This is a genomic window from Bradyrhizobium sp. F1.13.3, assembly GCF_040548265.1.
Taxonomy (GTDB): domain Bacteria; phylum Pseudomonadota; class Alphaproteobacteria; order Rhizobiales; family Xanthobacteraceae; genus Bradyrhizobium.
The window spans coordinates 109,666-333,040 of record NZ_JBEPRI010000005.1; the positions used below are offsets into that span (position 1 = coordinate 109,666).

Annotated in this window: 227 protein-coding genes, 5 tRNA genes and 2 pseudogenes (2 of these 234 running past the window's edge); 91 read left to right on the plus strand and 143 right to left on the minus strand. The window is 62.1% G+C overall.

Translation table 11 applies throughout. From position 1 onward, the window contains the following. Positions 1-991, plus strand: partial view of an ABC transporter substrate-binding protein gene (locus ABIB66_RS15625; RefSeq protein ID WP_354209328.1) — the 3' portion only. It extends 230 nt beyond the left edge of the window; the window shows 991 of its 1,221 coding nt (coding positions 231-1,221); its start codon lies off the left edge, out of view; the stop codon is at positions 989-991. A 118-nt stretch (positions 992-1,109) separates the two neighbouring features. Here ABIB66_RS15625 and ABIB66_RS15630 read toward each other — a convergent pair whose 3' ends face one another. Then, complete coding sequence (locus ABIB66_RS15630) at positions 1,110-1,601, minus strand: SRPBCC family protein (protein WP_354209327.1); 492 nt, start codon at positions 1,599-1,601, stop codon at positions 1,110-1,112. Positions 1,602-1,603: 2 nt separating this feature from the next. Continuing rightward, a complete protein-coding gene (locus ABIB66_RS15635) occupies positions 1,604-1,996 on the minus strand; it encodes an ArsR/SmtB family transcription factor (RefSeq protein WP_354209326.1) in 393 nt (130 codons plus the stop codon). A gap of 371 nt (positions 1,997-2,367) precedes the next feature. On the opposite strand from ABIB66_RS15635, the gene ABIB66_RS15640 reads away from it, so the two are divergent. Then, on the plus strand, positions 2,368-3,429 hold the full coding sequence (locus ABIB66_RS15640) for a serine hydrolase (protein ID WP_354254994.1): 1,062 nt from the start codon (positions 2,368-2,370) through the stop codon (positions 3,427-3,429). 65 nt (positions 3,430-3,494) lie between these two features. Here ABIB66_RS15640 and ABIB66_RS15645 read toward each other — a convergent pair whose 3' ends face one another. Both ABIB66_RS15645 and ABIB66_RS15650 read right to left on the minus strand, forming a co-directional pair. After that, on the minus strand, positions 3,495-4,328 hold the full coding sequence (locus tag ABIB66_RS15645; protein ID WP_354209324.1) for an outer membrane protein: 834 nt from the start codon (positions 4,326-4,328) through the stop codon (positions 3,495-3,497). 269 nt (positions 4,329-4,597) lie between these two features. Then, positions 4,598-5,302: an SDR family oxidoreductase gene (locus tag ABIB66_RS15650; protein ID WP_354209408.1), complete on the minus strand. Its 705-nt coding sequence runs from the start codon at positions 5,300-5,302 to the stop codon at positions 4,598-4,600. A 122-nt stretch (positions 5,303-5,424) separates the two neighbouring features. Here ABIB66_RS15650 and ABIB66_RS15655 point away from each other — a divergent pair, with 122 nt between their 5' ends. After that, entirely contained in the window at positions 5,425-6,267 is an 843-nt protein-coding gene (locus ABIB66_RS15655) for a GNAT family N-acetyltransferase (RefSeq protein ID WP_354209323.1), read from the plus strand. An 18-nt stretch (positions 6,268-6,285) separates the two neighbouring features. Here ABIB66_RS15655 and ABIB66_RS15660 read toward each other — a convergent pair whose 3' ends face one another. Further along, positions 6,286-6,726, minus strand: a complete 441-nt coding sequence (locus ABIB66_RS15660) for a hypothetical protein (protein ID WP_247462781.1) — start codon at positions 6,724-6,726, stop codon at positions 6,286-6,288. Between the two features lie 283 nt (positions 6,727-7,009). On the opposite strand from ABIB66_RS15660, the gene ABIB66_RS15665 reads away from it, so the two are divergent. Further along, on the plus strand, positions 7,010-7,294 hold the full coding sequence (locus tag ABIB66_RS15665) for a hypothetical protein (protein WP_354209322.1): 285 nt from the start codon (positions 7,010-7,012) through the stop codon (positions 7,292-7,294). A 53-nt stretch (positions 7,295-7,347) separates the two neighbouring features. Here the strand turns inward: ABIB66_RS15665 and ABIB66_RS15670 are convergent, their stop codons facing one another. The 6 genes from ABIB66_RS15670 to ABIB66_RS15695 all read right to left on the minus strand — a co-directional run bounded on the left by ABIB66_RS15670 (position 7,348) and on the right by ABIB66_RS15695 (position 10,300). Further along, on the minus strand, positions 7,348-7,638 hold the full coding sequence (locus ABIB66_RS15670) for a hypothetical protein (protein WP_354058765.1): 291 nt from the start codon (positions 7,636-7,638) through the stop codon (positions 7,348-7,350). 20 nt (positions 7,639-7,658) lie between these two features. Further along, positions 7,659-8,081, minus strand: a complete 423-nt coding sequence (locus tag ABIB66_RS15675) for a curlin (protein ID WP_354209321.1) — start codon at positions 8,079-8,081, stop codon at positions 7,659-7,661. Positions 8,082-8,152: 71 nt separating this feature from the next. Next, a complete protein-coding gene (locus ABIB66_RS15680) occupies positions 8,153-8,479 on the minus strand; it encodes a curlin (RefSeq protein WP_354209320.1) in 327 nt (108 codons plus the stop codon). A gap of 83 nt (positions 8,480-8,562) precedes the next feature. After that, the gene (locus tag ABIB66_RS15685) at positions 8,563-8,955 is read right to left on the minus strand and encodes a curlin (protein WP_275168038.1); all 393 of its coding nucleotides are present in this window, start codon (positions 8,953-8,955) and stop codon (positions 8,563-8,565) included. 118 nt (positions 8,956-9,073) lie between these two features. Further along, positions 9,074-9,475 (minus strand): curlin subunit CsgB, encoded by a 402-nt coding sequence (locus ABIB66_RS15690; RefSeq protein WP_275168039.1) that lies wholly within the window; start codon positions 9,473-9,475, stop codon positions 9,074-9,076. A 165-nt stretch (positions 9,476-9,640) separates the two neighbouring features. Continuing rightward, positions 9,641-10,300 carry a response regulator transcription factor gene (locus ABIB66_RS15695; protein ID WP_275168040.1) on the minus strand — a complete coding sequence of 220 codons (660 nt, stop codon included), beginning with the start codon at positions 10,298-10,300 and terminating at the stop codon, positions 9,641-9,643. A 643-nt stretch (positions 10,301-10,943) separates the two neighbouring features. Here ABIB66_RS15695 and ABIB66_RS15700 point away from each other — a divergent pair. The 5 genes from ABIB66_RS15700 (at position 10,944) to ABIB66_RS15720 (ending at position 17,447) form a co-directional block, all read left to right on the plus strand. After that, the gene (locus ABIB66_RS15700; RefSeq protein WP_354209318.1) at positions 10,944-12,371 is read left to right on the plus strand and encodes an efflux RND transporter periplasmic adaptor subunit; all 1,428 of its coding nucleotides are present in this window, start codon (positions 10,944-10,946) and stop codon (positions 12,369-12,371) included. Next, entirely contained in the window at positions 12,368-13,093 is a 726-nt protein-coding gene (locus tag ABIB66_RS15705) for an ABC transporter ATP-binding protein (RefSeq protein ID WP_354209317.1), read from the plus strand. Before ABIB66_RS15700 ends, ABIB66_RS15705 begins: the two co-directional genes overlap by 4 nt. Continuing rightward, a complete protein-coding gene (locus ABIB66_RS15710; RefSeq protein WP_354058760.1) occupies positions 13,090-14,313 on the plus strand; it encodes an ABC transporter permease in 1,224 nt (407 codons plus the stop codon). The genes ABIB66_RS15705 and ABIB66_RS15710 overlap by 4 nt, the downstream gene beginning before the upstream one ends. 48 nt (positions 14,314-14,361) lie before the next feature. Next, positions 14,362-14,670 (plus strand): response regulator transcription factor, encoded by a 309-nt coding sequence (locus tag ABIB66_RS15715; protein WP_354254995.1) that lies wholly within the window; start codon positions 14,362-14,364, stop codon positions 14,668-14,670. A gap of 911 nt (positions 14,671-15,581) precedes the next feature. Then, positions 15,582-17,447 carry an alkaline phosphatase family protein gene (locus ABIB66_RS15720; protein WP_354209316.1) on the plus strand — a complete coding sequence of 622 codons (1,866 nt, stop codon included), beginning with the start codon at positions 15,582-15,584 and terminating at the stop codon, positions 17,445-17,447. Between the two features lie 56 nt (positions 17,448-17,503). On the opposite strand, the gene ABIB66_RS15725 is transcribed toward ABIB66_RS15720, so the two are convergent. Then, positions 17,504-18,076 (minus strand): hypothetical protein, encoded by a 573-nt coding sequence (locus ABIB66_RS15725; RefSeq protein WP_275168047.1) that lies wholly within the window; start codon positions 18,074-18,076, stop codon positions 17,504-17,506. A gap of 392 nt (positions 18,077-18,468) precedes the next feature. Between ABIB66_RS15725 and ABIB66_RS15730 the strand changes: the two genes are divergently transcribed. Next, positions 18,469-19,128 carry a peroxiredoxin gene (locus ABIB66_RS15730; RefSeq protein ID WP_007603114.1) on the plus strand — a complete coding sequence of 220 codons (660 nt, stop codon included), beginning with the start codon at positions 18,469-18,471 and terminating at the stop codon, positions 19,126-19,128. A gap of 56 nt (positions 19,129-19,184) precedes the next feature. Here the strand turns inward: ABIB66_RS15730 and ABIB66_RS15735 are convergent, their stop codons facing one another. Continuing rightward, positions 19,185-20,915 (minus strand): methyl-accepting chemotaxis protein, encoded by a 1,731-nt coding sequence (locus ABIB66_RS15735; protein WP_354058758.1) that lies wholly within the window; start codon positions 20,913-20,915, stop codon positions 19,185-19,187. A 77-nt stretch (positions 20,916-20,992) separates the two neighbouring features. Here ABIB66_RS15735 and ABIB66_RS15740 point away from each other — a divergent pair, with 77 nt between their 5' ends. After that, positions 20,993-22,504 (plus strand): cryptochrome/photolyase family protein, encoded by a 1,512-nt coding sequence (locus ABIB66_RS15740; RefSeq protein WP_354209315.1) that lies wholly within the window; start codon positions 20,993-20,995, stop codon positions 22,502-22,504. A gap of 66 nt (positions 22,505-22,570) precedes the next feature. Continuing rightward, a complete protein-coding gene (locus ABIB66_RS15745) occupies positions 22,571-22,900 on the plus strand; it encodes a histone (RefSeq protein ID WP_354209314.1) in 330 nt (109 codons plus the stop codon). A 56-nt stretch (positions 22,901-22,956) separates the two neighbouring features. Here ABIB66_RS15745 and ABIB66_RS15750 read toward each other — a convergent pair whose 3' ends face one another. The 3 genes from ABIB66_RS15750 to ABIB66_RS15760 all read right to left on the minus strand — a co-directional run bounded on the left by ABIB66_RS15750 (position 22,957) and on the right by ABIB66_RS15760 (position 25,221). Beyond that, positions 22,957-23,703: a hypothetical protein gene (locus tag ABIB66_RS15750; RefSeq protein ID WP_275168051.1), complete on the minus strand. Its 747-nt coding sequence runs from the start codon at positions 23,701-23,703 to the stop codon at positions 22,957-22,959. Positions 23,704-23,800: 97 nt separating this feature from the next. Continuing rightward, a complete protein-coding gene (locus tag ABIB66_RS15755) occupies positions 23,801-24,673 on the minus strand; it encodes a DMT family transporter (protein ID WP_354058755.1) in 873 nt (290 codons plus the stop codon). Between the two features lie 101 nt (positions 24,674-24,774). Next, complete coding sequence (locus ABIB66_RS15760) at positions 24,775-25,221, minus strand: hypothetical protein (protein WP_354209313.1); 447 nt, start codon at positions 25,219-25,221, stop codon at positions 24,775-24,777. A 289-nt stretch (positions 25,222-25,510) separates the two neighbouring features. On the opposite strand from ABIB66_RS15760, the gene ABIB66_RS15765 reads away from it, so the two are divergent. Next, entirely contained in the window at positions 25,511-25,774 is a 264-nt protein-coding gene (locus ABIB66_RS15765) for a hypothetical protein (RefSeq protein WP_354209311.1), read from the plus strand. A 30-nt stretch (positions 25,775-25,804) separates the two neighbouring features. Here the strand turns inward: ABIB66_RS15765 and ABIB66_RS15770 are convergent, their stop codons facing one another. Next, positions 25,805-26,266, minus strand: a complete 462-nt coding sequence (locus ABIB66_RS15770; RefSeq protein ID WP_354209310.1) for a host attachment protein — start codon at positions 26,264-26,266, stop codon at positions 25,805-25,807. 314 nt (positions 26,267-26,580) lie between these two features. On the opposite strand from ABIB66_RS15770, the gene ABIB66_RS15775 reads away from it, so the two are divergent. The 3 genes from ABIB66_RS15775 (at position 26,581) to ABIB66_RS15785 (ending at position 28,257) form a co-directional block, all read left to right on the plus strand. Then, positions 26,581-26,853: a hypothetical protein gene (locus ABIB66_RS15775; RefSeq protein ID WP_354058752.1), complete on the plus strand. Its 273-nt coding sequence runs from the start codon at positions 26,581-26,583 to the stop codon at positions 26,851-26,853. A 157-nt stretch (positions 26,854-27,010) separates the two neighbouring features. Next, positions 27,011-27,145 (plus strand): hypothetical protein, encoded by a 135-nt coding sequence (locus tag ABIB66_RS15780; RefSeq protein WP_354209308.1) that lies wholly within the window; start codon positions 27,011-27,013, stop codon positions 27,143-27,145. Positions 27,146-27,291: 146 nt separating this feature from the next. Further along, complete coding sequence (locus tag ABIB66_RS15785) at positions 27,292-28,257, plus strand: AraC family transcriptional regulator (RefSeq protein ID WP_354209307.1); 966 nt, start codon at positions 27,292-27,294, stop codon at positions 28,255-28,257. A 60-nt stretch (positions 28,258-28,317) separates the two neighbouring features. Here the strand turns inward: ABIB66_RS15785 and ABIB66_RS15790 are convergent. The 3 genes from ABIB66_RS15790 to ABIB66_RS15800 form a co-directional block, all read right to left on the minus strand. Next, positions 28,318-28,394: transfer RNA gene (locus ABIB66_RS15790), tRNA-Arg, on the minus strand. A gap of 151 nt (positions 28,395-28,545) precedes the next feature. Beyond that, complete coding sequence (locus ABIB66_RS15795; RefSeq protein ID WP_275168058.1) at positions 28,546-29,085, minus strand: hypothetical protein; 540 nt, start codon at positions 29,083-29,085, stop codon at positions 28,546-28,548. A 160-nt stretch (positions 29,086-29,245) separates the two neighbouring features. Beyond that, positions 29,246-29,815 (minus strand): hypothetical protein, encoded by a 570-nt coding sequence (locus tag ABIB66_RS15800; RefSeq protein WP_354209306.1) that lies wholly within the window; start codon positions 29,813-29,815, stop codon positions 29,246-29,248. A gap of 179 nt (positions 29,816-29,994) precedes the next feature. Between ABIB66_RS15800 and ABIB66_RS15805 the strand changes: the two genes are divergently transcribed. Next, a complete protein-coding gene (locus ABIB66_RS15805) occupies positions 29,995-30,378 on the plus strand; it encodes a VOC family protein (RefSeq protein WP_275168059.1) in 384 nt (127 codons plus the stop codon). Between the two features lie 49 nt (positions 30,379-30,427). On the opposite strand, the gene ABIB66_RS15810 is transcribed toward ABIB66_RS15805, so the two are convergent. Further along, positions 30,428-30,925, minus strand: coding sequence for a hypothetical protein (locus tag ABIB66_RS15810; RefSeq protein WP_354209305.1), 498 nt, complete (start codon positions 30,923-30,925; stop codon positions 30,428-30,430). Positions 30,926-31,181: 256 nt separating this feature from the next. On the opposite strand from ABIB66_RS15810, the gene ABIB66_RS15815 reads away from it, so the two are divergent. Beyond that, positions 31,182-31,532, plus strand: a complete 351-nt coding sequence (locus ABIB66_RS15815) for a GrlR family regulatory protein (protein WP_007603093.1) — start codon at positions 31,182-31,184, stop codon at positions 31,530-31,532. A gap of 103 nt (positions 31,533-31,635) precedes the next feature. On the opposite strand, the gene ABIB66_RS15820 is transcribed toward ABIB66_RS15815, so the two are convergent. The 9 genes from ABIB66_RS15820 to ABIB66_RS15860 form a co-directional block, all read right to left on the minus strand. Next, positions 31,636-34,323: a PAS domain S-box protein gene (locus ABIB66_RS15820; protein ID WP_354209304.1), complete on the minus strand. Its 2,688-nt coding sequence runs from the start codon at positions 34,321-34,323 to the stop codon at positions 31,636-31,638. Positions 34,324-34,446: 123 nt separating this feature from the next. Beyond that, the gene (locus ABIB66_RS15825) at positions 34,447-35,361 is read right to left on the minus strand and encodes a DMT family transporter (protein WP_354209303.1); all 915 of its coding nucleotides are present in this window, start codon (positions 35,359-35,361) and stop codon (positions 34,447-34,449) included. 80 nt (positions 35,362-35,441) lie between these two features. Then, on the minus strand, positions 35,442-36,242 hold the full coding sequence (locus ABIB66_RS15830; protein WP_354254996.1) for an NUDIX hydrolase: 801 nt from the start codon (positions 36,240-36,242) through the stop codon (positions 35,442-35,444). Between the two features lie 4 nt (positions 36,243-36,246). Continuing rightward, positions 36,247-37,200, minus strand: coding sequence for a dihydrodipicolinate synthase family protein (locus ABIB66_RS15835; protein ID WP_354209301.1), 954 nt, complete (start codon positions 37,198-37,200; stop codon positions 36,247-36,249). Between the two features lie 107 nt (positions 37,201-37,307). Beyond that, entirely contained in the window at positions 37,308-38,186 is an 879-nt protein-coding gene (locus tag ABIB66_RS15840) for an SDR family oxidoreductase (RefSeq protein ID WP_275168068.1), read from the minus strand. A gap of 149 nt (positions 38,187-38,335) precedes the next feature. Beyond that, a complete protein-coding gene (locus tag ABIB66_RS15845; RefSeq protein ID WP_354209299.1) occupies positions 38,336-39,196 on the minus strand; it encodes a MaoC family dehydratase in 861 nt (286 codons plus the stop codon). A gap of 214 nt (positions 39,197-39,410) precedes the next feature. After that, complete coding sequence (locus tag ABIB66_RS15850; RefSeq protein WP_354209298.1) at positions 39,411-39,800, minus strand: Zn-ribbon domain-containing OB-fold protein; 390 nt, start codon at positions 39,798-39,800, stop codon at positions 39,411-39,413. Continuing rightward, a complete protein-coding gene (locus tag ABIB66_RS15855; RefSeq protein WP_085360843.1) occupies positions 39,800-40,957 on the minus strand; it encodes a thiolase family protein in 1,158 nt (385 codons plus the stop codon). The genes ABIB66_RS15850 and ABIB66_RS15855 overlap by 1 nt, the downstream gene beginning before the upstream one ends. 390 nt (positions 40,958-41,347) lie before the next feature. Then, the gene (locus tag ABIB66_RS15860; protein WP_354254997.1) at positions 41,348-44,839 is read right to left on the minus strand and encodes an indolepyruvate ferredoxin oxidoreductase family protein; all 3,492 of its coding nucleotides are present in this window, start codon (positions 44,837-44,839) and stop codon (positions 41,348-41,350) included. A 280-nt stretch (positions 44,840-45,119) separates the two neighbouring features. On the opposite strand from ABIB66_RS15860, the gene ABIB66_RS15865 reads away from it, so the two are divergent. Further along, on the plus strand, positions 45,120-46,346 hold the full coding sequence (locus ABIB66_RS15865; protein WP_354209296.1) for a c-type cytochrome: 1,227 nt from the start codon (positions 45,120-45,122) through the stop codon (positions 46,344-46,346). 1 nt (position 46,347) lies between these two features. On the opposite strand, the gene ABIB66_RS15870 is transcribed toward ABIB66_RS15865, so the two are convergent. After that, on the minus strand, positions 46,348-46,998 hold the full coding sequence (locus ABIB66_RS15870) for a trimeric intracellular cation channel family protein (protein ID WP_354209295.1): 651 nt from the start codon (positions 46,996-46,998) through the stop codon (positions 46,348-46,350). 164 nt (positions 46,999-47,162) lie between these two features. Here ABIB66_RS15870 and ABIB66_RS15875 point away from each other — a divergent pair, with 164 nt between their 5' ends. After that, the gene (locus ABIB66_RS15875; RefSeq protein ID WP_354058739.1) at positions 47,163-47,555 is read left to right on the plus strand and encodes a hypothetical protein; all 393 of its coding nucleotides are present in this window, start codon (positions 47,163-47,165) and stop codon (positions 47,553-47,555) included. Positions 47,556-47,613: 58 nt separating this feature from the next. Here ABIB66_RS15875 and ABIB66_RS15880 read toward each other — a convergent pair whose 3' ends face one another. Genes ABIB66_RS15880 through ABIB66_RS15890 form a run of 3 tightly spaced genes read right to left on the minus strand, consistent with a single transcriptional unit; the run spans position 47,614 to position 49,171 of the window. Beyond that, positions 47,614-48,423: an isocitrate lyase/PEP mutase family protein gene (locus ABIB66_RS15880; protein WP_354209294.1), complete on the minus strand. Its 810-nt coding sequence runs from the start codon at positions 48,421-48,423 to the stop codon at positions 47,614-47,616. A 51-nt stretch (positions 48,424-48,474) separates the two neighbouring features. Further along, positions 48,475-48,825, minus strand: coding sequence for an antibiotic biosynthesis monooxygenase family protein (locus ABIB66_RS15885; RefSeq protein ID WP_354209293.1), 351 nt, complete (start codon positions 48,823-48,825; stop codon positions 48,475-48,477). Between the two features lie 37 nt (positions 48,826-48,862). Continuing rightward, complete coding sequence (locus ABIB66_RS15890; RefSeq protein WP_063995954.1) at positions 48,863-49,171, minus strand: NIPSNAP family protein; 309 nt, start codon at positions 49,169-49,171, stop codon at positions 48,863-48,865. Positions 49,172-49,365: 194 nt separating this feature from the next. Between ABIB66_RS15890 and ABIB66_RS15895 the strand changes: the two genes are divergently transcribed. From ABIB66_RS15895 to ABIB66_RS15905, 3 genes are all read left to right on the plus strand, one after another. Beyond that, positions 49,366-50,064 (plus strand): metalloregulator ArsR/SmtB family transcription factor, encoded by a 699-nt coding sequence (locus ABIB66_RS15895; protein ID WP_354058737.1) that lies wholly within the window; start codon positions 49,366-49,368, stop codon positions 50,062-50,064. A gap of 148 nt (positions 50,065-50,212) precedes the next feature. Then, positions 50,213-51,220 carry an alpha/beta fold hydrolase gene (locus ABIB66_RS15900; RefSeq protein WP_354209292.1) on the plus strand — a complete coding sequence of 336 codons (1,008 nt, stop codon included), beginning with the start codon at positions 50,213-50,215 and terminating at the stop codon, positions 51,218-51,220. A 192-nt stretch (positions 51,221-51,412) separates the two neighbouring features. Next, complete coding sequence (locus ABIB66_RS15905; protein WP_007603074.1) at positions 51,413-51,664, plus strand: GCG_CRPN prefix-to-repeats domain-containing protein; 252 nt, start codon at positions 51,413-51,415, stop codon at positions 51,662-51,664. Between the two features lie 144 nt (positions 51,665-51,808). On the opposite strand, the gene ABIB66_RS15910 is transcribed toward ABIB66_RS15905, so the two are convergent. Continuing rightward, a complete protein-coding gene (locus ABIB66_RS15910) occupies positions 51,809-52,087 on the minus strand; it encodes a twin-arginine translocation signal domain-containing protein (protein ID WP_354209291.1) in 279 nt (92 codons plus the stop codon). A 130-nt stretch (positions 52,088-52,217) separates the two neighbouring features. After that, positions 52,218-52,532, minus strand: coding sequence for a hypothetical protein (locus tag ABIB66_RS15915; protein ID WP_354209289.1), 315 nt, complete (start codon positions 52,530-52,532; stop codon positions 52,218-52,220). 127 nt (positions 52,533-52,659) lie between these two features. On the opposite strand from ABIB66_RS15915, the gene ABIB66_RS15920 reads away from it, so the two are divergent. After that, positions 52,660-53,307 carry a glutathione S-transferase family protein gene (locus ABIB66_RS15920; RefSeq protein ID WP_354209288.1) on the plus strand — a complete coding sequence of 216 codons (648 nt, stop codon included), beginning with the start codon at positions 52,660-52,662 and terminating at the stop codon, positions 53,305-53,307. 96 nt (positions 53,308-53,403) lie between these two features. Then, positions 53,404-53,556: a hypothetical protein gene (locus ABIB66_RS15925; RefSeq protein ID WP_354209287.1), complete on the plus strand. Its 153-nt coding sequence runs from the start codon at positions 53,404-53,406 to the stop codon at positions 53,554-53,556. Between the two features lie 10 nt (positions 53,557-53,566). Here ABIB66_RS15925 and ABIB66_RS15930 read toward each other — a convergent pair whose 3' ends face one another. Both ABIB66_RS15930 and ABIB66_RS15935 read right to left on the minus strand, forming a co-directional pair. Continuing rightward, positions 53,567-53,914, minus strand: a complete 348-nt coding sequence (locus ABIB66_RS15930) for a hypothetical protein (RefSeq protein WP_354209286.1) — start codon at positions 53,912-53,914, stop codon at positions 53,567-53,569. Positions 53,915-54,035: 121 nt separating this feature from the next. Beyond that, a complete protein-coding gene (locus ABIB66_RS15935) occupies positions 54,036-55,568 on the minus strand; it encodes an acyl-CoA carboxylase subunit beta (protein WP_211399411.1) in 1,533 nt (510 codons plus the stop codon). Positions 55,569-55,706: 138 nt separating this feature from the next. Between ABIB66_RS15935 and ABIB66_RS15940 the strand changes: the two genes are divergently transcribed. Together ABIB66_RS15940 and ABIB66_RS15945 are read left to right on the plus strand one after the other, a co-directional pair. Then, the gene (locus ABIB66_RS15940; protein WP_354209285.1) at positions 55,707-56,111 is read left to right on the plus strand and encodes a DUF4260 domain-containing protein; all 405 of its coding nucleotides are present in this window, start codon (positions 55,707-55,709) and stop codon (positions 56,109-56,111) included. Positions 56,112-56,251: 140 nt separating this feature from the next. Continuing rightward, positions 56,252-56,845 (plus strand): hypothetical protein, encoded by a 594-nt coding sequence (locus ABIB66_RS15945; RefSeq protein ID WP_354209283.1) that lies wholly within the window; start codon positions 56,252-56,254, stop codon positions 56,843-56,845. 134 nt (positions 56,846-56,979) lie between these two features. Here ABIB66_RS15945 and ABIB66_RS15950 read toward each other — a convergent pair whose 3' ends face one another. From ABIB66_RS15950 to ABIB66_RS15970, 5 genes are all read right to left on the minus strand, one after another. After that, positions 56,980-57,636 carry a carboxymuconolactone decarboxylase family protein gene (locus ABIB66_RS15950; protein WP_354209281.1) on the minus strand — a complete coding sequence of 219 codons (657 nt, stop codon included), beginning with the start codon at positions 57,634-57,636 and terminating at the stop codon, positions 56,980-56,982. A 63-nt stretch (positions 57,637-57,699) separates the two neighbouring features. Next, complete coding sequence (locus ABIB66_RS15955; protein WP_354209279.1) at positions 57,700-58,518, minus strand: penicillin-binding transpeptidase domain-containing protein; 819 nt, start codon at positions 58,516-58,518, stop codon at positions 57,700-57,702. A 128-nt stretch (positions 58,519-58,646) separates the two neighbouring features. Beyond that, positions 58,647-58,907 (minus strand): EscU/YscU/HrcU family type III secretion system export apparatus switch protein, encoded by a 261-nt coding sequence (locus tag ABIB66_RS15960; RefSeq protein WP_007603059.1) that lies wholly within the window; start codon positions 58,905-58,907, stop codon positions 58,647-58,649. Continuing rightward, positions 58,904-60,508 carry a flagellar hook-length control protein FliK gene (gene fliK, locus ABIB66_RS15965; protein WP_354209277.1) on the minus strand — a complete coding sequence of 535 codons (1,605 nt, stop codon included), beginning with the start codon at positions 60,506-60,508 and terminating at the stop codon, positions 58,904-58,906. The genes ABIB66_RS15960 and fliK overlap by 4 nt, the downstream gene beginning before the upstream one ends. 57 nt (positions 60,509-60,565) lie before the next feature. Next, a complete protein-coding gene (locus ABIB66_RS15970) occupies positions 60,566-61,360 on the minus strand; it encodes an ATP12 family chaperone protein (RefSeq protein ID WP_354209275.1) in 795 nt (264 codons plus the stop codon). 74 nt (positions 61,361-61,434) lie between these two features. Here ABIB66_RS15970 and ABIB66_RS15975 point away from each other — a divergent pair, with 74 nt between their 5' ends. Then, the gene (locus ABIB66_RS15975; RefSeq protein WP_275168087.1) at positions 61,435-61,881 is read left to right on the plus strand and encodes a hypothetical protein; all 447 of its coding nucleotides are present in this window, start codon (positions 61,435-61,437) and stop codon (positions 61,879-61,881) included. A gap of 50 nt (positions 61,882-61,931) precedes the next feature. Here ABIB66_RS15975 and ABIB66_RS15980 read toward each other — a convergent pair whose 3' ends face one another. The 3 genes from ABIB66_RS15980 to ABIB66_RS15990 are packed head-to-tail and all read right to left on the minus strand — an operon-like array spanning position 61,932 to position 65,936. Next, entirely contained in the window at positions 61,932-63,146 is a 1,215-nt protein-coding gene (locus ABIB66_RS15980; RefSeq protein WP_354254998.1) for an RluA family pseudouridine synthase, read from the minus strand. A gap of 55 nt (positions 63,147-63,201) precedes the next feature. Beyond that, complete coding sequence (locus ABIB66_RS15985; protein WP_354209271.1) at positions 63,202-64,533, minus strand: replication-associated recombination protein A; 1,332 nt, start codon at positions 64,531-64,533, stop codon at positions 63,202-63,204. Continuing rightward, positions 64,530-65,936, minus strand: coding sequence for a DegQ family serine endoprotease (locus ABIB66_RS15990; RefSeq protein ID WP_354209269.1), 1,407 nt, complete (start codon positions 65,934-65,936; stop codon positions 64,530-64,532). The genes ABIB66_RS15985 and ABIB66_RS15990 overlap by 4 nt, the downstream gene beginning before the upstream one ends. Before the next feature lie 312 nt (positions 65,937-66,248). On the opposite strand from ABIB66_RS15990, the gene ABIB66_RS15995 reads away from it, so the two are divergent. Next, positions 66,249-67,862, plus strand: coding sequence for an OprO/OprP family phosphate-selective porin (locus ABIB66_RS15995; RefSeq protein WP_354254999.1), 1,614 nt, complete (start codon positions 66,249-66,251; stop codon positions 67,860-67,862). Positions 67,863-67,944: 82 nt separating this feature from the next. After that, entirely contained in the window at positions 67,945-68,958 is a 1,014-nt protein-coding gene (locus ABIB66_RS16000; protein WP_354209267.1) for a zinc-binding alcohol dehydrogenase family protein, read from the plus strand. 3 nt (positions 68,959-68,961) lie between these two features. On the opposite strand, the gene ABIB66_RS16005 is transcribed toward ABIB66_RS16000, so the two are convergent. The 34 genes from ABIB66_RS16005 to rpsL all read right to left on the minus strand — a co-directional run bounded on the left by ABIB66_RS16005 (position 68,962) and on the right by rpsL (position 90,877). Next, a complete protein-coding gene (locus ABIB66_RS16005; RefSeq protein ID WP_354209266.1) occupies positions 68,962-70,290 on the minus strand; it encodes a chloride channel protein in 1,329 nt (442 codons plus the stop codon). Positions 70,291-70,346: 56 nt separating this feature from the next. Beyond that, positions 70,347-70,631 (minus strand): DUF1330 domain-containing protein, encoded by a 285-nt coding sequence (locus ABIB66_RS16010; protein WP_502918324.1) that lies wholly within the window; start codon positions 70,629-70,631, stop codon positions 70,347-70,349. Between the two features lie 7 nt (positions 70,632-70,638). Continuing rightward, complete coding sequence (locus ABIB66_RS16015; RefSeq protein WP_354209265.1) at positions 70,639-71,427, minus strand: SDR family NAD(P)-dependent oxidoreductase; 789 nt, start codon at positions 71,425-71,427, stop codon at positions 70,639-70,641. 160 nt (positions 71,428-71,587) lie between these two features. Continuing rightward, positions 71,588-72,004 carry a 50S ribosomal protein L17 gene (gene rplQ / locus ABIB66_RS16020; RefSeq protein WP_275168098.1) on the minus strand — a complete coding sequence of 139 codons (417 nt, stop codon included), beginning with the start codon at positions 72,002-72,004 and terminating at the stop codon, positions 71,588-71,590. A gap of 120 nt (positions 72,005-72,124) precedes the next feature. Further along, the gene (locus ABIB66_RS16025) at positions 72,125-73,156 is read right to left on the minus strand and encodes a DNA-directed RNA polymerase subunit alpha (RefSeq protein WP_007603046.1); all 1,032 of its coding nucleotides are present in this window, start codon (positions 73,154-73,156) and stop codon (positions 72,125-72,127) included. Between the two features lie 111 nt (positions 73,157-73,267). After that, positions 73,268-73,657: a 30S ribosomal protein S11 gene (gene rpsK, locus ABIB66_RS16030; protein ID WP_007603045.1), complete on the minus strand. Its 390-nt coding sequence runs from the start codon at positions 73,655-73,657 to the stop codon at positions 73,268-73,270. 122 nt (positions 73,658-73,779) lie between these two features. Then, entirely contained in the window at positions 73,780-74,148 is a 369-nt protein-coding gene (rpsM, locus tag ABIB66_RS16035) for a 30S ribosomal protein S13 (protein ID WP_007611599.1), read from the minus strand. A gap of 186 nt (positions 74,149-74,334) precedes the next feature. After that, a complete protein-coding gene (locus ABIB66_RS16040; RefSeq protein WP_354209264.1) occupies positions 74,335-75,228 on the minus strand; it encodes an adenylate kinase in 894 nt (297 codons plus the stop codon). A 265-nt stretch (positions 75,229-75,493) separates the two neighbouring features. Continuing rightward, positions 75,494-76,825 (minus strand): preprotein translocase subunit SecY, encoded by a 1,332-nt coding sequence (secY, locus tag ABIB66_RS16045; RefSeq protein WP_007611601.1) that lies wholly within the window; start codon positions 76,823-76,825, stop codon positions 75,494-75,496. Between the two features lie 152 nt (positions 76,826-76,977). Further along, positions 76,978-77,463, minus strand: coding sequence for a 50S ribosomal protein L15 (gene rplO / locus ABIB66_RS16050; protein ID WP_247497526.1), 486 nt, complete (start codon positions 77,461-77,463; stop codon positions 76,978-76,980). Positions 77,464-77,536: 73 nt separating this feature from the next. Further along, a complete protein-coding gene (gene rpmD, locus ABIB66_RS16055; protein ID WP_007603038.1) occupies positions 77,537-77,743 on the minus strand; it encodes a 50S ribosomal protein L30 in 207 nt (68 codons plus the stop codon). A gap of 25 nt (positions 77,744-77,768) precedes the next feature. Beyond that, a complete protein-coding gene (gene rpsE, locus ABIB66_RS16060; RefSeq protein WP_007603037.1) occupies positions 77,769-78,356 on the minus strand; it encodes a 30S ribosomal protein S5 in 588 nt (195 codons plus the stop codon). A 47-nt stretch (positions 78,357-78,403) separates the two neighbouring features. Beyond that, positions 78,404-78,766 (minus strand): 50S ribosomal protein L18, encoded by a 363-nt coding sequence (rplR, locus tag ABIB66_RS16065; RefSeq protein ID WP_007603036.1) that lies wholly within the window; start codon positions 78,764-78,766, stop codon positions 78,404-78,406. 11 nt (positions 78,767-78,777) lie between these two features. Further along, a complete protein-coding gene (gene rplF, locus ABIB66_RS16070; protein ID WP_007611603.1) occupies positions 78,778-79,311 on the minus strand; it encodes a 50S ribosomal protein L6 in 534 nt (177 codons plus the stop codon). Positions 79,312-79,327: 16 nt separating this feature from the next. Next, positions 79,328-79,726: a 30S ribosomal protein S8 gene (gene rpsH, locus ABIB66_RS16075; RefSeq protein WP_007603034.1), complete on the minus strand. Its 399-nt coding sequence runs from the start codon at positions 79,724-79,726 to the stop codon at positions 79,328-79,330. Positions 79,727-79,740: 14 nt separating this feature from the next. Then, the gene (gene rpsN, locus ABIB66_RS16080) at positions 79,741-80,046 is read right to left on the minus strand and encodes a 30S ribosomal protein S14 (protein WP_275168100.1); all 306 of its coding nucleotides are present in this window, start codon (positions 80,044-80,046) and stop codon (positions 79,741-79,743) included. A 46-nt stretch (positions 80,047-80,092) separates the two neighbouring features. Then, positions 80,093-80,650 (minus strand): 50S ribosomal protein L5, encoded by a 558-nt coding sequence (gene rplE / locus ABIB66_RS16085; RefSeq protein WP_007603032.1) that lies wholly within the window; start codon positions 80,648-80,650, stop codon positions 80,093-80,095. Further along, positions 80,643-80,957, minus strand: coding sequence for a 50S ribosomal protein L24 (gene rplX, locus ABIB66_RS16090; RefSeq protein ID WP_200520812.1), 315 nt, complete (start codon positions 80,955-80,957; stop codon positions 80,643-80,645). The genes rplE and rplX overlap by 8 nt, the downstream gene beginning before the upstream one ends. Next, positions 80,957-81,325: a 50S ribosomal protein L14 gene (gene rplN, locus ABIB66_RS16095; protein WP_007603030.1), complete on the minus strand. Its 369-nt coding sequence runs from the start codon at positions 81,323-81,325 to the stop codon at positions 80,957-80,959. The genes rplX and rplN overlap by 1 nt, the downstream gene beginning before the upstream one ends. 83 nt (positions 81,326-81,408) lie before the next feature. Beyond that, positions 81,409-81,657, minus strand: a complete 249-nt coding sequence (rpsQ, locus tag ABIB66_RS16100) for a 30S ribosomal protein S17 (RefSeq protein WP_007603028.1) — start codon at positions 81,655-81,657, stop codon at positions 81,409-81,411. A gap of 13 nt (positions 81,658-81,670) precedes the next feature. Continuing rightward, on the minus strand, positions 81,671-81,877 hold the full coding sequence (rpmC, locus tag ABIB66_RS16105) for a 50S ribosomal protein L29 (protein ID WP_007603026.1): 207 nt from the start codon (positions 81,875-81,877) through the stop codon (positions 81,671-81,673). Between the two features lie 5 nt (positions 81,878-81,882). Further along, a complete protein-coding gene (gene rplP / locus ABIB66_RS16110) occupies positions 81,883-82,296 on the minus strand; it encodes a 50S ribosomal protein L16 (RefSeq protein WP_007603024.1) in 414 nt (137 codons plus the stop codon). A 32-nt stretch (positions 82,297-82,328) separates the two neighbouring features. Beyond that, a complete protein-coding gene (gene rpsC, locus ABIB66_RS16115; protein ID WP_247497528.1) occupies positions 82,329-83,054 on the minus strand; it encodes a 30S ribosomal protein S3 in 726 nt (241 codons plus the stop codon). 18 nt (positions 83,055-83,072) lie between these two features. Further along, the gene (gene rplV, locus ABIB66_RS16120) at positions 83,073-83,459 is read right to left on the minus strand and encodes a 50S ribosomal protein L22 (protein WP_007603022.1); all 387 of its coding nucleotides are present in this window, start codon (positions 83,457-83,459) and stop codon (positions 83,073-83,075) included. Positions 83,460-83,469: 10 nt separating this feature from the next. Beyond that, a complete protein-coding gene (rpsS, locus tag ABIB66_RS16125) occupies positions 83,470-83,748 on the minus strand; it encodes a 30S ribosomal protein S19 (protein WP_007603021.1) in 279 nt (92 codons plus the stop codon). A 12-nt stretch (positions 83,749-83,760) separates the two neighbouring features. Further along, a complete protein-coding gene (gene rplB, locus ABIB66_RS16130) occupies positions 83,761-84,594 on the minus strand; it encodes a 50S ribosomal protein L2 (RefSeq protein WP_247497529.1) in 834 nt (277 codons plus the stop codon). Between the two features lie 12 nt (positions 84,595-84,606). Next, complete coding sequence (locus ABIB66_RS16135) at positions 84,607-84,909, minus strand: 50S ribosomal protein L23 (RefSeq protein ID WP_007603019.1); 303 nt, start codon at positions 84,907-84,909, stop codon at positions 84,607-84,609. Next, a complete protein-coding gene (rplD, locus tag ABIB66_RS16140) occupies positions 84,906-85,526 on the minus strand; it encodes a 50S ribosomal protein L4 (RefSeq protein WP_211399436.1) in 621 nt (206 codons plus the stop codon). The genes ABIB66_RS16135 and rplD overlap by 4 nt, the downstream gene beginning before the upstream one ends. A gap of 1 nt (position 85,527) precedes the next feature. Then, positions 85,528-86,241, minus strand: a complete 714-nt coding sequence (gene rplC, locus ABIB66_RS16145; RefSeq protein WP_007603016.1) for a 50S ribosomal protein L3 — start codon at positions 86,239-86,241, stop codon at positions 85,528-85,530. A 53-nt stretch (positions 86,242-86,294) separates the two neighbouring features. Beyond that, positions 86,295-86,603 carry a 30S ribosomal protein S10 gene (gene rpsJ, locus ABIB66_RS16150; protein WP_002712302.1) on the minus strand — a complete coding sequence of 103 codons (309 nt, stop codon included), beginning with the start codon at positions 86,601-86,603 and terminating at the stop codon, positions 86,295-86,297. Between the two features lie 82 nt (positions 86,604-86,685). Then, positions 86,686-87,876 (minus strand): elongation factor Tu, encoded by a 1,191-nt coding sequence (tuf, locus tag ABIB66_RS16155; protein ID WP_007603012.1) that lies wholly within the window; start codon positions 87,874-87,876, stop codon positions 86,686-86,688. Between the two features lie 40 nt (positions 87,877-87,916). Next, positions 87,917-89,989, minus strand: coding sequence for an elongation factor G (gene fusA / locus ABIB66_RS16160; protein ID WP_275168101.1), 2,073 nt, complete (start codon positions 89,987-89,989; stop codon positions 87,917-87,919). 30 nt (positions 89,990-90,019) lie between these two features. After that, positions 90,020-90,490 carry a 30S ribosomal protein S7 gene (rpsG, locus tag ABIB66_RS16165; protein WP_007603009.1) on the minus strand — a complete coding sequence of 157 codons (471 nt, stop codon included), beginning with the start codon at positions 90,488-90,490 and terminating at the stop codon, positions 90,020-90,022. A gap of 15 nt (positions 90,491-90,505) precedes the next feature. Then, entirely contained in the window at positions 90,506-90,877 is a 372-nt protein-coding gene (gene rpsL, locus ABIB66_RS16170; protein WP_007603006.1) for a 30S ribosomal protein S12, read from the minus strand. Positions 90,878-91,516: 639 nt separating this feature from the next. On the opposite strand from rpsL, the gene ABIB66_RS16175 reads away from it, so the two are divergent. Next, positions 91,517-92,755: an FAD-dependent oxidoreductase gene (locus ABIB66_RS16175; RefSeq protein WP_354209263.1), complete on the plus strand. Its 1,239-nt coding sequence runs from the start codon at positions 91,517-91,519 to the stop codon at positions 92,753-92,755. Here the strand turns inward: ABIB66_RS16175 and ABIB66_RS16180 are convergent. From ABIB66_RS16180 to ABIB66_RS16240, 13 genes are all read right to left on the minus strand, one after another. Further along, a complete protein-coding gene (locus tag ABIB66_RS16180; protein WP_354209262.1) occupies positions 92,683-94,704 on the minus strand; it encodes an ABC transporter ATP-binding protein in 2,022 nt (673 codons plus the stop codon). The genes ABIB66_RS16175 and ABIB66_RS16180 overlap by 73 nt on opposite strands. 132 nt (positions 94,705-94,836) lie before the next feature. Further along, entirely contained in the window at positions 94,837-96,897 is a 2,061-nt protein-coding gene (locus ABIB66_RS16185; protein WP_354209260.1) for an FAD-dependent oxidoreductase, read from the minus strand. Between the two features lie 191 nt (positions 96,898-97,088). Then, on the minus strand, positions 97,089-101,285 hold the full coding sequence (gene rpoC / locus ABIB66_RS16190) for a DNA-directed RNA polymerase subunit beta' (RefSeq protein ID WP_275168106.1): 4,197 nt from the start codon (positions 101,283-101,285) through the stop codon (positions 97,089-97,091). Between the two features lie 128 nt (positions 101,286-101,413). Continuing rightward, positions 101,414-105,529: a DNA-directed RNA polymerase subunit beta gene (gene rpoB, locus ABIB66_RS16195; protein ID WP_007602996.1), complete on the minus strand. Its 4,116-nt coding sequence runs from the start codon at positions 105,527-105,529 to the stop codon at positions 101,414-101,416. A gap of 483 nt (positions 105,530-106,012) precedes the next feature. Beyond that, a complete protein-coding gene (gene rplL / locus ABIB66_RS16200) occupies positions 106,013-106,390 on the minus strand; it encodes a 50S ribosomal protein L7/L12 (RefSeq protein ID WP_007602994.1) in 378 nt (125 codons plus the stop codon). A gap of 54 nt (positions 106,391-106,444) precedes the next feature. Next, positions 106,445-106,963 (minus strand): 50S ribosomal protein L10, encoded by a 519-nt coding sequence (gene rplJ / locus ABIB66_RS16205; RefSeq protein WP_275168107.1) that lies wholly within the window; start codon positions 106,961-106,963, stop codon positions 106,445-106,447. Positions 106,964-107,540: 577 nt separating this feature from the next. Beyond that, positions 107,541-108,488 (minus strand): 2-hydroxyacid dehydrogenase, encoded by a 948-nt coding sequence (locus ABIB66_RS16210; RefSeq protein ID WP_354209259.1) that lies wholly within the window; start codon positions 108,486-108,488, stop codon positions 107,541-107,543. 90 nt (positions 108,489-108,578) lie between these two features. Continuing rightward, on the minus strand, positions 108,579-109,271 hold the full coding sequence (gene rplA, locus ABIB66_RS16215; protein ID WP_007602988.1) for a 50S ribosomal protein L1: 693 nt from the start codon (positions 109,269-109,271) through the stop codon (positions 108,579-108,581). A gap of 6 nt (positions 109,272-109,277) precedes the next feature. After that, on the minus strand, positions 109,278-109,706 hold the full coding sequence (gene rplK / locus ABIB66_RS16220; protein WP_007602986.1) for a 50S ribosomal protein L11: 429 nt from the start codon (positions 109,704-109,706) through the stop codon (positions 109,278-109,280). Between the two features lie 130 nt (positions 109,707-109,836). Next, complete coding sequence (gene nusG, locus ABIB66_RS16225) at positions 109,837-110,391, minus strand: transcription termination/antitermination protein NusG (RefSeq protein WP_007602985.1); 555 nt, start codon at positions 110,389-110,391, stop codon at positions 109,837-109,839. Continuing rightward, positions 110,391-110,582: a preprotein translocase subunit SecE gene (gene secE / locus ABIB66_RS16230; protein WP_007602984.1), complete on the minus strand. Its 192-nt coding sequence runs from the start codon at positions 110,580-110,582 to the stop codon at positions 110,391-110,393. Before secE ends, nusG begins: the two co-directional genes overlap by 1 nt. A 374-nt stretch (positions 110,583-110,956) precedes the next feature. Next, positions 110,957-112,249, minus strand: a complete 1,293-nt coding sequence (locus ABIB66_RS16235; protein WP_354255001.1) for a methyltransferase domain-containing protein — start codon at positions 112,247-112,249, stop codon at positions 110,957-110,959. Between the two features lie 51 nt (positions 112,250-112,300). Further along, positions 112,301-112,888 (minus strand): SIS domain-containing protein, encoded by a 588-nt coding sequence (locus ABIB66_RS16240; RefSeq protein WP_354209257.1) that lies wholly within the window; start codon positions 112,886-112,888, stop codon positions 112,301-112,303. A 161-nt stretch (positions 112,889-113,049) separates the two neighbouring features. Between ABIB66_RS16240 and ABIB66_RS16245 the strand changes: the two genes are divergently transcribed. From ABIB66_RS16245 to ABIB66_RS16320, 16 genes are all read left to right on the plus strand, one after another. Then, the gene (locus ABIB66_RS16245; protein WP_354209256.1) at positions 113,050-114,078 is read left to right on the plus strand and encodes an SDR family oxidoreductase; all 1,029 of its coding nucleotides are present in this window, start codon (positions 113,050-113,052) and stop codon (positions 114,076-114,078) included. Between the two features lie 83 nt (positions 114,079-114,161). Further along, a complete protein-coding gene (locus ABIB66_RS16250) occupies positions 114,162-115,733 on the plus strand; it encodes a PfkB family carbohydrate kinase (RefSeq protein ID WP_354209255.1) in 1,572 nt (523 codons plus the stop codon). A 27-nt stretch (positions 115,734-115,760) separates the two neighbouring features. Next, a complete protein-coding gene (locus tag ABIB66_RS16255) occupies positions 115,761-116,762 on the plus strand; it encodes an NAD-dependent epimerase/dehydratase family protein (RefSeq protein ID WP_354209254.1) in 1,002 nt (333 codons plus the stop codon). A gap of 5 nt (positions 116,763-116,767) precedes the next feature. Continuing rightward, positions 116,768-117,379 carry an HAD family hydrolase gene (locus ABIB66_RS16260; protein ID WP_354209253.1) on the plus strand — a complete coding sequence of 204 codons (612 nt, stop codon included), beginning with the start codon at positions 116,768-116,770 and terminating at the stop codon, positions 117,377-117,379. Then, positions 117,376-118,404 (plus strand): phosphotransferase, encoded by a 1,029-nt coding sequence (locus tag ABIB66_RS16265; protein ID WP_354209252.1) that lies wholly within the window; start codon positions 117,376-117,378, stop codon positions 118,402-118,404. Before ABIB66_RS16260 ends, ABIB66_RS16265 begins: the two co-directional genes overlap by 4 nt. Continuing rightward, positions 118,401-119,249 (plus strand): transketolase, encoded by an 849-nt coding sequence (locus tag ABIB66_RS16270; protein ID WP_354209251.1) that lies wholly within the window; start codon positions 118,401-118,403, stop codon positions 119,247-119,249. The genes ABIB66_RS16265 and ABIB66_RS16270 overlap by 4 nt, the downstream gene beginning before the upstream one ends. A 10-nt stretch (positions 119,250-119,259) precedes the next feature. Further along, positions 119,260-120,219, plus strand: coding sequence for a transketolase family protein (locus ABIB66_RS16275; protein ID WP_354209250.1), 960 nt, complete (start codon positions 119,260-119,262; stop codon positions 120,217-120,219). Positions 120,220-120,227: 8 nt separating this feature from the next. Continuing rightward, positions 120,228-121,334, plus strand: coding sequence for a DegT/DnrJ/EryC1/StrS family aminotransferase (locus ABIB66_RS16280; RefSeq protein WP_354209248.1), 1,107 nt, complete (start codon positions 120,228-120,230; stop codon positions 121,332-121,334). Next, positions 121,324-122,442, plus strand: coding sequence for a DegT/DnrJ/EryC1/StrS family aminotransferase (locus tag ABIB66_RS16285; protein ID WP_354209247.1), 1,119 nt, complete (start codon positions 121,324-121,326; stop codon positions 122,440-122,442). Before ABIB66_RS16280 ends, ABIB66_RS16285 begins: the two co-directional genes overlap by 11 nt. Then, entirely contained in the window at positions 122,439-123,245 is an 807-nt protein-coding gene (locus ABIB66_RS16290; protein ID WP_354209246.1) for a sporadic carbohydrate cluster 2OG-Fe(II) oxygenase, read from the plus strand. The genes ABIB66_RS16285 and ABIB66_RS16290 overlap by 4 nt, the downstream gene beginning before the upstream one ends. Next, a complete protein-coding gene (locus ABIB66_RS16295; RefSeq protein WP_247396583.1) occupies positions 123,238-123,630 on the plus strand; it encodes an LIC12192 family sporadic carbohydrate cluster protein in 393 nt (130 codons plus the stop codon). The genes ABIB66_RS16290 and ABIB66_RS16295 overlap by 8 nt, the downstream gene beginning before the upstream one ends. Before the next feature lie 25 nt (positions 123,631-123,655). Beyond that, on the plus strand, positions 123,656-124,321 hold the full coding sequence (locus ABIB66_RS16300) for a class I SAM-dependent methyltransferase (RefSeq protein ID WP_275168124.1): 666 nt from the start codon (positions 123,656-123,658) through the stop codon (positions 124,319-124,321). After that, entirely contained in the window at positions 124,299-124,919 is a 621-nt protein-coding gene (locus tag ABIB66_RS16305; RefSeq protein ID WP_354255002.1) for a WbuC family cupin fold metalloprotein, read from the plus strand. The genes ABIB66_RS16300 and ABIB66_RS16305 overlap by 23 nt, the downstream gene beginning before the upstream one ends. Further along, on the plus strand, positions 124,912-126,129 hold the full coding sequence (locus tag ABIB66_RS16310) for a class I SAM-dependent methyltransferase (RefSeq protein ID WP_354209244.1): 1,218 nt from the start codon (positions 124,912-124,914) through the stop codon (positions 126,127-126,129). Before ABIB66_RS16305 ends, ABIB66_RS16310 begins: the two co-directional genes overlap by 8 nt. Next, complete coding sequence (locus ABIB66_RS16315) at positions 126,122-127,327, plus strand: class I SAM-dependent methyltransferase (RefSeq protein ID WP_354209243.1); 1,206 nt, start codon at positions 126,122-126,124, stop codon at positions 127,325-127,327. The genes ABIB66_RS16310 and ABIB66_RS16315 overlap by 8 nt, the downstream gene beginning before the upstream one ends. Before the next feature lie 3 nt (positions 127,328-127,330). Continuing rightward, positions 127,331-128,365, plus strand: a complete 1,035-nt coding sequence (locus ABIB66_RS16320) for a Gfo/Idh/MocA family protein (RefSeq protein WP_354255003.1) — start codon at positions 127,331-127,333, stop codon at positions 128,363-128,365. Positions 128,366-128,439: 74 nt separating this feature from the next. Here the strand turns inward: ABIB66_RS16320 and ABIB66_RS16325 are convergent. After that, a tRNA-Trp gene (locus ABIB66_RS16325) sits at positions 128,440-128,515 on the minus strand. Between the two features lie 163 nt (positions 128,516-128,678). On the opposite strand from ABIB66_RS16325, the gene ABIB66_RS16330 reads away from it, so the two are divergent. Next, positions 128,679-129,929: a serine hydrolase domain-containing protein gene (locus ABIB66_RS16330; protein WP_354209241.1), complete on the plus strand. Its 1,251-nt coding sequence runs from the start codon at positions 128,679-128,681 to the stop codon at positions 129,927-129,929. A gap of 166 nt (positions 129,930-130,095) precedes the next feature. Here the strand turns inward: ABIB66_RS16330 and ABIB66_RS16335 are convergent, their stop codons facing one another. Together ABIB66_RS16335 and ABIB66_RS16340 are read right to left on the minus strand one after the other, a co-directional pair. Further along, positions 130,096-130,863, minus strand: coding sequence for an SDR family NAD(P)-dependent oxidoreductase (locus ABIB66_RS16335; RefSeq protein ID WP_354209240.1), 768 nt, complete (start codon positions 130,861-130,863; stop codon positions 130,096-130,098). A 140-nt stretch (positions 130,864-131,003) separates the two neighbouring features. Next, a complete protein-coding gene (locus tag ABIB66_RS16340) occupies positions 131,004-131,702 on the minus strand; it encodes a histidine phosphatase family protein (protein WP_354209239.1) in 699 nt (232 codons plus the stop codon). A gap of 134 nt (positions 131,703-131,836) precedes the next feature. Here ABIB66_RS16340 and ABIB66_RS16345 point away from each other — a divergent pair, with 134 nt between their 5' ends. Together ABIB66_RS16345 and argE are read left to right on the plus strand one after the other, a co-directional pair. Continuing rightward, the gene (locus ABIB66_RS16345) at positions 131,837-132,622 is read left to right on the plus strand and encodes an SDR family NAD(P)-dependent oxidoreductase (protein WP_354209238.1); all 786 of its coding nucleotides are present in this window, start codon (positions 131,837-131,839) and stop codon (positions 132,620-132,622) included. A 650-nt stretch (positions 132,623-133,272) separates the two neighbouring features. Then, positions 133,273-134,445 (plus strand): acetylornithine deacetylase, encoded by a 1,173-nt coding sequence (argE, locus tag ABIB66_RS16350; RefSeq protein WP_354209237.1) that lies wholly within the window; start codon positions 133,273-133,275, stop codon positions 134,443-134,445. A gap of 139 nt (positions 134,446-134,584) precedes the next feature. On the opposite strand, the gene ABIB66_RS16355 is transcribed toward argE, so the two are convergent. The 3 genes from ABIB66_RS16355 to ABIB66_RS16365 form a co-directional block, all read right to left on the minus strand. Then, entirely contained in the window at positions 134,585-135,211 is a 627-nt protein-coding gene (locus ABIB66_RS16355) for a LysE family translocator (RefSeq protein ID WP_354255004.1), read from the minus strand. Positions 135,212-135,301: 90 nt separating this feature from the next. After that, positions 135,302-136,360, minus strand: a complete 1,059-nt coding sequence (locus tag ABIB66_RS16360) for a phosphotransferase family protein (RefSeq protein ID WP_354209236.1) — start codon at positions 136,358-136,360, stop codon at positions 135,302-135,304. Between the two features lie 132 nt (positions 136,361-136,492). Further along, positions 136,493-137,728, minus strand: a complete 1,236-nt coding sequence (locus tag ABIB66_RS16365; protein WP_275168169.1) for an acyl-CoA dehydrogenase family protein — start codon at positions 137,726-137,728, stop codon at positions 136,493-136,495. A gap of 237 nt (positions 137,729-137,965) precedes the next feature. On the opposite strand from ABIB66_RS16365, the gene ABIB66_RS16370 reads away from it, so the two are divergent. Beyond that, a complete protein-coding gene (locus ABIB66_RS16370; protein WP_354209235.1) occupies positions 137,966-138,628 on the plus strand; it encodes a TetR/AcrR family transcriptional regulator in 663 nt (220 codons plus the stop codon). A 2-nt stretch (positions 138,629-138,630) separates the two neighbouring features. Here the strand turns inward: ABIB66_RS16370 and ABIB66_RS16375 are convergent, their stop codons facing one another. The 7 genes from ABIB66_RS16375 to ABIB66_RS16405 all read right to left on the minus strand — a co-directional run bounded on the left by ABIB66_RS16375 (position 138,631) and on the right by ABIB66_RS16405 (position 145,437). Then, on the minus strand, positions 138,631-139,023 hold the full coding sequence (locus tag ABIB66_RS16375) for a RidA family protein (RefSeq protein WP_354209234.1): 393 nt from the start codon (positions 139,021-139,023) through the stop codon (positions 138,631-138,633). Between the two features lie 108 nt (positions 139,024-139,131). After that, positions 139,132-139,347, minus strand: a complete 216-nt coding sequence (locus ABIB66_RS16380; RefSeq protein ID WP_007602925.1) for a hypothetical protein — start codon at positions 139,345-139,347, stop codon at positions 139,132-139,134. A 103-nt stretch (positions 139,348-139,450) separates the two neighbouring features. Beyond that, the gene (locus ABIB66_RS16385) at positions 139,451-140,329 is read right to left on the minus strand and encodes a beta-keto acid cleavage family enzyme (RefSeq protein WP_354209233.1); all 879 of its coding nucleotides are present in this window, start codon (positions 140,327-140,329) and stop codon (positions 139,451-139,453) included. Between the two features lie 30 nt (positions 140,330-140,359). Beyond that, entirely contained in the window at positions 140,360-141,589 is a 1,230-nt protein-coding gene (locus ABIB66_RS16390) for a CaiB/BaiF CoA transferase family protein (protein WP_354209232.1), read from the minus strand. A 134-nt stretch (positions 141,590-141,723) separates the two neighbouring features. After that, the gene (locus ABIB66_RS16395) at positions 141,724-142,965 is read right to left on the minus strand and encodes an MFS transporter (protein WP_354209230.1); all 1,242 of its coding nucleotides are present in this window, start codon (positions 142,963-142,965) and stop codon (positions 141,724-141,726) included. Positions 142,966-143,079: 114 nt separating this feature from the next. Beyond that, positions 143,080-143,928 carry a 3-oxoadipate:acetyl-CoA acetyltransferase gene (locus ABIB66_RS16400; RefSeq protein ID WP_275168175.1) on the minus strand — a complete coding sequence of 283 codons (849 nt, stop codon included), beginning with the start codon at positions 143,926-143,928 and terminating at the stop codon, positions 143,080-143,082. A gap of 120 nt (positions 143,929-144,048) precedes the next feature. Continuing rightward, positions 144,049-145,437: an MFS transporter gene (locus ABIB66_RS16405; RefSeq protein WP_354209229.1), complete on the minus strand. Its 1,389-nt coding sequence runs from the start codon at positions 145,435-145,437 to the stop codon at positions 144,049-144,051. 343 nt (positions 145,438-145,780) lie between these two features. On the opposite strand from ABIB66_RS16405, the gene ABIB66_RS16410 reads away from it, so the two are divergent. Beyond that, the gene (locus ABIB66_RS16410; protein ID WP_007611675.1) at positions 145,781-146,038 is read left to right on the plus strand and encodes a type II toxin-antitoxin system Phd/YefM family antitoxin; all 258 of its coding nucleotides are present in this window, start codon (positions 145,781-145,783) and stop codon (positions 146,036-146,038) included. After that, a complete protein-coding gene (locus ABIB66_RS16415) occupies positions 146,035-146,418 on the plus strand; it encodes a type II toxin-antitoxin system VapC family toxin (protein WP_275168178.1) in 384 nt (127 codons plus the stop codon). The genes ABIB66_RS16410 and ABIB66_RS16415 overlap by 4 nt, the downstream gene beginning before the upstream one ends. 57 nt (positions 146,419-146,475) lie before the next feature. Here the strand turns inward: ABIB66_RS16415 and ABIB66_RS16420 are convergent, their stop codons facing one another. The 4 genes from ABIB66_RS16420 to ABIB66_RS16435 are packed head-to-tail and all read right to left on the minus strand — an operon-like array spanning position 146,476 to position 148,688. Next, positions 146,476-146,646, minus strand: coding sequence for a hypothetical protein (locus ABIB66_RS16420; protein ID WP_219683770.1), 171 nt, complete (start codon positions 146,644-146,646; stop codon positions 146,476-146,478). A gap of 36 nt (positions 146,647-146,682) precedes the next feature. Beyond that, on the minus strand, positions 146,683-146,886 hold the full coding sequence (locus tag ABIB66_RS16425) for a hypothetical protein (RefSeq protein ID WP_007611681.1): 204 nt from the start codon (positions 146,884-146,886) through the stop codon (positions 146,683-146,685). An 18-nt stretch (positions 146,887-146,904) separates the two neighbouring features. After that, on the minus strand, positions 146,905-148,239 hold the full coding sequence (locus ABIB66_RS16430) for a PQQ-dependent sugar dehydrogenase (protein WP_354209228.1): 1,335 nt from the start codon (positions 148,237-148,239) through the stop codon (positions 146,905-146,907). Beyond that, on the minus strand, positions 148,236-148,688 hold the full coding sequence (locus tag ABIB66_RS16435; RefSeq protein ID WP_354209227.1) for a DUF2231 domain-containing protein: 453 nt from the start codon (positions 148,686-148,688) through the stop codon (positions 148,236-148,238). Before ABIB66_RS16435 ends, ABIB66_RS16430 begins: the two co-directional genes overlap by 4 nt. 202 nt (positions 148,689-148,890) lie before the next feature. On the opposite strand from ABIB66_RS16435, the gene ABIB66_RS16440 reads away from it, so the two are divergent. The 12 genes from ABIB66_RS16440 (at position 148,891) to ABIB66_RS16495 (ending at position 156,532) form a co-directional block, all read left to right on the plus strand. Then, positions 148,891-149,088, plus strand: a complete 198-nt coding sequence (locus ABIB66_RS16440) for a hypothetical protein (protein WP_354209226.1) — start codon at positions 148,891-148,893, stop codon at positions 149,086-149,088. Positions 149,089-149,316: 228 nt separating this feature from the next. Further along, on the plus strand, positions 149,317-149,775 hold the full coding sequence (locus tag ABIB66_RS16445; protein ID WP_354209407.1) for a YidB family protein: 459 nt from the start codon (positions 149,317-149,319) through the stop codon (positions 149,773-149,775). Between the two features lie 26 nt (positions 149,776-149,801). Beyond that, on the plus strand, positions 149,802-150,065 hold the full coding sequence (locus ABIB66_RS16450) for a GlsB/YeaQ/YmgE family stress response membrane protein (protein ID WP_354209225.1): 264 nt from the start codon (positions 149,802-149,804) through the stop codon (positions 150,063-150,065). A 64-nt stretch (positions 150,066-150,129) separates the two neighbouring features. Then, positions 150,130-150,462: a hypothetical protein gene (locus tag ABIB66_RS16455; protein WP_354209224.1), complete on the plus strand. Its 333-nt coding sequence runs from the start codon at positions 150,130-150,132 to the stop codon at positions 150,460-150,462. A 1,076-nt stretch (positions 150,463-151,538) separates the two neighbouring features. Further along, positions 151,539-152,894, plus strand: coding sequence for an AAA family ATPase (locus tag ABIB66_RS16460; protein ID WP_354255005.1), 1,356 nt, complete (start codon positions 151,539-151,541; stop codon positions 152,892-152,894). Between the two features lie 178 nt (positions 152,895-153,072). After that, entirely contained in the window at positions 153,073-153,315 is a 243-nt protein-coding gene (locus ABIB66_RS16465; protein ID WP_354255006.1) for a hypothetical protein, read from the plus strand. Between the two features lie 52 nt (positions 153,316-153,367). Continuing rightward, positions 153,368-154,426, plus strand: a complete 1,059-nt coding sequence (locus ABIB66_RS16470; protein WP_354255007.1) for a hypothetical protein — start codon at positions 153,368-153,370, stop codon at positions 154,424-154,426. A 5-nt stretch (positions 154,427-154,431) separates the two neighbouring features. Then, positions 154,432-154,917: a hypothetical protein gene (locus ABIB66_RS16475; RefSeq protein ID WP_354255008.1), complete on the plus strand. Its 486-nt coding sequence runs from the start codon at positions 154,432-154,434 to the stop codon at positions 154,915-154,917. Then, positions 154,910-155,095: a hypothetical protein gene (locus ABIB66_RS16480; RefSeq protein ID WP_354255009.1), complete on the plus strand. Its 186-nt coding sequence runs from the start codon at positions 154,910-154,912 to the stop codon at positions 155,093-155,095. Before ABIB66_RS16475 ends, ABIB66_RS16480 begins: the two co-directional genes overlap by 8 nt. A 256-nt stretch (positions 155,096-155,351) precedes the next feature. Further along, positions 155,352-155,696: a response regulator gene (locus ABIB66_RS16485; protein WP_354255010.1), complete on the plus strand. Its 345-nt coding sequence runs from the start codon at positions 155,352-155,354 to the stop codon at positions 155,694-155,696. Between the two features lie 147 nt (positions 155,697-155,843). Beyond that, on the plus strand, positions 155,844-156,227 hold the full coding sequence (locus ABIB66_RS16490; RefSeq protein WP_354255011.1) for a hypothetical protein: 384 nt from the start codon (positions 155,844-155,846) through the stop codon (positions 156,225-156,227). Next, complete coding sequence (locus ABIB66_RS16495; protein WP_354255012.1) at positions 156,224-156,532, plus strand: hypothetical protein; 309 nt, start codon at positions 156,224-156,226, stop codon at positions 156,530-156,532. Before ABIB66_RS16490 ends, ABIB66_RS16495 begins: the two co-directional genes overlap by 4 nt. 29 nt (positions 156,533-156,561) lie before the next feature. Here ABIB66_RS16495 and ABIB66_RS16500 read toward each other — a convergent pair whose 3' ends face one another. From ABIB66_RS16500 to ABIB66_RS16510, 3 genes are all read right to left on the minus strand, one after another. Further along, positions 156,562-157,698, minus strand: a complete 1,137-nt coding sequence (locus ABIB66_RS16500; RefSeq protein ID WP_354255013.1) for a hypothetical protein — start codon at positions 157,696-157,698, stop codon at positions 156,562-156,564. A 1-nt stretch (position 157,699) separates the two neighbouring features. Beyond that, positions 157,700-158,236, minus strand: a complete 537-nt coding sequence (locus ABIB66_RS16505; RefSeq protein ID WP_354255014.1) for a DUF4365 domain-containing protein — start codon at positions 158,234-158,236, stop codon at positions 157,700-157,702. Between the two features lie 141 nt (positions 158,237-158,377). Next, positions 158,378-160,612, minus strand: a complete 2,235-nt coding sequence (locus ABIB66_RS16510; RefSeq protein ID WP_354255015.1) for a hypothetical protein — start codon at positions 160,610-160,612, stop codon at positions 158,378-158,380. Between the two features lie 320 nt (positions 160,613-160,932). Between ABIB66_RS16510 and ABIB66_RS16515 the strand changes: the two genes are divergently transcribed. Genes ABIB66_RS16515 through ABIB66_RS16525 form a run of 3 tightly spaced genes read left to right on the plus strand, consistent with a single transcriptional unit; the run spans position 160,933 to position 162,886 of the window. Beyond that, positions 160,933-161,424, plus strand: coding sequence for a MerR family transcriptional regulator (locus tag ABIB66_RS16515; protein ID WP_354255016.1), 492 nt, complete (start codon positions 160,933-160,935; stop codon positions 161,422-161,424). Positions 161,425-161,453: 29 nt separating this feature from the next. Continuing rightward, positions 161,454-161,651, plus strand: a complete 198-nt coding sequence (locus ABIB66_RS16520; protein ID WP_354255017.1) for a hypothetical protein — start codon at positions 161,454-161,456, stop codon at positions 161,649-161,651. Then, complete coding sequence (locus ABIB66_RS16525; RefSeq protein WP_354255018.1) at positions 161,648-162,886, plus strand: site-specific integrase; 1,239 nt, start codon at positions 161,648-161,650, stop codon at positions 162,884-162,886. Before ABIB66_RS16520 ends, ABIB66_RS16525 begins: the two co-directional genes overlap by 4 nt. Positions 162,887-162,982: 96 nt before the next feature. Here ABIB66_RS16525 and ABIB66_RS16530 read toward each other — a convergent pair. Together ABIB66_RS16530 and ABIB66_RS16535 are read right to left on the minus strand one after the other, a co-directional pair. Next, positions 162,983-163,056 (minus strand) — tRNA-Gly (locus tag ABIB66_RS16530). Positions 163,057-163,405: 349 nt separating this feature from the next. Continuing rightward, the gene (locus ABIB66_RS16535; protein ID WP_354209201.1) at positions 163,406-165,808 is read right to left on the minus strand and encodes an ATP-binding protein; all 2,403 of its coding nucleotides are present in this window, start codon (positions 165,806-165,808) and stop codon (positions 163,406-163,408) included. 380 nt (positions 165,809-166,188) lie between these two features. Here ABIB66_RS16535 and ABIB66_RS16540 point away from each other — a divergent pair, with 380 nt between their 5' ends. Beyond that, entirely contained in the window at positions 166,189-166,902 is a 714-nt protein-coding gene (locus tag ABIB66_RS16540) for a substrate-binding periplasmic protein (protein ID WP_354209200.1), read from the plus strand. A 7-nt stretch (positions 166,903-166,909) separates the two neighbouring features. Here the strand turns inward: ABIB66_RS16540 and ABIB66_RS16545 are convergent, their stop codons facing one another. Together ABIB66_RS16545 and ABIB66_RS16550 are read right to left on the minus strand one after the other, a co-directional pair. Then, a complete protein-coding gene (locus ABIB66_RS16545; protein WP_354209199.1) occupies positions 166,910-167,113 on the minus strand; it encodes a hypothetical protein in 204 nt (67 codons plus the stop codon). Between the two features lie 29 nt (positions 167,114-167,142). Then, positions 167,143-167,322 (minus strand): hypothetical protein, encoded by a 180-nt coding sequence (locus ABIB66_RS16550; RefSeq protein ID WP_354209198.1) that lies wholly within the window; start codon positions 167,320-167,322, stop codon positions 167,143-167,145. Between the two features lie 197 nt (positions 167,323-167,519). On the opposite strand from ABIB66_RS16550, the gene ABIB66_RS16555 reads away from it, so the two are divergent. Next, a complete protein-coding gene (locus ABIB66_RS16555; protein ID WP_354209196.1) occupies positions 167,520-167,906 on the plus strand; it encodes a YciI family protein in 387 nt (128 codons plus the stop codon). 9 nt (positions 167,907-167,915) lie between these two features. Here the strand turns inward: ABIB66_RS16555 and ABIB66_RS16560 are convergent, their stop codons facing one another. Beyond that, complete coding sequence (locus ABIB66_RS16560) at positions 167,916-168,506, minus strand: TMEM175 family protein (protein WP_275168189.1); 591 nt, start codon at positions 168,504-168,506, stop codon at positions 167,916-167,918. Between the two features lie 129 nt (positions 168,507-168,635). Between ABIB66_RS16560 and ABIB66_RS16565 the strand changes: the two genes are divergently transcribed. Both ABIB66_RS16565 and ABIB66_RS16570 read left to right on the plus strand, forming a co-directional pair. Next, the gene (locus tag ABIB66_RS16565; protein WP_354255019.1) at positions 168,636-170,693 is read left to right on the plus strand and encodes an ATP-dependent helicase; all 2,058 of its coding nucleotides are present in this window, start codon (positions 168,636-168,638) and stop codon (positions 170,691-170,693) included. 80 nt (positions 170,694-170,773) lie between these two features. After that, a pseudogene (locus ABIB66_RS16570) lies at positions 170,774-171,421 on the plus strand (LLM class flavin-dependent oxidoreductase); the annotation flags it as partial. Positions 171,422-171,542: 121 nt separating this feature from the next. On the opposite strand, the gene ABIB66_RS16575 reads toward ABIB66_RS16570, so the two are convergent. Continuing rightward, positions 171,543-171,628 (minus strand) — tRNA-Tyr (locus ABIB66_RS16575). Positions 171,629-171,834: 206 nt separating this feature from the next. Between ABIB66_RS16575 and rlmB the strand changes: the two genes are divergently transcribed. Then, the gene (gene rlmB / locus ABIB66_RS16580) at positions 171,835-172,665 is read left to right on the plus strand and encodes a 23S rRNA (guanosine(2251)-2'-O)-methyltransferase RlmB (RefSeq protein ID WP_354209194.1); all 831 of its coding nucleotides are present in this window, start codon (positions 171,835-171,837) and stop codon (positions 172,663-172,665) included. Positions 172,666-172,731: 66 nt separating this feature from the next. Here the strand turns inward: rlmB and ABIB66_RS16585 are convergent, their stop codons facing one another. Together ABIB66_RS16585 and ABIB66_RS16590 are read right to left on the minus strand one after the other, a co-directional pair. Beyond that, a complete protein-coding gene (locus ABIB66_RS16585; RefSeq protein WP_354209193.1) occupies positions 172,732-173,265 on the minus strand; it encodes a hypothetical protein in 534 nt (177 codons plus the stop codon). 39 nt (positions 173,266-173,304) lie between these two features. Further along, on the minus strand, positions 173,305-173,790 hold the full coding sequence (locus ABIB66_RS16590) for a hypothetical protein (RefSeq protein ID WP_354209192.1): 486 nt from the start codon (positions 173,788-173,790) through the stop codon (positions 173,305-173,307). 283 nt (positions 173,791-174,073) lie between these two features. Here ABIB66_RS16590 and ABIB66_RS16595 point away from each other — a divergent pair, with 283 nt between their 5' ends. The 3 genes from ABIB66_RS16595 (at position 174,074) to ABIB66_RS16605 (ending at position 175,313) form a co-directional block, all read left to right on the plus strand. Beyond that, positions 174,074-174,583 (plus strand): hypothetical protein, encoded by a 510-nt coding sequence (locus ABIB66_RS16595; protein WP_354058666.1) that lies wholly within the window; start codon positions 174,074-174,076, stop codon positions 174,581-174,583. A 165-nt stretch (positions 174,584-174,748) separates the two neighbouring features. Next, positions 174,749-174,823 (plus strand) — tRNA-Thr (locus ABIB66_RS16600). A 211-nt stretch (positions 174,824-175,034) separates the two neighbouring features. Further along, on the plus strand, positions 175,035-175,313 hold the full coding sequence (locus tag ABIB66_RS16605) for a metal-sensing transcriptional repressor (RefSeq protein ID WP_354255078.1): 279 nt from the start codon (positions 175,035-175,037) through the stop codon (positions 175,311-175,313). A 258-nt stretch (positions 175,314-175,571) separates the two neighbouring features. Here ABIB66_RS16605 and ABIB66_RS16610 read toward each other — a convergent pair. From ABIB66_RS16610 to ABIB66_RS16620, 3 genes and pseudogenes are all read right to left on the minus strand, one after another. Next, positions 175,572-175,706 (minus strand): annotated as a pseudogene (locus ABIB66_RS16610) (DUF1259 domain-containing protein); the annotation flags it as partial. Positions 175,707-175,724: 18 nt separating this feature from the next. After that, positions 175,725-176,933: a cation:proton antiporter gene (locus tag ABIB66_RS16615; RefSeq protein ID WP_354255020.1), complete on the minus strand. Its 1,209-nt coding sequence runs from the start codon at positions 176,931-176,933 to the stop codon at positions 175,725-175,727. A gap of 84 nt (positions 176,934-177,017) precedes the next feature. Beyond that, positions 177,018-178,097 carry a calcium:cation antiporter gene (locus ABIB66_RS16620; protein ID WP_354255021.1) on the minus strand — a complete coding sequence of 360 codons (1,080 nt, stop codon included), beginning with the start codon at positions 178,095-178,097 and terminating at the stop codon, positions 177,018-177,020. Between the two features lie 536 nt (positions 178,098-178,633). On the opposite strand from ABIB66_RS16620, the gene ABIB66_RS16625 reads away from it, so the two are divergent. Both ABIB66_RS16625 and ABIB66_RS16630 read left to right on the plus strand, forming a co-directional pair. Further along, positions 178,634-179,209, plus strand: coding sequence for a recombinase family protein (locus ABIB66_RS16625; protein ID WP_354255079.1), 576 nt, complete (start codon positions 178,634-178,636; stop codon positions 179,207-179,209). Beyond that, a complete protein-coding gene (locus tag ABIB66_RS16630) occupies positions 179,112-179,318 on the plus strand; it encodes a hypothetical protein (protein ID WP_354255022.1) in 207 nt (68 codons plus the stop codon). The genes ABIB66_RS16625 and ABIB66_RS16630 overlap by 98 nt, the downstream gene beginning before the upstream one ends. Positions 179,319-179,495: 177 nt before the next feature. On the opposite strand, the gene ABIB66_RS16635 is transcribed toward ABIB66_RS16630, so the two are convergent. After that, the gene (locus ABIB66_RS16635; protein WP_354255023.1) at positions 179,496-181,064 is read right to left on the minus strand and encodes a porin; all 1,569 of its coding nucleotides are present in this window, start codon (positions 181,062-181,064) and stop codon (positions 179,496-179,498) included. Positions 181,065-181,288: 224 nt separating this feature from the next. Between ABIB66_RS16635 and ABIB66_RS16640 the strand changes: the two genes are divergently transcribed. Together ABIB66_RS16640 and ABIB66_RS16645 are read left to right on the plus strand one after the other, a co-directional pair. Then, a complete protein-coding gene (locus ABIB66_RS16640) occupies positions 181,289-182,902 on the plus strand; it encodes a tyrosine-type recombinase/integrase (RefSeq protein ID WP_354255024.1) in 1,614 nt (537 codons plus the stop codon). A 51-nt stretch (positions 182,903-182,953) separates the two neighbouring features. Next, on the plus strand, positions 182,954-184,366 hold the full coding sequence (locus ABIB66_RS16645; RefSeq protein ID WP_354255025.1) for a hypothetical protein: 1,413 nt from the start codon (positions 182,954-182,956) through the stop codon (positions 184,364-184,366). A 532-nt stretch (positions 184,367-184,898) separates the two neighbouring features. On the opposite strand, the gene ABIB66_RS16650 is transcribed toward ABIB66_RS16645, so the two are convergent. The 8 genes from ABIB66_RS16650 to ABIB66_RS16685 all read right to left on the minus strand — a co-directional run bounded on the left by ABIB66_RS16650 (position 184,899) and on the right by ABIB66_RS16685 (position 196,815). Beyond that, entirely contained in the window at positions 184,899-185,501 is a 603-nt protein-coding gene (locus tag ABIB66_RS16650) for a recombinase family protein (RefSeq protein ID WP_354255026.1), read from the minus strand. Between the two features lie 247 nt (positions 185,502-185,748). Continuing rightward, positions 185,749-187,323 carry a porin gene (locus ABIB66_RS16655; protein WP_354255027.1) on the minus strand — a complete coding sequence of 525 codons (1,575 nt, stop codon included), beginning with the start codon at positions 187,321-187,323 and terminating at the stop codon, positions 185,749-185,751. 1,137 nt (positions 187,324-188,460) lie between these two features. After that, on the minus strand, positions 188,461-190,176 hold the full coding sequence (locus tag ABIB66_RS16660; RefSeq protein WP_354255028.1) for an arylsulfatase: 1,716 nt from the start codon (positions 190,174-190,176) through the stop codon (positions 188,461-188,463). 456 nt (positions 190,177-190,632) lie between these two features. Then, on the minus strand, positions 190,633-191,610 hold the full coding sequence (locus ABIB66_RS16665) for a formylglycine-generating enzyme family protein (RefSeq protein WP_354255029.1): 978 nt from the start codon (positions 191,608-191,610) through the stop codon (positions 190,633-190,635). Between the two features lie 106 nt (positions 191,611-191,716). After that, positions 191,717-192,250 carry an HdeD family acid-resistance protein gene (locus ABIB66_RS16670; protein WP_354255030.1) on the minus strand — a complete coding sequence of 178 codons (534 nt, stop codon included), beginning with the start codon at positions 192,248-192,250 and terminating at the stop codon, positions 191,717-191,719. A 21-nt stretch (positions 192,251-192,271) separates the two neighbouring features. Further along, positions 192,272-193,867, minus strand: coding sequence for an arylsulfatase (locus ABIB66_RS16675; protein WP_354255031.1), 1,596 nt, complete (start codon positions 193,865-193,867; stop codon positions 192,272-192,274). A gap of 93 nt (positions 193,868-193,960) precedes the next feature. Further along, positions 193,961-195,694 (minus strand): arylsulfatase, encoded by a 1,734-nt coding sequence (locus ABIB66_RS16680; protein WP_354058650.1) that lies wholly within the window; start codon positions 195,692-195,694, stop codon positions 193,961-193,963. A gap of 167 nt (positions 195,695-195,861) precedes the next feature. After that, the gene (locus ABIB66_RS16685; RefSeq protein ID WP_354255032.1) at positions 195,862-196,815 is read right to left on the minus strand and encodes a helix-turn-helix domain-containing protein; all 954 of its coding nucleotides are present in this window, start codon (positions 196,813-196,815) and stop codon (positions 195,862-195,864) included. A gap of 276 nt (positions 196,816-197,091) precedes the next feature. Between ABIB66_RS16685 and ABIB66_RS16690 the strand changes: the two genes are divergently transcribed. Continuing rightward, positions 197,092-198,150, plus strand: a complete 1,059-nt coding sequence (locus ABIB66_RS16690) for a SphA family protein (RefSeq protein WP_502918325.1) — start codon at positions 197,092-197,094, stop codon at positions 198,148-198,150. 225 nt (positions 198,151-198,375) lie between these two features. On the opposite strand, the gene ABIB66_RS16695 is transcribed toward ABIB66_RS16690, so the two are convergent. After that, positions 198,376-199,386: an HAD family hydrolase gene (locus ABIB66_RS16695; protein ID WP_354255033.1), complete on the minus strand. Its 1,011-nt coding sequence runs from the start codon at positions 199,384-199,386 to the stop codon at positions 198,376-198,378. A 1,341-nt stretch (positions 199,387-200,727) separates the two neighbouring features. On the opposite strand from ABIB66_RS16695, the gene ABIB66_RS16705 reads away from it, so the two are divergent. The 4 genes from ABIB66_RS16705 (at position 200,728) to ABIB66_RS16720 (ending at position 203,395) form a co-directional block, all read left to right on the plus strand. After that, positions 200,728-201,417: a hypothetical protein gene (locus ABIB66_RS16705; protein WP_354255034.1), complete on the plus strand. Its 690-nt coding sequence runs from the start codon at positions 200,728-200,730 to the stop codon at positions 201,415-201,417. 150 nt (positions 201,418-201,567) lie between these two features. Beyond that, positions 201,568-202,290, plus strand: a complete 723-nt coding sequence (locus ABIB66_RS16710; protein WP_354058641.1) for an outer membrane protein — start codon at positions 201,568-201,570, stop codon at positions 202,288-202,290. A 60-nt stretch (positions 202,291-202,350) separates the two neighbouring features. Next, entirely contained in the window at positions 202,351-202,836 is a 486-nt protein-coding gene (locus ABIB66_RS16715) for a DUF992 domain-containing protein (RefSeq protein WP_275168325.1), read from the plus strand. A 94-nt stretch (positions 202,837-202,930) separates the two neighbouring features. Further along, positions 202,931-203,395: a cysteine rich repeat-containing protein gene (locus ABIB66_RS16720; RefSeq protein WP_354058638.1), complete on the plus strand. Its 465-nt coding sequence runs from the start codon at positions 202,931-202,933 to the stop codon at positions 203,393-203,395. A gap of 790 nt (positions 203,396-204,185) precedes the next feature. On the opposite strand, the gene ABIB66_RS16725 is transcribed toward ABIB66_RS16720, so the two are convergent. After that, positions 204,186-205,700, minus strand: a complete 1,515-nt coding sequence (locus ABIB66_RS16725) for an arylsulfatase (protein ID WP_354255035.1) — start codon at positions 205,698-205,700, stop codon at positions 204,186-204,188. A 1,693-nt stretch (positions 205,701-207,393) separates the two neighbouring features. Between ABIB66_RS16725 and ABIB66_RS16730 the strand changes: the two genes are divergently transcribed. From ABIB66_RS16730 to ABIB66_RS16745, 4 genes are all read left to right on the plus strand, one after another. Next, entirely contained in the window at positions 207,394-207,783 is a 390-nt protein-coding gene (locus ABIB66_RS16730) for a 6TM ABC transporter family protein (protein WP_354255036.1), read from the plus strand. After that, positions 207,720-209,183: an ABC transporter ATP-binding protein gene (locus ABIB66_RS16735; protein WP_354255081.1), complete on the plus strand. Its 1,464-nt coding sequence runs from the start codon at positions 207,720-207,722 to the stop codon at positions 209,181-209,183. Before ABIB66_RS16730 ends, ABIB66_RS16735 begins: the two co-directional genes overlap by 64 nt. 32 nt (positions 209,184-209,215) lie before the next feature. Further along, positions 209,216-210,004, plus strand: a complete 789-nt coding sequence (locus ABIB66_RS16740; protein ID WP_354255037.1) for a phospholipase D-like domain-containing protein — start codon at positions 209,216-209,218, stop codon at positions 210,002-210,004. Positions 210,005-210,687: 683 nt separating this feature from the next. Continuing rightward, positions 210,688-210,936: a hypothetical protein gene (locus ABIB66_RS16745; RefSeq protein WP_354255038.1), complete on the plus strand. Its 249-nt coding sequence runs from the start codon at positions 210,688-210,690 to the stop codon at positions 210,934-210,936. Positions 210,937-211,103: 167 nt separating this feature from the next. Here ABIB66_RS16745 and ABIB66_RS16750 read toward each other — a convergent pair whose 3' ends face one another. Continuing rightward, a complete protein-coding gene (locus ABIB66_RS16750; RefSeq protein WP_275168331.1) occupies positions 211,104-211,814 on the minus strand; it encodes a Bax inhibitor-1/YccA family protein in 711 nt (236 codons plus the stop codon). 532 nt (positions 211,815-212,346) lie between these two features. Then, a complete protein-coding gene (locus ABIB66_RS16755; RefSeq protein ID WP_354058626.1) occupies positions 212,347-213,462 on the minus strand; it encodes a helix-turn-helix domain-containing protein in 1,116 nt (371 codons plus the stop codon). 515 nt (positions 213,463-213,977) lie between these two features. Between ABIB66_RS16755 and ABIB66_RS16760 the strand changes: the two genes are divergently transcribed. Next, positions 213,978-214,997, plus strand: coding sequence for a helix-turn-helix domain-containing protein (locus tag ABIB66_RS16760; protein ID WP_354255039.1), 1,020 nt, complete (start codon positions 213,978-213,980; stop codon positions 214,995-214,997). Between the two features lie 82 nt (positions 214,998-215,079). On the opposite strand, the gene urtA is transcribed toward ABIB66_RS16760, so the two are convergent. Next, positions 215,080-216,321 carry an urea ABC transporter substrate-binding protein gene (gene urtA, locus ABIB66_RS16765; RefSeq protein ID WP_354255082.1) on the minus strand — a complete coding sequence of 414 codons (1,242 nt, stop codon included), beginning with the start codon at positions 216,319-216,321 and terminating at the stop codon, positions 215,080-215,082. A 35-nt stretch (positions 216,322-216,356) separates the two neighbouring features. Further along, complete coding sequence (locus ABIB66_RS16770) at positions 216,357-218,255, minus strand: adenylate/guanylate cyclase domain-containing protein (protein WP_354255040.1); 1,899 nt, start codon at positions 218,253-218,255, stop codon at positions 216,357-216,359. 371 nt (positions 218,256-218,626) lie between these two features. Here ABIB66_RS16770 and ABIB66_RS16775 point away from each other — a divergent pair, with 371 nt between their 5' ends. Next, a complete protein-coding gene (locus ABIB66_RS16775; RefSeq protein WP_354255041.1) occupies positions 218,627-218,998 on the plus strand; it encodes a hypothetical protein in 372 nt (123 codons plus the stop codon). A 264-nt stretch (positions 218,999-219,262) separates the two neighbouring features. Here the strand turns inward: ABIB66_RS16775 and ABIB66_RS16780 are convergent, their stop codons facing one another. The 4 genes from ABIB66_RS16780 to ABIB66_RS16795 form a co-directional block, all read right to left on the minus strand. Continuing rightward, on the minus strand, positions 219,263-219,679 hold the full coding sequence (locus ABIB66_RS16780) for a hypothetical protein (protein ID WP_354255042.1): 417 nt from the start codon (positions 219,677-219,679) through the stop codon (positions 219,263-219,265). Positions 219,680-220,465: 786 nt separating this feature from the next. Further along, positions 220,466-220,855 carry a response regulator transcription factor gene (locus ABIB66_RS16785; protein WP_354255043.1) on the minus strand — a complete coding sequence of 130 codons (390 nt, stop codon included), beginning with the start codon at positions 220,853-220,855 and terminating at the stop codon, positions 220,466-220,468. A 76-nt stretch (positions 220,856-220,931) separates the two neighbouring features. Next, the gene (locus ABIB66_RS16790; protein WP_354255044.1) at positions 220,932-221,543 is read right to left on the minus strand and encodes a response regulator transcription factor; all 612 of its coding nucleotides are present in this window, start codon (positions 221,541-221,543) and stop codon (positions 220,932-220,934) included. Next, positions 221,544-223,375, minus strand: the 3' portion of a protein-coding gene (locus ABIB66_RS16795) for a sensor histidine kinase (protein ID WP_354255045.1). 442 nt of this gene lie beyond the right edge of the window; 1,832 of the gene's 2,274 nt are visible here — the last part of the coding sequence; its start codon lies beyond the right edge, outside the window — the gene reads right to left on this strand; its stop codon occupies positions 221,544-221,546.

Here is a 223,375-nt window from a genome sequence, read left to right on the forward strand (position 1 = left end):
GGTCAATCTGATCCAGTATGACGACGCCTATTCGCCTCCGAAGACGGTTGAGCAGACCCGCAAGCTGGTGGAAAACGACGAGGTGCTGCTGACCTTCCAGATCATTGGCACCGCGCCGAATGTCGCCGTGCAAAAATATCTCAACGCCAAGAAGGTCCCGCAGCTCTTCGCGGCAACGGGCGCGGCGCGTTTCACCGATCCGAAGAACTTCCCCTGGACCATGGGCTTCAACCCGTCCTACCTCGTCGAGGGCCGGATCTACGCGCAATATCTTTTGAAGAACTATCCGAACGCCAGGATCGGCGTGCTCTACCAGAACGACGATCTCGGCAAGGATTATCTCGCGGGCTTCAAGGCAGGTCTCGGCGACAAGGCGAAGATGATCGTCGCCGAGACGTCCTACGAGATCACCGAGCCGACCATCGACTCGCAGATCCTGCGGTTAAAGGACGCAGGCGCTGACACGCTGTTCAGCGCCACGACGCCGAAACAGGCCGCGCAGGCCATCAAGAAGGTCGCCGAGATCGGCTGGAAGCCACTGCACATCATCGACATCAACGCCTCCTCGGTGAGCGCGGTGCTGAAGCCCGCCGGACTCGACAACGCCAACGGCGTCGTCAGCGTCGGTTATGTCAAGGATTCAGCCGATCCCGAATGGAAGGACGATCCCGGCATGAAGCGATATCTCGCCTTCATGGCCAAGTACTACCCGGAGGGCGACAAGGATTCGAACCTGAACGTCTACGGCTATATCACCGCGCAGCTGCTGGTGCAGGTGCTGAAGCAATGTGGCGACGATCTCACGCGCGAGAACGTGATGCGCCAGGCCGCGAGCCTGTACAACATCACACTCGACCTGACGCTGCCGGGCATCTCGGTGACGACGACGCCGACCGACTACCGCGTCAACAAGCAGTTTCAGATGGTGCAGTTCGACGGCCAGCGATGGCAGAAACTCGGCGACATCGTCACGGACGAGGCGAAGGAATGACGCGCCCCTCATCCTGAGGGGCGCGCCCCGTGAAGGATGAGGCCTCGCCGATGGTCCTCGTGCTCCGAGGCGGCCGCTCCTTGGCCGCCTCGCATGAAGGGGGAAGTGGCTGCTCGCCCTACCTCTTCATCCCGCCCACATAAGCCGCCAGCTTGTCGAGCGTCTGGTAGCCGTACTCGACCGCACCGAAGTTGATCATGCCGTCGCGCTGCGCCGTGCTCGAGGCCAGCTGCCGCATCATCAGAACCGTCTTGCCGTTGCTCTGTTCGGCGAAGGCGACGGTGAAACGGAACATGCCGGGATCCTCGTCCTGGTCGACGCCGTGATCCATCTCCATCAAGGACGGCCGCTCGATGCGGCGAAAGCGCATGCGGTTCGGATAGACCGTGCCGTCCGGGCCGATCATGTTGAAGCGCCAGACGCCGCCAACCCGCACGTCGATCTCGAAGGTCTCGAGCTTGAAACCCTTCGGCCCGAACCATTGCGGCAGATGCTTCGGGTCGGACCACGCTTCGAACACCAGATCGCGCGGCGCGTCGATCACGCGCGACATCACGATCTCGCGGTCGAGCGACCATTGCGACAGGGCGGGATTGGCAGAATTCGTCATCGTCAGGAACCTTTCCGTTTGGTTGTCTTCTTAGCTGTCTTGGACGGGCGCTTGGCGGCCGCCCTTTCCTTCTTCAGTTGCATGACGTAGGCCTCGAACCGATCGAGCCGCGCCTCCCAGATCGCGCGCTGCTGCTGGAACCAGTCCTCCGCGCCGACAAGCGCGTCGGGACTGAGGCGGCAGGTGCGCACGCGGCCGGACTTCTCCGACAGGACGAGGCCGCTCGTCTCCAGCACGTGGATGTGCTTCATGAAGCTCGGCAGCGCCATCTCGAAGGGATCGGCAAGCTCGCCGACCGACGCCTCGCCGGCGCAGAGCCGCATCACGATCGCCCGCCGGGTGGGATCGGCAAGGGCCGCGAAAACCTGATCGAGTCGGGATATTTGGTTAGCCATGGGGCTAACTATAGGATTGCCGCCAACCGCAGTCAACAATTGTTAGCCAACTAGCTAAGTTAAATTTCGCCGACCGCAGCCTGGATGAAGCGAAGCGTAATCCGGGGCGCTCACTTGGCTGCGGCACTTTCCCGGATTGCGCTTCGCTCCATCCGGGCTACGGACCACTCGCGCGGAACCCACCACGCGCAATCGTGAATAGGGAGACACGGCCCTTCCCGCTACAAGAGACGTGGGGGCGCATCGCATTCTGCTTCAGAGCCGTGCCGCCTGTTGTCACCTCATCATATCTTACCCGACGGGCGCTCGCCCGGGCTGCGCTCGTTCCGCTCGCGCTTGCCTTGCCGCGCGAGGCCGCCGCGGACTCCGATATGATCGCGCAGATGCGCGACATCGTCGCGAACGAGCTGGCGCCGACCGTGACGCCGGACCAACCGGGCGGCCTTGCCGTCGCGCTTTATGCCGGCGGCCATGTCGAATTCTTCAACTACGGCTTTGCCGACGAGGCCACGCGAAGGCCGGTCACGCCGGACACGCTGTTCAACCTCGGCTCCCTGCGCAAGCCGTTCGAGGCGACGCTGGTTGCGCTCGGCACCCTCCGCGGCGAGCTGCAGCTCGGCGATCGCCTGGCGAAATATCTCCCCGAGCTCACCGGCGACTATATCCGCCGCGTCACCGTCGGCGAACTCGTCACGCACACCTCGGGCATGCTGCTGCCGACCGATCATCCGCCGTGGCCGAGCGAAACTTTTTCCCGCGCGCAGTTCGTCGAGATGTTCAACAGCTGGCGACCGCAAGCCGGCGAAGTGCCCGGCGAGCAGCGCGTCTACAGCCACGCCGGCTACGTGCTGCTTCAGCTCGCGCTCGAGCGCTGTTACGGCGCTCCGATCTCGACCCTGTTCGAACAACGCATCTTCAAGCCGATCGGCATGAATGCGACCTCCGTGCCCGAACGTGGCGAGGACGGCCGTGCCATCATGGACGAGGCCTGGATGCAGCGCGCGGTCCAGGGCTATTCGGATCAGGGCATGGCGATCGGCCCCATCGGCAACCAGCAGAGCTATTTTGATTTCCCCGGCACGGGCCAGATGTTTTCCTCCCCGCGGGATCTCGCGAGATTCGTTGCTGCCTGCATCGACGGGCGGACGATCGAGCCTCACTTGCGCGAGGCATTGGGGATGACGCAGCACGAGATCTTCCGCGTCGACGACAAGTTCGGACAGGCAATGGCCTGGGAGACGGTGCGTCTTCCAGGCGTCACCGTCGTCGACAAGCCGGGCGGGCTCAACAACGCGTCCGGTTATATCGGACTCGTTCCGGCGCAGCGGTTGGGCATCGCCCTGCTTGCCAATCGGGGCGAATATCCCCACGAGATCGCACGCTACAGGATATTGCCGGCGTTGGCGCATCTCGTGACGTCGCACGCAGGCTGAGGTCCAAACAGAAAGCCCCGGCCAGGCCGGGGCTTTCCACGCCAGATCAGGAAACGGGATGAAGCTCAGTATCTGGCGACGACGGGTCCGCCGAACTTGTAGTTCACGCCGACCCGCACGATGTTCGATTTGAGGTCGACCGAGTGGGTGTAGACGTTGCTCGGATTTGCCGTGCCGCCTGCGAAACTCGTAAGATTGGTGCTGGTCGCGCTGGCGCGGCCGAGATCGACGTAGAGATATTCGGCCTTGAGCGACCAGCCGCCGCCGAACGCATATTCGGTGCCCACACCCGCGGTCCAGCCGAGGCGGGTGTCGCGGATGGCGGCCGATTCTGATGCCGCGGAGAAGGTGTCGGTGAAGTTGAAATTGCCCTTCACCTCCGCGATCGCCGCACCGCCCGTGGCGTAGAGCAGCCAGGTCGGAGCCGCGAGGAAGCCGATGCGGCCGCGGATGGTGGCGAGCCAGTCGGCCGAGACCGACGACGACACCGTGAAGCCGGTCGGTGCGCAGCAGGGATAGAGCGCCGAGCCGCTCGCGCTGCCCTTGAAGCCGAAATAGTTGATGTCGCCCTCGAGGCCGAGCACCGCGTGGTTGACCTGCCAGTTATAGCCCGCGGTGAAGCCGCCGGTCACGCTGGAGCTGTTGACGCGCTGGGCGCCGACCGTGTTGATGGCGGGAACGCTGCTGGGGTCGAAATAGCCGGTTGGCGTCCAGATGGTCGAGGTGGTCGGATCGGCGCTCCCCCACTGTCCGCCGACATTGCCGCCGACATAGAAGCCGGTCCAGTTGTAGGCCGTCGCCATCATCGGCGCTTTGGTATAGTTCGCCGCGAGGTCGGCCGCCTGCACGGATGCGGAGCCCAAAACGACAGCGGCAACTGCCAGCAAAAACTTCTTCATTCCAGTCTCCTTGCCTCACGCGATCGATCTCGCGTTTCGAATGCGCGGGCGGAAGTTGTCCGGCGCAGATCGGGCATAGGCTGCCGATCCCTCGCCGTCTTGGGCTGCGGCGAAGTTCATAGGGACTGTGACGTAGTGTGAGCCGTGCGGCACGCGAACGCGTCACGGGTGTGACCGAGGGGCCACGCGTGATCACACATCCGCGGCGCATTACGCACGCCAATGTCGCATCACGACAAGCGCGCGAAACGCGATTCGAGCCCCGCGTCTCAGACCGAACGCGTCAGTCCGCCGTCGACGCGGATATTCTGGCCGGTGATGTAGGCAGCACCGTCGGACGCCAGGAACGAGACGGTCGCCGCGATCTCCTCGACCTTGCCGTAGCGCTTCATCGGCACGCTGTCGCGGCGCGCATCTAGCTGCGGCAGGCTGTCGATCCAGCCCGGGAGCACGTTGTTCATGCGGATGTTCTCGGCGGCATGGGTGTCGGTGAAGATCTTCGTGAAGGCGGCAAGGCCGGCGCGGAAAACCGCAGAGGTCGGAAACATCGCGCTCGGCTCGAATGCCCAGGCGGTCGAGATGTTGATAATGGCGCCGGCCTTCTGCGCCTGCATGATTGACATCACCAGCCGGGTGGGACGGATCACGTTGAGCAGATAGGTGTCGAGGCCGGTGTGCCACTGCTCGTCGGTGATCTCCGTGATCGCCGCCCGGGGCCCATGGCCCGCGCTGTTGACGAGCACGTCGATGCGTCCCCATTTGGCCATCGCGCCATCGACCAGCCGCTTCAGATCGTCGTTCGACTTGTTGGAACCGGTGACCCCCAATCCGCCGAGCTCGGCTGCCAGGGCCTCGCCCTTGCCGGAGGACGACAGGATCGCAACGCGAAAGCCGTCGGCTGCGAGCCGACGCGCAGCCCCTGCCCCCATGCCGCTGCCGCCGGCGGTCACGAGTGCGACCTTCTCTGCTGCCATCTGTGCTGCCATGACCGATCATCCTCTGTGATATCGTGGAGGCGAGCCGCCGAGCCCGGCCCGTCATGGGCCTTCTAGCGCCGGACCAGCCGGATGGTCCACCATCGAAAGCGACCTGAAAGATGAGCGATTTGCAGATCCGTAATTTGCGCCCCGAGGAGATCGCCATCGCCGTCGACTGGGCCGCGGCCGAGGGCTGGAATCCGGGCCTCTCCGATGCCGTCTGTTTCGCGATCCCCGACCCAAACGGCTTTTTCGTTGGCGAGATCGACGGCGAGCCGGTCGCGACTGTCTCCTGCGTCAACTACGACGATCGCTTCGCCTTCCTCGGCTTCTACATCGTGCGCGAAGGTTTTCGCGGCTCCGGCCATGGCCTCCGCATCTGGAACGCGGCGATCGCGCATGCGGGCACTCGCGTGATCGGCCTCGACGGCGTCGTCGCGCAGCAGGACAATTACAGAAAGTCCGGCTTCCAGCTTGCTTACGCCAATCTCCGCTATGGCGGCTTCATCGCCGCGCCACCGAGGCCGCCCGCCGATGTCGTTGCGCTCGGCTCGATCCCGTTCGCGCTCATTGAAGCCGACGATGCAACGGTGTTCCCGGCTCCGCGCGGCGCCTTCCTGCGTGCCTGGATCGGCGCATCAGGACATGTCGGTCGCGCGCTGCTGCGCGACGGCAAGCTCGCTGCATGGGGCGTGATCCGGCCGTGCCGGACCGGCCGCAAGATCGGCCCGCTCGTCGCCCACGACCGCGCGGCGGCGGACGCGATCGTGCAGGCCTTGCTGGCGAGCGCAAACGGCGGCGAAATCCTCCTCGACGTCCCCGCCGTCAATCGCGAGGCGATTGCACTCGCGGAAGAGCTCGGGCTGAAGCCGGTGTTCGAGACGGCGCGGATGTACACAGGACCGATCGCGCCGCTGCGGATCGACCGCGTCTTCGGCGTGACCAGTTTTGAGCTGGGCTAGCTGAGCCGAATGCGCGGCTCAGTAGCAGCGCATGATGTTGACCGTGTGCTCGCCGCCGCCGCGGCCGGGCACAGTCACCTGCTCCGTCGGACAGCTCGGCACGTAGGGCCGGTCTGACGGCACCACGTTCGGCGGGAAGCGATGGGTCCAATCCCAGGGAACGTCATACGTATAGGTGTAGCGCACGTCGCTGGAGACGGGTTGTGCGGTCTCGGCGAAAGGCTGGCCGTAGCCTGCGTTGTCATAGTAGAACCCGCCGCCGCCCGGCCAGTAGACCCAGGGCGTGTTGCGGCCGCGGAACCTGGCGCCTGGCGCAATCGGCGGACGCGCCGCCGGACCGGACGGCGTGGCGGCATGGGCGACGGTGCCGCCGGGCCTGGCAAAACTGTCGCTGGGGGCAAGGAGCAGCGCGGCTGCGCTGAGCGAGGCGAGCAACGCCCCAAATGATCTGGACATCATGATACGCACCAACTCGTTTGGCTTCGCGGATAGCGGCTCCCCACCGCACGCTAGGCCGGGCTGTCGCCCACCCGCAAACGTATAATTAATTATTGGTTAAGGCACGGGATTAACAGGGAACGAGCTGCGGCAAGACGCCCGGGATTCCGGCTGATGTCGCACGTGTTCCGGGAAAAGCGGACTTCATAACCAGTTGATCGGAGTTGATCGCTTCGGCCGACAACACCCGGAACGCTCCCGCACTGCGGTCGTTGGCTCCCGACACCAGCAAGGAGCATCTCCAATGCAAAACAAGTCAAAACTCCTCTGCCTGATCACGGCTTCACTCGTCGCGGGCACGACGGCCGCCTCGGCCCAGGGCTATGATTGGAACGGAGCGCGCGCGGGATGGAACCGCACCGCTCCCGCTTACGAGCCGGTTCAGCCACGCGCATACTATCCGGATGTCGCCGGACCGTACGGTGCGCTCAACGGCACCAACCATCCAGCGCCGAGCTCGACGCAGGGCGATGTCGGCCCGGATGGCAACAACAACGGCACACTGACCGGCGTCTATCGCAGCTGGTAACGCTCGCTCACGATGTGGCCCATCGTCCATCACGGACGATGGGCCTTCGTGCGTCAGCGGCCCTGCTGCTTGCGCAGCCAGTCCAGCATGTCCTGTGGATTTCCGGTGCCTTGCGACACGATGGCGGTGTTGCCACCGCTGCGGCGATAGACCGTGGTGCGCCCAGGCTCCTTCTCGATCTTGACCTCGGCCTGCGCCGGATCGCCGCTCTGGGTAATGACGGACGTGCCATTCTCGTCCTGAACTATTGTGGTGTGGCCATCACCTGACTCGCCGGCTCCCGCCGGCCCGGTTGTCGTTGCCATCATGATGCTCATTCCTGCTGCGAGTACGATGAACCTCATGTTGCACCTCGCCTTCTCGATCACCGGCTGAACTGAAATATCGACAGCCAGTTGAAGCGCCCGAATTGTCGCACCGTTCCGGTGTTCATATCTCCGATCTGGAGCAGGAGGGCGTTGGTGGAACTACCGACCTGAGTGATATCGGCAATGTTGCTCACGCCGGACTGACCGATCGCCACGTTGGTGGTGCCACCCACCTGGATCACATTGACATAATTTCGCGTGCCGTTCTGGATGATCGTCGCATCGACCGTTCCCGTGCCACCGATCTGGATGACACGCGCGATATTGATGCGGCTGTTCTCCTCGATCGTAACAGGCTGGACATCGTTGCCGAACTGCACGACCGTTTCGATGCTCACGTTCCGGTTCGTCACGCCGCGCTGGACGGATCCGGCGGAGGCCTCGGACGCGACGCTGACAGCGGCGAGCAATGCCGCCAATGCCAGGAGAAGTCTACCGCGTTTCATCGCCTTGCCCCATCACATTTCTGATGGCGGTGAGGTCGCCCAGCTCAATGGCTATTCTGGACAACCGTCGCCGAGTTAAACGCACCGAACTGCGACAGGAAACTGCTGGTCGACTGGCCGGCCTGGCCGACAAACGCGACATTGTTCACGCCTGCCTGCCCGACCGATGCCGACGTCGTCCCGCCGAATTGCAGGATTCCGGTCGCGTTGTTCGTGCCGTTTTGAGTGACGGTCGCGCTGGTGCTGCCGCCGATCATGAACACGCCGGCCATGTTGAGTTGGCTGCTTTGGTTCAACACGACCGGCGGGCCGCCGAGCGACACGATGGTCTTGATGTCGGCGGTCTGGGCACCGGCCGATCCGGCGCCCACGCAACACAAGGTGAGAAATGCGCCACAGGCGGCGCCTGAAAAATGCCTCATGACATGCCTCGCGACTGAAAATTGATTTGCGATCAAGGAGTCTGCTGCAAAATCGTCGAGCCGTTCAGGATTCCGAGCTGTCCGACGCCAGCCGCGTTGTTCGCGCCGATCTGGCCGATCAAACTCGAATTGGAGCCGCCGACCTGGCCGAGTAACGCGGTGTTGGACGCCGTCGCAGTCGTGCCGCCCTGCCCGATCACCGAGGTGTTGACGGTAAGGAACGAGCCCGTCTGCAACGTGGTCGCAGTATTGGTGGCGCCGAATTGCATCGTGGTGGCGCTGTTGTTGGTGCCGCCACTCTGCGAGATGAAGGAGTTGTTGGTGGTGCCGAATTGCAGCACGCTGGCCGAGTTGCCGGCCTGGGCATCGACGGCGGTCAACAAGCTGAACGCGACGATCGTGGCAACGAGATATTTTTGATGCATGACATTTCCTCCGCAAAGTCGGCGGACAACCTCTCACTGAGTCGTCCCGCCCGAGGCGGTGCTTTCAAGAATGGCGCGGACGCGCCGCAGTTGACGCGTCCGGCCAAACGGGGCTGGCTTAGTGCGCGGTCTGCGAGACGGTGCTGCCGTTGACGCCGAACACGCTGAGCTGTCCGACGGCGGCGGCGTTGTTCTGGAGCGGGGCAGGCCCGAACGAGTTCTGGGTGATCGCGCTGCCGTTGTTGCCGAACGCCACCTGGCCGGTCGTTGCCGAGTTCTGCACGCCGATCTGGTTCACCGTGCTGCCGTTGTTGAGCGAGGCCGCGCTGGTGCCCTGCATCGTGGTCGCGCTGTTGATGATGCCGAGCTGGCTGGTCGACGAGGTGTCGTTGGTGAGGCCCTGCTGCGAGACGCTGGAACCGTTCACGACGCCCACTTGCACCGTGGTCGAGGTGTTGGCGGCCTGCGCGGCGGAGGACAGGGCGAGCACTGCAACGGAAGCGAAAAACAATTTGCGCATGGAATATCCTTTCTGGCTAAGATCTCTGACTGGGTTCGGATGCCGTCTTGGAGGAGGTCGACATCGCAGGACAGACTTTGAACCGATCGTGCTGCGTGCGACAGACTGCAGTTCATGCTAATCGGTACGGACTAGACGTTGCGCGGCGTCTTGGTGCCCGCGGTACTAGCTGTACGGTTGTCCCGTGCCGGTTCGTGTCGTCTCTTCTTCGCGTCCCATGCTGTCGACCAACCGCACCACCTCGATCGGCGAGCGAAGCTCCAGCTTTCGCATCATCCGGGTGCGATGGACCTTCGCCGTCACTTCGCTCACCCCAAGCCTCGCCGCGATCTGCTTGGCCACGAGACCTTCGGCCATCAACAGCATGATCTCGCGCTCCCTCGCCGTCAGCGTTTCGACACGCTGGCGAGCTTCGCGCACGCTATCTTCGCGTTCGAGCCGCCTGCGGTCGCGCTCGATGCCATGCCTGATCGCGTCGAGGATCTCCTGTTCGCGAAAGGGTTTTGGAAGAAACTCGACCGCGCCACGCTTCATGGCCTCGACCGAGACGCGGACGTCGGAATGGCCGCTGATGAAGACGATCGGGATGAGCACGCCCGTCTCGGCGAGCCGGCGCTGAAGCTCGAGGCCGGTCGGCGCCGTGCCGGGAAAACGGACGTCGAGCACGAGGCATGAAGGCCCGTCGGAAATACTGCCCGCGACGAACTCGTCCGTCGATGCAAACAATTTTACCTGATGCCCGGTCTCCTCGCAGAGACTTCCTATCGCGGTTCGAATCTGAATTTCGTCGTCAATGATATAAACTGTGGCTTGACCTGAACTCATGGCAACGGGCTCCCCGGCTTGGGGCTCGATGAACAAGCATCGAGCCATCCATTCTTCTTGCAAGCGAGATCAAGGTGCTTGGATGAATTCGCGAGGATCGAGCGAGTCGCGCCGATCCGCCGCTTCGACGTCTTAGGGCCAACACCCGTTCAAGACGAGTGAAGGTGTTCACATATCGGCTTTCGTGATTGCGGGGATTTGCCCTCGCGACCTGCGGCATCATGGCGAGGCGCGATATCGACAATGCGACGATCGGGAATGCGACAATCGGAAATGCGACGATCGGGCGTCGGAACTTCGGTCTCGCCGACTGCGTCATGGCGTCGCCACCCACGTGCCGACTTGAACGCCAGGCGCTGGCCGCTTCGGCCAGAGCAGACGGGACGTTCAGTCAGCTTGTCGAGTTCGATACCGCGCGCATCATATCGATACGCTCCGTATGTATTTCCGGCAAGTCACGAAAAATAGTACCCGCAGGCTTTACTTCTGGATCATCAAGCGCGCCCGACCGTCGCCCCGGCAGCGGCGACACACTGACGATCGACTGCGTTTTTGGCCATTTACAACCATAGCGAGTTTGCAACCATAGCGCGATCTTTGCCTTTGCCGCCAACGATGCCATTTCAAGAGGCGGGTTTTCGATATGCGATTTGTGCCAGTTATTGCCTTGCTCGGAACTGCATGTGGCCTCGCCGCGGTCTACGCCGCCGGGCCAGCCGTCATCACCGACGCGGCCGGGAGCGCCGCGGAGAAGGCGGCCCGCGCCTTTGAATCGATCCAGCGGCTGCTCAAACCCGTCAGCCTGGAAGCACGGAGCTTCGGATCGGATGCCCCCGTGTTCCGCTATGCCTCCATCCAGCGCGGCAGCATCGAGCAGACCATCACCGTCACCGGCGCCCTGCAGCCGGTCAAGACGATCGAGGTGGGTTCCCAGCTGTCCGGGCAGCTCGCCCGGGTCTATGTCGATTTCAACGACACCGTCAGCAAGGATCAGCCGCTCGCCCTGATCGATCCGCGCAGCTTTGCGGCAAAGGTCGACGAGGCCAGGGCCTCTCTGGCCGTTGCCAATTCCCTGGTCGACGTCGCCCGGGCCAAGCTCGATCGCACCAGGATCGACCTGCAAAACGCGAGGGGGAGCCGGGACGTGCTCGCCGCCAAGCTCGACAGCGCTCAGGCCGTCAAGAGTTCGGCGCAAAAGACCCTGCAGCGGAAGCAGGCCCTCCAGTCGCAAAACGTGGTGGCCACGACGGCGGTTGATGACGCGCAGACAGAGTTCACCGCGCGTCTGGCCCAGGAACGCGAGGCCGAAGTTCTGATGTCCCTCAACTCCTATGCGGTGGATGGGGCGCAGGCCGACGTCCGTCGGATCGAGGCGGAATTGCAGCAGACACGAATGGCCGTACCGGAGAAGGCGGCCGTTCTCGCTGCCGCCCAGGCCGATCTCGACCGCACCGTGATCCGCTCGCCGATCGATGGCGTCGTTGTCGGCAGGTTCGTCAACGAAGGCCAGACCCTCGCGGTCGGACTGGAATCGCGCACCACCTTCGTGGTCGCGCACCGACTGGAGGACATGGAAATTCACGCGCAGGTCGACGAAGCCGATATCGGACGCATCGCCCCCGACCAGCGCGCCCATTTCACGGTGGACGCTTACCCGGACCGCCGCTTCGAGGCGGTGGTGCGGCAGGTGCGCAAGGCACCGCAGAACCAGCAGCACGTCGTGACCTACACCGTCGTCCTGGCGACCTCCAATCTCGACGGCGCGTTGCTGCCCGGCATGACCGCCCTGGTGAAGATCGTGATCGAGCGGCAGGACGACGTGCTGAAAGTGCCGCTTGCCGCGTTGCGCTTCCAGCCCTCCGGCACACAGCCGGATGCCGCTGCGCGCAGCGGGGTATGGGCGCGCACCGCAAGCGGCTCACTCCGGCGCATTCCCGTGACCGTCGGCGCGGCCGGCACCGAACAGGTCGCGCTCAGGAGCGGAGACCTCGTCGAGGGCAGTCAGGTCGCCGTTGGTCAGGCCATCCGGCCGGCCGGCATGGAGTTTCTCGGAATCAGGTTCGGATCATGACGGCCCTCCCGCCCCTGATCAGCCTGCAGTCGGTCTCCAGGACTTATCGCGCCGACGGCGTAGCGGTGACTGCGGTGCGCAATGTCAGCTTCGACATCGAACGAGGCGAGATCGTCGCGGTGATGGGACCGTCCGGCTCGGGAAAATCGACGCTGATGAACATGATCGGGCTGCTCGACCTGCCGAGCGAGGGCGCGCTCTATCTTGAGGGATCGGACGTCGCCGATCTCTCGGAAGACCGCCGCTCGTCCCTGCGCGCCCGCAGCATCGGCTTCGTCTTCCAGTCCTACAATCTGCTCGCTCGCCACAATGCGATTGAGAACGTCGCACTGCCGCTGGTCTATTGCGGCATCAGCCGCAAGGAACGTCTGGCTCGCGCCGAGCAGAGCCTGGAGGCCGTCGGCATGGTGCACCGGGCCCACCACTTCCCGCGGCAGCTCTCGGGCGGCGAGCAGCAGCGCGTCGCGATCGCGCGCGCACTGATCGCCTCCCCGCTGATCGTGCTCGCCGACGAGCCGACCGGCGCGCTCGACAGCCGTACCGGCGCCGAGATACTGGCCCTGTTCGCCGCGCTCAACCGGACCGGCCAGACCATCGTGATGATCACGCATGATCCAGGGATCGCGACCCAGTGCCGGCGCACGATCCGCTTGCACGACGGCGCGCTCGTCGCTGACGAAACGCTCGCTCCGATCCTGCCGAAACGGAGCGCTGCGCCATGACGATGCTCCAGGGCTTTCAGATCGCGTTGCACGCCTTGCGGCTCAATCCGTTGCGCAGCATCCTCACCATGCTCGGCATCGTGATCGGCGTTGCCTCCATCGTGACGGTGTTTGCGATCGGGTCCGGCGCCCAGCTTCGTCTCCAGGAGCAGATCCGCTCGATCGGCGCCAACGTGTTGATGATCAACCCCGGCGCGGTCTACCAGGGCGGCGTGCGTCTCAAGGATGGCAGCAAGCTGACCATGACCGAGAGCGACGTGCAGGCGATCCTCGAGCAGATCCCCGAGATCCAGGCAGCGGCCGGCTCGATTGCAGGAACGGCCCAGGTCATTCACGAGAGCAAGAACTGGAATACGACGATCAACGGGACGACGACCGGGCACTTCATGGTGCGCGACTGGCAGCTTGCGACCGGCCGCTATTTTTCCGGCACCGAGGAGGCAGGCGCCGGCAAGGTCGTGATCCTCGGCAGCACGGTGGCGCAGGAGCTGTTCGCGCCCGGCGAGAATCCGATCGGTGCACAGATCAGGATCATGAAGGTGCCGCTCGAAGTGGTCGGCGTCCTCGATCGCAAGGGGCCGGCGCAGGACGACGTCGCCTTCGTGCCGCTCACCACGGCCAAGCTGCGCTTCCTCGGCAGCGCGAGCAACATCAACCGGGATTCGGTCGCCTACATCATCGCCAAGGTGGCTGCGGACGGACAAATGGCGGGGGCGCGAACGGAGATCGAAAACCTGCTGCGGCAACGCCACCGTATCCCCGCCGGCCAGGAGGACGACTTCAAGGTCCAGGATCCGGCCGCCGCCATGGAAGCGCAGCAGGGAGCGATCCGGACCGTCGCGCTCCTGCTCGTCGCCATCGCCTCGGTCTCGCTGCTCGTCGGCGGCATCAGCATCATGAACGTCATGATCGTGTCGGTCACCGAGCGCACGCGGGAGATCGGAATCCGCCGCGCGCTTGGCGGGCGGATGCGGGACATCCGTCTTCAGTTTCTCTGCGAGGCGCTCGTGCTCTGCCTGCTCGGCGGCGCGATCGGCGTCGGTGCGGGCGTCACGCTCTCGATGACGGTGGCTCGCATGGCAGGATGGATCACCTCGATCGACGGCCAGGCGATCGGCCTTGCCCTCGCCTTCTCGATCGCGACCGGCCTGATCTTCGGTTTTTATCCCGCCCACAAGGCATCCAAGCTCAGCCCGATCGAGGCACTCAAGACGGAGTGAGAACATGCTGGGGTGTTCGCATCGACCAAAGGCCACGGAGGAGCATTCATGAGTCCGGATCCGAAACAATCGATCACACCCACGCCACGCGAGCGGGACCTGATGATGCTGATCGCACGCGGAATGCAGAACAAGAACATCGCGTACGAGCTCAAGATCTCGGAGAACACGGTCCGGGCGCATATCGGCAGCATCATGCGCAAATACCGTCTCCAGAACCGAACCCAGATTGCGATCATCTTTGCCCTGCAGGCGGCGCCGCCATCGTTTCGCCGCCACCTGGCCAATGGCGGCCCCAATCCCGCGCCTGCCAAGGCGGTCGCGCAGAATACGCCGGTGCCGACGTCGCCGGATTGACCGCTCCGGCCACAATCCCTTGCGTCATCTCAGACGAAACACCCAAGTCCGGGGTCAACGGACCGGCGACAAAATATTTCTCTTTATTTAGAATTCGGATTTTTGTTAGTAATTCCTCACTCCGGCCCAAGGAAGAGGGGCGTATCGCGATCGTCACGAACGCGGGCCGGACGGCGGTGGACGCAGGTCACATCGGCGCGAAGGGCTTCGGAGGGCGGGCAACCGTGAGCGAAGGCGTCGCGCACACGATCGGTGTGATCGGCGTACGGCAAAATCGTGTGGTCCTGGCGCCCGGGGTCTGTGCGCCAAGCGTTGCGGTGATATTGCGGCCCGACCGGGCACGTGTATCAGCCATCCGCAAGGCGACGGGGGCAATAGTGCATCGCTCCCCGGGGAGAGCGCGACATAAGCCGTAAAACCACTGCGCAGGGAAGGCCGGATGTTTTGGCTTCACCTGTATGCCGCTGTGCAATCTAGTTACCACAATCTCGCACAGTGGACCGCGGGTGCCAGCCGGCACCCGGTCTTCCCTGCGCCCTCTTTCATTTGAGGGTGAGACGACGAAGCAAAGCTCGGGCGAACACGCCGCGAGGATGCGAAGGTGCGTCTGCGATCCGGAATGCGAATGGAAGCGCGACGCTGCCACCCACAGATTCCGTCATTGCGAGCGCAGCGAAGCAATCCAGTCTGCCGCGGAAAGATTCTGGATTGCTTCGCTGCGCTCGCAATAACGATGCTGAAGCAGTTCCCTGCCGACACCGCGATCTCGTGCCCGGACGCAGCGCAGAGCGGGGTCCCTCCCCTTCTTTGCATGCCGCTCCGCTCTTGTAACAAAACCGTCATGCAGCGAAACTAAACGAAGCCGGGGGCCGCGGTTGGCGGCCAAGCTGTCTTCGCAGGGAGAGATTTTGATGCGCCGTTCACTGGTGTTGCTGTCAGCCGGACTGACAGTGCTGTCCGCCGGACTTTCGACCGGACCTGCCTCCGCCGAGAACAACACGCCCCGCAACCTGATCCTGTTCATTCCGGACGGTCTGCGGGCGCTGAAGGTCACACCGGAGACTGCACCGGCGATGGCCGAAATCCGCGACAAGGGCGTCAATTTCAAGAATTCGCACTCGCTGTTCCCGACCTTCACCATGGCCAACGGCTCGGCGATGTCGACCGGCCATTATCTCGGCGACACCGGCGTGTTCTCCAACACGATCTGGACCAACTACACCTCGGTGCCCGCCGGCGACACCGTCGTCCCCTTCATCGAGAATGACGCCGTGCTCGGCGACATCGACGAGCATTTCAAGGGCGATTATCTCAACGAGGACACAATCCTGAAATTGGCCCGGGACAAGGGCTACAGCACCGCCGCGCTCGGCAAGCACGGCCCGACCTATCAGTTCGACCACACCGACAAGCCCGAAAAGTCCGGCCTGCATTCGGTCGTGTTCGACGATGCGACCGGCGGCAAGAACGGCGTGGCGCTGTCGGACGAGGTCAAGGCCGCTCTCACCAAGGCCGGCCTGCCCCTCGCAACGCCGCCGCGCGGCGACAACTCCAAGGCGGGCGATGCCAAGACGCCCGGCACCACGGCGGCCAACATCGCGCAGCAGGCCTACTTCGCCGACGTCGCGGCCAAGGTCGTGCTGCCGATGTTCAAGGCCCGCAACAAGCCGTTCGTGCTGGTGTTCTGGTCGCGCGACCCAGACGGCAGTCAGCACAACACCGGCGACAGCCTCAACCAGATCATGCCCGGCATCAACGGGCCGACCTCGATGGCCGGCATCAAAAATGCCGACAATAACCTCGCCCAGCTCCGCAAGGCGCTGGACGAGCTCGGCCTTGCCGCCAACACCAATATCATGGTCCAGGCCGACCACGGCTTCTCGACCATCTCCAAGGAAAGCAAGACCAGCCCCTCGGCCAAGGTCAGCTATGACGACACGCCGAAGGACTTTTTGCCGATGGGCTTTCTGGCGCTCGACCTTGCCAAGGCGCTCGAGCTGCCGCTGTTCGATCCCAACGACAAGAATGCGAAAATCGAGGGCAACAAGCATCCGAAGGCCGGCAACGGCGTGCTCGGCAAGGATCCGGAAAAGCCCGATCTCGTCGTCGCCACCAATGGCGGCTCCGACCTGATCTATCTGCCGAACAAGGACAAGAAGCTGGCGGCCAGGACCATCAAGACGCTGCTCGAGCAGGACTACATCTCCGGCCTGTTCGTCGACGACTCGCTCGGCCGCTTCCCCGGCACCCTGCCGCTGTCGAGCATCAACCTGCGCGGCAAGGCGGCGACACCGACGCCGGCGATCGTCGTCAACTTCCGCTCCTATGCCAGCGATTGCGGCGAGGCGCCGACCAACTGCTCGGTGCAGGTCGCCGACACCGTGCTGCGCCAGGGCCAGGGAATGCATGGCAGCTTCAGCCGCGGAGACACCATGAACTTCATGGCCGCGATCGGTCCGGACTTCAAAGCCGGCTATGTCAGCGAGATTCCGGTCAGCAATGCCGATGTCGGCATGACCGCCGCCGAGCTCCTCGGCCTGCGCAGTTCGCAGAACGGCGGCCTCGTCGGCCGCGTGATGTCGGAGGCCCTGCCCAACGGCACCGTGCCGAAGGCGTACAGGGGGGTCGAGAAGTCGAAAAAGTCCGAGAACGGCCTGCAGACCGTGCTGAACTTCCAGCGCGTCGGCAGCCAGCGCTATTTCGACACTGCCGGTTTCCCGGGCCGCACGCTCGGCCTCGAGTTGGAGACCGGCAAACAAAAAACGGCGGGAAAATAACCCCGCCGTTCAAATGCGTCCTCGTGAGAGGCGCAGAATTTTACATGCCCAAAATCTTACATGCCGATGTCGAACACGTTCGGCAATTGGCCCGCCAGAGGCAGCGCGGTGGCGCCCAGGAAGGTCGCCACCATCGCCATCAGGCGACGGTTGTTCTGGCGCTTGCCGCGCATCTGGCCGGCGATCCACTCCAGCATTTCGCTGTTGACCTTGGAGGCATAGGACGGCGCCCAGCTCTCGATGTCGGACTCGGCCGACAGCGCCACGCTGCGCGGCGGCACCTTCAGGCCGGAGGCGCTGGCGGCATAATGGGCCACCGCCTTGGCGAGCAGGTCGTCGAAACGGCCACCATCGGTGCGCTCGGTTGCGGCTTCGTTGATCTCGAACAGCACTTCGGCCTCGGCGCGGCTGATCGGCTGGTCGTTGACGGCCGTGGCCGTCAGAATGCGGGCGCACCAGGCGGTATCATCGGCATCGAGCGAGCGGGAGAAATGCACCCTTCCCTTGGTGGTCGGGCCTTCGCCCGTGATCACGCCGTCGCGCACGATGGTCAGTGCATGGGCCGAGGTATCGCGGCAGGACGGTTCGAGGGACGGCGACTCAACAGACTTATGCGCAGCGGCAGACATAGTTCACTTCCAGATTTCTTCTGATCGGCCAGCATTTTCATGTCGGCGTAAAGGGGTGGTTAATGATTCGATACGGGGATCGCGACTTTTCTAGATGGTTGCCAATTGGTCGCTGTCAGGACCATTTCGGTTCTGGGAAGCGACGGGCGAGCGTGATGAGAGTCATAAAAGGCTTTCTCGGGGCAATCGCGCCCGTATAGCCCCGGTGGAGATGTTTCGCCGCAGGCGCGGCTGTAACAAAAAGGTGCTAGGAAATCAGGCATTCAAAGAAGGAATTCACATTTTACTTGAAGCGGTTCAGTTAGCGTTCACTTGGGATCGTGGAGTCCCTATACTGGTCCTGACGATCAAAGATGAATTCGCAAGCAAATTCAATGGCATGAGGTAGAACCATGACACTTCCGATCGGCGCCACCGCCCCCGACTTCGAAGCCGAGACCACCGAAGGGAAGATCAAGTTCCACGACTGGATCGGCAATAGCTGGGCGCTGCTGTTCTCGCACCCCAAGGACTTCACGCCGGTTTGCACGACCGAGCTCGGCGCGCTCGCCAAGCTGAAGCCGGAATTCGACAAGCGCGGCGTCAAGCTGATGGGCCTCTCGGTCGATCCGGTCGACCGCCACGCCAAATGGTCGGAGGACATCAAGGAGACGCAAGGCGCGGCCCCGAACTATCCGATGATCGGCGACACCGATTACAACGTCTCGAAGCTCTACGGCATGCTGCCGGCCGCGATCTCGGGCGATCCCCTCACCCGCACCGCCGCTGACAACCAGACCGTCCGCAACGTCTTCATCATCGGGCCGGACAAGAAGATCAAGCTGGTGCTGGTCTATCCGATGACGACGGGCCGAAACTTCCAGGAGATCCTCCGCGTCATCGACTCGCTCCAGCTCACCGCCAAGCATCGCGTCGCAACGCCGGCCGACTGGTCGCAGGGTGACGACGTCATCATCGCCGGCTCGGTCTCCAACGACGAGGCCAAGACGATCTACCCGCAGGGCTGGAAGGAACCGAAGCCTTACATCCGGATCGTGCCGCAGCCGAAATAACCCAATTGTCATTCCGGGCGATGCGTCAGCATCACCCGGGATGACGATGTTGGCTCTTACGCCGCGCGCACGCGTTCGAGGAAGCCCTCGACCTCGGCCTTCAGGTGCAGGCTCTCGCCCGACAACGCCTGAGCGGAGGCAAACATCCGGCTGGACGTCTCACCCGTCTCGTTCGCACCCTCGGCGGCCTGACGGACGTTGACGGCGACGTCGGCCGTGCCCGATACCGCCGCGCGAACGCTGGCGACGATGTTGTGAGTCGCGCTCTTCTGCTGCTCGACCGCAGCCGAGATCGAGCCGGCGATGCCGCTGATGCGTTCGATGGTCTGGCTGATCGCCTTGATGGCGGCGACCGATTCCTCGGTCGCAAGCTGCATGCTGGCGATCTGGTTCGAGATCTCGTCGGTGGCCTTGGCGGTCTGGCCGGCCAGCGTCTTGACCTCCTGGGCCACCACCGCAAACCCGCGGCCGGCATCGCCCGCGCGCGCCGCCTCGATGGTCGCGTTCAGCGCCAGGAGGTTGGTCTGCTCGGCAATCGAGGTGATCAGCTTGACGACATCGCCGATGCGCGCGCCCGCCTCGGAGAGCTGCGCGATGCGCTGATCGGTCGCTTCGGCCTGCCGCACCGCCTCAGCGGAAATGACGTTCGATTCCTGAACCCGCCGGGTGATTTCGGAGATCGATTGAGACAGCTCGTCCGAGGCCGATGCCGCCGAACGCACGTGCTCGGAGGCGTTTTCGGAAGCTCCAGCCGACCGCGCCGAGAGATCGGCGGTGGAGCGCGCGGTATCGGTGAGCTGCCGCGCCGCCCGCTCGAATTCACCTGACGATGTCAGCACCTTGTCGAGAATGCCGCCGACGCCGCCGCGGAACTCTTCGACGAAATTGCGCAAGTCGGATTTGCGCTGCTCGGCGGCTGCAGCCGAAGCCGCCGCCTGCTCGCTGCGCATCCGCGCCCGCTCCTGCGAATTGCTCTTGAACACAGCGACCGTGCGGGCGATCTCGCCGATCTCGTCGGCGCGATCCTCGCAATCGATCTCGACGTCGCTTTGACCTTCGGCGAGCGCCGTCAGCGAGCGCGTGACCGAGGTGAGCGGCTTGGTGATACGGCGGACGACCAGCAAGGTCAGGACCAGCACCAGCAGCGCGGCGAGCCCGGCGGCGACCGCCATGCTTTCGATCGTGTGGGCCAGCATGCTCTCGAACTGGGCCATCGGGATGCCGACATAGAGGATGCCGGCGACTTTGCCGTTGGCGTCGGCGATCGGGAAATAGGCGGTCATGAAGGTCTTGCCGAACAGGGTCGCCGGGCCCTTGTAGGCTTCGCCGCGGCGCAGCAGCGCCTGCGCCGGATGATCGGCGGCAAGCTGGGTCCCCACGGCGCGGTCGCCATTTTCCTTCTTTACGTTGGTCGAGCGCCGCACGAACTGCCCGCTCGCATCGTCGAACACGAACAGGGTCGCGTTGCCGCCGACATAGGACACCGCGCGATCGACGATGGCGTGATCCCTAAAGTCCGGCATCTTGGGAATCTCGGCGCGCGCCACCGCGCCATCCTTCATGCTGATCTTCGCGTCGGGATTGGTCTCGGCAAAGGCCAGCGCCAGCGTGCGCAAGCTAACCTCGATATCGCGCAGCGCACGATCGTTGAACACGGAGCTGAGCGACCAATAGCCGGCCCCGACCACGAGCGCCGTATTCATGGCGATCAGCAGCACCGCGCAGAGGAGCGCCTTGGTGCCAAGTTTGAATTGCGGCAGAAACTTCGCCGTTGCTCGTCCGTACATGAATGGAATGACTCCTGTAATTCCTGCATATTCATGCAATCGGCTTACGGCCGCATTAACGCGGTTCCCGTCGCGACATGCTTTCCAAATCGTTAACGAGGACACCCCTGACCACGCCCAGAACTACGCTAAGGACCACGCCAAGCGCTCCGCCCATCATCGTCTGGTTTCGCGATGACCTTCGCCTGTCCGACCATCCCGCGCTCCACGCCGCCGCCAAGGCCGCCGCGAAGGGCGGCGCGTCGGTGATCTGCCTCTATGTGCTCGACGACGCGGCCGGGCGAGCGCCGGGCGCGGCGGCACGTTGGTGGCTGGCGCAGTCGCTGCGGGCGCTTGGCGCCGACATTGCCACCCGCGGCGGATCGCTGATCCTGCGCAGGGGGCCGGCGGCGCGGGTGATCGCAGAGGTGGTCCGCGAGAGCGGCGCCCACACTGTCTACTGGAATGGGATCGCACAGGCGCCGCATCAGGCGGTCGAGCGGCAGCTCGAAGCAGCGCTGGCGAAGATCGGCGTGGACTCGCAAAGTTCCCCCGGTGACCTGCTCGTGCCGCCGGCGGCAATCCGCAATAAGGAAGGCCGCGGCTTGCGCGTGTTCACGCCATTCTGGCGGCGCGTGCTGGCGCTCGGCGATCCGCCGAAGCCCCTTCCGGCACCCAAGGAGCTGCATCCTGCGCCGACGGTCGCCAGCGACGCGCTGGAGACCTGGAAGCTCGAGCCGGGCAAGCCCGATTGGGCCGGCGGCCTGCGCAAGACATGGACCCCGGGCGAAGCCTCCGCCCGCGCCCGCCTGCGCGACTTCCTCAAGCACACTGCATTCGGCTATGTCGGCGATCGCGACCGCCCGGACCGGGAGGGCACCTCACAGCTGTCACCGCATTTGAGGTTCGGTGAGCTCAGTCCACGCCAGGTCTGGTACGCCGCGCGGTTCGCCGCGGCAGAAAATCCCGCCACCGGACCCGGTGTCGAAAAATTCCTGAGCGAGCTCGGCTGGCGTGAGTTCTGCCGCCACCTGCTCCACGACCATCCCAACCTTGCCACCGAAAACCTGCAAGCGAACTTCGACAGCTTCCCATGGAAGCCCGACGCCAAGGCGCTCGCCGCCTGGCAGCGCGGCCGCACCGGCTATCCCATCGTCGACGCCGGCCTGCGCGAGCTTTGGCATACCGGCGTGATGCACAACCGGGTGCGAATGGTCGTCGCCTCATTCCTGGTCAAGCACCTCCTGATCGACTGGCGCGACGGCGAGAGCTGGTTCTGGGACACGCTGGTCGATGCGGATGCCGGCAGCAATCCCGCCAACTGGCAGTGGGTCGCCGGCTGCGGCGCCGACGCGGCGCCCTATTTCCGCGTGTTCAATCCGGTGCTGCAGGGCCAGAAGTTCGACCCGGATGGAACCTATGTGCGGCGCTGGGTGCCCGAGCTGAAAGACGTACCCGCCAAGCTGATCCACCAGCCCTGGCAGGCGACGCCGATCGAGCTTGCAAGCGCCGGCGTCACGCTCGGCAAGACCTATCCGCATCCGATTGTCGATCATGCCAAGGGACGAGAGCGCGCGCTCGCCGCCTACGCAAAGATCCGCAAAGGTTGAGCGTTGCTTTGACACAATTATGAAACCCGCTATCGTCATCGCTCCATGCAAACCGTGGGGGACGATATGGACGACGACAAGCCGATCACCGAACAGGCGATGGACACGATCACCGCCGCCGTAGAGACGACCAAGGACGCCGCTGTCAGCGCCGTCAAGCAGGTGAAGAAAGCCGCCAAGAAGGTCGCGAAGAAGGTAGCGCCGAAGAAGGCTTCCAAGAAGAAAGCCAAGAAGGCTGCGAAGAAAACCTCGAAGAAGGCGGCCAAGAAGACTTCGAAGAAAGCTGCAAAGAAGTCGTCGAAGAAGGCGGCCAAGAAAACTGCAAAGAAAACGGCAAAGAAGGCCACCAAGAAAGCTGCCAAGTCGAAAAAGAAGGCCAAGAAGGCCAAGCGCTGATCGCAAAGCCCAAGTCTCCGGGTGCGGACGCGCCCGGAGACGGCTCCAGCGATACCCTACCCTCGCCGTTTGGCTGCACGCCGGCCCGGATGATGCTCGCCTTGCGGATCGCGGAATTCGCTGCGATGACCGCGCCGGTCCTCGGCGTTGAAGCGCCGCCGCTTCTCGGGTGAGCCGAACTGCTTGATCAATCTCCTGCCGTTCACCTTCTTGATGACGTAGCCGCCCTCTGTCATCGAGAACGGCTCCTTGAGCGATCCCATGTGGTCGAACTTCGTGCCGCGGGGATGCTTGAAGGGTTCGAACCAGGAGGGATAGACGAAGTTCGACATCGGGAAGCCGTTGACGACGAAGGCGTCCTCTTCGACTGCATCGCAGACCTCGTAGGCATATTGGGTGTGCCGGGTCTTGTCGGCCCACAGATTGGCCATGGGGTCGAGCACCATCTCGAACAGCTCATGCGAGGCTGCCAGACTGACCGGGTCGTCCTCGGCCAGCGCCTTGAGGAAGATCTTCGAGATCGGCTGTCCCCGATGCGTCAATTCATGCCGCCCGAGGAAATTTTCGTGGGTCGCATCGTCGAAATAGACCAGCTGCCAGTCGGTGGGCTTCGGCTTGCGGGTGACGTCGAGATCGACGGGATAACCCCAGACCGGCAGGAAGTGCTCGTCATAGCATTTCTGCAGCGCGGCCGTGAGCCGCGCCATCATCCGCTCGCTCATCATCTCCTCTGCGTAATTGATGCAGGCAATCCGGACCGGCTTCAGGGATCTGGCGAGCAGTGCACGACGCGCCTTCTTCATGGAAATCACCGTGTGAAAGGGAGGCTGAAATGCCCCAAACCTAACACGAACGCACCCGCACGTCAGGGATGTATTCCGGGGATCCGGCCCGCCGATCCTAGAAGCGTCGGTTGACCACGAACACCGCGGCCGCGCACATCACCATGCCCGCGATCGCCAGCGCATCGAGCTTCTCTCCGAACAGCAGATAAGCCATCAGCGCCGTCACGGCGGGCACCAGATAGAACAGGCTTGCAACAGAGGTGGCGGCGGCATGGCGGATCAGCCAGTACAGCAGCCCGATCGAACCGATCGAAAGCGCCACGGCGAGCCAGGCCAGCGCGAGCATGAACTCGCGTGTCCAGTGCACCACGCGGTCCTCGAACAGAAAGGCGCCGATCGCGAAGAAGATCGTGACGGATACGTACTGCACGAGATTGCCGGCGCGCCAGTCGATCTGGTTGCAGTAGCGGCGCTGATAGAGCGTGCCGAGCGTGATGCTGATCAGCGAGACCACGGAGGCAAGCCAGCCGAGCCCGGCTTCGCCGGTCATGGGACGGCCGTGCAGGATCAGCACCACGCCGCCGAGGCCAAGCACGAGCCCCGCCCATTGCACCGGTGTCACCTTCTCCCCGAGCCAGCGGTTGGCGATGGTCGAGGTCAGAATCGGCTGAAGGCCCGGAATGAGCGCGGAGAGCCCGGCCGGAATCGAGTGCGCGATCGCGATTGCGGTGCCGCCGAGATAGAAGCCATGGACGAGGATGCCGGCGACCGCGCTGTGCGCGATGCCGATACGGTCCGGCCATTTCGGTCGCGCAATCGCGACGATGATTGCCATCAGACCGACCACGAACGCCATGCGTATGGCGAGGTAGGTCAAGGGATCGGCATTGTTGACGACGTATTTGGTGCCGATGAAGCCGGTGCTCCAGAGCAGGACGAACAGGATCGGCGCGGCGCGGGCGGTCAGGGCTTCTTGATTATGGTTCATTGCCGCCCTCATTGCCCCACAGGGAGGCAATGCGGCAATGCGAATTTCGACCAATTTTGTCGGAGCGATGTTGCGCTGCGACGGAGCGACGGCTCAGCCGCTCACCATTCGTCCGGACAGGGATCGATGATCTTCCAGAGCTCGACGCCGTTCTTGATCTTTTTCATGTCGGTGGTGAGCCCGCCATTGCGGCGGATCCAGTCCTTCACCTTGTCGGGGTAATAGGCCATCAGGTCGGACGTCCCCTCCGCGCTGGTGACCTTGATGCCGAAGGTGAAGGCCTTGTCGTAGTAGGCTTGGTGGAAGCCGAGGCTGGCACGCGGCGTCACGCAGATCTTGTTCATCGGCACGATGCCGAGCACCAGGGTGCAGGCCGAGTTGCAGATGCCGTCGATGATGACGCGCTCGCCCTTCTCGCGGACGCGCTTGTACTTGGCCTTGTACTCCTCGACATAGCCGCCGTGGTCGCGGGTGATGTGCAGCTCCGCCCGCGCCGGCGAGGCGGCGACGACCGAGAGCAACAGCAGACCTAGAAGCGTGATGCGCATGGTGAGGTGACGGCGAAAGCCTTCAGGAATGGACCGGCCTATGGACCCCAAAAAGCCGGCAACAGGAATCTTATGCTAATTCTCTTTGGTCACACTTGTGTGGGGAATTCGTTAAGCATCTCGAAAAGGCCAAAAATGGGCAAGTCTGGACCACAGAACCGGCAATTCTGTCACACCCACCCGGGAATCTGCGGGATTGGCTACGATTTCCGGGCTTCGGACGGGTGTTCCGGCCGCCCGAACTGGCTATAAACAGCTGACCTATTCGTGCGGGTTCCGGAGATTCGAGATGAGCAAGTTGAAGCTTGTAGCCGCGATTGCAGCCCTGTCGGCCGCAATCCTTGCCCCTGGCCTCGCAGAGGCGCGTGGACATCACCGGTACCACCGCCATTACACGAACCCGTTGCCCTATCCGATCAGCTATCTGCACAATTACGGACCCGGCATGACGCCCGGGACGTTCGCCTTTTACGACGGCCCGTCGACCAACCATTGCTACCAGAGCGCAGCCGCCTATGTCGGCCAGGACCGCCGCCGCCACCCCTGCTACTGAGGGGCGCAGGCGTATTCTCTGCGGGGGCCGCTATTTGACGGCGCCCGACAGCAGCAATTGCTTCTCGATCTCGTAGACCGGCAGTTTGACGAGGTCCTTGCCGACCTCGCCCTGGAGTGCCTTGCGCACCACGTCCGAATAGTCGGCGCGGATCATCCCAAGCGCACGCGGCGAGGCCACCATGGTCAAGGCCGAGGTCTCGCCTGAGCTGACGGCGACATCGAGCCGTCCGGCCAGGCCGCGCAGGAAGGCGCGCTCGGCCTCGTCATGCCAATCAGTCTGCTCCACCGAGCTGCGCGTGCTGCCGGCCGCGCCATGGAGCCTGCCCGGAGCGTCGGTCCCTTGCGCACCGGTCGAGGGATTGGGCTGCTCGTGCACCTCCCTGGTGTGGAGGTTCGGAAACATCTCGTCGCCGAGGTTTTCCAGAATGAGCGCCTTGCGCCCGTCGCACACGACCAGCCAGTCACCCTTGTCGATTCTCATTTTGTCCATTTGCACAGCTCCAAAGCGACCTCGCGAGCCTGCTCTTCGATTGCTCGCAAGGCTGACCACGGCGGCAAGCTTAGAGACGAAGCCGCACCGGTGAATTGCGCGGGATCAAGGATGGCGGCAATGTCCTGCGGGGACGCAAACGCAAGCGCAGCATTGGTCAAGAGCTCGAACCTGGGATAGTTTCCCGGAGCCAAAGGTCAGGCCTGCGGCGGGCTGGCTGAAGACCTGTTCATCAGCATTACATTTCGGTCCCGCCACAATTTGATCAGAACAAACTTCGATATCCCTGTATTGCGTAAGCGGAGAAAGACATCATGAAGCTTAGAATTGGCCTCGTCGCCGCGTCCCTGTTGGGTGCGTTGGTCGCATCATCGGCGGCGTCCGCCATGCCCATCGCGCCTGCTCCTGCGACGCCGCAGGTCTCGGACGTCGAGCAGGTCCGCATGGTCTGTGACGCCTGGGGACGCTGTTTCTGGCGCCCGAACTACTATGGATACTACGGGCCGCGGCCCTACTATGGTCCCCGATATGCACCGCGCTTTTATGGTGGTCCTCGCTATTACGGACCACGCTACCGCCGCTGGTGATTTTAAGGGGGCTCTCCGGGGCCCCTTCGCTTTTGCGAGATCAAGGATGTTGATCTGGAGTCATTCCAAAACTGATCTAGATCAAAGACGAAATCCGCCACGCCGTCATTCTCCGACGATGGTCGATTTGATCGTTTTTCGATGTCCCCAGACCGGCATGAATGTGCAGACCCATCTCGAGAAGCAACAGAGACAGGAGGCGCAGAGCTTTGCCTCCTTCACCTGTCCCGCCTGCACGCGGCTGCACTTCATCGACCTCGCCTCCGGCCAGCCGATGACTCGAGACCGTTGACGACGACATCGATCTGCCGGGCTTCATGCGATGATGTCCGCAATACTACGGCCCGGAATCCGGTTTACTGAAGCGCGATGTTTCGCCATTGATGGCGATGTACTGACGTTCATTTGATTGTCACATTGCGGCAGCCGGCCACACGCATGTTGTTCGACGCCCTCGCCCCATCCTCGGCGCTTCAATTGATCGGCTTTGCCGACGTCGATGCGTTTCGGCCGATCGAGTCGATGGAGGATGCGAGAAGCATTCCGCTCGACGTCCAGAATTTCGCGGCGGCTCGCGCTGTCGTCTCCCTGCCCGGCTGCCGCATCGTCATGATGCGCTCGTTCGCGCGCATCCTCGACGCCGCCTATCGGATGCCCGGCGGGATGGTGATCCTGCCCATGACGGACGACCTTCAGGTCAATTCCAAGGGCATGGAGCTGGACGCGCGCTTCTTCATCGCGCTCCGCGGCAGCGATGAATGCCATTTCGTCGAGCGCCGGACCAATCATCATGCGATGATCATCTTCTCACCTGGCCTGAGTGACCGGGGCTGGTTCGATCAGGCGGACGATTTGCGGGCCTTTGGCGCGAACCGCCCCGCTTTGCTCCACATACGCCAGCTCCTGCTCGACATTCTGCGAACCGCGTCGGTGCAGCCGGCCCTGTTCGAAACGACCGAGGTCGCCGCCCATCTCCAGGAAGGTCTGCTGCTCGCGCTCGACGATCTGTTTCGCATCGATCCGCTCTCGGACCGGAGTGCCTCCGTCCAGGGGGAGCGGTCGATCAAACTCGTGCAGCGGATCGACGATTACGTCGCGGCACATCCGACTGCTCCGATCTATACAGCCGATCTCGCCGGCGAGTTCGGCGTCTCGATCCGGACGCTCGGCGGCGCCGTCAGCAAGGTGCGCGGCATGAGCTTGCACCAGTACATTCGCCTGAAAAAATTGTGGGCGACCCGGTCTCGCCTTCTCAAGGGCGGCGGCGCCACCGTCACCACATGCGCGCGCGCCCAGGGCTTTCACCATTTGGGGGAGTTTGCCGCAGCTTACCGCGCGACCTTCCACGAAGCGCCGTCCGACACGCTGGCACGGGGCCGGCAAGCCGGTCCGACGGCAGGCTGACCAGGCAGGCCGCTGCGGCGGTCGTTGTTGTGAGCGCCCTCTTCCAAACATATCCGGAATTGGCGCGCTCGGAGAGATTCGAACTCCCGACCCTCGGAATCGAAATCCGATGCTCTATCCAGCTGAGCTACGAGCGCCCTGGGCCCGACATTGGGCCGCAGCCGAGACGCCCCAGTTTGCTGCTGGCGGGCAGCAGGCCGGATGACGTTCGGATGGGTTCGAATTAGCAGAGAGGCCCGCCAATAAAAAGCCCTTCCCGCCCCGATTCGAGACGGGGCAGACCCGCTCTTACCAGGTGCTATCGAAGAAGCCGAAATGCGGCTGCTGCGCCATCACCATCATCGGCCGCCCTTGCTGCGGCACCGGATGCGCTCTGGCGACCTTGCGCTTGGGCTGCTGCGCTGGGGTCTGAAGTGGCTGGGCCTGAGGAGTCTGGGCCTGGGCCTGCGCCTGAACTTGCGTCTTGGCTTCGGCCTTCTTGACCGCAGCGGCATCAGCCTTCGCGGCCGGCGTGAATTGAGCGAAAGTCTCGCGGACCCGCGCCTTGGCTGTAATCTCGGCCAAGGCCGGCGACATACCCTCCACGGGCGGCTGGGGAGCCGCGGCGGCGGCGATCTTCACCGCAGGGGCGGCAAGCGGCGGCTGAGTGGTGTCGAGCACGACGCGCTCCGGCAGGTGGCGATCGGACCGGATCCGGATCAACGGCTGTTCGTTGCTTGCGGTTGCAACCGCCTGCGTCACAGGCGAAGTCGGCAGAACGTGGTTCGCCGCGAGCAGCAGTGCGAGCAAGGCTCCACCGACAAAAATGAAATACCGAAGGATAGGCATTGGCCGCGCTCCGCCCGCCGCATCCCCGCGTGGGCTCTCCGCCTCAACAGGCGATCATTTAATTGGTTCCTGCCCCAGCCATTCGGTTCAAATGGCGACGGCAAGTTTTTTGGCCAAGGCCCCAGGACAGTAACTTTTCCGCTACCGAAAAATGCCGGCCTTAGGTCCGACGTGCTGCCACAAGCGAACACTTCGCCTGATCGGCATTCACATTGACGAAGCCGACAGGAATGCGCGCAAAAGTCTTGCGGCTCTTCATGTTAACCGTATCCGCCAGAACGCGGCTGCGGTCAGTGAGATGACTGCCATCGCGCCGCGCAAAAGCACAGGCGATCTCGACATCCTTTACGGCATAGTCGTTGTCGTTGCGCAGCGTGAACGTCACCAGCGCCTTCGAGCCAAGGCCGCCGCGGCGCCAGGTCTGCGATGAAATCCTGATCCGACCGAGTTCCGCCATTGTCGGAATCTGAGCTTCGGATGGCGACGACACGACGGCCTCGTTGCCCGAAGGCGCCGTCTCGACCGCTGCCACGTCAGACCTCACCGGTTCGGCACTGTTGCCTCTGGAGAGAGGGAGCAGCATCCAGACGCCGCAACCGACGATGATGGCCGCCAACAGCCACAGCAGGCCTCGCCCAAATGAAACGCTCGCGATCGTCACCGCCCGCGCCAGTCGTTCGCCGGTCACGGCGAAACGCCCTAACCCGATGCGGTCAAACCGAGCGTTCATGGTTGCCTCACCGATCGCGGCGGAAGCACGTTCGACAACGGATTCGGCCACTGTTTACCTTAATCCGGAAGACGAACTAAGGTTCCCGCGCAGCTGTCGAGTCGGCAAGAGCGGTGGCGGTCACCGGCCGAGGCCGCTAACATGCGCTGCAACATCAAGACCCGTCGGGAGAACATGAAATGCCAGTCGTCACTTGGGATCACGTCCATCTGCGCAGCCCTGATCCGGAGGCCACGGCGGCATGGTTGCGGGACATCCTCGGTGGCGAGATCGTGCAAGCGCCCGGACGGATCGACGTGAATCTTGGAGGCGCAAGGATTTTCATTGCGCCTCTCGAAGGCGACAACGCGGTCAACCCGCCGCCGTCGCACCCGCATCAGGGCCTCGACCATTTCGGTCTCACGGTGAAGGACATCGACGCCGTCGCCGCCGAGATCAAGGCCAAGGGCGTCACCTTCACGCGCGAACCGACCACGATCCGCCCCGGCGTGCGCATCTGCTTCATCCGCGGCCCCGAAGGCATCTCCATCGAGCTGCTCGAGCGCGACAAGAAATATACCTGACACGGCGCGCGCCGCATCGGCCCACCGGGCGACGTGCCGCCCGGTGCGCCTAAGTCATGCTGCCGGGCATGAAGCAGCGGATGGCGACGCCCATATAGCCGTAGATCGGCCAGACCATGGTGCGCCCCGCCCGGTTCGGCTCCGAGATCACGGCCTCCTCGGGCACCTCGACCCAGACGAGCTCCTGCGGTCGGCCGTCGATCACGTAGCCATACCGTGGGACACGGACCCGATAGTGCCCGTCCTTGCTGTCCCAGTCGGTGTCCGAGAGCGCCGAGCCGTCTGCATCGGAGCAGCAAGGCCCCTTGCCGCTTCGCAGGCCGTCGAACCAGGCCTTCAATTCGGCATTGGTGTTGACGAACTGGCCGCGGTCGCGCGCGTGCCCGATCGGGGCTGCGAGTGCGATCAGAGCCAGGGCACAAGCGAGGCTCGTCACGCTTCGCCAGCGTGCCGCGCCGCCAATCCGCCGTTGTCGTGTTTCGCAAATCGTGGGACGCACACTGTACAGACGCGGCTTCTCGCCGCCGGAATCGATCCAGTTGCTCACGTTTGTCTTGCTCCAGCACCCCGCGGCCAGTGCAACAATGGTTATGCATTTCGCGGGCCAACTTGATTCGCAACGACTGGCCTCGCTTCATGATCAGACCGTCATGGCGGTGTCATAGACAAGCCGGGACACTACGGCTCACGGGCAGGTGCGCAAGGCCGGCGGCCAAACTCCCGCGTTGCGTGGGCGCATGCCCTTTGGCATAAATGCCCTACCGGTTACGCCATTGGGCGATGGCGGCCGGCCTCGGGACGTTATGAAGAACGGCCTCTATTCGATTCACGTGAACCTGCTCGATGGTCGGGTCGGCAAGGGCAGCGGCGTGATTCTTTTTCGCGACGGCAAGATTCTTGGCGGCGATGCCTACCTGTATTACACCGGCAGCTACACGGTGAAGGACAATACCTTCAAGGGCGAGGTGCTGGTCCAGCGTCACACCTCGCCGCGGGGTGACGACAATCCGCTGTTCGGCGGCCCTGCCGCGGTCGGCATCGGCGTCAGCGGCACCTTCACGGAGACGCGCGGGGACATGACGGGGACCGCGCTGGTCGGCAAGGCCAGCCAGATTTTCGGCGCAACGCTGCACAAGCTTGCAGAGGCCGACTGAAGCTTCGGTTCTGATTGAATCAGAATCTCAGATCTCAATTGTTGTTGTTTCCACGTTTTCTTCACGCGAACCGGGCAATCTACTTCGCTCGAAAACGCTCGAGCTATTCCGCGGCCTGCTCGAGTGGCGCGACTCGCGGCAGGATGATCTGGATACGTGTGCCGCCGCCCGGTTCGGAATCCAGATCGAGCCGTCCGCCAAGCCTGTTCGTGACGATGCTGTAGACGATGTGCAGCCCGAGGCCGGTGCCGCCCTGGTCGCGGCGCGTCGTGAAGAACGGATCGAAGGCACGACGGCGGACGTCGAGCGACATGCCGCAGCCATTGTCGGAGAAGATGATCTCGACATTGTCCTTGCCGGACTCGCGCACCTGGATGTCGATGGTGCCCGGCCGGCCGTCCGGGAAGGCGTGCGCCACCGCGTTGAGAAACAGATTGGTCAGCACCTGGCCGTACGGTCCGGGATAGCTGTTCATGGTCAGATCAGGCTGGCACTCGACATTGAGCGTCAGATTGTGCTTGCGAAGGCCGGGCCGCAGACTCATCACCACCTGCTCGGTGAGGTCACCGAGATCGAAGCTGCGCTGGTCCGAATAGTTGCGGTCGGCGGCGACTTGCTTGAACGATTGGATCAGCTCGGCGGCGCGATTGAGATTGGAGACGAGCTGCGAGGACGCGTCGCGGCTGGTATGGAGAAAGTCGTTGAGCGTGGAGCGGCGCAACTCGCCCCGCTCGACCTCGGCGGTGAACATCGCGGTCTTGCGCTCCAGCGCGGAGGCGACCGTGAGGCTGATGCCGACCGGATTGTTGACTTCGTGCGCGACGCCGGCGACGAGGCGCCCGAGCGCCGCCAGCTTCTCCGCCTCGATCAACGAGGCCTGGGTCTCGCGCAGATTGCGCAGCGCGGTCTCGGCGGATTCCTTGGCTTTCCGCATCTCCTGCTCGCCGCGCTTGCGCTCGCCGATGTCGAGCGCCACGGTGACGATCCGCTCGATCTCGCCTTCTGCATCGAGCAGCGGCAGCTTGTTGACGAGCCATTGCCGCATGTGGCCGGAAGAATCAATGTACTCTTCTTCGTAGAAGCCGAGACCTTTTCGCAGCGTCAGTACGCGCTTGTCGCTCTCGTCGGACTTGGCCGCGCCGTAGCGCGACATCAGGTCGGCCGTTGTGCGGCCGAGCGCATCGCCGGGCTCGATTCCGAAGATGCCGGCCATGTAGCGGTTCATCAGCACGTAGCGCAGGTCGCGGTCCTTGACGTTGATCACCGCGGGCACGGTATCGATGACCTGCTGAAGCAGGCGCCGTCCTTCGGCGATGGCGTCTTCGGCGCGCTTCTGGTCGGTGATGTCGCGCAGCGTGCCCTCGTAGCGGACGATGTTGCCGGCCTCGTCGCGGACGCCGGTGGCACTGTCGGACAGCCACAGGATGTCGCCGCCGCGCTGGCGCACCTGGTATTCGAACTCGCGCACCATGCCGTCGCGGGCCATCAGCCGCTGATATTCGACGCGTGCCTCGGGATTGACGTAGATGGTGTGGGCGATGTCGTTGATGCTGTCGATCAGCTGCTGCGGGCTATCGTAACCCATCATCCGTGCCAGCGCCGGATTGGCGTTGAGGAGGTCGCCGGCCGGCGTCGTGACATAGATGCCATCGACCGAGCCCTCGAACAGTTTCCGGTAGCTCTCTTCGGCGAGGCGCTGCTCGGTCAGTGCGCGCACCGCCGCCTCGCGCGCCGTGTCGGCCTCTTCCAGCGCGCGGCGGAACACTTCGGCCGCCCGCGCAATGTCGCCGATCTCATTGTCGAGGTCGGCGGACGGGATCGAGGTGTTCTTCTCGCCGGCTGCGAGCGCGCGGATCGACCGCGCGATCTGGGCGAGCGGACGGACCGTCCGCCGCACCACGAAACCGGCCGCGAGAATGCCGATCAGCACGCCGATGGTACCGAGCACGATGCTCTGCCAGCGCGCCTCCGTCAGCGTGCGGGCAAAGTCGCGCGACAGCACGTGACCGCGCCGGGCGCTGACCTCGCGCAGCAATTCGGTGACGCGGCCGATCAGCCGGCCCTCGGTTCCCAGCACCTCGCGGTCGATGTCGGCGATCTGCCGTTCACGGACCGCGACCGCGATGATCGCCTCGGCGTAATCGTTGACGGCCGATCTGAGCTTCGGATCAGCGATCCCCATCGCCCGCATGCTCTGCGCCGCCTGCTCGGCCGCGGACGGGTTGCGCGCAAGCAAACCGAGCGCGATCCGGCTCTGCGCTTCCGACAGGCGGGACGCCAGTTCTCGGTCCCCGGTGCCGGAGACAGCCGCGTCGAACTGGTCGCGGAGCGGCGGCAGGCCGGCGAGCAGCTGTGCGCGGCGGTCGATCAAGGTCGAGATGCGCTCCAGGCCGCTGCGATAGGTCGCAAGCCGCTCGCTGACCCCGTCGATCATATCCTGCTGCTCGGGCACGAGCTCGATGCGGGTCTTCTTCAGGATGTCACTGAGCGTCGAGGCCGCCTCGCCCACCTGCTTGAACTGGATGCCGGCGCCGGGATCGGTGACGAAGTCGCGCGCGGCGAGCCGCAGCTCGTTCATGCGGCGGTCGATGTCCTCGGCGAGATCGCCGACGCTCTGCAGCCGCTGCAGCTCGGCAAAGGTCCTGTCGATGTGCCGGATCGCGATCACGCTCGCGGTCGAGGTGACGATGATCACCGCCAGCACCAGAAGGAAGCTGCCGAACGTGAGCTGGCCGATGGAGAGCGAGAATGTTCGCTTTTTCTCAGGGGTCGGCGTCAATTCGGCGGACATTGGTGATGTGAGGACCGGGCTATTGGAGCTCCAATATACGACGTATTGCGGTCCGGGGGGAACATGCCTCTGGCCGCCGAATATCCTTAATATTGCAGCCCTGCCGTCCTCCTTGGCCCCGCATTATGACGTTTTGACGCCGGCCGGCCGCCGCGCCGGGATAGTCATGGCGGCGACGCCGAGGACGACGCAGGCAAGGCCGATCCAGGCGGTCCGGCTCAGGCTCTCGCCGAGAAAGGCGACGCTGATGGCAACTCCGATCGGCACGCGGAGATAGGCCTGCGCGGTGGTGCCGACCGAGCCCAGGCTCTGGATCAGGCGGAAATAGATCACGAAGGCCGCGGCGGTCGAGAAGGTCGCCAGCGCGAGCAGCGCCAGCACGGAACTCAGCGAGGGCGACAGCGTCCAGGGCTGCTCGACGATGAGCGAGGCCGGGATCAGCGCCGCAGCCCCCGCCAGCAGCGAGCCGGCCGCAGGCGCCATGGGATCGAGGCCCTTGAAGCTGCGACCGAAGATCGCGGCGCAGGCGTAGCAGATAGTGGCGGCAACGATGGCGGCCTCCGCGACGAGGCCGCTTCCGACATCATGGACGGCATCGACGCCGACGATCAGCAGGATGCCGGCCATGCCGGCGACCACGCCGACCAGCTTTCGCGGTGTCGTCGCCTCGTGACGCGTCACAACGGCCGTGAGCAGGAAGGTGAAGATCGGGCCGGCCGAGTTGAGGATGGTCGCGAGCGCGGCATCGACGTGGCGCTCGCCCCAGGCGATCAATGTCCAGGGGATCACGCTGTTGAGCACGGCCTGGAAGGCGAAGCGTTGCCAGGTCGCGGCATCCGTCGGCATCCTGATGCCCCGCGCCCACATAATCGCGAGCAGCAGCAGGCCGGCAATCGTGGTGCGCGCCGCGATCAGCGTGATCGGTGGGATCGTGGCGACGCCGAGCTTGATGAAGGTGTAGGAACCACCCCAGAGCGTCGCGAGCGCGAGCAGCAGCGCCAGCTCGACGGCGATGTTGTTGTCCTGCCGGTCGTCCATGTCGCGTGCTCCGCCCCGTTGTCCGGGACGGAACCTAGCGCGTCTGCCCTCGCAGATACTTCGCTTTGTATCGAACTGTCCTAGCCGAGCGCCCCGACCTCGAACACTTCGCCGTCATAGCCGGCCTCGCGGGGAATGCGGAGCTGGCGGCCGGTATCGGTCTTGGTCATGACAGGCATCACCGTCACGACAGACATGCCGCGGGCGTGCTCGAGCGCGGCGCTCACGCTCGACTGCTTGGCGAGCCGGATCAAATTGCGCGTGGTCGGGAACGGCAGCTTGAAGCGGCCGCTCTCGCCGCCCTCCACCGCCTCGCGCGGCGAGATCCAGATCGAGTCGGTCGACTCCCGGCCATCATGTGCGCCGAGCTGGTCGGGCGGTGCCGCCGCAAGGAAGAACCAGGTGTCGAAACGTTTTGGCATTCGCTCGGGCGTGATCCAGTGCGCGTAAGGCACCAGCGTATCGAGCGCGAGCTGGAGGCCGTTATCGGCCAGAATGCTTAGGAAGCTGATCTTGTGCTCGTTGAGCGCGAGGCGATGCGCATCGGCGATCTCGCCGGCGCGCCTGGCATCGACCGGCGTGCCCGAGTCCTTCGAGCGCGCCAGCAGGATGCCGCTTTCCTCAAAGGTCTCGCGGATCGCGGCGATCCGAAAACCGCGGTCCGCTTCACTCAGGCCCTCGCCGCCCGAATACAGGTCGGAGCGCTTGACGATCTCCTGATCGCCGGCATCGACGCTGCCGCCGGGAAACACCAGCGCGCCCGAATTGAACTCGATCTGATGATGGCGGACCATCATGAAGACTTCAATTTCCTTCGCTGCTGCGCCGTCGCGCAGCAGGAGGATCGTCGACGCAGGGCGTGATGCTGTCGTCTCGGCCATTCGACTAACCTGCCGCGCTGGATTGCGGGCCGAGATTGGCGCGCTTGTCGACGCGGGCGACCCGCGACAGCAGGTACTCGACCTCTGCCTTCGCCGCCGGCGTGATAGTGGCGCCGGGCTTGCGCTGGGCGCTGGAGGCGATGATGCCGCGCTTCTGCAGCACGTATTTGCGCACGGCGAGGCCAGCACCAGGCTGCTGCTCGTAGCGGATCAGCGGCAGATGCGCGTCGAACAGATCATGGGCGGCGTCGCGCTTGCCTTCCTTCGAAAGTCGCACGACGTCGATCAGAAGCTCGGGGAAGGCATAGCCGGTCATGGCGCCGTCGGCGCCGCGCTCCATCTCGAAGTCCAGAAAGAGCCCGCCATTCCCGCAGAGGATCGAGAGCGGCCGCAGCGAGCCGTCCTTCTGGAAACTGCGCAGCGTCGAGATCTTTTCCAGCCCCGGCCAGTCCTCGTGCTTGAGCATCACGCAGTTCGGATTGTCGGTGACGATCTTGCGGATCACAGCGGGGGTGAACACCACCGACAAGGTCAGTGGATAGTCCTGGAGCACCCAGGGCAGGTCGGGGCCGATCGCCTCGGCCGCCTGCTTGTAATAGCCGATGATCTGGTCGTCGGTCCGCAACGACGGCGGCGGCGCGATCATCACACCGGCCGCACCGGCCTCCATCGAGGCCTTCGCCAGCGAGCGCATGGTGGCAAAACCCGGCGCCGAGACGCCGACGATCACCTGCATCTTCTTGGCGCGCTTGACGAAGCGTACCGCCACCTGTTCGGCCTCGGCGGCATCGAGCTTCGGCGCCTCGCCAAGAATGCCCAGCACCGTGACGCCGTCGCAGCCGACCTCCTCGTAGAAATCGGTCAGGCGGTCGATCGAGCGCTCGTCAATCCGGCCGTCATCGTGGAACGGCGTCGGCGCGATTGCGAAGGTGCCCTTGGCGTCGGGGGTGAGTTTCATCTAGTCCTCTATCCTCTTGTTCGTCATTCCGGGACGATGCGTTAGCATCGAACCCGGAATCTCGAGGTCCCGGGTTCGCGCGCTGCGCGCCCCGGGACGACCATGGCCTAAAACCGCCGCGCCCCCATCTTGATCTGCTCTTCGGAGAAGAAGATCTCCTTGGCATGATCGGCGATGTCCTGGGCCTTCCAGCCCGTGTGCGGCGGCTTCCAGCCGTCCATTTCCATCATCCGCATTTCGCGCACGCCGCGGGGCCCGGACACGCCCAGCACCTTGCCGGTCTGGTCGCCGGACAAGTCGCTGACCATGTATAGCACGGCCGGCGCGATGCCGTCCGGCCCCAGCGCGGCACCGGGGTTCTCCTTATAGCGGGGCAGGTCTGCGGTCATGCGGGTCAGCGCGCCCGGCGCGAGCGTCCAGATCCGGATGTTGTATTTGCGGCCCTCGATCGCCAGCACGTTGGACAGGCCCCAGATGCCGCCCTTGGCCGCGCCGTAATTGCTCTGGCCGAAATTGCCGATCAAGCCCGAGGTCGAGGAGGTGTTGACGATGACCCCGCCGCCGTTTTCCCGCATCCAGCGAAACACCGGCATGGTGCAACAAAAGGTGCCCTTCAGATGCACCTTGATGACCTTGTCCCAGTCAGACTCAGAGGCCTTGGCGAAGGTCTGGTCCCGCAGAATGCCGGCATTGTTGACGAGGATGTCGGCGCGGCCGAAATGCTTGATGGCGTCGTCGAACACCGACTGGCCGCCTTCCATGGTGGAGATGTCGGCGCCGTTGGCGACCGCTTTGCCGCCTTCGGACTTGATCGCATCCACCACGAGCTGCGCCATCGATGTGTCGGCGCCGGAGCCGTCACGGGGACCGCCGAGGTCGTTGACGACGACGGAGGCCCCTTCCCGCGCGAACAGCTTTGCGTAGGCCTCACCGAGCCCCCCGCCCGCGCCGGTGATCAGCGCAACCTTGCCGTCGAGTAGTCCCATGGTGGCGTCTCCCTTTGTTGTTTTGCTCCGTCATGGCCGGGCTTGTCCCGGCCATCCACGAACTTGGTCGCCAACCGCGCGGAAGAACGTGGATGCCCGGGACAAGCCCGGGCATGACGAGATAACTCAGAGCGCGTCGAGCGGCATCATCAACCCAGCACCGTCTTGCCGTTCTTGATCACGGTGACGCCGCGAGACTTCACCTTGGCTTCGAACGAGATCGTGCTGCCGTCCTTCCAGAGATCCATGGTCACGGTCTCGCCGGGATAGACCGGCGAGGAGAAGCGCGCGACGTGCTGGCGGAAGGCGGAGGCGTCGTAGTCGGCATAGGTCTGGAGTACGCCGCGGCAGGTGATGCCGTAGGTGCACATGCCGTGCAGGATCGGGCGCGGGAAGCCGGCCTTCTTCGCGAATTCGGGATCGGAGTGCAGCGGGTTACGGTCGCCGCAGAGACGATAGACAAGCGCCTGGTCCGGGCGCGTCACGATGTCGATGGTCGTGTCGGGTGCGCGCGACGGGATCTTGTGCGGATCCGGCTGGGTCAGGTTCGGCCCGCCAAAGCCGCCGTCGCCGCGGGCGAAGCGCGAGGCGACCAAAGTAGCCAGCTTCTCGCCCTTCTCGTTCTTGAGCACGGTCTGGTGGCTGATGACGACGCCCTTGTCCTTGCCCTTGTCGTAGACTTCGACCACGGAGGAATCGGCGGTGATCTGCGCGGCCACCGGCAGCGGCTGGTGGAAGGTGATGTCGCGCTCGCCGTCGACCACCATCACACGGTTGAGGTTCATCTCGCCGGGACCCGCGCCCCACGCCGCGACGGATGCAAAAGTCGGCACCACCTTGAGCGGCCGCGGCGTCAGCGTGCCCTCGTTGACGAAAGCGAGCTCGTTCTCGTCCATCGGATCGGCGCCGAGCCCGATGCCATAGGCATAGAGCATCACTTCGCGATCGGTGTAGGCATATTTCTGGCCGAGGTTCTTGAGGCCTTTGAGTTCGTCGTATCTGGCGGACATTTTTGTTGTTTCCTCCCGGCAGCTTCAGCTGAGCGGCGCCTATTGTTGCGCCCTCTCCCCTTATGGGAGAGGGCTACAAGGTGCCCGCAACAAACTCGTTTGGGTGAGGGGTTCGCTCCTCATCGAACAATCTCTCTGTGGAGAGATACCCCTCATCCGGCGCTTCGCGCCACCTTCCCCCACAAGGGGGGAAGGGAAGAACTCACCGCGCCTACTACGCCGGCGTGAAGAACGGCAGCGGCGCGCCGTCGGTCGGCTTGAACACCACCTTCACCTTCTGGCCGATCTTCAACGTCGTCAGATCGCAGTCGACGAAATTGGTCTGGAGCGACGGCCCCTCCTTCAGCGTGACGTAGCCGATCGCGTAGGGGCCGGTCGGCGACTTTCGCATCAGGCTGTAAGTGTAGATCGTGCCCTCGCCCGAAGACTCCTCCCACACCGTCTTGTCGGAGTAGCAGAACGGGCAGATCGAGCGCGGGAAGTAATGCGCTTCGCCGCAGGCGGTGCAGCGCTTGATCATGAACTTGCCCTGCTTGGCCGCGTCCCAGAACGCGGCGGTCTCGGGGTTGGTCACGGGCGCCGGATATTTCTTGGCTTCGCTCATCACACGCGCTCCAGAATGGCCGTTGAGGCGGCGTGGCGGACGCCGAGCAGGCCGCCGGTGCCGTGGGCGATGGCGAGATCGCAATTCTTGACCTGCACCTTCGGATGCGCCTCGCCGCGCAGTTGCCGCACGGCCTCGAGAATCTTGGTCATGCCGCCGCGGTTGACGGGATGGTTGCTGCAGAGGCCACCGCCATCGGTGTTGAACGGCAGCTTGCCGACGCCCGAGATCAAATTGCCGTCGGCGACGAACTTGCCGCCCTCGCCCTTCTTGCAGAAGCCGAGGTCTTCGAGCTGCATCAGGACGGTGATGGTGAAGCTGTCGTAGATCGAGGCGTATTTGATGTCCTTCGGCGTGATGCCGGCCTCCTCGAACGCACGCGGGCCCGACCAGATGCCGGCGGAGTACGTGAGGTCGAGATCCTTGCCGCCGCGTGGCCCCTTCATCGCCTCGCCATGTCCGATCAGTTTGACCAGCGGCTTCTTCAGGCTTTTTGCGATCTCGGGCGTCGTCACGATCAGCGCGCCGCCGCCGTCGGAGACGACGCAGCAATCCATGCGATGCAAGGGATCGGAGATCATCGGGGAGTTCAGAACGTCCTCGACGGTGACGACGTCCTTGAGCATCGCGTGCGGATTGTATTGCGCGTGGTGCGAGGCCGCGACCTTGATCCAGGCGAGCTGCTCGCTGGTGGTGCCATAGTCGTGCATGTGGCGCATGGCACACATGCCGTAGGCATTGTGCGTAGTCGCGCCGTAAGCCGTCTCGAAATCGGCTTCCGCGCCGGCCGCGCGCGGCGGCATCGCGCCGGTGCGCGGCTTGCCGGCCAGCGTGATCAGCGCGATCGAGCACTTGCCCGCGGCGATGGCTTCAGCGGCGTGGCCGAGATGGATGATGTAAGAACAGCCGCCGGTCTCGGTGGAATCGACATGACGGAGCTTTTTGGTGTTCAGCCCGAGATAATCGACCATCGGCCAGGCGCCGCCCGGGGCATCGCCCGCGCAGAAATAGCCGTCGACATCGTCCTTGCTGAGCCCGGCATCCTCGATCGCGCCCTTGGCGACTTCGGCATGGAGCTGCGCGGTGGATTTGTCCGGCGCATGCCGGGTCGGGTGTTCGTAGATCCCGGCAATGTAGGCCTTGCCCTTGATGGTCAAATAAGGTCTCCGCTGGCGTTTCTCACTTCCGGTTTTTTCTGAACCGCTGCTGCCCTGTTGGCAAGCGCGGAAATATTCCGCCGGGCGAGAGGGCAGCGCGTTGGCGCAAATCGCCGAGGTGCGGTGGGAGGGCCTCTGCTGCCGGATCGTCCTTGCGAGCGCAGCGAAGCAATCCAGGAATCTTTCCGCGGACGCTTTCTGGATTGCTTCGCTGCGCTCGCAATGACGGGAACGACGGGCAGAACCCTAAAGGTGTTTTGCCCGACGGCACAAGCGGTTTCGTTTTATCGAAAAACCCTTTTCCGCGAAAACAACCCCATGCACAGTAGAATGGTGGTTGATTTCATACAGGAATTTGTGGGGTGGATTAGCGAGCCCACCCCACAAATTCTACTCCGCTGCGATCTGCCTTGGTGCCGGCGGCGGGTTGGCCAAATCGGCGGCGAGCTGGGCGTAGCGGGCCTTGGCGTCTGCGACAGCCTTCTCCTTGACCGGGCCGTAGCCGCGAATGCGGTCGGGCAACGACAGCAGCTCCACCGCGGTGTCGATCGTGAGCGGCGACAGCAAGCCGAGCACGGTGGCGACGTCCTTCTCGTAGCCGGCGATGAGATCGCGTTCGAGCTTGCGGTCCGCACTGCGACCGAAGATGTCGAGCGGCGTGCCGCGCAGGAACTTGAATTTTGCCAGCATACGAAACACCGGAAGCATCCACGGGCCGAAGGCGCGCTTCTTCGGGCGGCCGAGCGCATCGACGCCCCTGCTGAGAATAGGCGGGGCCAGGTTGAAATTGAACTTGAAGTCGCCTTCGAACTGGTCTCGGAGCTGCTTTTCGAACGCGCCGTCGGTGTAGAGGCGCGCAACCTCGTATTCGTCCTTGTAGGCCAGCAGTTTTGCGTAATTGACCGCAACGGCGCGCGTCAGCGCCTCGTCATAGCCGCCCTGTCTGGCGGCGTCGCTGACCTGGTCCACCAGCTTGCGGTAGCGCTTGGCCAAGCGGCCGTTCTGATAGGCGGTGAGGTGTTTTGCGCGGTGCTCGACGAGTTCGTCGAGCGTCATGGCGTCCAGCGTCTTCGGTGCGACGACTTCGTCAGTCCCCTTCAGCATGCCGGCGAGGCGCTGGGGATCGGCGACCGCGAGGCGGCCGAGGCGGAAGGCTTCCTTGTTCATCTTGATCGAGACGCCATTGACCTCGATCGCCTGCTCGATCGACTCCGCCGACAGCGGCAAGAGGCCCTTCTGATAGGCGTAGCCCATCATCATCATGTTGGTGGCGATGCTGTCGCCGAGCAGCTGCTCGGCCGGCTTGGTGAAGTCGAAAAACACCGAGTCCTCATGTAGCGCGGTCTCCAGCAATCCGTTCAGCTTGCGGGTCTGGAAGTTGAAGTCGCGGTTGAGAACGAAGTCGGCGGTGGGAATGACGTGGCTGTTGATGATGCCGCGGGTGCGGCTGCTATCGCAGAGCGAGATGGTGTCCTTGGCAACCGCGACCACCTCATCGGCGGCGAGCACGACATCGGCCGTGCCGGTGACGATGCGCGAGCAGGTCACCTCGGCCGGATGATCGGATAGGCGGACGTGGCTCAGCACCGCCCCACCCTTTTGCGCCAGGCCCGACATATCGAGGATCATCGAGGCCTTGCCCTCGATATGGGCGGCCATGCCGAGCAGCGCGCCGATCGTCAGCACGCCGGTCCCACCGACGCCGCCGACCGCGATGTTGTAGGGCTTGTCCAGGTTGGGGCGCGATGCCGGCTCAGGCAGATCGCCGATATCGCCGACGCCCGCAGGCGCGCGCTTGCGCATCTTGCCGCCGTCGACCGTGACGAAGGACGGGCAAAAGCCTTTGACGCAGGAATAATCCTTGTTGCAGGTCGACTGGTTGATGGCGCGCTTGCGACCGAACTCGGTCTCCAGCGGCTCGACCGAAATGCAGTTGGATTGCACCGAACAATCGCCGCAGCCTTCACACACCGCCGGATTGATGAGCACACGGCGCGCCGGATCCTCCATCGTGCCGCGCTTGCGGCGGCGGCGCTTCTCGGCGGCGCAAGTCTGCACGAAGACGATGGCGGACGCGCCCTTGACCTTGCGCAGCGTTTTCTGGACCGAATCGAGCTCGTCACGATGCGCGGTCTTGACGCCGGGCGCGATCTCGTTCGCCGGATAGGCGTCGGGATTTTCCGAGACGAGATAGATCTCGCGGATGCCTTCGCTGTGAAGCTGGAAGGTGATCTGCTGCGGCGACAATTCACCGTCGACATGCTGGCCGCCGGTCATCGCGGTCGCGTCGTTATAGAGGATCTTGTAGGTGATGTTGGCGCCGGAGGCGATCGCCTGGCGGATCGCGAGGCTGCCGGAGTGGAAATACGTGCCGTCGCCGAGATTGGCGAACACGTGCTCTTCCTTGGTGAAGGGGGCAACGCCGACCCACGGCACACCCTCGCCGCCCATGTGCGTGAAGGTCTCGGTGGAGCGATCCATCCACAGTGCCATGAAGTGGCAACCGATGCCGGCAAAGGCGCGACTGCCTTCGGGCACCTTGGTCGATGTGTTGTGCGGGCAGCCGGAGCAGAAATACGGGGTGCGGGCGACAGGCGCGGTCGCCTGCATTTGCGACGCCTGGCGGCCGTTGAACCAATCGGCCTTGGCGCGCAGCATCGTTGCAATTTCGGGATTGAGATCAAGTCGAAGCAGGCGCTCGGTCAGCGAGCTCGCCAGTGAGGCGACGCTGAGTTCTTCGGCAAAGGGCAGGAAGCGCTTGTCGTGATCGTCCATCTTGCCGATGATGCGGGGACGGACATCGTCGCGCCAGTTGAACAGCTCCTGTTTCACTTGATTTTCGACGATCTCGCGGCGCTCTTCGATGATGAAGATTTCCTCGAGGCCCACGGCGAATTGCCTGACGCCTTCCGGCTCCAGAGGCCAGGGCATGCCGATCTTGTACAATCGAAGCCCGATCTTGGCGGCGACCTCGGGCGTGATGCCGAGCTCGCGCAGCGCCTGCCGGATATCCTCGTAGCTCTTGCCGGACGCCATGATGCCGTAGCGGGCGTTCGGCGAATCCATCGTGACACGATTGACCTTGTTGGCGCGCGCAAAGGCGATCGCGGCAAAGCCCTTGTAGTCCTGCAGGCGGCGGTCCTGGGCGAAGCGGTCGTCGGGCCAGCGCAGATTGAGACCACCTTCGGGCATCTCGAAATCGGTCGGGATCACGAACGGCGTCATCTCGTCGGTGAGGTCGATCTCGGCGGTGGTCTCCACCGTCTCCGTGATCACCTTCATGCCGACCCAGCACCCCGAGTAGCGCGACATGGCGATCCCGAGAAGGCCCATCTCGATCATCTCGTGGACGCTCGACGGGTAGAGATAGGGCATCAGCGCCGACATGAAGGCGTGGTCGGACTGATGCGGGACGGTCGAGGATTTTGCGCCGTGGTCGTCGCCGGCGAGACACAAGACGCCGCCGTTCTTGGCGGAGCCCGCGGCATTGCCGTGGCGGAAGACGTCGCCGCAGCGATCGACGCCGGGGCCCTTGCCGTACCAGATGCCGACCACGCCGTCGTACTTGGCGCCGGGCGAGAGGTTGAGCTGCTGCGAGCCCCAGACCGCGGTGGCGGCCAGATCCTCGTTCACGCCGGGCTGAAACTTGATGTTGTATTGCTCGAGATGCTTGCGCGCCGCGAAGAGCTGCTGGTCATAGCCGCCGAGCGGCGAGCCGCGATAGCCGGAGATGAAGCCCGCGGTGTTCAGCCCCGCGGCACGGTCGCGCCGGATCTGGGCCATCGGCAGGCGGACCAGGGCTTGAATGCCGGTTGTGAAAATATGTCCGGTGTCCTGGGTGTATTTCTGATCGAGACTGATCGGACCCTGGTTGATGCCCATTATGTCCTCTTCCGCCCTTTTGAGCGCTTGGCTGCTTAAGCCGTTGCCTGCCCGTTGTTTTTAGCTAGGTCGCGCCGACCATTTCCGCCACTCTATGTCGGATATTTCACGCTCCGCATCACAATTCTGGACCAAAGGCAGCGCCGGGTAAAAATCGCAATTTCGTGGCTGCATTGGCATCCGCGATTTTCATTTTGTGTCACCATACCCCCGCCGTCGCGCAACGAATTGACGCCCGGTCGTCCGGGACGGCGTCGATGGGTCGCAGGAGAGGCTTTCGATGCGGACGATTCTGGCTGGCCTGACTCTCGTGGGTCTGGCGTTGTGCAGTGCGGTTGCGAGCGCGGCCGTCGCTGCCGAGCCGTCACCGGAGCTGATCGCCTACGGCAAGGCGCTGGTGGAGGCCGGCGACTGCGCTGGCTGCCACACCGCCGATCCCGCCAAACCGTTCGCGGGTGGAAAGCGCATCGCCACTCCCTTCGGCGCGATCTATGCCCCGAACCTGACGCCGGACCGCGACACCGGGATCGGCGCCTGGACCGACGCCGATTTCACCCGCGCCGTGCGCACCGGCGTCGCGCCCGACGGCTCCAACTATTACCCGGCGTTCCCGTACCCCTATTTCACGCGGATGACGAAGGACGACACGCTGGCGATCCGGGCCTATCTCGGAACGCTCGCGGCCGTCACGAGCCGCAACAAGCCGCCGGAACTGCGCTGGCCGTTTGGCTATCGCGGCCTGATGCGGATCTGGAACATGGTCTATTTCAAACCCGGCCTGTTCGAGCCGGACCAGAGCCAGAGCGCGGCGTGGAATCGGGGCGGCTATCTCGTCACCGGGCTCGGTCATTGCGGCGCCTGCCACACGCCGAAGAACTATTTTGGCGCGGACAAGCAGGCGCAGTCACTCGCGGGCAACGAGGTCGGCGGCTGGTACGCGCCACGGCTCGATGGCGCCGCCCGCACCGGGCTGAAATCGTGGAGCGTCGAGGACGTCACGGAATATCTGCAGAGTGGGCGCAACGCCAGGAGCCATGCCAGCGGGCTGATGGCGGAGGTGGTCGTCAACTCGACCTCGAAGATGAGCGACGCCGACGTGCGCGCGATCGCGGTTTACCTGAAGAACCTGCCGCCGGCACGGCGTGAGACGATCGTGACGCCGCCTGACGATGCCGAGATGAAGGCCGGCAAGGCCATCTACGCCAAGCTCTGCATCGCCTGCCATGAGGCCGACGGATCCGGCGCACCGCGGATCTATCCGCCGCTGCCTGCCAACGCGCTGCTGCAATCGGTCAATCCATCCTCGACCTTGCGCATCATCCTTGACGGCGCCCACACCGTGATGACGCCGCGCGCGCCCAACACCGGGGAGATGCCGGCCTATTCCAACCAGCTGTCCGATGCAGAGATCGCGGCAGTGACGAACTACATACGCAATTCCTGGGGCAACGCCGCGCCACTGGTGACGCCGGCGCAGGTGGCGAGGGCGCGGAAGCAGGAGCCGTAACTCAAGGCTCCCGCTCCTCCTCTTCCGTGAACACGAATTTCGGCATCTCCCATTTGTAGCGCACTGCCAGCAGGCGGAAGCTGATGCCGATGGCGAACGTCAAAATGGTCCAGAGCTCGGCGTTCAGCTTGAGACCGAACGCGGTGGCATAGAACAGCCCCGTCACCACCGAAACGCTGGCATAGAGCTCGGAGCGAAACAGCAGCGGCACGTCGTTGCAGAGCACGTCCCGCAACACGCCGCCGGCGCAACCGGTCACCATGCCGGAGACGATGACGATCGGCAGCGTGGCATCCATCTGCCAGGCGATGTCGCAGCCGGTCATGGTGAAGACGACGAGGCCGATGGCATCGAGCACGATGAAGGCCAGTTTCAGCCGGTGCACCAGCCGCGCCATCAGAATGGTGAGGAAGGCGGCGCCGCCGGCCAATGCGAGGTAGATGGGATTTTGCACCCAGGCCAGCGGATAATGACCGAGAAAAAGATCGCGCAAGGTGCCGCCGCCGAGCGCCGTGATGCAGCCGAGGAAGCAGACGCCGAGCCAGTCCATGCTGCGGCGGCCGGCAGCGAGCGCGGCGGTCATGCCTTGCGCTGCGACCGCAACCAGCGACAACAGATGCAGCACGCTATCGCTCGGCGGCAAGCTCCACATCGTTTTGTCCCCTTCCGTCAGCGGAGCTTACGCTTTGGGTTCCCCGGCGAACAGGTTCCCGATTCCGGCGGCGGGCGCAACATGCGACGAAAGCATTAAGGAGGGCGGAACAGAATCTCGCATCCACGGGTTGTCCCGCCGCAATAATCGAGGAGAACCAATCGATGGCTGACGACCGTTTTACGAACGATCCGTACCGCCCGAATCTCGCCGATGATGAGTATCGCAATGCGGCGCGACGGGATGCCCAGCTTCAGGTCGACCCTGAGCTTGGCGAAGGCCCCGCCTCCAGCGGTAAGGTAGCCCTGTTCGCAGTGGCAATTGCCTTGGTGCTGGGTGCCGTGTTCTACGGCCTGAACAACACGAACACCGGCAACCAGGCGAGCACCACGCCGGCAACGCAGACCGCCCAGCAGGCGCCGGCTACCAATCCGGCCGCACCTCCCGGCATGCGTGACGTGACGCCGCGCACCAACACCGGACCGGGCGTGACCACGGGCGCCGCGCCGAGCAAGCCGGCCCCGGATACGCCGGCCCCCACTGAGGGCGCGAAGTAACGATTTGCAACAATATGCGACAGCGGCGGGATTCTCATCCCGCCGCTTTCGTTTGTCTCTAGCTGAACATCCTGTTGAGCTCGCCGCCGGGATAGCCGCCCGCGAGTTCCGCGAAGGTGCCCTTCTCCGCCATTTCTTTCGCGGCCCGCATAAAGCCGCCCCAGGCGGCGCGAGCGAGCGAACCGCCGACGCTGATCCGGCGCACGCCAAGATCGGCAGCTTCCTGCAATGACAGCCCGGAGCCGCCGATCAGCAGGTTGAATGGTTTGGGTGCGACAGCCTTCACCACCGCGGCGATGTCCTCGCGGCTCTTCAAGCCCGGAGCGTAAAGGCAATCGGCGCCGGCATCGGCGTAAGCGGTGAGCCGGTCGATGACGAGCTTGAGGTCGGTCACGCCCCACAGATACGCCTCGCAGCGGCCGACCAAGAGCACGCCGCTGTCGCCGATCGCCTTGCGTGACGCCTTGATGCGCTCGACTGCGAGCGCGCGCTCGTAGATCGGCTTGTCCTTGTCGCCGGTGGAATCCTCGATCGACAGGCCGGCAACGCCGGTGCGCACACAGCGCTCGACATTGTCGACGACCTTGTCCGGCTCGACCGCAAAGCCGCCCTCGAAATCCGCGTTTACGGGGATATCGACGGACGTGCTCAATGCCGCCAGATGCTGACAGACGTCCTCGACGGAGACGTGGTTGTCGGCCTTGCCGATGGTCCAGGCAAAGCCCGCACTCGACGACGCGAGTGCCTTGAAACCGAGATGCTGCAACGCTTTCGCGCTGCCGACGTCGACCGGATTGGGCAGGATGAAGCAGCCGCTCTCGTGCATCTTCCTGAAGGTCGCGCGCTTGTCAGCAGTTGTCACATGCATGTTTCTCTCCCTTGTTGGCCGCGCAGACATGGGGACGTGCCGCCGCGCGCGCTAGTGCGCGTCGTGCACCGCGCGGCTGTCCTTCGGCGCCTGCTCGCGATCATTCATGCTGTAGTCACGGACGACGCTGGCGATACGCAAATGATAGTCGGCGAAGATCTTCGCGCGGCCGTTCGCCTGGGTGCGGCGGTGCTCCATCGTGTTGCGCCAGGCTTGCACGGCCGCCTCGTCCCGCCAGAACGACACCGACAAAATCTTGCCCTTGTCGGTCAGGCTCTCGAAACGCTCGACCGAGATGAAGCCGTCGATGGTTTGCAGGATCGGCTTGAGGTCGGCCGCGAGGTCGAAATAATCCTGGCGGTGTTCCGGCTTCGGCCAGACCTCAAAGATCACGGCGATCATGGGCGTCTCTCCTGTCGTTGATGGCCTACAATACCACTTACAAAACCACTTGGCGCAGAAACGTGCGCTCTTCCGCGAGGATGAATTTGTGCTCCTCGGCGAAGTGGAAGTTCGCCATGCCTTCCGTATCCTGACGCAACCGAGCGCGATAGGCCTCGTACGCAGCCAGACTCTCGAAGGTGATCAGCGCGAACGCGATATTGTTGGTGCCCTCGTGCGGCATGAAATAGCCGATCAGGTCGCCGCCGCATTTCGGGATGATCGTGAGCCAGCGCTTTGAATATTCCTCGAACTGCGCGCGCTTGAAGGGATCGAGCTGATAGCGGATGAAGACGGTGATGGACATGATGGGCTCCTCTGGTTCCACACCGTCATTGCGAGCGCAGCGAAGCAATCCAGGAATCCCTCTGCGGAGGCAGCCTGGATTGCTTCGTCGCCAGTGCAAAATTGCTTCGCAATTTTGTCACGGGCTCCTCGCAATGACGAGCAACACCACGCTACGCGCTTGCCCCACCGCAATGCTTCGGCTACCATCGAAGCATGAAATCAGGTCCAGACATCGCCATGATCGCCTCGCTCGTCGGCGATCCCGCACGCGCCAACATGCTCACGGCGCTGATGAACGGCCGCGCGCTCACCGCGAGCGAGCTGGCGCAGGAGGCCGGCATCACGCCGCAGACCGCGAGCTCGCATCTATCCAAGCTCGAGGCCGGTGGCCTGATCGAGCCGGAGAAGCAGGGCCGCCATCGCTACTACCGCCTCACCGACGACGATGTCGCCGGTGTGCTGGAGGGCCTTGCGGGCCTCGCCGCGCGGACCGGCCATATGCGCGTGCGTACCGGGCCGAAGGATCCGGCGCTGCGGCGTGCGCGGATCTGCTACGACCATCTCGCCGGCGATCTCGGCGTGCAGATGCTCGACACCCTGCGTGCGAAAAACCTGGTCAGGCAGAAGAAGCAGGAGATCGAGCTGACGGCCGAGGGCGAGCGCTTCCTGGCGAAGCATTTGCAGATCTCGCCCGACATGCTCGCCCATCCGCGCCGGCCGGTCTGCAAGGCCTGTCTCGACTGGAGCGAGCGGCGCCATCATCTCGCCGGCACGCTCGGCGCCGCCATGATGCAGCGTTTTGCCGAGCTGAAATGGGCCGCCCGCGACGCCACGCCCGGCAGCCGCGTGGTGAATTTTACGCGCACCGGCGAGAAGCAGTTTGCCGTGTTGTTCGGTGACGGGCGGGACTAAACACAACTCCGTGTGAACTGAGGATCTCGTCATGGCCGGGCTTGACCCGGCCATCCACGTCTTTACTGCGGCTGCCACGTGGATGCCCGGACAAGCCCGGGCATGACGGAGATTGTGTCGAGCACCTCAGTCCCAACCAGAGACCTCAATGATCCGCCTCCTCTCGACCGTGCTTTGCACGGCTCTTCTCGCCGCTCCTCTTACATCCCAAGCCGCCGACACCGCCCCGCGCGAGCCCTACGGCATCGCGCTCGAAGGCTTTGCCTATCCTTACCCCGTGCACCTGCTGCCTGTTGTCAATGACAGCGAGCAGCTCAGCATGGCCTATATGGATGTGCCGCCTGCGCAGCCGAACGGCCGCACCGTCGTGCTGCTGCACGGGCGCAATTTCCCGTCGAGCTACTGGGCGCCCGTCATCAAGATGCTGGGCGAAGCAGGTTATCGCGTCGTGGTGCCGGACCAGATCGGCTTCGGCAAATCCTCCAAACCGGCGGGCGAGCTGCACTTCGACACGCTGGCGCGCAACACCATCGCGCTGCTCGATCACCTCAAGATCGACAAGGCCGAGATCGTCGCCCATTCGCTCGGCGGCATGCTGGGCGTCCGCATCGCCCGCGCCTATCCCGACCGCGTCGCTCATCTTGTTCTGACGGCCCCGATCGGGCTGGAAGACTATCGCCTCTATGTGCCGCCGACGCCGACCGAGAAGATCATCGAGACCGAGGACAAGCTCACGGCCGATGGCTATCGCAAGCAGCTTCAGACCAATTATGCGATCAAGCTGCCGGCGGAGGCGATCACGCCGTTCATTGATGCCCGCTTCAATATCAAGGGCAGCCCGGACTATCCGCGCTGGCTGCGCGCCTTCGTCAGTTCCGGCCAGATGATCTATCGCGAACCGGTGGCGCATGAGATCGCACTGATCACCGAGCCGACGCTGTTCATCATGGGCGCCGACGACCACAACGCACCGGGCCGACTGAGCGCGCCGGAGGCGCTGCGCGCGAAAATGGGGCAGAACGCCGAGCTGGCAAAAGCACTCGCGGCGAAGATGCCGAATGCGCGGGCCGAGGTGATCCCGGACACCGGCCATCTCGTCTTCCTGGAGGCGCCTGAGAAGTACAAGGAGCTGGTCCTGGGCTTTCTCGGCCGCTAACGACATTGCTGTCGTCCGGAGCCGCATGCGGGGAATGTTCATGCCGCATTCAGGTCATGATTGGCAGATTTGGCTCGCGTCGTGTCGGCATGTTGCGATTTTAACGTGTCGAATCGTGTCTTTTGATTCATGGTGCGCCGAAAACGCCAAGCCCTCCTAGAACTTGCCCCCAAAGACGAGAAGGAAGATCAAATGAAATACCTGTTTGCCGCCGTGATGCTTGCCAGCGCGGTCGTTGGTTTCAGCGAGGCGGCCAGCGCCGCCGGCGGTTGCGGCCCCGGCTGGTATCGCGGCGCCTATGGCGGCTGCCGCCCGATGCGCGGTCCGGTCGTTGTCCGCCCGGGTCCGATCGTGGTTGCGCCGGCCCCTGTCGTCGTCGTGCCGCGCGCGCGCGTGTGCCCCTACGGTTTCCGCTGGTACGCCGGCCGCTGCCGCCCGTTCTGATCTCGTTTTTTGCATAGCTAAATGGCCGCGCGGCGAAAGCCTGCGCGGCCTTTTTTTTGGGGCACCTGACGTCGCACCGGGATGTTTCGAATCAAAACGGGGACCGCGATCGCGGTCCCCGTTCGAGCCTGGCTTGCGCGAAGCTTACCAATGGCGGCGGTGCCATCGCCGGCGATGCCAGCCCCAGTGACGGCGGCGCCAACCCCAATGACGGTGGTGGCCGTGCCAGTGCACCTGCTCCGGCTTCAACTGCGCCGCCTCATCGCTGCTGGTGACTGCGGGATGAGCGTCGGGATTGCCTTGCGGCATGCTGGGATCACCGAGCGGCTGCGGCGCCAGCGGCGCAGCCTTCGCGGCGGTCGTGAACGCGGCAGCTCCGGCCGCGACACCGATTGCAAATTTCAGAAAGTTCCGGCGCTCCATAATTTCTTTCCTCTTGGATGGTCGTGCCAGTGATGCAGAGGCGAGTGTCGCGGCGACGACATGAACCGAAGCTGAATCGCGCGTTCAGGTTCGTTGCGACTCTGACAGTGACGGCACGCCGCCCCAGGCGCTACTCGCCAAACTCCCGCGCCAGCACCAGCAACTCGCGCGTGCGCGTCACGTCGGGCCAATCGCGCTTGAAATCAGCCACCAGCTGCGTCAGCGCATCGCCCTTCAGCATGGCGTGCAGCGCAGCCTCGCTCTCGAACTGATACATCGCCTGATGCAGTGACGGATCGTCGAGGCTCCAGAACCGCCAGGCCTTAGCCACACCGAACGCCTTCGCCGCGTCGGGCAGATGTTCCGTCTCGTACCATCTGTCGAAGGCGGCGCGCTTGCCGGCATCGGTGACGACGGCGCGGACGACGAAGAAGGCTGACGGCATCGGATTTCCTCCTGTTGTTTGGGGTGAGACTAGCCGGTTACGTCGGCGACGACAAAAAGAGTTGGCAACGGTGTCGGACCGTGCGCCCCTCGTCCGTCCTATGCGCAAGACAGCACGGAGACGAGCTATGGCCGACCTCACCCTGACCACCTTCGACTGGGTTCCCCCGCCCCCGCGCGGTTTCGTCCGCGACCTCCGGGTGCGCTGGGCACTCGAAGAGGCCGCGTTGCCCTATCGCGTCGCGAGCGCGCCCTTCAACGGGCGCGGCGCCCAACATCTCGCGCACCAGCCGTTCGGCCAGGTGCCGTGGCTGACCGATGGCGACCTCTCGATCTTCGAGAGCGGCGCGATCCTGCTGCATCTCGGCGGCCTCAGCGCAAAGCTGATGCCATCAGATCCGCGCGGCCGCAACGAAGCCACGGAATGGCTGTTCGCCGCACTCAATTCGGTGGAGATGGCAAGCCTGCCCTGGGGGATGTCGAAGTTCATGGGACATCCGACCGATACGGCAGCATGGAAATTCGTGGACGACTTCCTCAAACTCCGCCTCAAGCACATGGAGGCGGTGCTGGCCAACCGCGAATGGCTGGCAGGCACGTTCTCCGTCGCCGACATCCTGATGTCCGACGTGCTGCGCGTCGTCGATCAGTTCGATGGGCTCGCAGACAGTCCCGCCTGCCGCGCCTATGTTGCACGCGCCACGGCCCGCCCGGCCTTCGCCAAGGCCCACGCCGACCAGATGGCACATTTCGCTGCGGCGGATGCGACCCGCTGACGCCGCGCCCGCGTCAGATGTGACGTGCCTCACATAACTGGCCCGGTGTTCGCCATAGGCTCACAGCCATCAAATCATCCCTGCGGAAGGTGACACATGGCCCGCATCGCATATCTCAGAGACCAGCTTGCCCGCGCCGAACGGCTGGCAAAGGCGATCCTCGACCGGCAAACCGCGGAACAGCTTCAGGCGTTCGCAGCCGAATGCCGCGAGGAGTTGTCCGTGCTGACGCGCAGGGCTGCGGCGTAAGGCTGCTCGGTTACACGAGCTTCATCGGCGTGTCGGCGACCACGCGAAGGTCGAAGCTCCCAATCAACGCTGAGCGGCGCGCCTCCGCCGCACCGATGGCCTCGTCAGTCTGCCGCAGTGTACTGACGTTCGAGCCGAGCGAGACGATCCCGCCGAGCACGAGAGCTACTGAGCCGAGGGCGGCGGTCTGCCCCGTCCCGAGCAGACCGAGGATCGTGATCAGCAACAGTGCAGCCCCGCCACCGATGGCAATCTTGGATGCCAAAATATACTTCCGGCATCGCTCGGCAGTCTCGGCCAGCGCCGCAATCCGGTCTTCAATGTCTGAAATCTCGTCGGTCGGATCGTCTTCGGTCATTGGATTCGGATCGAGGATGCCAAATCAGAAACAAGATCAGTAGCCCGCATGAGCGAAGCGACATGCGGGACTGAGATAGAAAACCCGGATGTCGCTACGCTCATCCGGGCTACAAGTCCCCTCACAACGGCAAATTGTCGTGCTTCTTCGCCGGCGTTTCCACCTTCTTGTCCTTCAGCATCGACAACGCCCGCGCGATGCGCTTCCGCGTCGAATGCGGCATGATGACATCGTCGATGTAGCCGCGCTCGGCGGCGATGAAGGGGGACAGGAAGCGGTCTTCGTATTCCTTGGTACGCGCAGCGATCTTGTCGGGGTCGCCGATGTCGGCGCGGAAGATGATCTCGACCGCGCCCTTGGCGCCCATCACCGCGATCTGGGCGGTCGGCCAGGCGTAGTTCATGTCGGCGCCGATCTCCTTGGAGGCCATGACGTCGAAGGCGCCGCCATAGGCCTTGCGGGTGATGATGGTGACCAGCGGCACGGTGCACTGCGAGTACGCAAAAAGCAGCTTGGCGCCGTGCTTGATCAGGCCGCCATATTCCTGCGCGGTGCCGGGCAGGAAGCCCGGCACGTCGACGAAGGTGACGATCGGGATGTTGAAGGCGTCACAAAAACGAACAAAGCGCGCCGCCTTGCGCGAGGCATCGCTGTCGAGCACGCCGGCTAGCACCATCGGCTGGTTGGCGACGAAGCCCACCGTGCGGCCGGCGATGCGGCCGAAGCCGGTGACGATGTTCTTGGCAAAAGCGTCCGCGATCTCGAAGAAGTCGCCCTCGTCCACGACCTTCAGGATCAACTCCTTCATGTCGTAGGGCTTGTTCGGATTGTCGGGGATCAGCGTGTCCAAGGACATGTCGACGCGGCCGATGTCGTCGAAGCTCGGCCATTCCGGCACGCCGTCGGTGTTGTTGGACGGCAGGAAGTCGATCAGGCGCCGCATCTGCAACAGCGTCTCGACGTCGTTCTCGAAGGCGCCGTCGGCGATCGAGGAGCGCGTCGCATGCACCGAGGCGCCGCCGAGCTCTTCAGCCGTGACGACCTCGTTGGTGACGGTCTTCACCACGTCGGGGCCGGTGACGAACATGTAGCTGGTGTTCTTCACCATGAAGATGAAGTCGGTCATCGCGGGCGAATAGACGTCGCCGCCGGCGCAGGGGCCCATGATGACGGAGATCTGCGGGATCACGCCGGAGGCGAGCACGTTGCGGCGGAACACGTAGGAATAGCCGGCGAGCGCTGCGACGCCCTCCTGGATGCGGGCGCCGCCCGCGTCATACAGGCCGATGATGGGCGCCCTCGCCTTCATCGCCATGTCCTGGAGTTTCGTGATTTTCAGCGCGTGCGTTTCCGAGAGCGACCCGCCGAACACGGTGAAGTCCTTGGCAAAGACAAACGTCTTGCGGCCGTTGACGGTGCCCCAGCCGGTGACGACGCCGTCGCCGGGCACCTTGTTCTTCTCCATGCCGAATTCGGTGGAGCGGTGCTCGACGAACATGTCGAATTCCTCGAACGATCCCTTGTCGAGCAAGAGCTCGATGCGCTCACGTGCGGTCAGCTTGCCGCGGGCGTGCTGCGCCTCGATGCGCTTCTCACCGCCGCCGAGCTTTGCGCCGGCGCGACGGTCTTCAAGGGCGTCCAGGATGTGTTTCATTTGCTCCCGCCAGTTCTTAAGTGATGCGGGGTTCTAACACGGCATTTTGCGAGCCGGAAAGCGCCTTTCGACCTCGCAGGGCTGCCTTGCCGCAGCGGGAAAGCGCAAGGAATTCAAAGTTTTGCCTGGGAGACGAGCATGACCGAAGGAACGGCCGAGGCCGGCGCGGCGACGGGCGGCGTCAACATCCTGCTGCGGCTGGAGGGACTGACCCTCTTCGTGGGCATGGTGATGCTCTACTGGGCCTGGGACGGCTCATGGCTCGTGTTCGCCCTGCTGTTCTTCGTCCCGGACCTGAGCTTCCTGGCATATCTGTCGGACGCCAAATTCGGCGCGCTGGTCTACAACGCCGCCCACAGCTACATGGCGCCGGTCGCGCTGCTGACGCTCGGCTTCGGCCTCGCCTCGCCGCTCACCCTGTCCATCGCCTTGATCTGGCTCGCCCATATCGGCATCGACCGGGCGCTGGGCTATGGCCTGAAATATTCGGCCGGGTTCGGCTTCACCCATCTCGGCCGGATCGGCCGGCAGAAGGACCGCTGACGCAGTTGCAAATCTGGCTCGGCCCGGTTGACCGAGCCTGCCGATTCAGGCTTGCTCCAGGCTTGCGATCAGGCGCCGAATGTTGCGTGAGCTCAGTCGGTACGGCGGCGGTCATCATTTCCGGCTGCAAGCATCACCCCATGTCCGCGACGGTCGCTCCACTGCCGCCGAACCCATCGTCCGAAACCATCGACTTCCTGCGGCGCATGGCCAGCATGGTGTCGGGGCGGAACGGCGAGATGCTGCTGCGCGCGGCCGCGCTGATCGAGTCGCTGGCGCAGCGGGCGATGTCGGCGGAACGCCTCTATCACCGGGAGCACGAAGAGAACACGCGCAACAGCGAATTGCGCGAGGCCGGTGAGATGGCGTCCGACGCCATGGTCAAGCAAATCGACGGGCTGCGCAGCCAGCTTGCCGAAGTCACCGCGGCCGCGGCGGCCAAGCGCGCGGCATTCGATGCCGAGCGCGGCAAGCTGCTTGGCCTGATGCAGCACGCCGAGGGCCATATCGGCCAGCTTACAAGCGAGCTGGAGACGCTGCACGCCTCGATCGACAGCTTCAACGAGACCGCCATCTCCGTGCCGATCGAGGTGCTGCGGCTGGCGCGCACCCAGTTCGATGTCCTCTCCGCCGGCTTTGCCCGCAAGGGCGACGTGATCTCGCAGGCGATGAGCGAGATCGGCGGTTTTGCCATCGACCAGGCGCTGACGGTGAAGAAGGCCGATCCCGCCTGAGGCGGACGAGGTCGTCATGCCCGGGCTCGTCCCGGGCATCCACGTCCTTTGCGCTGCTTGACAAGGTCGTGGATGGCCGGGACGAGCCCGGCCATGACGCGGGAGCGATCAGCGCGCACCAAATTGAACGGGTCTTACGGCTCGCCGGGCTTGAACGGCTCCTGCTTGTCCGGCGGCACGGTCTCCTCCGCCATTGCCAGCAGCATCGCGACCATCACGTAATTGCCGGCGACCGCGGTGAGGTCGACGATCTGCTGGTCGTTGAAGACCTTCTTCGCGCGCGCGTAAGTCTCGTCAGCGATCTTCCTGGTCGTGGTGAGCTCGGTGACGAAGTCGTAGACGACGGCCTCGTCCTCGGCCATCTTCGACGGCCGCTTGTTGGCCTTCAGCTCCGCGATGATGTCGGGCGACAAGCCCGCCTTCGCAGCGAGCGGCGCATGGGCGTACCACTCGACCTGCGAGCGCCATTGCCGCCCGATGATCAGGATCGCGAACTCGTTGAGCTTTGTCGGGACCGTGGTTTCCCAGCGCAGATAGTGGAACAGGTCGAACAGGCGCTGGCCGAGCACCGGGCTGCGGATCATCGGATTGTAGGGACCGCCGATGCCGACGCTCGAGACCTTCATGATCTGCTCGCCGAGCGGCTTCTGCTTGGCGTCGAGCTGGTCCATCGTGAGCTGCGGAAAGCGCGGCTCCCTGCTGGTGGCGGGACCGGCAAACATCGTGGCGACGAGCCAGCCACCCGCGGCAGCAAGCGTCAGCGACGACAGCCAGAGTGGCGTTGAGTTCATGTTGTCCTCCCGGTTTTTTCTTGATCCGGAGGATGCTAGTCGAGCGGCGCCGGCGTGGTAGCGCTAGATCGCGCCGATCTCGGCAAGGCAGGCTTGCGTCAGCGGCATGCGCTCGCCGACCAGACGCGGCTCCTTGCAGTCCATATTGAGCGCGAACACGGTGTGCGCTTCGCCCTTCTCTGCCCAGCCCACCATCCAGCCAAGCGACGGCTCGCCTCGCTCGGCGCCAAGCAGCCCGGACTTGGCGCGAATGACGCCGTCGCCGACCTTGGTCACCGGCAGGATGTCAGCGACGAGATCCTGGCTGCGTTTGGAGATCGGCAGCGCGCGGCGGCGCAGCCTGTCGACGAAATCGACCTGCTCGACCGGATCGATGCGCAAGGCGCCGGTAAGCCAGAACTGGTCGATGCCGCCGCCGATGTCGCGATTGCCGTAGTCGAACAGATCGACGTATTTCTGCATGCGCTCCTGTCCGATCCGGCGCGCGATCTCCTGATAGACCGGTACCGCGCTCACGAGAATCGCGCTGCGCAGCGTGTGATCCTTGTTCCAGGCCTCGATCGGACGCTTCACGCCATCCCAGGGAAAAACGTCCTTGTCGGGATCGGCGACGACGCCAGTTTCGAGCGCGATCAGCGAGTTCGGTATCTTGAAGGTCGAAGCCGGCAGCTTCGCCTCGCCCGAACGTTCCTTGTCGCTCGCGACGACCAGATAGTCCTCGACTTTGTAGCCGACGAACGTCCCGGCCGTGCCGAGGTCGGTGAAGCGCTTTGCGAGGCTGTCACGAATCTCGTTTCGCGGCGGCGCGACATGGGCGAGTGCGCGCGACGGCAGGATCGCGGTTGCGGCGAGAAGACCGAGAGTCGAACGGCGGGTGAGCACTGGCGGTGTCCGTTTACGCGATGAAGAAGGCCCCGACCATGCAGCCGCTATCGTGGTGAAACGATGACAGGTTATTTCTTGAGCATGATCTCTTCGGAAAACCGCTGCACACTTTTGCGGATCATGCTCTACCGCCTACCCGACAGCCGCAGCACGAACACCAGCACTTCGGCGACGGCCTTGTAGAGGTCGGGCGGGATCTCCTCGCCAAGCTCGACCTTGGAGAGCGCACCGGCCAGGATCTCGTTTTCCTCGATCGGGATGTCGTTGGCCTTGGCGATCTCGACGATCTTTTCGCCGATCGTGCCCTTGCCCTTGGCGACGACGACAGGCGCGTTGCTGCCCTTCTCGTAATGCAGCGCAATCGCTAGCTTCGACGGGTCGCTCATGTGGCGCGATCCAGGAAGTGGCCGGCACGGGTCGGTGCGGGCTGTGGCGGGGTGCCATCGCGAACCAGGATGTCGCCGGGCTTGAGCTCGGCCCTGGTCAGGGCCTGGTTGAGCTCACCGATTCCGGCGCGAAGCTGCTGTGCGGTCGCCGGCCGCTCCGCCCACATCCGCACGAAGGTCGTGTCGCCGTTCAGGGTAATCAAAGCGTGCACGGGGCCGGCCGGCTCGACATTGAGTGTGAAGCGCGCGCGCCAGGCGCGCCCGGCGGGATCGGCGGATTCATTGCCGCCATCGCGCGAGATCTCGAACTGCGCCATTGCGGTGCCCTGAGGCGTTGCGAACGGAATCTCGAAATTCCACTGCGGCACGGTCGGATCGATTCTGTGACCGCTGGCATCGGTGCGATCGGGGAGCGAAGCGACCTGGAGCAAGGTCTGGCGCGCGATCGCGGCATCGGTGTCGTCGAGCAGGCGATGCACGGTCGCGGCGAGCGGCGTATCGGGCGCGAGTGACGGCGAGGCGATGGATTGCGGCGACGGTAATGCGCCGCGAACCGGCGGTGGCGTCGCGCGCGCGGCGGCTTCGAAAATATGTCCGTCGGGCACGGCTTTGTTCGAGCCCGGCAAATTGCCCATCATGCGCGGCAGGTTTTGCGTGATCTCTTGCAGGAGGCTCGCGGCAAGGCCCGCAGATATGGTTCGCGGCATCGCAGCCTGCGGCGCACCGCCAGCTATGTCCGCCAGCACAGCGGCCGCGAGATTGGCGCTGCGCGGCATTTGCGGTGATTGGGCGATCTCGGGTTCGGTTGCGGGCAAGGCGGCCTGTGCAGCCTGCGTCTGCGCGGTAGCGACCTGCGGTGTTGCCCCGGTACCAGCTGGAAGGGTGGCACCTTGCGTCTGTGGCGCCGTCTCGAGCGTTGCCAGCGTCTGCCGCAGCACCAGAAGCGCGGCTTTCAAATCCGGCATCGTGGCGGAGGACGGCGTCGCGCCTGCGGCGAGCGAGGCCTCTAGGAGCAGCCCGGATCTCTGGAAAGCGGATTCGACGTCGCCGCCATCGAGCCTGGTGTTGAGCGGCGTCTGCTGCGCCAGCACGCCCAGCATCGCCTGCTTCAGCCCCGCCGGAAGATCGCTGCCGGTGACCACCGCGGCCAGATTGGCGAACAGCGGCGCCTGGCTGCCCTGCTTTGTGACCGCCTCGGCCGAAGCTGCGGTAACGGCGACCTGCTCCGATGGCGTCAGCACGTTGCGCGCCGCGCCCACTAACGGCGCAAGCGGCGGGCTGTCCACCAGCGAGGCCGCAGCAGGCGTCAGCGTGACCTGATCGGCGGTCGCCTCGCCTGCCCCGCCCATGACGGCGAGCCGAATGGTGCCGCCGTTCTGCGACACCGCAAGCTGGAGATTTTGTCCGGGTGTCAGCGCCACCTCGGACATCACATCCATCGAGAGGTTGGCGATCGCGATCCGCACCAGATTATCGGCGAGCACGCTGACGACTCTTGCGTCGACCACGCTGCCGGGCTGCAGCACAAGATCGGGCGTCGCCGCGTCAGCAACAGGGCTGGCGGCACTGACGGGAACGATCGAACTTATCGGCGTCGGCATGGCGAGGGGCCCGGGAAGCGCAGGTCCTACCCTAAGGCAGCCCTCGTAAACCTCTCGTTAAGGACCTTCGGCCGCGGGCGGCTTTACGGCGGTCAAAACCGCCACGGCAGCCTCGAAATCCCGCAGACGGGCAGCGCGGCGGCCGGCCGCTTCCTCGTCCACGCCCCATTTCTCGGCATTCCAGTCCTCGTCGACATAAGCCGCCGCCCAGACCTGGTCGGCGTCGCGCACCCCGTGGGCTAGCGCCAGCGCCAGCAGAGCCGAGCCCGTGAGCGTGGTGATCACGTGGAGGGCGGCGACCGACCAGGCATCCCCCGGCAGCGCCGCACGCGCCGCCCGAACAGCCTCCTCCGGCTGCGTCACATGCATGACGCCTTCGGACAGGATGAAGTGCGCCCCCAGGGTCTCCGCGGCCCAGAACAGCACGGGATCCCAATGCGCGGCCTCCCGGGCGACAAGTCCCTCGGGATGGCCGGCGCGGTAGAACAGCAGATCGGACCGGAGGTATTTTGCGAGGTCTTCCGTGACGAGATCGACGCGGTCGACGACACCCTCGACCACGCTGTTGGCGATCCGCGTCAGCGGCATGGTCATTGGATTGATCGTCTCTTTCTGATCCGCCCATTCCGTGGCGACTGCATCGGCTAGCGCGCGCGAAGGGATCACCACCTGGCGGCCAGAGGGCGTGCGGATCGCCTTGCCATCGAGTGTGATGGCGAAGCCGCCTTCGGCCTCGGCCACCCCTACCTCCTTGTAGAAGCGCTTGCGCAACGGCACGCGCGAGGCCTGGCGGACCGCCTCTTGCGGATCGAGCGGGGATCGCCCCGCAACTTCATCGAACAATTCGCGCATCTGGTTTTCGGCCCTGATCACTCAATGCTAGGCTTGTAAGGTAAGAGCGGCGACCGATAAAGCGAGCGGCAGGTATGAGGGAACTTGCGGGCATTGTGGCTCTGCTAGCCGGGTTTTGGCCGGCCGCGGCGCAGGCCGGCTTTCGGACTCCGGAATCGGTGGTCCGCAACGTCTACGCTCATTACGGCCAAGGCGCGCCGGAGCTCTCAAAAGGCCTGCCGCGGGATGCCGCCACCGCCCGGCAATTCTTTGACCCCTCCTTGCGCAAGGTGTGGTCCGCGCCGCAAGTCGCGCCCTACGATTTTCTGGTGCAGAGCCCGAGCTGGAAGCTCGGCCCCGTCGCCATCGCCGTCATTCGCAGGCAATACGACAAGACCTACGTCGCGGCGAATTTTGACAACCGCGGCCGGCCGGTGACCTTAAATTTCATCCTGGTCAGCGGGCCCGAGGGCTGGTTGATCACGGATGTCGAGAGCCCGCACGACAGCCTGCGGATGTTTCTGGAGCAGTTTCGGAATTGAGCGGGCTTCATTATTCGGGGCGCAGCGAAGCAACCCGATCGCAAACTCAACTACTCTTCCGGCGCGTTCTCGATCGGATCAAATCTCGTTGCATCGAGCCCGAGCAGGTTCCACGACTGCTGCATGTGCTGCGGTAGCGGCGCGGTGGCATCGATGAAGCCGCCGCGCGGATGCGGAATGACGATGCGGCGCGCCAGCAGATGCAGCCGGTTTTGCAGGCCGCCCGGCAGTTGCCAGTTCTCGATGTTGAAATATTTGGGATCGCCGACGATGGGGTGACCGATATGTTCCATGTGGGCGCGCAGCTGGTGGGTGCGTCCCGTCACCGGCTTCAGCGACACCCAGGTCAGCTTGTTGCCGGCGGTTTCGACCACCGCATAGTATGTCACAGCGTGGCTTGCGCCCTCGTCGCCATGCTGGGCGATGCGCATGATGGTGTCGTCCTCGCTCTCCTCCTTGGCAAGAAATGTCGAGATGCGGCCCTGCTTCGGCTTCGGTAGTCCCGGCACCAGCGCCCAATAGGTTTTTCGCGCCGACCGCGAACGGAACGCGCCGGTCAGATGCGAGGCGGCAAAGCGGGTCTTGGCGACCAGGAGACAGCCCGACGTCTCCCTGTCGATCCGGTGCACGAGGCGCGGCTTCTGGCCCTTGGAATCGCGCATCACCTCCAGCATCTGATCGATGTGTCGCGTCATGCCCGAGCCGCCCTGCACTGCAAGTCCGGCCGGCTTGTTCAGCACGAGAACGTCGTCGTCCTCGTAAATCGTCATCTCCTTCAGCGCGGCAAGCGTCTTTTGCGCCGCCTCCGACTGCGGGTTGGGCGCCTTCGGCGTGTCGAGCTTCAGCGGCGGAATGCGAACGCTCTGGCCCTCCTCCAGGCGGTCCTTGCTGTCGACCCGCTTGCCGTCGACGCGCAGCTCGCCTTTGCGAACGACGCGCTGGATGTGGGAAAACGACAGGCCGGGAAAGTGCGCTTCAAGGAAGCGATCGACGCGCATGTTGTTCTCGTCGGCCGTCACCTTGACGGTCTGGACCTTGGTTGGCAGCAATGCCTCGACGGGCTTTACCGGTGCAGCCTTCTCCGGTTCGGCTTTGGGCGCGCGCCGCTCGACGCGCTCGCTCGCAAAGCGCGGCGGCTTCGCGCCGGGATTGCCGCCCGGCCGCGGTCCTGCCGCCTTCGCGCTGCGCGCCTTGAACGGACGCGCCTCCTTGCGTTCATCGCGCGAACGGGGCTTTGGATCGGTTCTTTTGATGCGGCGGCTCATGGTGCCTGCCTAGCTCAAAAGCGGCCTCACGTCACGGCGAAATGGCGATTTGGCTTCAGCCGCCCTGCTCCTTCCGCAACTTGGCCCAATAATCCAGCCGCTTCCTGATCTCCCGCTCGAACCCGCGGTCCGGCGGGTCGTAGAAGGTCTGGCGGCCCAGGGCCTCCGGAAAGTAGTCCTGGCCGGAAAAGGCGTCGGGGGCGTCGTGGTCGTATTCGTACGACGCGCCGTAGCCTTCCGACTTCATCAGCTTGGTCGGCGAGTTGAGAATGTGTTTCGGCGGCAGCAGTGAGCCGGCCTGCTTTGCGACCTGCATCGCTTTGCCGAAGGCGGTGTAGACGGCATTCGATTTCGGTGCGGTGGCGAGATAGACCACCGCCTGCGCGATCGCGAGCTCGCCTTCGGGATGACCGAGGAAGTCGAAGGCGTCCTTGGCGGAGTTGGCAATGACCAGCGCCTGCGGATCGGCAAGCCCGATATCCTCGACCGCCATGCGCACGACGCGACGGGCCAGAAACAGCGGATCCTCGCCGGCATCGAGCATGCGCGCGAGATAATACAGCGCGGCATCGGGATCAGAGCCCCGCACCGACTTGTGCAGCGCCGAGATCAAATTGTAATGGCCGTCGGCCGACTTGTCGTAGATCGGCGCGCGGCGCTGCAAAATCTCCTGCAACTGCGCGGCGTCGAAAATCTCGTCCTTGCGCGCGGCGCGCCAGACTTCCTCGACGAGGGTCAGCGATGCGCGGCCGTCGCCATCGGCCATGCGCACCAGCACCGCCCGCGCTTCCTCGTCGAGCGGCAGCTTGCGGCCCTCGACCTCCTCGGCGTGCGCAAACAGCTTTTCGATCGCGGCCGCGTCGAGCGAGCGAAACACCAGCACGCGCGCCCGGGACAGAAGCGCCGCGTTGAGTTCGAAGGAGGGATTTTCGGTGGTGGCGCCGACCATCACCACCGTGCCGTCTTCCATGACCGGCAGAAACGAATCCTGCTGGGCGCGGTTGAAGCGATGCACCTCGTCGACGAACAGCAGCGTGCCCTTGCCCATCTCGCGGCGTGCACGCGCGGCCTCAAAGGCCTTCTTCAAATCGGCGACGCCGGAGAACACCGCGGAGATCTGCTCGAAATGCAGATCGGTGGCGTCCGCGAGCAACCGCGCGACCGTGGTCTTGCCGGTGCCGGGCGGACCCCAGAACACCAGCGAGCCCAGCGTGCGCGTCTCCAGCATGCGCGTCAGCGCGCCGTCGGGACCCAGGATGTGATCCTGGCCGACGACCTCCGAGAGCGCGCGCGGTCGCAGCCGATCCGGCAGCGGATGCGGAGCCTCGTGATCGAGCCCCGCCGCGGCGAAGAGAGTTGGCGTCTCCTGTGGTCGCTTCGGACTCATCCGCCCAGCGTGACGTTGATTTGCTGGCCGCCGCGCACCAGCGTGATGCGCCAGATGCGCTGGCGCTCGGCCGCCGCCTTTTCGAGATCGCTGGTCTTGCTGATCTTTTGGTTGTTGACCGCCAGGATGACGTCGCCCTTCTGAAAGCCGACATTCGCGGCCGCGCTGTCGCCGCCGAGATCGGTGACCACGACGCCTTCGGTGTCGGCGTCCAGATGCAGCTCGTCGGCGAGCGCCGGGGTGATGGTCGAGACCTTCGCGCCTTGCAGAGGCGAGCGCGCCGTGATGACGAGCTCGTTGCGGCCGGTATCGGGCGCAGCATCCAGCGCCACCGTCAGCTTGACCGGCTTGCCGCCACGCTGCACGTCGATCAGCGCCGTGCCGCCGAGCGGCCGTGTGGCGAAGCGATAGTCGAAAGCGTTGGGATCATCCACAGTCTGGCCGTCGATCGAGACGATCAGGTCGGAGGATTTCAGCCCGGCCTTGGCCGCCGGTCCGTTCGGAACGACGCTTGCGACCAGCGCACCGGTCGGCGAACGCAGGCCGAGACTCTCGGCGATCTCCGGCGTCACCGCCTGCAGCTTCGCGCCGAGCCAGGGCCGCTTTACCGCCTTGCCGCCGCCTTTGGCGGAGGCGACGACGACGCGCACCATGTTGGCGGGGATCGCGAAGCCGATGCCCTGCGAGCCGCCGGAGCGAGAATAGATCGCGGTGTTGATGCCCGCGAGCCGGCCGTTCATGTCGACCAGCGCGCCGCCGGAATTGCCGGGATTGATCGCCGCGTCGGTCTGGATGAAAAACTGGTAGTCGGTGATACCGACCTGCGTGCGCGCCAGGGCCGAGATGATGCCGTGGGTCACGGTCTGGCCGACGCCGAAGGGATTGCCGATCGCCATCACGACGTCGCCGACCAGCAGCTCGTCCGAATTGGTGAATTCGAGAGCCGGAAACTTCTCCTTGGTGTCCTTCAGACGCAGCACCGCGAGATCGCTGCGAGAGTCCTTCAGCACGATCTCGGCCTCGAACTCACGTTTGTCCGACAGCGACACCTTGACCTGGTCGGCGCCTTCGATGACATGGACGTTGGTGACGACGAGCCCGGACGCATCGACGATCACGCCCGAACCAAGCGAGCGCTGCACCTGCTCCTGCTGCTGGCCGGGCACGCCGAAGAAGCGGCGGAAGATCGGGTCGTCGAGCAGCGGATTGCGGTTCTGCACCACCTTGGCGGCATAGACGTTGACGACTGCCGGCTGCACCCGCTGCACGATCGGCGCATAGGACAGCCGCAGTTCGGCGGGCGAGGACGGCACTCGGCGGTCTTGCGCGGCGGCCGGATTGACGTTGGCCGAAAAGGCTATGCACAGCGCCGTGACGACGGCGGTCCAGGTCGATCGAAACATTCCTACCTCTTGGAAAAGACGCCGGAATATAGGCGCGTTCGCCCCCCAATAGAAGGGCGCCCGGCGGCATATTCGCCCCCCTTTTTGGTGTGTCCGGCCTGCAAGCACTGCGTGCGAAATGGCAATTTGGCTGGGCTGTGGATTGGCATGATGTGCGTCGTCTTGCATGGTGGTGCAAGGCGGATTCGGTTGCGACGAATTTACACCAGTGGGAACCGCGCAACCGAGCGCAGCGTCGCGGGGCAGTCATCGATCATATCTAGGCTCTCCGGCAGCGACTTGGGGAAGTTCGTCAAACGATGGAGTCATGACGTGAGCAGGACAAGAATTGCAGCCACGGCGATTGGTCTCGCCGCCGCACTGGCAGCTTCGCAGGCCCAGGCCCAATCGGCGAGCAGCAGTGACCAGGAGATCGCGCTCCTGAAGCAGCAGTTGAAGATGCTGGAGCAGAAGCTCGACAAACTCCAGAGCCAGACCGCCGCGAACACTGCCGCTGCGGCAAAGGCCAGGACCGAAGCCAAGGCGGAGGCGAAAGCCGAAGCGCGTTCCGAAGCGAAGGCCGCGGTCGCCAACGCCAACGCGGCGATCCCGCTCAAGGGACCGGCGCCCGCATCCGGCGTCGTCGTGACGATGCCGAATAACCGGCCGACCATCTGCACTGCCGATGGGGCAAACTGCGTCGGGATCACAGGCCGCGTGCATTGGGATGTCGGCGGCTACGACTATCGGCCCAACACGGCGGCAACCGTGCCGCAAAAGCTCGACAGCGGCGAGAATGTCCGCCGCGCGCGCATCGGTCTCGCCGGCAAGTTCTTCCACGACTGGAATTTCGCGCTGGTCTACGACTTCGGCGGCTCCTCCGACGGGTTTGGCGGCGCAGCTCCGGGTTCGCTGCCCGGCGGCGGCGTCTCCGGCGTCGAGAATGCCTATCTCAGCTACACCGGCCTGAAACCGTTCGGCGGCAAGATGGCCATCGAGGGCGGCATCATGGACCTGCCCTACACCCTCGATGAGGCCACGAGTTCCAACGACATCATGTTCATGGAGCGCGCCTCAGCCGGCATCGTCGCCACCAGCATCGCAGCGGGCGACTTCCGCTCGGCGATCGGCACGCGCTGGTACAACGACCAGCTCTGGATCGGCGGCTATGTCACGGGACCCTCGACCGGCGCGATCCATTCGGCGTCGAGCGTAGCACCGAACGGTGCTTCCGAGCAGTATGGCGCCGTCGCCCGCGTTGCCGGCCAGGTCGTCAGCGGCAAGGATTACTCGCTGCATCTTGGCGGAAACGCCGAATGGCTGATCCAGCCGTCGCGCAACATGGTGACGGGCGCACAGACGGTGACACTCAGCGACCGCCCGGAACTGCGCATCGATCCCACGGCACTGGCTACGACCGGCGCAATCGCCAATGCCTCCGGCGCGCAGGTCTACAGCGTTGAAGCGGCCGCCACCTATGGACCGCTGATCCTGCAAGGCGAGTATTTCTGGTACAACATCGATCGCAGCGCCAATACCGGCCTGCCGCCGCTGGGTGCGCCGAGCCTCAAATTCCAGGGCGGCTACGCGCAGGCCGGCTACGTGCTGACAGGCGAGGGTCGCAGCTATAATGCGGCGAATGCGGCCCATGGCGGCGTCAAGCCGGCGCATCCGTTCTCGCTCGAGGGCGGCGGCTGGGGTGCGTGGGAAGTCGCGGGACGCTTCTCCACGATTGACCTCAACGATCAACTCGGGACCGCCACTGGCATCGCAGGCGGTCGGCAGACCGTCTACACGGCGGCGCTGAACTGGTATGTCAACGGCAACGTCCGTTTCATGCTGGACTATTTGCATGGCACGGTGTCGAGGCAGGCCTCGCCGATCTCGACCGCCGATGTCGGCTCGAAGTTCGATGCGGTCGCGATGCGGACGCAGTTCGCGTTCTAGGTCTCGCCTGTCGTCCCGGGGCGGGCAAAACGCGGACCCGGGACCCCGCATCTGCAACGCCGCTATCTGAAGGAGACAAGCCATGAAGGCCGTTGGTTACAAAAAGTCGCTTCCGATCGAGGAACAGGACGCGCTGTTCGATTTCGAGACCGCTAAGCCCGAACCCAAGGGCCGTGATATCCGCGTGGCCGTGAAGGCGATCTCGGCCAATCCGGTCGACTACAAGGTGCGCAAGCGCGCCGCCCCGCCCGACGGGGAAACGAAGATTTTGGGCTATGACGCGGCCGGCGTGATCGAAGCCGTCGGTCCCGACGTCACGTTGTTCAAGCCGGGCGACGAGGTATTTTACGCCGGCTCGATCCTGCGCCAGGGCACCAATTCCGAATTCCATCTGGTTGACGAGCGTATCGTCGGCAACAAGCCGAAGAGCCTGTCGTTCGCGCAGGCAGCCGCCCTTCCCCTCACCTCCATCACCGCCTGGGAGCTGTTGTTCGACCGGCTTGGTGCGGTGCCGGGCAAGAGTGTCGATCCGCGTACGCTGCTGATCACGGGCGGGGCCGGTGGCGTCGGCTCGATCCTGATCCAGCTCGCCCGCCGCCTCACCGGGCTGACGGTGCTCGCGACCGCGACGCGGCCGGAATCGCAAAAATGGTGCCTCGATCTCGGCGCGCATGCGGTGATCGACCACGGTAAGCCGATGAAGGAGCAGATCGAGAAGCTGAAGCTGCCGCCGGTCGCGCTGGTGGCGAGCCTCACCTTCACCGACCAGCACTACAAGAGCATCGTCGAGTTCATGGCGCCGCAGGGGAAGTTTGGCCTGATCGACGATCCCCCGGAATTCACCATGAGTGCGTTCAAGGGCAAGGCGATCTCGGTGCACTGGGAATCGATGTTCACGCGCTCTTCGTTCCAGACTGCCGATATGATCGCGCAGCATCATCTGCTGAACGACGTCGCCGACCTCATCGACAAGGGCGTGCTGCGCACGACGCTCGACCAGACCTTTGGCACGATCAACGCGGCCAATCTCAAGCGCGCGCACGCGCTGCTCGAGAGCGGCAAGTCGCGCGGCAAGATCGTGCTGGAGGGGTGGTAGGTCCTAGCTCGAAGCGGGCGCCGCATTCGTCTCCGGCGAACGCGTCGCCCGCTCGATAAAGCCCTTGGCGAGCGCGTGATAGATCCCTTCCTCGGAGATCATCCGCGATGTGGCATGTGCAATCAGGGCGGCGGCCATCAACGGCACCACCATGGCATGGTTATCGGTCATCTCGGTCACGATGACGAAAGCGGTGATCGGCGCCTGCACCACACCGGCAAAATAGGAGACCATGCCGAGCAACATGATCGCACCGAGCGGAGCGTCGTGGAAGAAGGATGCGATATTGCTGCCGAGGCCGGCACCGACGGCGAGTGACGGCGAAAAAATTCCGCCGGGTATGCCACTGATCGCCGCGAAGGTGGTGGCGAGAAGCTTGAGGATGCCGAAGTCCTGCGGCAGCGGTGCGCCATGCTCCAGGGCCGTCTTTACCTGCTGGTAGCCTGTGCCATAGATCGTATCGCCGGAGACGATGCCGCAGATCGCGACCGCCAATCCGCACGCAAGCGCGAACCACAAAGGGTGGCCCTTCACCGCGCGTCCGAAAGGATGGGCCAAGCCGCGCGCCATCACGATGACGATGCGGCTGAAGACGCCGCCGGCCAAACCGCCGACCACGCCGCACACTGGAACCGCCAGCCAGTCGGCACCGGGGGCCAGCGACATCGCACTGCTGCCGAAATAGGCGTAGTTGCCCATCAGCGCGAGCGAGGTCAGGCCGGCCGCTATCACCGCCGCGATGATGAGACTGCTGGTACGCGTCTCGAAAGCCCGGCTCATCTCCTCGATGCCGAAGACGATCCCTGCCAGCGGCGTGTTGAAGGCGGCCGCGACGCCGGCGGCCGCGCCGGCCAGGATCAATCCGGGCTGGTGGCGTGGCGAGACGCGTCCGAGCGCGAACATGATGGAAGCGCCGACTTGAACGCTCGGTCCTTCCCGGCCGACGGAGCCACCGCACAGCAGACCGAACAAAGTGAGGATCACCTTGCCGATCGCGATTCGGATCGAGACCAGGCTCTCGCGCGCCGTCTGGTCGGTCAGATGCCGTGCGGCGATCGCCTGAGGAATGCCGCTGCCCTGTGCGTTCGGGAACAGCCGGGTAGTTAGATAGGCCGAGAGCATGAAGCCGAGAGGTGTCACCGCGAGCACGGCGTACCGCGACTGGGCCAACAGCAGCGCAAAGGCGTGCTGGGCGAGATCGGCGAGTTGCGCCAGCGCCACCGCCGCGGCGCCAACCCCGATCCCACCGAGCACGAAGATTGCCCGCCGCTGCCATCGCGCGGATGTCAGCCTGAACAGGCGTTTATGGCGCGTCGACAGGGGCCAGAGCATGAGCCGGAGTTTTAGCCGGTCACGTCGCGAATTGAAGGGGCAAGCGAGCAGACCAGCTAGACGGGAACCACGCCTTCAACGAACATCAACCGCCGCTCCAGCGCGGTCCGCCGCAGTTTGAGCGCCGCCGCATATTCCGGCGACGCGTACCATTCGCGCGCGCGTTCGATCGAGGGAAACTCTACGATGATGATGGTCTTGGGCGGCGGGCCGCCCTCCACCACCTCAGCGGCACCGCCGCGCGCGAGGTAGCGGCCGCCATATTGCGCGATGGTTTGCGCCGCCAAGCCGCGATAGGCCTCCATCGCGGCCTGATCGCGCGCCTCGACCTCCGAGATCACATAAGCCTCAGGCAATCGTGTTGACGATGCCGCCTTCCGCGCGCAGCGCCGCACCGTTGGTTGCGGACGCTTCCTTCGAGGCGACATAGACCACCATGTTGGCGATTTCGTCGACGCTGGCGAAGCGCTGGAGCAGCGAGCTTGGGCGATGCTGTTTGACGAAATTGGCCGCGGCCTCATCGACCGACTGGCCGTTCTGCTTGGCAAGATCCTTCACGAACGTCTCCACGCCCTCCGACATGGTCGGGCCCGGCAGCACGGAATTGACCGTGACGCCGGTGCCGCGTGTGAGCTGCGCCAGGCCGCGCGCGACCGAGAGCTGCGCCGTCTTGCTCATACCGTAGTGGATCATCTCGACGGGAATGTTGAGCCCGGACTCCGAGGAGATGAAGACGACTCGGCCCCAGTTGCGCTTGAGCATGCCCTTCATATACGCGCGCGAGAGACGCACGCCGCTCATCACGTTGACCTCGAAGAAGCGGCTCCAGTCCTCGTCCGGAATGTCGAAAAAGTCTTTCGGCTCGAAGATGCCGGCATTGTTGATGAGGATGTCGACGTCTGGCAGCGCCGCGGCCAGCGCCTTGCAGCCGGCAGCGGTCGAGACATCGGCGGCGATGCCGCGGACCTTGGCCCCCGCTCCCTCCAGCTTGCGCACGGCCGCATCGACCTTGTCCTGGCCGCGTCCGTTGATCACGACGCTCGCACCCGAGCCGGCAAGGCCCTTGGCGATGGCGTGGCCGATACCGGCGGTCGAGCCGGTGACGAGGGCGGTCTTTCCGGAAAGGTCGATGTTCATGCGTGATCTCCGTTGATGCTGACGGAGATATTGGGCGCTACCGGCACGATAGCAATCGGCACTCACCGACGCGTGAGGGACGGGACCTAACGAACGAGGACGGCCAATAAAAAAGCGGCGCCCGAAGGCGCCGCTTTCTGAAAACTCTCTACCGGTCGGCTTACGCCGCCTCGGCTTCCTTTTCCTGCACCGGACCGGAGTCCTGGCCCTTGGCATCAACGTCACGATCGACGAACTCGATCACGGCCATCGCGGCGTTGTCGCCGTAGCGGAAGCCGGCCTTGATGATGCGGGTGTAGCCGCCCTGGCGATCCTTGTAGCGGGGCGCGAGCGTGTCGAACAGCTTCCGGACCTGATCCTTGTCGCGCATCTCGGAGATGGCCTGGCGGCGCATGGCCAGCCCGCCCTTCTTGCCGAGGGTAATCAGCTTCTCGACGATCGGACGCAATTCCTTCGCCTTCGGCAGCGTGGTGACGATCTGCTCGTGCTTGATCAGCGCGGCGCACATGTTGGCGAACATCGCGCGGCGATGCTCGGCGGTGCGGTTGAGCTTACGATGAACCTTGCCGTGACGCATTTTTTGATTCCTTGAATTTCATTCGTCGCGACGGTTCGTCGGACCAGTTGCTCAGGTGGGCTGCCTGCGTTCGCCCGCTAAGGCGCGATGAATTCGCGCCTTAGCCTGTTGTCGTTCGGATCAGTAGTGATCCTCGAAGCGCTTGGCGAGCTCGTCGATATTCTCCGGCGGCCAGCCCGGCACTTCCATGCCGAGGTGCAGACCCATCTGGGCCAGCACTTCCTTGATCTCGTTCAGCGACTTGCGGCCGAAGTTCGGAGTGCGGAGCATTTCCGCTTCGCTCTTCTGCACGAGGTCGCCGATGTAGACGATGTTGTCGTTCTTCAAGCAATTGGCCGAACGCACCGACAGCTCGAGCTCGTCCACCTTCTTGAGGAAGGCCGGGTTGAAGGCGAGGTCCGGGATGATCTCCTGGGCGACTTCCTTGCGCGGCTCTTCGAAGTTGACGAACACGTTGAGCTGATCCTGCAGGATGCGCGCGGCGTAGGCCACGGAATCATCCGGCGTCAGCGCGCCGTTGGTCTCGATTGTCATGGTCAGCTTGTCGTAGTCGAGGATCTGGCCCTCGCGGGTGTTCTCGACTTTGTAGGAGACCTTGCGGACCGGCGAGTACAGGCTGTCGACCGGGATCAGGCCGATCGGCGCGTCCTCGGGGCGGTTGCGCTCGGCGGGAACGTAGCCCTTGCCGGTTGCGACCGTGAACTCCATGCGGATCTCGGCGCCCTCGTCGAGCGTGCAGATCTGCAGGTCGGGATTGAGCACGACGACGTCGCCCACGGTCTGGATGTCGCCGGCGGTGACGACGCCCGGGCCGGACTTCTTGACGACCATGCGCTTGGGGCCTTCGCCCTGCATCTTGATCGAGATGTCCTTGATGTTGAGCACGATGTCGGTGACGTCCTCACGGACGCCCGCGATCGAGGAGAACTCGTGCAGCACGCCGTCGATGTGCACCGACTGCACCGCCGCGCCCTGGAGCGAGGACAGCAGGATGCGGCGCAGCGCGTTGCCGAGCGTCTGGCCGAAGCCGCGCTCGAGCGGTTCGGCGACGATGGTCGCGAAACGGGTCGGATCGCTGCCGGGCTGTACCTGCAGCTTGTTCGGCCGAATCAGTTCTTGCCAATTTTTCTGGATCGTCACTGTTTCACCCATACAGGCCAGTCAGACTGCTGTTGCAGGCACTGGCGTTGGAGAAAGGCCGCAGATCATTTCCACGGCTTTGCAAAAAATCATTGCGGGCGCCAATGCGCCCGCAATTTGGTATCAAACGCGCCGACGCTTGCGGGGACGGCAACCGTTGTGCGGGATCGTGGTCACATCACGGATCGAGGTGACGGTGAAGCCCGCGGCCTGGAGCGCCCGGAGCGCCGATTCGCGGCCCGAACCGGGACCGGCGACTTCGACTTCCAGCGTGCGCATGCCGTGCTCCTGCGCCTTCTTCGACACGTCCTCGGCGGCAACCTGTGCGGCATACGGGGTCGACTTGCGCGAGCCCTTGAAGCCCATCGTGCCGGCGGAGGACCAGGCAATCGTGTTGCCCTGCGCGTCGGTGATGGTGATGGTCGTGTTGTTGAACGACGAGTTCACGTGCGCGACGCCGGAGGCGATGTTCTTGCGCTCACGACGACGAACGCGGGTGGCTTCCTTGCCCATAGACTACCTTTCCTGAAGATCTCAAACGCCGCCGTAATGCCAGCGGCTACACCTGTGGAACGAAAGGCGCGTGGCGAACGGGTCATCCCCTTTCGCCACACGCCGTGATTGGATGCGAAAACTTACTTCTTCTTGCCGGCGATGGCCTTGGCCGGACCCTTGCGCGTGCGCGCGTTGGTGTGGGTACGCTGGCCACGCACCGGCAGACCGCGACGATGGCGCAGGCCGCGGTAGCAGCCGAGGTCCATCAGACGCTTGATGTTGATGCCGACCTCACGACGCAAATCGCCCTCGACGAGATAGTCGCGGTCGATCACTTCGCGGATCTGAAGCACTTCGGCGTCGCTGAGCTGATTGACCCGACGATCGTCTGGGATCTTGACCTTCTCCATGATCTCACCGGCGATCTTCTGGCCGATGCCATGGATGTACTGGAGCGCGATCAGCACGCGCTTGTTGGTCGGGATGTTCACGCCGGCAATACGGGCCACGGCCTTCTCTCCTGTCGCCGATTCCTCGTCAGGAATCGCGCTTTAAGTGCTGGTTTCTCGGGCAGGTGTTCACAAACGCGAACACGACGCCCACCCCTGGTCTTCCTGGGGCCCGGCATCGTTTGAAACTATCCGACTTGGATGCGGGGCTTATTAGGGGATTCAGGGGGCTTTCGTCAACCGCTGCTAGCGCTTAGCTCGCTTTTTCGTGACCTTTTTTGCGGCCTTTTTGGCACCTTTTTTGACAGCCTTCTTTGCGGTCTTTTTGGCTGCCTTCTTCTTCCCTGCCTTCTTGGCGGCTTTCTTGCCGGTTTTCTTGGCCGCCTTCTTGGGACCCGTCACGGTCTTTTTAGCCGCCTTCTTGGATTTGGCGGCCTTTTTGGCCGTCTTCGTCGGCTTTTTAGCCGATTTCGTCGCCGCCTTGGCCTTTTTAGCCGGGGCGGCCTTGGCCGCGCTGCGGGCGCGGGTCTTGCCATGAGTCTTGGGCTCGACCGCCCCGAGCGCCAGGAGCTGGCGATGGATGGCGCGGGTGACCTCGTCGATGGCCATCATGCCGTCGATGGTCGAGAGCTTCCGCCGCTCGGAATAGTAGTGAATCAGCGGCTCCGTCTGGTTGCGGTAGCTGGCTAACCGCTTGGTTAGGACCTCCGGGGTGTCGTCGAGCCGGACCTCCTCCCCGCGCTCGCGCATCTGGGCGACGCGGGTCTCGACACGGTTCAGGAGCGCGCTCTCGTTGACGCGGAGCTCGATCACGGCGTCGAGCTTGAGGTGCTTGTGCTTGAGCAGCTCATCCAGCGCCTCGGCCTGCGGCACGGTCCGCGGGAAACCGTCGAGGATGAAACCGTTTTTGGCATCCGGCTGATCGATTCGATCGGAGATGATTCCGACCACGACATCGTCGGGCACGAGACCGCCGCTGGCCATGATCTCCTTGGCCTTGAGACCGACCGGCGTTCCGGCCGCCACCGCTGCACGCAACATCTCGCCGGTCGAGAGTTGGACGATACCATAGCGCTGCACAAGCAGCTGCGCCTGGGTGCCCTTGCCCGATCCCGGCGGCCCCAGAAGTATAATTCTCATCGGCGTACGCCCCCCGATTGGTGCGCGATGCGTCGCGCGCCCGTGTTTTGAAGTCCAGCTACAGTGCAAATCATAATCAGCGCCGCACCGCTACCCATATCATAGGGGAGCAAATGGCCGGACGCCAAGAAGCCTTTGAGATCAGTGCTTGCACGACAGTAAGAGCGGCTCTGTCGAGGCGACCGAATGCCCGGCTCGCCGTCCGCGCGCGTTGCACGCGCGGCGAATCGGCGGCGCAATTGCGCCGCCCGAGGGGACGCCGCGCTTAACGGCGGCGGCCGCGCAGCTTCGACTTCCGGATCAGGCCTTCGTACTGATGCGCCAGGAGATAGCCCTGCACCTGCGCCACCGTGTCCATGGTGACGCTGACGACGATCAGCAGCGACGTGCCGCCAAAGTAGAACGGCACCGACGCGTAGGAGATCAGGATTTCCGGAATCAAGCAGACGATCGCCAGATAGACCGCGCCGAGCACAGTGATGCGCGACAGCACGTAGTCGATATATTCCGCGGTACGCTCGCCCGGACGGATGCCCGGAATGAAGCCGCCGTGCTTCTTCAGATTGTCCGCGGTCTCGGTCGGATTGAACACGATCGCGGTGTAGAAGAAGGCGAAGAACACGATCAGCGCCAGATACATGATCAGGAACAGCGGACGGCCGTGGCCGAGCTGGGTGTTGATCCACTGGAACCATTCCGGCCCGCTGCCCGCGTTGAAGTTCGCGACCGTGGTCGGCAGCAGCAGCAGCGAGGACGCGAAGATCGGCGGGATCACGCCCGAGGTGTTGAGCTTGAGCGGCAGATGCGAGGACTGCCCCTCGAACATCTTGTTGCCGACCTGGCGCTTCGGATACTGGATCAAGAGCCGGCGCTGGGCGCGCTCCACGAACACGATGAAGGCGATCACGGCCACCGCCATGATGATGACGACCAGAATCAGGCCCGTCGACATCGCACCCTGACGGCCGAGCTCGAGCATGTTGGCGAGCGCCGCGGGCAGCTCGGCGACGATGCCGGAGAGAATGATAAGGGAAATGCCGTTGCCGATGCCGCGCGAGGTGATCTGCTCGCCCAGCCACATCAGGAACATGGTGCCGCCGGTCAGCGTGATCGCCGTGGACAGACGGAAGAACATGCCGGGGTCGCTGACGACGTTGCCTGCGCCTTCGAGGCCTACCGCGATGCCGTAGGACTGGAACGCGGCCAGGATCACCGTGAGATAACGGGTGTACTGGTTCAGCAGCTTGCGGCCGGACTCGCCTTCCTTCTTCAGCGCCTCGAGCTGCGGCGAGACGGTGGTCAGGAGCTGGATGATGATGGAGGCCGAGATGTACGGCATGATGTTCAGCGCAAAGATCGCCATGCGGTGAATGCCGCCGCCGGCGAACATGTTGAACATGCCGAGGATGCCGCCCGCCTGGGAGCGGAACACCTGCTCCCAGATGTTGGGATCGATGCCGGGCAGCGGGATGTAGGTCCCGAGCCGATAAACGAGCAGCGCACCCAGGGTGAACCAGATGCGCTTCTTCAGTTCGTCGGCCTTGGCAAACGCACCGAAATTGAGATTGGCTGCCAGTTGTTCCGCTGCAGAGGCCATCTTGGACTTTCTCCCGCCGCTTATTGCGCCGTCATGCCCGCGGCCGGGCTACATTATACCGGACACCGGACATTATCTGGGGCTACGGCTTCGATAAGTCCATCGTCCCGCATGCGTAAAGGCCCGCGAGCTGCGGGCCGATGACGCAGTTGTTACGCCGCCTCGCCTTCTTCCTTGGCAGGCGCGAGGATCTTCACCGAGCCGCCGGCCTTCTCGACTGCCGCGATTGCGGTCTTCGAGGCGCCGTGCACTTCGATGTTGAGCTTGGCCTTGAACTCGCCGCGGCCGAGCAGCCGCAGGCCGCCCTTGGCGCGGCGCAGCACGCCGGCCTTGACCAGGGATTCGACGTTCACGACGCTGCCGGTGTCGATCTTCTTGGCATCGACCGCGTCCTGGAGCCGGTCGAGATTGATCTCGGCGAACTCGATGCGGAAGATGTTGTTGAAGCCGCGCTTGGGCAGACGGCGATGCAAGGGCATCTGGCCGCCTTCGAAACCCTTGATGCGCACGCCCGAACGCGCGGTCTGGCCCTTGCCACCGCGGCCGGCCTGCTTGCCCTTGCCCGAACCAATGCCGCGGCCGACGCGCATACGCTTCTTGCGCGAGCCGGCATTGTCGGCGATATCGCTGAGCTTCATCGCCCTGCTCCTTGTTTCCTGCGCATGACCTTCACCGAAAACGGGTCCCCGCTTCGGGATCGTGCGCCTTTGCTTACTTCTCGTCGACGATGCGAACGAGATGGTGAACTTTCAAGATCATGCCGCGCACCGCCGGGGTGTCCGGCAGTTCGCTGGTGCGGCCGATCTTGTTGAGCTTGAGCCCGATCAGCGTCGAGCGCTGCGAGTGATGGCGGCGGATCGCGCTGCCGGTCTGCTCGATCTTGATCGTCTTTGCGGTCGTAACGGCACTCTTGGCCATGGGCGTCTACTCCGAAAAGCTTGCGTTATTCGGCAACCGCCTCGGCGTCGCCACCGATACGGCGGGACTGGAGGGTGGACACCTTGATGTTGCGGCGGGCAGCGACCGAGCGCGGCGAATCCTGATGCTTCAGCGCATCGAACGTCGCGCGAACCATGTTGTACGGGTTCGACGAGCCGATCGACTTCGCAACCACGTCCTGGACGCCGAGCGTCTCGAACACGGCGCGCATCGGACCGCCGGCGATGATGCCGGTGCCGGCCGGAGCTGCGCGCAGGTAAACACGGCCCGCGCCATGACGGCCGGCGATGTCGTGATGCAGCGTGCGGCCCTCGCGCAGCGACACGCGGGTGAGGTTGCGCTTGGCGGATTCGGTTGCCTTGCGGATCGCCTCGGGCACTTCGCGCGCCTTGCCGTGACCGAAGCCGGCGCGGCCCTTCTGGTCGCCGATCACGACCAGCGCTGCGAAACCGAAGCGCTTGCCGCCCTTGACGACCTTGGCGACGCGATTGATGTGGACGAGCTTGTCGACGAACTCGCTGTCGCGCTCTTCCCTGCGTTCACGTCCGCCGCCGCGTTGATCGCGTCCACCACGTTGTTCGCGTTCTGCCATGGTTTTTCCAGTCCTTCAGAGGCTTACGCCTCAATCCTCAAATTCTGTTAGAAGCTCAGCCCGCTCTCACGCGCCGCGTCGGCAAGAGCCTTGACGCGCCCGTGATAGAGATAGCTGCCGCGATCGAACACGACTTCCTTGACACCCTTCTCGGCGGCGCGCTCGGCCAGCAGCTTGCCGACCGCCTTCGCCGCATCGATGTCGGCGCCGGTCTTGCCGCCATCGCGCATCGACTTCTCGAGCGACGAGGCAGAGGCAAGCGTCTCGCCCTTCAGGTCGTCGATGACCTGGGCATAGATGTGCTTGGACGAGCGGAACACCGACAGGCGCGGACGGCCGCCACCCGAGCGGCGCAGCTTCAGTCGTACACTGCGCTTGCGCCGGGCATTCGTAACCTTGGCTTTCGACATGACCGGCTCCGTTACTTCTTCTTGCCTTCCTTGCGGAAGATGAATTCGCCAACATACTTCACGCCCTTGCCCTTGTAGGGTTCCGGCGGACGATAGGAGCGAATCTCGGCGGCGACCTGGCCGACGCGCTGAATGTCGCTGCCGGTCACCGTGATCTCGGTCGGCTTCGGCACGGTGATCGTGATCCCTTCCGGGATCGCGTAGACCACATCGTGGCTGTAGCCGAGCGCGAGCTGCAGGTTCTTGCCCTGCAGCGCGGCGCGATAACCGACGCCGGTGATTTCGAGCTTCTTCTCGAAACCCTTGGTGACGCCTTCGACCAGATTCGCGACCTGGGCGCGAGCGGTCCCGTACAGGGCCCGCGCGCGGTTGGTCTCGACCCGCGGGTTCACCTTGACCTGGCCGTTGTCGAGCTTCACCTCGACGTCGCTATGGACGACGAACTGAAGCTGGCCCTTCGGCCCCTTCATCTTGACGGTCTGCCCGTCGACGGTCGCGGTCACACCCGACGGCACCGCTACCGGCCTTTTGCCAACACGTGACATGGATCAAAAATCCTTCTCAGAACACCGTGAAGAGAACTTCGCCGCCCACGTTCGCTTCACGCGCACTGTGGTCAGCCATGATTCCCTTCGGCGTCGACAACACCGAAATGCCGAGTCCGTTATTGACCCGCGGCAGGTTCTTCACCGAGGCGTAAACGCGACGCCCGGGCTTGGAGACACGCTCGATCTCGCGGATAACGGGCTCGCCGTCGAAATACTTCAGCTCAATCTCGATCTCGCTGCGGCCCGAGGAGTGCTCGAGTGTGGCGTAACCGCGGATGTAGCCTTCGCTCTTCAGCACCTCGAGAACATTCTCGCGCATCTTCGAGCCAGGCGTGGAGACCTTGTTCTTGGAGCGCATCTGCGCGTTGCGGATGCGGGTGATCAGATCGCTGATTGGATCGTGCGTAGACATTTAAACGACCCTCCTTACCAGCTGGACTTCACGAGGCCCGGGACCATGCCCCTGGAGCCAAGGTCACGCAGCGCGATACGGGACAGCTTGTTCTTGCGGTAGTTCGAACGCGGGCGGCCCGTCAGCTCGCAACGCAGGCGGATGCGGGTCGCCGACGAGTTGCGCGGCATTTCCGCCAGCTTCAGGGTCGCGGCGAACCGCTCCTCCATCGGCAGCGACTTGTCGGCGATGATCGCCTTCAACCGCTCGCGCTTCGGGGCGGCGTTCTTCGCCATCCGCTTGCGCCGGTTGTTCTTCTCGATTGAACTCTTCTTTGCCATGCTTGGCTCCTGGGTATCCGCGTTTGAGAGGCTTTAGGTCAGCGTCTCACTGCCGGAACGGGAAATTGAAAGCGGTCAACAAGGCCCTCGCCTCGTCGTCGGTCTTGGCCGTGGTGCAGACGGTGATGTCCATACCGCGGGATTCCGTGACCTTGTCGAAGTCGATCTCGGGGAAAATGATGTGTTCCTTGAGACCGAGCGAGTAGTTGCCGCGGCCATCGAAGCTCTTCGGGTTCAAGCCGCGGAAGTCGCGGACGCGCGGCAGCGCGACCGTCACCAGGCGGTCGATGAACTCGTACATGCGAGCCTTGCGCAGCGTGACCTTGCAGCCGATCGGCTGGTTCTCACGCAACTTGAAGGTCGCGATCGCGATCCGCGAATAGGTCACGATCGCCTTTTGGCCGGCGATCTGGGTCAATTCCGCAGCGGCGTTCTCTGCCTTCTTGCGGTCGTTGACGGAATCGCCAACGCCCATGTTCAGCACGACCTTGTCCAGCCGCGGAACCTGCATGACGTTCTCATAACCGAACTTCTCGGTCATTTCCGTCCGGATCTTCGCGTCGTATTCCGCGCGCAGGCGCGGCGTGTAAGCGGCCTCAGCCATCGATCTCAGCTCCCGAGCTCTTGGCGATGCGGACCTTCTTGCCGTCCGCCAGAATCTTGAATCCGACGCGGGTCGGCTTCCCGTCCTTGCCGACATACGCGATGTTGGACAGTTGGATCGGCGACTCTTTCGAGATGATGCCGCCCTCCTGGGCCTGCGTCTGCTTCTGGTGACGCTTGACCATGTTGACGCCGCGCACCAGCGCGGTACCGGCGTCGGGACGCACTTCGAACACCTCGCCGGTGCGGCCCTTGTCGCGGCCGGTCAGCACGACGACCTTATCGCCCTTGCGGATCTTCGCAGCCATTACAGCACCTCCGGCGCGAGCGAGATGATCTTCATGTGGTTCTTGGCGCGCAGCTCGCGCGGCACGGGCCCGAAGATACGGGTGCCGACCGGCTCGGACTGATTGTTGATCAGAACGGCGGCGTTGCGGTCGAAGCGGATGACCGAACCGTCGGCGCGGCGGATGTCCTTGCGGACGCGCACCACGACGGCCTTCATCACGTCGCCCTTCTTCACCTTGCCACGCGGAATCGCTTCCTTGATCGAGACAACGATGATGTCGCCGATCGTGGCGTAGCGGCGCTTGGAGCCCCCGAGCACCTTGATACACATGACACGGCGTGCGCCAGAATTATCGGCCACGTCGAGGTTGGTCTGCATCTGAATCATTGATGCACCTCGTCCTCTTCTATTTGCGCCAGCCCAGCCGGCGCTCAACATTTCCCTGAAGTCAGTCGGCTAAAGCCAACAGATCAGGCGCTTTTCTTGTGTTCGCCCCGGATCACGACCCAGCGCTTCAACTTCGAAATCGGCTTCGATTCCTCGATCCACACCATGTCGCCCGGCTTGAACTCGTTGCTCTCGTCGTGCGCGTGGTAGTTCTTCGAACGGCGGATCGTCTTCTTGTAGATCGGGTGCGTGAAGCGGCGATCGACGCGCACCACGATGGTCTTGGCTTGCTTGTCGCTGACGACCACGCCCTGCAAAGTACGTTTCGGCATCTTCGTAAGCCTCTTACTTCTTCTTCGCGCGCGTCTGCGCGGCGACGGTCTTGATCCGGGCGATGTCACGGCGGGCCTCGCGCAGGCGCGAGGTGTTCTCGAGCTGCCCGGTGGCGCGCTGGAAGCGCAGGTTGAAGCGCTCCTTCTTCAGGTTCAGGATGGCGTCATCCTGCTGATCGGGGCTCAACGCGCGGATGTCTTCGATTTTCATCTGGGCCATGGCCATTACTCCGCAATGCGCTCGACGAAGCGCGTCTTGATCGGCAGCTTGGCTGCCGCCAGGGTCAGCGCCTCACGCGCCGTCTGGGTGTTGACGCCGTCGATCTCGAACAGCACCCGGCCCGGCTTGACGCGCGCGACCCACAATTCCGGTGCACCCTTGCCGGAACCCATGCGGACTTCGGCAGGCTTCTTCGACACGGGAACGTCGGGGAAAATGCGGATCCAGACGCGGCCGGCGCGCTTCATGTGGCGGGTCAGCGCGCGGCGAGCGGCTTCGATCTGGCGCGCGGTGACGCGCTCAGGCTCGGTTGCCTTCAGGCCGAACTGGCCGAACGCCAACGTCGCGCCCGAAGACGCAACGCCGTGGATACGGCCCTTATGCGCCTTCCGGAACTTCGTTTTCTTAGGTTGCATCATGGCTTCAAGCCCTCAAATTCTCTGTGCTGGCGTCAGGCTGCAGCGTTGTCACGGCGCTGCCGGCCGCCGCGATCGCCGCCGCCACCAGTCTCGCCCTCGGCCATTCTCTTGTCCTGGGCCATCGGATCGTGCTCGAGGATCTCGCCCTTGAAGATCCAGACCTTGACACCGCAGGTGCCGAAGGTCGTGAACGCGGTCGCAACCCCGTAGTCGATGTCTGCGCGCAGCGTGTGTAGCGGCACGCGACCTTCGCGGTACCACTCCATGCGCGCGATTTCCGCACCGCCCAGACGTCCCGAGCAGTTGATGCGGATGCCTTCCGCGCCGAGACGCATCGCCGACTGAACGGCGCGCTTCATGGCGCGGCGGAACGCGACGCGGCGCTCCAGCTGCTGCGCGATCGACTCGGCCACCAGCGTCGCATCGAGCTCCGGCTTGCGGATCTCGACGATGTTGATGACAACGTCGGACGAGGTGATGTCCGCGACCTTCTTGCGCAGCTTGTCGATGTCGGCGCCCTTCTTGCCGATCACCACGCCCGGACGAGCCGAGTGGATGGTGACGCGGCACTTCTTGTGAGGACGCTCGATCACGATGCGGGCGACGGCCGCCTGCTTGAGCTCCTTGTGCAAGATCTCGCGGATCTTGACGTCCTCATGCAGCAGCTTGCCGTATTCCTGCTTGCCGGCGAACCAGCGGGAATCCCAAGTCCGGTTGATGCCAAGACGCAGACCGATCGGATTGATCTTTTGACCCATCGTGTTCTCCTGCGTCCCTTAAGCCGCTGCTGCGGCTTCGACCTGACGAACGATGATCGTCAGCTGTGAAAATGGTTTGTAGACACGGCCCGAGCGGCCACGGCCGCGGGCGGCAAAGCGCTTCATCACGAGGCCGTTGCCGACGAAGGCCTGTGCCACGACGAGATCGTCGACGTCGAGGTCGTGGTTGTTCTCGGCGTTGGCAATAGCCGATTCCAGGCACTTCTTCACGTCAACCGCGATCCGCTTGCGCGAAAACTGCAGGTCGGCGAGCGCAGCAGCCGCCTTCCGGCCGCGAATGAGCTGGGCGACCAGGTTGAGCTTCTGCGGGCTCACCCGCAGCATCCGGGCGACCGCCTTGGCCTCGTTCTCGGCGAGGCTCCGTTCGCGCTTAGGTTTGCTCATCGTTTAATCCTCAAGCCTTCTTGGCTTTCTTGTCCCCGGAGTGGCCATGGAAGGTACGGGTCGGCGAGAACTCGCCGAACTTGTGACCGACCATTTCCTCGTTGACCGCCACCGGCACGTGCTTCTGACCGTTGTAGACGCCGAAGGTCAGGCCGACGAATTGCGGCAGGATCGTCGAGCGACGGCTCCAGATCTTGATGACGTCGTGACGGCCGGACGAGCGCGCGGCATCTGCCTTCTTGAGCAGAGAACCCTCGACGAACGGGCCTTTCCAGACTGAACGAACCATGTCCGGCGTTCCTTACTTCTTCCGCTTGTGGCGGCTTAGGAGAATGAATTTGTTGGTCGACTTGTTGGAGCGGGTCTTCTTGCCCTTGGTCGGCTTGCCCCACGGGGTAACCGGGTGGCGACCGCCCGAGGTACGACCTTCACCACCGCCGTGCGGATGGTCGATCGGGTTCATCGAAACGCCGCGGTTGTGCGGCTTGCGGCCCAGCCAGCGGTTGCGGCCGGCCTTGCCGATCGACGTGTTCATGTGATCCGGGTTCGACACCGCGCCAATCGTGCCGCGGCAACGGCCGTGCACCAGGCGCTGTTCGCCCGAGTTCAGGCGGACGATCACGTAGTCCTGGTCGCGACCGACCAGCTGGGCGTAGGTGCCCGCGGAACGGGCGAGCTGGCCGCCCTTCCCGATCTTGACCTCGATATTGTGGATGATCGTGCCGACCGGCATGTTGCCGAGCGGCATAACATTGCCCGGCTTCACGTCGACGTAGTTGCCGGCGACGACGGAATCACCGACGGCCAAACGCTGCGGCGCCAGGATATAGGCCTGGGTGCCGTCTTCGTACTTGACCAGCGCGATGAACGCGGTGCGGTTCGGATCGTACTCCAGCCGCTCGACCGTCGCGGGCGCATCGACCTTGTCGCGCTTGAAATCGACGGTACGCAATGTCCGCTTATGACCGCCGCCGCGGAAGCGCACGGTGATGCGACCGGTGTTGTTGCGGCCGCCGGAGGAGTGCTTGCCTTCGGTGAGCGCCTTGACCGGCTTGCCCTTGTAGAGCGCCGAACGATCGACCATGACCAGCTGGCGCTGGCCCGGCGTCGTGGGATTGAATGTCTTCAGTGCCATCGTCGTACGACCTTACAGACCGGTGGTCACGTCGATCCGGTGACCCTCTTCGAGAGTCACGATCGCGCGCTTGGAGTTCGACTGCGAGCCGAGATTGCCGCGGAAGATCTTGGTCTTGCCCTTGCGGACCAGCGTGTTGACACTCTTGACCTTGACGTCGAACAGCTTCTCGATCGCTTCCTTGATCTGCGGCTTGGTCGCCTTCGCGGCCACCTTGAACAGCACCTTGTTGTGCTCCGAGGCGATCGTGGCCTTTTCGGTCACGACCGGCGACAGGATCACGTCGTAGTGGCGAGGCTCGATGTTCTTCGTCATTTGAAGCGCGCCTCCAGCGCATCGATGGCGGCCTTGGTCAGAACAAGCTTCCGACGGCGCAGGATGTCATAAACGTTGATGCCCTGGATCGGCAGCACGTCCATGTTCGGGATGTTGCGGGCCGCAGCGGCGAAGCCGTTGTTGAGCTCGGCGCCGTCGATGATCAGCGCGTTGGTCAAACCCAGACCGGAGAAATGACCGAGCAGAGCCTTGGTCTTGGCAGCTTCCAGCGCCGCCTTGTCGATCACGACGAGATCGCCGTCCTTGGCCTTGGCCGAGAGCGCATGCTTGAGGGCAAGCGCACGGACCTTCTTCGGCAGGTCGGTGGCGTGCGAACGCACCACCGGACCGAAGGCACGGCCACCGCCGCGGAACTGCGGCACGCGGGCCGAACCGTGACGAGCACCACCGGTGCCCTTCTGCTTGTACATCTTCTTGCCGGTGCGCCAGATCTCGGCGCGGCCCTTGGCCTTGTGCGTGCCGGCCTGGCGCTTGTTGAGCTGCCACTGCACGCAACGTGCAATGATGTCCTGGCGCGGCTCGAGGCCGAAAATGGTGTCGGAAAGCTGGACCGAGCCGGCTTCCTTACCTTCGAGGGTCGTGACCTTCAATTCCATCTCACGCCTCCTGCGCAGCCGGAGCAGCGTCCGCTTCGCCAGCAACCTTGAACTTGCCGGGCTTCGGAGCTTCCTTCGGCAGCGGCTTCTTGACGGCGTCGCGCACGCGGATCCAGCCGCCCTTGGAGCCGGGAACGGCGCCTTCGACGAGGATCAGGCCGCGCTCGACATCGAGCTGGACGACCCGAAGGTTGAGCGTGGTGATGCGGTCGACGCCCATGTGACCGGGCATCTTCTTGTTCTTCCAGGTCTTGCCCGGGTCCTGACGGCCACCGGTCGAACCGATCGAACGGTGCGAGACCGAGACGCCGTGGGTGGCGCGCAGACCGCCGAAGTTCCAGCGCTTCATACCGCCGGCAAAACCCTTGCCGACCGAGGTGCCGGTGACGTCGACGAACTGACCGACGACAAAGTGGTCGGCCAGGATCTCGGCACCGACGGGGATCATCTGATCCGCGGAAACGCGGAACTCCTCGACCTGCCGCTTCGGCTCGACCTTGGCGACCGCGAACTGGCCGCGCTCCGCCTTGGGCATGTACACGGTCTTGCGGCTGCCAGAACCAAGCTGGAGCGCGACATAACCGTTTTTCTCTTCGGTGCGGTGGCCTACGACCTGGCAATTGCCGAGCTTCAGCACGGTCACGGGGATATGTTCGCCGGCCTCTGTAAAGACCCGCGTCATCCCGACCTTTTGTGCGATCACTCCGGAGCGCATCGGCGTGCTTCCTGTTCTTTCTGTCCGCTAGTGGCGAACGTGATCCAAAAATCTTAGAGCTTGATCTCGACGTCGACACCGGCGGCCAGGTCGAGCTTCATCAAAGCATCGACGGTCTGCGGGGTCGGATCGACGATGTCGAGCAGGCGCTTGTGAGTGCGCATCTCGAACTGCTCGCGGCTCTTCTTGTCGACGTGCGGCGAACGGTTGACGGTGAACTTCTCGATGCGGGTGGGCAGCGGAATGGGTCCGCGGACCTGCGCGCCGGTGCGCTTCGCCGTGTTCACGATCTCGCGGGTCGACGTATCGAGGATACGATGGTCGAACGCCTTGAGACGGATGCGAATGTTTTGGCCGTTCATTGCCGTGGTCTTTCTTCAGTGGGGTGGCGAATAGCGAATAGCGAATGTCACATTCGCTATTCGCCGATCCCTATTCTCGTAATTACTCGATGATCGAGGCGACGACGCCGGCGCCGACGGTGCGGCCACCTTCGCGGATTGCGAAGCGGAGCTTCTCTTCCATCGCGATCGGCACGATCAGGTGCACTTCCATCGCGATGTTGTCGCCCGGCATCACCATCTCGGTGCCTTCCGGCAGATGCACGACACCGGTCACGTCGGTGGTGCGGAAGTAGAACTGCGGACGGTAGTTGGTGAAGAACGGAGTGTGGCGACCGCCCTCTTCCTTGGTGAGGATGTAGGCCTCAGCCTTGAACTTGGTGTGCGGCTTGACCGAACCCGGCTTGCACAGCACCTGGCCGCGCTCGACGTCCTCACGCTTGGTACCGCGAAGCAGCGCACCGATGTTGTCGCCGGCCTGGCCCTGATCGAGCAGCTTGCGGAACATTTCGACGCCGGTGACCGTGGTCTTCTGCGTGGCGCGCAGACCGACGATCTCGATTTCCTCGCCAACCTTGACGATGCCGCGCTCGACACGGCCGGTCACGACGGTGCCGCGACCCGAGATCGAGAACACGTCTTCAACCGGCATCAGGAACGGCAGGTCGACCGGACGCTCCGGCTGCGGAATGTAAGCGTCGACCTGCTTCATCAGCTCGAGGATGGCCTCATGGCCGAGGGTCTTGTCGGAATCTTCGAGAGCGGCGAGCGCCGAGCCCTTGATGATCGGGATAGTGTCGCCCGGGAATTCGTACTTCGAGAGCAGCTCGCGAACCTCGAGCTCGACGAGCTCGAGCAGTTCCGGATCGTCGACCATGTCGCACTTGTTGAGGAACACGACGAGCGCGGGAACGCCGACCTGGCGGGCGAGCAGGATGTGCTCGCGGGTCTGCGGCATCGGACCGTCAGCGGCCGACACGACCAGGATCGCACCGTCCATCTGGGCAGCGCCGGTGATCATGTTCTTCACGTAGTCGGCGTGGCCGGGGCAGTCGACGTGCGCGTAGTGGCGGTTCTTGGTCTCGTATTCGACGTGCGCCGTCGAGATCGTGATACCGCGCGCCTTCTCTTCCGGCGCCTTGTCGATCTGGTCGTACGCCGTGAACGTCGCACCGCCGGCTTCGGCGAGGACCTTGGTGATCGCCGCGGTCAGCGACGTCTTGCCATGGTCGACGTGACCGATGGTGCCGATGTTGCAGTGCGGCTTGTTACGTTCAAACTTTGCTTTGGCCATTTGACTCTCCGTTCAATCGTCAGTTCGAGACCGACGACAATCAGGCAAACTTCTTCTGGACTTCTGCCGACACGTTGGCCGGCGCTTCTGCGTAGTGGTCGAACTGCATGGTGAAGGTTGCGCGACCCTGGCTCATCGAGCGCAGGTTATTCACGTAACCGAACATGTTCATGAGCGGCACCATCGCGTTGATGACGTTGGCGTTGCCGCGCATGTCCTGACCCTGGATCTGACCGCGCCGGGAATTCAGGTCGCCGATGACCGATCCGGTGTAATCTTCCGGGGTCACCACTTCGACCTTCATGATCGGCTCGAGCAGGACGGACTTGCCCTTCTGCAAGGCTTCGCGGAATGCAGCACGCGAAGCGATTTCGAAGGCGAGCGCCGACGAGTCGACGTCGTGATACTTGCCGTCGACGAGCTGAACCTTGACGTCGACCACGGGGAAGCCCGCGACGACACCGGAGCCCATCACGCTGTTGAGGCCCTTTTCGACGCCGGGGATGTATTCCTTCGGAACCGCACCGCCGACGATCTTGGATTCGAACTCGTAACCCTTGCCGGGCTCGTTCGGCTCGACCACGATCGACACTTCCGCGAACTGACCGGTACCGCCGGTCTGCTTCTTGTGGGTGTACTTGACCTCGGCCCGCTTGGTGACGCGCTCACGGAACGCCACCTGCGGCGCGCCGATGTTGGCATCGACCTTGTAGGTGCGGCGAAGAATGTCGACCTTGATGTCGAGATGGAGTTCGCCCATGCCCTTGAGGATGGTCTGGCCGGACTCCTGGTCGGTCGACACGCGGAAGGACGGATCCTCCGCGGCGAGCTTCGCCAGCGCCACGCCGAGCTTTTCCTGGTCGGCTTTGGACTTCGGTTCGATCGCGATCTCGATGACCGGCTCGGGGAATTCCATCTTTTCGAGGATCACCGCCTTGTCGGGATCGCACAGCGTGTCACCGGTGCGGGCTTCCTTCAGGCCAGCCAGTGCAACGATGTCGCCGGCATAGGCTTCCTTGATGTCTTCGCGGTTGTTCGCATGCATCAGCAACATGCGGCCGATGCGTTCCTTGCGGTCGCGCGTCGAATTGATGACGCCGGTACCCGACAGCAGCGTGCCGGAATAGATGCGGCAGAAGGTGATGGTGCCGACGAACGGGTCGTCCATGATCTTGAACGCCAACAGAGCCAGCGGCTCCTTGTCGTCGGGCCGGCGAACGACCTCGTTGCCGTCTTCATCGACGCCCTTGATCGCGGGCACGTCAACCGGCGACGGCAGATAATCCACGACCGCGTCGAGCAAAGGCTGCACGCCCTTGTTCTTGAAGGCCGAGCCGCACAATACCGGGAAGAACGCGCCAGTCAGCACGGCCTTGCGGATCAAGCGCTTCAACGTCGCCTGATCGGGCTCATTGCCGTCGAGGTAAGCGGCGAGAACGTCGTCGTCGAGCTCGACGGCCGCCTCCAACAGCTTCTCGCGATATTCCTTGGCCTTCTCGACCATGTCCTCGGGAATATCGATGTCGACGAACTTGGCGTCGAGCTTCTCTTCTTCCCAGACCACGCCCTTCATGCGGACGAGATCGACCAGACCCTTGAAGTTGTTCTCCGAGCCGATCGGAAGCTGGATCGCGATCGGCTTTGCGCCGAGGCGATCGACGATATCCTGCATGCACTTGTAGAAGTCGGCGCCGGTCTTATCCATCTTGTTGGCGAAGACGATGCGCGGAACCTTGTACTTGTCGCCCTGGCGCCAGACCGTCTCGGTCTGGGGCTCGACGCCCTGGTTCGAGTCGAGCACGCACACGGCGCCGTCGAGCACGCGCAGGCTGCGCTCGACTTCGATGGTGAAGTCGACGTGGCCGGGAGTGTCGATGATGTTGAGACGCTTGCCTTCCCAGAACGCGGTGGTCGCGGCCGACGTAATCGTAATGCCGCGCTCCTGCTCCTGCTCCATCCAGTCCATCGTCGCGGCACCTTCGTGCACTTCGCCGATCTTGTGGCTCTTGCCTGTGTAATAGAGGATGCGCTCGGTGGTCGTGGTCTTGCCGGCATCGATATGCGCCATGATACCGAAGTTACGGTAGTTCTCTATGGCATGAACGCGGGGCATGGAGTGTTCCTTAGATTCCGTGTGTCGCCGTTACCAGCGATAGTGCGAGAAGGCGCGGTTGGCTTCCGCCATCCGGTGCACGTCTTCACGCTTCTTGACGGCGTTACCCCGGTTGTTCGACGCGTCCAGGAGCTCCGCAGAGAGCCGCTCGGTCATCGTCTTCTCGTTGCGATCGCGCGCAGCCGAGATCAGCCAGCGAATGCCCAGCGCCTGACGGCGCACCGAGCGAACTTCAACCGGAACCTGATAGGTCGCGCCGCCGACGCGGCGGGAGCGCACTTCGATCGTCGGCATGACGTTCTCGAGTGCCTGCTCGAACACGCCGAGCGGGTTCTGCTTGGTCTTGCTTTCGATGAGGCCGAATGCGCCGTAGACGATACCTTCGGCGACCGACTTCTTTCCGGCGTACATCACCGAATTCATGAACTTCGTGACGATGATGTTCCCGAACTTCGGATCGGGAAGGACTTCGCGCTTTTCGGCAGAATGGCGACGAGACATGGACCTGGTTCCCGCTTACTTCGGACGCTTGGCGCCGTACTTCGAACGGCGCTGCTTACGGTTCTTGACGCCCTGGGTATCCAGAACGCCGCGGAGGATGTGGTAGCGCACGCCGGGCAAGTCCTTGACGCGACCGCCGCGGATCATGACCACGGAGTGCTCCTGGAGGTTATGGCCTTCACCGGGGATGTAACCGATCACCTCGAAGCCGTTGGTCAGGCGCACCTTGGCAACCTTACGAAGCGCCGAGTTCGGCTTCTTCGGGGTCGTGGTGTAAACGCGCGTGCAAACACCGCGCTTCTGCGGCGACTGCTGCAGCGCCGGCACCTTCTTGCGCGACTTCTGCACTTCCCGCGGTTGAGCGATCAGCTGGTTGATCGTCGGCATCCTGGCATTACCCTTTGTGTTCTGCCGCGGCCCGTCACCGGGTCCGCAAATTCTTTCGAGCTACCCGCCCGACGAGGCCGCCTTCCGCGGAACAATCCGCACAAAGCGAAATCGCGCCAACCACCCATCAACGGGCGGAAAGCGCTTCGACGCCACAGAGGACCGCAGTAGTTGAACCGTCAGCTTGCAGCTGCGGCCCGCGCACCGAGGTCATGCATCCGAATTCGATCTCGAGAGAACATGCTCAAGAGACCTAAAATCGCACTGGCATTGCCTAGCTATGATCGACAGCGTTTGAGCGGCATTCGTCGAGGTTGGTGCCTGTCTTGGCGATCCCGGGGGATCAAACAGGTGGCCCGTTCCGACGTTGGCGATGCTCACCGCCTGTCGTTAAGTGAGGGGGTTCTATAAGTGGGAGTCGGTCAAGTCAAGGCGAAACGTCAGTCAGAAGCGCTTCCCGCGCCTGTCGAAATTGCTTCCTGGGTCGCTCGCTGCGCCTTCCCGATATGGAAATGAGGAGCGCGCTCCGCCACCTCGAATCCTATTTATACCCGGGTTAAATATACTTTTATAACCGTTGGCTAAGGCTTTCTTTCCTGTTGGAGCGTCAATGTGCCGCCTTGGGCAGAGATTGGCGCCATGCGGTACACCGACATTGCCATTATCGGCGGGGGATTGTCCGGCTCTACCGCCGCCGCGATGCTCGGCCGTAGCGGCATTTCGACCATCCTGATCGATCCGCAGGAGAGCTATTCGGCGGATTTTCGAGTCGAAAAACTCAGCGGCCACGTGCAGGTCGGGCGATTCCTTCAGACGGGAATCGCCGAATCGGTGCTGCGCCGCGCGACCTTTGTGGGTGAGAACTGGATCGCGCGCTTCGGCCGTCTTCTCGACAAGGCGCCAAGCCGGCAGTTCAACATCCCCTACGATTCCCTCGTCAGCGCTGTCCGCGACGAAATTCCCGCCGGTGTCGAGCGCATCTGCGCCAAGGCCGTCTCGGTCGAAACAAGTGCGGAGCGGCAGAAGGTCACTCTCTCCAGCGACGAGATGGTCTCCGCCCGGCTGGTCGTGCTCGCCAATGGACTCAACGTTGGCCTGCGCCACCAGCTGGGAATCGCGCGAAAGATCGTTAGTCCCTGCCATTCGATTTCGATCGGGTTCGACGTGGTGCCCGCAGGACGGGCCTCGTTCGACTTCCCGGCGCTGACCTATTTCTCGGAACGGCCGAGCGACCGCATCCCCTACCTCACGCTGTTTCCGATCGGAACGCGGATGCGCGCCAATCTGTTCGTCTATCGCAGCTTCGACGATCCCTGGCTGCGTGAGCTGCGCCGCGCGCCCGCCGAGACGCTGAACGCCGCGCTGCCACGGCTCAAGCGCATCACCGGACCATTCGACATTCCCGGTGAGCTGAAAATCCGCCCGGTCGATCTCTATGTGAACGATGCAAGCGGCCAACCCGGCCTCGTGCTGGTTGGCGATGCCTTCTCGACCTCCTGCCCCGCCGCCGGCACCGGTTGCGACAAGGTGTTCACCGACATCGAGCGGCTCTGCAACGTTTACATCCCGCAGTGGCTGGCTTCCGACGGGATGGATACAAGCAAGATCGCCGCCTTCTACGCAGATCCGGTCAAGCGGGCGTGCGACGATTGGTCGGCGGCGAAGGCGTTCGACTTCCGCTCGGTCTCGATTGCGACGAGCCCCTATTGGGCGGCGCAGCGCTGGGCACGCTTCATTGCCTGGTCGGTTCAGGGGCTATTGCGGCCGCTTGGAGGAGCCGTCCATCTGGAGCCGAACTTCCTCGGTCACTCCTCCTCATCGTCCTCGTCGAGGTCGTCATCATCCTCTTCGTCATCGTCGCTGTCCTCGTCGACGTGAGCCGGCGCGCCATGAGGTTGGTGGATCTGGTCGTTCCACAGCTTGCGATAGGTGCCGTTCTTGGCGAGCAACTCGGCATGCGAGCCGCGCTCGATCGCCCTGCCCCCTGAAATCACGATGATCTCGTCCATCTCGACCACCGAGGTCAGTCGGTGGGTCGACCAGATCATGGTGCGACCCTTGGCAACCTTCAGCAGCGTGCGGTTGATCGCGGCTTCCGTGGTCTGGTCGAGCGCCGAAGTGGCTTCGTCCAGCAGCAGCACCGAGGGATTACGAATGACCGCGCGCGCGATCGCGATGCGCTGGCGCTGGCCGCCCGACAAGGTATCGCCGCGCTCGCCCACCGGCGTGTCGTATCGCTGTGGCAGGCTCATGATGTAGCGGTGGATCTCGGCCTTCTTGGCCGCCTCCTCCACCTCCTCGTCGCTCGCGCCCTCCTTGCCGAGCCGGATGTTCTCTCGGATCGACATGTTGAACAGCATGTTCTCCTGGAACACCACCGCCATGCTCCGGCGCAGCGAATCCAGCGTTACCTTGCGGACGTCGACGCCGTCGATGGTGACGCGCCCCTCGTCCGGCACATAGAGCCGCAGGATCAGATTCAGCAGCGTGCTCTTGCCGGAACCCGAGGGACCGACGATGGCAATGCGCTTGCCGACATTGAGCTTGAGGCTGAGATTGTCCAGCACCGGCGTCTGGCTGCCTTCGTACTGGAACGTCACGTGGTCGAAGGTGATGTCATTGGTGATGCGGGGCAGATCGGGCGCGCCGGCACGATCGGCGCTGCGCGTGGGCTCGTCGAGCAGCTCCTGCATGTGACGAATCGCGGCTGCCGAGGAGATCGACACGGGGATGAAATGCATCACATGGGCGATGTTGTAGGACACCTCCCAGAACGCGCTCTCGAAGGTGACGAAGGTGCCGATGGTGATCTGCCCCTTCGTCGCCAGATACGCGCCGATCGCGAGCACGACGAGATGCAAGAGCAGCACCGAGATGGTGACCGTCCGCTCCACCATGGTCGACAGGAACGTCGCCGAGGCCATCCTGTTTCGCGTCTCGTCGTTGCGAAAGGTGAAGAAGCCGAACATCCTGCGTTGCAGGCTGAACGCCTTGATCACGGCCTGGGCTGCCACGTTCTCCTGCACCATGCCGAGCAGCGCGGACTCGTTGAGCTTCTGCTCGTAATTGGCCTGAACAGCCTTCGGCGTGAGTATGCGGGGACCGATCAGCGTGATCGGAAACACCAGCAGCGCAACCACCGCGAGCTGCCAGTTCAGGAACACCATCAGGATGATGCCCGCGATCAACTCCAGGAACGGCAGCGCCGCGCTGTTGGCGAAGGTCTTGACCGAGCCCTCGAAGGCCGCGAGATCGACCGAGAAGCGCGACAGGATCTCGCCGCGCTTGGTGCGGCCGAAATAGGCTGCCGGCAGGTCCTGGACGTGCTCGAACAGCCGTTTGCGGACATCGGAGATGATGCACGCCGCAAGCCGTGCATCCCAGCGTTCGTACCAGACCGCGACGATCGAGGTGAAGATGCCTGCGACCGCGAGCACGCCGAGGATCTTGTACAGCGCCTGGAAATCCTCCTCGCCGAGCGCGTCGTCGATCAGGTACTTCAGGCTGAGCGGCATGATGACGTTGAATAGCGTCTCGACGAAGACGCCGAACGCCACGAACGACAGCATCTGCTTGTAGTTGACCAGGAAGGGTTTGACGAAACCCAGGATGGTCGCGAGCGCGCCGGCGGCCTCGCGCGCGGTAAAGACGACGAGGTCCTCGTCCTCATCGTCGTCATCGAGCTCCAGCCCGCCATCCTCATCGTCTTCATCGTCCTCCTCGACTTCGAGGTCCGGCTTGGCGGTAGGGACGAGCTTGTCGTCGAGCTCGGCCGCCTCTTCCGCGGCGAGCTTCTGTTTGTCGGGCGGGAGGGGCTTGGACGCCATGAAACCAACCGATGCTGACGGCCGGCATGACCGCAGAGAAAGCAGGAGATAGCGGCAACCGCTATTGCATCGATTCTATGCGATCAAGATGAATTCGGCAAAACAATTGGCGAAGGCGCCCGCTTCAGGCGGCTAGTCGTCTTCCTCGTCCTCGACCTTGTCGAAAAAGGAATAGCGCAAGGAATCGGCGTCGGCGTACCACTGCCCCGGGCCCTTGTTGGCGGCGAGCGTCGCCTCCCAGAGCGCGTCGGTGCAGTCCTTGCGGTGCATCGACAGGTCGAAGCCGTTGCCGAAGAACAGTTCGGACCATTCCCACCAGGTGCCGAGCTTCTTGACCCCGCGCAGAAGGTCGTAGCGGTCGATCAGTGCCGGCGCCATGTCCGAGGTGACCGAGCCGAACACGAGGCCGGTCTTGACCACGCGGTTCAGCTCCCTGATCGCACGGACCACCTGCTTCGGGGAAAGATGGCAGAGGCTGGTCTCGAATACGAAGTCGAACGCACCGTCCTTGAACGGCATGTCGGTGATCGAACCGAGCTTGTTGTACTTCTTCAGCGCCTTCGGCGTTCTGGCGTGAATGCCGCGGTTGTTCTCGATGCCGAAGGCATCGATGCCGCGGTCGCGCAGGGCGCCGACAAGCTCGCCGCTGGCCGAGCCCGCGATCAAGAGCTTCGTGCCTTTGGCTTTGCCCCAGACGATGCCGATCAGTTTTGTGAGATAGTCGGGATCCGTGAAGTGTTGCCACGCTTCGCTGTAAGGACCCTGGCCGCGATAATTGTCAAAATAGTCGCGATCGATCTTGTCCGAGAGCGGCTTGTCGTCCTGCGAACGTTCGCGGCGCAGGCGCATCATCTCGGTCAAGATGATGTCGGTCGCCGCATCCGAGGAATCGAGCAGGCCGTTCAGCGTCGAGTCGAACAGATAGTCGCCGACCACCACGATTCCGGGATGTTCCTTCGGCTCGGGCCGGTGATTGGTCATGACGTCGCGTACAGGCAAGCCGCCCGGAATCGCGTTCACCGATGACAGCCAGCGGTGGATCTTGCCTTCCAGGAAATGGGCGCGTGCATCGCCGAGCGATGCCGGCAGCGATTTCAGCGCGGCGTCGATCAGTTCCTGGTCGGAGAGATTCGCAAAGGCCAGGGCGTCGGAGCCCGGAATCAGCCAGTTCAGCACGCCGTGCTTGCCCACATCATGGCGCGCGCCCTCGTTATAGACGCAGCAACCGCCAAAGGCTTCCGACATGAACCAGGCGCCGGCGATCTTGTCGCCCCAGAACGGGGTGTCGAACAGGATCGAGACACGCAAATAGTGCGCAGGACGGTCGAAGTACGAGACGTGCTTGACCATCGACTTGCGGAGCTGTTCGCCCTCCCAGCCGACGGTCCCGAGCCAGGAATGCGGCAGACAGACCAGCACGAGGTCGAAGTCGCGCGTCTCCGGCCCCTTGCCGTTCATCATCTTGAGTTGATAGCGGCCGGTCGGCGCCTTGCCGACCGTGAGGATTCGGTGATTGAGCTGGATGTCGGCATTGACCTCCGACTGGAGGCACTCGATGAGCTGCTCGTTGCCGTTCTGGATGGAATAGAGGCCGATATAGCCGTCGACATCCATCAGGTAGTTCTTGAGCGCGTTGAGCCCGTTAGTGTTGTGGCTCTCGGTCGCGAGGTCCGAGCGCGCCATCACCTTGAAGAATCGCTTTGCGGTCTCGTCCTCGACCTCCTCGTCGAGCACCTGCTCGGCGGTCTTGTAGGCCCAGGGATTCTCGTTGTCGTGCGCGCCGACGCCCTCGTAATACTCGATCGGTGTCATCGTCTCGGCGCAACGCTTGCGGAACGCCTCGATCGCGTCCGCGGTCTTGGCCCCGTATTTGCGGCGCATACCCGCGACGTCGTTGAGGAGCTCGCCGCCGAACTGGACCTGCTCGGCATCCATCGGAATGGTCTGCAAGCCGAAATGCTGGATCAGCTCGCGCAACGGATCCGGCCCGGTCATCGAGTAGTCGTAGATCTCGGCAACGCCGGCCTCGTACATCGCGGGCGCGGAATCGAATTTGCGCGTGACGATCTTGCCGCCGAGCCGGTCGGACGCCTCGTAGATGGTGACGCGGCAGAGGTCGCCGAGCTTGCGCTTCAGATACCAAGCGCTCATCAGCCCGCCGGGGCCGCCGCCTACGATTGCGAGATCAAGCATGAGAATTCCGTGGTCTCCGGCCCGCCCCCTTCACGGGACCACCGGTCTAAGCTCTCCTAGCAGAAGCGCTTTTGCGCCTGAAGGAAAGATGAACAAAGGTTGATCCTGCACCGCAACAGGGAAACAAAGCAGCAAAAAGGCCGGCTTGCGCCGGCCTTTTCAGTGTCCTCGGTATTCCTACGGATGAACGATTATTCCGCAGGTGGCAGCGCCATCGGCTCCACTTCCGGCGCCGGCGGCACGACCGCCGCCTGCTTCTCGCGCTCGTCGAGGATCATCTTGTCGCGCTTCACCGCGACTTCGCGGATCTTCGCCATGGAGGCGCCGGTGCCTGCCGGGATGAGCCGGCCGACGATGACGTTCTCCTTGAGGCCTTCGAGCGGATCGACCTTGCCGTTGACCGCCGCTTCCGTGAGGACGCGGGTGGTCTCCTGGAACGAGGCCGCCGAGAAGAAGGAGCGGGTCTGAAGGCTCGCCTTGGTGATGCCGAGCAGAACCGGCGTCCCCGTGGCGATCTTCTTGCCCTCTTCCTTGGCCTTCGCGTTGATCTGGTCGAACTCGATCTTGTCGATCTGCTCGCCCGAGATCATGTCCGTGTCGCCCTGATCGGTGACTTCCACCTTCTGGAGCATCTGACGGACGATCACTTCGATGTGCTTGTCGTTGATGAGCACGCCCTGGAGCCGGTAGACCTCCTGGATCTCGTTGACCAGATAGGCCGCGAGTTCCTCGATGCCCTTGACCGCCAGAATGTCGTGCGGCGCCGGGTTGCCTTCCACGATGAAGTCGCCCTTTTCGACGACGTCGCCGTCCTGAAGGTGGATGTGCTTGCCCTTCGGGATCAGGTACTCGCGCGGCTCGTCGGTCTTGTCCATCGGCTCGATCGAGATGCGACGCTTGTTCTTGTAGTCGCGCCCAAACCGGATGGTGCCCGCGATTTCGGCGATGATCGCCGCATCCTTCGGACGCCGAGCCTCGAACAGTTCCGCCACCCGCGGCAGACCGCCGGTGATGTCACGCGTCTTGGCGCTTTCGGTCGAGACACGGGCGAGAATGTCGCCCGCCTGGACCTTGGCTCCGACATCGACCGACAGAATGCCGTCGACCGACAGCATGTAGCGGGCATCGCCGCCACGGGCGAGCTTGAGCACCTTGCCGTCCTTGCCCTTGATCACGATGGCGGGACGCAGGTCCCCGCCGCCGCGCATCGAGCGCCAGTCGATGACCACGCGCTTGGCAATACCGGTGGCCTCGTCGAGCGTTTCCGAGATCGACTGTCCCTCGACCAGATCCTCGAAGCCGATGGTGCCTTCGACCTCGGTGAGGAGTGGACGGGTGTAGGGATCCCATTCGACGATACGCTGGCCACGCTTGACCATGTCGCCCTCGTCGACGTGCAGGCGCGAACCGTACTGAATACGGTGCGTCGCACGCTCGGTGCCGTCGGCATCGACGATCGCGATCACCATGTTGCGAACCATCGCGACGAGGTGGCCTTCGCTGTTGCGGGCGATGGCCTTGTTCCTGATCACGATCTTGCCGTCGAAGTTGGATTCGACGAAAGATTGCTCGTTCAGCTGCGCCGCACCGCCGATGTGGAAGGTGCGCATGGTGAGCTGGGTGCCCGGCTCGCCGATCGACTGGGCCGCAATGACCCCGACCGCTTCGCCGTGGTTGACCGGCGTGCCGCGAGCGAGATCGCGGCCGTAGCACTTGCCGCAGATGCCGTTGACGAGCTCGCAGGTCAGCGCCGAGCGAATCTTCACCTCCTGGACGCCGCCCTGCTGGATGGCATCCAGATGGCTCTCTTCCATCAGCGTACCGCGCTTGAAGATCACCTTGCCGGTGCTGTCACGCACGTCTTCGCAGGCCGTGCGTCCGAGGATGCGCGAGCCGAGCGAAGCGACCACGGTGCCGGCATCGACGATGGCGCGCATCTTGATGCCGAGCTTGGTGCCGCAATCGTCCTGCGTGATGATGCAATCCTGCGCGACGTCGACCAGACGACGGGTCAGGTAGCCGGAGTTCGCGGTCTTCAACGCGGTGTCCGCGAGGCCCTTGCGGGCGCCGTGGGTCGAGTTGAAGTACTCGAGCACTGAGAGGCCTTCCTTGAAGTTCGAGATGATCGGCGTCTCGATGATCTCGCCCGACGGCTTGGCCATCAGGCCGCGCATGCCGGCGAGCTGGCGCATCTGGGCCGGCGAACCGCGGGCACCGGAGTGAGCCATCATGTAGATCGAGTTGATGTCGGCATCCGCCCCGCTCGCCGTCTTCTTGGTCGAGGAGATCTCCTTCATCATCGCCTTGGCGATTTCTTCCGTGGCCTTCGACCAGGCGTCGACGACCTTGTTGTACTTCTCGCCATGGGTGATCAGACCGTCGTTGTACTGCTGCTCGAAATCCTTCGCCAGCGTACGGGTGGTGTCGACGATCTTCCACTTGGAGTGCGGAACGACCATGTCGTCCTTGCCGAACGAGATGCCGGCCTTGAACGCGTTGTAGAAGCCGAGCGCCATGATGCGGTCGCAGAAGATCACCGTCTCCTTCTGACCGCAGTGACGGTAGACCTGGTCGATAACGCCGGAGATCTCGCGCTTGGTCATCAGCTTGTTGATGATCTCGTACGGAACACGCGGGTTCTTCGGCAGCAGATTGCCCAGCATGACGCGGCCAGCAGTGGTCTCGATCCAGCGCTTGGAGATCTTGCCGGTATCGTCGATGCCTTCCCACCGGTACTTGATCTTGGTGTGGAGGTGGATGACCTTCGCGTGCAGCGCGTGCTCGAGTTCCGCCATCTCGCCGAAGATCTTGCCCTCGCCGGGCAGGCCTTCGCGCATGATGGAGACGTAGTAGAGACCGAGAACGATGTCCTGCGACGGCACGATGATCGGCTGGCCGTTGGCCGGATGCAGGATGTTGTTGGTCGACATCATCAGGACGCGCGCTTCCAGCTGCGCTTCAAGCGACAGCGGAACGTGCACGGCCATCTGGTCGCCGTCGAAGTCGGCGTTGAACGCGGCGCAGACCAGCGGGTGGAGCTGGATCGCCTTGCCCTCGATCAGCACGGGCTCGAACGCCTGGATGCCGAGGCGATGCAGCGTCGGTGCGCGGTTGAGCAGCACCGGATGCTCGCGGATGACCTCGTCCAGGATGTCCCAGACCTCGGGCCGCTCCTTCTCGACCAGCTTCTTCGCCTGCTTCACGGTGGTGGACAGGCCCTTGGCGTCAAGCCGCGAGTAGATGAACGGCTTGAACAGCTCGAGCGCCATCTTCTTCGGCAGGCCGCACTGATGCAGGCGCAGCTCGGGACCGACCACGATCACCGAACGGCCCGAATAGTCGACGCGCTTGCCGAGCAGGTTCTGACGGAACCGGCCCTGCTTGCCCTTGAGCATGTCGGCGAGCGACTTCAGCGGACGCTTGTTGGCACCCGTGATGACGCGACCGCGGCGGCCGTTGTCGAACAGCGCGTCGACGGCCTCCTGAAGCATGCGCTTCTCGTTGCGGATGATGATGTCCGGCGCGCGCAGCTCCATCAGCCGCTTCAAGCGGTTGTTGCGGTTGATGACGCGGCGGTAGAGATCGTTGAGGTCCGAGGTCGCGAAGCGGCCGCCGTCCAGCGGCACCAGCGGACGCAGGTCCGGCGGAATCACCGGGACCACGGTCATGATCATCCATTCCGGCTTGTTGCCGGAGTGGCGGAACGCTTCCACGATCTTCAGGCGCTTGGCGAGCTTCTTGTGCTTGATGTCGGAGTCGGTCTCCTGCATCTCCGCGCGCAAGGTCAGCTCGAGCTTCTCGAGGTCCATGCCCTTGAGCAGCTCGCGGATCGCTTCGGCGCCGATCATGGCGGTGAAGGAATCCTGGCCGTATTCGTCCTGCGCCTTCAGATACTCGTCTTCCGACAAGAGCTGACGGTCCTTCAGCGCGGTGAGGCCCGGCTCAAGCACTACGTAATATTCGAAGTAGAGGATCCGCTCGAGATCCTTCAACGTCATGTCGAGCAGGAGGCCGATGCGCGAGGGCAGCGACTTCAGGAACCAGATGTGGGCGACGGGGGCTGCGAGCTCGATATGGCCCATGCGCTCGCGCCGGACGCGCGACAGCGTGACTTCGACCGAGCACTTCTCGCAGATGATGCCCTTGTACTTCATGCGCTTGTACTTGCCGCACAAGCACTCGTAGTCCTTGATCGGCCCGAAGATGCGGGCGCAGAACAGGCCGTCGCGCTCGGGCTTGAAGGTACGGTAGTTGATGGTTTCCGGCTTCTTGATCTCGCCGTACGACCAGGACAGAATCTTCTCGGGGCTCGCGATCGAGATTCGGATCTGGTCGAAGACCTGAGCCGGCGTCGTCGGATTAAAGAGATTCATAATTTCTTGGTTCATCGTCTTCTCCTCGCGTGCCGGTCGCCTCCGGCAGCAAATTCGAAAATCACTATGCGGGGCGCCCTGCCCTCGCGACTCCAGGACTGGGCGCCGATGCCCGGCCGTTCAGGCCGGGCACGAGGGTCGTATTACTCGGCCGCTTCCGCCGTCCCCGGTCCGACCTTGGAATTGTGCAAGTCGACGTTGAGGCCGAGCGAGCGCATTTCCTTGACCAGCACGTTGAACGATTCCGGAATACCGGCCTCGAAGGTGTCGTCGCCACGCACGATCGCCTCGTACACCTTGGTACGGCCGGCGACGTCGTCCGACTTCACGGTCAGCATCTCCTGGAGCGTGTACGCCGCGCCGTAAGCCTCGAGCGCCCACACTTCCATTTCGCCGAAACGTTGGCCGCCGAACTGCGCCTTGCCGCCCAGCGGCTGCTGGGTAACGAGCGAGTACGGACCGATCGAACGCGCGTGGATCTTGTCGTCGACGAGATGGTGCAGCTTGAGCATGTAGATGTAGCCCACCGTCACCTTGCGATCGAAGGCATCGCCGGTGCGGCCGTCATAGACGGTCGACTGACCCGAAGCGTCGAGACCGGCAAGCTTCAGCATCTCCTCGATGTCGGCTTCCTTGGCGCCGTCGAACACCGGCGTCGCGATCGGAACGCCGCGGCTCAGATTGTGGCCAAGCTCGATCAACTCGTTGTCGTTGAGCGACTTGATCGTCTCGTCCTCGCCGTAGACCTTCTTCAAGGTTTCCTTCAGCGGCCTGATGTCCTGCTTCGACAAATAGGCATCGACCGTCTGGCCGATACGCTTGCCGAGGCCGGCACAGGCCCAGCCGAGATGGGTCTCGAGGATCTGTCCGACGTTCATGCGCGAGGGCACGCCCAGCGGATTGAGCACGATGTCGGCATGCGTACCATCTTCGAGGAACGGCATGTCCTCGATCGGCACGATCTTCGACACGACGCCCTTGTTGCCGTGGCGGCCGGCCATCTTGTCGCCGGGCTGGATCTTGCGCTTCACCGCGACGAAGACCTTGACCATCTTCATCACGCCGGGCGGCAATTCGTCACCGCGCTGCAGCTTTTCGACCTTGTCGAGGAAGCGCTGTTCCAGCCCCTTCTTCGACTCGTCGTACTGCTTCCGCATGGCCTCGATCTCGGCCATCAGCTTGTCGTTCGGCGAAGCGAACAGCCACCACTGCGACTTCGGGTACTCCTCGAGCACCGCACGGGTGATCTTGGTGTCCTTCTTGAAGCCCTTCGGGCCGGCAATGCCCTGCCGTCCTTCGAGCAGCTCGGCAAGACGGTTATAGACGTTGCGGTCCAGGATCGCCTGCTCGTCGTCGCGGTCCTTGGCCAGACGCTCGATCTCTTCCCGCTCGATCGCCAGCGCACGCTCGTCCTTGTCGACGCCGTGCCGGTTGAACACGCGCACTTCGACGATGGTGCCCTGGACGCCCGGAGGGACGCGCAGCGAGGTGTCGCGGACGTCGGAAGCCTTCTCGCCGAAGATGGCGCGCAGGAGCTTTTCCTCCGGCGTCATCGGGCTTTCGCCCTTCGGCGTGATCTTGCCGACCAGGATGTCGCCGGCGCGCACTTCCGCGCCGATGTACACGATGCCGGCTTCGTCGAGGTTCTTCAGCGCTTCTTCCGACACGTTCGGAATGTCGCGGGTGATTTCCTCAGGCCCGAGCTTGGTGTCGCGGGCCATCACCTCGAATTCTTCGATATGAATTGAGGTAAACACGTCTTCCTTCACGATCCGCTCGGAGAGCAGGATCGAGTCTTCGAAGTTGTAGCCGTTCCACGGCATGAACGCGACGAGCACGTTGCGGCCGAGCGCGAGCTCGCCGAGATCGGTCGACGGACCGTCGGCGATGATGTCGCCCTTCTTGACGATGTCGCCGACCTTCACCAGCGGACGCTGGTTGATGCAGGTCGACTGGTTGGAGCGCTGGTACTTCATCAGCCGGTAGATATCGACGCCCGACTTGGTCGGATCGAGATCTTCCGTGGCGCGGATGACGACGCGGGTTGCGTCGATCTGGTCGATCACGCCCGAACGGCGCGCTGCGATCGCAGCACCCGAGTCACGCGCAACCACGCCTTCCATGCCAGTGCCGACGAACGGCGCCTCGGCGCGAACCAGCGGCACCGCCTGGCGCTGCATGTTCGAGCCCATCAGCGCGCGGTTGGCGTCGTCGTTCTCGAGGAACGGGATCAACGCGGCTGCGACCGAAACGAGCTGCTTCGGCGACACGTCCATGTAGTCGACCTTGTCCGGGGTCACCGGCAAGACTTCGCCAGCGTGACGGCAGACCACGAGATCTTCGGTGAAGCGGCCCTTCGGATCGAGCGGCACGTTGGCCTGCGCGACCGTGTAGCGGCCCTCTTCCATCGCCGAGAGGTACACGACCTCGTCGGTGACGCGGCCGTCCTTGACCTTACGATAAGGCGTCTCGACGAAGCCGTACTTGTTCACGCGCGCGAAGGTCGCGAGCGAGTTGATCAGGCCGATGTTCGGACCTTCCGGCGTCTCGATCGGGCAGATGCGGCCGTAATGCGTCGGATGCACGTCGCGCACTTCGAAGCCGGCACGCTCGCGGGTCAGACCGCCCGGTCCAAGTGCCGAGAGGCGGCGCTTGTGGGTGATCTCCGACAGCGGGTTGGTCTGGTCCATGAACTGCGAGAGCTGCGAGGAGCCGAAGAACTCGCGCACGGCGGCGGCCGCCGGCTTCGCGTTGATCAGGTCCTGCGGCATGACCGTGTCGATGTCGACCGAAGACATGCGCTCCTTGATCGCGCGCTCCATGCGGAGCAAGCCGATGCGGTACTGGTTCTCCATGAGCTCGCCGACCGAACGCACACGGCGGTTGCCGAGATGGTCGATGTCGTCGATCTCGCCCTTGCCGTCGCGCAAATCCACCAGCGTCTTGATGACGGAGAGGATGTCTTCCTTGCGCAGCGTGCGCTGGGTGTCGGGCGCATCGAGGTCGAGGCGCATGTTCATCTTGACGCGGCCGACCGCCGAGAGGTCGTAGCGCTCGGCGTCGAAGAACAGCGACTGGAACATCGCCTGCGCCGAATCCAGCGTCGGCGGCTCGCCGGGACGCATCACGCGGTAGATGTCGAACAGCGCGTCCTCACGCGTCATGTTCTTGTCGGCCGAGAGCGTGTTGCGGATGTAGGCGCCGACATTGACGTGGTCGATGTCGAGCAGCGGCAGTTCCTTGTAGCCCTGCTCGTTGAGAGCCTTCATCGACTTGTCGGTGATCTCTTCACCGGCTTCCGCGTGGATCTCGCCGGTCTTCGGATTGACGAGGTCCTCGGCGATGTAGTTGCCGACGAGCTCCGCATCCGACAGGCGCAGCGCCTTCAGCCCCTTCTCCTGCATCTGACGCGCACCGCGCACGGTGAGCTTCTTGCCGGCTTCGAGCACGACCTTGCCGGTATCGGCGTCGATCAGGTCGTTGATGGTCGAGTAGCCGCGGAAACGATTGGCGTCGAACGGAACGCGCCAGCCCTCCTTGATCCGCTTGTACTGGATCTTCTTGTAGAAGGTGCTGAGGATCGCCTCGCCGTCGAGACCGAGCGCGAACATCAGCGACGTCACCGGAAGCTTGCGGCGACGGTCGATACGCGCATAGACGATGTCCTTGGCGTCGAACTCGATGTCGAGCCAGGAGCCGCGATACGGGATCACGCGGGCGGCGAACAGCAGCTTGCCCGACGAATGGGTCTTGCCCTTGTCGTGATCGAAGAACACGCCCGGCGAACGGTGCATCTGCGAGACGATGACGCGCTCGGTGCCGTTGACGATGAAGGTGCCGTTCATCGTCATGAGCGGGATGTCGCCCATGTAGACGTCCTGCTCCTTGATGTCCTTGACCGACTTCGCGCCGGTTTCCTCGTCGATATCGAACACGATGAGGCGCAGCGTCACCTTGAGGGGGGCCGCGAAGGTCATGCCGCGCTGGCGGCACTCGTCGACGTCGTATTTCGGAGGCTCGAACTCGTAGCGGACGAATTCCAGCATCGAGGTGCCCGAGAAGTCGGAGATCGGGAACACCGAGCGGAACACCGCCTGCAAGCCCTCGTCAGACCGACCGCCCTGGGGCTCGTCGACCATCAGGAACTGGTCATAGGACGCCTTCTGAACCTCGATGAGGTTCGGCATCTCGGCCACTTCCTTGATGTGTCCGAAGAACTTGCGAACGCGTTTGCGACCGGTGAATGTCTGCTGCGCCATCGTGGCCTCTCATTTTCGTCGCCCGATTTGGGCGCGCCCTCCGGAACGCGGCGACCGCCGCTCCCCGGGTTGAATTTTTCGAACCCGTCTTGGGGGCCGGAGACTCAGTTTCAGGCAGGAATGTCCTGAATCTGTTCTTCAGACCTTCAAAACGCAAAACGACGCGCGGGGCGCAGGAGCGCGCCCGCCCGTCACAACCATCCTCTTCACGGACTGCAAAAGCCCGAAATAGCTTGCTCTCCCAACGGCTTACAGAGAATCCGGTATCCCTGCCCACCGCGCTTTCGTGCTGCCGACCCGATATGGGGCGACATTAGTGCAGATTCGAGGGACAAACCCTCAAATCCCCACACTTTTTCGTGTTCGGCCTGCGTCGGGCGGTTCCGTCGCACGCCTTTTGCATCTGGCCCACCCTTTCGGAGGAGTGGACCGAGATCCCGGTTGCGATGATGCTCACCGGGATCTCGTGCCAGTAAGCGATGCTTACTTGAGCTCGACCTTCGCGCCAGCCTTCTCGAGCTGGGCCTTGAGCTTCTCGGCTTCGTCCTTGTTCACGCCTTCCTTGACAGGCTTCGGCGCGCCCTCGACGAGGTCCTTTGCTTCCTTCAGGCCCAGGCCGGTGATGGCGCGGACTTCCTTGATGACCTCGATCTTCTTGTCGCCGGCGGCGGCAAGAACGACCGTGAACTCGGTCTTCTCTTCGGCCGGAGCGGCGGCAGCGCCACCACCAGCCGGGCCGGCCACGGCGACAGCCGCGGCAGCCGAAACGCCCCACTTCTCTTCGAGGAGCTTCGCGAGTTCGGCAGCTTCGAGCACGGTGAGGCTCGAGAGGTCGTCAACGATCTTCTGCAGGTCAGCCATTGTTCAGTTTCCTTGAATGTAAGTCTGGTTCGGGTTTGAGTTTTGCGAAGGGCGTCAGGCCGCTTCGCCCTTTGAGGCATAAGCCTGGATGACGCGCGCGAGCTTGCCCGCGGGCGCGTTGGCGAGCTGAGCGATCTTGGTCGCCGGGGCCACAAGCAGGCCGACGATCTTGGCGCGCAGTTCGTCAAGCGACGGCAGCGAGGCAAGTGCCTTCACGCCGTCGACATTCAGGACGGTCTTTCCCATCGAGCCGCCAATGATGACGAACTTTTCGTTCGCCTTGGCGAATTCGATGGCGACCTTTGGCGCCGCTACCGGATCGTCCGAAGTGGCGATCACGGTCGGTCCCTTCAGCATGGGGCCGATGGCAACGACGTCAGTGCCTTCAAGAGCAATTTTGGCGAGACGGTTCTTCGAGACCTTCACCGAGGCGCCAGCCTGCTTCATCTGCATGCGCAGCTTCTGCATCTGGGCAACGGTCAGGCCGGAATATTGGGCAACGACCGCGACGCTCGTGGTCTTGAAGACCCCATTGAGCTGTTCGACCGCTTCCTTTTTTGCCGCTCGTTCCACAGCAAGCTCTTTCCGGTTGGCGGTCATCGCGAAAGCGGGACCGCCGGGTTGCACCCATCGTCCCGCCCAAACCTGAACCTCAGGGCCAAGACCCATCGGACACGCCGGGCAAGACGACAATTCAAAGCCTGCCCTCCGGGAGCCCGTTAGAGCCCACGGCGTGTCGAGGTCCGAACCAAACCCATTCCGCAACCGACCCTAAGGTGGTCACGACGTGAAATCCGGTCTTCACCCGTCTATGCAGGCCATGCGATTAAGCCGTTGAGAAATCGAAATTCCCCGCAGGCGCCTGCAGTCTTGGACAGGACAAGGTCAGCCGGCGAACCGCCCGACCTCTGCCCGCATCCCACGCCCGACGAATTTCCCTCCTTTTCCAGCCAATCCTCACGGACGTCCTGAAAAGGAATGATCTCCATCGCTTGTTTTCGGAATGCGTGCACGAACGCGCCAGCCAAGGCCGGTGCGTCCGGAAGCGGTTCTTTAACCGCTCGGAGCCTGCTTGCCAAGAGCAAAATTCACACCAGTTCCAATCCGTTGCCGCAGGCGCTTGACCCGGCTGACAAGGGCCGATTGAGGCTCATTTGACCCCGTAAGGCAGCGGCTTGCCCTCGAAAAACGCGCTCAGGTTCGCCAGCACGCAGTTCTGCATAGCGACGTGCGATTCCAGGGTGTGGCCGCCGATATGGGGGGCGAACACGACATTGGGCAGCGCCGTCAGCGCGTCCGGGGCGTGCGGCTCCTTGTCGTAGACGTCGAGACCCGCGCCGGCGATGGTCTTCTCGGTGAGCGCCAACACCAGGGCTTTCTCGTCGATCACCGAGCCGCGGGAGATGTTGACGACATAACCGTCCGCCCCGAGGCGCTTGAGAATATCGGAGCCGACGGCATGCTGGGTCTCGGCTCCTGCCCGGACCGCGATCATCAACACGCTGCACCAGTCGGCGAGCGCCTCCAGCGTGGGGAAATATTGATAGGGCAGATCGTACTTGCTGCGGCTGAAATAGCCGACCTCGCTCTCGAAGGATGCGCAGCGCGCCGCGATCTTGCGGCCGATCTCGCCCATGCCGTAGATGCCGATGCGGCGGCCGGGCATGCCGGCCTGCGGGCGCATCATCGGCGAGGGCTTTGACGCGGCCCAATCGCCGCTTCGGACGTACTGGTCGGCCACCAGGATTCGCCGCGTCGTCGCGAGCATCAGGGTCATCGCGATGTCGGCGACCGAGGCCGCATTGGCGCCCGGGCTATGTCCGACCGCGATGTCGCGGGCAGCAGCGGCCTTCAGGTCAACACCGTCATAGCCAGTGCCGTAGCAGACGATGGCACCGAGCTTCGGAAACAGGTCCATCGCCTCCGCGCCCAGCGGCGTACCGCCGGCGGTGAGAACCGCGCGGATGCCGCCGAGTTCGTCGGCCGAAAACACCTCCCGCGCCGGCTTGCCGCCGGTGTCGAGCAGCTCGAACCGCTCGGCGAAGCGCGCCATCATCGTCTTGGGAAAGCGCGAGTAGATCAGGACCTTGTCAGTCATTGTTCTTGTTTCCGGTGAACGCCGTCACAAACGACGAGGGGCGGAATCGGTTGCCCAATTCCGCCCCTCGCCTCATGTCATTTCCGAACCTTAGCCGAGAATGGTGCCCGGCTCGACCTTCACGCCGGGGCCCATCGACGAGGACACCGCAACGCGCTGGATGTAGGTGCCCTTGGAACCGGCCGGCTTGGCCTTGGAGACAGCGTCCGCCAGGGCCTTGATGTTCTCGACCAGTTTTTCCTCGGTGAACGAGGCCTTGCCGACGCCAGCCTGCAGGATGCCGGCCTTCTCGACGCGGAACTCGACCGAGCCGCCCTTGGCACCCTTCACCGCACCGGTGACGTCCATGGTCACGGTGCCGATCTTCGGGTTCGGCATCAGGCCGCGCGGGCCGAGCACCTTACCGAGACGGCCGACCAGCGGCATCATGTCGGGGGTTGCGATACAGCGGTCGAAATCGATCGTGCCGTTCTGCACCTTCTCGACCAGGTCCTCGGCGCCAACGACGTCGGCGCCCGCAGCCTTGGCCTCGTCGGCCTTAGCGCCGCGGGCGAACACGCCGACGCGGAGCGTACGGCCGGTGCCGTTCGGCAGGGTCACGACACCGCGGACCATCTGATCGGCGTGACGCGGATCGACGCCAAGATTGATCGCGACCTCGATGGTCTCGTCGAACTTCGCTTTCGCGCGTTCCTTGACCATCTTGATGGCGTCCGCGAGCGGGTAAAGCTTTTCGCGATCAATACCTTCGCGGGCTTTGTTCAAACGCTTTCCGATTGCCATGAGCCCTTACCCCGCCACTTCCAGACCCATCGAACGGGCAGAGCCCTCGACCATCTTCATGGCCGACTCGATCGAGTCGCAATTGAGATCCTTCATCTTCTTCTCGGCGATCTCGCGCACCTGCGCTTTGGTCACCGCACCCGCCTTGTCACGGCCCGGCGCCTTGGAGCCGGACTGGATTTTGGCAGCCTGCTTGAGGAAGAAGGACATCGGCGGCGTCTTCATCTCGAACGTGAACGAACGATCGGCGTAGATCGTGATCACGACGGGAATCGGGGTATTCTTCTCTTCCTTCTGGGTCTGGGCGTTGAACGCTTTGCAGAACTCCATGATGTTGAGACCGCGCTGACCGAGCGCGGGACCGATCGGGGGCGAAGGATTCGCCGCACCGGCCGGGACCTGAAGCTTCAGGTATCCGGTCACTTTCTTTGCCATGTATCACTCCTGTTGGGCCGGCCTGGGCCAGCGGTTTCAGGTTCGTGGTCTGGGTCCGATGCGGCTGGCAACCGCCCTCTCCCTCCCACGGCCTCTTGTTGCGCGAGACCGAAGCCTCACGCCTACCCGATCAGACCTTCTCGACCTGACCGAATTCCAGTTCGACCGGCGTGGCGCGGCCGAAGATCGACACCGCGACCTTCACGCGCGAGCGCGCCTCGTCGATTTCCTCGACCACACCCGAGAACGACGCAAACGGGCCGTCGGCCACGCGCACGTTCTCGCCGATTTCGAACGACACCGACGCCTTCGGCCGCTCCACGCCCTCCTGCACCTGGTGCAGGATGCGCATGGCCTCGGCTTCCGAGATCGGCATCGGCTTGTTTTCCGCGCCGAGGAAGCCGGTCACCTTCGGGGTGTTCTTGATCAAATGGAACGCCTCGTCGGTCAGCTTCATCTTCACCAGCACGTAGCCCGGGAAGAACTTGCGCTCGGCGTCGATCTTGCGGCCGCGGCGCACCTCCGTGACCTTCTCGGTCGGAACCAGCACCAGCTCGAACAGTTCCTCGAGCCCGCGCTGCTTGGCCTGCTCGCGGATCGATTCGGCGACCTTCTTCTCGAAGTTCGAATAGGCGTGGACGATGTACCAGCGCTTGTCAGACAATTGAGCCGTTGCTGTTGCCATCAGTGAATGCCCAGAAGGAAGGTGATGAGGACGCGGATGATCTGGTCGGCGGCGAAGAAGAAGATCGAGGCCACGGCGACCATCACGAACACCATGATGGTGGTGATCGTGGTCTCGCGCCGGGTCGGCCAGGTGACCTTGGCGGTCTCCGAGCGCACTTCCTGCAAGAACTTGAACGGGCTGACTGCCATCGTTTGATGTCCAACGTCCGTCGACAGACGCGAATGAATTTCAGGGATCCGAACAGCCGCCGTTGGCCCAACCCTCTGTCGAAGGATGAGCCGGAAATCGGGCTCGATTGTTCGGGGATTTCAAAGCCGCGCCGGAAATCCGCGTCTAACGGGCCGGCTGCGGGTGCGTGGTATCTACTGCGGATGGGGCCAAAGGTCAAGATAGGGAGGGCCCGCGCGCCTAAAACGACCTCCGCGGGCGACCGACCAGAGATCAGGCCGATCAAGGGCTTATCCGCCGCCTGCGAGGCGCCGTCCCAAGGCCGCAGCCGGTTCCTTGCAGGACGGCACCACCGGCGCCCCCTCACCTGCCGCGCCTCTGGCGACTCTCAAGGTCAGTCCGCCCGGTCGATCGTCGAAATGCCCGGCAACGGCACAACGAACTTTCCGCCGTCAGCGAAATAGCCGGCATGCTTGGCCCGGATCGGATCTACATAGCGCCAGGCGAAGACGACGACGAACGCCGGCTTGCGCTCGTAAAGGGCGGCAGGCGGCAGGATCGGGATGTCGTACCCGGGGCCGGCCATCACGTTCCCCTTCTTGGGGTCGTCGTCCACCAGGAAGTCGATCTTGTTCTCCAGGCCGAACTGCGGCAGCAGGGTCGTGGTCCCGACCGAGACGCCGTAGCCGGCCACGAGCTGGCCGCGCGCGTGGGCGGCATCGGCCATCGCGACCAACTCGTCGCGAATGGCGGCGATCCTCCTCGCATAGGGCACATAGTAGGCCGACTGATCGACGCCCAGCGTGTCTTCCTCGGCGATGAAGCGCGCGACCTCCGCGGATGGCTTTTTCGCGCCGTCGGCACGCTGCACCGTCACCCGGATCGAGCCGCCCTTGGTCTCGATGTGCTGGACGTCGATCACTTCCATGCCAAGCCGCGCGAAGAAGCGCGTCAGCGGCTTGATGTTAAAATACGACAGATGCTCGTGGTAGACGGTGTCGAGAAGGTTCTTCTCGGTGACGTCGACGCCATACTGCGTTTCGAAAACGAACAGCCCGTCCGGCGCAAGCACGTCGCGAACCCCGATCACCAGCGGGTCTAGATTGTCGACATTGGCGATCATGTTGTTGGCGATTACGACGCTGGCCGCGCCGTGGCTTTGCAGGATGCGGCGACCGATGGCATCGGTGAAGAAATCGCCGATGGTCTCGATTCCCGCTTCCGTCGCACGCCGCGCGATGTCGACGGCGGGATCGACACCCAGCACCCGCATGCCGCGCTCCTTAAAAAAACCGAGCAGCGATCCGTCGTTGCTGCCGAGCTCGACGACCAGCGAGCCCGGCGCGATGGCGAACCGGCTGACGACATCGTTGGCATAGCCCGCGAAGTGCTCCCGCAGGCCAAGCGAGAGCGAGGTGGTATAGACGTAGTTTCGGTACTGGATCTCTGGATTGCCGACGTGGAGAATCTGCAGATGGCCGCAGTCCGCGCACAGGTGCAGCGCCATCGGCACCGCGGCCCGAAAGACGGGATCGTCGACGCTTGCATCCGGCACCTGGAAGTTCGGCGTGCCAATGGGCATGCCTGCCATCGGGACGACAAGCTCTTGCTTGTCCGAATGACAGAGGCGGCAGGTATGACGGACGTAGAACAGGTTTTTCATCGTAGGACCGTAAGACGGAGACATGCGAACAGGTGAGGCAATCTCACCCGTGGTGATCAGATCGACGGCACCGCCTCAGGACGCCGGATATTCCGCGCGACCGATGATGAGGTCGATCGCGGCCATCATCCAGAACTGATGCGTGGTCTCGACGATGTTGTAACTGCGGCTGTCGACGTAATAATTGACGTCGCCGAGATTGCGCAGCGGATTCTCCGCGTTCATGCCCGACAGCGTGATCACATCGAGATTCATCGCCCGCGCCTGCGCGACCGCATTGAGAATGTTCTTCGAGCGTCCCGACGAGCTGATCGCGACGAGGCAATCGCCGGCGCGGGCGCTCAGCCTCACAGCGTGCGCAAGCCAGTCCTCGAAACCGTAATCATTGGCAAGGCACGACATCATGCTGGCATCGCTGAAGCAGAGTGCGGGCACTGATGCGTTCTTCGCCAGATCGATTGCGAGATGCGAGGCGATGCCGGCCGAGCCTCCATTGCCAATGAAGATGACGCGGCCGCCCTGCTCGCGCGCGCGCAACCAAGCCGTGCGGGTGACGGAAATCCTGGCGAAAACCCCGTCGTCAATTGCCGTCGCACGATGTAGGCGCCCTACGTAGTCGTCAAGGAAAGCCTTGTGATCGGGATCGACGGACTCGGCAGGCATGGGCTCGCGGCTCGACGGCGACATGACGCCCTGATACCGGCTATCACCAGCGATTGCAAAGGTATATTACCTTCGAAGTCTATCAGCAGCCGATTCGGCTTCCACCTTCACTCAACATTGGCGGGCCTGTTTCGCTGGGCATTCGCATCACGGATGTTCCTATGAAATGCATCGTTACTGGTGGCGCCGGCTTCATCGGCAGTCACCTCGTCGACCGCCTCCTCGACGATGGCCACGAGGTCATCGCGCTCGATAATTTCGTGATCGGACGCCCCGAAAATCTGGTCTCGCGGATCGATTCGAATCGACTCAAGATCGTACGGGCCGACGTCACCGAACTCGAATCGATCAAGCCGCATTTCGACGGCATCGACTGGGTGTTCCATCTCGCCGCGCTGGCCGACATCGTTCCCTCGATCGAGTCCCCGATCCCGTATCACCGCGCCAATGTCGACGGGACCGTCAACGTTCTCGAGGCTGCACGGCAGGCCGGCGTCAGCCGCTTCGTTTATGCCGCGTCGTCCTCCTGCTACGGAATTCCCGACGTCTATCCGACGCCGGAGAGCGCCGAGATCCGTCCGATGTATCCCTATGCCCTCACCAAGAATCTCGGCGAGCAGTGCGTCATGCACTGGTGCCAGGTCTACAAGCTGCCCGCGGTCGCGCTGCGCCTGTTCAACGTGTACGGGCCGCGCCATCGCACCACGGGCACCTACGGCGCCGTGTTCGGCGTGTTCATGGCGCAGAAGCTCGCCGGCAAGCCCTTCACGGTGGTTGGCGACGGCGAGCAGACCCGCGACTTCACCTTCGTCAGCGATGTCGCCGACGCTTTCGTCACCGCAGCGCGCTCCGAGGTCTCGAACGAAATCTTCAACGTCGGCTCCGACAACACCTACAGTGTCAACCGGCTTGTCGAGCTTCTCGGCGGCGACAAGGTCCACATTCCCAAGCGGCCCGGCGAGCCCGATTGCACCTATGCCGACATCACCAAGATCAAGCGGATCCTGAAATGGACGCCGAAGGTAAAATTTGAGGACGGGGTCGCGACGATGCTGAAGTCGATGGATCAGTACAAGGACGCTCCCCTGTGGACGGTGGACAAGATCGCGGACGCCACCAAGGACTGGTTCAAATATCTCGGGGACAACAACGACGCGGCGTCCGGCGCGCCGCAGAAGGCAAGCCAGTGAACAGGTTCACCGGGTATCGTTGCCGCGAATCGATCAATTCCGGGCCGCCCGGCTGAGTCCGGCTGGCGCTTTGGGTTATTCACATGGGCAATCTTCCGACCGGCAATCCCGCGTTGAACGACCAACTGGCGGCGCACGAAAAGATCAAGACGATCGAGGAATTGGGCGAGATCGCGCGGTCCGCGCAGGCGCGGGGCCGGAAGGTTGCACTCTGCCACGGCGTCTTCGACCTCGTGCATCTCGGCCATATCAGACACATCCAGGCGGCGCGCAACGAGGGCGACGTCGTCATGGTGACGATCACCGCCGACCGTTACGTCAACAAGGGCCCCGGTCGACCGATCTTCCCCGAAAATATGCGGGCCGAGATGCTGGCCTCGCTCGCGACGGTCGATTGGGTCGGTATCAATCACACTTCCAGCGCCGAGCCGATCCTGGATACGGTGAGGCCGGACATCTATGTGAAGGGGTCCGACTACGAAAATCCCGAAGACGACGTGACCGGCAAGATCCGAACCGAGCGCGACGCCGTCGAGCGTCACGGCGGACGCATCGTGTTCACCCGCGACGTGACATTCAGCTCCTCGTCGCTGGTGAACCGGTATTTCGACATCTACGATCCTCCACTCCGCGACTACCTGCAAAAAGTCCGTGAAGGTGGCGGCGCCGATCGCCTGCTGAAGCTGATCGACAAAGTGCAGGACATGCACGTCGTGCTGGTCGGCGACACCATCATCGACGAATACCAGTACGTCACGGCGCTCGGAAAGGCCTCGAAGGAAAACATCGTCGCCACGCTGTTCAAGAGCGGCGAGCAATTTGCCGGCGGCGTCATTGCCGCGGCGAACCATGTCGCGAGCTTCTGCAAGTCGGTGGAGGTCGTCACGACGCTGGGTGGCAACGACTACCCTGAGGAGTTCATTCGTGCGCATGTCCGCCCGAATGTCACGTTGACGCCGATCCGCCTTCAGGGCCGTCCGACGACCCGCAAATCGCGGTACGTCGAGCTGGGGTATCTGCACAAGCTCTTCGAAGTCTACACCATGGACGATACGCCGCTCGAGGAGGCCGATCGGAAGGAGATCGACCGTATCACGACGGAGCGCGTCCGTGGCGCGGACGTGGTGATCGCCACGGATTTCGGCCACGGCATGATCGCGTCGAGCACGATCGACACCCTGATCGCCAACTCCAAGTTCCTGGCGGTCAATGCCCAGAGCAACAGCGGCAATCACGGCTACAATTTGATCACGAGGTATCCGCGGGCCGACTACATCTGCATCGACGCGCCGGAGGCCCGTCTGGCTGCAACCGACAAGTTCAGCGACATCGCGTCCGTGATCGAGGCCGGCCTGCACGGCAAGATCGATTGCGACAACATGATCATCACGCACGGCTCCTTCGGCTGCTACCCCTTCTCGTCGAAAACCGGTGTCACGCGCGTCCCCGCCTTCACCAAGACCGTCGTCGACACCGTCGGCGCGGGCGACGCCTTCCTGACGATCACTGCGCCGCTGGTCGCCGCCGGCGGCAATATCGAGGACGTCGCCTTCATCGGCAACGCAGCCGGCGCAATCAAGGTCGGGATCGTCGGCCACCGCAGTTCGGTCGAGAAGGTGCCGCTGGTCAAGTTCGTCACCGCGTTGTTGAAGTAGCGCGACGGCAGATACTGGAGAACGACAGTGATTGGTCAAAAATGGAATGTGATGGTCACCGGTGGTGCCGGCTATGTCGGCAGCGTGCTGGTTCCCCAGTTGCTCGCTGCGGGCCACAAGGTCACCGTGCTCGACCTGTTCATGTATGGCGAGGACGTGTTCGACGCCGTCCGCAACAATCCCGATTTGCGCCTGATCAAGGGCGACATTCGTGACGAAGCCGCGATCAACGAGGCCCTGCGCGGCAACAACGCCGTCATCCACCTCGCCTGCATCTCCAACGACCCGTCGTTCGAACTGGACCCGGGGCTCGGCAAGTCCATCAACTACGACTGCTTCCGGCCGATGGTGCGCGCCGCCAAGAAGGCGGGCATCAAGCGCTTCATCTACGCCTCCTCGTCCAGCGTCTACGGCATCAAGGACGAAGCCGAGGTGACCGAGGACCTGTCCTGCGAGCCGCTCACGGACTACTCGAAGTTCAAGGCGATGTGCGAAACCGACCTTGCCGACGAGGCCGCGTCCGGGTTCGTCGCCTGCACGGTCCGCCCCGCCACCGTTTGCGGCTACGCGCCGCGGCAGCGGCTCGACGTCGTCGTCAACATCCTGACTAATCTCGCGGTCAATACCGGCCGCATCCGCGTGTTCGGCGGAACGCAGCGCCGGCCCAATTTGCACATCGAGGACATGTCAGCCGCCTATCTGTTCCTGCTCCAGCAGGATGACGCAAAGATCGACGGCAAGACCTACAATATCGGCTACGAGAACCACTCGCTGATGAAGATCGCCGACATCGTCAAGTCGGTGGTCGGCAGCAATGTCGACGTCGTCGTCGAGCCGACGGACGATCTCCGCTCCTACCACGTCTCTTCGGAGAAGATTCGCCGCGAGCTCGGCTTTGCGCCGACCCACACGATCGAGCAGGCCGTGTCCGGCCTCGTCAACGCCTTCAAGGGCGGCCGCCTGCCGAACTCGCTCAATGACCCCCGGTACTTCAACATCAAGATGATGCAGAACATCAGCCTGAAGTGAGCGGCGTGCGGATCGGCATCGATTTCGACAACACGATCATCTGCTACGACAAGGTCTTTGCGGCCGTCGCACGTCAGCGTGGGCTGGTGCCGGAAGGGTGGGAGGGGCTGAAGACCGACCTCCGGGATCATCTCCGGTCCCGCGCGGGCGGCGAGCTCGCCTGGCAAGGACTGCAAGGCTTCGTCTACGGCAAGGGAATTGGCGGCGCCGAACTCTATCCGGGAGTGCGGGAATTCCTGGCGGCGTGCAAGCAGGCCGGCGCGAAGGTCTCCATCGTCAGCCACAAGACCCGATTCGGTCATCAGGACCCCGACCGCACCGACCTGCGTGACGCCGCGCGCGGCTGGCTGCGGGGAGCCAGGCTGATCGACGCTGCGGATGCGGCGCTGGCCATCGGCGACGTCTATTTCGAGGACACGCTGGCCGCCAAGGTCGAGAGGCTCGCGAGCCTGGAGCTCGACGTCTTCATCGACGATCTCGTCGACGTCTTCGAGCAACCGCATTTTCCGAAAGCAATGCGATCGATCCTGTTCACGCGGTCGCAGCCTCCCCACCCCGAACACTGCAAGCCGATCGCGACATGGGCCGATATCCGCCGCGAGGTGTTTGCGGCATGAGCGAGACCGACATCACCGCGCCGGATGCGATGGCGATCGGCAGCCGCCTGGCCGGTGCGCGTGTCGCGGCCGCCCAGCCGACAAGGTCCGGCGGCAACAACAGGGTGTTTCGGCTGGAGATGGCGGAGGGACCGCCCCTCGCCCTCAAGCATTATCCGTCCGACGGACGCGATCGCCTGGGACAGGAGTATGATGCACTCTCGTTCCTGGCGCGCCACGGCATCACGTCGACACCGCGGCCGGTCGCGAAGGACGCAGATGCGTTCTGCGCGCTGTACCAATGGTTCGACGGCGAGGCCGCAGTGCTGCGCCCCCAAGGCGACGATGCCGATCAGCTCGCCGATTTCCTCATCGAGCTGCAGAAGCTGCGCGAGGCCGAAGGCGCGCAGAACTTGCGCAATGCCTCGGCCAGCATCTTTTCGCCCGAAGCGGCCATCGTCCAGTATGAGCAGCGCCTGGACGGACTGCGGCGGGCTTCGGATGATCATCCTGACCTGCGTGCGTTCCTCGAAGGCAGCCTGGTTCCCATCACGGCCGTTGCGATTCGGCAGCTCCGCCGGCGCTACGCGGAACTGGGTCGGGATCCCGCAGCGGACCTTGCGCCGCCCCATCGCGCGCTGAGTCCGTCCGATTTCGGACTGCACAACGCACTGCGCGCCGAAGACGGGCGCTTGCGATTCATCGACTTCGAATATTTTGGCTGGGACGATCCGGTCAAGCTCATGTCCGACACCGCCATTCACCCCGGCAGCGATCTGCCCGAGGCGAGCGCGAATCACTTGATCGAACGGCTGTCGCGCGCCTTCGAGGCGAGAGATGACGCGTTTGCGATCCGACGTGACGTACTGTATCCTGTGTTCAAGGGAATCTGGTGCCTGATTGTCCTGAACGCCTATTTGCCGGACAGCCGCTCCCGGCGCGCAATGGCTGCGCAAGGTGGCGATGTTAGGATCCGCCTCGCCGGTCAGCTCGACAAAGCCCGCCGGCTTCACCAGACGATTCGGCCAACCGATTTACCGAAGTGACCCAAATCTCGCCCCACGCCGAAGCCGCCCTCACCTGCACGCTGGATGAGCGCAGCCTTTATCTGCGCCGCCTGGTCTTGGGGTCTGTCCGCTCCGCGGGACGCGGACATGTCGGTCCGGCATTGTCGCTGATCGAGATGGTCCGCGTGCTCTACGATGACGTGCTGCGGATCGATCCGAGCAACCCGCGCGATCCGGCCCGCGATCGCGCGATCCTCAGCAAGGGACACGGGTGTCTGGCGCTCTATGCGCTGTTGGCCGATCGCGGGTTTTTTCCGCTGTCGGAGTTGGACGGCTTCTGCGGCCCCGACAGCATTTTGGGCGGACATCCCGAATACGGAATGGTGCCGGGGGTCGAGGCGTCGACCGGCGCGCTTGGACACGGCCTGTCGATCGGTGTCGGCCTGGCGCTCGCCGCGCGCATGCGCGAGCGCAGCTACCGCACCTTCGTCCTGCTCGGCGACGGCGAGATCAACGAGGGATCGGTGTGGGAAGCTGCCATGGGCGCGGCCAAGCACGGGCTCGACAATCTTGTCGCGATGATCGACTACAACAAGCTGCAGAGCTACGGGCCCACCGACTACGTCCTGCCGCTGGAGCCGCTCGCGGATAAATGGCGCAGCTTCGGCTTTGCCGTCCAGGAGCTCAACGGCCACGACGTCGGCGCCCTGCGCACCGTCCTGAAGCAGGTCCCGGCCGTTCCGGGAAAGCCCACCGCGGTCATCTGCCATACCGTCAAGGGCAAGGGTCTGCCGGCCGCGGAATCCAACGCCGATTGGCATCACAAGAACAAGCTGACCGACAGCGAGCTCGACGCAATCCGCGTCGCCGTCGGGGATTTTTGATCGGCTCCTCATGCGCAACACCGCGATGAACATGATCCACAAGCTCGCCGCGCGCGACGAGCGTGTGCTCTACATCGGCTCCGATCCCGGCGCAGGCACCTTGCGCGCGATGAGCAAGGAGTTTCCCAAGCGCCATCTGATCGAAGGCATTTCGGAAGCGCACATCATCGGCATGTCGGCCGGTCTCGCGATGGAAGGCTTCGTGCCCTACATCAACACGATCGCCACATTCCTCACCCGCCGCTGCTACGAGCAGGTCGCCGTCGATCTCTGCCTGCACAATCTGCCGGTGCGGCTGATCGCCAATGGCGGCGGGCTCGTCTACGCGCCGCTCGGCCCCACTCACCAGGCGATCGAGGACATCGCCATCATGCGGGCGCTGCCGAACATGACGGTGGTCTGCCCGTGCGACGCCGACGAGGCGGCGCGGCTGATGGAGCAAACCCTCGACTGGACTGGACCGATCTACATCCGGCTCGGTAAGGGTGGCGACGCAATCGTCTCGAAGGCCGAGCACGGCTTCGAAATCGGCAAGGCCATCCTGCTGCGGCCGCCCGGCGACGTCGTCATGGTCACGACAGGTATCATGCTCCAGCGCGCACTCGCTGCGGCCGACATGCTGGCCGCGCAGGGCATTCGCGCCGGCATCCTGCACATGCACACGGTCAAGCCGCTCGACACCGAGGCGCTGCTGCAAGCGATCCGGGGCACCCGGCTCGTGGCGACGCTGGAGGAGCACGTGCCCTCCGGCGGCCTCGGCAGCGCAGTCGCGGAGGCGCTGATCGACAAGCTCGGCTCTGGCCTGCCCGCGATGCTGCGGTTGTCGCTGCCGGACCGGTTCATGCACAATTACGGATCGCAAGATTCGCTGTTGAAGAAGCACGGACTTTCCGCCGACGCCATCGCGACCTCGATCGCGCGCGCGCTCATCGCCTCGCCCACCTCCTCTCCTCAACTTCAATCCACCTGACGGGCCCCATGCACGACGTTCGATATTCCTATCTGCTCGAGCAATTCTCCGACCCGGCACCGATCCTGGCCGAGATCGGCCGGCTGGTGGCGACCGGTGACTTCACCTTGGGCAAGCCGGTCGCGGAATTCGAACGGCGCTTTGCCGAGCTGATCGGCGTGCGTCATGCCATCGGTGTCGGATCGGGCACCGATGCGCTCAAGCTGCCGCTCAAGGCGCTCGGCATCGGCCATGGCGACGAGGTCATCACGGCCGCCAACACTTTCATCGCCACCGTGGGCGCCATCGCGGAGACCGGCGCGACGCCGGTGCTGGTCGACTGCGACGACTCCTTCTGCATGAACGTCGACTACGTCGAAGCCGCGATCACGGAGAAGACCAAGGCGATCATGCCGGTTCAGTTGACCGGCGAGGTCACCGACATGGGCAAGCTGACGGCGATCGCCCAGCGTCACAACATCCCCGTGGTCGAGGATTCCTGCCAGGGCATCCTGTCGGAGTTCGCGGGAAAACGGTCCGGCACCCACGGTATCGCGGCCGGCTTCTCCCTGCATCCGCTCAAGAACCTCAACGTCTGGGGCGATGCCGGTGTCGTCGTCACCAATGACGACGGGATGAACGAGCGGCTTCGCCTGATCCGCAACCACGGCATGAAGAATCGCGACGAGATCGCGATCCTCGGCTGCAATTCGCGGCTCGATTCCCTCCAGGCGGTCGTCGGCAACTGGCTGATCGGCCAGACCAGCGAGATCACGCGCCGTCGGATCGAGAACGCGGCCTATTACGATTCGGGCCTTGCCGGCCTGCCCGGCCTGCGGATTCCGCCGCGCCGGCCCAACGTGAAGCACGTCTACCATCTCTACATGGTGTTCGCCGAGCGTCGCGACGAGCTCTACAAATACTGCCTGGACAACGGTATTGAAGCGAAGATCCACTATCCCATCCCGCTGTATCAGCAGGAAGGCCTCAAGCACCTCGGCTACGCGCCGGGCACCTTCCCGGTCACGGACCGCCACGCCCGGGAAGTCATCAGCTTCCCCGTCGACCAGCATCTGACGCGCACCCAGCAGGACCGCGTCATCGAGATCGTCCGGAATTTCTGCCATGGACGCTGACACCGGCCTCCGACGCATCGGTTACGTCAATCTTCCCGCGCAATTCGAGGAAGAGCGCGGCGAGATCATGCAGGCGGTCGAGGGCGTGTTCCAGCGCGGCGATTTCATCGGCGGCGCGGCCGTTGCGAAGCTCGAAGAGGAGCTCACCACCTATCTCGGCTCGCCGCATGTGGTGACGCTGAATTCCGGCACCGATGCGCTGATCCTGTCCTTGCGGGCGCTCAACATCGGTCCCGGGGACGAGGTGATCACCCCGCCGAATTCGTTCGTGGCATCGACCGCGGCGATCATCGCCGTCGGCGCCACGCCCGTGTTTGCGGACGTGCTGCCGGACCAGAATATCGATCCGGCCGCGGTCGAGGCCGCGGTCACCTCGCGCACAAGGGCGATCATGCCGGTGCACCTGACCGGGCGCATGGCCGACATGAATCCCCTGATGGCGATCGCGGCCAAGCACGCTCTCGCCGTCATCGAGGACAGCGCGCAGGCCGTCGGCTCGACTTATGACGGGCGGATGAGCGGGACCATCGGAACGTTCGGCTGCTTCTCCGCCCACCCGCTGAAGAACCTCAATGCCGCGGGCGACGCCGGCTTCGTCGTCACCGCCGATGCCGAGCTTGCCGCGAGAATTCGCCGCCTGCGCAATCACGGTCTGATCAATCGCAGTGACGTCCAGGAATGGGGCATCGTGTCGCGCCTCGACACCGTCCAGGCCGAGGTGCTTCGCATTCGCTTGCGTCACCTACCCTCTGTCATCGAACGCCGGCGCCGCAACGCCGCGCAATACCGCGCCGAGCTCGCCGGCCTTCCCCTGTTCATCCCGGTTTGCCGCAACATCGAGTTCAACACCTTCCACACCTTTGTCGTGCAGACAGACCATCGCGACGACTTCCAGAAATATCTTGCCGACAAGGGTATCGAGACCGCGATCCATTATCCGGTACCGATCCACCTCCAGGAGGCGGCGGCGCATCTTGGCCACGGTCGCGGCGCGTTTCCGGTGACCGAGCGGCAGGCGGATCAGATCCTCACGCTTCCCATCAACCAGTTCCTCTCGGCCTCGGATATCAGCTATGTTTGCGCGACCGCCCGGGAGTATTTTGCATGACGGACACGGCTTTCCTCGAGGCTGATGAGCAGGCACTGGCGCAACGCTTCATCGACGACGGCTTCGTCACCACGCCGGCCGACGATCGCGCCGGGCTCGACCGGATCCAGCGGCGCGCCGCTGAGCTCGCGGCGGACTATCTGAAGCTGCCACACGGCAACGACCCCTACGCGATGCTCGACACCATCCACACGCGGGTGAGCGTGGATGATCTCAACGGCCTGCGGCTGCACGTCTTCAACGGCCTCAACGCCGAGCCCTGGTTCCGGCCGACCTATTTCCGTCTGGCGCGCTCGACGATCGAGACCATCGTCGGCAACGAGCTCTGCATGCAGCGTCGCGTCAATCTCAGCATCCAGCTGCCGGGAGACGATTCGTCGCTGCTCGCCACCCATTCCGACGTGTGGTCGGGCGACTCCCCGTTCGAGGTCGTGGTGTGGGTACCCCTGGTCGACGTCCACCGCACCAAATCGATGTATCTGCTGCCGCCATCCCTGAACGGCGACATGCAGGACCGGATGACTAGCCTCCGCAGCGCCGAGGAACTCTACCAGACCATCAAGCCGCACGCGACCTTCATCGAGATTCCCTACGGGCACGTGATGCTGTTCAATCAGACCCTGATGCACGGCAATCGAGTCAACGAGGAAGCCGGCTCGCGCTGGAGCATGAACTGCCGCTTCAAGAGCATCATGTCGCCCTATGCGGACAAGCGATTCGGCGAATTCTTCGAACCGATCCTGCTGCGTCCGGCGACACGCGTCGGCATGCAATACAAGCTCCCGGGAGGCTTCCATGGCTGAGCGAGCCGGCCATCGCGGCTATATCGGCGCCCGGCCGCTGAACGGCAGCCGCACCCCGCAGCACGTCCAGAACATCGTGATCCGCGACTATGCGCGGCGGAAGAATCTGCATTATCTGCTCAGCGCCGCCGAGCACACCATGCCCGGCAGCTACATGGTGCTCGAGGACATCCTCGACGAGCTGCCGCGGTTGCGCGGCCTGATTCTCTACAGCATCTTCATGCTGCCGCCCGACGAGGCACGGCGACGGGAGATCTATGACCGCGTGCTGAGCGAGGGCTGCGATCTGCACGCGGCCGTCGAGGAGATCACGCTGTCCTCGCGCGACAACATCCAGGCCGTCGAGGACATCCTGCTCGTCAACAAATTCGCGACCATCCTGTAACGATGCCGCGGACCGGTTCAGGACAATGACCGAGATCAACCTGCTCCAGCCGATGCACGCATCGACCAAGCGGAACTACGTTCAGCGGGTCGTCGAGCACGACAAGGCGGAATCCGCCACCGTCGCGCGGCAATGGGGATACGACTATTGGGACGGCGACCGCCGCTATGGCTACGGCGGCTACCGCTACGACGGACGCTGGCGCCCGCTCGCCCAGACCCTGATCGACCGCTACGGCATCAAGCCCGGGATGAGCGTACTGGATGTCGGCTGCGGCAAGGGCTATTTGCTCTACGAATTCACCCAGCTCGTCCCCGGCCTCACCATCGCAGGCATCGACATCTCCGACTATGGCATCGCCAACGCCAAGGAGGAGGTGCGACCGCAATTGAAGGTCGGCAGCGCCGTCGAGCTCCCCTACCCCGACCATAGCTTCGATCTCGTGGTGTCGCTCGGCGTGCTCCACAATCTTCCGCTCGAAGACGTCTTCCGCGCCGTGTCGGAGATCGAGCGCGTGGGACGCGGCGCCTCGAAATATCTGATGGTGGAATCGTTCCGCGACGAGCGCGAGAAGGCGAACCTGCTGTACTGGCAGCTCACCTGCCTGAGTTTCCATGGTCCGGAAACCTGGGCCTGGATCTACGACAAATGCGGCTACCGGGGCGACCATGGGTTCATCTTCTTCGAATGAAGCAACGGGCCTGCACCGGCGGGCCTCGCTGCGGGCGCAAAATCCCGAAGTGTATTATTCGGACGACGCCATCGTTACGGCGGACGACGCCACGATCGCGGAGCTGAAGCGCATCGCCGCAGGCAATCCGCGTCTGCGCAGCCGGCTGTGCACGCATCCCGATCCCTTGTCCGGCCTTCACGAGATGCTGATCGTGCATCATCGCGAGGCCTATGTGCGGCCTCACAAGCATTTTGGCAAACCTGAATCCTTTCACCTGATCGAGGGCACCGCGCAGGTCGTGATCTTCGAGGGCGACGGCCGCATTCGCGACGTGCTCGAGATGGCGCCGTACGGCCGGGGCGCGCTTTGCTATTACCGGATGCCCGAGCAGGTGTTTCACTCGATCCTGATCACCTCGGAGTGGCTGGTGTTTCACGAAACCACCGCCGGTCCGTTCGATCCCTCCCGCACGGCATTCCCCGACTGGGCGCCCGACGGCAACGATGTCGCCGAGGTCCAGAACTACGTCACGAAGGTTGGTGCGCTCGCCACGGAGCATCTGGCCCATCGCCATACTTCACGAGCCATTCCAGCAGAGGTTTCTACCGATGACTGACCATTGCCGCCTCTGCCATTCGACCAATTTGCGCCCGGTCATCGACCTCGGACAGATGCCGATTGCGCATCGGCTTCGGCACAGCCGCGACGAACAGGAGGAACGGTATCCGTTCGAGGTGCTGGCGTGTGGCGAGTGCGGCCTGCCCCAGATCGTCAAGCCGATCGATCCCGACATTCTGTACCGGCAGTTCAACTACAATTTCAGCAGCTGGAAGCCGGAGCCGCACCAGGTCGACGAACTCGACACCATCGCCAAATTCTCACCCCACCAATCCGTGTTCGAGATCGGATGCAATGACGGCCTGTTCATGGACAGGCTTCGCGAACGCGGTGCGAAGGTCTTGGTGGGCGTCGAGCCCAACCCGGTGTCCGGCAAGATCGCCCGCGAGCGTGGCATCAAGGTCTATGCCGACATGATCAGCCCGGCGCTGTGTCACGACGCGATTGCCGAGGCCGGCAAGTTCGACCTCGTCGTCTCGCGCCAGGTGCTGGAGCACATCGTCGATTTCGAGAACTTTTTCGACTGCGTGAAGATCGCGCTGCGCGACGACGGGCTGCTGTTCATCGACGTACCTGATTTCGCACCCGGCTCGACGGCGGGCGACCTCTCGGTCCTCTGGGAGGAGCACGTCAGCTACTTCACCGAGCCGACGCTGCTCGCGCTGCTGGCGCGCCACGGCTTCGAGGCGGTGTCGGTGAAGAAATACAATTTCAGCGGCGGCAGTCTCGCGATCGCAGCGCGACGCGCGACGCGCGACGTGACGGCCCCGCCCGCGCCATCCGGCGTCGGCGAGAAATTCGGTCGGCGCGCCAGGGAGTACGGCGCGCGTCTTCGCCCGATCCTCGCCAAGGCCCGCGCCAACAGGGCCGAAATCGCCATCTACGGCGCCGGCTGCCGCGCCTGCACCTTCACCAATGCCCATGAACTCGGGGATCTCGTCGATCTCTCGGTCGACGACCAGAAGGAGCGCCAGGGCTTATTCCTGCCCGGGACCGGCATTCCGATCCGCCCGCCGGAGGACCTTGCCGGCAAGTCGAATCCGCTCGTCTGTCTTCTGGCCGTGAACCAGGAGAACGAAGACAAGGTCGGTAGCCGACTACGTGAAAACGTGAAGCGTCCGCTCCACATCGTTTCGATCTTCGCGCCCTCGGACATCTGGAGCGAGCTCGATCGCCTCGAGGCGGCCGCGGGGTCGCGGCATGGCTGAGGACAAGCTCTTCAACTATTACGAACGCCAGGACGTCCTGCCGACGTTCGGGAATTTCAAATCCGCCGCCGAACTCGGAGCCTATGCCGGCCTGCGGCGCGAGTTGTTTTCGGACAAGCTGGTGCTGCCGCCGCGGTTGTTCCGCGATGCAGACGTGCTCGAATTCGGCCCCGATTCCGGCGAGAACGCGCTGGTGTTTGCAGGCTGGGGCGCGAACATGACGCTCGCCGAGCCGAACCGGCATGCGCACGCGAAAATCCAGGCTTACTTCGCGCATTTCAGCCAAGCGGAACGTCTCCGCGAACTCGTGTCGTTCGACGTCGAAGGCTTTCGCAGCGATCGTCGTTTCGACATCATCGATGCCGAAGGATTCATCTATACGGTACAACCGACTGAAAATTGGCTCGGCATCTTTCACCGGCTACTCAATCCGGACGGTTACGCCGTCGTTTCCTACTACGAGCGCTACGGCGGCTTCTTCGAACTCGCGCTCAAGGCGATTCATGCGGCCGGCAAGGCACTGACGGGCCGTCCCGGACTCGAAACGGCGAAGCTGCTGTTCGACGCGAAATGGAACAGCATTCCGCACACGCGCAGCTTCGAATCCTGGCTGATGGACGTGCTCGAAAATCCTTTCGTCCGGCACCGCTACTTTCTCGACGCGGGAGCCTTGTGCACGGCGGCACATGAGCAGGGATTCGACATCCATTCGGCGTGGCCCGCCTATCGCGACAGCCTGGATGTCTACTGGCACAAGAAGGTTCTCTCCGACGACGAGAAGCTGCGGCGCGCGACGCGCCACCTCGGTCGCAGCCGTCTGAGCTTTCTCGGCGGACGGAAGCTCTATCTGGCCGGCAAGACCAAAGCGGTCGAGGCGATCTCGGCTTCGATCGAGACACTGGTTCTCGATGTCGATGCGATGATCGACGATCCCTTCGGCGATAGCCTGCCCCGTGTGATCGCGAGCCTCGCTTCGCTGCGCGAGACGATACCGACGACAGATGTTCTCGCCGACGGTGCGTCCGACATCGACGCCATCGTCGCGACCCTCGACAGTTTCCATCGTATTTTTGACGCGATCGGGCGACGGGATGCGTCCACAGTCACCGCTCTCACCCAATCCGACCAGGCGTTCATCAACACCTGGGGACAGCCGGCGCATTTCCTCGTTCTCCGGAAACGCTTCGAGGGGTCCTAGCAAGTGAGGCCGGGCATTGGCATCATCGGAACGGGCATGGTCGGCCAGATGTGCCACCTTGCCAATTTCGTCGCCAACCCCGCCTGCCGCGTTGTCGCGATCGCGGATCTCAGGCCTGATCTCGCCGCGGCAGCGGCGCAAAAATTCGACATCGCGCGGGTCTACGGCACGCACCGGGAATTGCTGGCGGACAGCGAGGTGTCGGCCGTCGTCGTGGTGACGAAGCGTCGCGCCACCGGCCCGATCGTGCTGGATGCGTTGAACAGCGGCCGCCATGTGCTCTCGGAAAAGCCGATGGCCTACACCACGGCTCAGGCCGTTGCACTGGCCGAGGCGGCGCGGCGGCACAACCGCGTCTACAGCATCGGCTACATGAAGCGTCACGACGCCGGGGTGACGCGCGCGATGGCCGAGTTGGCGCGCCTGCGAGCAGATCAGTCGCTTGGACGCATTGTCGGCGCGCGAGGCTGGTGCTTCGGTGGCAGCACGGGCCGGTCGCAGGACAATTTCATCATGACCGGCGAGGTACGGCCGGACGGGCTCGAGCTCTGGCAGGACGGCCCCGACTGGATGCCGGGCGCGATGCGACCCGGCTACGACAATTTTCTGAACGTGTTCAGCCATATCATCAACCTCGCGCGCTACGTGCTCGGGTCGTCGCCGGCAGTCGCCGAAAGCAACGTCGAGAGCTCGGGCGCAGCGACCGTGACACTCGACTTCGACGGCATCGCCTGCGCGCTGCAACTCGCGAATGGATCCGAAGGCGTCTGGCGCGAGGGGCTGAGCATCGCGTTCGAGCGGGGCGCGCTGACCATCGAATTGCCCCCGCCTTTTGCCGAGCAGGAGGCAGAGGTCATCCTCGATCAGCAAGGACAACGCACGCAATTGCCGCGCGACACGAGTTGGGCGTTTCGGCGTCAGGCCGATGCATTCGTCGCCGATATCGTGGAGCAGAGGACGCCGCTGGCTTCCGGCGCAGATTCCGTGGCCGACATCACCCTTGCGGAGGCGATCTGGAAACGGCAGGTCGGCGGTTAGGCCTCACACCGTCCGGCGGCAATATCCGGGCGATGGCTGATCGCCCGCGTCCTAATCTAAGTGTTTGATTTCGCTGGCAGGAGTGGCAGGGCTCGAACCTGCGACCCCCGGTTTTGGAGACCGGTGCTCTACCAATTGAGCTACACTCCTACGGACCCTGCGTTGCCGCGCGGATCAGGCCGCTTTGAAGCACAGGGGGCGACCGGATTGCAAGGCCGGATTGCAAGGGTGAAGCGCGCTGGCTTCGCTTGTTTGTGCCGCGCCTTCTGGGCCACAGTCCGCTCCGAACAATAATAAGCAATCGGGAGTGCCCATGTCTGCCCAAGCGTCTACTGCCCAAGCGTCCGTTACAGCCGCCCACCGCCCCTCGACCGCGCCGAAAACCCCGCCTCTGCCGGAATCCCGCCCCGAGACGCTGGGGCTGTCGCGTCCCCGCCTCGTGGCGATGTCGGAGGCCTTCAAGCGCGAGATCGATAAGGGAACCGTGCCGGGCGTCACCGTGCTGGTGGCACGGCACGGCCAGGTCGGCTGGTTCGAGGCGCTCGGCAGGCAGAGCCCGACGGGCGCGGCGCCGATGGCGCATGATTCGATCTTTCGCATCTTCTCGATGACCAAGCCGATCGTGTCGGTCGGCATCATGGCGCTGGTCGAGGACGGGCACCTGATTCTTGGCGACCCCGTCGCGAAATTCATCCCGGAGTTCGCCGACCAGAAGGTCGGCGTGGTCAGCGGCGGCAAGCTGGAACTGGTTCCGCCGAAACGCCCGATGACGGTGCAGGACCTGCTCCGCCACACCTCCGGCCTGACCTACGAGCACCAGGGCGATGGCCCCGTGCACAAGATCTACCAGGACTCGCGGGTGCGCAGCCGCAAGATCACCAATGCCGAGCACGCCACCCTGGTGGCGAGCTTCCCGCTGGTCTGCCATCCCGGCGACGAGTTCAATTACAGCCGCTCCACCGACATCCTCGGGCGCATCATCGAAATCGTCAGCGGCAAATCGCTCGGCGCGTACCTCAGCGAGCGCATTCTCACGCCCTTGCAGATGGCCGAGACCGGTTTCTCGACAGCCGAGGCGAATGTCGGCCGGCTTGCCGAGCCGTTCGCGGCCGATCCCTGGACCGGCGACAAGGTTGCGCTGTTCAACATGCTCGAGCAGCCAATCATGGAGTCCGGCGGCGGCGGCCTCGTCTCCACCACCATGGACTATGCCCGCTTCGCACTGATGCTGCGCAATGGCGGCACGCTCGACGGCAACAGGATCATCGGCCGCAAGACGCTGGAGCTAATGGCCTCCGATCATCTCGGACCTCACGTCGTGACCAACGGCACTCTCCTTTCGCCCGGCCACGGTTTCGGCCTCGGCTTCGCGGTGCGCCGCGAGGCCGGCATCGCGCCCTTCCCCGGCAGCGTCGGCCAGTATTTCTGGAGCGGCATTGCGGGGACGTTCTTCTGGATCGATCCAAAGGAGGATCTGTTCGTCGTCTTCATGAGCCAGGGCCCGGGACAGCGCGACTTTACGCGAACGCTGGTGCGGGATCTGGTGTACGCGGCGGTGGATTGAGACGGCCTCGCTAGCCGCGGCGCTGCATCCACACTCTCGCTGTCATGCCCCGGCTTGACCGGGGCATCCAGTACTCTGTGTCGGATGTGGTGAGAGCGAGCTCTCCAACGCAGGCCGCGGAGTACTGGATCGCCCGCCTTCGCGGGCGATGACAGCTACTGGGGCCTCAGCTGATCGTTGCGCCGCCGTCGATCACCATGGTCTGGCCGGTCATGAAGTCGCCGGCCTTCGAGCCCAGGAACACCGCAGCGCCCGCGATCTCGTCGGGGACGCCGATGCGCAGCAGCGGCGAACGCGCGGTCGAGGCTTTCAGATTCTCCGGATTGTCCCACAACGCTTTCGCGAAATCGGTCTTGATCAGGCCGGGCGCGATGCAGTTCACGCGGATGTTGTGCGGGCCGTACTCGCAGGCCAAATTGCGCGCGAGCTGCATGTCCGCGGCCTTGGAGATCGCGTAGGCGCCGAGGATGGTCGAGCCTTTCAGGCCGCCGATCGAGGAGACGATGATGATCGAACCGTCCTTGCGCTCGATCATCTGCGGCACCACCATCGAGATCAGCCAGTTATTGGCGACGATGTTGTTGTCCAGGATCTTCCTGAACTGATCGTCGGAGATGCCGGCGAGCGGGCCGTAATACGGGTTCGATGCGGCATTGCAGACCAGCACATCGATTTTGCCGAAGGCGCGGTTGCTCTCGTCGATCAGGTTTTGCAGGTTCTCCTTCGAGGAGATGTTGGCGGCGATCGCCACCGCCGTGCCCTTGCCGAACTTATCATTGATGTTCTTCGCGACCTGGTCGCAAACGTCGGCCTTGCGCGAGGAGATCACCACCTTGGCGCCGTGCTCGGCCATGCGTTCGGCGATCGCAAGCCCGATGCCGCGCGTCGAGCCGGTGATGACGGCGACTTTCCCCTTCATGTCGAACAAGGTCATGTTTCTCTCCCTGATTGATCTTCGTGTTCGTTGTTCCTACGCGGCGATACAATGCATCGAACTATGGTGCGCAATTGCGCACCTGAGAATCTCGATATTCCGGGTCCGGTCCTGCGGACCGTCCCGGAATGACAGCTCACTCAGGCGAGCTTCTTGACTTCCGGTCCCGCGGGTTGATGCATCGCCGCATGCGCATCGTCCGCGATCCACGGCTGCTGGTTCACCATCGGCAGCCGCCAGACATTGCGCTCGGGGCTTGCGAAATAATCGAGCCGCGTCACCGAGCAATTGTCGATATCGAATCCGAGTCCCTGCTCCGGCTGATTGTCGAGCGCCAGCCCCAGCGCCGCCTTGATGGTGCCGCCATGTGCGACCGCGATCACGTCCTGCCCGGCGGCCTCATTGTTGATCCGCTCGATGGTGCGGCGGGTGCGGTTGTAGAGGTCCATGAAGCTCTCGCCGCCGGGCGCGGGCTCGTTGATGTCGGCGAACCAGCTGGAGCCGACGGGACGGCTGGCGATGAACTCGGCGCGGTTCATGCCCTGCCAGCGGCCGAGGTTTTGTTCGGCGAGGTCCGCTTCCCATGTCATCGCCGCAGGCCTCGGGAAGCCGGCCGCCCAGATCGCTTCGGCGGTCTGATGCGTGCGCATCAGATTGCTCGAATACCAGACCGCCTTGCGTGGCAGCACCTTGGCAACAGCATTGAAGACGTAGGTATCGCTGGTGTCGCAGGCGAGATCGGACTGACCGTAGATGTTGCCGCCGTCATTGCGCACGGGCGCGTGACGGACCCACCACCAGCGTGTCGTCACCACTTTGGGCTTGTCTGCACCTGCCATCGAAACCCTTCCATCCCGTTTGATGTCGCTGTACGTCAGTAGTGAACGTGTCTCAAGACACTTTACCGTTTGAAATCTTGTTTGAAATTCCGTCGCGCGGCAAGCGTCGCGTGCGAACCGAAGGGAGAAATCGCATGGGCCGTCTGCAAGGCAAATCCGTCATCATCACCGGTGCCGGCAGCGGCATCGGCCGCGCCGCCGCGCTGCTGTTCACCAAAGAAGGCGCCAGGCTGATCGCGGTCGATCGCAGCGAGGCGGTAAAGGAGACGGTAGAGGAGGTGAAGAAGGCCGGCGGTGTCGCCGAAGCGATGATAGCGGATGCGGGCTCCGAAAAGGACGTCATGGCCGTGATCGACAAGGCGGTGAAGACACACGGCCGGCTCGACGTGATCTGGGCCAATGCCGGCGTCTCCGGCGGACTCGTCCCGCTCGGCGAGCAGACCGTCGAGCAATGGCAGGAGGTCTTGCGCATCAATCTGATCGGGCCGTTTCTCGCGGTGAAGCATGCGATGCCGCACATGGTGAAGCAGCAGTCCGGCGCGATCGTGCTGACCGCGTCCGTCGCGGGTCTCAAGGCCGGCGCCAGCGGACATCCCTATGCCGCGAGCAAGGCCGGCGTCATCTCCCTGGTGCAGACCACGGCGTATTCGCTCACCGGCACCGGTGTGCGCATCAACGCGGTGTGCCCGGGCCTGATCGAGACCGGCATGACCAAGCCGATCTTCGACCGCGCCAAGGAGCGCGGCACCGCCGACAAGATCGGCCAGCTCAATCCGCTCAAGCGCCCCGGCCAGCCGCACGAGCTCGCCGCGATGGGATTGTTTCTGGCCAGCGACGAGGCGTCGTATGTCAATGGCCAGGCGTTCCCGGTGGACGGCGGACTGACGGCGTCGATGCCGTATACGGGAAAGCCGGTTTAGCAGGCGGGTTCTCGCCTCTGTCTTGCACGGCACCGCCACATTCTCAGCGTCGTCCCGGCGAAGGCCGGGACCCATACCGCGAGGTCTATCGGCTTGCGCACGGTGCCGATCCCGGACAACTGGTCTTCGCAAAACTGCTCCCTGTGGTTATGGGTCCCGGCCTTCGCCGGGACGACGTTGGGGAGATAGTGCGCGCCTCCATCAGCACGTCATTGCGAGCGTAGCGAAGCAATCCAGAGTCTTTCCGCGGCGGCAGCCTGGATTGCTTCGCTGCGCTCGCAATGACGGAGTCTTTGGGTGCAGGGTCGCGCTTCCATTCGCACTCCCGATCGCAGACACACCTTCGCCCTCTCGCGGCTCATTGCGCCCGAGCTTTGCTTCGTCGCCTTACGCTCAACGAAAGAGGGCGCAGGGTTGCGTCCCGCGTTGACCACAATTGGGTGTTTTGCCCGACAGGCAACGCAAAGTCTTGTAGCCCGGATGGAGCGCAGCGAAATCCGGGAATCCATTCACGCGGACAAGAGGTCCCGGATTACGCTTTCGCTCCATCCGGGCTACGGACCTGTGATCTGGATTTGCGCCTCCAGCCACCGCATTGGTATGGTTCGTGCAAGCACTTCAGCTTCCATCCCCCTGACAAGAACGTGAAAATGCCAAGCTCAAGACCCGACCGCATTCGCAAGCTGCTCGCCGACCTCGTCGGCTTCGACACGATCAGCGATCGCTCCAACCTGCCCCTGATCGCGCATATCGAAGGCTATCTCGCCGCGCTCGGCGTCAAGGGCGAGCGCATCGTTGACGAGACCGGACAGAAAGCCTCGCTATGGGTCACCATTGGACCCGAGGACCGCCCCGGTCTGGTGCTGTCGGGACATACCGACGTGGTGCCCGTGGTCGGCCAGGACTGGAGCCACGATCCATTCAAGCTGATCGAGCGCGACGGCAAGCTCTACGGCCGCGGCACCACCGACATGAAGGGTTTTGTCGCCGTGTGCCTCGCCATGGTGCCGGAGATGCTGGAAGCGAAGTTCGCGACGCCGATTCACCTCGCGATCTCTTATGACGAGGAGATCGGCTGCGTCGGCGTGCGGCCGATGCTGCGCGAGGTAGCGAAGAAACGCGTGAAGCCGCTCGGCGCCTTCATCGGCGAGCCGACCGAGATGAAGGTCATCATCGGGCACAAGGGCAAGCACGGCGTGCGCGCCACGTTCAAGGGGCTCGCCCGCCACTCCTCGATCGCGCCCGACGGGGTCAACGCCATCGAATACGCCGCCGAGCTGATCGTCGAGATCCGACGCCGCGCCGTGGCGCTCGCAGCCGTGCGAGCGGCCGACAGCCTCTACGACGTCCCGCACTCGACGCTGCTCACCAGCATCGTCCATGGCGGCGCCGCGCTGAACATCGTGCCGGATACTTGCACGGTGGATTTCGAATGCCGTGGCATCGGCATCACCGAGTCGCGCGAGGTCACGGATGCGATCGTTGCCTGGGCCAAGGCGGAGATCGAGCCCGCGATGAAGGCCAGACATCCGGAGTGCGGCATTGATTTCGAGGAGATCCTCGACTACCCCGCCCTCGACACGGCGGCCGATGCGACAATCGTCACGCTGGCCAAGAGCCTTGCGGGGCGCAACGACCACGCCAAGGTCGCCTTCGGCACCGAGGCAAGCCTGTTCGCCAGCATGGTCGATATCCCGTCCGTCGTGATCGGCCCCGGCTCGATCGCACAGGCGCACACACCGGACGAGTTCGTGGAAATGGCGGAGCTGGAGAAATGCGCAGGGTTTGTGGAGAAGCTGATCGCGCATTGCGAGAAGGGGTGAGGCTTCTTCTCGTCATTGCGAGCGAAGCGAAGCAATCCAGAATCATTCCGCGGGGGCAGTCTGGATTGCTTCGTCGCAAGAGCTCCTCGCAATGACGGGAGTATGTGGGGCAGCGCGTATCCCACGTGAGCGGTGCGCCTCAGCGCTCCTGCAATGCCAGCCGCACGCCGATCGCGCAGTAGATGGTCCCGAGCACCTTGCCCTGCCATTTCACGACGGCTGGATGGCGGCGTAGCAAATTGCCAAGGCGACCGGCGCCGACGGCGAACACCACCGTGCTGACGAGGCCGAGCAACACGAAGACAGCGCCGAACAGCGCGAGCTGCAGCGTCGTCGAACCATGCTCGGGACGGACGAACTGCGGCAGGAACGCAAGGAAGAACAGCGCGGTCTTCGGATTGAGCACCTCAGTCAGCACGGCCTGCCGGAATGCCCGCGCTGCGCTGATCGCGGGCGCGCCGCCATTCACCTCGAGCGGCGTCTTGTCGAGCATGGCGCGAATGCCGAGATAGATCAGGAAGCCTGCACCTGCGTATTTGACAACGCTGAACAGGAGCGCCGACGTTGCGATGACCGCAGAGAGGCCGACGATTGCCATTGTGGTGTGGACCACGTCACCGGCCGCAATTCCCGCGCCTGTGGCGATGCCGACCCTGGTTCCCGAGCTTGCGGCGCGCGCCATGGTGAGGAGTGTCGCCGGTCCGGGAATGAAGACGAAGCCGAGGACGATGAGGATGTAGGTGATGAGCGTGGTGTGGTCGATCATGCGGACATCTCTCTCGTCATTCTGTCTCGTGTCCCGGACACGAGAGGAACGCAAGCAAAGGCGCGGCCGCCGGCCGCGCCTTCGGATTTCTTAAACCGCCCCCGCCTTCTGCGCGTATTCCCACGATGCCTTCGACAGCGGCACGGTGCGCTTGGCTGACTCCAGCGCCTTGGCGTTTGCCGCGGTGCCGTCGCGGACGCGGCCGGCGATGCCTTGCGTGATGCCGGCGAGGCGGAACAGGTTGTAGGCGAAGTACCAGTTGAGATCAGGGACCGTCATCTTGGTGACGTTGCAATAGATCTGCGCGGCCTCTTCCACGCTCGGAATGTTGAGCGCCTTGAGGTCGGCGCCGTCCAGGCCGGGCATGACCCACTGCATCAACAGATAGGTGAAGTCGGCCATGGGATCGCCGAGTGTCGACAATTCCCAATCGAGCACGGCCTGCACGCGCGGTTCCGTCGCATGGAAAATCATGTTGTCGAGGCGATAGTCGCCGTGGACGATCGAGATGCGCGCCTGCTCCGGCACGGTCTTCGGCAGCCATTCAGCGACCTTCTCAAACTCCGGAATGGTCTGGGTCTCGGACGCGCGGTACTGCTTGGTCCAGCGGTCGATCTGGCGCGCGAAATAATTGCCGGGCTTGCCGAAGTCGCCAAGACCGATCGCGGCGGGATCGAACATATGGAGCTTGGCCAGCGTCTCGATCTTGCTGGTGAAGATCTTTCGACGATCTTCCGGCGTCTGGCTCGGCAGCGTCGGATCCCAGAACACCCGGCCGTCTTCCATCGACATGATGTAGAAGGCCGAACCGATGATGCTGTCGTCCTGGCACAGCGCATAGGCCTTCGCGACCGGAAAACCCTGTTTTCCCAGTGCCGCGATCACGCGATATTCGCGATCGACCGCATGCGCCGACGGCAACAATTTGCCGAACGGCTTTCTACGCATCACATAGGAGCGGTTCGGCGTATCGAGCCGGTAGGTCGGGTTGGACTGGCCACCCCTAAACTGGAGGACGACCAGCGGTCCCTCATAGCCTTCGACGTTGTCGCGCATCCAGGCTTCGAGCCGCATCTCGTCGATACGATGACGCTCCTCGACCGGCTTGGTGCCCGAGAATTCTTCGTCTTTCCTGACGCCGTCAGCCACGATGACGCTCCCTCTTCAGTCCGAACATGATCCTAATCGGTAACCCCCAGCGCACTTGCGTCAAGCGGTCATCCGATCACGGATCATGTTCTGTCGTTTCTTCAAATCGGGAGCGCCAGCATGCTCTCCCGCTTAATGACTGGAAGAGTTTGCATACTTCCGAACCTCGAGCCTGGCAATGGCGCGATTGTGCACCTCGTCCGGGCCGTCGGCGAGACGGAGCGTGCGGATGTGAGCGTAGTCCTTGGCAAGGCCGGCTTCGTCCGAGACGCCTGCACCGCCGAAGGCCTGGATCGCCTCGTCGATGATCTTCAGCGCCATGTTGGGAGCTGCGACCTTGATCATGGCGATTTCGGCCTGCGCGGTCTTGTTGCCGACCTTGTCCATCATGTCGGCGGCCTTGAGGCACAACAGCCGCGTCATCTCGATATTGGTGCGGGCTTCGCCGATGCGCTGCTCCCACACAGAATGCTCGACGATCCGCTTGCCGAAGGCCGTGCGCGAGGTGAGCCGCTTCACCATCTTCTCCAGCGCCTCCTCGGCCTTGCCGATGGTGCGCATGCAGTGATGGATGCGGCCGGGACCGAGGCGGCCCTGCGCGATCTCGAAGCCGCGGCCTTCGCCGAGCAGGATGTTCTCCTTCGGCACCCGCACGTTCTCGAGCAGCACCTGGGCGTGGCCATGCGGCGCGTCGTCGAAGCCGAACACGGGCAGCATCTTCTCGACCTTGATGCCGGGGGTGTCGAGCGGAACCAGGATCTGCGACTGTTGCTGATGCTTGGCCGCCTTGAAATCGGTCTTGCCCATCAGGATCGCGATCTTGCAACGGGGATCGCCGACGCCCGACGACCACCATTTGCGGCCGTTGATGACGTAATGGTCGCCGTCGCGCGCGATGCTGGTCTCGATGTTGGTGGCATCGGACGAGGCCACGGCCGGCTCCGTCATCAGGAAGGCCGAGCGGATCTCGCCGTCCATCAGCGGACGCAGCCATTTGCGCTTCTGCTCCTTGGAGCCGTAGCGCATGAACACTTCCATGTTGCCGGTGTCGGGCGCGGAACAGTTGAAGACTTCCGAAGCCCAGGAGATGTGGCCCATCTGCTCGGAGAGCAGCGCGTATTCGAGATTGGTCAGTCCCGCGCCGCGGAATTCGTCGTCCTCATGCTCGTTCGGCGGCATGAACATGTTCCAGAGGCCTTCGGCCTTCGCCTTCTTCTTGAGATCCTCGAGCACCGGGATCACCTTCCAGCGTTCGCCGCTGCGATCCTGCTCATCATAGACCGGCACCGCCGGGCGCACGTGCTTGGCCATGAAGGATTGCACGCGGTCGAGCCATTCCTTCTGCTTCGGCGACAGATCGAAATCCATGGGATGCTCCTCGTCTTTGCCAACTTGTTTTGGCGAACTTGTTTTGGCGAACTTGTTTTGCGCCGGACTGTCCACCCGCATTGTGCGACCCGCAAGTGCGAATGCGCGACTTGCGGACGCTGCGGAACCGGTTCGCGCGTTTGCGAACGAGTCCCGATTGCGGATTGACTTTCCCGGCCTTCAAACGATAGTTTCATACAACTGTTTGAATTGCAACTCCCTCCAAGAGGGGCTCCTATGGCCAGCGATCATACCCGGACTGCCATTCTCGCCGCCGCCGAGCGGCTCTATGCCGATCGCGGGTTCGGCGACGTGACGCTGCGCGACATCGTCGCGGAGGCCAGTGTCAACCTCGCGGCGGTGAACTATCATTTCGGCTCGAAGGACGAGTTGATCGCGGAGCTGTTCGTGACACGCTCGATCGCCACCAACCGCGAGCGTTTGCGCGAATTGAAGGCGGCGGAAGAACAAGGCGGCGGCCGCGCGCCGATCGAGGTGATCCTGCATGCCCTGGTCGGCCCGACGCTGCGCGGCTGCCTTGGCCCCGAGAACCAGCGCTCGAGCGCGGCGCGCTTCATGATCCGCGCCTCGATCGAATCCGTGCCGCCGATCCGCCGCATCAAGAACCGCGAGATCGACCATTTGCGAAAGTTCGCCGGCGCGATGCGAAGGTCCCTGCCCGACCGCAGCGACGTCGATATCTATTGGGGCCTGAATTTCGCGCTCGCCATGGCGCACCACACCATCCGCGAGAGCGAACGGCTGACGAAATTGTCGGAAGGCAAATGCGATCTCGACGACGTCGATGACGTGGTCGCGCGCGTCGTCAGCGTAGCGACGATGGCGCTGACGGCGGGACGGATGGAGACGAAGGCGCCGTCAAGGGTGGCGGCACGCTAACCTCACATCATCGCGATGCAGTCGATCTCGACGTCGAAGGGGCCGAACCATTCCGGCGTGCAGACGAAGATCCGCGCCGGCGGATCGTGTGGGAAATAGCGCGCATAGACGGCGTTGAACGCCGCGAAGTGTTTTGTCGAGGTGCAGTAGACGTTGCACTTCATGACATTGTCGAGGCTCGCGCCCGCCGTCTGGAGGCACAGCTTCATCTGCTCCATGATCAATTCGCTCTGTCGTTCGATCGGCACTTCCGCGATCTCGCCCGTCTCGGGGTCGAACGGCGGCAGACCGGCGACGAAGATCATGTTGCCGGCGCGCGTGACCGGCGAGACCGGAGCGTTCCGGCGGTCGAGGAATGTCGAAATCGGTTCGACGCGGAGCGCTTCGCGTTTCATTTCAAGTTTCACGGGCGGCCACCTTCGGTGCAAGCGAGATGACGGCTTGCTACATCATTGTGCAGCCGTCATGCTTCGCTTCTGATCGAAGTGTGCCCGCCGAGCCGGCTAGGCGTGCTGCGGCATCTCCTCGGCCTCTTCCTTGGCGAGCAGCAGCAGCATCTCGATGCCCATGTCGCCTTCCTGCGGCGAGCGGATGAACTTTATTTCGTCGGCGCTTTGCCGCAATGCGGCAACGATCGCGACGGCCTGGTTGGCCGTTGCCGCCTCGGTCGCCAGAATTGCCTTCTGGTTCTTGGCTTGAAACCCGATCGTGTAGGACATGCGTTCCCTCCCGGACTGAGTGGATGGATCGAATCTGAGTCGCGCGCGGAGCGGAAGCCTGTGTGAGTACGGACCGGGATTATCTGGGGATGGCCCGCAAGCCTCAGGCAAGCCCGAGCATCGCGCGGGCCTCGTTGGCGGTCGCGACGCTCGCCCCCAGGCTCTTGACGATGCCGGCGGCATGCGCGACCAGCTCGGCATTGGTCTTCGCCGGCACGCCCTTGGACATATAGAGATTGTCCTCCATGCCGACGCGGACGTGGCCGCCGAGCAAATAGGCCTGCGCCACCATCGGGAATTCAGCGCGACCGATCCCGAAGCCGGACCAGATCGCGCCCGGCGGCAACAGGCTGCGGGCATAGAACATCGTCTCGGGCGTGGCGGAGAAGCCGTACTTGACGCCGAGCACGAGCGAGAACAGGCCCGGTCCTTTCAGCGTGCCATCGGCAAGGAGGTCACGGGCGAGATGACAGTCGCCAGAATCGAACAGCTCGATCTCCGGCAGCACGCCGACCACCTTCATCCGCTCGGCCATGATGCGGACGTTGCGCGGCGTGTTGATCACGACCTCGCCGCCCGAATTCATGGTGTTGAGGTCGAGCGTGCAGATGTCGGGCTTGAGCAGCTCGATATGCTCGACGCGCTTTTCGGGGGGCAGCAGCGTGGTGCCGGGACCGGCGACGCGGGGGTCCTCGATCGAAGGCACGAAGCGACCGCCGGGGCCGGTCGTGAGGTTGATGACGAGACTCTTGCTGCGGGCGCGAATGCGATCCACGACATCGCGATAGAGATCGATCTCCATCGAGGGCCGCCCCGTCGCGGGATCGCGGACATGGATATGGGCGATGGCGGCGCCGGCTTCGGCCGCTTCCAGCGCCGATGTCGCGATCTGCTCGGGCGTGATCGGCAGATGCGGCGACTGCTCGGGCTTTGTGAGATTGCCCGTGATGGCACAGGTGATGATGGTCTTGGACGAGGTCATGCGTGCTGTCCCTTGCCAGTCAACGAGCAGCTAGATGATACCCTGCTGCTTCAGTGTCTCGATCTTGCCGGCATCATAGCCGAGCTTGCCGGCGAGCACCTCCTGGGTGTGCTCACCGAGCAGCGGCGGGGCGCGGTAATCCTTGATCGGGGTTTCCGAGAGCGTCAGCGCGTTGCGGATCAGCGAGAGATCGGGCTGGAAGGGATGGTCGACCTTCACCCGCATGCCGCGCGACTGGACGTGCGGATCCGAAAACACCTGCTCGAAATTGTTGATCGGGCCCGAGGGCACGCCGGCCTCCTCCAGCTTGTCCAGCCAGTAGGCCACCGGCTGCTTCAGGAACAGGCCGGCGAAGATCGCCATGATCTCCTTGCCGTGCACGACGCGGTCGTTGTTCTTGACGAAGCGCTTGTCACTCGCAAGCTCGGGCGCGCCGAGCACGGCGCAGGTGCGCTGGAACTGGCCGTCATTGCCGACCACCAGCATCAGCTCGCCGTCGGTGCATCGAAACACGCCGGCCGGCATGCCGCCATTGCCCCAGGTGCCGCGGCGCGGCGGCGTCTTGCCGTTGACGAGGTAGATCTGCAGCCAGTGCGACAGCGACGCGATCACGGTGTCGAACAGGCAGACGTCGATGTGCTGTCCCACGCCGTCATTGGCGTCGCGATGATAGAGCGCCGAGAGAATCCCGATCGAGGTATTCATGCCGGTCATGTAGTCGACGATCGACGGGCCGACCTTCATCGGGCCCTCGCCGGGCTCGCCGTCGATATGGCCGGTGACACTCATCAGGCCGCCCATCGCCTGCAGGATGGCGTCATAGCCGGCGCGCGGCGCATAGGGGCCGGTCTGGCCGAAGCCCGTCACCGAGCAATAGATAATGCCGGGATTGATCGCCTTGATGGTCTCGTAGTCGAGGCCGTAGCGCTTGAGATCGCCGACCTTGTAGTTCTCCATGAAGACGTCGACGTCCTTGGCGAGCTCGCGGATGATCGCCTGCCCTTCAGGCTTGGCGATGTTGACCGTGACCGACTTCTTGTTGCGGTTGGCGCAGAGGTAAAACGAGTTGTTGTTGTTGGCCTTGCCATCAGGATCGGTCAGATAGGGCGGGCCGAAGGCGCGCGCGTCGTCACCGGTGCCCGGCCGCTCGATCTTGATCACCTCCGCGCCCAAATCGCCCAGCATCTGGGCCGACAAGGGCCCGGCAAGTACGCGGGTGAGGTCAAGGATCTTGATGCCTGAGAGCGGCAGGGCCGACATGTCGAATTCCTCCGGGAACTGGATATTGGCGCGGCGGCGAGATCGCGGGACGCGCTCCCTGCGGATACACTATTTTGGCGTTCCGAGCACTGCACTGGCGGCATACGGCTATCCCCCCGCCCGCCCGGCGCAGGTCACCTGCGCGGTGAATTTCCGCAGCGCGAATATTCACAGGTCGCGGCCGCTGCAGCCACCTGCGGCCGCCGGCGGCCGAGCAGGACCAGGATCAGCACCGTGGCGCAGGAGCAGACGAAGGTGAGACCGAGCGCGCCGCGGCTGCCGAACTGGGTGAGCAGGCCGACAAGGAGCGGCGGCGAGACCGCGGATGCGAGATTGAGCGGCAGCGCGATCATCGACATCGCCTTGGCGAACTCTGTCTGATCGTAGAACACGAGCGGGATCGTCGCCCGCGCCACCGCCATCGCACCGCTGCCGGCGCCATAGAGCAGGATGAAGGTCGCAACCGCCCAGGTCGCGCCCTCGCTGGTCATCAGCAGCAGCATGGCGACCGGGAGCGCCGTGCCGGCGACGAGCCCGGTCGTGATTCCATCCCACCGCCCTCCGCCGAGAAAATCGAGCCCGCGGGCGCTGACCTGGATCACGCCCAGCATCGAGCCGAACGCAAGTGCCTGCGCCGGGGGAAGCCCCTCTGCCCTCAACAACTCGATCATGATGGCGCCGATGCCGAAATTGACGAAGGCATTGAGCGTGATCGCGGCGACGACGAGGCTGAACGTGCTCCTGGGAATCGCAGGCGGCGGCGATGACTTCACCGGCTCTCCGCCACGATCACCGACGATTTTCCGGCGCGGTACAAAGAAAGCATAGAGCGGAAGGTTGATGAGGAGCATCATGGCCGCATAGACGAGGCACGTCCCGCGCCAGCCGAGCAGACCGCTGAGGAACGATGTCGTTGGCCAGAAGATGCTGCTCGACAGGCCCGTCACCAGCATCAGCGCGCCGATGGCGTTCTTGGCCTGCCGCCCGGCGACCTCGTTCAGCATGATATAGGCGCCGGTCGAAAGCGTGGCGCTGCCGGCAGTGCCGAGGACGATCCAGGCAGCGAAATACAGTATCGGCTCGCGCGCGAGGGACAGCAGGATGAAGCCCGGCGCGGTGAGGACCGTGCCTGAGATCATCACCTTTCGTGCGCCGTGCCGCGCAAACGACTTGGCGAGCCAGGGCGCGCACAGGCCCATCGAGACATAGAGAACGGACGTCCCGGCGAACACCGCCGGCAGGCTCATGCCGAGATCGGCCGCGAGATCGCGGCCGACAATGGCGGGAAGACCTATCGTACCCCACCCGACAAGCTGGGAGACCGCAAGCACCAGCAGGACCCCGATGAGCCTGCTGTCAGATTTCAAGAACCGCATTCCAACCGTCGCCTGCCCGCCAGGCGCAGATCACGCCCGTGACGCCAGTCTTACCCGGAGACTCAGCGTACGGAAACGCCGGCCGTCGAATGGCAGCAGGCGGCCGGGAGCATGTCAGGAGGCGGCAGGAGCTCCCTGCCCCGCGAGCCCGAGCAGGGATCGCGCCTCGGCCGCAGTCGCCACGCGCCGGCCGTGGCGCGCCACAGCCTCACCGGCGATGGCCACGAGCTCCGCGTTGCTGGCGGCGAGGCGTGCCTTGTCGATCCTGATATTGTCCTCGAGCCCGGTGCGGACCGCATCGGCGCCCCGCGCGAGCGCCCAGCCCATGACCTCGGCCTGGTGGCGTCCGATCCCGGCTGCCGTCCACGTCGCCTTCGGGATCAGCCGCCTGAGCTCGCCCAGCAGGATGTCGAGCACATGCTCGTCCGCGGGCATGGCGTTCTTGACGCCCATGACGAACTGAACGTGCGGACGCTGGTCGATCAGCCCCGCCTCGATCAGACGGCGGGCACCATGCAGATGCGACAGATCGAAGATTTCGATTTCCGGCCGGATACCATTCGCCTTCATCCCGGTGGCGAGCATCTCGACCAGAGCAGCGCCGTTCTCGTAGACGATGGTCGGAAAGTTCACCGATCCCGTGGACAGCGAGGCCATGTCCGGCTTCAGGTAGAGCGACGATCCGCGCGCCGAGGGATCTCGGCCCCGCCCGCCGGTCGAGAACTGAACGATCATGTCAGGACAGTGCTTCCTGATCCCCGCCTGCACCGCGGCGAAACGCTCGGGATCGGAGGATGGCGTCTCGTCATCGTTGCGAACATGGATATGGGCAAGCGTGGCACCGGCTTCGAAGGCCTGGTGCGTCGACTCGATCTGTTCGGACGGCAGGATCGGGACCGCGGGATTGTCCTTCTTGCGCGGAACGGAGCCGGTGATGGCGACAGCGACGACGACGGGGTTCATTCTGCAACCTCATGATGATCGCGCTCGCGCGCGGAATTCGAGCAGGCAGTTAGGTAACGCCTCACACCCTGCCGCTGCAACCGTCCTCGATCGCAGCGGCATGGCTTCCTTGCGTACCCGTCAGGTCGGAATTGCGGCCGCACCGCTCGCCACCTCCGCACGCTGCCGCTCATAGTCTGCCCGCGGCATCGGAACGGCGTTGGGATTGCCGAGATCGTCGATCCTGACCCGATAGGTCTCCCGGGCCGTGACGGCGGCGAGCGCTGCGATGACAGTGATGCCGAAGGCGATCGCCCCCACAGTCAGGGGAATGTTGGCCGAGCCGGGAGGCGCCACGGTCGCAAACAAGGCCGGAAGCAATGCGGTGATGGTCGTGCCGATGTTCTGCGAGATCGCCATCGCCGACACGCGGGTGCGGGTCGGAAACAGTTCGGGGTAGAAGCTCGGGAAGATCGCGTTGTAGCCCTGATAGACCACGCCCCACATCAACAGCGACAGCAGGATCGCCAGCGGCACGTTCCTGATGCTGATGGCATAGAGATAACCGAAAGCCAGCACGCCCGAGAGCAGCGCACCGACGACGATCGGAGGCTTGCGGCCGACCTTGTCGGAGAGATTGCCGACGAAGGGAATGACGAACACGGCCAGCATGTTTCCGAGCACGGGGATCCAGAGATAGACGTCCTTGGCAAAACCGATGCCGTAGGCTGGCTGCACCGCATAGGCCGCACCGAAGATGGTCGCAACCACCGGGATGACATTCATCAGTGCCATGCAGATGACCCTGAGCATGTCGCGCCAGCTCAGTTTGATGGCCTGGACGATGGGCGCCCGCGGCGTTTCTCCCCGTTCGCCCTCGCGGGCAAAGGCAGGGGTCTCGTCGACTTCGCGACGAATGATGTAGCCCGCGACGATGACGAAGAAGCTGAGCAGGAAGGGAATCCGCCAGCCCCAGCTGTTGAAGGCCTCGGTCGGCATGTAGGCCGCCAGCGGCAGGAACACCGCGGCCGCGAGAATTTGCCCGGCCTGCACGCCCTGAAGCGCAAAGCTTGCATAGAAGCCGCGCCGGCCGAACGGCGCGTGCTCCAGAATCATCGAGCTCGCGCCAGAGATTTCACCGGCCACGGCAAATCCCTGCACGAGGCGCAGCATGACGAGCAGGATCGGCGCCAGGATACCGACCTGATGATAAGTCGGCAGGATACCGACCGCCATGGTCGAGATGCCCATCAGGAACATGCAGACGATGAGAACGGTCTTGCGGCCATGGGTGTCGCCCCAATGTCCCAGCACGAAGGCGCCGATGGGACGAGCCACATAGCCGACGCCATAAGTCGCCAACGACGCAACGATCGCGACGGTTGGATTCTCCGACGGGAAGAAGATTTGCGGGAAGATCAGCGACGCGGCGGTCGCGTAGATGAAGAAGTCATAATATTCGAGAGCTGACCCGATCCAGCCGCTGGCAGCGGCCTTCCTGGACTGACTCATGTGTCGGATCGCAGTCATCTCAAGTTTCCTCCCTTGGGTTTTGCTGACGTCCCGTTGACGGGCTTCGCTCAAAATTGGGCAGCACTCTCCGGCCGCTCTGCGGAGTTTCGCGAGCGCTTGTCATTGCCGATGGGTGTCTGCTTGGTGGGGACGATAGGCTTTCGCCGGGCTAACACAATTACCCCGTTATGCGACAAACCTAACATGATGTTATTTGCGCGCGAGACGTCCCGGCGAACACCGCCGGCAGGCTCATGCCGAGATCGGCCGAGAGATTGCGTCCGGCGATGGCGGGGTGGGAGGCAGTTGACATTGGACCATTACATGGTCCATTTTATCGAAATTGAGGAAAGACAATGAGATGCGGGTCTCCGTCACCGACGCAAAAGGACAATTGACCGATCTTGTCCGCCGCGCAGAGGCTGGCGACGAGGTGATCCTGACGCGGCATGGACATCCCGCGGTGCGGCTCGTCCCGGTCAAGCTTGCGCCGGACCGCGCCGCCCGCCGGACCGTGCTCGAGGCGGCGCGAAGGACCGGCGGGGCCAAAGCTATCCCCGGACCGACCGCCGCGCGCAGTCAGGACTTTCTTTTCGGCGATGACGGACTGCCGGAATGATCGCAGTCGACACCTCCGCGCTGATGGCGATCGTGCTCGACGAACCGCAAGCCGATGCTTGCATCACCGCACTGGAGACCGCCGACGAAATCCTGATCTCGGCCGCCTCCGTTGCAGAAAGCCTGATCGTCGCGGCACGGCGGGGCGTCGACGAAGAGATGAACAGGCTGATCAACGATCTCGGTTTGAACGTGATCTCGGTGACCCAAGCTTCGGCCGAACGCGTGGCGCAGATCTACTCGCGTTGGGGCAAAGGCATTCGTCCCGCCGGTCTCAACTTTGGTGATTGCTTCGCCTACGATGTCGCCAAGGAGCATGGCTGCGCACTTCTTTACGTCGGCGACGACTTTGCCAAGACGGATATCGTTGCGGCGGCGTAAGTCGACGACTGCCGGGCGGCAACCTACCGGCCGAACGGAAAAGCCACGGAGCAGCCGTCAGGCTGTATGGCCGGGATCGACGTGCTTCGGCGTTTTCTTATCGCGTTGGGGCGTCATCTTGGCCGGATCCGGCGCATCCGGCACACCGCGCGGCCCGAGCTGATCACGCTGAATGTCGTCTTCGGAGCGGGAGGGTTCAATGCCGTTCGGCTCCCGGGGCTTGGTCATCGCAGGCTCCTGAAGTGTTCTGCTCAAAGTGTCTCATCAAATTCCCAGCGCGTTCTCGCCGGCTTCGCGGCCGGGCACGCTGACATGGACTTCGTGTCCCTCGCGAAGCGCCAGCGATGCTGCGGCCACCGCCGATTCGAACGCGGCTTCCTTGGTGGAGTATCTGTTCTTGACATCGCCGTCGTGCAGCACGCCCCATTCGTCCTGCACCGGCACGATCGTGTATTGAGCAAGGCCCATGGTGTAACTCCTCGAGATCTATCGCTGCGTGAGCTGCGGGTGCGCGGCCGTCACGCGCCACACCGTGTTGCCGCTGTCATCGGCGACCAACAGCGCGCCGGTCTTGTCGATGGCGACGCCGACGGGCCGCCCGCGCGCCTGGTTGTCGCTGTTGAGGAAGCCGGTGACGACATCCTGCGGCGGGCCGCTCGGCTTGCCGTCCGTGAACGGCACGAACACCACCTTGTAGCCGTTCAAGACCTGCCTGTTCCAACTGCCGTGCTCGCCGACGAAGGCGCCGCCGCGATAGGCGGCCGGCAAACTCGCGCTTGTGTTGAAGGCCATTCCAAGCGGCGCGACATGCGAGCTCAGTGCATAGTCAGGCACGATCGCCCTGGCGACGAGATCAGGACGCTGCGGCTGGACGCGGGGATCGACATGCTGGCCGTAATAGCTGTAGGGCCAGCCATAGAAGCCGCCGTCCTTCACCGACGTCATGTAGTCCGGTACGAGATCGGGACCGAGTTCGTCGCGCTCGTTCACCACCGTCCACAACGCCCCGGTCTGCGGCTCGAAGCTGAGGCCGTTGGGATTGCGCAAGCCGCTTGCGAAGATGCGCCAGCGGCCGCTGGCACGGTCGATCTCGAGAATGGCGGCGCGATTGTGCTCGGCCTCCATGCCGTTCTCGGTGATGTTGCTGTTGGAGCCGACGCCGGCATAGAGCTTTGAACCGTCGGGGCTCGCGACCAGGCTCTTGGTCCAGTGATGGTCGATCGGTCCGCCCGGCAGCGGCGTCAGCACCGTACCCGGAGCGGTGATCTTCGTGTCACCCTCCGTGTAAGGATATCTGACGATCGCATCGGTGTTGGCGACATAGAGATCGTTGCCGACCAGCGCGACGCCGAACGGCGAGTTGAGATGGTCGAGGAAGACGCTTTGCGTATCCGGCACGCCGTCGCCGTTGCTGTCGCGCAGCAGCGTGATGCGGTTGCTCTCGCCGGTGTCGCCGCCGGATGTCGCCCAGGACTCGATGTATCCCATCACGATTTCCTTGGGGCGCTTGATCGGAGCGCCCTTCGGCGCCTTGGATTCCACCACCAGCACGTCGCCATTGGGAAGCACGTAAAGGAATCGGGGGTGCTGCAATCCGGTCGCGAAGGACTTGGCCTGCAAGCCCTGCGCAACGGCCGGGGTCTCGTCCTTTTTCCAGCCGACGATACGGGCGATGTGCATCGGCGGCAGCAGATATTGCTGGATCTCGGGAAGCGTCGGGTTGGCGCCGGTTTGCGCCTTCGGATCGCCACTGCCGTCATTGCAGCCGGCGAGAGACAGCAGAGAAGCGCACAACAGCGCCCGAGCGATTGCGGAGTTCATCGGGCAACTCCCACGCCGTGGCGATACACCATGGCCCAGCCGAGCCAACCGGTGACCGGCAGGATCAATACGGTGATGGCTGACAGAATGAGCCCGGTCGGCCACACCGAGGTCCAGGCATCGCGCGTGTGGATCAATGCATTGACGATGGCGAGGACCAGCGCCAGCGCGTTGCCGATCAGATGCGGCCAGGCCGGCGGCTGCGCCCGCACCAGGCGGTTGCTGAGGAAATCGGTCAGGCCCGCGATGGCCGCGAGCACGCCGAAGATGACGCCGACCACCAGAAGCCAGGCGGAAAAATCCGCCCACATGATCTCGGCACTGACGACATAGGCGATGTCGGTCAGCAGCGCTCCGATGAAGCAAGCGATCGGGATCGGCACCAGCATCGGATGAATCGGATGGCCTGCGATTTGCGCGGTCGAGCGCACACGCACGTTATCTTGCACGGTTGGCCTCTTGTCAGATCGCCGCCCCTCCCCGGTGGAAAACACCCGCTTCCAACGAAGGTTCCTGATGGTGGACCAGGCGCCGCCGTACCTCAACAGCGCTGCGGCCTCGAAGCACTCACGAGAAACCCCTTGCCGCTCCGAGCCTCGAGATGAACCTGCCCTTCAGGAGACGGCGCCTCCTTCAATCCAGCCTCGAAGCTTGACGGCGTCTCACGGGCGCCAGACCGAGCAGATCGAATCCCAAAGCCGGCCGAACGCCGCACTCATCCACGAGACGATCCGCACAGAGGGTGAGCCGGAGCTGGAGCGGCGATGGTGGGCCATCGTGCTGTCTGGCCTCGCCGCCGGTCTTTCGATTGGATTGTCCCTGATCGTCCAGGCGAGTTTCACGCGCTGATTTCCGACGAGGCCACCCGGAGACGCCAAATCGGTCAAGCGAGATGCATTAATTGGTTCGGGAGTGGCAGTGACTGACAAGCCCATCGTTCTGAGGAAACGTGGCTCTGGGGAACGTGGAACTTCCCAGCCCCGCGTATGTTGTGGGCGATGAGTGATGCGGCGGCCAGCACAAGGCGGGCCGCCATTGCTTACGCACGATGCCCATCATCGAACTCAGGAGCCGGAAATGAGCCGCGGAATGCCATCGATGACCGCCCTCTTGGGTATGCTCGCAATCGCCGGTTATCAAAATCGGGACAAGCTCGCCGACATGTTCCGCAATGCTACCTCCGGTCAGCCGTCGGGTGCCAAGGATTCGCTGGGCGGCATGCTCGGCAATCTTGGCGGCCTTGTGGGAGGCGGCGGCGTCGGTTCGCTGCTGAACGGCGGGATCGGCGAGTTGCTCGAGCACTTCAAGCAGAACGGACAGGGCGATGCGGCTCAATCCTGGATCAATCAGGGGCCAAATCGCGAAGTCACCCCGCCCGAACTCCAGCAGGCTATCGGTCCGGACGTTCTTCAAAAGCTGGAGCAGCAGACCGGCCTGTCGCAGCAGGAGATCCTCGACCGATTGTCGCGCGAGCTTCCGGCAGCGGTGGACAAATACACGCCGGACGGACGTCTTCCGGCGCAATCCGCGGGATAGGCACTCCTCAAGACTCGAGAAAAGATATGAGCATCATCTGGACGATCATCATCGGTTTCATCGCAGGCGTCATCGCGAAGTTCATCATGCCTGGCGACAACGAGCCCTCGGGTTTCATCCTGACCACGATCCTGGGAATAGTGGGCGCGTTCGTTGCGACCTATCTTGGCCAATCTCTCGGCTGGTACCGGCCAGGAGAAGGCGCAGGGCTGGTGGGGGCAGTGGTAGGCGCCATCATCGTGCTTTTCATCTACGGTTTTGTGGCCGGTCGCAGCCGTCGGGCCATCTAACCACCGTGGACGGAATTCTTCGCGTTAGCGGAGAATTCGCCCGCCGCGAAAGGCGATCGGCAAGATGAAATGGATGCTCGTTGTCCTGGTAGGAGGCATGACCCCGGTCAACACCGACCTGGTTTTCGACAAGTTCGCCGACTGCCTTGCCGCCGAGGAGCAGATGCGAAAGCACTACACGGACGCTTTCGAGGCCTGGGACCGATGGGCGGCGGCGAATATCGAGCGACGACGCGAATACTCAAAGGTGCGCGACCTCCAGGCCAAACGGCTGCTCAGCAACATCGGTACCTGCGTTCCTCACGCAGGCGGCGAGGCCGCAGCGCCTCAGCAGCAGAGCAATCCGACACCTTCTCCTCAAGCCGCACCTACGCCGCAGCCAAGTCCGAAACCGTGACGTTTGAACGTTCCGAACAGGGGCGGTCGCAAACGAATGTTGCAATTGCTTTCGATACGCTCCGGACTTTGGAGGAGATCAGCATTGAGCGACAGGACGGGCAATGAACCTGCACCCTTGGTGCTTCTCGGCGTGGCAATCATCCCGATCATTGCAGTATTGGCGTGGTTCGCTTTTTAGGCTTTGAACCTTTTCCACGATCGCGCGTCATACAGTCGAAGCGTCCCTAAGCTTCACCCCTACCAGAAAGCCCCGCTTCCCCCAGGCGGGGTTTTCGCCGTCGGCGCTGCATCAACGCACCGATCTTTTCAAGCGCCCTTTTGGCTTGACCACTTTTTCCCGATGCAGCAGCCTAGCTATGGGCAGGGTTTTGAGGAGGCACAATTGCCGAAAACCCTAGTGGAATTCAGAGCGCAGAACCTTCGTTTACTTGAGCAGCTTTGTCCGGACGATCCGGGCTACATTCAATCATGGATCAGGAAGTTCGACCGCCAGAACGGGATCGAACCTGAAGCTCCTGCGAAGTCTCGCCGGGAGCGAGGTGTTGCTTCACCCAAGAAGGCCAGGTCCAGCGACCGAACCAATTGAGCTCGTGGTTGCCTTCGCTCGGCGCCGGAAGCTACGGCGAAGAGGCGTTGGGCTAGGCAGTTCGCCGCTTTTTCCGGGGAGCGCTCGCCTTTGTCTTCAACTTACCGGTCCCGGTATTCGACACACGAGCCACACCTCCGAGTGCAGCTGCAAGAACCTCGTGCTGAGCATCTCGGCCTTACCGTGCTCACAGCCGTCTTCAACGGGCCGGACAATGAAAACATTGGAGCGGGTGAAGGGAATCGAACCCTCGTATTCAGCTTGGAAGGCTGCGGACAACCCAAAAGAACCAACGGCCATTATGACAAATTGGCCCCTAACCCGTCACTGAGCCGTAGTGGGTATTCGGGTTTGTCATAAGCAAAACGCCGCCCCCGATCACAGGGGCGGCGTTCTGATTTTCACGACCGGGGTGCAATCGGTCGGGGCTACCACACCAGCTCCACCATATCGCGCCCGGTCCAGCCCCAGCAGGGGAGCCTGCGACCATGCCGACTACCAGCTTCGACGGATTCAAATCCGAGATCGGGCGGATTCAACGGGCCACCGGGCTGAGCTTCGGGGATGCGGAACTGCTTTTTGTGTTTCGCAACATCGGCGACTCCAAGCTCTACGAGCATGAGCGCATCCGGGTCGGGGAGCTGGAGCGCCGTCTCGCCGGTGCCGACGTGGAGCGCGTCTCATCGCTCCGGGCCAACGACAACGGACGCGGCCCATCGTCATACCGCGCGCCCACAACGCCGCCACCGCCGCCAGAGCAGGACAAGCCCGTCGAGCCTCTCACCCTGCGCGACATCTCCAACTGGGACGAGGTTGAAGTCCCGCAACGCGACTGGGCCGTGAGGGACCGCATCATCCGCCGGGCCGTGACCTTACTTTCTGGCGAAGGCGGAGTCGGCAAGTCGATACTAACCCTGCAGCTTGCTGTCGCCCATGTTCTCGGCCGGGACTGGTTCGGCTCATTGCCCCAGCCCGGACCAGCAATCTATCTCGACGCCGAAGACGACGAGCCTGAATTGCACTTCAGGCTGGAGGCGATCCGCGCCCATCTCGGCGTCACGTTCACGGAGTTGAACGACGGCGGCCTTCACCTCGTGCCACTCGCGGGCAAAGACGCGCTACTCGGCGTGGCGGATCGCGCTGGCATCATCCAGCCGACCCCATTGTTCGAGAGGTTGTTGCTGTCGGCGACCAACATCAAGCCGGTGTTAATCGTGCTGAACTCTGCGGCCGACTTGTTCGCAGGGAACGAAAACAATCGGAGTGAGGTCCGGCAGTTCGTTGGCCTACTGCGTCGTCTCGCTATCGCCAGCGGAGGTGCCGTGCTGCTGACATCCCACCCTAGCCTCAGCGGTCTCTCGACCGACAGTGGACTCAGCGGCTCGACCGCATGGAATAACAGTGTCAGGTCGAGGCTCTTTTTCAAGGTGAGCGAAACCAACGATGACCCCAGATCGGATCAGCGCGAGTTGATCGTCCGAAAGAATAATTATGGCCCCACCGGAGAAACCATCCGCATGATCTGGCGCAACGGCCTATTCGTGCCAATCACGGCGCCGTCGAGCATCGAACAGTACGTCGCCGAGCGCCGGGCCGATGATGTCTTCATGGGCTTGCTTGCCCGCTTCAGTTACGAGGGCCGGAAGGTGAGCGACAAGACCGGCACTAACTACGCCCCGGCGAAGTTCGAGGCCGAAGCGGAGGCCAAGGTGGTCAAGTGCAGCAAGCAGGCGTTGGCGGACGCTATGCGGCGGCTCTTCACTGCTGACAAAATCCGGGTTCAGGAGGATGGGCCACCATCCCATCGACGGTCCCGGCTGGTGATCGTCGGGGGTGTGTCATGAGGATTCCACCGACCCTTCCACCGACCTTCCACCGCCTTCCACCGGGGGTGTACCACCACCCCCCTTATACCCCCCGTGCTGGTGGAAGCGCACCAGCGGCGCTGGAAGCGCCGTGCGCTCCACCATCAAACGCAAAGGGCGGCAGTCGCTGGAGTGCGAAGCTACTGGAGCACGAGTGATGCTCTCCCGCCCACCAGCCCGCTATCGCTCGTCCGCCGATGTGCGCGAACGGCGGCGGACTGCGCAGCAGGCCTATCGGCGGCGGCTCGAAGAAGGCCGCATGTCGGTTTCTGTCGAGATCGACAGCGACGTGATCGAGATGCTGATCGCCAGCCATTGGCTCAAGGACGGCGAATGCGAGGACCGCGCCAAGATCGGCAAGGCTTTGGGCGCGATGGTGGCGGAAGCGGCAAAGCGGTGATCCTCCCCGTCGGGGGACAACAGCGTCAGTTTTGAAACCGGAAAAATAATCCGTGACCGATCTTCATCGACCGCCCGGAAGACGTGCCATCCTGCCGGGCATGAACACGCAGCGCCCAATTCCACTTCGACCAGACGTGACCGCCGCCGCCCGCGAATGGAGGCGCTCATTCGTCGATGACGCGACCGTCCGCGCGCTGGCGCGGCTTCGTAGAACATCCGTCGATGAAGTCCGGCTTGAGCTGCGTGCTCCAGTCTCGCCGATGAAGGTTGGCGATTTCCCCGGCGGCAGCATCGCCGAATTGATGGCTCTGGCGGACAACACTGCGTTGGCGGAGATTTTCGATCTGGCTCACAAGATCGATATGACCGGCAAGGCGAGTTTCGAAGTTGTGCTGCCGAGCAATGTTACCGAAGCGGTCTTCGTCGAGGAAGACGCGCCGATCCCGTCGGCGTCGGGACTGTTCACTGGCTTGGCAATCGAGCCGCCGAAAAAAGTCGCCCTGCTCGCGCCGATCACGAGCGAGCTGGAGTATTATTCGGCACCCGCTGCCAGCGTCGTGATCTCGCAGCTTCTCCGCATCGCGGTCGGCAACGGTCTCGTCAATGTCATGCTTGGCACCGCTGCGGCGACTGCTGCCGCACCGGCTGGGCTGCTGTACAACGTACCGCCGCTTGTCGCTGGTGCGTCGGCATCGGAGGACATCAAAGCGCTGCTCGCCGCAATCTCTGCCGCTGGCATCAGCAGCCGGTCAGCCGCACTCATCGTCGCGTCAGATTTGTTTGCGGCATTGCAAACGCAGCCGTGGCCGCTGTTCAAACGCAAGGTCATCGAAACTCCAACGCTGGCGCCCGGCACCGCCATCGCCATCGCGGCTGATGGTTTTGTCGTCACAGGCGAAGGCGCGCCGGTAGTCGATACGAGCAAAAGTGCGACGCTGCACATGAGCGAAATCCCGGCGCAGATTTCGACACCGGGCACACCTGCAACCATCGCCGCGCCGGTGGTCAGCATGTTTCAGATCGACAGCTTCTGCCTGCGTTGCGTCGCGCGGGTCAATTTCGTGGCCGCACCGGGCGCGGTTGCGTGGATTCAGGATGCAACGTGGTGACCGCCATGAATGACGAACTAGAGCAGATGCTGAAGGCCAACAAGGCACGAGCCGATGAGGTTCGTGCGGAGCTTACCATCAGCGCCACGGATCGTTGGCTGTCTGAACGGCCTGACATCGTCATGCAGCCCAGAGAGTTTAACCGCTGGTTGGCCAGACAGCCTGAGCAGTCTGAGATCGAACTAACGCAGCCGGAGCGTCCGTTTTCCCACGAGGGGACGACAGGCCAGCGCGTGACTGAGGAGGCTGATGTCGAGGTGCTCATTGATCATTGCGTCAATGAAAAGCTCGCCCAGTATCATAGCGCCCCGGACATGCGCCCGGTGACCCGCGAGGTGCTCAGGGGTTTGGTCACTGGCATCCGCGCCGAAATCGTCGAGCAAGTCGGACAGCTCCGCGCCGACATCGAGATCCAGAAGGCGCATGCCGGTGAGCGTGGAGAAGTCATCGATCTGCCAGCATTGCCGTTGCGGAGCCAGCGTCGTGGGTGAACGAGTTCAGAAATCTGATGTCCCGCTCGACCCCGAAGCGTCGATAATCCTGCGATATGCCACCGTCGCGCAAATCAAGGACGACGCGGCGGAATTGTCGAGGCTGTATGCTGAGCTAAGTCCCCAGCAGCGCGAGCAGCTTCAGGTACTGTGGTTCGGCCCTGCTTTTTCAGAATGACTAGTCGCGATGTGACTGATGATTCAGTTCGCTCAAGCTTTTTGGCATAGAGCAAACTTGCTTGCCTTCTGCTTTCAATTCCAAAAGGAAGCTATCGTCTTCAGGGGTCCAGTTGCGCATCCAACCCTCAGGTGCAGCTATATTGGCGGGCTCGGCGGTGGAGCCCGTACTCCGGTGCATAGGTAACTCAGCACTGGAACTTGCGTTCCATCGCCGGAACCGGGTAAAAGGGTTGAGCGTGCTCGGGGGTAGCGTTATGGCGTCGGTGCTTCTGGTCGAGGATGAATCGCTCATACGCATGATGATTGCGGACATGCTGGTCGAGCTAGGTCACAGCGTCGCTGGTGAAGCGAGCGATTTGCAAAGTGGGCTTCTGCTCGCTGCTGTGCCGGGCGTTGACGCCGCCATTCTGGACATACAGCTAGGGGTACATAGTTCTCACCGCATCGCAGCGGCACTGCAAAGCAAAGGCGTTCCGTTTGCCTTTGCAAGCGGATATGGAGCGGACGGCGTGCCCCAAGGGTTCGAGGATTACCCCGTTCTTGAAAAGCCTTTCCAAATTGAAGAACTTCAACGCTGCTTAGCGACTCTGTTGCGCTAACAAACTCCGGTGGTCTGTTCCATCACCCGCACGAGGTCTTCCAAGGGCGGGGGGCCGGGGCCGAAAATGCGGGTGGCTGCAGTTTCCCGCGCGGGGCCGCCCCAAGGGTGACTTATGTAGGTGCGAACATTCGGATGAGGTAAAGCCATGGCTTCTAATCTCACCGTAATCGACCCGGCATCGAAGCCCAATCCGCTGGCGCCGCCCGCGTCCCTCAACGAAGCCGGTCGCAAACTCTGGGAAGCCATCCACCGGGACTACGTTATCGAGGACAGCGGAGGTCATCAGATGCTCCTGCGCATCTGCGAGGCCGCCGACAGCCTCGCGACCTACGATCAGCAGATTGGCCGCGATGGCCCGACGATCAGGACTGCTGCTGGGCTGAAAGAGCATCCGCTGCTGAAACACCAACTGGCGACCCGCAGTTTCATCGTCCGATCCCTGCTGCGGCTCAACCTTGATGTCGTCGCGCCGAGAACGGAGCTTGGACGGCCGAGCGGCGGCGGGGCCTATCGCGGGGAAGATCGATGAGTACCATCATGCGACGCAGACGCGAAATTCGCACGCTCAACCCATGGCGACGCCACGAGCTGCTCATCGGCGAGGTCAGGCTCTCATCGAGCTATGAGGGCTACACCGATGGTCACAACACACGGCTTTTGGACTTCATCGGTCCCGAAATGCGCCGCGATTGGGCCGACAACCGCGCCGATCTTTTGGAGTTCTGGCGGTCCGGCCGGTACACGACACCGGACATTTTTCCGAACAGCTTACCATGGCTGTTTGCGCGGGCCCGACCCGGCCGGTTGCTTTGGGCGTACGAGCATTTGGACTAGGCACCTAGGCACGAAGGAGTCGGGCGGCTTCACGGTTGCAGTTGGACATTTCCCGGAGACGATAATATCCAGCTGCGATTGATCCGCTCAAGCATTCCTGTGACGCAAATTACCCTTCCAGTCTTGTGGGCTTCGACTGCGATGATGTAATCGCTCGGAGGCAAAGTCACTTTTACGTTCAACTGCCCATAGTCGGCGCTATTCCACTGTACAACGATTTCTCTTGGGCTCGAAACATCCAATAAGTCCGCCGGGTTGTGTTCTGATTTCAGTCGGATGACTGTTCCGTTTATGGTGTAAGGCCGTGCGGTCTCCACTCTTCTAAGGGAAATTGCAGCATCCCGGACGAGTTCAATTGTGGACGGCTTCATCTCGAATGTAGGTGCAGCTAGCACGTCGGGTGCAGGAATCCACTCCGGAGACCAAGCAACTTCTATCTTCAGCCGGTCGTTCGTCTTCTCAACTAATTCGATGAGTGCATCGCACATATTCGCGTTGAAACCAGTTTGATAGTTCTCCGCGATGACGCCGGGATTTTCTGAGTGTTCTGCCAACCTGATGTTGCTTAACCCTCGAACCAGACGCTGCACGACGCGCCGTTCGAAAGGAGCAACTTCTGGCACTACGGAAAGCGAGGGCTCGTCGTTCCGAACTACTGGGGATTCGATAGTGAATCCAAAGCTCCCCCTAAACGTGTGGCCAAACCTGCATCGATCAGCATAGGCTAAGGCGTCCTTTGTCACGCGCCCGAAAAAAGCAGAAGGTCCAAGTTCAACCGTTGCAGTGGTGGTAATCAGACGCTTCGCATTAGCAATGAAGCCGCTGGCTATGTTCAAATCAATCGAATCTGACCGAACGAGTTCGTCCGGTAGAATTGAACGAATGCGATCGAATGCGATCGAGTTTATGTCATCAATGATTTGAGGTGCATCCCGCCCGGCAAGCTGCCCCAACGTCCGAAGCGCGTCGGCGATCAGACGCTCGGCCCCCCCAAAGTCGCGACGGGTCGCCAACGGCACTTCGAGTCTCTCACCACCATCGACCGCAAGCGTAAACAAGGACGTTGTATTCGTCTTTGTGGGGGTTTCTTGCCAACCATGCAATTGGAGGTATCTTCGAACTGATTCAAGAGACACGGCCTTTGTCTGTTCGCTGTTGTCGGCCATGCTAGACCCCTAATCGCCTGTCGCGTTCGGCGTTCAGGATATTGACGATCGCTTGCGACGTAAGTTCATTAGACCTTGGTATTCGGATTCTTTTCGTGGAAGTGTTTGTGGTTCTCTCCCCTTGCAGGCGCATCCAGTAACAACAATGCTTTAACACCAGCCGGGTTTCGTCGGATTCCATCCAATGCTCTGCATTGGCAGGAAGGCAAAGCAGAATCAAAATGCATGGCGCAGCCTCACTGTCGCGCTCTACCATGTCGTTGTAGGTCTTAGCTTCCAGATCGTACACCACGTCGGAGCCATCGTGTTCCCAATTAATGGTGGCTTTCATCTGGAAGTCTACGGCAAAACCGGACTCGACCCGTCGCGCCCCAATGACTTTGATCGACCGGAATGTCCCGTCAATTCCATAATCGTGAACACGTTGAGCGGCTAGATTAACGCCCGCACGTCCCGCCAAGGCGTGTACGTATGCTAGACTAAGGCATTCTTCGGTGTGCTGTAAGGTAATCAAAAAAATACCTGTGGGGTCTAACAAACCCGCTGACTACTTTGAATTGCATTGCTATCGAAGATACTTAAAGAAATCCATAATTATTTATACCGGCGATTCGTCCAAGCCCGAAGCACCGAAAAGCCTTGGCCCGGCTCTAGCATGCTGATGGCTCCGCCCGACAGTTTATTGATCTCCGCTAACTTCCCTGATGTGATCGCGCCATTCAGCGTCGGGCTGCCGTTTGAACAGCTCGGCGATGCCGCTCGCGAGCTTCGCACCGTCCGGCGTCTGGATGGCGGCGATGGCCTCGATGACTTGTGCTTCGATATTGGCCTCGCGCAGGATGCGCTCCGTGACCTCCGCGCGGACCCTGCTCTCGATCTGATCCGACAGCTCCCGCTCCAATACGTCGTCCGGCGGAATCAATTTGCCGCCGCCGAACTGGGTCATTTTGCGGTCGAGCCATTCGATCAATTGCGGAGTCGTCATCGCGTTCAGTTCGACGCGATTGGTTTGTAGCCAGTTCACCCAAAACTCGCCTTCTTCGCGCTCGCGAACGTAGTCGGCAACGGCCTTCTCTCGCTTAGTCTCCTCCAAGCTCTCGACCTCTAGTTCCATATCGATGGCCTCCCACGGTTCGAGGCCGAGATTGACGATTTTGATCTTGCGTGCGCTGCGCGCCTTGGTTGCTTCCTGCAGGGTCTGGTAAATCATGGTGCCAGATGCATCGGCATCGTGAACGCAGAACACCGCGACCGACTCATCGTGTTCAACCAGCTTGTCGATCAGGTCGCGGGCGGCGCGGGTCGAGAATCCCTTCGACGACATCACGGCGCAGTCGTGCCGCTCCAGCCAGCGGTTCTGCTTCAGCGCCTCTTGCGCTCCTTCCTTTTCGATGTAGAGAACTTTGTTGAAAGTCCATGCCGGGCGTTCGTACTCCTCGACCATCAGGGTGCCGAGCGTAATGGTCTCGTCACGGTGCGGGTGCGTGATCGAGCCACGCGGTTCGCGATACATCAGCGCGATCTCGCCATTTTCGGCCTCAAAGTCGTCGATGACCCCGGTGAAGTGGTCGATCTTCAGTTCCTTTCCGGTTTCGTCCATGACAATGGGCCGCAAGAAGTAGAACAATTGCCGCGCGTTGAATCGATAGCCCTCCTTACCGCTGACGGCGGCAATGGCATCGTCGAGATTGTCGAGGACGACATCTTTCTGCGACAGACTTCCGGCTCTTGCGTCCGGGCGGCGCGCCTTGCGCACTGCCTTCGCCACGGCGCTGCCGATCTCGGCCAGAAAGGGTGTGAGGTCCGGCGCTTTACCATCCGACGTGATCGGCATGTAAGGCGTGATGATGTTCAGTCGGACGGAGAAGTTCTTGTCCTTAGGTGCCTCCGTCACCGTGTGCCTAAGCCCGCAACCGAACACGTTGATCTTCCGCCCGTCGCGCGTCGCACGGATGTTGCCGGTGACCGGTGTGCGGTTGACGCAGAGGACCAGCTGCATTTCCTCGTCCTCTCCGGCCCACGCCTCGACCACGTAGGGGATCTCGGCGCGCGGCTCGATGCCAAACGACGCGACGCCACTCCACGTGGCATAGGCCCGGTGCGGAAACAGCTCAGGGCCGACCGCGCCGAGCCGCTTCGGGTTGACTGGCCGCGCATGATCCCGCGCGATCTCCAAGAGTTTGGCGGCTTTGTCGCGGCCGACCTCGCCGCAAACCATGCGGCCGAGCCCGGCGGCCGCAACGATCTCCCCAGCCTTGCCGCCAGTGCAGCCGTCTAGGCGCGCCACCAGCTCGCGCAAAGGTGTGTCCCCGCTCGCCGATAGCAGCTCGTGAAATTGGGGGGCGTCGTACCACCATGGCGACGACTTGCCGGTGAAGGACTGCCCTCTGTGCGCCATCAGTTCAGCGACCGACGCCCAGTAGAGCGCGTGCTTGTCCTCCGGGATTGCCGGACCGAAGCTGATCTCGATTCGGGTGCCAAGCGGGTCATCGACCTGCGTCACGCTCAAGACCGTGGTCGTGCCGTCCAACTCCGGGCGCAGCTCGATGTGCCGACTGCCTGTGGAAACGCTCAGGGAGCCGCTGGAAGCGAGCACGCTGCCCGCGACCACCCGAAGCCCGTTCCCAAGGGCGCCGCGTGTCGGCAGCCGCAACAGCTTAGACGAGACCATAGGCCGGTTGATGCTGAACAACCGGGCGATCTGTTCGGGCTCGCCTCCAATTCCGGGGCCATCGTCCGCGATGAAGTAGCCGCCCCCCGGCAACTCGCCGATGTGGGCGCGGGCTCCGGTGTCGAGGGCGTTGTCGGTCAGTTCCTTCAGCACCAGACGGCGCAATTTGCTAGCGGCCACACCAGCCTTTTGCTGGAGTCCCTCGACGGTGCGGAAGCTGGTCCAGTCTTCCCGTTCGAACATCTTCAAAATTCGCGATGGCGGTCAGCTTGGTGACCGGCGGTCCGGATTTTCAAAGTGTGCTGAGCAAAAGCTGCCGCTGTAAATTAGGTCAGAACGGCCTACGGCGACCTATAGCGAAGAAGGTTGCCGGGGCCACAATGGGCAGGGGTGCTGGCAAAAAATTCACGGTGGAGAGCTACGCGCGTGCTGCACTGGGCGTGACCTGCCTGCCAAGCCCGTCTGTGGCAGCAATTTCCAAGCGCTTTTGGGAAGTTGAGGATTTGATAGGGATCTAGCAAAACTGTTGCGGCGTCATTGATAGGGGTATATCATACCAGATCATGACGCATAAACTCCGATTTGACGATGTTCGCCACGCGCTCGATATGACCGCTCCTGCCTTACGACGGTGGCTGCAATTCAAGCTGATCGGCAACACCGCGAAGAGCAAGGCGCGCGAAGGCAAGCAGCTTCAGTTTACCTTAGACGATTTGGCCGTCTTAGCGCTGGTAAAGGTGATGGCGGAATACGGTGTCCCTATCGCCGCCGCCTACAAGATCGCTGCTAGGGAAGTGGACCAAGCGGGACCTTGGTCGGGCGATCAGACGGCTGAATCCTTTTGGAGTCGGTGGGCCCCCGATACGCAAATTATTGTCAGCCGCGCCGAGGACAAGAACGGCAACACTGTTTGGAAGATCGCGAAATTCGAAAATGCGGAAGTAGCCTACACCTTGGGCGCCCATCTCACGCTCTACCCGCGCGCGCTTATTCGCGCGGCGATTCAGCGGGGCGTCGAATCGGTCGAAAGTCGTGACGAGAAGCGGCGCGCCTGATTGCGATAAATCTTCAACGAGTAGCTCTGATGGGCCATGGTTCTAGCAATTTCAGGGAAGCGGATCTGAGGCGAGCGATGCGTGTCATTGAGGCCGCTGGTAAGAAGATAACTGCGGTCGAGATCGAGGATGGTCGCCTCATCAGGCTCAAGATCAAGATTGGTAATGGCACCGATGGCGACGACATCAATATCGAAACTTCGGACGATTTAAGGAAACTCATATGAAGCCGCCCCGTTCTGCCCTGCCCCTGCCCCGCTATACGCAGCGGCACCCGGTGAACGGATGCTGGGGATATTTTTTTAACCCGCCAACGTGGGCGCGCAAAAAGAATTGTCCAGTCGCAAGTGAGGCGCTGGGTACAGATTACGATGCCGCCGTTCGTCGCGCTGAAGACGTTTTGCTGAAGGCCTTCGATAGCTGGCGCACAGCCGGTGTTTCGGATAGTGCTGCGTCGCCGGTCGCCTCGGCTGGCACATTCGACTGGCTCATTGGGGAGTATCGATCCGACCGACGCTACACCAAGCTGAGTGGCAAGCAAAAGCGTAACCATGAAGCCGGTTTTAAACTAGTTGGTGGATATGTTCTGAAAGACGGGCGCCGTCTAGGGCTGGCTCGATTGAACGCGATCACCACGGCAGTCGCCGACGCGCTCTATGAGAAATTACTGATTGTTAAGATCACCGAGGCGGATGGCAGCGTCATCGAGCGCGAACGCCGCACTTCGGTCAATCACGCAATGAAATCCTGCCGACGCGCGTGGAACGTCGTTTCGCGGCGGCATCCGGGCAAGTTGCCCTTGGTCAACCCGTTCGCGCAGATGGGTCTGCGCTCGTCGGATCGCGAGACACCGACCGCAACCTATGAGGAATTGCAGACGTTCCGCGCCAAGGCAGTCGACATGGGTCTGCTATCGCTGGCAACCGCCGCTCTCATCGGCTGGGACTGGTTGCAACGCGAGACCGACATTTTCGCGACCTTCGACGTGTCGCATTATCGGCCGAAGGAGCACCCCGACATGGTGCGCGTCGTGGACGAAAAGACGAAGAAGGAAAGCTGGATTCCGCTGATCGACGATGCGGGTACACTGCTCTATCCCGAACTCATGGCCGAACTCGACGCCATCAAGCGCCAGCGCATCGGCGGGCTGATGCTGTGCCGAGACTGGGGCGACCGGGGACCGTGGCCGACGTGGCCAAAGCCGAACGAACCAGACTTCACTCACCTGTCGCGCAAGGTGAAGGAGGTGATCCGCGCCGCCGGTCTGCGGGAACAACTGTCGTTCACGTCATTCCGCCATGGCGGTTTCACCGAGGGCGGCGACGCCGAACTCACCGACCGCGAGATGCTCGCTTCGGGCCGCCATACGACGGTGAAGGTGCTCCCGAAATATACGAAGCGGACGACACGCCAAATTGAGAATGCGATCAAAAAGCGCCGCGCGTCGCGACAGAAAACTTAGAACGATGAGGCAACAAAAGGCCGCGATTTGTCATAACGCGCAGCAGCCGTCTTGTCATAACGGACGACCGACGATGCGACAAGCCATTGAAAACATTGGAGCGGGTGAAGGGAATCGAACCCTCGTATTCAGCTTGGAAGGCTGCTGCTCTACCATTGAGCTACACCCGCGACAGGGGCTCCCTAACACGGCCGGGCGGCGGTCTCAACTGCCCAGGATCAACTGCCAAATCGACGGCTTTCCAGCGCCGTCCTGGCCCTGCGAACAGCCGCTGCTTCCTCCCGACCCGCCTCCCCTTAACAACACCGGAATTGCCGCCTATATTGATGTCTTCCGTAACCAACGAAAGGAGGTGATCCAGTGTCTTTTACCAAGCGCTGTCACCTCGCTGGGATCGCCCGCTAAGCTTTGAATAGAGGCTTGGCATCGGGGCGCTCTCAGCCCTGGACCAGCGAGCAAGAAATCGGGCGCGGCGGGGTCTCCCCGCCGCGCCTTTTTCGTGGGTCACGCGCCTGCTGCTCAGGCGGGCGGCTCGCCGGCGAGCGCCTCGCGGACCCTCAGTGACAGGTCCGCCTTCCGGTACGGCTTCCTCAGCAACGCAACGCCGGGACCGAGCTGGCCCTCGTGGTCGAGGGCGTTGTCGGTATAGCCGGACGTATAGAGCACCTTCATCCCCGGGCGAAGGCGCCGCACGGCCTCGGCCAATTCCTGCCCGTTCATGCCACCGGGCATGATGATGTCGGTGAACAGCAGATCGAATTGGGCGCCCTGCTGCACCAGCGCAAGCGCGGTTGCGCCGTCGCCGGCTACGAGGGTGCGATAGCCGAGGCTGCCGAGCTGGGCGATGACATAGCCCTGCACCAGCGGATCGTCCTCGACGACGAGAACCGTCTCGTGCCCGCGTGCCGCCGCGGGCGCCTGCAGCGACCCGACCCTCGCCTGCGCTCCGCCCGCAGATCGCGGCAGAAACAGCCGAATCACGGTGCCGCGGCCTTCCTCACTCTCGATCGCGACGCTGCCGCCGCTCTGCTTGCCGAAGCCGTAGACCATGCTGAGGCCGAGCCCGGTGCCGCGACCGACCCCTTTGGTGGTAAAGAACGGCTCGAACACGCGGTCGCGGATATCGGCGGGGATGCCATGGCCGGTGTCGGTCACCGCGACCATGATGAAGGCGCCGCGTGTGGCGTCGCCGTCACCAGCACCATCCAATTCGCGGTTTGCGGTCTCGAGCGTCAGCGTGCCGCCGCCAGGCATCGCATCACGCGCATTGACGGCGAGATTGATGATCGCCGACGACAGCTGCGACGGATCGGCCATCGCCGGCCAGGCGTCGTCCGCGAGGTGGGTCACGATCTCGACGTTTCCGCCCAGGATCGGCTTCAACAGCTTCGCCGTCTCGAGCACGAGGCCGTTGACGTCGATCTCGCGCGGCTCCAGCGGCTGGCGACGCGCAAAGGTCAAGAGCTGCGAGGTGATCTCCGCGCCTCGCGCCGCCGCATCGTCGATCAGCTGGGCGATCGCGGCTAGGTCGGGCTTGTCCGCCAGCCCCTCCCGGACGATCTCGATGGTGCCGGTGATGACAGTGAGCACGTTGTTGAAGTCATGCGCGACGCCACCGGTGAGCTGACCGATCGCATCCATCTTCTGCGACTGCCGAAGCCGCTCCTCCGTCTCGTGCTGCTCGGTCAGGTCGGTGGCCGAACCACGATATCCCATGAAGCGTCCATCGGCGCCGAACACCGGCTGGCCGTTGACGCTGAAATGGCGCGCGCGCCCAGCCGCATCGCGGCCGCGATACTCGAACTTCCGGAACGGCTCGTGGCGATCCAGCGTCGCCAGGTGACCGCGCCATTTCTGCGGCTCGGCATCGTGGTCGAAGGCGGCGTCTGAACGGCGCCTCCCGATCAGCGCCCTCGGGTCCATGCCGAAAGCATCGGCCCGCTCTGAAATGTAGGTGAACACGTGATCCGGGCCGGTCTCCCAGAACCAGTCGGATGCAGTCTCGGCATAATCGCGGAAGCGCTGCTCGCTCGCGCGGGCGTTCTCCTCGGCGTGCTGCCGGATCTTCAGGTCACGCTCGAGATTCCCATTGGCCTCGCGCAGCTCGCCATAGGCGTGTTCGAGGTTGGCGCACATGGCGTTGAAAGCAACGACCACCTTGTCCAGCTCGTCGGCCTCGTAAGGCGGCCGGCGCTCCAGGCGCAGCGGCGGCGGCGGCCGTCCGAGGCTGTATTTGCCGACGTACTCGGCGATGGCGCCGAGATGCCGCGTCACCAGCAGATGAAACATGTAGATGATGAACAACGAGACAAGGAACGTCTTTGCCGCCTGGCTTGCCAGGATGACGAGGGCCCTGTTCAGCAAATGCTGATAGACGTCGGTCAGCGTCGCCTCGACCCGGAGCGTGCCGATGGCGCGCGAGGTCCCCTGCACCATGGTGGTCAGCGGAAATTCCCGGGTCATGATCGAACGGGTGTTTCGCTCGCCGACTTCGACACGGATCGGATCGGGCCGATCGGCGATCTCGCGGACCTCCGCCGCGCGAACGTCAGGCAGCCGCAGAATGCCATCGAGCTGGAGCTTGAGCTGGTTCTGGTCGAGATTCCACAGGCTCTCTCCGAGGCTGCCCGTGGTGCTGCGGCCGATTTCGTCCAGCCGCGTCTCGATCAGTCCGACCTCACGATTGTAATCCAGATAGAGCTGGAGCACGGTCAGGGTCAGCGTCACGACCGATGAGAACAGCAGCACGGCAGCAAGCAGCCGGGGCCCGACGCCGCTGCGCGACCAGTTGAAGATCCGCGACAGGAGCGCCGCGAACATGGGAGGCGCGAGCGCGGCGCCGATGCCGGTCAAATCCTGCTTCGCAGCCACCGGCGCAATGGCGCGGCCGCGCTTGCTATCGTCGTTGCCTGCGTTGCCCATGCACCACGTCCCGAAAATGGCGGCACCTGCTCAGCCTACCGGTCGCAGCCGCGAGCAAAGTGAACGGTTGAGGCCCTGCCTCAGCAGGCGATACGCGTGGCGATCCTGTCGGCCCATGATCCTGTCGGCCGATGATCCTGTTGGCCCTTGGGCGGCTTGAGCTCGACGGGGTCATATCTTGCGCCCAGCAACAGGATCCCCGGGCAAACTACCACCTCGCATGCTAGAATGACATCGGTGAAAGTCCGGAGCCGCCCGCACAGCGGGAACGCGCTGCAAACGTTGCGGGCCGGCACAGCTGCCATCTCCGGTAGATCGCGCGGCACCGCAATCCGATGGTAGCAGGGCACGCCCAAAAGGCATGGCCAGGGAGATGCGTCATGAGGCGGATAGTCGTGGTCTGCCTATTGCTGCTCGCGGCAAGCCCGTCGCAGGCGCAAGAGGTCATCCGGCTGGCACGCATCGCCGATATCCCCGATCAATATGTCGGCGGCGAGATGCTCCGCGCGGTCTATGCCAGGCTGAACATCAAGCTCGAATTCGAGGATGTCCCCGGCAAGCGCGCGCTCGCGCTGTCGAGCACCGGCGAGGTCGACGGGGAGGTCCAACGGATCGGAACGCTCTCTCGCGACTACCCGACGCTGATCCAGGTGACACCTGCGATCAATTACATCGAGCCCGCTGTCTTCACCACGAAACTGCAGTTCGACGTCGCCGGCTGGAATTCAATCAGGGACTACAGCATCGGCATCGTACGCGGCGTCGGCTCGTCGGAAGCCGGTACGCGCGGCATGACCCGGGTCACGGCGACCACAAGCCTCGACAACATGGTCAAGATGCTCGATGCCGAGCGCTTCGACGTGATGGTCGCCGACCTCTTCAGCGGGTTGGTTGCGGTGAGGAAACTCAATCTCCAGGCCAGGATCCATCCGCTCTCACCGCCACTCGAGCGCATCAGCATCTACCACCATCTGCATGAACGCCATCGCGATCTCGTGCCGAAGGTCGGAAGGATGATCGAGCAGATGGAGGCGAGCGGCGAGCTCGCCCGGTTGCGGGAAACCCTGATCAAGCAGGTGCTGAGCGAGATGTGACAAGCCGTCAGATCGTGCGAGGCCGCTCCCGCACCGCTACCGCGGCGATCAACAGCCCGACGCACCAGGCCATGGCGGCCCGCGGCGGCTCGCTGCCGAGAAGCACGGTGAAGATGCCCGCAAGCAGGCATGGCGCGACCGCCTTGCCGTTCCTGGTCGCGAGCGAGAGCAGGAACGGCATCGCGGCGATCGATTTCTGCACGACGTTCATGGTCGCACGCTGTTTCGTAAGCGTTGGGCTTAGAAGCCGCAAACGTTCATTGCGCGCGGGCGCTTGCCGCGCCGGCTTTCGACGATGCGCTCGCCGCCGCTCTCGGCCGAGCTGCCGTAATAGCGGTGGTGGCCGCTCTGGTCGTGCAGATCCGCGGCGTCCGACTTTTCCGTCCGACGCGCGTCGCAGATGATCTTGATGGTCGACATGGCCGCCTCCGAAGTGTTCTTGGTGGCAATCAGTCGCGCCGATTTCGGACGGCGTTCACATCTTTCGGCCGCAATCGGGTTTCGGGAAGGTTTCGTCGCCCCACCCCGCGACGCAATATTTTCCCCAACCCCATTGTCGGCTGCGACGGTGGTGATACGTCCTTTGGACGCGCGCAGCAAAAATCAACGAGGTGACGATGCTTTACGCCATCCTGGCCTATCACGTGGAAGACGAGATCTTGTCCTGGACGCCCGAGAAGGACGCCGCGGTCGTGGCCAAAGTCATCGAGGTTCAGGCTCCGCTGCGGGCAAGCGGGCATTTTGGCCCGGCCGCCCGCCTGGATGAGACCCGAAAGGCCCGCACCTTGCGTGGCCCCGGCGCGGGCGTCGTGCTGGACGGCCCGTTTGCCGAGACCAAGGAGCAGCTTCTGGGCTTCCACCTCGTCGAATACGACACGGACGAGGAGGCGATCGCGGCCGCGCGGACGCTGCGCCAGGTCAATCCGTCAGCGATCTACGAGATCCGCCCGGTCAAGCTTTACGTGCCGGCCGACGGGTTCGGCACGACGCCTTCCGGCGAATGAACGGCAGGCCTACTTGTCCGTCCCGGTCGGCCCGACATAGAAGCGCTGGATCAGCAGCCCGCCGAAGGCGATGAACCACACGAACGGGGCGACTTGCGGCGCGAACGCCGCAACGACGGTGCCCGGGATGAACACCAGCAGCGGAAACAGCGAGGCCATGATCTCGTGGCGCCAGCCGCCCAGGATCCTCCACCACAGCCAGGCATTGAGGCCGGCGATCGCAGTCAGGTGCAGGCCGTAGAGCACGGCGACCGCACTGCTCCTGGGATAGTTGGTGTAGAGGCCGTTGGTCACCGGCAGCAGCACGATCGATAGCAGGAAGAACAGATTGAGGATCACCGCGCCGCGGCTGCCGACGGGCTGGCGCGCCAGCCGCCTGTGATGGCTGATCCAGAACACGCCGGCGATGATGAAGCTGAGCGCGAGACCCGCGAGCTTGCCGGAATAGACCCGGGCGAGATCGTTCCAGTCGGGCGCGCTGGTGAACACCGCAGCCTTGGGCAGGTCGTAGGCGAGCAGCGTCATGGCGACGCCAAAGATGGTGTTGCTGAGCGATTCCAGCCGTCGCATCTCGAACTGGTCGGATTTGAGCTCGGTCATGCCGGGTGGCGCTTTTTTCGGAATGGAACCTTGGGCCGTCTTGTCCCTAGGTCTTAACATCGGTCCCGTCCAGACGCATTGCGATTCGCAGCGGGATCGCCGACTCTGGCTGTTTCACCGGGGCGATTCGTGGCGACATATCTGGACACGCTCAATGCGGAGCAGCGCCGCGCCGTGGAGCATGGCGTGGCCGATGGTGCGACCGTGGGCGCGCCCCTGATCGTCATCGCCGGTGCGGGCTCCGGCAAAACCAACACGCTGGCCCATCGCGTCGCGCACCTGATCGTCGCGGGCAGCGATCCGCGCCGCATCCTCTTGATGACGTTCTCGCGCCGCGCCGCGGCCGAGATGTCCGGCCGGGTCGAGCGCATCGCCCGAAAAGTACTCGGCGAGAACAATGCCGCGATCATGCGCGACGCGCTTACCTGGGCCGGCACCTTCCACGGCATCGGCGCGCGGTTGCTGCGCGAATATGCCGAGCGGATCGGCGTCGATCCTGCCTTCACCATCCACGACCGCGAGGATTCCGCCGACCTGATGAACCTGGTCCGGCACGAGCGCGGATTGTCGAAGACGGAGAGCCGCTTTCCCGCCAAAGGCACTTGCCTGTCGATCTACTCGCGCTGCGTCAATGCCGAGATGGAGATCGAGAAGGTGTTAGGGGCGCATTACCCCTGGTGCTCAGGCTGGGCGGCTGAGCTGAAGGGCCTGTTCGCGGCCTATGTCGAGGCCAAGCAGGCCCAGCACGTGCTCGATTACGACGATCTTCTGCTCTACTGGTCGCAGATGATGAGCGATGCGCTGATCGCGGAAGAAATCGGCGGCCGCTTCGATCATGTGCTGGTCGACGAATATCAGGACACCAACCGCCTGCAATCCTCGATCCTGCTGGCGCTGAAGCCGGACGGACGCGGCCTCACCGTCGTCGGCGACGACGCGCAGTCGATCTATTCGTTCCGCGCCGCCACTGTCCGCAACATCTTGGATTTCCCGCAGAGCTTCTCGCCCCGCGCCGAGATGATCACGCTCGACCGCAATTACCGCTCGACGCAACCCGTGCTGGCGGCGGCCAACGGCGTCATCGGCCTGGCGCGCGAGCGTTTCACAAAAAATCTCTGGACCGACCGTACCTCCGCGCAAAAACCGCAGCTCGTCACCGTGCACGACGAGACCGACCAGGCCCGCTACATCGTCGAGGAAGTGCTGGCCAACCGTGAGCAAGGCGCGCTCTTGAAGCACCAGGCGGTCCTGTTCCGGACGTCCTCGCATTCGGGTCCGCTCGAGATCGAGCTCACCCGCCGCAACATCCCCTTCGTGAAATTCGGCGGCCTGAAATTCCTCGATGCCGCGCATGTCAAGGACGTGCTGGCGCTGCTGCGCTTCACCGAGAATCCGCGCGACCGCGTCGCCGGCTTTCGCATCCTGCATCTGTTGCCGGGCATCGGACCTGCGACGGCGCAGCGTGTGCTCGACCAGATGGCGGAGAGCTCCGATCCGCTCGCCGCGCTCGGCCAGCTCCCGGTGCCGCCGCGCACCGGCGCGGACTGGACAGGCTTCGTCCGCACGATCGAAAATTTGCGCTATTCGGAATGGCCGGCCGATCTCGAACGCGTGCGGCTCTGGTACGAACCGCATCTCGATCGCCTGCACGAGGATTCCGAGACGCGCCGCGCCGATCTGATGCAGCTCGAGCAGATCGCGAGCGGCTATGCCTCACGCGAGAAATTCCTGACCGAGCTCACGCTCGATCCGCCGGATGCGACCAGCGACAAATCCGGGCCACCTTTGCGCGACGAGGACTATCTGATCCTCTCCACCATCCACTCCGCCAAGGGCCAGGAGTGGAAATCGGTATTCGTGCTCAACGTCGTCGACGGCTGCATGCCGTCGGATCTCGGCGCCGGCACCAGCGCCGAGCTCGAGGAGGAACGCCGCCTGCTCTATGTCGCGATGACGCGCGCCAAGGACGATCTGCACCTCGTGGTACCGCAGCGCTTCTTCGTCCACGGCCAGGCCGCCAAGGGCGACCGCCACGTCTACGCCTCGCGCACCCGCTTCATCCCGGAGCAGCTCGTCTATCTGTTCGAGCGCACCGCTTGGCCGAAGGCCGGGGCAAGCGCAGCGCGCACTGCCGCGCAAGGCCCGAAGGTCGACATCGGCGCGCGGATGCGGGGGATGTGGCGGTAAGGCACAAGAGGCTGGTGTCGGGGCCTGTCAGGATAACTGGAACAACAGAGGTCCGACATGAAAGCGGTCGTCGTCGAACAATACGCAAGTACGAAGAGCTGTTCGAGGAGAAGCTCGATCTGTTCGCAGCACTGCTGTCGCAGAAGCCGGTGACCTGGGAAGGCAAGCTGCGTCCGCCGCTGAGGGATCAATTAGTCTATCCCCCGGTCGAGAACGGCACGCTCAAGACCTGGATCGGCGTCGGCGGCAGTCCGCAATCGGTGGTGCGCGCGGCGCATTACGACCTGCCCTTGATGCTCGCGATCATCGGCGGCGATCCGGCGCGCTTCGCGCCCTTCGTCGATCTCTATCACCGCGCATTCAAGGAGTTCAGCCGCCCGCCACAGCCGATCGGCGTGCACTCGCCCGGCTACCTCGCCGAGACCGACGAACAGGCGCGCGAGGAGCTGTGGCCCGACTACAAGGCGATGCGCGACCGCATCGGCAAGGAGCGCGGCTGGCCACCGATGGGCCGCGATGAATTCGTGAACGAGGCCGAGCACGGTTCGCTCTATGTCGGCTCGCCGGAGACGGTCGCGCGCAAGATCGCCAGGACGGCAAAGGCACTCGGCGTTTCGCGGTTTCAGCTGAAGTATTCGGCGGGAGCCCTGCCGCATGAGAAGCTGATGAAGAGCATCGAGCTCTACGGGCGGAAGGTGGTGCCGATGGTGCGGGAGATGATGGGGTGACTTACGCTCTGAGCCAGTCCGCCTACGCCCTGCGGGCTACGGCGCGACAGCCTTCGCTCACTTCGCGCCATGACCATCGGTGCCGGCTTGCCGAGCCGTAGCTCGCGAAGCGAGCGAAGGCTGGTGGGGGAGGCAGGACTCGAACCTGCGAAGCCATAAGGCGGCTGATTTACAGTCAGCTCCCTTTGCCACTCGGGACACTCCCCCGCTCGACGGCAGCACAATCGGGCCGGACCTTGCCGGCGACCGAAGACGGCCATGGAACGTGAAGGCCGCGACAGCCCGGATGGGGGCGCGACCGGGCGCGGTTATCGGCGAAGCGGTGGGGTAAAGTCAACCGAGGCGAACAGCTAAAATCGCCCCCGAAGCCACCCAAATTGCCATATTCGGGGACCCGTGACACAAGCGAGCCCATGAAGGATCGAAAATTCAACCCGAGGGGCCCCCGCGGCGGGCCTAAGCCCTTCAACAGGCCCGGAAAAACGGCCGGACGGCCGGCCCGGCGCGATCGCGATTCGGACACCGACGGGCCTGTCATCCTCTATGGCTGGCACACCGTCACCATGGCGCTCGCCAACCCCCAGCGGCAGATCCGCAAGCTGACCCTGACCGAGAACGCCGCAAGGCGCCTGGCGGACGAGAACATCGCAATCCCGGTCACGCCCGAGATCGTCCGGCCCCAGGAGATCGACCGGCTGCTGTCGCCCGACGCCGTGCACCAGGGCCTGCTCGCGGAGGCCGATCCCCTGCCCTCGCCCGACATCGAGGATTTGGAGCAGGACGGCATCGTGCTGGTGCTCGACCAGATCACCGATCCGCACAATGTCGGCGCCATCCTGCGCTCGGCTGCGGCGTTTGCGGTGAAGGCGATCGTCACCACCGCGCGCCACAGTCCGGAAGCGACCGGCGTGCTGGCCAAGGCCGCCTCCGGCGCGCTGGAGCTGGTGCCGATGGTGACGGTGCAAAACCTCGCCCGCGCATTGACCACGCTGAACGAGCTCGGCTTCCAGACCGTCGGGCTGGACAGTGAAGGCAGCGCGGATCTCTCCGAGGTCACCCTGCGCGAACCGCTCGCGCTGGTGCTGGGCGCGGAAGGCAAAGGCCTGCGGCAATTGACGCGCGAGACCTGCAGCGTCGTGGCGCGGCTCGACATGCCCGGAGAGATCAAGAGCCTCAACGTCTCGAATGCCGCCGTGCTCTCGCTCTATGTCGGCGCCAGCCGGCTCGGGCTGATCAAGCGGTAACAAAGCAAAACAAAACGCCCGTCCGCATCGCGGACGGGCGTCTCGTTGGCTCAACCGATCAAGCGATCAGTAATAGCGGCGCAGCACGCGGTGGCCGCCATAGTACGGCGCATGGCGCGGAGCGTAGCCGTAGCGCGGACCGTAGCCGTAATGCGTGCGCGGCAGATAGCCGGCGCGCGGGCCGTAGCCGTAGCGATACGGACGGTAATACGGGCGGCGGTAGGGATAGGCGGCCGGAGCTTCGACCGCGGCGGCGCGATAGCCATAGCCGTTGCCGTAACCATAGCCACGGCCGTAGCCGTAATTGGCGGGCGCAACCACCGCGTCTTCACGATAGGTCGGATACGGCGCGAAGGCGCCCGGGCCGGTGTAGGTCGGGCCCTGGTTGACGTGATAATATTGCGTGGTGGGCTCTGCGAGACGCTCATAGGCGCCATAACCGTAGCCGTAGCCGGCCCCATAACCGCCGCAGCCGGTGTTGCAGCCGGAATAGACCGGCGCGACCGGCTGGCACGCATTGAAGCCGCAGGCCGCGGCGGGCGCGGTAGCGACGAACATCGCGGCAGCCGCCACGACCAGTCCCGAAATCATCTGACGCATTACTCTCTCCTGTTGATTTTCGTTTGTTGTTTTCGTTTCTTAACCCGGCGGCCTGCCGGGCATCTCTGCACGCGGCCGCGGCCGAGGACGCCGCGGATAGTCGTTGATCTCAGGCGCAAGGATCACCGGCGGCGGATTGACGGGCACATCCATCTGCGGCGGCAGCGGCGCCGATTGCGCGCCCCAGCTCTGGTAATAGCTCTCGGCGGGCTTGGGCATTTTGCGGTTCGCGGGCGGCTCGACCTCGAGCCGCCCATAGCCGGGCCGCAGGCCCAGCGTCGGGTAGTAATGGCCGACGTCGGCGGGCTGGCGCTCGGCGACGTAACGTCCGCCATAGATCGTGGGCTGCACCTGGACGTTCTTCCCCAGGCCCCAGGTCCCCTCGACCACGGCATAGGACGCGTCGATGTTGTTGATGATGATGGGCACGCCCGGGCGGCCGGGAACGACGATATCGAAGCCGCCGCCGGCAAACGCCGTCGCGGGCAGTCCGATCAGAAACGCAGCGAGCGCAGATGCGCGCATGAGGGGATCCCATTTATTCGGCGACAACCTACCCGATAGCGACGCAGAGAGGGTTAAGGCCCTCTCACCAATTGCTGGTAAGCCTAATGTGTAAGGATTGCGCGCCGCTCAAATGCTGCAAGGCGAACTAGCGAAGCATTAACGCCGCTGGACCCTGCAGTCGGGAACCATGGTGCGTGCTCACTTCCGTTTGAATATCGTTGACGAAAATCCACCGGTTTCAGCGGAACGTCCGGCGTCCTCGGCGTTTAGCCCCCGTCAACAAAACGGGAGCCAAACAATCATGAATATCAAACTTCTCGGAGCCACGGCGATTGCGGCGACCCTGGTGACAGGCTCTGCCATGGCGCAGGCCGTGATCACCAATCCGGGCCGGTGCGCGGCGCAATTCCCCAACGCCAACTGTCAGAACGTCGGACCGGGAAATCCGTACACCGATAGCGGCTATCGGCATCGTCGCGTGTCCTATCGCCAGACCAACAACGGCGATTGGAATAACGACTGGAACAGGAGCCGCACCGGCTTCTGGCCGACCGACGTAGCCACTGGCGCGGTCGGAGCAGCCGCCGGCGTGGCCGGCGCAGCCATCGGGACTGCGGGCGCAATCGCAACCGCCCCGTTCCGTGCCACGAACGACGCCTACGCCTACGACAATGGCTGGGATAATTCGTGGAATAATTCATGGGACAACCGCGGCTGGGACACCCGCACCTACGCCCAGCGCAACGGCTTCGTCTGCACGCCCGGCACCTGGTTCAAGGGCCAAGACGGGCGCCGCCACATCTGCCAGTAAGGCGGTTTGAACCGAACGCGACAGATCAGGCGGCCTTCGGGCCGCCTGATTCATATCTGCAGGGGGATCGCGGGTTCTGGCACTTTCAGATCAAGTCTGGTATTGCGGCGCGCACGGGCGGACAGCCCCGGCATACGCCGGCCCTGCCCCGTTTTTCCAGGCGTCGCCGGCTTAGCTCAGCGGTAGAGCAGCGGTTTTGTAAACCGAAGGTCGGGGGTTCAATCCCCTCAGCCGGCACCAGCGTTACAACAAGTTATCCCCCGATTTGTAGCCCCGACCGTCCCTCCGCTTTCGCAGCGGACAGCGTTCTGGGCTACGCCGGGCTACACACAATACGGACCCTTCACCCAAGGAAAGCCCGTGCGCCTCACGCCGCGGCAACCTGGTCCGAGAAGGGGGCTTGGCGGCGCGCCCGTCATGAACTATCCCCTCCCCGGGGATAGGATGATCCATGACGCAGCACATCCACGAGAGCCATCCGGATATCGTCAAGCGGCTGAAGCGCGCCGAGGGGCACCTGCGCAGGGTCATCGAGATGTTCGATGATGGCCGCTCCTGTCTCGACTTGGCCCAGCAGCTTCATGCGGTCGAGAAAGCCATCGCCGAGGCCAAAAAAGCCCTCATCCACGATCATGTCGACCACTGCCTGGATGCGGCCGCCAATGGCGGCTCCGGCAAATCTGCAAAGAATGCCCTCGCCGAGTTTAAGGCGATCTCGCGATATCTTTAGCGTGGAGTTCTCGATGCCTGCGGCCACTCGTTCGGCCGCCGCGATCGTGTCGGCCCTGCTTGTCATAGTTGGAGTCACACCGCAGGCCCTTGCACAGTCCGCACCGGCAAAAGTCGACGGCAAGCCGCCCGCCATCAAGTAATAAGCTGCTCTATGCGATCCATCGCCCGAATGGATTTGCTTTTTTCTCTTTTCGACATCTGGCGAGGCTCCTTCGCGGGTACGGGGCATGTGCTCGCAGCTCAAGAGCGCCGCAGGGATGTCTTCAGCGAACTTGACAGCATCCTCGTCGGCTCGGAAATGCATGAAGAAGGTGCGCGGCGAGTCATCAAACATTTGCCTGTGCAGCGCCATCACGTCCATGCACCGCTTCCGCAGCGCAATGACGACCAAGGTTCACCTCGACCCGGCTCAATCGCCGGTGATGCCCCCCTTACCCGCGCCCGGGCCGCTCGTCGCGCGTCTATGAAGAAGCTGCCCGGCGATCGTCGGGAACAGCAACACCGACAAGACTGCAGCTCCGACCAGCACAGAGCCCATCTGCTGACTCATGGTTTTTGCACGAACGGCGATCTCGGTGATGACAACGACCAACGAAAGCGAGGCGACCGAACTGTAAAGCGCGAAGGGTATCCGTTCTGCGGGCTTTAGATCCCTGCGATACAGAAATACCGGCGCACCTCGCACCAGCAGAAAAAGGGCGAGAGCGACCGGTACTAGCAACATCGTGACGACGCTACCGGTTATTGACGCGAGATCGAATTTTATACCCGTGCCGACGAAAAAAAACGGAATGAACCAGCCGAAGAAGATGGCATCAATTTTCATCCGCGGTGCTTTGCCGTCCGGCCCTTGTGTACCCAATCCTACGACTAATCCCGCAGCAAATGCTCCCAGGATACTCTCGAACCCGAAGCGCTCCGACAGAACGAAGAAAGCGGCAAACAATAGTAGGGTGATACGAACTGGAAGCTGGGAGCTCCCATGTAGCGAGCGAGCCAGGAGGGCGACAACACGGGGCGGACGTAGCCCCAAGCTGATTGCGGCCGCCAAAACTACGACCACAAGGAATGCCACCAGGAAACCAAACTCCTGGACAGTCGTATACTGCTGGCTAAGCAGCAACGACATTGCGACAATCGGTCCTAGTTCGCCCATCGTCCCTGCGGCAATGAAAAAACGCCCGAACGGTGTGTCGAGTTGATTTGCATCACGCAAAATGGGTAGCAGCGTACCCAGCGCGGTTGTGGCGAGAGCCAATGCCACGATCATAGGATCATGGAGCGAACTCGCGCGAAGGATGGCTGCCGCTGACACCGCAAGCAAGACTGACATTCCCCACCCGCCCACCGCAAGTAACAAGGGCCGTCCGCGAATTCTTTCGAACTCGAGCTCCATGCCCGCCATGAAGAGCGTGGCCGCCATTCCGAAGGCGAACATAGAGGCCAAGACGCCGTCGAATCGCACCCAGCCAAGAATTTGCGGGCCGATGATGACGCCTAACACGACTTCAAGCACTACCGCCGGAATGCGAAATCCGATCGGAAGCTCAGCGAGCAAAGGTCCGGCGACGGCCATGACCAGAACCAGAAGGACAGGCGAATGAGTGTCAGCCAACATCCCAAGTCCTATTGATTGTTCACCCTGCCAAGCCGCGACGAACACGCGTCGTTCTGCAATGATCGAATGGATGATTGCGTTTCATCATGGCACAACGGCAAAAAATAAATACGCCGCGAACATGACGAGATGCACGATTCCCTGAAGCACAGTTGTTCGCCCCGTGCCGAGAGTGATCACACCGAGAAGCAGTGTCAGGGCGAGAAGCCCCTGCTCCTTGGCATCCAATCCAAGCTCCAGACGGTAGCCGAGCGCAATCGAAACTGCCGCTACCGCGGGGATCGTCAGACCGATCGTGGCGAGCGCCGAGCCGAGCGCCAAGTTCAGGCTGGTCTGCAATCTGTTGTTTCGCGCCGCTTTGATTGCTGCTCCCGCTTCCGGCAGCAGAACCAGCAGAGCGATGATAATGCCGACGACTGATTCCGGCACCTGGAGATAACTGATTCCCCGCTCGATCGGAGGCGTCAGAGTCTTGCCGAGAGCGACCACGGCGGCAAGCGAAACCAGGAGAAGTCCTGCGCTTAGCGCAGTCGCTCTATTGTCGGGCAGCGCGACATGGTCGTCGTTGCTCGGCGGCTTGACTGGCAGAAAATAATGACGGTGGCGTACCGTCTGGATGAAGACAAATGCGAAGTACAGCACTAGCGATACGAGGCCGGCGAAGATGAGTTGCGGCGTGTTGTACAAGGGGCCGAGTTCCTGCGCCGCCAGATTCGGAAGAATCATCGTTAGGCCGGTGAGCGCGACGAGAACCGCCATCGCCGCACTCGCACCCTGAGCCTGAAATCCCTGTTCGTGGTGACGAATGCCGCCCCACAATAGACACGTGCCTACGATGCCATTGCACACGATCATGACGGCAGCGAAGACCGTGTCACGAGCTAACGCCGCTTTTTCGGCCGGCGCTGCGACCATAACCGAAACGATCAGGGCCGTTTCAATCACTGTTACAGCCAAGGCAAGAACAAGTGTTCCATACGGCTCACCAACACGGTGGGCAACCACCTCGGCGTGGTAAACGGCTGCAAAAACGGTACACAGCAACACGGGTCCGGCGAGTCCACCGACGATGACCCCGGTACCGATGATGGGGATCATCAGGAGCAGCAGCCACGCCACCACGGGCCAAGCCCAGCTCCACCGCGGCGTACCTGCTACAGTCATGACGCCCAGCCCGCATCAGAAAGTAACATCGGCCTGTGGGTTGAGCAAGGCATCTGCTGATGGTTGCTCTGGCTTTGGCAGCTAACACCCATCCGGTTCTCCGCGGCGCCCATGGGCTTTACTGGATCGTGATTGATATTTCCACGACCCACTATGCAGTTTCGGCTGAGACGTCCGATCGCGTCATACTCGTGCTAGTGCTCCCAATGCGCGCTCGGCTCGGCCAGACGCCACATGTTGCACTGGTGATCGGAACCAGCTCGATAAGCCTTGCGGCCGGCCACATTTCGCCCGACTTTCTGCTCTCGAGATAAACAGATGATGGAAAATGGCTTCACTCCTATGACGATCACACAGAGCAAGAAAATTTCCGCGTGTCCGAGCTGGCTCGAACTGAGCGAGGACCGCAGGAGCTTCGTCTATCTCGAGGATCGAGCCGAGATAATTCGAAAGATCTTTGAACTTTCGATTGGCGGGTTGGGCAGCTACGCAATAACCAACTTTCTGGAGAAACAGGGCATTCCCCCGTTCGGATCATCGCGCAATGGGACCACACCACGATAGATAGCATGCTTCGCAACCGCGCCGTCTTAGGGGAGTATCAGCCGAAGAGTTATGCCGGCGGCCGAAGCAAGGGAATTCCGAATGGTCCGCCCGTGCCGGACTACTATCCGGCCGCAATAGACGAAGATACCTTCCAAAAAGCTCAGGCCGCCCGGCAGCAAAATCTGATCACCAACCGCGGGCGAAAGGGCAACAATTTAGCAAATCTGTTCGACGGACTTACCACGTGCGCTTACTGCGGGAGCGAAGTCCGGTTTCTTAGTAGTCACCCTTACAAGAGCTTGGTCTGCGCGAAGGTGCTAGATGAAAACGGGTGCACGAGAACGGCATGGTCCTACCAAGATTTCGAAGAAAACGTTTTAGAGTTTTTGGGCCCACCCTGCGCTCCTGGACTCAGCCGAGCCCTCGCGGAAGGACGAGCTTCGAAATTTGGTTGGAGACATCGTCCGCTTGGGCGACGACGGCGACCTTTACGTCACTCGTTACTCCATCGCCCTAAGTCTCAGAAAAATCGTGACGCAGCTCACGCTTTCAAGCAGCGGGTCTAACCCGGGGAATCGTCTGGCGGATGCAGCTGTTCGACGCGACGTCAAAGGACGATTCTACGAGCTGCGTTTGTGGGACAGCGGCATCCACAGGGGCATCTCGATTACCTGAGTTGAGGCCAATGCGTTTAAGGCCTCTTCTGTCCCTTTGGTTGGGTCACAAGGGATCGCCAACGAGCGAGTGGAGAGCAGGCTCGGGCTGTCGCGATTCTCACCCGCTTTCACCAAACGTAAAACCCCCGGCAGTTTCCTGCCGAGGGCCGTTGGAGGTTAGTTCGTTAGACCGAACTTACCAGTTGCGCTGAGCGCGGAGGAGCAGAACGAGAGAGTCCTGATCCTTGAGCTCGTACACAGCGGCCGGCTTCGCGATCGCACCAGCACCACCGTAAGCAAAGGTACCAGCCATCTTCGAGTCCAAGTGGGTCCAGTTGAAGTCCGCCGAGAATGTCAGGTTCTTGACCGGGGTCCAGCGGGTGATGATACCCACCTGACCGATGGCGAAGTCCGGGTTACAAGAGGTAACGCCGGCCACAGCGAACGTGCCGCCAACGCCGCAGAGAGACGACTTGGCGAGCGAGCCGAACTGAGCCTGAGCGTAGGCACCGTAAAGCGCGGTGTTCCAGTATGGATCCCAGTTATGGGTGTACGCACCGCGGAAGCCCCAGGTCTTGACGGTCTCCTGCTGGCTGCCGCCGCCGGCAGACGTGAACACAGTATCCGGCGCAGAGGCGAAGCCTACGCTCTGGTAAGCGGTACCGGAGCTGCCGAACATCGAGTACGAGCTACCCGCCAGGTTCTGGAAGTTGTAGCGGGTCGCGCCGTCCGTGTAGACGCCCGAAATGTTGATCACGTCACCCGCACCAGTCGGGATGTTCTTGATCGACAGAGCGAGCTGAACCGCCCAACCCCACTTGTCGTCGGGGTGGCCAGTCGGCTCGGTCGCACCGTAGTAGGCAACGTGGTTGTCATGCGCAGCAACCGAGGCCTGGAACAGACCCCAGGCCTGGTCGACACGGACCATACCGACGAGGTTCGGCGAACGCGTACCGCCGATGGAGTTGATACCACTGGTGCCGCCGACGAGGCCAGCCACGCTGGCGCCGGCGAGGTTGAAGTTGCCGGCATCATAGTAGGCCGCCCTATCTTCCGCCGAGAACGACGCCGTGATGCCCTGACCGAAGTCAGCGGTGTAGGTGAACTGGTTGACACCAGTGACCGTGCCGCTGCCGCCGACGAGGCTGTCGATGTTGTTACCGGGATAGTTGGTCCAGGGCGCGTCGAACTGCGACACGGCCTTACCCATGGTGAACCCAGCGAACTGGATGAAGGCATAGTACACGCCGAGCGAACCGCCCGAGGTGCCGCCGTCGGACGGGTTGATCGACGAGCCAACGAGGGCCGGCGCTGCACCCGAGGTGTTGAGGGCCAGCGTGCTGCTGTAGGCGGTATTACCGAAGGCGGAACCGGTGCCCTGATAGCTGCCGGAGGTCCAGGAGAACGTCGCATCGAAGAACGTGCGAACGACGCCGTATTCGGTGGCAGTACGCGTGTCGATGTTGAGATCTTCACGAGCGCGCCAGGTGTAGTAGTTGCTCAGGCGATTGTGCGCACCACCGGGAGATCCGTTGGCAATGCCGAAGACGCTGTTGGTGCCCAGCGCGACTTCAGCGCGCAGATAACCACCCAGCTTGATGCAGGTGTCAGTGCCGGGGATGTAGTAGAAACCCGCACCGTACAGGGAGCAGATCTTCACGTATTCGACCGCTTTGGCCTTCACGGGGAGATCGGCTGCCTGCGCTCCGCCAACAGCGAGCAGACCCGCCGCTGAGCCGAGCAAAAGGCTCTTAACCAACTTCATGTTAAACCTCCAAGTTGCTCTTCAGGGAAGGTCACTGACCCGAACGGCCAATTCCCCAACCCCCTTTAAATCACCGCTTTGAGCCACTTCGCGCCTTTGGACACACCCGCGGAACGCGAGGGACTTAAGCGATCCGAATGTTCGGTGAGCGAGAGCTGTAAAAATCAGTAACTTACTGATTGCCAACGCTATTCGGATGCCTGTAACTACAAGGCACCGTACAAATGACGCAGCTGTTAATGCCGGAACTGAGCAAGACTTCGACTGGGGCCTACACCGCCCGCAAGGTCATTCCCAAGGACATCCGAGCGGTCTACGCGGCCAAGTATGGCAATGCTTGGGAAGAGAAATTCCGTTTGGACGGAGGAGCTTCAGCCCATGAAGCCCGCGCCCGATATGGAGAATGGCTGGCCGACATCGAGACTCGCATCGGAAGCCTGAGAGCTGCGAAGAAAAACGGGCCACAACCCCTTACCCGGCAGAACGCTTACGCCTTGGCCGGGCGCTGGTATGCTTGGTTCATCGCCAAAAATGAAAAAGACCTTCGCACCCCCGCTCATTGGAGAGCATTGGCGGATACCTTGGTCTGGGACGTGATACGCCCGCACGCACCGGATGAATACGAAGAGCATCCGCAGGCTGATCCGCGCTGGGATTGGCAAGCCGATCCGCAGGTCAGAGAGGAAGTCCGTCCTGCCATAGCGGCCGAAGCCCAGACTGCTGCCTTCCTCTTGGAACAGGGTCTCAGCTTAACCCCAGATGCCACCAACCTCTTCTTGGATGCCGTCAGCGACAACCTATTGCCCGCATTCCAACGGTTGGAAGCAGTTGCGCGTGGCGACTACTCGCCGGATGTCCATCGGCAGGTGTTCCCTCAATTCGAAGAGGTCAGCGGAAGTGCCCCTGTGAAAGCAATGGCGCTGTTCGAGGCCTGGACGAAAGCTGTGCAGCCGGCTGAAGGCACAGTCTACCGATGGACCACTGTGTTCAAGGAAGCTGACCGACATTTTCCCGATGTCAGGAACATCAGCTTCGACAAGGCCAAGACATGGATGAATGGGCTAATCAATGAAGAGCGGTCAGCCGCAACCGTTGCAGCCGCATGGCGCACAGCTCTAAAGACGGTCTTTGGTTGGGGTGTCGCAGAAAAGATGATCGACAGCAATCCGTTTCCAGAGGTGCGCATCAGCGTGCCTCGGAAGAACACCGAGCGCGAAACGAAAGCCTTTGATGACACCGAAATCAAGATTATCTTGGCCGCCGCGCTACGCTGCGACGACACCAAGTCATACCGAGAGCGCGCATTTCGGTGGGCGCCCTGGATTTGCGCGTATACGGGTGCCCGCGCTGGCGAGATTACTCAACTGCGAGCAACCGACATTCAGCAGCGCAATGGGACGCACTTCGCTAAGCTGACACCATCCGCCGGCAAGATAAAAACACGGAAGGCTCGGACGGTGCCTCTGCACGAGCACCTCATCGAACAAGGATTTCTCGATTTCGTTGAGCGTGCCCAGGGCCGGCCACTGTTTTACCCCACAAAGCAGCGTCCGGTCGCAAAGGTCGAAGATGGACCTCGGCAGAGCCCCGCTGAGCGCATGAGGTCGCAGGTCGGCACTTGGGTCCGCTCACTCGGCATAACCGATCCAGAGTTAAGCCCGAATCACGCATGGCGCCACACGTTCAAGGCCATGGCAGCTCGTGTAAGCATTGATGAACGTTACAGCGACGCGATCACCGGGCATTCGCCGGCGACAATAGGACGAGCATACACGAAACCGCTTCCTGAGGACCTCGCCGAAGCCCTCAAGAAGTTCCCGAGATACAGGCTGGATTGATGTCGCCCTACTCCGAAGTAGCGGCAACGCCGCAAAGCTGAGACCGAAACTATGACGGACAACTCCGACGATTGGACGCTGATCGAACGCCCCGCATGGGAGCCGAAGACTCCAAAGGAGGAACGCGAGGCACTCGACAAGGCACCCTTGGCAACCCTGCGGGCAACGCCGGATAGTCTCTCAGCTCTCCGACTTATGAGCGACTTGGCGAAGCGTTACCCGAGGCCTCAGGCAGCAAAGGGCAAGGCATACGCCCGAGACAAGACCTTGGCCGACTATGCCCACGCAGTGGGGGCGTTCATCGCTGATCTGCTGGCCGCAAGTGAAACGGATCAGAGTGAAGGCTGGTTGAGATGCTCGCTCAACAAAGAGGCGTACACCGGCCAATACGTCAAGTGGCGGATGTTCGACGCGGTGCGCCAAGCGTTCACCGAGGCAGGGCTGGTGGAGCACAAGCCGGGGTATCCGGGCTCATATCAGTTCGACAATCCGGGACCGATGGTCGGAAAGCTCACGAGGTACAGGGCAACACCGTTGCTCCTCGCCGCATGCGCAGCCCATGGCGTTACGCCTGCAAACGTGCGGCAATGTTTCCAATTCGCGGAGGTAATGCCTTCAGAGCTGGTGCAGCTCACCAAGCCATCGCGCAAGGCGCCGAACACCGAGAAAGTGCAGCAGCTCCGCGCACAGGTGGCTCAGTTCAATTCCTTCTTCGCCCAGCACACGCTCACGCACTCACAGGTCAAGGTGAAGCATCTTGGTTGGGTAAGGAAGTTTCAACAGGCGAGCAATCTTCAGACCTACAAGTGGGATAAGGGCGGTCGCCTGTATTCCTACCCGCCAAATGCCGGCTGCTATCAGCACCTAAGTGAGGATATGCGACTTGGTATGCGGATCGACGGCGAAAGTGTGGTGGAGATTGACATCTCGTCCTCGTACCTCACCATCTTCTATGCTTGGTGCGAACAGCAACTCGACACCGACGCGGATGCCTACGCTGGCATCCTTGGGCCTACGGACCTTGATCGGCACGTTGCAAAGTTCTGGATCAATGCGTCATTCGGCAACGGCAATCTGCTGACACGGTGGTCCAAGGAGTTCACTGAGGATTTCCGCGAGCGCCTGAAAAAGAAGGGAATCCCGCCAGAGGCATTCGACACCAAGTCGTACCCGATGTCCCTTATCAAGAAGCGCGCTCTACAGCGTCACCCTCTCCTTGAGCAATGGGGTGGAGAAATCCGAGGTCGGGTCAGGGGCTGGGCCGATCTGATGTTCGAGGAGAGCAAAATCATCATCGCCACCATGCAGGAGCTTATGGCCAAGGGCGTTCCCAGTATGCCGGTCCACGACAGCCTGATTGTCCAAGCCAGCAAGGAAGCCTTGGCTGCCGATACCCTGTCACACCAATTCCGCGCCCTTACCGGGGTGGTTCCAACGCTTGTTGTAAGCAGGCCTGGCTTCTGATGCAGCCAACACAGGTACGCCAGCTAACTATCTACTAGCTATAAGTCTCTGTTATTAGCTGTGGTGTATCTACCGTGTTACCCCCCGCACGACCCTACCATATCGTGGAACGAATGTTTGGGGTGGGGCGGGAGTTAAGGGAGGAGTAGGACCTAATCGGCCATATATGTGCACAGGCCGCTGTTCCTGGCTTTGGGGCCGAACAGGGTTGAACTACAATGCCCCTGTGGGACTCTAGGAGGCCCGGGGGCGCCTTGACGCCATGCACAGGTAGCACCCGGCGGCTCGTTATAGCCCCCGCTAGAGGACTCCGCTGAGTCGCCCAGGGCATCGGCGCCAGTTTGCTCTTGCGGTGCGCCTGCTCCTATTGAGCCCGGGCATGTTGGGCCCCGCGCGGTACTCCCAGCGAAGCACACCAGCCTTGTTCAGCTGAGCAGAGGCCAAAGGCTTTAGCCCGAGCTTTTTGAAGGCGGGGCCCCAGCAACGATAGGCCGAGGGGCCCCACCGGGAGCCGGAGTCCCCTTAGCTGCGATTAGCTGGGGGGCGGCGTCAGCGAGGCAGCCGATGATCTTCCGCTTGGGCTCAGGCCCTCCTTGCCTTCCAGAGCGCGATAGACCGACGCACGGCCTATCCCAAGCTCCTTCGCGATGGCTGATGGCCCTTTGCCTTCCGCGTGCATTGCCTGCACCTTTGCAACTTCCACCGAGGGCTTGCGGCCCTTGTAGACGCCACGGGCCTTCGCGTCCGCTATGCCTTCCAGTTGGCGCTCGCGCCGTAGGTTGGTCTCGAACTCAGCGAACACGCCGAGCATATCGAGGAAGCATTTCCCGGCTGCGGTGCTGGTGTCGATTGGCTGCTCGGTGGCACGCAGGGAAGCACCACGAGCCTTCACGGTGCGCACGATGTCCTGAAGATCACCGATGCTGCGCGCGAGCCGGTCAATGCGCGTCACCATCAGCACGTCCCCAGGCCGTAGGAAATCGAGTACGGTGCGAAGCTCCTCCCGCCCAGCGGTGCTGGTGCCGCTGCGCTTCTCAGAGCGGATCAGGTCGCAGCCTGCCGCGCGCAATGCGTTCTCTTGGAGGTCGAGGTGTTGATCGGTGGTGCTAACGCGGGCGTACCCGATGATGGTCATTCGCCAGTCCTGTCTCATTAGGGTTTAGACCATGAGACAGTGATGTATCGAAATTCAAATGTCAACCCTATTGAGACGGAATTTGTGTCTCGGATGAATGTCTCGGGAGGGTAGACCCCTCTGAGACAGGTGCGAGGCGTGTGCTCAGCCTGATGCCCCTCAGAGAGACCTCGTCACTGCCACCGAACGAAAAACCCTCGGCAGTTTCCCGCCGAGGGCCTTGGAGGCTCAGGTCGTTAGACCGAGCTTACCAGTTGCGTTGAGCGCGGAGCAGCATCGTGAAGCTGTCCTGATCCTTCAGCTCGTAGGCCGCGGCCGGCTTGGCGACGGCCAAGTTGGCTGCGGCGCCCACGATGCCAGCGTACTTCTGGTCGACGTGCGTCCAGTTGAACTCCCCCGAGAACGTCAGGTTCTTGACCGGGGTCCAGCGGGTGATGATACCCACCTGACCGATGTTGAAGTCCGGGTTACACGCGGTCAAGCCACCGACCGCCGTGAAGACACCGGTGGCGCCGCAGAGGAAGGTCTTGGCACCGCTACCGAACTGAGCTTGAGCGTACGCACCGTAGATCGCGGTGTTCCAATACGCATCCCAGTTATGGGTGTAAGCGCCACGGAAGCCCCAGGTCTTGATGGTCTCCTGCTGGCCGCCATTGATAAACACGGTGTCCGGAGCGGTCACAGCAGCGACGCTGCCGTAAGCACCAGTGCCTGAAGTGCCGTACATGAGGTACGTGCTACCCGCCAGGTTCTGGAAGTTGTAGCGGGTCGCGCCGTCCGTGTAGACGGCCTGGATGTTGATCACGTCACCCGCACCAGTCGGGATGTTCTTGATCGACAGGGCGAGTTGAGCAGCCCAGCCCCACTTGTCGCCGGGGTGGCCAGTCGGCTCGGTAGCGCCGTAATAAGCAACGTGGTTGTCATGCGCAGCAACCGACGCCTGGAACAGACCCCAGGCCTGGTCGACACGGACCATACCGACGAGGTTCGGCGAACGGGTGCCGCCGATGGCGTTGGCACCCACCGCACCAAGGGTAAGCCCGGCGATAGCACCCGGACCACCAGGCGCACCGACGCTGCTCAGATTGAGATTGCCGGCGTCATAGTAAGCGGCCCGATCTTCGGCCGAGAACGACGCAGTGATGCCCTGACCGAAGTCAGCGGTGTAGCTGAACTGGTTGACACCAGTGACCGTGCCGGAACCGCCGACGAGGCTGTCGATGTTGTTACCGGGATAGTTGGTCCAGGGCGCGTCGAACTGCGACACGGCCTTACCCATCGTGAACCCAGCGAACTGGATGAAGGCATAGTACACGCCGAGCGAACCGCCCGAGGTGCCGCCGTCAGTCGGGTTGATCGTCGTACCAACCAGCGCCCCAGCGCTATTGATGGCGACGGTGCTGCTGTAGGCGGTGCCACCAAACCCGGAACCGGTGCCCTGATAGCTACCGCTGGTCCAGGAGAAGGTCGCATCGAAGAACGTGCGGACGACGCCATATTCGGTGGCAGTACGCGTGTCGATGTTGAGGTCTTCACGAGCGCGCCAGGTGTAGTAGTTGCTCAGGCGGTTACGCGCACCACCGGGAGACCCGTTGGAAATGCCGTAGACGCTGTTGGTGCCCAGCGCGACTTCAGCGCGCAGGTAACCACCCAGCTTGATGCAGGTGTCAGTACCGGGGATGTAGTAGAACCCAGCACCATAGAGCGAACAGATCCGCACGTATTCGACCGCTTTGGCCTTTACGGGAAGATCAGCCGCTTGTGCTCCACCCACGGCGAGCAGAGCTGCCGCGGAACCGAGCAAAAGGCCCTTGAACTTCATGTTAAACCTCCAAGTTGAAGCCCCGTACAATCCCTCGTACAAAGGCCGTTGAGCTACCCGCGAAAACACGTTGAAAATCAACGCATCCTTATGACCATGGTCTACTTAAGCGAAAGACCTAAACGGGACGACCTCGGGATGCCCCCCTCCGTCGCACTCACGATATGAGGCAAAGACCTCCGATCAATCAATGACTGAGTGCCTCGGATGAGGTCGGAATGGCGCGTTTTTGGACGGATGTTGCACAAATATCACTTTTTGCTGAACGGACGCCGCTGCTTAGGTGATTGATTTTGCACCTAAAATCTGTCCGGATCTCGAAAAATCGCTTTGGAACCATTTCCTGCGGATCGGGTTCCCCACAGCCTTGGTGCTTCGCCGCGAGGGATCACGTGGCAGAATCACTCATCCCAAGGAGTCGTCCACGCATCGTAGCTGAGCGAACGAGAGCTTCGGCTCGATGCCGCGAGCAGATGCAGTGCACAGCTTATAGTTTGGCGCTCTTGAGGGATCGCGCGGACGAAGCGCCTTACAGCACTTTTCGTATCCAGCGCGGACTGCTCGCCCTTATTCGATCTAAGGTCAGCTGCCGGGTTTCCCTTGGAGTGGCTAGGTATCCAGAGGAACGGACAGACCAAACTCGGACCTGCCTAAGTCTACTGGCCAGGAACTTTGTTCAGAACTCGTTCCATCCCCTCCCCTCTCTAACTAACGACTGAGACGAGCAGACATCCTGCCGGAAGGCGCGCGTCGCCACCAGTTGCGCAGATATTACCACCCACGACTCTGCGGAGCAGGGTCGCCTCTTGGTTGCGTGTGATGAAATACTTGGCCAGCCCCTTCGCCAGCCTACATCGTGCGCCATAGGACGAAACGGCGAAGACAAGTCGTCGCTCAGAACTCGATCGTAGGCTCACGATGAATGTCGATCCCGCTTAGGCCCGTTGGATCGTTGAGCAAGTCGTGCGATGTCCGGATCAACGTCGTAAACAGACCTCCGCTCGAAAGGCCGAATACGCATGCTGCGGACCAACCCATTCGCTGCCACAGGGCGCCCGCAGGTGATTAGCTTAATCAAAAAAACGACGGGCGCCTCGCTATCGGGGCACCCGTAGAATTTTGTCAACGAAGCTCAATTTACTTGGCGATTGCTGCTTGGGCTGCGGCGATCTTCGCTTTCACAGCCTCAAGATTGAAACTCGCGCCCTTCTGCATCGGCGGAAACTCGATCGCGGTCATCGCCAGCTTTTCAACCTGTTGTTGGACAAATACGAAGCGCCAGAATTCGTATTTGAACCAATCGAAATATTGCTGCGCGCCCTCTTTGGTCCCATTGTTCGGCCAGCCCGTGCGCTCAAACGGATCGAGGCGGAGGTTGGTTATGTAGGGTACGTCCGGCTTGGTTTTGTCACCCAGCCAGCCCCCGGGCTGGTCGATGAAACGAAACTTGTAGTCATCGATGCGAACCGCGCCGAGTTCGCTTTCGCCGAAGTACCAGATTTCGTGCCTTTTCGACGGCCCCTGACCGGTGATCATATCCATCTGGTTGTATCCATCGAGATGGCATTTGAACGTGGTATCGCCGATCTGTTTTCCCTTCTTCAATTCTTCCGCAATGTTGGGATTGCCCGCGGCTGCAAGAAGTGTCGGGAACCAGTCGAGGCCGGAGATCATGCCATTTTCCACCCTGCCCGCCGGCACTTTGCCGGGCCACCGGATCATTGCTGGCGCGCGGAAGCCGCCTTCCATCACCGTGCCTTTGCTCTGCGCGAAAGGCGTCTGCCCGCCGTCAGGCCAGGTGAACACTTCGGTGCCGTTGTCGGTCGTGAAGATGACGATGGTGTTGTCGTCGACCCCCATGTCCTTGAGCTTCTTCATAACGATACCGACATCATCGTCGAGTTGCGCCATACCGGCTTCATGGATCGTCCAGCCGTTCTTGGAGTTGCGTAACGCTTGATATTTCGGCGACAGATGGGTGACGATGTGCATGCGGGTCGGGTTGAGCCACAGGAAAAACGGCTTGTTCTCAGCCCTGGCCTTATCGATGAACGCCAGCGAGAAGTCGCGAATTTCGTCGTCCACAGTTTCCATTCGCTTCGGATAGAGCGTTCCGGCGTCCTCGATCTTCTGCTTGCCTACCCTGCCCCAGCGTGGATCTACCGTCGCGTCGTCAACGCTGGTGGCATATGAATGAATCATGTTCCGCGGACCGACGGTGTTCAGCAGATCCTGCGGATAGGCGGGATGAGCTGGATCTTCCATCGCGTCGAGATGATAGAGGTAGCCGAAGAATTCGTCGAAGCCGTGAACGGTTGGCAAGAACTCGTTCTTATCACCGAGATGGTTTTTCCCGAATTGACCGGTCGCGTAGCCCATTCCTTTTAGCGCCTGAGCGATCGTTACCGCCTGAGCCGGCAGACCAGTGGGAGCGCCGGCTTGGCCAACCGTAGTCATACCGGTGCGTATCGGCAGCTCGCCAGTGATAAAGTTGGCGCGGCCGGCCGTACAACTCGCCTCGGCGTAATAGTCGGTGAACAGCATGCCTTCGGTGGCGATCTTGTCCAGATTTGGTGTCCGGCCGGCCATCATGCCGCGGTGATAAGCGCCAAGATTCCAGATGCCGATGTCGTCGCCCATGATGACGACGATGTTGGGCTTCTGTCCGGCAGACACAGCTGCGGGCGCTGTCGTTGCCTGCTGCGCCTGGGCAGGGTTCGTCAACCCGACGGCTGCGAGTGCGGAGGCCGCGACCAGAGAGCTGCCGCTCAACAGCAATTCGCGGCGTTTCAATCCTGCGCTGCTCGGCCCGCTAGAGAGCTCTGACTTCTCGGACGCCTTTTTGTCGCTCATGACAGTCCTTTTTCCTGTTCGCGGTGGCTAACGGGCTTTAACTCAACCCAACGAATATCACGCAGGGCACATCAGATCTTGTGATCCGACACGCTGATGCCGACGCCGCACTTTGACTGTCTTTCCAGCGATCGACTATGCACAAACGGCAGCCGCTTCGAACGCACGCATATGCGTTTTGGACCCAACCCCGACAGTCGCGGCATGTCAGCTAAGAGCCAAGGACGAATGCGACACCGCACTGTTGGCGGCCGAGGGATCAACCTGAGCGCCGCCACACGCTAAAAACGTTAGCCTCCCTCTACAAGGGAGGCAGCACACTGGAAAATACCTGGACCGAGAAACATTTTGCTCGTCGAGAACGCTAAGATGAACCGACACGAGCGTTGCAATAGCGCTTACGTCGAGAAGCATCTGAGACATGGCAGATGGCAAGCTAGGCAATGGCCTTTTTCATCAGGATTTCGTCCTGGAGATACACCGGAATCCAACATGGCTCGCCGAAGTATCGATCGGCTCGGCGTGACGGGCTGCCGGGCGATACCGTCGGCAGTAGTTCGGCGCGCACAGATGCGAGCCTCCCTTAAGCACTCTCCGGGGAATGCTGATGTTTGGGGTACGTGGGTCGTAGCTTTCGCCTTCGGCGCCGCCGCGGGGATTCTGCGGAATGCAACAAGCCTTCGGCGCATCGGCGTCGTGCTTCGGCGAATACCAATCGGCCGTCCACTCCCAGACATTCCCGATCATGTCATAGAGGCCGTAGCCATTCGGTGGAAACGCGGTCACCGGCGAGGTACGTTCGAAGCCATCGGCTAAGAGGTTCTCATGCGGGAAGTTACCCTGCCAGGTGTTTGCCATGTGTTTGCCAGCAGGCGTCAGTTCGTCTCCCCACGCGAACTCCGCCTCGCTCAATCCGCCTCGCGCGGCGAATTCCCACTCGGCTTCGGTTGGCAGATCCTTCCCGGCCCATTTTGCGTATGCGTCCACGTCGCGTAATGCGACGTGGACGACGGGATGATCTTCGAGGCCACGGATATTGCTGTGGCGTCCGTACGGCCGCCGCCAGTTGGCGCCGAAGGCGAAGGTCCACCACTCACCCCAGTAACGCAGATCCACCGCCTCTTTGGGCGGAGTGAAGACAAGGGAGCCAGCTTTGAGCATTTGCGGCAATGCGTTCGGATAATCCTTCGCTTCAGGAGTTATCTCGGCGAAGGTGACGTAGCCGGTCGCGTTGATAAAGTCGCGGAACTGGCGATTGGTTACAGGGGTCCGGTCCATCCAAAAACCGTCCACGGTGACGCGGTGGGCGGGAGCTTCTTCCGGATAATGCTTGTCCGAGCCCATCCGAAACGTACCGCCTGGTACGCGCACCATCTCTGGATGCGGGGGATCTTCAAGGGGGCGCCTGAGATCAGACTGGCGGGCAGAATTCATGTGACTTCCGTCTTGACGGTCACTTCAGCAGCAGAATGCCCACCCTGCGCCGTGCGCACTATGCGAATTCGGCAAAATCCGTAAACCCCGAAGAGAAAAGAAAGCCTTAGCGACGAACTCGAAAGGCCAGGATTACCAATCCCGCGCCCTGAATGAGGAGCAGCGCACCAAAGACAACCGGCACGGCCAATGCGGCTGCGATGGGAGACCCTAGTAGCAGAAGACCAACCAGGCCGTTGATCGCTCCCAAGATAAGCGGCCCGATGCCGCCACCCTTGAGGCCGGCAATGATCTGCAGAGTGCCCATGAGAAGTCCTTGAACGCCGAGAATGAGCACCAGCACCGTCGGCACAGTCAGGGCAGCAACGAGCGGGTGTCGCAGAACGAAAAGACCTGCGAGAACGCCAACCACTCCGCTGAGCAACGACCATATCCATGGCGTTGAGCGATCGATAAAAACTTGGACGAACGCAAGCAAGCCCGTAATGAGCCAGTAAAATCCCAAAAACGTTGTGAGCGCGAGGATCGTCGCGCTGGGTTGGGTGACAAGCATAAGGCCCAGTATGACGCCGGCAAACCCTTGCAGGAGGAAAACCCACCAGATGCTGGACTGCTGTGGCAGGACGGCGATGTTGGTCATGACCTAACCTCCCGAGTTTTGCTAATTGTTGGCCGGCGGCAGCCTCAGTTTATCCATCGCCTCTTCGACGGAGAACGAACCCGGACGTTGCCGAGGCGGAAATTGCGCGAAAGTTGCTAGGTGCTGCCCCACAATTGCCTGCGCGGGCACGATCACGAACGCATGCTCGATAAACCATCTGACATAGTCGCCGGACTCACGTTGGGCGCGCTCGAACGGATCGGAGCGCAAGTTGAACAGCATTGGGAGCCGGAGCTGAACCATCGGTTGTTGCCAGACGCTGAAACCTTCGGCCTTCTGCTCGAGAAAGACTGCTTTCCATTGGTCGAAGCGGAGCCCGGCGAGGTCGCCGTCATCGGTCCAGTAAAAGAATTCTCTACGTTTGTCGGGCCCCTTTCCTGCCAGCAGGTCGCGCTGATCATAGCCGTCTAGATGAACCTTGAAGTTCTGGCCTGCCGCATCATAGCCTTGCAGCAGCTTTTCCTTGATAGCGGGCTCGCCGGCGGCAGCAACCAGTGTCGTCGCCCAATCCTCGGCGGAGAAAATTTCGTTGATTTCCGTTTTCGCCGGGACGAGGCCGGGCCAACGGATCATCGCGGGGACCCGATAGCCGCCCTCCCAATTGGTGTTCTTCTCGCCTTTGAACGGCGTGGTTCCACCATCAGGCCAGCTGAAAGTTTCAGCGCCATTGTCGGTCGTGTAGACGACGATCGTGTTGTTGGAAATACCGAGGTCGTCGAGTTTCTTCAGCAACTGGCCGACCTGCCCGTCGTGTTCGACCATGCCATCGGGGTAGATGCCCAAACCCGTCTTGCCTTGCGATTCCTTCTTAAGGCGCGTCCAGATATGCATGCGGCTGGGATTGAACCAAACGAAGAACGGTTTCTTGTCCCGATTGGCGCGATCGATGAAATCTGTCGATGCCTTTAGAAATTCCTCATCAATCGTCTCCATGCGCTTCTTGGTAAGAGGACCGGTGTCCTCACACTGCTGTTTGCCAAGAGGTCCAAATCGGGGATCGTCGCCGGGCGTCGCAGTTGCCGTAGCAAAACACTTCATGACTCCGCGCGGACCGAATTTCGCCCGGAACGATGGATTAGCCGGATAATCCGCATGCTCTGGTTCATCCTCGGCATTTAGATGATAAAGATTTCCAAAAAACTCATCGAAGCCGTGCACGGTCGGCAGAAATTCGTTGCGGTCACCTAGATGGTTCTTGCCGAATTGTGCGGTTGCGTAACCCTGCGGTTTCAAGAGCTCCGCGATCGTTGGATCTTTCGCGGAGAGCCCTTCCTTGGCTGCAGGCAGCCCAACTTTCAAAAGGCCCGTGCGGAGCGGACTCTGCCCGGTGATGAAAGCAGCACGACCGGCTGTACAGGACTGTTGCCCATAATAGTCGGTGAAAATTGCGCCCTCGTTGGCGATACGATCGATGTTGGGCGTCCGATATCCCATCATACCCCGGTTGTAAGCACTGATATTCCAGTAACCGATGTCGTCAGCCATAATAACGAGAATGTTGGGCTTCTGCGGCTGTTGCGCTCGAACAGAAGTGTTGACGGCGGCCAAGGTGGCGAGTGCGATCAGGCTTGGTCGGATGATCTTGCTGAAGCCCATTCTACGTCCTGTGATTCCTGGAATTTCTGGAACATGCGGCCGGCCCTTCGCGGCCGGCCGCTAATTGTGTTTCAATCGAGCACTAACCGTTCGCTAATCGCTCCGTCCAGCAGTCTTGGCCTGCTTGAGCTGCTGGATAACCTGGTCGAGGTTGTAGCTTGCAGGATCCTGGAGCGGCGGATATTCGACGTAGGTCTCCAATTCCTTCAGCCACAGCGTCTGACCGATGGGCAACATGTTCCAGTCGTAAACGTAGGCCGTCGAAGGTGAACCGATCGTGCCACCCTGGCCCATGAGGGTCTTGAACTGCGCACCGATCGACGTCTCGAACGGATCTCGCTTGATATTGACGACCTGTGCCCAGTGGTAGGGAAGCGCGCCAGCAATAAAGCCGGATGGAGCGTCAGATACCATCGTGAAGTAGATCTTCCAGTTCTTGTACCGAACCGCCGAGGGGTCCTTGCCGGAATAGTAGAAGAATGTGTCGCGCGCAGACTTTTCCGAACGTCCGGAGAGGTACTCGGTCTGATCGACGCCATCCAAGGTCGTCTTGACGATGCCGGGATATTGCCCGGCCTCGATGCGCTTCTTCAAACCATCACCCTTGGCGCCGCCCGCAATATTGATAAGCGTCGGCATCCAATCCAGCGACGCAAAAATATCGTTCTTGATCGTGCCTGGCTTGATCACTCCCGGCCAACGGATAAGTGCAGGTGCACGCATGCCGCCTTCCCAAGTGCTAAGCTTGCCGCCCTTGAATGGGGTAGTGCCGCCGTCCGGGAAGGTGATGGTCTCGGCGCCATTGTCGGTCGTGAACACGACGATCGTATTGTCGAGCTGGCCCATGTCCTCGAGCTTCTTAAGCACAGTGCCGATGTTATCATCCAGCTGCTTCATGCCGGCCTCGTTAAGGCCCCAATCCTTGCCGCCGGCTTCGCCAATCATGCCCGCGTACTTCTCATTCAGCACGGTCGTAATGTGCATGCGTGCCGGATTGTACCAGGCGAAGAAGGGTTTGTTGGTTTTCTTCGGGTCATTGCGATCGAGGAAGTCAACGACCTTCGCCGAGATTTCCTCGTCGACGCTCTTCGAGCGCTCAAGCGTTAGGGGACCTTGGTCGCTGCACGTCATGTTCTTTGCGGTGCCATCGGACGATTTGCACGACAAGACTGGTCGCGGCGGTGTCAGGCAAACTGGTGACGTTTTCGGATCAACCGCACCATTTACCTCCTGCAACCCAGGTATCGGCGTGTTCTTGCACGGCGGAGCAACGGTCTGTTGAGTAGGAGACTTGTTGAGGTCCGGGAAGCTCACGCCCTGCATCGCGTCGAGATGATACAAATAGCCCCAGAATTCCTGAAATCCATGCGCGGTCGGCAATGCATCGGTATGGTCGCCGAGATGGTTTTTGCCAAATTCGCCGGTATTATAACCGAGATCCAGCAGGAATTTTGCGAGTGCCGGTGTGCCGGGTCGTAGATAGGACGGGCTGCCAGGCAACTGCGGAGGAATCATACCTGTGCGCAACGGATGCATTCCAGTGAAGAAAGCGTTCCTTCCCGCTGTGCAACTTTGCTCGGCATAGTAATGTGTGAAGATCGCACCCTCGTTGCCGATGCGGTCGATATTTGGTGTCTCGCCAACCATCAATCCGCGATGATAAATGCCTGGCTGGTATAGTCCAATGTCGTCGCCCATGATGAAGAGGATGTTGGGCTTTCCGGCTGGTGCCTGTGCGAAGGCAGGCAGGGAGATTACCGGCAGACTGACTGCCGCCAAAGCGGTTGCTGACACCAGCATACGTTTGAAGTTTCTAGTGATCTTCATAACTCCGGCTCCTAGCTGTCACGATACTTGATCGGCAGACTTCTCGAAGTCTGTGGGGTGCAGAAGCGAAGAGGAGCTGCCCCACTCACAGGGCTCCGCTCTCCGTGGAGGTTAGTCTGTCCGAAGTTTCTTCGATCGCGCTATGCGAATTCGGCACAGCGCTTGAATTACTCCTCCTTGCTGGAGACGCGGCGCAACGTTGATGACGGCGTCTCTCCGAAGACGTCGCGGTAAGCCACCGCGAAGCGCCCGAGTTCGGTAAAGTGATGATTTCGCGCAATCTCTGAAACACTGGCTGATGCCGGATCGGCGCAACGCAATGCTGATCGCGCCCTATTCAATCGCTGCAACAGGTAGTAACGGCTTGGACTAACGCCTAGAAATTCGGCGCAGCAAAGTCGCAAGGTGCGCTCCGGCACCCCGATTGTGGTGCAGAGCTCCGACAGATTCAAATGAGGCTCTTTTTGTCGAGCCAAGCAGTCCTCGAAACCAACCATAATGTCCGAGTGGCGCCGCCTGGAGTTCGAGGGTCTACCCCCATTCTTGATCGACAGGCATTTGACAAGCGCGCTGAGCAACTCGCGCTCAAGCGAGGCGGCGCCCGCTGTTGAGAATACTTCCCCCACCAGTTCAGCGAGATCGCACAGCTTCGAAACGATGGCAAGAAACGCTGCGGTGGCGTCGTGTGCAGGCATGACGTCACAGGATTCTGATGGCACTCTGATACTTTCGCCGATCAACCTTCTGCTGCATGCGGTAAGCTCGTCTGGCGGCAGAGATATAAGGCACCACTCGGCTCCTCCAGTGGTGCGCTGGTGTGCTCGCTGTTCAAGGGAATGGAACACCAGGTCGCCGAAGTTCAAGGCCACGCCGCAATAGACCATGCTCCGCGTCCGGCTTGTCGAAAACGAGATATGCACATGGGCCGACGGCAAGGCGATAAAGGCGATGCGGGGAAGGTTCTCTCTTCCTCTCAGCACGTGCAGGCGACCAATTTTCAAGTGGGTCAATTGCCCCTTGAACTCTCCATTACCTGTTACAAAAAGCTCGACCTTTTCTGCTCCAATCGCCGCACCGTAGGCATCGGGACTAACGAAGATCGCCGTTCCGTTCTGGATCATCCGAATCGTCTCGTTCGAGATGGCCGCCACCGCCGCGAGCCCAGCCGGGCTACAGCATGGTAGATTGGCAACGACCTGCCTATGCAGCTTCGGAAGCCGATTGTGCTCCGTCGCGACTTTTTGGTGCCCTGAGATCTCCGCTACGCGACTCGCGCTTTACTCCGAGTGTTGCGCCGGTACATCAACCACGCACAGTTTGTTGTTTTTGCCGATTTTGCATAGCTTAAGGCCGAACCGCAGATAGCATAGGATAAGCATGTATCGAGGAGCGGGCAGATGCGGCGTGATCGTTCGATCAGGGACTTCCAGCTCGGTACCGGTGCGATCTGTGCGATGCTGATCCTCACGAGCCAACAGTCCCGCGCCGACGAAAGCGGCATTTCGTTCTGGCTGCCTGGCCAGGTCAGCAGTCTGCCGGCAGTCCCGCAGGGCGCGCCGGGCTGGTCAATGGGAACCGTCTACTACCACACGAGTGTTGCTGCCTCCGGCTCCGTCGCTGCGGCAAGAGAGATTCAGGTCGGCAGATTGGCACCGACTGTCAATGTCAGCCTCAACGCGAGCCTGAATGCACAAGCCGATCTCTTGTTGCTCAACCCAACCTACACTTTCGGCACGCCGGTCCTTGGTGGTCAGTTGGCGATGGGAGTAACCGGCATATTCGGCCGGTCAGCCGCGACCATTGACGGAACATTGACAGCTAACGTGGGAGGATTTGCGGCAACCCGGATGGGGAGTATCGGAGATTCAATCACGTCTGTCGGCGACCTCTATCCGATGATCACGCTCAAATGGAATTCGGGTGTCAACAATTACATGACGTATATAACGGGCGACATTCCCGTCGGCGCTTACGATCCAAGTCGCATCGCGAACCTTGGTATCGGCCACGGCGCGATCGATGCCGGCGGCGGCTACACCTATCTGAACCCGGCTTCCGGCGTGACGATTTCCGGAGTTGCAGGGTTTACCTACAATTTCAAGAACCCCGACACTCAGGTTCAAAGCGGGATCGATTTTCATTTCGACTGGAGCACAGCCCAATTTCTTACGAAACAGGCTTTTGTGGGCTTCGTTGGCTACGCCTATCAGCAAGTCTCAGATGATACTGGCGGTCATCCACTGCTTGGTGGCTTCAGATCCCGCGTTCTCGGCGTGGGGCCCCAATTCGGATACATCTTTCCCGTCGGCGACATGCAGGGGTACTTAAACATTAAGGCGTATGGGGAATTCAATGCGGCCAACCGGCCATCTGGTTGGAATACTTGGCTGACGTTTGCAATTTCCCCAACTGCGGCAATTGATGCGAAAGCGACCCGGCATCTCGTGACGAAGTAGGGCCGCAAAGCCGCCGAGGCCTTCGCCTCCCAACGCGCCTTCTACTTTCCTTCTAATCGCTCGATCGGACGGGCTTGGCCGCCATGCCGGAAGCGCTACCGGGCCGGCGAATTACACCCAACGGCCGAGGCCATCGCCAATTTGACGTTCGTGGCTGCAATCGCGCCTGATGCCGAATGAAGTGCAGATAGAATGCAGTGCAGATAGAACGAACCAGCAGTGTTTTCAGCGCGTATCGAAGGGAAAGATCACTTTCCAGTCTTTTTTCATATCGATCACCGTCCACCTATTCGTAGCCGCGGCGTCCAAAGCAACGTCGAGATGCCCGAAATGCGACTGCCGATCGTAGGCGTACTCGCGCACTGCGTCGGTGTGATGAACGATAGCCCCAAAGCGCAAGCCGTCGCTGATGGTAGTCCATTGAAGCATTTCGAGATCTCCGTCTGAGTTTCCGAATGCAGCAATTGGGCGGCGGCCTACGGCTTCGTTGATGCCGACGGGCTTGCCCGCCTTATCGTCGATGAAGTTCAACTCCGGCAAACGAAACAGCGTAGGAATTCCGTCGCGCATCTCGAATTTGGTCTTGATGGATGAGCCTACGACCTGGTCGGGAGGAACCCCGTAAACCTTATCTGTCCATGGACGCATGAACTCAACTCCACCGCCCGAGACGATAAAGGTCTTGAAGCCGTTCGCCCGCAGGTAAGAGAGCAACTCAAGCATTGGCTGATAGACCAGATCAGTATATGGCCGCCGGAAGCGCGGATCGCGCGCGGAGCCGAGCCAATCCATTACTATTTTCGAGAACTCGTCAGTGGTCATCCCCGCATGGGTCTGCATGATCAGATCGAGGAGGCTCCGCTCGCTGAACCCCGCCAGTGCTTTCATGTCGCCCTCAAGAACCGACTGGAAAGGCTCGGTATATCGCCATTCCGGATGCAATGGCGCCAAAGCCTTTACCCGCTCGAGGGCGAATACCAATTGAACATACATTGGTTGCTCAACCCAAAGCGTGCCATCGTTGTCGAAGGTCGCGATACGTGCCGCGGGCGGCACATACTGGGAACTTCCGGACGTCGTAGCTCGACGCACGAAATCGACGATAGCTTGTTTAGTCGAAGTATCGTTCCATGACGGCAATGGGTCATCTTGGGCAGACGCGCGCGGCAGCCAGCTGAGAGTCAGCGCCACGCCCAGTATCGCGCCGGCAATGGCGCGCCAAAATTTGCGCCTCATAGCTCACCTCCAAAAGCCAATTGATGACAGCAGCCGTCTAGTCAAAGCTTGATGGACTTGGATGCTCACCGTCTATGCAGTTTCGGCGAATCTTCGGAATACGGGTTTACGAGCAATGAAGGAGGATGCTCGACATTGCTCAACCTTTCCGAAATATGTCTCCCCTACGGGCACGTTCACATGGAACTGCCGCAAAATCGAATGAATTGAATTTCTCCGGAATTGCATAGCGCGCCTGAGTGTTGAACTTCAGACTGCGGCAAGCCACTGCGATAAACCACCTCCAGGCACGATCGCTTTGGAGGCGAGGACAGCAACCACTCCATGGCCGACTGCAGGATTGTAGGATTGCTCATGATCACCGCCCGCTCGCTGGCTATCATTCTCATCCTTGAACATGCGCTGCCGTCAGTGGCCATCGCCAAAGACGGACACGAACGCACCGTGACAATTCGCGATACTCGGTCCGCTCCGCGCGTGAGATCTAGCATGGTCGCTCGACAGGATCTGTTTGATCGGCGCAACCCAAATAACTTCCGCGTAGACTGGCCCAGCCCTCCTGCCCAACCCGGCCAATTCTGAGGGAGCAGAACTCATTGATGAACTTCCTCATCCGTGAGGGTGAATCAAGTCGGTCCTGTCGCACGCGATCTTAGGCCGCGAAGGTCGATGCCACGAAGCGAACCGAGTTGCAGACAGGCCATTTTATTGTGATCTCGATGCCGACAACCGGACTGCCTTAACACTTCAGAGAGTCCAACAATGCGCAAGATGCTCCTTGTCGTGACAACAATGCTTTTGGCGGAAAACTCGCATGCCAAGCGCAAACGGACCTCACCGCATATGCGGATGCAAACGGATACATCGACGTCCAAACATTGACCTGCGCCGCGCTTGCAGGCACCTAGCAAGGGGACGCCGATCGGCTCACCACCTGGTATAGCGGCTGGTACAACGGCCTCGCCAAGAAGCATTGCTTCAATATAGCGAGATCAAAAGAGCTCGAGCATGAGGTGATCGTCTACTGCAAAGCAAGTCCTCAAATAGCATCATTGAGGCCATTGCCGTCATGCTCAAGCAAGAGCGGCCCTCGGCCGGATTCAAATGACATTGCTCTTGACCGCAATTTTTGAGCTTCACGATGTGGAGCACGTGGTCTTGCGAGAGCCTTCATCCCCAGATTCCGCGTCAGAATTGGCCGGCAGAGAGAATTACCTTTCCGGTCGCCGGAATTGCATAGCCAAACGCACAACGCTCTTCCATGTCGCCCCGAGTAACGGGACGCCTTGCGACAATTCTGGAAGCGAGACGTCCGAGAACGTTGACGAATAAGGGGGCGATATGACGAGCAAGACCAAGACCGCCGCGCTCGCAGGATTTTTGGGCGTTTCCATCGCGTTCACAGGCATCGCCAGCGCATTTGGGCAGGCAGGTCCATCATCGTCCTCAATCAAAACGATCGGCACCCCCAGCGCGCCTGCCAAACCCGAAATCGTCCCGTCCCTGTTCGTAATGAACTCCCGCGGTGCATCACTGCAGGGAGATAGCTTGGTTCTGACTGGCGTCACGTCGAGCTCGATTATCTTCGCCGATCGCCCGATACGAGCTGCCGGTCACCAGGCCACCGCCGACGTGATTGCAGAATGGGGCGCAGGAGAGGACAGCTTCGCCAAGAACCCGCCCAATGCGACAGTGTCCGTTTTAGCGAAGGACGGCTCAGTGAAGGATGCAGTCGTGGTGCTGAAGAACCCGAAGCTCGAGGGTGACAAGCTGACGTTCACCGTGCAGACGCTGGAAGGTGATCTCGCCGGCGCCGACGGAGCGGCAGCGATCTTCATCGATATTATCGGGCGACCGCTGACGCCGCTATCGTTTGCCGGAGTTGCTCGCCGTTCAGCATTCCGCGGCGCAATGTACGCGGGCGCTGCAGGGGCTGCCGCATATGGGGCGGCAGCTTATGCCGCCCCATATTATCGTTCCTATCCGCCCCCTCCGGCCTGCGGCAACTACCCTTACCCGCCTTGCTATTGAAGACGCACCTCCGAGAACAGACCCTCTTGCCTTCGGAGCTCGGCGCCCTTTGCCGCGGGCGCTCAATCCTGACAGCCGCTCGGCTTCCCCGAATGCTCCTCCAGAATTCCGTCGGTAAACTTGGCGGCTTCAACTCATAAGGACCGGCTCATGTGGCGTTTGTCACGTATCGCTCTCCTCGCCACCACGACCGGCGCCGTTAGCGCATCGGCATCTGCTGCCGACCTCCCAGGTCGACTGGAGCCGCTCGCACCGGTCGCCTATGCGCCTGCGTTTTCATGGACAGGCTTCTACGTTGGTGGAGAGCTGGGGTGGATACAAACGAACCCCCAATACACGACCGGCGCACATTTGTTCGGGGCTCCATTCCTGCTCACATCCGGCTCGCGTAAGGATGGCCTGACATATGGAATTCTCACTGGCTATAACTACCAAGCGGGTCAGTTTGTGTTGGGCGTGGAAGGCGATTTTCAGGGATGGACGGTCGGCGTAATACGCTACACCGCCATCACCGGCGATTTCCTCACGGCGCATAGCAAATGGGGCGGCTCGATACGCGGCCGGCTCGGCTACGCTGCCGACCGCGCCCTGCTCTATGTGACGGGTGGAGCGGCGTTCGCATCCATCGAGACCTCGATTCCTTTTACCGGCATTTCGGTCGGCGGCGACGGCACGCGGGTGGGCTGGACGGCCGGCGCCGGAGTGGACTACGCCATCACAAACAACTGGTTCACAGGCCTCGAGTATCGCTACTCACAGTATCAATCCAGATCCTTGGTGTATCCAATACCGGTTCTCAATCTTGGCATCATTGGGCTTAAGCAAGAGCTGAGCAACAACCAGGTCACGGTTCGCCTTGGCTATAAGTTCTGAATCGCCTTCGACCCTTGGCTGAGCCCACATCGAGTAATTGCAGCAACGCGGGATTTCGTCATGCTCAAATGTCTGTTCACGCTGTTGCTCGTGGGGCTCGCCGCAGTGGTCGTATCACCTTCGGTTGCCCAGCAGCCGGCTCCCGGAGTCAGCGTGGGTACCCTCACGTGCAAAATGGCGCCTTCCATCGGCTTGATCTTTGGATCACGCCAGCGGATGGCATGCCGCTTCGCACCCAATGGCCCTTATCCGCAAGAAGCATATCTCGGCGTAATGGGCACTATCGGTATCGATATCGGGATCACGGCAGGCGGGGCGATGGCTTGGGGCGTCTTTGCCCCCACGGCAGGTCCACGACGCGGAGCGCTATCCGGCACTTATGTGGGCGCGAGTGGCGCCGTTGGCGTAGGCGTCGGGGTCGGCGCCAATCTGCTGTTCGGCGGAACGGGGCGTTCGATCGCCTTGCAGCCGCTCTCCCTCGAGGGCTCGGTCGGGATCAATTTGTCGCTTGGAGTTTCAAGCCTCACGCTTTCCTTAGCGCAATGAATTACAGACAAGGAGCATCCCTCAGTGTTCATCACGAGCCCGCAGCCATTTCAACGATGGCGCGGTTCGGAGCCAGTCATCAGAGGACGTATCGATGAGAATGACAGTCAGATTAATTATCATCCGTGGGGCTCTCCTGTGCCTGGCCATTTCGTCGGCTGGCAACGCGTCCGCGCAGACCGACGTGGGAAAGGCCCTTTTGGAAAAGCTGACCGCCAGGGTGGCAAAGCTTGAGAGCGCCTGCGCAAGCGATATCAAGAAATACTGCAAATCGGTGACGCCTGGTGAAGGGCGCATGATTTATTGCATGCAAGCCCATGAAGACAAGATCAGCCCCAAATGCGCATTTGAACTCGGGGAAGCCGCGACAAGTGTGCAAACAACGGCAGACGTTCTGAAAGACGCTGTGATTGCGTGCAAAGCCGAGATAACCGGAACGTGTGGAAAAATAGTGCCCGGCCAAGGTCGAATTGCCGCTTGTCTGCTGTCTAATAAATCGACAGCCTCTGCGGGTTGCGTGGAAGCCATTCAGAGGGTCGAGACCATGTCGTCTCAATAGCACATCGTCGATCAAAGCCTTATTGACCTGCCAGGTCGCTATCCCCATCAGCCTGACGGTCTCCCGAAGATCGCTGGCCCAAACAGCGCAGAAGGACTTCCGTGTCCGACAACGAACCGGAAGAAACGACCCGAGCTTTTTTTTGCTCTCGCACCGGAACGTTCGGGCTGTTCAGAATTCCAATGGCGCGAGACGAAACCGACTGTTGACGATTAGACAAGTCAGTATTGGTTTGCTCGGAAGGGAAAACAGTGCCTACCCGGCACACGATCAATACACCTTTCCAAGAACCAGATTCTTAAGGCGCGCCAAGGCCCCGTAACACTCCGCCAATTCCAAAAGCTTCCGTCTTTGCGGTCCATCCTGCATGCTTGCGGCGTCTTGAATCAGGATTTGCGAGAGTTCGTCGCACTCCTCCACAGTCAGATGTTGATCTTCGATCGAGGGTCTGACGTTTATCGATGTGTTCACGCTGGCTACCCTTCTGGCGGTGCTCGCGATCAGGCCATCGAGGGGAAGCTTGCGCTATAACATGGGATAAACTTCGTTCATCTTTCTCGGTGGCGGTTCCCCGTGGAGCTACGTGCATGAGTTCTGAATGCTCGTTGCCGTGACAATGCCGGCTTTGCATATCCTGCGACGACCTATCCGGCCGATTGCCGCACCGCTCGGCGCGCTCACCGGCGCCCGGATGACGATGGACCGGCAGACCTGCGCTGCGCATCGGCTTCCGTCTGGCCGCTGGTGTCGCGCCGGTGTTCCGCTATCCGCTTGATGACGCCGCTCCGGATCAGCCGCCACTGCCAAATTGTGTGATGTTCGGCGCCGGCGGATTGGGATATCGCCTTGTCGTTGCCTTGTAGTCTTCGACAGTTTTGAGCGCCGGCCCCGACACCCAGCCAAACATCGCAGCCACAATGAGGTCCTCGTGAGGATCCATCTCAATGTTGAAAATCTTCGGGTAACCGGCCATTGGAGCACCGGCGGAGAACATTCCCGGCTGCCGCTGCGGGCCGATACCGGTGGGGTGAACGTCGGTAAAGTAAATGCGCCACTGCTTCCAGCGCGTGGCGACGAGCTCTCCTCCGATAAAGCTCAACATGCTTTCGCGACGACCCGTGGCCGCAGCGCCGATCAGGAGATCGAACTGATCGATGCCGTCAATCGCTCGGTCCGCTGGCATCGTGCCTCCCACGATATGTGAGAACGTCGGCAGGAAGTCCATGATGGAGAACATGGCGTATGTAGTCGTTCCCGGCCTGACCCTGCCAGGCCAGCGGATGATCGCCGCTGTCCGTATCGCTCCTTCGGTCACTTCGCCCAATTCACCGCGGAACGGCCCGGAACTGCCCATGTCGGGCGTCCCCTGATTGCCGTGTTCGCGCGCGGTTTGTCCTTGCGGGCCATTGTCGGAAGCAAAGACGACAATCGTGTTGTCCTCGAGTCCAAGTTCCTTGAGCGTGTCGAGAATCTCGCCGACGTGATAATCGCCTTCCATCAGCTTGTCGCCATAGTTACCAATCCGCGATTTGCCCTTGAATTGCTGAGAAGGCAGGTTCGGAAAGTGCCCCATGGAAAAGGGAAGGTAGAGGAAGAAGGGCATCGCGGCGGCTTTTTGACGCCGCATGAAATCGACTGATTTGTCCACCAGCTCATTGTCGATGTTGGCGCGCACCTCTTCGGTGAATGGCTTGACGGTCTGCAAGGGCCCCTTAGCCTTCCCCTCGACGATATGGGGCCCTGCTCTCAGCAACGCATCATAAGGCTCGTCGATCGAATGCGTGAGAGCGATCGTTGCGGGGTATGTTGCTGCATCCCAGCTGATGTCAGGCGGAATACCGTAGAACTCGTCGAATCCGTGCGCCGTCGGCAGGCTTTGGGGGGCGCTTCCGAGATGCCATTTCCCAAAGATCGCGGTGGCATAACCCACGTTCTTGAACAATTCCCCCATCGTGAAGGCGTTTGCAGGAAGTGTATAGGGGCTGCCTTCAATGGCGATCAGCGAAAGCCCACTGCGAATCGAGTACTGGCCCGTCATAAGTGCCGCACGGGAGGGCGTGCAGGCCGGTTCGACCAAAAACTGCGTGAGACGGAGTCCCTCTTGGGCAAGCGCATCGAGGCGCGGCGTCGGAGCTCCCCGCAGCTGGCCTCCGCCGTACGATCCGAGGTCGCCGTAGCCGACATTGTCAGCCAGGATAAAGACGACGTTGGGCTTGTTGCGCTGCTGCGCAAACGCGGTCGTCGACCCCATTAAGGCTAGTAGCGCCACACAGGACGTAAAGCGCAATCCAGCAGAGATCTTCATGGGAGCACCTTTCTGAGCCCGGACAATTGATCCTGTTTCCGCGTGAGAACTGAGCAGTGCACTAGGACCAGCGGTGCCGAAAGGCACTCGGGGCGATCAGTGCCATATCGTCTGTTGCGGTATACTCAAAACGCCGTGCTATCGCGCGAACCGGCTTCACCCAGCAGTACATCGGCTTGAAAGCGATTCGCCACGGCCGATGCCCTCGAATGCGTCCGCCGAACATGCTGCCCGCAAGCAGCGTTGATGCGAAAGTTGTTCGGCTACTTGCGTACATCTGAAACCTCTCGCACTACGACGACACGACGTTACGAACGTTCGTTTGCGCGTCTATGCGATTTCGGCACGCTCCGGTCCATGCTCCGAACAAGTAAGCCCGGAGCTACGAGCGTCTGCTTGCCACAAAGTCTAATCAAGCAAGCACGCTCTTATCCGCCGGGAGGCGGATGAGCCGCTTAGAAATTGTTCCGGCCCCCGTTCATGCTTCAGATCGTATCGCGCCGGCATATCGCCCATCCTGGAAACGCATCCTGTGCAGGGCACACCCGCCGCCCTCAACCTCCGCATACTTCCCAGGAGCGCACTGGGTGATTGAACTTCTAGGCTTGGGCTGGTCCAAGGACCGCCCGCACTAAGCTGGGTCATGCGGATTCCGCTGGTTCTTTGCACCACGTTTATCTCCATACGATTTGGGCGGAGACACGACAGGACATCGACGCCGATTTGTGACCACAGCAAGCAATTCGATGACGTGAGTTCGGTGCGCGCACGCTTCCGGCGGGTTTCCGTGTAGCGACTATGTCCTACCGTTGCTCTAATTCGCGGCGAATGTACCTGTCTCTCACGAACAAGCGAGTAAAACTGCCCCGTGATGGCTTTTCAGCAGCGGCCGATGTCGAGACTGCCGCCGATCTCAACGCGCTGTCGACGGTGCGCTATACTCGTCAACCCGAACTCAAAGAAGTCTACTTGGCCCATTGGTTCATTTGCAGGCACGTTTGCAAGCTGACGTAACTGGGAGTGCCCCCGATCGACTCCTGGGGAATGCATTCCGCTTTGCTCGAGGCCGGGAACGTCGACCATCGCTGGGCTAATTGCTTTCGCGCTCCCTCTTCATCCCTGATGCACGCCCGGAGCGATTGGGTATCGGACAGTCCGGATGTTGCAGCCAAATCGAGCTTGCAGCTTCTTGCCATGTCAAACGCCGGCACACCGTCCGCTACCGCCACAACCAGTTGTGTGCTCAGAGCGATCATAGCCACTGAAAACGGCATTTTGTATTCTCCTAGAAGTAGCGCTTTTTTGCCGAAGAGCTGCCCTCAACGAAGGCGCCAGCGGCAGTCTCGATCGCTAACAAAAGCTCATGTCAGTGCGCTTTTCTCTTTGTAGCAAGCGGCCCCTGCGAAGCGGGTCAGAACACTTCCGGACCGCTACGCCAGTTAGCCACGCTCTGCGTACGACGTCTATGCAACTTCGGCAGACGCAATGACACAGGCTGGATTGACGGCTGGGCTTCTCGGGCGGAAGGCGCCTCCTGAGGTTTTGCCAACTCAGGTAGGCACTATGCCGATTTTCGGCGAACGGCCGATTCTGCATAGCCCCTAGCTGCAGCACCGGCGAACATCCTCCCGGCGGACATTCACTCAAGCACTCGGCCCGCATGATTACGACTTTTGCTGATGGGGAGAGCAAAATGACGCGTCTCGTGCTCGGATTGCTCCGACCTTATCGCGGCTGGCTCGCTATTGTTTTCGCAGCGATGCTGCTCGAGATTGCGGCCAGTCTGGCGGCGCCTTGGCCCCTAAAGCTCGTGCTCGACGACGCACTCGGAAAGCATAGATTGCCCGACTGGCTGGCATGGGCACATGACTATGGCTTCGGACGCCACACGCTCGGTGTGGCCATGTTCGCGGGCGCCGCGACGCTGGTCATCGCAATCATAAGCGCGCTCGCCACATACATCGACATTACTACACCACCAGCATCGGACAATGGGTTGCGAACGATCTGCGGATCCGGATTTACGAACACCTGCATCGATTGTCGCTCCGCTTTTACGATACCGCCAAGACGGGCACCCTAATGTCAACCATTACAAGTGACGTCGCGACAATCCAGAGTTTCGCGTCCTCGTCAACGCTAAGCATCGTCGTTGATGTCATTACCATCATTTTCATGGTGGGATTGATGTTTTGGCTAGACTGGGACTTCACCCTGATCGCCCTTGCAGTGACGCCCTTCCTCCTGATGGCCGTGATGCATTTCAAGAAAGCTGTAAAGGAGGTCACGCGTATCGTCCGAATCAAGCAGAGCGAGGTTGTCGCAGTAGTTCAAGAGGGCCTCGGATCCGTGCGCGCTGTGAAGGCATTTGGACGACAGGACCTTGAGACCGCTCATCTTGAGGCTGCGAGTCAGGCTACCGTCGAGGCCGCTCTGAAGGCTCGGCAGGTAAAATCGCTGCTGTCGCCTATGGTCAGCATCGTAGTTGCGTTCTGCACTGCAATCGTACTGTGGAGAGGTACGGGCTTGATTGTCGCGGGGGTGATGACAACCGGCGCGCTTACTGTTTACCTCGCCTATCTCGCAAAGTTCTTCAAGCCTGTGAAAGATCTCGCCAGCATGACGAGCGCGATTGCACAGACAACTGTCGCGCTCGAGCGCATCCAGAAAATCCTCCTGGCCGACGCTGTCATTCGCGAACATCCCGAGGCAGTGGATCCAGGCCGCGTTAAGGGCGCCATTTCTTTCGAGAATATCGCGTTCGGCTATAGCGACGAAGTTCAGGTACTTCGGGACGTTTCGTTCAACATCGAACCCGGCCAAGTCATCGGCATTGTCGGCCCTACCGGGTCTGGAAAATCTACCATTCTGAGCTTGCTCCCGCGCTTTTATGATCCCAGCGGTGGCCGCATTCTCGTCGATGGAAACGACGTGGCTACTTTCAAGTTGGCGGCGCTGCGGTCTCAGGTCGGATTCGTGCTGCAGGAGACGGTCCTGTTCCGCGGGACCATTCGCGAAAATATCGCCTACGGGCGTCCCAGAGCAACCGACGAAGAAATCATCGCGGCGGCGACAATTGCCAATGCCGACGAGTTCATCAGCCGTATGCCCCACGGTTACGATACCGTCGTCGGAGAACGAGGAGACACTCTTTCTGGCGGTCAGCGGCAACGGATCGGTATTGCCCGGGCTGTAATTCGGAACAGTCCGATCATGATCCTGGATGAACCGACCGCCGCGCTCGATACCGAATCCGAACGCCTCGTGATCGAGGGGCTACGACAATTGATGAAGGGCCGCACCGTCATCATGATTGCTCATCGCCTCAGCACGATAAGCCAGGCAGACAAAATCGTCGTTCTAAAGGATGGCGTGGTTGCCGAGGAGGGTTCTCACAGCGAACTTCTCGCGCGCAACGGCGTCTATGCCGAGCTGCACCGAATTCAATACGAACCGGCATCGGCATCAGCAAACGCGGCCTAGTTATCGAGCCGGCTAAAGTACGGAGCAACACCATGCCCCACAGACTTATCGTTCTTCCGGACGATACCATCTCGGCAATTCTGGATCCGATCAGCGCCGCCAGGCGCTCCTTAAATATCAGGATGTTTCTGTTCACCGAACCGACCCTATTGAAAGCGGTGATCGCAGCCAAGGAACGCGGCGTCAATGTCCGTGTCATGTTGAATCCCGCAAGGCGCAACGGGAAGAGTGAAAACGCGAAGGCTAGAAAGGCACTTTTGGCAGCGGGCGTCGAAGTGCGGGACAGCAGCGCGGCGTTCGCGTTAACGCATCAAAAATCAATGGTCATCGACGACAAGATCGGTTTTGTAGAGTCCCTGAATTGGGAGCCTCGTGATCTCACGGAAACCAGAGACTATGCGGTCACGACGACCAAGAAGAGCGAAGTTCGGGAAATGGTACGGTGTTTCGACGCTGATTGGACCCGCAAACCATTCAAGCCAGATCCGAAGTCGCACCTAATTTGGTGTCCGAACAACGGGCGCGAGCGTATCGCGAATGTGATCGATAAAGCGAAAAAGACGCTCTGGCTGCAAAATGAACGTTATCAGGACACGGTGATTGTAGAAAGGCTGGTACGTGCTGTGAGCCGCGGCGTTCGCGTCAAGATCATGGCTCGAGCTCCACATAAGCTAGGCGGCAAGAAGCTCGCCGAAGGGATCGGCGGCTTGCGCATCATGCACGACGTTGGAGCGAAGGTGCATCTGTTGCAGGGGCTTAAGCTTCACGGCAAGATTCTGATTGCGGATGGGAAGAAGCAATTGTCGGATCAATCAATCTGAGCCCGGGAAGTTTCGACTCGCGACGCGAGCTGGCGATCGCGACCAAATCCAAGCCTGTGATCAAACGGTTGGTCCAGGTCTCGCGGCGCGACTGGAAACATTCGCATAGGCTCGATTTGTCCGATCTCGGAATTTTGGCCGATCTGAAAAAGCACGGCCAGGATGGGGCGGCGTTGGTTCTGGGTCACGGTGATGGCAGCAGCAAGAAATAGCTGGCCGCGCTTTTCCAAAACAGTGCTCGGCGTGCGCTGACTCGGTCTAGCATGCCAAGCGGAACGTCAGGCTCGATACTGCCTTTAGACCATTAGACGTGCCGCCAGATATCAGGCAGCCCACACTTCGTCGGTGGCGCAGCGTCACCCGGTCGGCCTGCACGCTTGCTCCGGGCGCAGTTATCACGATCAGCGACGCCGCAACTTGTGGCTCGGCCTTCGCGAGTCACTTTCAACGTTTCTGTGTAGCGTCACGGATGTGCAAAAGCCGGAAATGGCCGGATTTGCATAGTGCTTTCTACGCATCGGTCCACACTCGACGTGGCAAATCGGCCATCACTGCGGTGTATTGGACCATCTGTACTAAAAGCGGCCCCCTGCTCGTTGAGATCGGGCCATTCGGCAAGCCCGCGATCAGCAATGGCTTACATCTTCCAGTCACGACGACCTTCGAATTTTAGGGATGCTAAAATGCAAGCAACTCAATTTGCGGTTAGCCTGGCCATGCTGATGACGATGATCGGGCCAAGCTATGCCGCAGGCCAGCAATTTTTATGCAAAGGTCAAATCGTTCAACAGATGCTGGATCCGGCCATTCAACCAAAACCAGTCGACCTGAACGTCACGCTGGATGGCAGGGACGGGATGTCGCTGATCATGGCAAATAATAAACTCCCTCTCCGTGTTACCAGTAATAACAAGATCCAGCTCTGTTTGTGACAAAGGAATTCGTTGGAGAAGACTTCCATTATACGGGCGACCTGTTTCTCATCTACAACTCAGGGCCTCTCGCTCGGCTTAGTTGCACACCCTCCTGATTCCCAATGAATTCTTCCCGTGAGACGTTTGAGGGATCTGGGCGCCGCGCACGCCAATTAGTCCAGATGCTAACGCCGGCCGCCCATGAGGCGCAGCATCATCATGAACAGATTGATGAAGTTTAGATAAAGCGACAGTGCGCCGATCACCGCCTTGCGGCCTGTCGACGTTCTGTCATCGCCACCTTCGTACATCTCCTTGATCCGTTGGGTATCGTACGCTGTGAGACCTGCGAACACGCCGACACCGATCACGGAGATCATCCAATCCAGCCCGCTAGATCTCAGAAACAAATTCACCAGGCTGGCAACAATGATGCCGATCAAGCCCATGAAAAGAAAGGTGCCGGCACCCGACAAGTTGCGCCGGGTCGTGTAACCCCACATGCTAAGCGCACCAAAGGCGGCGGCCGAGACAAAGAACACCCGTGTGATCGAAGACTCCGTGTAGATGTGAAAGATGGTCGACAGGGAGATTCCGACAAGCGCCGCATAGAGGAAAAACAATCCTCTCGCGGTTTCCACCGACATCGTGTTGATTCGTGCACTGATGAAGAACACCAGCGCCAGGGGAGCCAGCATCAGCACCCACATCAGCGGACTTTGAAGTAATTCCGGACCGCTGAACTGATAGGTCAGCAGCGCCATGACGCCCGTTAAAGCAACCCCGGCAGCCATATAGTTGTAGACCCGTAACATGAAAGCGCGGAGGCCGACGTCAATCGCTGTAGCGTTCGGAGAAAGGGGGGCAGCGGGTGCATTTCCGTCGTAATTCGACATAGGTCGCGTCCTTGTTGATCCTCGCGCGAGAAATTCGGCGGCTGCTTATGACGGAGTCTTCGTAAATCTCGCGCTAGACCGGAGCACTTCGTCCTGAATGCGTGCAATCATGCCGCGGCCTGTTGACTGATCAAATTAGCGCGGGGGGCTGCGCGTTACTATGCGAGTTCGGCAAACCAAACGATTGCGCGCGCAAAGGCGACGGCCGTTAGAAGCCAATTTTGCATTCGGAATAGTTGCTGAACGGGGCACAGGCGGTTCAAAATCCGCGTAAAGATGACGCGACTGAATAGGCCTCGCGCGCCCTTTGTCTGATCGTTAGCTGTTGGAGCGAACCTTCAGGGGCGCACCACCTTGTAATTGGTAAGGCTTCTAGATTGGTGGCAACTCGGCTGGGCATGGGCAAACGGCAGCCTGAGTATTCCCGGCAATAACCTGTACAGTGGGCACACCGTATTGGGAAACTGATCGACAGCGCACCGCCTGCGGCCCGACGGCTCTTCCAAATCCATCGGTAGAGCCTTTGACGAACTTACGACACTAGCTTCAAGGGACGGCTTACCTTTTCCTGCCAAGAGTCTGGTGTTTTGCGAAGGGTTGCAATTGGTGATTCGTCAAACATCTGCCGATAAGCTACAGCGAACCGCCCCAATTCACAAAACCCGTGCGCGGTCGCCACTTGGGTAACGGTCTTTGCATCAGGAGCGGCTTGCCGCAAGGCATGGCGGACGAGATGCATTCTCCGCAACGTCAGATATCGAATGGGTCCCATCCCGAGATGCTCCTCGCATGCGGCGCGAAGCGTTCGCTCTGCCACCCCAATGGCTGCGCAAACTTCGCTCAAATGCAACGGAGTATTTGGATTCGCTTCCAAATACTCTTCGAAACGTCCGAGGATGATTCCGTGGCGCAGCAAACCTGTTCCAATGTTGGAGGCCTCACAATCAGCTAAACAGTTTATCAGCGCGTGCAGCAGATGCTGCTCAATCGCGTGAGCCACTTCCGGCTGTGTGAAGAGGTCGGGTGCGCTCTTCGCCAACCCTCCGGCAATCGCATGAAGGTTCAGGAATCGGCTCATTAATCCAGAATTCGGCCGTATGAACCGCGCGCCCTTGTGCGGATTGAATTCGGATCCGACCAATGCCCTCCAGGTCGTAGCCAGCGCCTCTGGTCTTAGGGAGACCCCCCCAAACCTATAATCCCCGGAGGTTTTGACATGTTGCACGTCATAATCGTGGACACACATTTCCCCCAGCGATAATAGTCGTCCCCGGCTGTGCACCTCGGGCTGTTCGTTTGTCAGAAAAGTATAAACCTGACGGCCTGGGCTAATCGTACCCCTGTGCACGCGTGGCAAGCACTCCGCAAAGCGCTGCATCCACAGTTCATTCAATGTAACTTGAGTCAACTCAGCCCGAAAATCCCCTTTGGTCGTCGGGAAAATCTGTATCTCCGCGGAACGTACGCTCGTCGCGTATTGAGCCGGATCGTTGAATACAAGGACTTTGCTCCAGGGCATTTCGACCCCCACAAACGCCACACGCGAAGGCTGTAGAGCAGACGATATTCGTGAATGACCGGCAGAAAGTCTATGCAAATTCGGCAGAATCGGGAATTTGGAGCAAAACGCCGCAGTCGCATAGTCCATGTGACTCAACCGTGACATAAAGCATCAAATCGGAACGGAAATGTCCAGGAAAAGCGCCATCGGAATCAACGAAATTGACCGCGAGTCTATGATGCACCAGCAAGAGCAATGCTTTAGCGCTGAGCCGTGCGACGAATTGGCGCAAGCCCTCCTTCAGGAAGCTGCAGGCATGCCATGCGGACATCGGAATGAGCGCCTGAAAGCTTACGGGACCCTTGGCCAGATGAAGCGAATGTTCCTCCGCGGCTCAAACTAGCTTACTCAGCATGTAAAGCGGCATAGCACCCGATGGATCGCATCGCTTCTTAAAGCCGGCGCCACCGCCTTTTCCTGCCGTTTTTGCATAGTCAACGTCCTTCCCAGCTTTAACTTGTCCGCACGTTTTGCGTGTAGGCAAAGATAGCTTGCTGAACTCACGCAAAAGCGAAGTCCTCTCTCGGCCGCTAATAAGTTTTTTAATGCGGCATCAAATACTTCGCAGGGAGCACAAATTAGATCTCCGGACGTATTTAGCAATGGAAAGTGTTGAGCAGCCTATGGCCTGGAGTCGTGTTTTCAATTTTGACGATCCATTCCCTTTCCAGCAGTCTATCCGAGGGTCGGACAACAAGCTGCTGCTAACAAAAAAGGGGGACTTCCGCGCCGAACTGACCCAGGTGACATTCAATCGGCTAATGATGCAGCGCTTCGACGTTACGCTGCCGCAAGTCTACACGAGCCAGATCACCTCTGGTCGAAGGGTTATCGCCTTTCTTACCGGCGAGCAGCCGACGTTTCTCCATCGCGGCAGAGATCTTTCGCTCAACGAAATCGTTGTCTGCAATTACGACGTAGTGCATCACAGAACCGAAGGGGACTGCCGCTTTGGAGCGATGTCACTGGCCCCTGGCGATTTCGAGGCCGCGTGCAGGGCTATCGCGGGTGATGAGTTTTCTGGAGTGGAGTTGGAATATTTGGTCCGGCCAAGTTCGGTTCTTATGCGGCAATTGCAACAACAGCACGAATTAATTGGCAGGATGGCCATCGCGACACCAAACCTTTTCGAACTCCCAGAGGTGGCCCGGGCCTTAGAGCACAACATAACGTACACTATGATCAAGTGCCTCACTGAGGGCTTAACGTCGAAAGTAGAAGGCGCCAACCATCGCCACGGGCGGATAGTTGCGCGGTTCGAGGAATTCCTCGAAGCAAATCCCGTGCAGCCGTTGTATTTAGCTGATATCTGCACCGCGATCGGCGTGGCCGAGCGAACACTTCGAGTGGCCTGCGAAGAACATCTGGGGATGGGACCCATCCGCTATTTGACTCTGCGAAGATTGCATCTGGTTCGTCGCGCGCTGCTCAGGGCTGATCCTTCATGCTCGACAGTCACAAAGATTGCCACCGATCATGGCTTCTGGGAACTGGGGCGATTTGCGGCGGCTTACCGAACGATGTTCGGAGAACCGCCCTCGATCACGTTGCGTCGGTTCGCGGAGGACAACTATGGCTTTGATCATCTGACCTCCCCAGCGACCGTGTCCTTTAGCGACTGACGTCAGCTTGGGCGTCGCGCTGCTCCGCGGCGGAATCGGATAAGCTCATTCGAATCCGACGATAAGCGCGGAGGAGACCTTCTCACCAGTCCTTGAATGTGGGTTCGGCGCACCCCCCGCAAACCCAAGGAAAACTCCAGTCGGCTGTCAGTCTCGCGCTTGCGGGAATGTATCGGCTCCAAACCGACGGTTTGATTGGTGAGATCGATCGCCAAACTACGTCGAACGTTCCTGCAGAATTTATCTTACCAACCATGGCAGGCTTGGACAGATGGTGATTGGTGTTCATCACAACCTCGAAGCCGCTCGGCGCTTTCACTCGCTGACCGTACATCGCTTGACGGACGGCGTTCACTTCAACAGTGCCGGCTTGGCTGATCGCCTGGCCCCACATTCGAAAACCGACGAAAGTGGCTTCCATTGGATCATTTGTCATGCTGTCACGCTGCCCGTTGAAGTCGGTCCACATTTTGACAAACGCGTCGTTTTCTGGCGACTTGATAGACTGAAAATAGTTCCATGCCGCCATTTGACCAGCCAGCCTGTCAGCGCCGATTTGATGCAATTCGCGGTCTCCGATCGAGAGCGCCATAACAGGAAGGGTCGTGGCGCTGATCTGTTGCGCGATCAGCTCACGGTAAAAATGGGTGTTGGCATCTCCATTAATGGTCGAGATGACAGCCGTCTGTTTCCCTTCCGAACCGAACGCTTTGATCCTTCCGACAATCTCGCGCCACTCTGATTGCCCAAAGGGCGTGTAGATCGTCGTGATATCCTCGGGAGCTACGCCCTCGCTGTAAAGATAGGCGGTTAGGATCTTGTTGGTGGTGTGCGGATAGACATAGTCGGTGCCGAGCAATACCCACCTTCTAACTTGGCCGCCCTCCTTGCTCATTAAATACCGAACCGCCGGAATTGCCTGCTGGCTCGGCGCGGCGCCACTGTAGAAGATGTTACGCGAACTCTCCTCGCCCTCATACTGAACGGGATAGAAGAGCAGGCCATTCAACTGTTCGAAAACGGGGGTTGCCGCTTTTCGGGACACGGAGGTCCAGCAGCCGAATACGACTGCAACCTTCTCCACCGTGAGCAACTCGCGAGCTTTCTCGGCGAAAGCTTCCCAATTGGAAGCAGGGTCCACGACTACCGGCTCTAATCTTTTCCCCAGCAAGCCACCCTTTTTGTTCTGGTCCGCAATCATCATGAGAACCGTGTCCTTGAGAACGGACTCGCTGATCGCCATGGTTCCGGACAACGAATGCAGAATGCCCACCTTGATGGTCTCTTCGGAAGCATGAACTAACGGACCAGAAAGAGCGAGCATCGCCCACAGCAAGCCGCGCCAAGTCGAAGCGAATTTCATGCGGCCCCTCCGTCGAGCCCGTAGATGCGCGTCTCAATGGACATCCCCTTCGCCATGACCGCATCGAAGGCCCTGAATTTAAATTGATCGCGAACGCGCGAGTAGACGGCTTCGCTCACTAGGATTGTCGTACCGACCTGCTTGTTCAGTCCTTCGAGCCGAGCAGCAAGGTTCACCGTGTTGCCAAGAGCTGTGTAGTTCATTCGCTCAGTTGATCCGACATTTCCAACGACGGCCTCTCCAACATGAATACCGAACCGCGTGATGAAGGGCTTCCACCCTTCCGCCGCGAACTCAGCGTTGAGTCGTTCACCGGCGGCTCTGGCTGCCAGTGCCGCACGGCAGGCACGCGCGACATGATCTGCTTGTGGCGCGGGCGCATTCCAGAATACCATCACCGCGTCACCGATAAACTTGTCGATTGTGCCGCCTTCCGCGAGGAAGGCTTGGCTTAGGGCCGAGAAGTAGCGCGAGGTCTGTTGCATCAACAAGTCGGGGTCGACCGATTCCGCGATCGTCGTGAAGCCCTGAACATCCGTAAAGATCAACGTGATCTCCTGTTTGATCCCTCCGAGCCTAGTGGAGATGGAGTTGTCCAGCACGCCGCGCACGATCTCTTTTGGAACGAAATGCGCAAACGACCATATCGCACGCTGCGCCAAATTCACGGTACTGCCTAGATCGTGTATCTCTGCAATGTAGGATGTTACTGGCACTGGATCAGGCTGAGCCAGATTCTGAAGTTTTCCGGCCTGCGCAGCAATAGCGTTTAAGGAACGCGCCATGCGATTGCCGAAAATCCAGACCATCGGGATGAAGGCCGCGCCGACGACCATCGCCAAGATCAAGCCCGTGAACTGTACTTTCCTGACATTCTGGACAAAATCATCCTGCGCCGCCACCAGCAATATGCTGGCTCTGTAGCCATCGCTCAAGGTGAAACTCGTCAATCTAAAAAGATAACCGTGGCCCCGGTTATCTTCGACCGAACCTTCGTCCACGCCAAGATTGCGTGACATCCGCAGCACAGAGGCAATGAGTCCATCTTTGATTTCGCCGATGTTGGGTAGCTGCGATCGCGCGGGATCGATCATCGCATTTTCGAGTAACTCCACAAAGTCAGGATGGGCGATCAGGGAGCCAGCTTGGTCGAAGATCGTTGCGGTGCCGTTTGGTCCTGGCCGCTGAGCCTGGACGAAAGCGCTGAAGCTATCGAGCTTAAGATCGGCCGCGAGTACCCCGGTGACCTTGCCCTGCAAGGGCGCAGCCACAGTCATCACTGGTGCGCCAAGATTGAAGGAAAGATACGGCTCGGTGACAAAGGTCCGGCCGATCTTCATGGTCTGGGTGTACCAAGGCCGCGTCCGAGCATCGTAGCCGTATTTCCAGAAATCGATTTCGTCGACTTCGCTGCCCTGCCGATCTTGGAACACCCGGCGCATCGGCAGCTCGCCCGCCGCCGTGGGCCGTACGAGATTAATCACGATGTCAGCATTGGCCGGTGCTCGCAGCTTTGCGCGCTGGTCCTCAGTGAGATCGCTGGTGCGCCGCACTTGTAACCAGGCGCCATTCGCAAAGCCGACGTAGATACTGTCCATCTGCGGCATTTCGTGCAGAGCGGCCTTGAACAGGGGGATCGCCCTGCCCGTTTCAGATCGGTCATCCGAATCCGCTACGCTCGAACTACTAGCAAGCACGTTCACAATTGAAGAGATGGAGCTTAACTCACTATGCAAGCGGCCCAAAGCCTTGGCGCTTGCTGCGTCCATATAGGCTGAAGCCGCCTCGTGCGTTGCCAAGCGCAGAGATCGAACCTGAATTGCAATCAATAAACCTGCAAGCGCAACCACAAAGGTAGCTACAGCGAGCGTTATCGACGTTCGGAACGTGAACATGCAGGCGCACCACTACTTTGAGACTAGACTAGGGGAGCTTGCCTCTCGCCACTATGCTAGTTCGGCAACAACGTTGGCTTGATCTAAACACTTTCAGCTTTGCAGTTCCGCGCGCCCCGGGCGTCTCGCTCGACCTAAGGCGACGGCCGTGACCGCCGACGAGACGAGTACACAAGCAGGATAAGAGGCGCGCTTGATGTGATTGTCCCCCGCTGCTGTCGTTCCCCCAGCATGCGGAGAGAACTATTGCCCCACAAAGCAGACCCGTTTTTGCCGCGCAGATTGGCCGAAGTAGCATAGTCAGGCCCGCATCTGTTGATACCCTCTTCACGTGGCGATTTCGGGCCACGTGCAATCACTAGGAGCAAGCGATGATGAGTCTAAGGGTTCTGGGCGCGACCGTGATTGTGGCATCAGCCCTGTCCGGCTCTGCTGCATCGGCACAATCGGCCCTCTCTAATCCAGACATGTGCCAAGCTGAATTCGCAAGCTGCACAGGACTTGGGACCGGGGCGACACCTACCACCGGCTATCGATACCGGCACTCAACGCGGCGCGCCAATAGCCAGCCCGTCGCTGCGGCAGCAGGTGCTACGGTCGGCGGATGGGGTACCTCTTACGCCAGCGCCGGCGAGATGGGCTGGCACGGCAACTGGAACACCTATGCCACTCGCAACGGCATCGTTTGCCGCCCCGGCACCTATTTCAAGGGTCCTGACGGCCTTCGACATGTCTGCCAATAGGCCATCCACTGTGACCAGAAGCAGGCGGTCCCTCAGGACCGCCTGTTCCTGGCCCTGTAGTCGCGTTCGTCCTGAACAAGGAAATCGCACAATTGCAACCGCTTTTGTAGCGGCTGACGACTGCGTCCGAAGTTGCGAGGTGAGGACGCGAGGACGTCTCTGGGTAAGCAGACGCACTGGTTGCAATAGTTAAGCGGCTCAATTGACCTCAGACCGCCGGTATCCGCCGCGCGGGTCGTCAACAAGATAGGGCCGTCCGGCGTCTCAGTTTCTGACGAAGTATAGCGGCGTTCTAATCGTCAACTGATAGGCAGGCTTTGGTGTCCATGCAATCTGAGCTGTGATGCCAAATAGGCGATTATCGTTATCGTCCATCCGGTCGAGGTCGAACCGTACAATTGGCTGAGTAAAGGATGGCACCGTCGCCAGGTTCAGCAGTTGCGCTCCGCCGAATGATTGAACGCCCGCGCGGCCCGTGAATTTCCAATTGTTGGGCCACTGATAGTAGCCGCCGAGATAGCCAATGGTATTCGGGTTGATTGTTGCGGAAGGAGAGTCAACATTGATTCTCGTGTATTGGACGCCGACCAGCAACCCTTTGGTCTCGTCTTCGTTCAGGGCATAGTCGAACTCCACAATGTTGTTGAAGGACGTCGTCGCAAGCGCAGAATCCGGCACCATCTCGTGATGGTGGTCTGCAGTGTAATCGTTGGTATGGATCCGCCATTCTGCTGATAAAGGTCGGCCTGGAAACCCACGTTCCAGCTAGAGATCGCAAGGGACGACCAGTCAGACGTCCCACTTTGCAAAGCGCTCGCCGTGAACCCGCCATACAACGAAACGGCGTCGCTAACATCGACCGTCAGCGGAACGTCAAGTGCAACGCTTTGGGTTGGAGGCGACGATGGTGTCGGAAAGCTCGAAGGTCGCGGTAAACTCGACGGATCCGAGAGTGTTCGAAGCGCCGCGATGGCCGTTGACAGCGAAGGATTGCTGAAGCCGATCGAAAGTGTATTGGCGGGCACCGTGGCGTAGTTCGTTCTCAGGTCAAAATAAACATTAGGCCACGAAGTCGGTCCGGATCCACCATTGCTGTCGCTAGGATCCTGAGCCAGGGCCGGACCGGATAGACATACCAAAGCCGGCAAGAGCATCAGGCAACAGTACGATCGAACCACATCGGCAAAACGTCGCTCTTGCGCCGTCCCTTTGGCGCGAGCTCGGAAAATGAACATTGTCAACCCAACCGGCCGCTTTGATCGCGACGGCAGTATGGTGCGGACGTAATAGCTTGTCCAATGTGGCTCTAATGTCTAATTCCCGCCCATCGCTCCCGTTGATGCGACCCCGCTGAATGTCGGTTGATAGGGACGGACCGGAAGCTCGCGGGGGTGGGCAAACTGGCGCTCCTGAGCCAGACGTCGGGTAGCCCGTTCTTACCTTTGTCTACCAAGGTCGCCGGCCGGTCTAGGGATGACGCTTACACCTTCGCGTCGTCGCAGTTTCGATGGCGATCAGCAGGGATGCAGGTTGCAGCGGCTTGGTAAGGAAAGCCGCGCACCCAGCGGCTTCGCAGCGTTCGCGAGCGCTGGCCTCGTTGTGAGCCGTGATGACGATGGTCGGAATCCAGATCCCTGAGCGAGTGAGTTGGTGCTGAAGCTCAAGGCCGCTCATTTCGGGCATCTGCAGGTCGACAATCAGGCACACTGGTACTCCGAGCGGCAGGCTGGTCAGAAAGTCCCGAGCGGAGGTGTATGTCCTAACCTTGAGCGCGCGAGCCCTTAACAAGCGCTCGAGAGCCCTCAGCACGAATGGGTCGTCATCCACAATCGCGATGCAGCCCGAGTTGTCTCCCATGGCGACACTATCGGCGTCAGGGTTGTGGGCTGTCGAGTTGGCCCTTGGACCAACATCACTTTGGTACCACTCGGCACTAGATCCGCGCTTTTTCCGTCAGCCTTACGAGGTCCGCTACCGAGCGTACCCCGAGTTTCATCATCACCCGCCCGCGGTGCACCTTGATCGTCTTCTCCGCAGTACCGAGGTCCCCCGCGATCTGCTTGTTGAGGCGGCCGGCGACTACCTGGGTCAGAACTTCGCGCTCCCGCGGTGTCAGCATCGCGAGCCGTACCTTGATCTCGTCGATCTCAACGATAGCGGCACGGGTCGCCGCATCCTGTTTCTCGGCTCGTGCGATCGCAGTCAACAATTCTGTTTCCTTAACCGGCTTGGTCAGGAAGTCGATCGCACCCGCACGCATCGCGCGGACGCTGGTCGGTATGTCGCCCTTGGCAGTTAGGAAGATGATTGGCCTTTGCGAACCTGCTGCAGTCAAGGTCTGCTGCAACTCTAGCCCATTTAATCCCGGCATAGACACATCGAGGATCGCACAGCCGGGTACCGACCCATCGTGTTCGGCCAGAAACATCGGCGCAGACGTGAATGCCTTAAGGCTGAAGTTTCGCGCCCGTAACAGCCGCGACAACGCATTCAGCACCCTCGTGTCATCATCAACAAGAAAAATCGTGAACGCCGGATCTTTCATTCAAGCCTCCGCAAGGACTTCTTGCGTTGGGAGCAATATGGTGGCGACGACGCCACCAGTACTGTCATTGGCCACGACAATCTTTCCTCCATGCGCTTCAATGATGCTGGAGCAGATCGTCAATCCAAGTCCAAGGCCATGGTTCTTTGTGGTGAAGAACGGCTCGAACAATCGGCCTGCCTGGGCAACCTCAATCCCTGGTCCCCGATCTCTGACAAAAACCTCAATGCATCCCTTCGTTGCCCGGCTGGATACCGTGATCATCCGCGTCCCCTCGGTTGAAGCCATCGCGTCCATTGCGTTCACGAGAAGGTTTAAGAGAACCTGCTGCAATTGGATGGCATCGCCTAAGAGATGAGGCAAAGCGGCCGCAAGATCCATGTTGACCACAATGCGGCGATCGATCATTTCGCTCCGAAGCAACGCGACCGTCTGATCGATCAATGCGTTCATACTGACAGATTCCAGTTCCGCCTGGCCCTTCTTCAGCAGGCTTCGCAGCCGATGAATGACTTCGCCCGCCCGGTTAACATCTTGCACAATATCCTGCAGCGCGTCTCCAACCTCCGCGACGTTGGGGGGATCGTCAGCCAGCAGATAGAGCGCCGCCTGCGCGTTCGATAAGACCGCCGTGAGTGGCTGGTTGACTTCGTGCGCGATCGCGCCGGAGAGCTCACCCAGAACGGAAACCCTCATCAAGTGCGTGACTTCCTGTCGTTGCAACTCCGCTTCGGCCTCGACGGCCTTCTGTTCGGTGACATCAACGAAGATTCCGCTAAATCGGTTCGGAGCTCCATGATCGTCTGGGCGCACACGCGTCCGGATGCTGATCCACCGGACCCGCCCTTCTGATATAACACGAACTCGCGTTACGGCAGGTTCCCCGGGATTCCTAATTTGGCGGATCGCGGCGAGTGCGACATCGCGGTCGTTAGGGTGTACGACCTCCAAAAACGCATCGCGAGTAAGCGGCAGGTCACCCACGAGTCCGAACATTGCTCGGCAATGCTCAGTCGTCCACATTTCGTTGGTACTTCCATCAAACTGCCATAGGCCCACATTTACCGAAGCCGCGGTGAAGCTCATTCGCTCCTCGCTTTCCTTGAGCGAGATTTCAGCTTGATGGCGCCGGCGTCGTTGGAACAGCAATGCGACGACGAAGGATGCCTGCAATCCGACAATCAAGATCGTGCTCAGTACGAGGTAGCGATGCTCACTCCAGAGAGTCGGCTCCTTGAAGAGCACAATGCTGCCGAGCGGAAGGTCACTTTCTTTGAGGCCCCACTTCTTCATAGCCCGCGCGTCAGTACGGAAGGCGGGCTTGGGATTGGATTTTGGAGGTACCTTTGTCACTTCGGTACCCGAAAGTATATCAAGCGCCATGTCAGCGGCAGTTATGCCCAGAGATTCGAATGTGTCTGTGTACCCTCCAACGATCCCGGCGCCGATATAGGTATCGAAGATCCCGTAGACCGGAGCGGCGGAAGCTTTCGCCACAGCGGCAGCCACGTCTCTTGGGATGAAGCGTTTGCCTTCGCGATCTGCGAAAAAGGTAAGAATCATGACAATGCTGTCTCTTGGCAGCTGCGAAACATCGCGGAGCAATTCCGCGTATGTGAGGTTGGACCAGTAGAGCACCTCAGGCCCGGCATTTTGGCTTTCGATCGCCGTGCGTGCGATTTCACGCCAGCGGAGATCAACGGCATCGGTCCCGCTAATCACCACTAAGCGACGTGCCTGGGGCTGAAGCCTTTCTGCAAGCTCAAGTGTCTTTCCGGGGTAGGAGTTATTGATCACGCCGGTGATGTCCGGCGGCAGCTGCAGCGCTTCGT

What these genes read in the sequence shown, in the direction of transcription:
- ABIB66_RS15865 (WP_354209296.1), top strand. Translation starts at nt 45,120, where the DNA reads ATGCGGACGATTCTGGCTGGCCTGACTCTCGTGGGTCTGGCGTTGTGC.
- argE (WP_354209237.1), top strand. Translation starts at nt 133,273, where the DNA reads ATGCCAAGCTCAAGACCCGACCGCATTCGCAAGCTGCTCGCCGACCTC.
- ABIB66_RS15645 (WP_354209324.1), bottom strand. Translation starts at nt 4,328, where the DNA reads ATGAAGAAGTTTTTGCTGGCAGTTGCCGCTGTCGTTTTGGGCTCCGCA.
- rplB (WP_247497529.1), bottom strand. Translation starts at nt 84,594, where the DNA reads ATGGCACTGAAGACATTCAATCCCACGACGCCGGGCCAGCGCCAGCTG.
- rplF (WP_007611603.1), bottom strand. Translation starts at nt 79,311, where the DNA reads ATGTCACGTGTTGGCAAAAGGCCGGTAGCGGTGCCGTCGGGTGTGACC.
- ABIB66_RS16015 (WP_354209265.1), bottom strand. Translation starts at nt 71,427, where the DNA reads ATGAACATCGACCTTTCCGGAAAGACCGCCCTCGTCACCGGCTCGACC.
- ABIB66_RS15925 (WP_354209287.1), top strand. Translation starts at nt 53,404, where the DNA reads ATGGCCCGCATCGCATATCTCAGAGACCAGCTTGCCCGCGCCGAACGG.
- ABIB66_RS15650 (WP_354209408.1), bottom strand. Translation starts at nt 5,302, where the DNA reads ATGGCAGCAGAGAAGGTCGCACTCGTGACCGCCGGCGGCAGCGGCATG.
- ABIB66_RS15770 (WP_354209310.1), bottom strand. Translation starts at nt 26,266, where the DNA reads ATGGACAAAATGAGAATCGACAAGGGTGACTGGCTGGTCGTGTGCGAC.
- ABIB66_RS15875 (WP_354058739.1), top strand. Translation starts at nt 47,163, where the DNA reads ATGGCTGACGACCGTTTTACGAACGATCCGTACCGCCCGAATCTCGCC.
- ABIB66_RS16185 (WP_354209260.1), bottom strand. Translation starts at nt 96,897, where the DNA reads ATGCTTGATCTCGCAATCGTAGGCGGCGGCCCCGGCGGGCTGATGAGC.
- ABIB66_RS15840 (WP_275168068.1), bottom strand. Translation starts at nt 38,186, where the DNA reads ATGGGACTACTCGACGGCAAGGTTGCGCTGATCACCGGCGCGGGCGGG.
- ABIB66_RS15820 (WP_354209304.1), bottom strand. Translation starts at nt 34,323, where the DNA reads ATGTCCGCCGAATTGACGCCGACCCCTGAGAAAAAGCGAACATTCTCG.
- ABIB66_RS16245 (WP_354209256.1), top strand. Translation starts at nt 113,050, where the DNA reads ATGAAATGCATCGTTACTGGTGGCGCCGGCTTCATCGGCAGTCACCTC.
- ABIB66_RS15895 (WP_354058737.1), top strand. Translation starts at nt 49,366, where the DNA reads ATGAAATCAGGTCCAGACATCGCCATGATCGCCTCGCTCGTCGGCGAT.
- ABIB66_RS16400 (WP_275168175.1), bottom strand. Translation starts at nt 143,928, where the DNA reads ATGAACCCCGTCGTCGTCGCTGTCGCCATCACCGGCTCCGTTCCGCGC.
- rpoC (WP_275168106.1), bottom strand. Translation starts at nt 101,285, where the DNA reads ATGAACCAAGAAATTATGAATCTCTTTAATCCGACGACGCCGGCTCAG.
- ABIB66_RS15665 (WP_354209322.1), top strand. Translation starts at nt 7,010, where the DNA reads ATGCAAAACAAGTCAAAACTCCTCTGCCTGATCACGGCTTCACTCGTC.
- ABIB66_RS16285 (WP_354209247.1), top strand. Translation starts at nt 121,324, where the DNA reads ATGGACGCTGACACCGGCCTCCGACGCATCGGTTACGTCAATCTTCCC.
- ABIB66_RS16775 (WP_354255041.1), top strand. Translation starts at nt 218,627, where the DNA reads ATGATGAGTCTAAGGGTTCTGGGCGCGACCGTGATTGTGGCATCAGCC.
- ABIB66_RS16760 (WP_354255039.1), top strand. Translation starts at nt 213,978, where the DNA reads ATGGAAAGTGTTGAGCAGCCTATGGCCTGGAGTCGTGTTTTCAATTTT.
- ABIB66_RS16415 (WP_275168178.1), top strand. Translation starts at nt 146,035, where the DNA reads ATGATCGCAGTCGACACCTCCGCGCTGATGGCGATCGTGCTCGACGAA.
- ABIB66_RS16390 (WP_354209232.1), bottom strand. Translation starts at nt 141,589, where the DNA reads ATGTCGGCCCTGCCGCTCTCAGGCATCAAGATCCTTGACCTCACCCGC.
- ABIB66_RS16330 (WP_354209241.1), top strand. Translation starts at nt 128,679, where the DNA reads ATGTCTGCCCAAGCGTCTACTGCCCAAGCGTCCGTTACAGCCGCCCAC.
- ABIB66_RS15890 (WP_063995954.1), bottom strand. Translation starts at nt 49,171, where the DNA reads ATGTCCATCACCGTCTTCATCCGCTATCAGCTCGATCCCTTCAAGCGC.
- ABIB66_RS16370 (WP_354209235.1), top strand. Translation starts at nt 137,966, where the DNA reads ATGGCCAGCGATCATACCCGGACTGCCATTCTCGCCGCCGCCGAGCGG.
- ABIB66_RS15905 (WP_007603074.1), top strand. Translation starts at nt 51,413, where the DNA reads ATGAAATACCTGTTTGCCGCCGTGATGCTTGCCAGCGCGGTCGTTGGT.
- rpmC (WP_007603026.1), bottom strand. Translation starts at nt 81,877, where the DNA reads ATGGCCCAGATGAAAATCGAAGACATCCGCGCGTTGAGCCCCGATCAG.
- ABIB66_RS15630 (WP_354209327.1), bottom strand. Translation starts at nt 1,601, where the DNA reads ATGACGAATTCTGCCAATCCCGCCCTGTCGCAATGGTCGCTCGACCGC.
- ABIB66_RS16515 (WP_354255016.1), top strand. Translation starts at nt 160,933, where the DNA reads ATGACGCATAAACTCCGATTTGACGATGTTCGCCACGCGCTCGATATG.
- ABIB66_RS16295 (WP_247396583.1), top strand. Translation starts at nt 123,238, where the DNA reads ATGGCTGAGCGAGCCGGCCATCGCGGCTATATCGGCGCCCGGCCGCTG.
- ABIB66_RS16460 (WP_354255005.1), top strand. Translation starts at nt 151,539, where the DNA reads ATGCCGACTACCAGCTTCGACGGATTCAAATCCGAGATCGGGCGGATT.
- rplA (WP_007602988.1), bottom strand. Translation starts at nt 109,271, where the DNA reads ATGGCAATCGGAAAGCGTTTGAACAAAGCCCGCGAAGGTATTGATCGC.
- ABIB66_RS16025 (WP_007603046.1), bottom strand. Translation starts at nt 73,156, where the DNA reads ATGGGTGAAACAGTGACGATCCAGAAAAATTGGCAAGAACTGATTCGG.
- ABIB66_RS15880 (WP_354209294.1), bottom strand. Translation starts at nt 48,423, where the DNA reads ATGCATGTGACAACTGCTGACAAGCGCGCGACCTTCAGGAAGATGCAC.
- ABIB66_RS16705 (WP_354255034.1), top strand. Translation starts at nt 200,728, where the DNA reads ATGACGAGCAAGACCAAGACCGCCGCGCTCGCAGGATTTTTGGGCGTT.
- ABIB66_RS15720 (WP_354209316.1), top strand. Translation starts at nt 15,582, where the DNA reads ATGCGCCGTTCACTGGTGTTGCTGTCAGCCGGACTGACAGTGCTGTCC.
- ABIB66_RS15685 (WP_275168038.1), bottom strand. Translation starts at nt 8,955, where the DNA reads ATGCATCAAAAATATCTCGTTGCCACGATCGTCGCGTTCAGCTTGTTG.
- ABIB66_RS15870 (WP_354209295.1), bottom strand. Translation starts at nt 46,998, where the DNA reads ATGTGGAGCTTGCCGCCGAGCGATAGCGTGCTGCATCTGTTGTCGCTG.
- ABIB66_RS15710 (WP_354058760.1), top strand. Translation starts at nt 13,090, where the DNA reads ATGACGATGCTCCAGGGCTTTCAGATCGCGTTGCACGCCTTGCGGCTC.
- ABIB66_RS16650 (WP_354255026.1), bottom strand. Translation starts at nt 185,501, where the DNA reads ATGACCATCATCGGGTACGCCCGCGTTAGCACCACCGATCAACACCTC.
- ABIB66_RS15825 (WP_354209303.1), bottom strand. Translation starts at nt 35,361, where the DNA reads ATGGACGACCGGCAGGACAACAACATCGCCGTCGAGCTGGCGCTGCTG.
- ABIB66_RS15640 (WP_354254994.1), top strand. Translation starts at nt 2,368, where the DNA reads ATGATCGCGCAGATGCGCGACATCGTCGCGAACGAGCTGGCGCCGACC.
- ABIB66_RS16420 (WP_219683770.1), bottom strand. Translation starts at nt 146,646, where the DNA reads ATGACCAAGCCCCGGGAGCCGAACGGCATTGAACCCTCCCGCTCCGAA.
- ABIB66_RS16660 (WP_354255028.1), bottom strand. Translation starts at nt 190,176, where the DNA reads ATGAGCGACAAAAAGGCGTCCGAGAAGTCAGAGCTCTCTAGCGGGCCG.
- ABIB66_RS16250 (WP_354209255.1), top strand. Translation starts at nt 114,162, where the DNA reads ATGGGCAATCTTCCGACCGGCAATCCCGCGTTGAACGACCAACTGGCG.
- ABIB66_RS15715 (WP_354254995.1), top strand. Translation starts at nt 14,362, where the DNA reads ATGAGTCCGGATCCGAAACAATCGATCACACCCACGCCACGCGAGCGG.
- ABIB66_RS15970 (WP_354209275.1), bottom strand. Translation starts at nt 61,360, where the DNA reads ATGCGCGAATTGTTCGATGAAGTTGCGGGGCGATCCCCGCTCGATCCG.
- ABIB66_RS15660 (WP_247462781.1), bottom strand. Translation starts at nt 6,726, where the DNA reads ATGATGTCCAGATCATTTGGGGCGTTGCTCGCCTCGCTCAGCGCAGCC.
- ABIB66_RS16305 (WP_354255002.1), top strand. Translation starts at nt 124,299, where the DNA reads ATGGGTTCATCTTCTTCGAATGAAGCAACGGGCCTGCACCGGCGGGCC.
- fusA (WP_275168101.1), bottom strand. Translation starts at nt 89,989, where the DNA reads ATGCCCCGCGTTCATGCCATAGAGAACTACCGTAACTTCGGTATCATG.
- rpsS (WP_007603021.1), bottom strand. Translation starts at nt 83,748, where the DNA reads ATGGTTCGTTCAGTCTGGAAAGGCCCGTTCGTCGAGGGTTCTCTGCTC.
- ABIB66_RS16750 (WP_275168331.1), bottom strand. Translation starts at nt 211,814, where the DNA reads ATGTCGAATTACGACGGAAATGCACCCGCTGCCCCCCTTTCTCCGAAC.
- ABIB66_RS16725 (WP_354255035.1), bottom strand. Translation starts at nt 205,700, where the DNA reads ATGAAGATCTCTGCTGGATTGCGCTTTACGTCCTGTGTGGCGCTACTA.
- ABIB66_RS16770 (WP_354255040.1), bottom strand. Translation starts at nt 218,255, where the DNA reads ATGTTCACGTTCCGAACGTCGATAACGCTCGCTGTAGCTACCTTTGTG.
- ABIB66_RS16500 (WP_354255013.1), bottom strand. Translation starts at nt 157,698, where the DNA reads ATGGCCGACAACAGCGAACAGACAAAGGCCGTGTCTCTTGAATCAGTT.
- ABIB66_RS16710 (WP_354058641.1), top strand. Translation starts at nt 201,568, where the DNA reads ATGTGGCGTTTGTCACGTATCGCTCTCCTCGCCACCACGACCGGCGCC.
- ABIB66_RS16425 (WP_007611681.1), bottom strand. Translation starts at nt 146,886, where the DNA reads ATGGGCCTTGCTCAATACACGATCGTGCCGGTGCAGGACGAATGGGGC.
- ABIB66_RS16670 (WP_354255030.1), bottom strand. Translation starts at nt 192,250, where the DNA reads ATGACCAACATCGCCGTCCTGCCACAGCAGTCCAGCATCTGGTGGGTT.
- ABIB66_RS15785 (WP_354209307.1), top strand. Translation starts at nt 27,292, where the DNA reads ATGTTGTTCGACGCCCTCGCCCCATCCTCGGCGCTTCAATTGATCGGC.
- ABIB66_RS15705 (WP_354209317.1), top strand. Translation starts at nt 12,368, where the DNA reads ATGACGGCCCTCCCGCCCCTGATCAGCCTGCAGTCGGTCTCCAGGACT.
- secY (WP_007611601.1), bottom strand. Translation starts at nt 76,825, where the DNA reads ATGGCCTCTGCAGCGGAACAACTGGCAGCCAATCTCAATTTCGGTGCG.
- rpsJ (WP_002712302.1), bottom strand. Translation starts at nt 86,603, where the DNA reads ATGAACGGCCAAAACATTCGCATCCGTCTCAAGGCGTTCGACCATCGT.
- ABIB66_RS16135 (WP_007603019.1), bottom strand. Translation starts at nt 84,909, where the DNA reads ATGACGAAGAACATCGAGCCTCGCCACTACGACGTGATCCTGTCGCCG.
- ABIB66_RS16620 (WP_354255021.1), bottom strand. Translation starts at nt 178,097, where the DNA reads ATGACTGTAGCAGGTACGCCGCGGTGGAGCTGGGCTTGGCCCGTGGTG.
- ABIB66_RS16680 (WP_354058650.1), bottom strand. Translation starts at nt 195,694, where the DNA reads ATGAAGATCACTAGAAACTTCAAACGTATGCTGGTGTCAGCAACCGCT.
- ABIB66_RS16240 (WP_354209257.1), bottom strand. Translation starts at nt 112,888, where the DNA reads ATGCCTGCCGAGTCCGTCGATCCCGATCACAAGGCTTTCCTTGACGAC.
- ABIB66_RS16540 (WP_354209200.1), top strand. Translation starts at nt 166,189, where the DNA reads ATGAGGCGGATAGTCGTGGTCTGCCTATTGCTGCTCGCGGCAAGCCCG.
- ABIB66_RS16590 (WP_354209192.1), bottom strand. Translation starts at nt 173,790, where the DNA reads ATGCGCGCATCTGCGCTCGCTGCGTTTCTGATCGGACTGCCCGCGACG.
- ABIB66_RS16385 (WP_354209233.1), bottom strand. Translation starts at nt 140,329, where the DNA reads ATGACCTCGTCCAAGACCATCATCACCTGTGCCATCACGGGCAATCTC.
- ABIB66_RS16340 (WP_354209239.1), bottom strand. Translation starts at nt 131,702, where the DNA reads ATGGCAGGTGCAGACAAGCCCAAAGTGGTGACGACACGCTGGTGGTGG.
- ABIB66_RS16790 (WP_354255044.1), bottom strand. Translation starts at nt 221,543, where the DNA reads ATGAAAGATCCGGCGTTCACGATTTTTCTTGTTGATGATGACACGAGG.
- ABIB66_RS16785 (WP_354255043.1), bottom strand. Translation starts at nt 220,855, where the DNA reads ATGGGAGACAACTCGGGCTGCATCGCGATTGTGGATGACGACCCATTC.
- ABIB66_RS15805 (WP_275168059.1), top strand. Translation starts at nt 29,995, where the DNA reads ATGCCAGTCGTCACTTGGGATCACGTCCATCTGCGCAGCCCTGATCCG.
- rpsN (WP_275168100.1), bottom strand. Translation starts at nt 80,046, where the DNA reads ATGGCAAAGAAGAGTTCAATCGAGAAGAACAACCGGCGCAAGCGGATG.
- ABIB66_RS16675 (WP_354255031.1), bottom strand. Translation starts at nt 193,867, where the DNA reads ATGGGCTTCAGCAAGATCATCCGACCAAGCCTGATCGCACTCGCCACC.
- ABIB66_RS16175 (WP_354209263.1), top strand. Translation starts at nt 91,517, where the DNA reads ATGCGGTACACCGACATTGCCATTATCGGCGGGGGATTGTCCGGCTCT.
- ABIB66_RS16430 (WP_354209228.1), bottom strand. Translation starts at nt 148,239, where the DNA reads ATGAACTCCGCAATCGCTCGGGCGCTGTTGTGCGCTTCTCTGCTGTCT.
- ABIB66_RS16520 (WP_354255017.1), top strand. Translation starts at nt 161,454, where the DNA reads ATGGGCCATGGTTCTAGCAATTTCAGGGAAGCGGATCTGAGGCGAGCG.
- ABIB66_RS15985 (WP_354209271.1), bottom strand. Translation starts at nt 64,533, where the DNA reads ATGAGTCCGAAGCGACCACAGGAGACGCCAACTCTCTTCGCCGCGGCG.
- rpsG (WP_007603009.1), bottom strand. Translation starts at nt 90,490, where the DNA reads ATGTCTCGTCGCCATTCTGCCGAAAAGCGCGAAGTCCTTCCCGATCCG.
- ABIB66_RS15950 (WP_354209281.1), bottom strand. Translation starts at nt 57,636, where the DNA reads ATGAACTCAACGCCACTCTGGCTGTCGTCGCTGACGCTTGCTGCCGCG.
- ABIB66_RS16235 (WP_354255001.1), bottom strand. Translation starts at nt 112,249, where the DNA reads ATGTCTCCGTCTTACGGTCCTACGATGAAAAACCTGTTCTACGTCCGT.
- ABIB66_RS15800 (WP_354209306.1), bottom strand. Translation starts at nt 29,815, where the DNA reads ATGAACGCTCGGTTTGACCGCATCGGGTTAGGGCGTTTCGCCGTGACC.
- ABIB66_RS15690 (WP_275168039.1), bottom strand. Translation starts at nt 9,475, where the DNA reads ATGCGCAAATTGTTTTTCGCTTCCGTTGCAGTGCTCGCCCTGTCCTCC.
- ABIB66_RS15900 (WP_354209292.1), top strand. Translation starts at nt 50,213, where the DNA reads ATGATCCGCCTCCTCTCGACCGTGCTTTGCACGGCTCTTCTCGCCGCT.
- ABIB66_RS15980 (WP_354254998.1), bottom strand. Translation starts at nt 63,146, where the DNA reads ATGAGCCGCCGCATCAAAAGAACCGATCCAAAGCCCCGTTCGCGCGAT.
- ABIB66_RS16715 (WP_275168325.1), top strand. Translation starts at nt 202,351, where the DNA reads ATGCTCAAATGTCTGTTCACGCTGTTGCTCGTGGGGCTCGCCGCAGTG.
- ABIB66_RS16280 (WP_354209248.1), top strand. Translation starts at nt 120,228, where the DNA reads ATGCACGACGTTCGATATTCCTATCTGCTCGAGCAATTCTCCGACCCG.
- ABIB66_RS16040 (WP_354209264.1), bottom strand. Translation starts at nt 75,228, where the DNA reads ATGAGAATTATACTTCTGGGGCCGCCGGGATCGGGCAAGGGCACCCAG.
- ABIB66_RS16265 (WP_354209252.1), top strand. Translation starts at nt 117,376, where the DNA reads ATGAGCGAGACCGACATCACCGCGCCGGATGCGATGGCGATCGGCAGC.
- ABIB66_RS16005 (WP_354209266.1), bottom strand. Translation starts at nt 70,290, where the DNA reads ATGCTCTGGCCCCTGTCGACGCGCCATAAACGCCTGTTCAGGCTGACA.
- ABIB66_RS15755 (WP_354058755.1), bottom strand. Translation starts at nt 24,673, where the DNA reads ATGAACCATAATCAAGAAGCCCTGACCGCCCGCGCCGCGCCGATCCTG.
- ABIB66_RS16550 (WP_354209198.1), bottom strand. Translation starts at nt 167,322, where the DNA reads ATGTCGACCATCAAGATCATCTGCGACGCGCGTCGGACGGAAAAGTCG.
- ABIB66_RS15745 (WP_354209314.1), top strand. Translation starts at nt 22,571, where the DNA reads ATGGACGACGACAAGCCGATCACCGAACAGGCGATGGACACGATCACC.
- ABIB66_RS15850 (WP_354209298.1), bottom strand. Translation starts at nt 39,800, where the DNA reads ATGAGCGAAGCCAAGAAATATCCGGCGCCCGTGACCAACCCCGAGACC.
- ABIB66_RS15940 (WP_354209285.1), top strand. Translation starts at nt 55,707, where the DNA reads ATGACCGAAGGAACGGCCGAGGCCGGCGCGGCGACGGGCGGCGTCAAC.
- ABIB66_RS16465 (WP_354255006.1), top strand. Translation starts at nt 153,073, where the DNA reads ATGCTCTCCCGCCCACCAGCCCGCTATCGCTCGTCCGCCGATGTGCGC.
- ABIB66_RS15915 (WP_354209289.1), bottom strand. Translation starts at nt 52,532, where the DNA reads ATGCCGTCAGCCTTCTTCGTCGTCCGCGCCGTCGTCACCGATGCCGGC.
- ABIB66_RS16335 (WP_354209240.1), bottom strand. Translation starts at nt 130,863, where the DNA reads ATGACCTTGTTCGACATGAAGGGGAAAGTCGCCGTCATCACCGGCTCG.
- rpsQ (WP_007603028.1), bottom strand. Translation starts at nt 81,657, where the DNA reads ATGCCGAAACGTACTTTGCAGGGCGTGGTCGTCAGCGACAAGCAAGCC.
- ABIB66_RS16695 (WP_354255033.1), bottom strand. Translation starts at nt 199,386, where the DNA reads ATGAGGCGCAAATTTTGGCGCGCCATTGCCGGCGCGATACTGGGCGTG.
- ABIB66_RS16510 (WP_354255015.1), bottom strand. Translation starts at nt 160,612, where the DNA reads ATGTTCGAACGGGAAGACTGGACCAGCTTCCGCACCGTCGAGGGACTC.
- ABIB66_RS15920 (WP_354209288.1), top strand. Translation starts at nt 52,660, where the DNA reads ATGGCCGACCTCACCCTGACCACCTTCGACTGGGTTCCCCCGCCCCCG.
- ABIB66_RS16745 (WP_354255038.1), top strand. Translation starts at nt 210,688, where the DNA reads ATGCAAGCAACTCAATTTGCGGTTAGCCTGGCCATGCTGATGACGATG.
- ABIB66_RS15760 (WP_354209313.1), bottom strand. Translation starts at nt 25,221, where the DNA reads ATGCGCATCACGCTTCTAGGTCTGCTGTTGCTCTCGGTCGTCGCCGCC.
- ABIB66_RS16485 (WP_354255010.1), top strand. Translation starts at nt 155,352, where the DNA reads ATGGCGTCGGTGCTTCTGGTCGAGGATGAATCGCTCATACGCATGATG.
- ABIB66_RS15655 (WP_354209323.1), top strand. Translation starts at nt 5,425, where the DNA reads ATGAGCGATTTGCAGATCCGTAATTTGCGCCCCGAGGAGATCGCCATC.
- rpoB (WP_007602996.1), bottom strand. Translation starts at nt 105,529, where the DNA reads ATGGCGCAGCAGACATTCACCGGTCGCAAACGCGTTCGCAAGTTCTTC.
- tuf (WP_007603012.1), bottom strand. Translation starts at nt 87,876, where the DNA reads ATGGCCAAAGCAAAGTTTGAACGTAACAAGCCGCACTGCAACATCGGC.
- ABIB66_RS16365 (WP_275168169.1), bottom strand. Translation starts at nt 137,728, where the DNA reads ATGGATTTCGATCTGTCGCCGAAGCAGAAGGAATGGCTCGACCGCGTG.
- ABIB66_RS16345 (WP_354209238.1), top strand. Translation starts at nt 131,837, where the DNA reads ATGGGCCGTCTGCAAGGCAAATCCGTCATCATCACCGGTGCCGGCAGC.
- rlmB (WP_354209194.1), top strand. Translation starts at nt 171,835, where the DNA reads ATGAAGGATCGAAAATTCAACCCGAGGGGCCCCCGCGGCGGGCCTAAG.
- ABIB66_RS16665 (WP_354255029.1), bottom strand. Translation starts at nt 191,610, where the DNA reads ATGAATTCTGCCCGCCAGTCTGATCTCAGGCGCCCCCTTGAAGATCCC.
- ABIB66_RS16455 (WP_354209224.1), top strand. Translation starts at nt 150,130, where the DNA reads ATGAAATGGATGCTCGTTGTCCTGGTAGGAGGCATGACCCCGGTCAAC.
- ABIB66_RS16545 (WP_354209199.1), bottom strand. Translation starts at nt 167,113, where the DNA reads ATGAACGTCGTGCAGAAATCGATCGCCGCGATGCCGTTCCTGCTCTCG.
- rplN (WP_007603030.1), bottom strand. Translation starts at nt 81,325, where the DNA reads ATGATTCAGATGCAGACCAACCTCGACGTGGCCGATAATTCTGGCGCA.
- ABIB66_RS16535 (WP_354209201.1), bottom strand. Translation starts at nt 165,808, where the DNA reads ATGGGCAACGCAGGCAACGACGATAGCAAGCGCGGCCGCGCCATTGCG.
- ABIB66_RS15910 (WP_354209291.1), bottom strand. Translation starts at nt 52,087, where the DNA reads ATGGAGCGCCGGAACTTTCTGAAATTTGCAATCGGTGTCGCGGCCGGA.
- ABIB66_RS15830 (WP_354254996.1), bottom strand. Translation starts at nt 36,242, where the DNA reads ATGGCCGAGACGACAGCATCACGCCCTGCGTCGACGATCCTCCTGCTG.
- ABIB66_RS15835 (WP_354209301.1), bottom strand. Translation starts at nt 37,200, where the DNA reads ATGAAACTCACCCCCGACGCCAAGGGCACCTTCGCAATCGCGCCGACG.
- ABIB66_RS16310 (WP_354209244.1), top strand. Translation starts at nt 124,912, where the DNA reads ATGACTGACCATTGCCGCCTCTGCCATTCGACCAATTTGCGCCCGGTC.
- ABIB66_RS16210 (WP_354209259.1), bottom strand. Translation starts at nt 108,488, where the DNA reads ATGACTGACAAGGTCCTGATCTACTCGCGCTTTCCCAAGACGATGATG.
- rplV (WP_007603022.1), bottom strand. Translation starts at nt 83,459, where the DNA reads ATGAGCAAACCTAAGCGCGAACGGAGCCTCGCCGAGAACGAGGCCAAG.
- fliK (WP_354209277.1), bottom strand. Translation starts at nt 60,508, where the DNA reads ATGCCGACGCCGATAAGTTCGATCGTTCCCGTCAGTGCCGCCAGCCCT.
- ABIB66_RS16640 (WP_354255024.1), top strand. Translation starts at nt 181,289, where the DNA reads ATGACGCAGCTGTTAATGCCGGAACTGAGCAAGACTTCGACTGGGGCC.
- ABIB66_RS16000 (WP_354209267.1), top strand. Translation starts at nt 67,945, where the DNA reads ATGAAGGCCGTTGGTTACAAAAAGTCGCTTCCGATCGAGGAACAGGAC.
- rplC (WP_007603016.1), bottom strand. Translation starts at nt 86,241, where the DNA reads ATGCGCTCCGGAGTGATCGCACAAAAGGTCGGGATGACGCGGGTCTTT.
- ABIB66_RS16615 (WP_354255020.1), bottom strand. Translation starts at nt 176,933, where the DNA reads ATGTTGGCTGACACTCATTCGCCTGTCCTTCTGGTTCTGGTCATGGCC.
- ABIB66_RS15740 (WP_354209315.1), top strand. Translation starts at nt 20,993, where the DNA reads ATGCTTTCCAAATCGTTAACGAGGACACCCCTGACCACGCCCAGAACT.
- ABIB66_RS16355 (WP_354255004.1), bottom strand. Translation starts at nt 135,211, where the DNA reads ATGATCGACCACACCACGCTCATCACCTACATCCTCATCGTCCTCGGC.
- rplO (WP_247497526.1), bottom strand. Translation starts at nt 77,463, where the DNA reads ATGAAGCTCAGCGATATCGCCGACAATGCCGGCTCGCGCAAGAAGCGT.
- ABIB66_RS16690 (WP_502918325.1), top strand. Translation starts at nt 197,092, where the DNA reads ATGCGGCGTGATCGTTCGATCAGGGACTTCCAGCTCGGTACCGGTGCG.
- ABIB66_RS15930 (WP_354209286.1), bottom strand. Translation starts at nt 53,914, where the DNA reads ATGACCGAAGACGATCCGACCGACGAGATTTCAGACATTGAAGACCGG.
- ABIB66_RS15990 (WP_354209269.1), bottom strand. Translation starts at nt 65,936, where the DNA reads ATGTTTCGATCGACCTGGACCGCCGTCGTCACGGCGCTGTGCATAGCC.
- ABIB66_RS16740 (WP_354255037.1), top strand. Translation starts at nt 209,216, where the DNA reads ATGCCCCACAGACTTATCGTTCTTCCGGACGATACCATCTCGGCAATT.
- ABIB66_RS16290 (WP_354209246.1), top strand. Translation starts at nt 122,439, where the DNA reads ATGACGGACACGGCTTTCCTCGAGGCTGATGAGCAGGCACTGGCGCAA.
- ABIB66_RS16720 (WP_354058638.1), top strand. Translation starts at nt 202,931, where the DNA reads ATGAGAATGACAGTCAGATTAATTATCATCCGTGGGGCTCTCCTGTGC.
- rpsL (WP_007603006.1), bottom strand. Translation starts at nt 90,877, where the DNA reads ATGCCGACGATCAACCAGCTGATCGCTCAACCGCGGGAAGTGCAGAAG.
- ABIB66_RS16595 (WP_354058666.1), top strand. Translation starts at nt 174,074, where the DNA reads ATGAATATCAAACTTCTCGGAGCCACGGCGATTGCGGCGACCCTGGTG.
- ABIB66_RS15700 (WP_354209318.1), top strand. Translation starts at nt 10,944, where the DNA reads ATGCGATTTGTGCCAGTTATTGCCTTGCTCGGAACTGCATGTGGCCTC.
- rpsK (WP_007603045.1), bottom strand. Translation starts at nt 73,657, where the DNA reads ATGGGCAAGGAAGCCACCCGCGTTCGTCGTCGTGAGCGCAAGAACATC.
- ABIB66_RS16605 (WP_354255078.1), top strand. Translation starts at nt 175,035, where the DNA reads ATGACGCAGCACATCCACGAGAGCCATCCGGATATCGTCAAGCGGCTG.
- rplL (WP_007602994.1), bottom strand. Translation starts at nt 106,390, where the DNA reads ATGGCTGACCTGCAGAAGATCGTTGACGACCTCTCGAGCCTCACCGTG.
- ABIB66_RS15765 (WP_354209311.1), top strand. Translation starts at nt 25,511, where the DNA reads ATGAGCAAGTTGAAGCTTGTAGCCGCGATTGCAGCCCTGTCGGCCGCA.
- ABIB66_RS15635 (WP_354209326.1), bottom strand. Translation starts at nt 1,996, where the DNA reads ATGGCTAACCAAATATCCCGACTCGATCAGGTTTTCGCGGCCCTTGCC.
- ABIB66_RS16300 (WP_275168124.1), top strand. Translation starts at nt 123,656, where the DNA reads ATGACCGAGATCAACCTGCTCCAGCCGATGCACGCATCGACCAAGCGG.
- secE (WP_007602984.1), bottom strand. Translation starts at nt 110,582, where the DNA reads ATGGCAGTCAGCCCGTTCAAGTTCTTGCAGGAAGTGCGCTCGGAGACC.
- ABIB66_RS16525 (WP_354255018.1), top strand. Translation starts at nt 161,648, where the DNA reads ATGAAGCCGCCCCGTTCTGCCCTGCCCCTGCCCCGCTATACGCAGCGG.
- ABIB66_RS16380 (WP_007602925.1), bottom strand. Translation starts at nt 139,347, where the DNA reads ATGTCCTACACGATCGGGTTTCAAGCCAAGAACCAGAAGGCAATTCTG.
- rpsC (WP_247497528.1), bottom strand. Translation starts at nt 83,054, where the DNA reads ATGGGTCAAAAGATCAATCCGATCGGTCTGCGTCTTGGCATCAACCGG.
- ABIB66_RS16685 (WP_354255032.1), bottom strand. Translation starts at nt 196,815, where the DNA reads ATGATCCAGAACGGAACGGCGATCTTCGTTAGTCCCGATGCCTACGGT.
- ABIB66_RS15845 (WP_354209299.1), bottom strand. Translation starts at nt 39,196, where the DNA reads ATGTCCGCCAGATACGACGAACTCAAAGGCCTCAAGAACCTCGGCCAG.
- nusG (WP_007602985.1), bottom strand. Translation starts at nt 110,391, where the DNA reads ATGGCAACAGCAACGGCTCAATTGTCTGACAAGCGCTGGTACATCGTC.
- ABIB66_RS15885 (WP_354209293.1), bottom strand. Translation starts at nt 48,825, where the DNA reads ATGATCGCCGTGATCTTTGAGGTCTGGCCGAAGCCGGAACACCGCCAG.
- ABIB66_RS16755 (WP_354058626.1), bottom strand. Translation starts at nt 213,462, where the DNA reads ATGGACTATGCGACTGCGGCGTTTTGCTCCAAATTCCCGATTCTGCCG.
- ABIB66_RS16275 (WP_354209250.1), top strand. Translation starts at nt 119,260, where the DNA reads ATGCGCAACACCGCGATGAACATGATCCACAAGCTCGCCGCGCGCGAC.
- rplE (WP_007603032.1), bottom strand. Translation starts at nt 80,650, where the DNA reads ATGGCTGAGGCCGCTTACACGCCGCGCCTGCGCGCGGAATACGACGCG.
- ABIB66_RS15775 (WP_354058752.1), top strand. Translation starts at nt 26,581, where the DNA reads ATGAAGCTTAGAATTGGCCTCGTCGCCGCGTCCCTGTTGGGTGCGTTG.
- rplQ (WP_275168098.1), bottom strand. Translation starts at nt 72,004, where the DNA reads ATGCGTCACGGCAAGGTTCATCGTAAGCTCAACCGCACCGCCGAGCAT.
- ABIB66_RS16645 (WP_354255025.1), top strand. Translation starts at nt 182,954, where the DNA reads ATGACGGACAACTCCGACGATTGGACGCTGATCGAACGCCCCGCATGG.
- ABIB66_RS16730 (WP_354255036.1), top strand. Translation starts at nt 207,394, where the DNA reads ATGACGCGTCTCGTGCTCGGATTGCTCCGACCTTATCGCGGCTGGCTC.
- urtA (WP_354255082.1), bottom strand. Translation starts at nt 216,321, where the DNA reads ATGCTCGCTCTTTCTGGTCCGTTAGTTCATGCTTCCGAAGAGACCATC.
- rplX (WP_200520812.1), bottom strand. Translation starts at nt 80,957, where the DNA reads ATGGCTGCGAAGATCCGCAAGGGCGATAAGGTCGTCGTGCTGACCGGC.
- ABIB66_RS16405 (WP_354209229.1), bottom strand. Translation starts at nt 145,437, where the DNA reads ATGACTGCGATCCGACACATGAGTCAGTCCAGGAAGGCCGCTGCCAGC.
- ABIB66_RS16375 (WP_354209234.1), bottom strand. Translation starts at nt 139,023, where the DNA reads ATGAAACGCGAAGCGCTCCGCGTCGAACCGATTTCGACATTCCTCGAC.
- rplP (WP_007603024.1), bottom strand. Translation starts at nt 82,296, where the DNA reads ATGATGCAACCTAAGAAAACGAAGTTCCGGAAGGCGCATAAGGGCCGT.
- ABIB66_RS15975 (WP_275168087.1), top strand. Translation starts at nt 61,435, where the DNA reads ATGAGGGAACTTGCGGGCATTGTGGCTCTGCTAGCCGGGTTTTGGCCG.
- ABIB66_RS16475 (WP_354255008.1), top strand. Translation starts at nt 154,432, where the DNA reads ATGAATGACGAACTAGAGCAGATGCTGAAGGCCAACAAGGCACGAGCC.
- ABIB66_RS16635 (WP_354255023.1), bottom strand. Translation starts at nt 181,064, where the DNA reads ATGAAGTTGGTTAAGAGCCTTTTGCTCGGCTCAGCGGCGGGTCTGCTC.
- ABIB66_RS15815 (WP_007603093.1), top strand. Translation starts at nt 31,182, where the DNA reads ATGAAGAACGGCCTCTATTCGATTCACGTGAACCTGCTCGATGGTCGG.
- ABIB66_RS15695 (WP_275168040.1), bottom strand. Translation starts at nt 10,300, where the DNA reads ATGAGTTCAGGTCAAGCCACAGTTTATATCATTGACGACGAAATTCAG.
- ABIB66_RS16560 (WP_275168189.1), bottom strand. Translation starts at nt 168,506, where the DNA reads ATGACCGAGCTCAAATCCGACCAGTTCGAGATGCGACGGCTGGAATCG.
- ABIB66_RS15735 (WP_354058758.1), bottom strand. Translation starts at nt 20,915, where the DNA reads ATGTACGGACGAGCAACGGCGAAGTTTCTGCCGCAATTCAAACTTGGC.
- ABIB66_RS15750 (WP_275168051.1), bottom strand. Translation starts at nt 23,703, where the DNA reads ATGAAGAAGGCGCGTCGTGCACTGCTCGCCAGATCCCTGAAGCCGGTC.
- rplR (WP_007603036.1), bottom strand. Translation starts at nt 78,766, where the DNA reads ATGTCGAAAGCCAAGGTTACGAATGCCCGGCGCAAGCGCAGTGTACGA.
- rpsE (WP_007603037.1), bottom strand. Translation starts at nt 78,356, where the DNA reads ATGGCAGAACGCGAACAACGTGGTGGACGCGATCAACGCGGCGGCGGA.
- ABIB66_RS15670 (WP_354058765.1), bottom strand. Translation starts at nt 7,638, where the DNA reads ATGAGGTTCATCGTACTCGCAGCAGGAATGAGCATCATGATGGCAACG.
- ABIB66_RS16780 (WP_354255042.1), bottom strand. Translation starts at nt 219,679, where the DNA reads ATGGTGCCGGATTCTGCGCTTGCGACGACGTCCTTCAACAACATTGTG.
- ABIB66_RS16555 (WP_354209196.1), top strand. Translation starts at nt 167,520, where the DNA reads ATGCTTTACGCCATCCTGGCCTATCACGTGGAAGACGAGATCTTGTCC.
- ABIB66_RS15860 (WP_354254997.1), bottom strand. Translation starts at nt 44,839, where the DNA reads ATGGGCATCAACCAGGGTCCGATCAGTCTCGATCAGAAATACACCCAG.
- ABIB66_RS16315 (WP_354209243.1), top strand. Translation starts at nt 126,122, where the DNA reads ATGGCTGAGGACAAGCTCTTCAACTATTACGAACGCCAGGACGTCCTG.
- ABIB66_RS16490 (WP_354255011.1), top strand. Translation starts at nt 155,844, where the DNA reads ATGGCTTCTAATCTCACCGTAATCGACCCGGCATCGAAGCCCAATCCG.
- ABIB66_RS15960 (WP_007603059.1), bottom strand. Translation starts at nt 58,907, where the DNA reads ATGAGCGACCCGTCGAAGCTAGCGATTGCGCTGCATTACGAGAAGGGC.
- ABIB66_RS16180 (WP_354209262.1), bottom strand. Translation starts at nt 94,704, where the DNA reads ATGGCGTCCAAGCCCCTCCCGCCCGACAAACAGAAGCTCGCCGCGGAA.
- ABIB66_RS15730 (WP_007603114.1), top strand. Translation starts at nt 18,469, where the DNA reads ATGACACTTCCGATCGGCGCCACCGCCCCCGACTTCGAAGCCGAGACC.
- ABIB66_RS16410 (WP_007611675.1), top strand. Translation starts at nt 145,781, where the DNA reads ATGCGGGTCTCCGTCACCGACGCAAAAGGACAATTGACCGATCTTGTC.
- rplK (WP_007602986.1), bottom strand. Translation starts at nt 109,706, where the DNA reads ATGGCAAAGAAAGTGACCGGATACCTGAAGCTTCAGGTCCCGGCCGGT.
- rpmD (WP_007603038.1), bottom strand. Translation starts at nt 77,743, where the DNA reads ATGGCCAAGAGTGCCGTTACGACCGCAAAGACGATCAAGATCGAGCAG.
- ABIB66_RS16395 (WP_354209230.1), bottom strand. Translation starts at nt 142,965, where the DNA reads ATGCGGTTCTTGAAATCTGACAGCAGGCTCATCGGGGTCCTGCTGGTG.
- ABIB66_RS15795 (WP_275168058.1), bottom strand. Translation starts at nt 29,085, where the DNA reads ATGCCTATCCTTCGGTATTTCATTTTTGTCGGTGGAGCCTTGCTCGCA.
- ABIB66_RS16655 (WP_354255027.1), bottom strand. Translation starts at nt 187,323, where the DNA reads ATGAAGTTCAAGGGCCTTTTGCTCGGTTCCGCGGCAGCTCTGCTCGCC.
- ABIB66_RS15780 (WP_354209308.1), top strand. Translation starts at nt 27,011, where the DNA reads ATGAATGTGCAGACCCATCTCGAGAAGCAACAGAGACAGGAGGCGCAG.
- ABIB66_RS16445 (WP_354209407.1), top strand. Translation starts at nt 149,317, where the DNA reads ATGAGCCGCGGAATGCCATCGATGACCGCCCTCTTGGGTATGCTCGCA.
- ABIB66_RS15945 (WP_354209283.1), top strand. Translation starts at nt 56,252, where the DNA reads ATGTCCGCGACGGTCGCTCCACTGCCGCCGAACCCATCGTCCGAAACC.
- ABIB66_RS16495 (WP_354255012.1), top strand. Translation starts at nt 156,224, where the DNA reads ATGAGTACCATCATGCGACGCAGACGCGAAATTCGCACGCTCAACCCA.
- ABIB66_RS15935 (WP_211399411.1), bottom strand. Translation starts at nt 55,568, where the DNA reads ATGAAACACATCCTGGACGCCCTTGAAGACCGTCGCGCCGGCGCAAAG.
- ABIB66_RS16585 (WP_354209193.1), bottom strand. Translation starts at nt 173,265, where the DNA reads ATGCGTCAGATGATTTCGGGACTGGTCGTGGCGGCTGCCGCGATGTTC.
- ABIB66_RS15725 (WP_275168047.1), bottom strand. Translation starts at nt 18,076, where the DNA reads ATGTCTGCCGCTGCGCATAAGTCTGTTGAGTCGCCGTCCCTCGAACCG.
- rpsH (WP_007603034.1), bottom strand. Translation starts at nt 79,726, where the DNA reads ATGTCTACGCACGATCCAATCAGCGATCTGATCACCCGCATCCGCAAC.
- rplD (WP_211399436.1), bottom strand. Translation starts at nt 85,526, where the DNA reads ATGGAATTGAAGGTCACGACCCTCGAAGGTAAGGAAGCCGGCTCGGTC.
- ABIB66_RS16450 (WP_354209225.1), top strand. Translation starts at nt 149,802, where the DNA reads ATGAGCATCATCTGGACGATCATCATCGGTTTCATCGCAGGCGTCATC.